A 225,031-nucleotide genomic window follows, 5' to 3' on the forward strand; every position below is an offset into this window, starting at 1 on the left:
CCAGCAGCACGTTCGAGGGCTTCACGTCGCGGTGCACCACTCCTGCCGCGTGCACGGTGTGCAGGGCCTCGCCGAGGTCGGCGGCCATCGACGCGACGTCGTTCGGCAGGACGGGCCCGCTGGCCAGCCGCTCCGCGAGACTCGGTCCCTCGGCGAGCTCCATCACCATGTAGGCCTGGCCGCCGGTGTCGTCGCCGCCGTCGTCGGCGTCGTAGAGGGTCACCAGCGCGGGGTGGTTGAGGGCCGCGAGCAGCCGGATCTCGGACGACTTGCGCTGGAGGTCCTGCGCGTCGTCGATGCCCGGCGCGAACATCTTCAGCGCCACCGAGCGGCCGAGGATCCCGTCGCGCGCCCGGTACACGGTGGCCATCCCGCCCCGTCCGATCAGCTCCTCGATCGTGTAGCGACCGCCGATCGTCGTGCCGACGACGCGGTTCTCGCCCGTTCGGTGGGATGACACGGTTCCTCCTCGGGCGGATGCTGCGGCAACGCCGCGCCCCCCGGTGCGACCGTCTCCCCAGGGTAGTACGTCCGTCTTCCGAGCCGCAGGGCTCGACGGGGGGCTCGCGAGCTGTCAAGCGGGTGCTCGCCCGAGGGGCCGCGCGTAGCGTGGCTGGTCCCGACGAAAGGCAGAGGCACATGGACGAGCACGAGCAGGGATCGACGATCGGCGCGACGGACGGCGCGGCTCCGGCGACGCGGACCAGCAGCGAGCAGGTCGAGAAGGACCGCGCCGAATCCCCCGGCAGCGAGCGCGAGACCGAGGTCCGCCAGGAGCAGGACCCCACCACCAGCCGGACGGAGGTCTCCGGCTCGGCCGAGGTCGTCTCCGTCCCCGGCACCGGCGGCGCCGACGACGTCGGCACCGTCGAGGTCGACCCCGACGAGGTCAGCCTGAACGGCAAGCCGTTCCCGGGCCACGCCGGAACGAAGTAGCCGCTCCGCACGTCCTAACGAGCGGCTAAGCCGCTTCACATCTCGGTGGTGAGAAGAAGGACGCGCGGCGTCCACTCATGCTGGTCGAGTAGCCCCGCAGGGGCGTATCGAGACCCGCCGTCCCCGACAGGGCGGTCTGCAGACTCGACTTCCGACGCGAGTGGATCTCGATACGACCGCTTCGCGGGCTACTCGATCAGCATGGCTTCCCCCGACGTCCTCGGTGATGTTTCCCAGGTCGCTGAACGCGATCGTCTCGGAGGAGCTCAGCAGCGGTCGACCGGGCACACCGTAATGGTCGAGGCGACCGCGACCAGCGCTAGGGGCAGTAGAGGGCGCGCGCTGTTGCTGCAGGCCGATTCAGGCTCACACTTCGTCGAGGACGACGCCGAAGCGGGCGGCGACGTCCGCCAGCGACTCGCTCTCCATGCCCACGCGCTGCCTCACGACTGCGGCGATCTCCTCGTCGTCCAGGCGCGAGAGGAACCGACCTCGACGTCCTGACGGATGTGACGTACTACCGAGCTGAGTCGGACATGCGCCTCGCAGAGGGACCAGCGAGGACAGGCGCGCGAGCAGCATCCGGCGAGGGTACTCGTGACGGTCTCCGACTGCCGGAACGAAGCATCACCTGGCGCGCGATCCGAGAATCGTCCCGGGCTTGTCGAGCGGGAGGTCCTACGCGACCGGGTCGAGCAGCCCCGGGTCGTGGCGGTCGACCGTCCGGGCGTTGTTCACGCGGCGGTCGACCGGGTAGGCCGTGATCGTCGAGGCGACCGCGACCGACGCGCGGTCGAGGGTCGCGAGCATCTCCTCGCTGGAGGCGAGCGGCTCCGGGCTCAGCCAGGCGTCCCGGACGTCGGGCGTGAGGAAGACGGGCATCCGGTCGTGCACCTCGCCGGACGCGTCTCGGGCCTCGCGGGTGATGATCGTGAAGGAGACGCGCCACTCGTCGCCCTCCTTGCGCGCCGCGTAGAGACCCGCCGCGGCGAGGATCGGCTCCTCGCCGTGCAGGAACCACGGCTGCTTGCCGTCGGCGCGCGCCTCCCACTCGTAGTAGCCGCGCATCGGCACGATGGCGCGCTGCTTGGCGAAGGCCCCGCGGAACAGCCCGTTCGAGGCGACCGTCTCGAGCCGCGCGTTGATCGGCGACGGCCCCTTCCCCTTCGCCCAGGACGGCCGGAACCCCCAGGAGGCCAGCTCGATCTCGCGCTCCAGCGACTCCTCGTGCCGGTGCTCGCGCACGATCGGCGCGGCGTCGGTGGGCGCGACGCTGAAGTCGGGCGCCCAGTCGGCCGCCCGGCCGCCCGCCGCCACGAACTCCGCGATCAGGGCGTCGGTCTCGGAATCCATCGCGAAGCGTCCGCACATGCGGGCGACACTACGCCGGACCGCCGACAGCGGCGAGGACGGGATCGCGCCGGCCTCGGCGGATCGTCGCGACCGCGAGCCCCGCGACCATCACCGCGCCGCCGATCAGCACGCCGACCGACGGCACCTCGCCCAGCAGCACCCACGCCGACAGCACGCCGACCACCGGCACCAGCAGCGTGAACGGCACCACCGACGCGGCCGGGTAGCGGGCGAGCAGCGAGTTCCAGATGCCGTAGCCGATCAGCGACGCGAACACCGCCGTGTACAGAGTGCTGAGGATCGCAGCGAGCGAGAGCCCCTGGATCGCCTCGGCGATCGCGGGCCCGCCGTCGACGAGCAGCGAGAGCAGCAGCGCCGGGATCGGCACGACCAGCGCCGACCAGACCACCAGCGAGAGCCCCGAGGCGCCCTTCGCGCGCCGGGTCAGCACGTTGCCGATCGCCCAGGAGAGCGCGCCGCCGAGGCAGACCACGAACGGCAGCCACGGCGCGACGGCCCCGTGCGAGAGGGCGACGACCACGAGCCCGGCGACGCCGACGACCAGGCCGATGCTCTGCCGCCGCGTCGGCCGCTCCTTCAGCAGCACCGCGGCGATCAGCACCGTCAGCACGATCTGCGCCTGCACCACCAGCGACGCGAGCCCCGCGGGCATCCCCAGCGCCAGCGCCACGTAGAGCAGCGCGAACTGCCCGAGGCTCATGAACGCGCCGATGGTCGCGACCGTCCGCAGCGGCGCCTGCGGCCGCGGCACGAGGAACACGGCCGGCACCGCGACCACCGTGAACCGCATCGCCAGGAACAGCAGCGGCGGCACATCCGCGAGCCCCACGTCGATCACGACGAAGTTCAGCCCCCAGAGCAGCACGACGAGGAGGGCGAGGAGGCTGTGCCGGCGGGTCACCGCCGGCCGCCGACGACGCGGCTCTTCGCCGACCAGAAGCGCATCAGCGCACCGGCCGCGATCGAGCCGGCCGCGCCGGCCGCGAGGTCGCCCAGCGTGTCCTCGTAGCCGACGAAGATCGACGGGTCGACGAAGCGGTGCCCGGCCCACTCGCCCCACTCCCAGACCACGCCCATCGACAGGCCGAAGCAGGCGCAGAGCACGATCGCCGGGGCGAGGGGCCCGCGGTCGCCGGCCACCGTCGGCACCACGCCGGCGCGCGCGGCGATGATGTAGGCGACGGCCGCGACCAGCCCGTTCAGCACGAAGTGCACCACGAGGTCCCACGACGCCCAGGCCTGGTAGAGCCCGAGCACGCTGCTCCAGGACGCGACCAGCAGCGCCAGGCCGAACGCGGCGTCCAGCGCCGGCCGGATCCCGAGGAACCGCGGCAGCACCAGCCCGATCGCGGCGAGGGCGAGCACGGCGACGTCGACGAGGTCCCAGCCGATCATCGCGGCGACGATGCTCACGGCGCCGAGGGCGCGGACCGCGTCGGCGAACCACTCGCCCCGGGTGCGCGGGGGCTCCATGAAGGTCGAGATCAGGACGGGCTCGTTCTCGGGGCGGGCTCTCACGGCGGGTCGGGTCACGGCTTCGTGAAGCGGAGGACGGCCTGGACCGCCTCGTGGTCCGAGCCCGGCGCCGTGCCGTAGCGGGTCGCGTTGATCGCCGCCGAGACGACCTCGAAGGCCCCGGCGCTGACCGTGAGCCAGTCGATGCGGCGGCCGGCCTTCGGCGGGCGGTAGTTGGAGTAGGTGCCCCAGTGCGGGGTGAGGTGCGTGCCGGCGACGACCCAGGAGTCCGCGAGCCCGCCCTCGTCCAGCAGCGCCCGGTACGGCTCGGTGCCGACGTCGGTGTTGGTGTCGCCCATCACGATCGCGGGCCTGCCGAGGTCGGTGATCCGCTCGGCGACCAGCTCGGCCGAGCGCAGTCGCGAGCGCCGCGAGAGGTGGTCGAAGTGCGTCGCGACGACGGTGAACTCGCGGTTCGTCGCGTGGTCGGTCAGCTCGGCGATCACCGCGGTGCGCGGGATCCGGTTGCCCCAGCTGCGCGAGCCCGCGACGTCCGGAGTCGCGGACAGCGCGATCTGCGACCAGTCGCGCACCGCGAAGCGGCTCCGGTCGACGAAGAGCATCACCCGCTCACCGCCGCGGTCGGCGTCGCGGCCGAAGCCCATGCCCTCGAACGAGGCGCCGAGCGACTCGTGCACCCACTGCGCCTGATCGGGCAGCGCCTCCTGCACCGCGAGGATCGACGGGCTCTCCTCCTGCAGCAGGCGGCGCACCAGGGGCTTCCGGCGCTCCCACTGGTCGACCGCGCGGGCGGTCAGGCGGGGCATGCGGCGGCGGATGTTGTACGTCATGACGTGGAGCTCGGGCGCCGGGATCGGACCGATCAGGGGGGACGGGTCGGTCATGCCTCCACCCTACGGCGGCGATCGGAGCTGCCAGGGAGGCTTGCGGAGTCGCTCCCGCGCACCCCTACTCTTCGAGGATGACCCTCTCGCCCGCTCTCGCGGCCCTCTCCGACGCCTCGTTCGTCTCGCTCACGACCTTCCGGAAGACGGGCGTCGGAGTGTCGACGCCGGTGTGGATCGCCCGGGACGGCGCGGACCTGATCGTCACGACTCCCCGCAAGAGCGGCAAGGTCAAGCGCCTGCGCAACGACCCGCGGGTGACCCTCGTCCCCTGCGACCGCCGCGGCCGCGTCGCCGACGGCGCGACCGCCCTCGAGGCGGAGGCGCACATCGTCTCCGACACCGACACCGTCGAGCGCCTCGGCCGCGTCTTCCTCCGCAAGTACCGCCTCGAGTACCGCGTCTTCATGGTGATCGAGCGGATCGTCTCCCGCGGCGACCGCACCCGCGTGATGCTCCGCATCGCGGACCGCTGAGCCGGGGGCCGCCGCCGCGCAGAGCGTCGCCGCACCACCGTCAGGCGCCATCCCCCGCACTCCAGCGATCGCCGTTCGAGACTGGAGGGATGACCCAGGTGCTCCCGGACGGCTACGCGCAGACACTCGAGCTTCTCGTCCGTCGAGCGCACGAGGCGCGGTTCGCGGTGCAGCGGACCGCGAACACGGAGGTCGTCGCGCTGTGGTGGTTCATCGGCCACACGCTCGTCGAGCGGCAGCGGGCGGAGCCGTGGGGAAGCGGTGTGCTCGCCCGGCTGGCGGCGGATCTCCGCGCTGAGTTCCCGACGATGAAGGGCTTCTCGGAGTCGAACCTGCGCTACGCGCGGCGGTTCGCAGAGGCGTGGCCGTCCGAGGATCTAATTCGCCAACAGCCTGTTGGCGAATTGCCGTGGGGCCACACGATCCAGCTGCTGGACAAGCTCGACGACCAGCGCCTCCGCGACTGGTACGCCGCGCAGGACGTCGAGCACGGGTGGAGCCGAGCAGTCCTGCAGCACCAGATCGCGACTCGACTGCACGAGCGAACGGGAGCCGCTCCGTCCAACTTCTCGTCCGCGCTGGAGCGCCGTGACTCGGAGCTCGCTCAGCAGCTCACCAAGGACCCGTACGCACTCGACTTCCTCGCGATCGACTCCGACGCCGGCGAGCGCGAACTGGAGGAGCGACTCACCCTCCAGGTGGTCGACACTCTGCGCGAGCTCGGCGCAGGGTTCTCCTTCGTCGGACGTCAGGTCCACTTCGATGTGGACGGCGACGACTTCTTCGTCGACCTGCTGTTCTTCAACTGGCAGCAGGTGCGGTTCGTCGTCGTCGAACTGAAGACCCGCAGATTCGATCCGCGCGATGCCGGCCAGCTCGGCTTCTACGTCGCACTCGTCGACGACACGATGCGCATTCCCGAACTCCATGCGCCCACCGTGGGGATCCTGCTCGTGACGGACAAGAACGAGACTGTGGTCAAGTACTCCCTCGCCGGCTCGACGCAGGCGGTCGCCGTGAGCCGGTATGAGCTGTCGCCGGCCGATCAGGCGACGCTGCCGGCGGAGGAGACGCTCACCCGGATCGCGACCGAAGTCATGGACGAGACGAGATCGAAGGCGCCCTGAGGCGCGCGTCCGGTCTGCAAGAAGACAACCAATGCTGACGAAGGAGGTCAGAATGACGCGTCCGGTCGGGGCGGTCACGCCGGGTCGAGCCGAAATCGATCGGCATCTGCTGTTCGCTGAAGCCGCTCTCGCGCTGGGAGGCCACGAGGTCGAGGATCCGGCGCTGCGCGCCATCATCGGGCGGGCCGCACGCCGTGAGCTGACGGGGGACGAGGCGATCGCTGCGATACGGCGCCGTGTCCAGGGTTGAAGCCCCGGACGGCGCAGCAGCAGTTTCCCGACGATCGCCCGCCTGGGGTCGGTGGGGAAAGGACGCGGCAGCAGCCCTTCATGCTGGTCGAGTCGCCCCGCAGGGGCGTATCGAGACCCCGGTCCCCAGCAGGGCGGGTCTGCAGACCCAGGTCCTGACACGGGTGGATCTCGATACGCCCGCTCCGCGGGCTACTCGATCAGAATGGGACGTCACCACCGCTGGTCCTCCCCGATTGAGACGCCCGCTCCGCGGGCTGCTCGATCAGCACGGGCGGCCCGCCTACACCCCGGCCGCCGGTGGCGGATAGGGCTTCGGCGGCGGGCCGCCGCGGCACTACGGTGGGGCGTCGCCCGCCGGTGCCCATCGCGCCTCCCGCGCACGCCGGCGCACGCAGAAGGAGCACGTATGAGCATCGGAGCAGGGATCTTCCTCCTCGTCGTCGGCGCGGTCCTCGCGTTCGCCGTGGATGTCCAGGTGTCGGGAGTCGACCTCAAGCTGGTCGGCTACATCCTGATGGCCGCCGGAGCCGTGGGCTTCATCCTCGGCCTCGTCCTGATGACCCGCCGCCGCCAGGCCGTCTCGACCACCCGCTCGGCGGTCGACCCCGCCAGCGGCGAGCAGGTCACCCGCCGCACCAGCGAGGGCAACGGCCCCGTCGTCTGACCTCGGAGAACGACGAGAGGGGCGTCACCGGCATCACCGGTGGCGCCCCTCTTCTCGTCCCCGAGTGTGCCGCGGCGACTACTCGTCGTCCGGCTCGCCGCCCGAGACGGTGTCCGTGTCGCCGCCGCCGCTGGAGGTGTCGGTGCCGGTGCCGTCGGGGAGGTCCTCGGTCTTCTCGGTCTTCTCGTCCTCGGTGCCGTTGCTGCTGTCGCTGCTCATCGCCGCTCTCCCTTCGCCCGGCGCTCTGCCGGAACGCCCACTCTCCTCCGCGCCGCACGGACCGCGCCAGGGGGTGGCGGCGGGCGGCCCGGGGAGGCCACGATGCCCACGCACCGCACAATCCCCAGCGGCGCACCCCGCGCCTCCGGTTGACTGGGGTCGCTCCGCCATCCGACGGCGGCACTCTGGAGGAGACATGGCGAACCACCGATTCGAGCTGCGGTCCGGACGCGGGATGGGCGTCTCGGCCGCCGGCGACCCGATCGCGGACCGGCTGGTCGTCTTCTGCCACCCCACTCCCGGCGCGGGCGGCTTCGACCCCGACCCGCTGGTCACCGGGCCGTGGGGCCTGCACCTGCTGATCCTCGACCGCCCCGGCTACGGCGCCTCCGATCCCGTCGACGCGCAGCACGGCCGCGTCCAGGACCGCGCCGACGACCTCGCGGAGTACCTCCGCCGCTCCGAGCGCACCGCCCGCGACGTCGACGGCGCCCGCTTCGGCAGCGTCGGCGTGGTCGGCTGGGGCTCCGGAGGCGCCTTCGCGCTCTCGCTCGCCGCGCGGCACCCGGACCTCGTCGACCGCATCGCGATCGTCGGCACCCCCGCTCCCCCGCAGGCCGGCGCTCTCGTGCACCCGACGACGGCGTGGGAGCGGCGGCAGACCCTGCCCGGCGAGGACGCCGCGGGGATCGCCGCGACGCTCACCGCCGACGTGCCCGGCCTCGACTCGCTCGGCGTCGACCCCGGCGACCCGGTCCTCGAGAGCCACGGCGGGCTGCGCAACCGGCTCGAGCGGATGCTCGGCGAGGGCTGGCGCCAGGGCCCCGGCGGCGCCGCGACCGACCTGGTCGCGCTCCGCGACGGCTCCTGGGCGGACGAGCTCGACCGGGTCACGGCCGAGGTCCTGATCGTGAACGGCGACGCGGACCCGGTCGCCGGCTCGGAGGACGCGCGCTGGTTCCGCTCCCGGCTCGCCGACGCGCGCTCCGCGACCGTCGACGGCAGCGGGCGGCTGGCGCTGGTGCGCGAGTGGCGCCGGATCCTCGACCACGTCGCTCCGCTCGAGCGCGGGGCGCAGGGACGATGAGCCGCCGCACCCGTCGCCGGAGCGGCAGGGGCCTCGGCGCCGGACCGCTCGCGCTCGTCGGCGCGATGGCGGTCTCGGGCGTGATCCACCTCGTGCGCCCCGCCGTCTTCGAGCGCGCCGTCCCGCGGGCGATGCCCGGCTCCGCCCGAGGCTGGGTGCTCGTCTCGGGGGTCGCTGAGCTCGCCTGCGCCGCGACGACGCTCTGGCCGCCGACCCGCGCTGTCGGCGGTCTCGCCTCCGCCGCCCTGATGGCGGGGGTCTTCCCCGCCAACGTGCAGATGGCCCTCGACGCCCGCCGCCCGCGGACCCGGGCGATCACGCTGCTCCGCCTGCCGCTGCAGATCCCGCTGGTGCTCTGGGGGCTGCAGGCCGCCCGCTCGACCCCGCGCTGAGAGCGGCCGCCGAGGCCGACGCAACCCCGAGCGGCGCTCGCGATCGCGCTGCTACCGTCCAGGCATGAGCGACCAGAAGGCGGATGATCGCCGAGACCAGCTGACCAGCGCACCGAAGGCGACGGAGGCCGACGCGGCCCCGCGCATCGACGTGACGACCACCCCCGCGGGCGACACCCGCATCGACATCCGCGACGACGCCGCCGTGCGCCCGGGCCGGGTCGACGCCGACGGGAACGAGCTCGACGAGGACGAGGACGGCGCCGATGTCTGAGCTCCGCCGCGCCGCGATCGTCTACAACCCCGTCAAGGTCGACCTCGAGGCCGTGAAGGCCGCCGTCGCGCGCGCCCAGGAGGCCGCCGGCTGGGACGAGACCCTCTGGTTCGAGACCTCCGTCGAGGACCCGGGAGCCGGCCAGACCAGGGAGGCGCTCGAGCAGGGCGTCGACATGGTGATCGCGGCCGGCGGCGACGGCACCGTGCGCGTGGTGGCCGAGGCGCTGCAGGACTCGAAGGCGTCGCTCGCGCTGCTGCCCTCCGGCACCGGCAACCTGCTCGCCCGCAATCTGAACCTCACGCTCGACGACGTCGACAACTCGCTGACCGTCGCCTTCTCGGGTGAGGACCGCGCCATCGACATCGGCGTGATCGACATCGAGACGTCGAAGGGGCGCGACCGGCGCTCCTACGTCGTGATGGCCGGTCTCGGGATCGACGCGAAGATGCTCGCGAACACCGACGACGACCTGAAGAAGCGGGCCGGCTGGCTCGCCTACGTCGACGCGCTGCGGAAGGCCCTGCTCGACAAGAACCAGCTCGAGTTCCGCTACTCCCTGAACGGCGCGAAGACGCGCAAGGTGCGCGCGCACACGATCATCGTGGGCAACTGCGGCGCCCTGCCGGCGAACATCCTGCTGCTGCCGGACGCCGCGGTCGACGACGGCGAGTTCGACATCGTGCTGCTGCGCCCGGAGGGCTTCTTCGGCTGGGTGCAGATCATCTTCAAGGTGGTCTGGGAGAACGGCGTGCTGCGCCGCAGCGGCGTGGTCGGCACGAAGCTGATGGGCCTCACGAAGGAGGTCTCGGCGCTGCGCTACGTGAAGGGCCACGAGCTCGTGGTGCGCCTGGAGAAGCCGCAGGAGATCGAGCTGGACGGCGACCCGTTCGGAACGACGTCGGCGTTCCGCACCTGGATCGAGCCGGGCGGACTGACCGTCCGGGTCCCCGCCGCGTAGCGCGGCCGTCCCGGACGAGCGCGGACCCGCCGCCTGATCGGCAGGCGGCGGGCACCGGCGAGCGACTGCGGCGCGGGTTCGGGTCCCGCACCCCATGCGCTTGCATGGACACGGCGACCCTAGTGCGCATTCCGTCGTCGAAGCAATGGATTCCGCACCTCTGCGCGCCATTTCGCCACAGAACAGGCGATTCTGCTCAGTCAAGGCGGCCGGACGCAACCGATTCCGCACTCCACGCTCGATCCGGCCGCCGCCCGGCGACCCCCGTCACCGGGGCGACCGCGCGGTCGTCAAGCGGGAGAACCGCGCCCCGTCCCTCCACTACGGTTCCCCCCATGGGCTTCTTCGACCGCACCGTCCCCCCGGCCGCCTCCCCGGCCGCCTCGCCGGCCACTCCCCCCGCCGAGCGGCGGCCGACGGTGTGGACCGACGGACTCGGGCGCTTCGCGCTGCGCTGCCTCCAGGTGCTCGTCGTCCTGGCGCTCGCGGCGGTCCTCGTCCTCGCGATGACCCAGCTGACGCTGGTGCTGATCCCCGTGCTGATCGCGATCATCCTCGCGTCCGCGATCCACCCCGTCCTGGCCTGGATGCGCCGCAAGGGCGTGCCGTCGATCCTCGCCACCTGGATCGCCCTGATCGGACTGCTCGCGATCCTCGGCGCCATCGGCTGGCTGATCACCGTCGCGGTCCGCAACCAGTGGGACGAGCTGGTCAGCAGCGCGTCCGACGGCATCGCGTCGCTGCAGGACTACGTACAGCACCTGCCGTTCCAGATCGATGAGCAGCAGATCGAGGACGCCCGCCAGAGCGTCGTCGACTTCCTCACCTCGAGCTCCTTCGGCTCCGGCGCCCTCGCCGGCGCGGCCGCCGCGGCGAACTTCGTCACCGGCCTGGTGCTGATGATCGTCGTCCTCTTCTTCTTCATGAAGGACGGCCCGAAGATCTGGGAGTTCCTGCTCCGCCCCTTCACCGGCTCGAGCTACGACCGCGCCAAGCGCGTCGGCGGCAAGACCGTCGACGTCCTCGGCGGCTACATCCGCGGAACGGCGACCGTCGCCGCGGTCGACGCGATCGGCATCGGCGTCGCCCTCGCGATCCTGCAGGTGCCGCTCGCCCTCCCGCTCGCCGTGATCGTCTTCCTCACCGCCTTCATCCCGATCGTCGGAGCGACCGCCGCCGGCATCCTCGCCGCACTCGTCGCCCTCGTCGCGAACGGCCCGCTGGCCGCGCTGATCGTGATCATCGTCGTCATCGCCGTCAACCAGCTCGAGGGCAACTTCCTGCAGCCGGTCGTGATGGCCCGCTCGCTCAAGCTGCACCCGCTGATCGTGCTGATCGCCCTGACCATCGGCACCGTGCTGGCCGGCATCGTCGGCGCCGTGCTCGCCGTGCCGATCGCCGCGGTCGCCTGGGGCATCGTCTCGGTCTGGAACGGCCCCGACCGCCCCGCCGAGCCGGCCCGGCAGAAGCGCGACGAGTCCGTCTGACCCGAGCCGGTCGCCGACCGCGGCGTTGACTTCTGCCGCGCCGCTACGGCGCGCGCCCGATGATCCCGTCGCGCAGGGCCTGCCGGCGCAGCGCGATCTTGGTGCTCACGCCCACGCCCTCGGCGCGGTACTTCGCCCGGGCGTTCCGCAGCGAGCTGCGCGCCGCGTCCTGGGTGATCCCGAGCTCGGTCGCGACCTGCTTGAGCGAGAGCCCCTCGACGAAGAGCCCGACGATCCGGCGCTCGCGGGCCGTCAGCGGGCCCGTGCCGCCGCCGCCCAGCAGCGCCCGGGTCTGCGGGGTGAGGAAGCACTCCCCGCGCGCCGCGGTGCGGATCGCCTCGAGGATCACCTCCGTCCGCTCGCTCTTCACCAGGTAGCCGCGCGCTCCGGCCTCCAGCGCCCCCGCGACGGTCTCCGCCTGGGAGTGGGTGCTGATGATGACCGGGGCCGCGCCGGCGGCGATGATCGTGCGGATCTTCATCGCGAGGTCGAGGTCGTCGCCGAGGTCGATGTCGAGCAGCACGACGTCGGTGGGGAAGCGCGGATGCGCCAGCAGACCGGTCCAGCTCGAGGCCGTCGCGACGACGCGGATCTCGGCCCCGGAGCGGTTGATCCACTCGGTGAGCGCGCTGAGCAGGATCGGGTGGTCGTCGAGGATCGCGAGGGCGATCCCGGGCTGCTCGACGGTCGCCGTCCCGGCGTCCGCGCTCACGCCGGCCGCCCCGGCGGGCGGTGGTCCAGCTCGATCGTCGTGCCCGTGCCCTCGGGAGACGCCCGGTGCGCGCCGATCTCGCCGAGGATCCCCCAGACCGCCGGGTCGACGTCCCGCGGCCGCAGACCCGGCGCGCGCAGGACGATCCGCACCGGCACCGCCGCGTCCTCGCGCTGCGCGAGCACCAGCTCGAGGGCGGGCCGGCCCGCGGCGGCCTGCGCGGTGAGCAGCCAGAGGACGGAGAGCAGGCGCGAGCGGTCCGGCGGCGCCAGAGCCGCGGCGACCCCCCGCGGGTCGCGGACGAGCACCGCCCCGGAGAGCAGCGCGGACTCCTCCACGGCGATCACGAGCCAGGTGCGGTCGTGGCTGCGCGCCAGCACCTCGCGGAGCCGGTCGCCGAGCACCCTGGCCCGCTCGCCGAGGTCGGCGTCGGGCGCGGCGCCCCGGGCGACCACCTCCTCGAGCAGCTCCGCGATCTCCGCGTCGACGCGCGCGAGCTCCACGGCCGCGAGACTGCCCGGACCGGTGCCCGGCCCGTCGACCACGCTGTCGGCCAGGGTGCGGTCGAGCCCGCGGTGCACGTGGCGGTCGAGCGCGGTGAGCAGCGAGGCGTAGACCGCCACGGGGGTCGTCGCCAGCAGCACGTTGCCGACCGCGATGCTCGACCCCTCTCCGGAGATCAGCGCGTGGGCGAGCAGCCCGAGCAGGCTCAGCCCGACGAGCACGATGATCGCCGCGGTGCTCCGCGACGGCGGCTGGAAGCCGAGCAGCGCGATCACCGTCGCGCCGACCCCGATGCAGACCGTCGGATAGTAGAGCGGCGCCGGCGCCGGCAGCGCGTAGTCGGCGAACTCCAGCGCCATCGCCGCCGCGTCGACGGCGAGCACCCCGGCGAAGACCGGCCGGGGCAGCTCGCCGTGCCGCGTCACCACGACGACGATCCCCACCGCGAGCGCGGCGAGCACGAGCGCCCAGGACAGACCGGACAGCCCGGTCGCCGACCGGTCGTTGAGCGCCCAGAGGAAGGACGCCAGCCCGCGGACCACCAGTGCCACGGTGATCGCGAGGAAGCCGGCGCTCAGATAGCTCGCGGTCAGGCGATGGGTGCGGGTGATCCGCTGGCGGACCGAGTCGAGCGTCCTCGGCCCCTCGCCGGCCGCGCGGACCAGCTCGACGAGCGTGCCCTCTCCGGCGCGGTCGGCGGGGTCGGAGCGGTCGGCGCGGTCGGCGCGGTCGCCGGCCCCGATCGGCGCGGTCATCGCGGCACGCTCAGCAGGACGGTGGTGCCGGCGCCGACCGCGGAGAAGATCCGCACCGTGCCGCCGACGGCCTCGATCCGCCCGACGACCGACTGCGCGAGGCCGAGCCGCGACCCGGGGACGGCCGCGGGGTCGAAGCCGCGCCCGGCGTCCGAGACGGTCACGCGGACCGAGTCCGCCCCCTCATCGAGCGTGACGTGGGCCGTCGCCGCGCCGGAGTGGCGCCGCACGTTCTCGAGGCACTCCCCCGCCGCGCGCGCGAGGGCGTCGAGCGCCGCACCGGGCAGGGGCGGCGCGTCGGGCGCGGCCGCACCGGAGTGCCAGCGCACCTGCACGCCCAGCGCCTCCGCGCGGCGGCCGACCTCGGCGAGCACCGAGGGCGCGCTGCCCGCGTCGTCGGTCGGCGCCGGGCTCCCCTCCGCGGAGTCGGCGGGGGCGGGATCGGCGCGGTCGAGCCGGCGCAGCAGCGCGAGGTCCGCCGCCGCCTGCGAGCGCAGCGTCGCGGCGGGGACGCCCTCGCCGCGGTGGGCGAGCAGGGTGAGGGTGGCGAGGATGGTGTCGTGCATCAGGCGCGCCTCGCGACGGCGCTGCGCCTCGCTCTCGCTCGAGCGGCGCTCGGCGGCGTGCGCCGTGCGCAGGCGGGTGGTGCCGGCGTGGGCGCGCTCGACGCTCGAGGCGAGCCAGCGGGCGCCGATGACGGCGACGACCCAGCAGACGACGACCGAGAGTCCGACGAACAGCGCCCGTCCCGAGCCGCTCGTCGCCGCCATCCCGAGGGCCAGCGCCGGGACGCCGCCGAGGACGGCCGCCCAGCCGAGCCGCGCGGACGAGCCGATCGCGAGCAGCGGAGCCGGGAGCGCCATCGAGGCGAGCATCGTCACGCAGCTGAGCACGGTGCGGTCGCCGTCCGGGATGCCCGGGCCGAGGAACGCCGCGAGCGCGACGACGCCGAGCACGAGGCCCGCGATCACGGCCCGAGCGCCGCTCGGACCGGCGCGGCGCGAGGAGAGCTGGATCGCGGCGCCGACCACGAGCAGGAGGGCGCTCGGCAGCACGGCGGGCAGCTCGGTCGGCACGAGCATCACCAGGTGGAGCGCGGACGCGCCCGCGAACACTCCCCCGGCCCGGCGCGCGCAGGCGACGCCGACCTCGCTCTGCTCGCGGCGGAGCTCGAGCGCATCCGCGACGGCGGCCTCGGCGCTCGGGAGCCCGGCACTCGTGAGCTGCATCGACACCTCGCCGTGAGGGGTGCGCGAGCCGCACCCGGAGTTGCATCGTGACACAGGCGCGGGCCGCGCGAGGAGCCGGTCTGGACCCGACGGTCGCGCTCGGGCGCTCCTCTCCCGTAGAGTGGAGACATCTCCTGGGCGATCGCCCGAATTCCACGGCTGAGAAGTCGCACGACGACGAAGAGACTCAGCCCCTGATAGAGACCGCAACGATCGAGTGCATCGCCCTCGATCCGCCGGTTCGAACGCCCGCCTCATCCGCGGGTACCGCCCTTCACAGGACGCCGCGGAAGCCGCGCCGTTCCTCGTTCGACCCCCGCTCCTCCGACACTCTCGGTGAGCGGGACGTTCTCCCCCGCGCAGTCGCACTCCCCACGAGGAGCCGCGCTCTCCGCCCCCAGACGACCCGGATCGACCGGCCGACGCGTGTTTCACCCGCGGCGGACGAGCGGACCGGGTACCGCACAGCTGTGCGAAATCTAACGACGGCCGCTCACGCGGGCGTCACCATCACGTAAGGAAAAGAAATGCCTACTGGCACCGTTAAGTGGTTCAACTCCGAAAAGGGCTTCGGCTTCATCGCTCCCGACGACGGAGGCGCCGACGTGTTCGCGCACTTCTCCGCCATCGCCAAGGAGGGCTACCGCGAGCTCGTCGAGAACCAGCACGTCGAGTACGACGTCGAGCAGGGCCGCAAGGGCCCGCAGGCCGCGAACATCCGCGGCGTCGGCGAGTAATCACCGACTCCAGCGTCACACGGCCTCCGGGTCGCAACGACCTCTGAACGCCCCGTCCACCGCGATCCTCGGATCCGCTGGGCGGGGCGTTCGCCGTTCCCGGTCCGATCCGCCCGGAGCGCGCCGCGGCGGTATCCTCACGAGCATGGGACGACTGATCTACGGGCCGCAGTCACTCGAGATCGACTTCGACGATCGACTGCTCGCCCACCTCAAGGTGGCGATGTTCGCGAAGATGCGGCGGAACGAGTCGTTCAGCCTCTCCTGGACCGAGCCGGAGTCGAGCGGCTACGGCCGCAGCTCCGTCTGGATCCACCCGACCACGCCGCTGCACTTCCGCTTCCACGGCGGCCGGCGCCCGGCGCTCAACCGCGCCTGGATCGACGAGCTGATCGCCCACGCCAACAGCACCGGCGAGCTCGTGCTCACCGAGGAGCCCCCCGAGTATCCGTGACTCCCGATCTCGATGCACTGATCCGAGGCCTCGTGCTATCGAGTAGCCCGCGCAGCGGGCGTATCGAGATCCACCCCCGCCGGACCACGAGAGTGCTGAGGACGCCGGGTCTCGATACGCCCCTCCGGGGCTACTCGACCGGCATGCAGGCGGACACTGCATGACTGCTCCTGGGCAGGCGGGCGGCGGCTCGACGGCAGGGATGCCGCCTGCGCGCGCATCATGCTGATCGAGTAGCCCGCGCAGCGGGCGTATCGAGATCCACCCCCGCCGGACGACGAGTCTGCAGACCCGCCTGCTGAGGACGCCGGGTCTCGATACGCCCCTCCGGGGCTACTCGACCAGCATGAGAACGGACACTGCGCGACTGGTCCTCGGCATGCAGGCGGCCGCTCGACCAGCATGCAGGCGGCCGCTCGATCGGCAGGCAGGCGGCCGCCGCGCCCCTCGTGCTGATCGAGTAGTGCCCGCAGGGCGCGTATCGAGATCCACCGGCTCCGCGGGGCTCAGACCACGCGGGGGCGGGCGGTGTGCACGAGCTCGTCGTGGGGCAGGGCGCGCAGGCGGGACGCGATCTCCTCGCGGGCGGTGGTGTCGACCGAGGCCCAGGCGTACTCCTCCGGCCAGAGCGGGGTGACGGTCACCAGCTCGACGTCGCCCGTCGCCAGCTCGAGGCGCTCGGGGAGTCCGCCGCCGCGCAGGCCCAGCAGCACGCCGACCGAGCCGCGCTCGTCCGCCCAGGCGGCCGGTGCGGCCGCGCCCGGCAGGGTGGCCGTGTCGACGCCCGTGCGGCAGCACACGCCCTGCAGCGCCGCGAGCCGCGCCGCCTCGTAGAGGACGCGGAACTGCCAGTGGTTCCAGAGGTCGGCCGCGGGGATGCCGCGCAGCGCCGAGGTCTCGAGGCACAGCTCGAGCCCGAGGCCGGTGCCGGGGCGGGCGAGGCGGTCGAAGGGATCGCTGAGGCCGTCGGTGGCCAGCACCACGGAGGGGCCGCGCTCGACGCGGAGGAAGGCCCGGTGATCGGTGGGCCAGCGGGCGCCTCCGCGGACGCCCGGGTCCTCGGTCGAGACGACGACCGTGCGGTCCAGGTCGCCGACGCTGCGCCACAGCTGGGCGCGGTCCTCGGCCACGGCCTCCGCGAGGGCCTTCCGCTCGTCCGGGGTCCAGCGGAGCTCCCGGGTGCGGTTGAACAGCAACGACATGAGACTCTCCGTCCACGCGGCGGGCCTGCCGCGTCCTCCGGAACCGTACGAGGCCCGCCAGGGGGGCTCCTCCGAGCAACCGGAGTAGTTCCTGGACGCGGGGCCCCGCGCGGGAGGGCGTCAGCCGAGCGGATCGACGCCGTTCTGCCGCCAGCGCTCGTCGGCGAGCTGGCCAGAGCCTGCCTCGCCGTCGTGCGCGCCGAGCGGCTCGGCCTCGCGCCGCGCCTCGACCGGGACGGCCCCGAGCGAGGTGCCCGCACCCTCGGCCGTGCTGCCGGGGGCGAGCAGCCCCTCCTCGTCCTCGCGCGAGCCGACCTCGTCCTCCGGGGCGTTCTCGGTGCCGCTCTCGGCCATCGAGTCGTAGGGGTGGTCGGGGTCGGCGCTCTCCTCGGGAGTCGTGCTCTCCTCGTTGTCGGCGTCGGCCGGCTGCACGTCGTCCGGGTGCTCGACGTTCGCCGAGCCTCCGCTGGTGAATCCGGCGAACTCGGGGCTGTCGTCTGCGCTCATGGCCGCCACGGTAGCACCGGGCGGCCCGCGCCTAGGCTCGGAGGACGACCGCCTCGGCGGCGCGACGACGGGAGCGGGAATTGCGACGACTCGGCTACGAGCGGTTCGGCGGACCGGACGTGCTGTCCTGGCGGGAGGCCCCGGTGCCGATGCCCGGACGCGGCGAGGTGCTGGTGCGCACGCGCGCCGCGAGCATCAACGCGACCGACGAGAAGATCCTCTCCGGTGCCGCCCGGATCATGGCGGTCGGCCGGAAGCGCCCCTACGGCTTCGGACTCGACATCGCCGGCACGGTCGAGGCGCTCGGCCCCGGCGACCACTCCGTCTCGATCGGCGACCGCGTCGTCGGCATGACCCGCGACGGCGACGCGTTCGCCGACGCCGCGATCGTCCGCGGCCGCTCGCTGGTCCCGCTGCCCGACTCCCTCGACGACGTGCAGGGAGTGACGCTGGCGATGTCCGGCGGCACCGCGATCGGCACGGTCGACGCCCTGCGGGTCCGCGCCGGCGAGCAGATCCTGGTGGGCGGCGGCTCCGGCGCGATCGGGAACCTCGTCGTGCAGCTGCTGCTCCGCGCGGGCTGCACCGTCGCCGCGACCGGCTCGGCCGCGTCCGCCGACACCCTGTGCGCGCTCGGCGCCGAGCCGCACGACTACCGCCTGCTCGACCTCGGCGTGCTCGGCGGGCGCTTCGACGCGGTGCTCGACGTCTCCGGGCACCTGCCGGCGAGGGACGCCGCGCTCCTCCTCGCCGACGGCGGCCGCTACGCCACCCTCGTGCCGAGCGGCCCGGACCTCGGCGCCCAGGCGGCGAGCCTCGTCCGGCGCGGCCGCCCGAAGGTGAGCAACCTGATCGTGACGGCGAGCGCCGAGCGCATCGGCCGGGCCGTCTCGCTGGCCGTCTCGGGCGAGCTCGTCCCCGCGGCCGGCGCCGTGCATCCGCTCGAGGACGTCATCGCCGTGCTCTCGCGGCGAGCGCAGGGCACCGACCGGACGATCGGCAAGATCGTCTTCACCGCCGACGACGCGGCTCCGCTGAGCTGATCGGATCTGAGCCGACCGGCTCGGCGGACTCGCCCTTCTCCTCGCGCGGCGCCGCGCCGCCGAGGGAGAGGGTCGCCGCGAAGCCGACGGCGAGGAAGCCCGCCGCGGCGAAGGCGGCGAAGCGCGTGCCGTCCGACAGCGCCACCCCGGCCGCGCGGGCGACGTCCGCCGTGCCCGGGTCGGCCGCGAGTCCGGCGATGGCCGCTCCCGAGGAGTCGACGACGGCGTCCACGGTGCTGCTGACCTGCGCGGCCGGCAGCCCCTGCTCCTCCAGCGACGAGGTGAGCACGCCCGCGGTCGAGGTGTAGAGGATGGTGCCCAGCACCGCGATGCCGAGCGCCGAGCCGATCTGCCGGGCGGTCGACTGGGTGCCGGAGCCCTGGCCGCTGAGCTCGACGGGCACGTCGCGGAGGACCACTCCGGTCAGCTGCGCGGTGGCGAGGCCGACACCGAAGCCGTAGACGGCGAGGAAGGGCACGAGCGCCCACCACGGCGTCGTGTCGGAGACGACGGCGCCGATGCCGACGACGCCCACGATCTCGGCCGCGAGCCCCACCCGGACGATCAGCACGGCCGAGACGCGGTTGCCGAAGGCGCCCGCGAAGCCGGAGGCGACGAACGAGCCGAGCGCGAGGGCGATCAGCACCAGCCCGGTCTGCACGGCGGTGTAGCCGAGCACGTTCTGCAGCCAGATCGGCAGGGCGAGGATGATGCCGAACTCGCCGAGCGAGACGATCATCGCGGCGATGCTGCCGTTGCGGAACGAGGCCAGCCGGAAGAGCCTCAGCGAGAGCATCGCCGAGCGGCCGGCGCGCTCGCGGGCCCGGCCCCAGAGCACGAACGCGATCGTCGCGAGGACCGCGACGACGAAGGCGACCGGCACCGGCGAGGGCAGCCACCAGCCCAGGCTCCGGCCCTCGATCAGCCCGAAGACCAGGCCGGCCGAGGCGACGACCGAGAGCAGCGCGCCGACCAGGTCGACGCGACCCGCGTCCGGCTGCTTCGACTCGTCGACGAAGAGCAGCGCGCCGACGACGATGACGATCCCGAGCGGGATGTTGATCCCGAACGCCCAGCGCCAGGAGAAGTCGGTGGTGAGCCAGCCGCCGAGCAGCGGGCCGACGGCGGTCATGCCGCCGATCGTCGAGCCCCAGACGGCGAACGCGATCGCCCGCTCCTTGCCGCGGAACGTCGCGTTGATCAGCGACAGCGTCGACGGCAGCACCATCGCGCCGCCCACGCCCTGCACGACCCGGGACAGGATCAGCAGGTCGCCGGTGGCCGCGAGCGAGGCGGCCACGGACGAGAGCGCGAACAGCGCGATGCCGACGACGAGCATCCGGCGCCGCCCCCAGCGGTCGGCGAGCGTGCCGAAGGCGAGCAGGAGCGCCGCGAAGACGAGCGTGTACGACTCCTGCACCCACTGCACCTGGGTCGAGGTGATGCCGAGGTCCGCGACGATCGACGGGATCGCCACGTTCACGATCGTCGAGTCGACGATGATCGTCGCGACGCCGAGGCTGATCACGATCAGTCCGATCCAGCGGCGCCGTGCTGCTGCGAGAGCCATGAGGCCGTCCTCCTCCGCCCCGGAACCGGTCCGGAGCTCCATTAGTAAGCCAGCTGACTATATGCCTCGGCGGCCCGCTCGCGCCAGGGTGGCGCGTGGAGAGGGGTCCGGAACAGTACCGGCCCGTGCCCCGCTGGACAAGGGCGAGAACCGCTCAGGGAGCGTTCGTCAGGATGGTCGCATGCCCGCATCTCCCCGTTCCTTCCCCTATCCCCTCGGCGTCTCCCTGCGCGGCGACGCCGGCGCGAACGTCGCCGTCTACTCCGAGACCGCGGACAGCGTCGAGGTCTGCCTCTTCGACTCCTCCGGAGCCGAGACCCGTGTCGCCCTCTCCGAGCGCACCGGACACGTCTTCCACGGCATCGTCCCCGAGATGACAGTCGGCACCCGCTACGGTCTGCGCGTCGACGGCCCCTGGGACCCCGCCAACGGCCTCCGCCACAACGCCGCGAAGCTCCTGCTCGACCCGCACGCCACCGCGATCGAGGGCGGCTACGACTGGAGCGAGGACGTCTTCGGCCAGTTCTACGAGGACGCCGACACGCGCAACGACGCCGACGACGCGGCCGCCGTGCCGCGCTGCGTCGTGACCGACCCCGACTCCTTCGACTGGACCGGCGACGAGGCCCCGCGCATCCCGCTGGACGAGACCGTCGTCTACGAGGTGCACGTGAAGGGCTTCACTCAGCTGCACCCGGACGTGCCCGAGAACGTCCGCGGCACCTACCGCGGCCTCGCGCACCCCGCGTCGATCAAGCACTTCACCGACCTCGGCGTGACCTCGGTCGAGCTGCTGCCGGTGCACCAGTTCGTGCAGGACTCGCACCTCGTCGAGAAGGGCCTGCGCAACTACTGGGGCTACAACTCGCTCGGCTTCTTCGCGCCGCACAACGAGTACTCGCACGCCGGCGACGACGGCTCGCAGGTCGACGAGTTCAAGGCCATGGTCAAGGCGTTCCACGAGGCGGGCCTCGAGGTCATCCTCGACGTGGTCTACAACCACACCGCCGAGGGCAACGACAAGGGACCGACGCTGTCCTTCAAGGGCATCGACAACGGCTCGTACTACCGCCTCGTCGAGGACGACCGCGCCAACTACTTCGACACCACCGGCACCGGCAACAGCCTCAACGTCGCGCATCCCGCGGCGCTGGGCCTGATCATGGACTCGCTGCGCTACTGGGTGACCGAGATGCACGTCGACGGCTTCCGCTTCGACCTGGCCACCACGCTCACCCGCCAGACCGGCGAGGCCGAGGTGCACAGCGCCTTCCTCGACCTGATCGCGCAGGACCCGGTGCTCGCGCCCGTCAAGATGATCGCCGAGCCGTGGGACACCGCCGGCTACCAGGTGGGCGGCTTCCCCGCCGACTGGTCGGAGTGGAACGGGAAGTTCCGCGACGACGTGCGCGACTTCTGGCACGGTGCCGACTCGGTGCTCGGCACGACCGCGCAGCGGATCCTCGGCTCGCCGGACGTCTACGAGGCCGACAAGCGCTCCCCCGTCTCGAGCGTCAACTTCGTCACCGCGCACGACGGCTTCACTCTCGCCGACCTCACCGCCTACTCGCGCAAGCACAACGCGGCCAACGGCGAGGACAACAACGACGGCGAGAGCGACAACCGCTCCTCGAACAACGGCGCGGAGGGCGCGACCGACAACGGCGCCGTCAACGAGCGCCGGGCCCGGATGCGCCGCAACTTCCTCGCGACGCTGCTGCTCTCGGCCGGCGTGCCGATGATCCTCGGCGGCGACGAGCTCGCGCGCACCCAGGGCGGCAACAACAACGCCTACTGCCAGGACGACGAGATCTCGTGGTTCGACTGGGAGAACGCGGACCTCAACCTGCTCGCCTTCACCCGCGAGCTGATCGCGCTGCGGAAGGCCGAGCCGGCCCTGCGGCCGAAGTGGTTCCGCCGCGCCCCCGGCGACGGTCCCGAGACCGTCGACATCCTGCGCTCGGACGCCGCCGGCTTCGCCGACGAGGACTGGGACAACCCGGACGCCCGCTCGATCACGTTCGTCTTCCGCTCCGAGGGCAGCGCCAGCTTCGCGCTGCTGCTGAACTCGGCGGAGAACGGCGTCGAGTTCACGGTGCCGGACGCACCCGGCGCCGAGTGGCAGCTGGCCGCCTCGAGCGACCCGGAGCAGGTCGTCGAGGGCGAGGTCACCACGCTGATCGTGCGCGACGCGTCCTTCACGCTGCTGCGCTCCGCCGCCTCCTGATGACTGGGCCGGGCCGGACCTCGCGGCGCCTGCGCTTCAGCGGGCGCATCGCGGGGTTCGGCACGGCCTCCGGCACCCGGATCGTGCTCGGGCTGTGGGAGAGCACGCCGTTCGGCGCGTTCGCCGACGCCATGGTCGAGCGGGCGGACGGGCACCGGCTCCTGATCGCGCCGACGGACGAGGTCGCGGACTTCATCGGGTCGACGTACTCGTTCGACGAGGTGCGGCTCGCGCCGGTCGCCTGGCACCGCGTCGACGGCGGGATCGAGGCCACGGCCGGCGCGCTCTCGCTCGCACTGCGGCTCGGCGAGCTCACTCCGCTGGGCCGCCTGCTGCGCGTCGTGCCGCGGCCGCTCGCCGAGCACCCGGCCTGGTTGACCGCGATCTCCCCGGTCGCCTCCGTGCTGGTGCGCGGCGTGAGCACCGCCGGCTCGGCCGGCCACGGCAGGCGGGAGTACTACGGCGTCCGCGCCATCCGCTCGATTTTCGGGGTCACCGCCTCGCTCGACGGCGCGGACCTCGGCGCACTCGGCCCGCTGTCGCCGCCGGTCCGCTTCGGCTTCTCGTCGGCACCGGCCACGCCGGCGATCGTCGACGTCACCACCACCATCACGCTGCCCCGGACCCCCGGTGCGGCACGAGAGAGAGGAAGCGCCTCATGAAGAAGGGCGACAAGATCAGCTGGAACACCTCGCAGGGCGAGACCCACGGCGAGCTGGTCGAGAAGAAGACGAAGGAGTTCCAGTTCGAGGGGCAGAAGTTCAACGCCTCGGACGACGAGCCCTACTGGATCGTGCAGAGCGACAAGACCGACGCGAAGGCCGCGCACAAGGAGTCCTCGCTCAAGAAGAAGTAGCGGCGCACACTGGGGAGCATGAGTGACGACGACGACGTGCGCCGACTGGCGCTCCTGCTCCCCGGCACCGAGGAGCGGACCGCCTACGGCACCCCGGCCTTCTACGCCGGCCCGAGGATGTTCGCCCGCCTGCACCAGCGGCCGGGTGTCCTGCTCGTCTGGCGGGCCGATCTCGGCGAGCGCGAGGCGCTGCTGCAGAGCGACCCGGAGACGTACTTCACGACGAGCCACTACGACGGGCATCCGAGCGTGCTCGTGCGGCTGGAGAAGATCGGCGCGGACGAGCTCGGCGAGCTGCTGCTCGAGGCGTGGGCCGCGAGGGCGCCGCGCCGGCTGCTCGACGGCGAGGCCTGACTCCTAGATCCCACGGCGACGAGTCACAGCTGTGCGCCGCGGCGACGAGTCACAGCTGTGCGCCGCGGCGCACCAGCTCGTGCACCCAGGCGAGCTTCTCGGCGATCGCGGGCGTGATGACGAAGGGGTAGAGGTCGTCCTTGCCCATCGAGCGGTTCACGCTGTTGAGGGCGAGCGAGAAGCCGTGCCAGCGGGCGAGGATCTCGGGCATCTCCAGGCCGGAGACCCGCTCCGCTCCGGTCGCCTGCACGCCGCCGACGAGCGACTCGGGGAGGCGGCCCCAGGGCCCCGCGACGGTCAGGCCGACCGTGGCGGTCGTCTCCAGCGCGTCGGCGATGTGCAGGTAGTGCGCGAAGGTCTCGGCGAAGTCCTCCCACGGGTGCGTCGTGGCGTACTGCGAGATGTGGTCGCTCGCCCAGTCCTCGGTCGAGGAGCCGCCGTAGTGCGCGTCGAGCGCGGCGCCGTAGTCGGCCCGCTCGTCGCCGAACAGCGCGCGGAACGCGGGCAGGAGCGACGTGCCGTCGACGAGCAGCTGCCAGTAGTAATGGCCGATCTCGTGCCGGAAGTGGCCGAGCATCGTCCGGTAAGGCTCGCCGAGGCGGGCCTTCAGCGCCTCGCGGTGCGCGTCGTTCCCCTCGGCGAGATCGACGGTGATCACGCCGTCGGCGTGCCCGGTCGTCACGGAGCCCTGCGCGGAGGAGAGCAGCTCGAAGGACAGCCGCCGACCGCGGTGCACCGGCAGGTCGAGGTGCCGCAGCTGGCGCAGCAGCCGCCGCTTGGCGAACTCGGCGACCGTCAGCTGGCTCAGCGTCGCCGCGTCGTACACCGGCGGCCGGGCGCTGGTCAGGGCGCAGGAGGCGCAGGCGCCGCCGGTGCCCTCCGCCGCGAGCCAGGTGCAGTCGATCGTTCCGCGGTAGACGCAGAGCGCGCGCCCCTCGGCCTCGACGAGCACGTCCGCGTCGACGTCGTAGGCGAGCGGCGTGCCGCAGCGCAGGCACCGCGCGTCCTCGAACTCCACCCGCGCCTCGCAGTGCGGACAGCCGAAGACGCGCATGACGGGCGAGTTTACCCGCCTTCAGGCCCGACGAGCCTCGAGCCCTCACCGGCGTCGGCGCCGGCCATGTCGGCGAGGACATCGACGACGACGCTCCGGATCCCCGCGAACGCCTCCGACGACGAGTCCGCCGCCCAGGAGAGCGAGGGGAACTCCGCCACGGTGCCGAGGAACTGCTCGTCCTCCTGCGACCACTGGACCCGGTAGGTGCAGCGCTCCGCATCGATCATCGTCGCTCCCCTTCCCCTTCTCGGTCGCCGCGAGCACCTGCTCGACGTGACCGGACGAGTATCACGGGCGATCTCAGCGAGGCAGTGATCGTGCGCCAGGCCACGTCACCGCGAACGGCGTCTCTCCAGACCTCGCCTGCGCGGAGACGGTGGGCCGGGCGCAGGACGCGCTCCTCACCGAACGGGGAGCGACCCGAGCCGAGGACGCTCGACCGCCGAGCGGTACAGTTGTGTCATGGACGTCAAGCAGGCCGCCGAGCGACTCGGAGTGACTCCGCGCCGCGTGGTGGCGCTGATCGCCGCCGGCCGGATCGAGGCGACGAAGGTCGGCCGCCGCTGGGAGGTGACGGAGGTGCCCGGCGCACGTTCGCGCCGTCCGCTCTCCGCCAGGTCGCGGCAGTCGCTGGCGCACGCCCTGCACGAGCGGACCCTGTCGGGCCTCGAGGGGCAGGAGCGCGCCAGGACCGCCGCGCGCATCCGCCGGCTCCGCGCGTCGCAGGACCCCGCAGGGTTGCTGGCGGACTGGTGGGGTGGAGAGGTGGAGTCCGGGCTCGTCGACTTCGGCACCAATCTCGTGCAGCACGCGCTCCACGGTGATTCCGACTACGTGCGGGAGGCTCTGCACCGACCGCGACGCGAGTACCTGCGACGTCTGGAAGACCTGGCGGATACTGTGAGCTCGGAGCGACGCATCATGGGACTCTCGATCGACGACCTCGCGCGAACCGCGGACGTGGACGTCTCCGACGTCCGACGCCTCGAACGCGGGCTGCCGGTGTCGCGGCCCTCGACCGCGCGACGAGTGCTGGACGCCCTGGGCGTCGAGCCGACCGCGCTTCCCGACCTGGTGCTGCGATGACGGAACGACTCGAAGCGTGGCTCGAAGGCAGACATGCCGGGCGGTTCACCCGAGACGCCGACGGCACGATCGGCTTCACCTACTCCGACGACGCACCGTCGACGCCGATCTCCCTGTCGCTGCCGCGCGAGGGCACGACGACGCGCACGGCGGCGGCGAGGTTCCTCGACAACCTGCTGCCCGACCAGGAGCACACGCGACGCCGGATGGCACAGGCGTACGGGGTCGCGAGCACGGGGACGTTCGAGCTCCTGCGCACGGTCGGCGGTGACGTCGCCGGCGGCCTGGTGCTCCTCCCGGACGGCGAGGCACCGCTGACAGGACCGGCGCAGCTGAACCCCGCTCTCGATGGGGACGTGGCCGATCGCATCAACAGCATCAAGCTCGATCCAGATGCCTGGGTGCCGAGACAGACTCCCGCGCGCTTCTCCCTCGCGGGAACGCAGGGGAAGTTCGCCCTGGCTCGAGTGGACCGGAACTGGTACTGGTCGAACGCCGCCGTGCCGTCGACCCACATCGTCAAGCCCGCGCGCCTCGAGCACCTCGGTCTCGAGGCGGCGGAAGCGGCCGCGCTGACGCTGGCTGCGGACGTCGGCCTCCATGCTCCCCGGGCGGCTGTCCTGCACACGAAGGATCAGACGGCCTTCGTCGTGGAGCGCTTCGACCGGATTCTCGACGATGAGAGCGTCTTCGCGCGACGGATTCATGCCGAGGATCTCGCTCAGGCGCTGGGCATCGACGTTGCACGGAAGTACTCCGTGACGGCCGCGCAGATCGTGGAGAAGCTCCGGTCGGTCGACGCGACCGGCGGGGTGGTGCGCGCCTTCCTCCGGCAGCTGGCCTTCAACATCCTCATCGGCAACGCTGACGCGCACGCCAAGAACTACTCCGTCCTTCTCCGCCCCGACACCGTCCTCCTGGCCCCGATCTACGACGCGGTTCCGACCGGCCTGTACCCGGCGTTCGATCAGGAGCTGGCGATGCGCATCGCCGGCGCGCGGTTCCCGCAGGCGGTGACGCAGAACCACTGGCGGAAGTTCGCGAGGAGCACGGGGATCGACGAGGAGGAGGTCGTCACTCTCGTGGAAGAGGTGGCGCGCGGCGTCGCCGCGAGGAACGACACCGCGTGGAGAACTCTCGACGACGATCAGGCGACGCTTCTGAAAGAGACCGTGGAGCGCAACGTCGCCGTCGCGCTGGCACGGCCCCGCCGGGCGACTGAGACCTAGGCGATGCGGATCAGCTTCTTGTTGACGAACTCCTCGAGGGCGCTGCGGCCCATCTCGCGGCCGGTGCCCGAGCGCTTGACGCCGCCGAAGGGGAGCTCGGCCGCGTCGCCGAGGACGAGGTTGATCCAGACCATGCCGGCGTCGATGCGGTCGGCCAGGCGGAGGGCCTGCTCCGAGTCGGTCGTGTAGAGGTACGAACCGAGGCCGTACGGGGTGTCGTTGGCGAGCGCGATCGCCTCGTCCTCGTCGTGCACGCGGTAGAGCGCGGCGACGGGGCCGAAGAACTCCTCGCGGTAGGCGTTCATCTCGGGGGTGACGTCCTCGAGGACAGCCGGCGGGAAGAAGTTGCCGGTGACCTCGCCGCTGGCGCGCACGGTCGCGCCCTGCTCGCGGGCGACGGCGAGCTGCTGCTCGAGGCGCTCGGTCGCGGCGGCGGAGGAGAGCGGGCCGAGCAGGGTCCCCTCGGCGAAGGGATCCGCGGGGCGGGCGGCGGTGAAGGCCGCGGTGAACTTCTCCGCGAACGTGTCGTAGAGCGCGTCGATGACGATGAAGCGCTTGGCGGCGTTGCAGGACTGGCCGTTGTTGTCGAGGCGGGCGGCGACCGCGTCCTCGACGGCCTTGTCGAGGTCGTCGGTGGAGAGCAGCACGAACGGGTCGGAGCCGCCCAGCTCGAGCACGACCTTCTTGAGGTTGCGGCCGGCGATCTCGGCGACGGCCGCTCCCGCGCGCTCGGAGCCGGTGACGGAGACGCCCTGCACCCGCGGGTCGGCGATGACGGTCGCCGCCTGGTCGTTGCTCGCGTAGAGGTTGACGTAGACGCCGGCGGGGGCGCCGAGCTCCTCGGCGGCCGTGCGGAAGATGTCGGCGATCGCGGCGGCCGACTCCGGGCACTGCGGCGCGTGCTTGAGCATGATCGTGTTGCCGTTCACCACGTTCGGGCCGGCGAAGCGGGCGACCTGGTAGTAGGGGAAGTTCCAGGGCATGATCCCCAGCAGCACGCCCAGGCCCGAGCGGCGGACGAACGCCGAGCCGGTGCCGTCGGCCAGCGCGATCGGCTCGTCCTTCAGGAACTCCTCGCCGTTCTCCGCGTAGTAGCGGTAGATGTCGGCCGCGAAGCCGACCTCGCCCTGCGCCTGGTCGAGCGGCTTGCCCATCTCTCGGACGATGATCTCGGCGAGGGCGTCCGCGCGCTCGACGTGCAGGTCCGCGACGCGGGCGATCAGCGCGGCGCGGGTGGCGACGGGCACGGTGCGCGACCAGGTGGAGTACGCGTCGTGGGCCGAGGCGATCGCGTCGGCGAGCTCGGCGTCGGTGATGCCGGGGTACTCGCTCAGCGTCTCGCCCGAGGCCGGGTCGATGACGGCGTAGCTGCTGCTGCTCATGCGGGGAGTGCTCCTTCACGGTCGCGGGCCGGCGCGGTCGCGTCGGCGGTGTCGTGCTGTGTCTCGGCGTCAGCGGAGTCCTCGTCGAGGATCTCCTGCGCCAGGCGCCGTCCGACGCGGATCGCGCCGTCGACGTGCTGGTAGCCCTCGGCCGCGAGGTCGCTCGAGCCGAAGCGGAGCGGGCCCACCGGCTCCAGCTGCAGCGCGCCGTAGCGGGTCAGCCCGCCGAGGTCGAAGCTCGCGGCGTACGCGCCCTGCGTCCACTCCTCCGACGCCCAGTCGCTCTCGTAGTAGACGACGGGGTCGAGCGCGGCCGGGCCGTAGTAGGCGGCGAGCGAGTCGAGGATCGCGGCCTTCCGCTCGGCCTCGGGCAGCGCGAGCACTCGGTCGGCCTTCTCGTCCGAGACGAAGCCGACGAGGGTGCCGCGCTCCTCCCCCGCGTTGGAGTTGTCGTAGGCCTCGTGCACGAGGGCGTGCGGGCTGAACGCGGTGCCGGAGAGGCCGTCCGCCCGCCAGAACGGGGTCGCGTAGGTCGCGTGGACCTTGATCACGAGGCCGAGGGACTGGTGCTGGAGCGCCTGCTGGCGGAGCCGGGGCAGCGGCGGGTCGAAGGTGATCCGGTTGACGAGGTTCGGCGGCACGGCGACGATCGCGCGGCGGGCCCGCACCGTGACGCCCTCGGCGCGCACGGTCACGCCGTCGTCGCCGTACTCGACGGAGCGGACCGGCCGGCCGAGCAGCACGCGCTCGGAGCCCACGCGCTCGGCGAGCCGCTCCGGGACCTGCTGGAGCCCGCCGAGGACGCGCTTGTCGAGGATGAAGTCGGCGTCGACGAGGTTGCCGAAGCTGCCCGCACTCGCCGCCATCAGCAGCGCCTGGAGCAGGGAGAAGGAGTGCGCGGGCTTGGTGAGCATGGCGTCGGCGATGAAGAGCGCGATGTTCGCGCGGGCCTCGGCGTCGTCGCTCTGCGCCTCCAGCCAGGCGCTGAAGCTGATCCGGTCGTAGTCGTGCGCCCGCGGGTGCGACCACGGCGCGGACGGGTCGGTCTCGGCGACGAGGCCGTCGAGGATCCCGATCAGGCGCTCGATCTCGGCCTCGGTGCTCGCGCCGCCGGGGAAGATGTCGCCGGTGAAGCGCCGGGCGCCGCCGTCGGCGCCGATGTAGACGCTCTCGCCCTCGCGGTAGCGGGAGTAGGTGTCCAGGCCCAGCTCGTCGAGCGTCTCGAGCAGGGCGGTCTGATCCGGCGAGACCCACTGGCCGCCGAGCTCGAGCATCTGGCCGTCGACCACGCGGGTCTCGAGGCGGCCGCCGACGCGCTCGCGCGCCTCGAGGACGACGACGCGGCGGCCCTGCTCCTGCAACCGGAGGGCGGCGGTCAGGCCGGTGGCGCCGGCGCCGATCACGACCACGTCGCAGTCGAGATCGGATTCGAGGGCGGTCGCGCTGGACTCCACCACGCTGTGCATGACAACTCTTTCCGTCGGTGATCCCCGCTTTCGACGAGGGATTGCGAACAATTCTGGCACAGCAACGGTGGAGAAGGGCAGTGCGGGACGTGACGGATCGGTCTTTCCCGCGATACATAGGCGTGCTATGTTTAAGCACGTGCTCGAACCCTCCGCCCCCGTCCGCCTCGCCTCCGCCGCCACCGCGCTCGCGCGGTACGCCGGCCGCTCCAGCGGCGCCACCGGGCTCGGCGCGCAGTCCGGTGCCGTCTGGTCGACGCTCGCCGAGCTGCGCACCGCCTCCCCGATCCGCCTCGGCGAGCTCGCCGAGCGTGTCCGGGTCACCCAGCCGACGATGACCGGCATCATCGCGCGCCTCGACGAGGCCGGCTGGATCCGCCGCGTGCACGACGAGAGCGACGGTCGCGCCTGGCTGATCGAGGGCACCGAGGCGGGAGCCGCGGCGCTCACCGAGCACCGCCTCCGCCTCGACACCGCCCTCGCCCCGCTGTTCGACGACCTCGACGACGACGACCGCCGCGCCCTCGAGCGCGCCGCGGCCCTCGTCGAGGAGCGCGTCCTGCGCGTCGCCGGCGGTCCCGCCTCCTGACTCCCCTTCCCGCACGACCCCTCCCCCGAAAGGCCCCTCCGTGTCCACTCCCCACTCCCCCGCCGCGGGCGGCTCGATCCTCCGGCAGCCGCTCGCCGTCTGGGCCGTCGCCTTCGCCGCCGTCATCGCCTTCATGGGCATCGGCCTCGTCGACCCGATCCTCCCGGCCATCGCCGAGAGCCTCGAGGCGACGCCGACCGAGACCTCGCTGCTGTTCACCAGCTACCTCGTGATCACCGGCGTCGTGATGTTCTTCACCAGCTGGCTCTCCAGCCGCATCGGCGCGAAGAAGACGCTGATGATCGGCCTGGTGCTGATCGTGGTCTTCGCCGCGCTCGCCGGCACGGCCGGCAGCGTCGAGGGCGTCATCGGCTTCCGCGCCGGCTGGGGCTTCGGCAACGCGCTCTTCATCTCGACCGCGCTCTCGACGATCGTCGGCGCGGCCAGCGGAGGCTCCTCCGCGGCGATCGTGCTCTACGAGGCCGCGCTCGGCGTCGGCATCGCGATCGGCCCGCTGCTCGGCGGCCTGCTCGGCTCGGTCTCCTGGCGCGGACCGTTCTTCGGCACGGCCGTGCTGATGGCCGTCGGCTTCATCGCCATCGCGACCCTGCTGCGCGAGGACGGCCCGCGGCCGACCCCGACGCCGCTCTCCGCGCCGTTCAAGGCGCTGGCCGTGCCCGCGATCCGCACCCTCGCCGGTGCCGCACTGTTCTACAACATCGGCTTCTTCGTGCTGCTGGCCTACACGCCGTACCCGCTCGGACTCGACGAGATGGGGCTCGGCTTCACCTTCTTCGGCTGGGGCCTCGGCGTCGCGATCACCTCGGTCTTCGTCGCTCCGCTGCTGACCGCGCGGCTGCCGCGCACCGTCGTGCTCCGCTCGGTGCTGGTGCTGCTCGCGCTCGACCTCGTCGCCGGCGGACTGCTGATCTCCTCGCGGGTCGGCCTGATCGTCTGCATCATCGTCGGCGGCCTGCTGCTGGGCGTCGTCAACACCGTGCTGACCGAGTGCGTGATGGAGGCGACCGACCTGCCGCGCTCCGTGGCCTCGTCCTCCTACTCGGGCGTGCGCTTCCTCGGCGGCGCTATCGCCCCGCCGGCCGCCTCGGCGCTGGCCGCGGCGATCTCGCCGGCCTTCCCGATGTACGCGGCGGCGGGCGCGGTGCTGATCGCCTCGCTGATCGTCTTCCTCGGGCGGCGGACGCTGGCGCGCGCGGACGCGCACGGGGCGGAGAGCGCCGCCGTCGAGGCGCAGTCGATCGCGGTGGGCGAGAGCCTCTGAGCGCGTCGGTCTCGATACGCCCCTCCGGGGCTACTCGACCAGCATGCAGGACAGCGTCAGCTCCGTTGCAGCATCTCTCTGTTGATCGAGTAGCACCGAGATCCACCACCGTCCAGGCCTGAGCCGTCAGGGCGCGACCTCGAACATCCGGGGGCGCAGCGGCGCCGTGCGCGGGTCCGCGGCGCAGGCCGCGAGGGCGGCCAGGACACCGGCGGCCGGGCGCGCCTCGCGGACGTACACGTCGACGCCCGCCGGGGTGAACGGCGTGCGGGCGAAGCGGGTCAGCGCCCAGCCCGCCTCGGCGTCGGCGGCGACGAAGGACCAGCGGCTGCGGGCGAGCAGCGTCAGCGGCTCGACGCCCCGCCAGCGGAAGCCGTCGGGATCCGCGGGGTCGGGGGCGTCGATCCCGACCACGTAGCGCGTCGAGCGCCGGCCGCGCCAGCTGACCACGTCGCCGACCTCGCCGCCGGGCAGGGGCGCGTAGGTGATCGCCACCCCCTCGCGCCCCCGCCAGAGCGGCAGGCTCGAGCCGCGCACGAACCAGGTGCCGGTCGCGAGCGCGGCGCGGTCGATCGCGGGAGCGTCGATCACGGCAGCGCGTGCTTCACGTTGGAGCGGGCCAGCGCGATCGCCTCGCCCGCGCCGCCGTTCATCACCATCTTCGACATCGCCAGTGCGAAGCCCTTCACCTGGGCGCCGGTGACCGTCGGCGGCAGCGAGAGCGCGAGCGGATCCGTGACCACGTCCACGAGCACGGGCCCCGGGTCGGCGAGCGCCTCGCGCAGCGCGGACTCCACCTCGCGCGGGTCCTCGACCCGGATCCCGCGGATGCCGACCGCCGTCGCGACCTGCGCGTAGTCGACCATCGGCACGTCCACCGCGAAGTCGGGGAAGCCGTCGACGAGCATCTCCACCTTCACCAGCCCGAGCGTCGAGTTGTTGAAGACGACGATGGTCACCGGCAGCTTGTAGGCCGCGACCGTCACCAGCTCGCCCATCAGCATCGAGAGCCCGCCGTCGCCGCTCAGCGAGACGACCTGGCGGCCGGGCTGCGCGAGCTGGGCGCCCACGGCCTGCGGCAGCGCGTTCGCCATCGAGCCGTGCGAGTACGAGCCCAGCAGCCGGCGGCGGCCGTTCGGCGTGACGTAGCGGGCCTGCCAGACGTTGCCCATGCCGGTGTCGGCGGTCACGATCGCGTCGTCGGCGAGCAGTGCGTCCAGCGTCGACGCGACCAGCTCGGGGTGGATCGGCCGCTTCGTGGCGACCTCGGTGTACTTGCCGACCACTCCCGTGACGAGCTTCTCGTGCTTCTTCAGGAGCTTGTCGAGGAAGCGGTGGTCCTTGCGCTTCACCAGCGGCGTCAGCGCGTCCAGGGTCGCGGCGACGTCGCCGTGCACGGGATGCGCGACGCTCACGCGGCGACCGAGCTTGGACGCGTCGCTGTCGACCTGCGCGATGACGACCTTCGACGCGTCCGGCAGGAACTGCTCGTAGGGGAAGTCGGTCCCGAGCAGGATCAGGAGGTCGGCGTCGTGCATGCCCGCGTGGGCGGCGCCGTAGCCGAGCAGCCCGGTCATGCCGACGTCGTAGGGGTTGTCGTACTGGATCCACTCCTTGCCGCGCAGGCTGTGCCCGATCGGCGCTCCGACGAGCTCGGCGAAGGCGACGACCTCGTCGTGCGCATCCCGCACGCCGGCGCCGGCGAAGATCGCGACCGTCTTCGCCTCGTCGATCGCCTGCGCGAGCGCGCGGACGTCGGCCGCGGCGGGCACCAGGGTCGGCCGCTCCGGAAGCACGAAGGACGGGAAGTCGCCCTCCGCCTCGAACTCGGCGACGTCGCCCGGGAGGGTCACCACGGCCACGCCGCGGAGCGCGACGGCACTGCGCATCGCCGCGTTGACGACCCGCGGGGCCTGCGCCGCGGTGGAGACCAGCTCGCGGTAGTGCGAGCACTCGACGAAGAGGCGGTCGGGGTGCGTCTCCTGGAAGTAGCCGGAGCCGATCTCGCCGCTCGGGATGTGGCTCGCGATGGCGAGCACGGGCGCACCCGAGCGGTGCGCGTCGTAGAGGCCGTTGATCAGGTGCAGGTTGCCGGGGCCGCAGCTCCCGGCGCAGACCGCCAGCTTCCCGGTGATCTGCGCCTCCGCGCCGGCCGCGAAAGCGGCGGCCTCCTCGTTGCGGACGTGGATCCAGTCGATCCCGCCCTTCGCCGAGCCGCCGCTGCGGCGCACCGCGTCGACGATCGGATTGAGCGAGTCCCCGACGATCCCGTAGATCCGGGCGACCCCGGCGTCGATGAGCTGGGCGATGAGCTGGTCTGCGACGGTCTTCTGAGCCATGCCCCCATTCGACTCCACCCGGCTGGACTTCGCCTGCCCCTCGCGGGGCCTTGCCGGGCGGCGACGATCGGAGTAGCGGGCCGCACCGCACAGGGGGGTGCCCCGGCGGGCCCCGCCACCCCTACCCTGGAGCCGACCCCGTCACCGCCGTCTGGAGCCTCCGATGAACCGCCGCCGTTCCGCCCTCGTCCTCGCCGCCGCCGCGGCCCTCGCCCTCGGCCTCACCGGCTGCTCAGGGATCAACAGCATGATGGGCGGCGAGACCCGCGACGACACCTCCGGCGAGATCGTCGACGGCGGCACGACCGACGTCTTCCAGCTCCGCGTCGGCGACTGCCTGAACGACGAGCTGAGCGAGACCGCGACCGAGGTCACCGACGTCCCGACCGTGCCGTGCTCCGACGCGCACAGCTACGAGGTCTTCCAGAACATCACGATGGCCGACGCGGACGAGTACCCCGGCGAGACGGCGACCACCGAGCAGGCCGACTCCGAGTGCCAGGCCGCGTTCGAGGGCTTCGTCGGTCTCAGCTACGAGGAGTCGCAGTACGACTTCAGCTACTACTACCCGACCCAGGAGAGCTGGGACGGCGGCGACCGCGTCATCAACTGCCTGATCACCGACCCCGCGGGCCCAAGCACCGGCACCCTCTCGGGCGCCGCCGCCTGACCCTCTGACCCACCCCGCGAGATGCCACTTGTGCACGCTTTTCACGGCGTGTCGCGCTCATAAGTGGCATCTCGCGGCGGGGATCAGCTCTCGCGCGTGGCCGCGGGGCGGGGGAAGAGGGTCAGGAGCAGGCCCGAGGCTATCCAGACGGCGGCGATGCCGAGGATGAGCCAGCCGGCGTCGAGCGAGGACGCGGCTCCGGCCAGGGCGGCACCGACCGCGGCGGCGGCGGCGCGCAGGCCCGCGCCGATGGTGAAGACCTGGGAGCGGACGGCGGCCGGGCTCTCCTGATCGCGCAGCAGCAGCATCGCGGCGTTCGCGGGTGCGGTGAAGACTCCGGCGACGGCGAACGCGACGAGGGCCACGACGATCCCGAGGTCGGGCGCGGCGGCGAGCAGGGCGACGCCGGTCGCGGCGAAGCCCGCCCCCATCACCCAGGCCGGCGGGCGTCGCGTCCAGCGCCGCACGGCGACCGCGATCGCACCGAGCAGCCCGCCGACGGCGAACGCGGTGAGCAGCCCGGCCGCCGCCGCGGTGCTGCCCACCCGCTCGAGCGACAGCCCGATCGCCGCGACGCCGGCCGCGCCGCCGCCGATCTGGCTGATCGTCCCGGAGAGGGTGACGATCGCGATCGGCCGGTGCCGCACGAGGTGGGTGACACCGGCCGCGATGGTGCGCCGGACGCCGACGGTGGGGGTGGGCCGCGCCTCCATCCGCAGGGCGAGCGAGCCGAGGACGCCGACGAGCGCGAGGGCGGCCATCGCGAGCATGGCGAAGCGGGCCGAGGCGACGGCGATCACCAGCCCGGCGATCGCGGGGCCGCCGATCGAGGCGACGGTGTAGGACAGCGAGTCCTGAGCGTAGGCGCGGCGCGGGTCGGCGATCGCGCTGGTCACGAAGCTCGACATGCCGCCCATGTAGACCGGGGTCGCCAGGCCCGCGATCACCAGGAGCAGCGCGATCAGCACTGTCGGCACGTCGCCGAGGAAGGACGCGAGCGCGAAGGAGGCGGCGGTGGCGAGCGCCGCGCCGACCAGCAGCCGGCGCGGCGCGCGCACCCGGTCGAGCACGGTGCCGACGAGCGGAGCGGCGATCACGCTCGGGAACAGGGCGGCGCCGGTCAGCAGCCCGCCGAGCGCGACGTCGTCGAGGCGCTCGACGGCGAGGACGGGCAGGGCGACGACCATCCCCGCGCTCGCGAGGCGCAGGGGGATCGAGGCGGTCAGGTAGGTGGCGGCGCTCATGCGGCTCGGGAGGACATCGCCTCCCATTTTTCCATGGTCCCGAGGACCCGCTCCCCGGCCGCGGCGATCAGGGCAGCAGGATCACCTTGCCGTCGAGCGTCCGCGACTCGGCGAGCTCCATCGCCGCCACGATCTCCGTGAGCGGGAAGCGCGCCGCGATGTTGGCGGTGAGCGAGCCGTCCGCGAGCAGCGCGAGCACGCGGCCCAGGTCCTCCTCGAGCCGCGCGCGGAACCGGGCGGGCCGGAGCGAGTGCCCGGACCAGAGGTCGTAGAAGACGGCGCGCTTCCCGTTCGGCGCCAGCTGGTACGCCTGCACCCGGGCGAGCTGCTTCAGGAACGGCGGCCAGATGCTGCCGGTGCTCGCGCTGACGATCGCGTAGGCGACGAGGGTGCCGCCGGGCGCGAGCAGCGACCAGGCCAGTCGGGTGGTCTCCCCGCCGATGTTGTCGAAGACGGCGTTCACGCCGCCCGGTGCGAGCTCGCGGACGCGGGCAGCGAGCTCCGGGTCGGCGTAGTCGACCGGCTCGACGCCGGCCGCACGGAGGGCGTCGTGGTGCCGCGGCGAGGCGGCGCCGATCAACCGGATGCCCTCGAGTGAGGCGAGCCGGTGCACGAGGCCGCCGACGCCGCCGTTCGCTCCGAACAGGAGGATCGTGTCGCCGCGGGAGAGCCGGGCCGAGCGGTGCAGCATCTGCCAGGCCGTCACTCCGTTCAGCACCACGGCCTCGGCGTCCTCGGGCGCGACGCCCTCGGGGACGAGGACGCAGTCGCGCGCGGCGACCCGGGCGTGGCCGGTCCAGCCGCCGGTCTTGGTGAGGGCGGCGACGCGGCGGCCCTCGAGGGACGCGTCGCCGCCGGGCCCGACGGCGAGCACCCGGCCGACGAGGTCGTAGCCGGGCGTGAAGGGGAAGGCGGGCTGGGCGAAGTAGCGGCCGCGGCGCATGGACTGCTCGGCGAAGGAGATGCCGGTGGCCTCGACGGCGACGAGCAGCTCGCCGGCCGCGGGCGGCTCGACCGGCGCCTGCTCGAGGAGCAGTCCGGACGGCTCGACGAGCCCGGGGAGGACGACGCCGGTGGTGGTGAGCGGGAGGGCGGTGGGCATGGGGTGCTCCTTGGGGTGTGTGTGAGTGACTGAACAGTCACTTTTATGGACATGGAGAGGTCGGTCATGCAGTGTCGCCCCCCCCCCATGCTGATCGAGTAGCCCGCGCCGCGGGCGTATCGAGATCCACCAGCGTCAGAGGACGAGTCTGCAGGTACGCCCTGCTGAAGACGGTGGGTCTCGATACGCCCCTGCGGGGCTACTCGACCAGCATGGGTCGACCAGCAGGAGTCGACCAGCATGTGGCTGCGCGCCGGCTCAGTCGTGGTGCCGGATGCCCGCGGAGACGATGCGCGCCCACTCGGAGTCGACACCGCCGAGGTCGGTCTGCACGATCAGGTGGCAGAGCTGGCCGTAGGCGACGAAGCGCTGCACGGCCGGGCCGTCGGCGCCCGAGACGACGCTCACCGTGCGGACGACCGTCGAGATCCCGCGGCGCACCGCCTCGCGGATCTCCGGCACCCCGCTCGCGCTCTGCGCCTGCGACTGCAGCATGATCAAATCGCGGTCGGCGATCAGGTCGATGTAGGCGAGGGTCATCGCCTCGAGCCGGTCGGCCGGGTCCGACGAGACCGAGGCCTCCCCCGCCGCGGCGAGCGTCGACGCCACCAGCTCGTAGCAGCGGTCGACCGCGGCGACGAAGACGCCGAGCTTGCCCGGGAAGAGCCGGAAGACGTAGGCCGGCGAGACCCCCGCCTCGGCCGCGACCTCGGTGATCGGCGTGGCGGAGTAGCCGGTGCGCGCGAAGACGTGCACGGCGGCCGCGGTGATCCGCTCGCGCTGAGCTTCTGCGGTGGAGCGGGGGGTCGTCGTCGGCATGTGACTGATCAAACACTCACAACAGCGCGCTGTCAAGGGGCGACTGGTGGCGATCCCGGATCAGGTCCGCTTCCGCCGCCCCTTCAGCGCGAGCTGCAGCGCCGCGAGGAGCAGCAGCGCGGCGAACAGCACGCCCGAGATCCGCGCGGGCAGGAGGAACGACAGCGCGACGCCGGCGAAGGAGAATCCCGTCGCGCAGAGCCCGACCACGAGCCCGGCCCGGACGTCGAGCAGTCCGCGGCGCGCGTTCGCGATCGAGCCGCTGATCGCCGTCGGGATCATCGCGGCGAGCGAGGTGCCCTTGGCGAGCAGATCGGCGAGGCCGAAGGCGCCGACGAGAACGGGCACGGCGATCGCGCCGCCGCCGATCCCGAAGAGCCCCGAGGCCACTCCCATCGCCAGGCCCAGCCCGCCGAAGCCGGGCCAGACGCCCCAGCCCTCCGCGACGTCGCCGGTCTCGTTCGAGCCGAACACCGCCATCCGCACGGCCGCCGCGACCAGCAGGGCGACGAACAGCCAGCGGAGCACGCCGAGCGGCAGGCGCGCGAGCAGCCAGGAGCCGAGGATCGCGCCGATCATCGCGGCCGCGGCGATCACCGCGGCGGGGACCCAGGCGACCTGCCCGCCGAGCGCATAGCCGAAGGCACCGGCCACCGCGGTCGGCGCGATCGCGAGCAGCGAGGTCGCGGACGCTCGGCGCTGGTCCATCCCGGCCCAGGCGATCAGCATCGGCACCATCACGATGCCGCCGCCGACGCCGAACGCGCCCGAGAGCACCCCGCCGATCGCGCCGATCAGCGCCAGCACGAGCATCGCCCTCGCGCGGAGGGCCTTCGGGCGGGTCGCCGGTGCGCTCGCCGCCGTCTCCGGGGCGGCCTGCGCGCTCGTCTCGTCCGTCACCCGCCCAGCCTGCCACCTGCGCCGTCGCACGGCGGAAACATGCGGTGCGTACCCTTCGTGATGCGTCGCCGGTGGGGGCCGGGCGATCGACGCGAGGAGGGGGCACCGTGCGTGCGACGCCGATCCGGGCCGCGTCCTGGCCGGCCGCGCTGGCGGTCCGTGCGGTCTTCGAGCGCGAGGCGCGGCGGACGGCCGCGGCGATGCTGCCGTTCGCTCCGGAGGGGATCCAGCGGGTCGCCGAGCCGATCCCGGCGCGTCCGGACGCTCCGGCCACGACGGCCGACGTCCTCCGCTCCGCGGGCGCCGGCTCGCGCCCGACCGTGGTCTGGATCCACGGCGGCGGCTGGGTCTCCGGCCACCGGCGCGACGTGGACCCCTACCTCCGCCTGCTCGCCGAGGCCGGCTACACCGTCGTCTCGCTCGACTACAGCCGCGGGCCCGAGGCGGTGCACCCGACCGCGCCGCGGCAGCTCCTCGCCGCACTCGAGCACCTGCGCCGCAGCGCCGGCCGCCTCGGGATCGCCCGCGACCGCCTCGTTCTGGCCGGCGACTCGGCGGGCGCGCAGCTCGCGAGCCAGCTCGCCACCGCGATCACGAACCCCTCCTACGCCCGCGCGGCCGGGCTCACGACGACCCTGCCCGTCGACGCCGTGCGGGCGGTGATCCTGCACTGCGGAGTCTTCGACCTCGCCGCCCTCGCCCGTGCCACCGGTCTCGCCGGCCGCGGGCTGCGCGCCGCCCTCTGGGCGTACACCGGCCGGCGGGCCTGGTGGACCTCGGACGCCGCCCGGTGGATGTCGACGATCGAGCACGTCACGCCGCGGTTCCCGCCGACGTTCCTCAGCGGCGGCAACGCCGACCCGCTCACCGCGCAGCAGTCGCGCCCGTTCGCGGCGCAGCTGCGCTCGCTCGGCGTCCCGGTCACGGCGCTGCTCTGGGGCGACGGGCACGAGAGCGAGCTCGGCCACGAGTACCAGTTCCACCTCGAGCTGCCGGAGGCGCGCGATGCGCTGGAGCGGACCCTCGCGTTCCTGGCGCAGCAGACGGCGCGATGAGGCCCGCCTCCCTCCCGACCCTGGCAGTCCCCTGGGCAGCGGGGACTCCACCGTGACGTTCGCCGTGCACGCTCCGTCCTACCTCTGAACCGCCCGATCGACCGACCGGGCACCGAGACGAAAGAGGAGATCATGGCCGAGAGCACCGCGAACACCACGACGACGAACGGGACCGGACGTACGGTCATCGACGACGGCGTCATCGCGAAGGTGGCCGGCATCGCGGCCCGCGAGGTGCCCGGCGTGCACGCCCTCGGCAACGGCGCCGCCCGCGCCCTCGGCGCCATCCGCGGCGCGCTCGGCAACGACGACCGCGCCCAGGGCGTCAAGGTCGAGGTCGGCGAGCGCCAGGTCGCCGCCGACGTCACGATCGTCGCCGAGTACCCGGCCGCGCTCCAGGACGTGGCGGAGGGCGTGCGCTCCGCCGTCGGCCGTGCGATCCGCGAGATCGTCGGCATGGACGTCGCCGAGATCAACGTCACCGTGCAGGACGTCCACATCCCCGAGGACGACGCCCCCGAGGCCGAGCCGCGCGTCGCCTGATCACCCCGCACCACCCCTGACGCCCCGCGGTCGATCCGGCCGCGGGGCGTCTCGGTGCATCCGGCCCCGGAGCCGGCAGCGCCCCCTCACCCGCCCCACCCGCCCCCGACCGCGTCCCCCGCGCGGCACCGAACCCCTGGAGATGCGCATGGAGAACAACTGCGCCCGACCCCTCGACGTCGACGACGCCGTCGCGCTCATCGGAGTCCTCACCACCCTCGAGGTGCTCACCTCCGCCGGCCGCCTCGGCAGCCCCGAGCTCGACTCCCTCCGGCACAGCCTCGCGCAGGGCGGCGCGGTCCTGCCCGGCGCCGACGAGTCCGAGATCGCCGCCGCCCTCGCGGCCCTGAACGCGCGACTTCGCGACAGCATCTCCTAGCCGCCGACATCGGCTCTCCGCAAGAGCGTGTTTGTGACAGGCTTGTCATCGCGCGCCACTGCGCGACGATGAAGGAGCAGCCATGAGCGTCGGACACTACGTGCTCTCGACCACCGGGCCGTTCGCGGACGAGACCGAGATCCTCGGCGTCTACTCCACCGAGTCCTGGGCACGCGAAGCCGCCGCCAGCTGGCTCGACGCCCTCGACCTCGAGGCCTTCCCGCAGTGCGTGATCGAGAACTGGAACGGGTCGCACCTGCTCCACCGCGAGGTCCTCGGCGGCCTCGGCCTCGACGACGACGGCTCGGCCGCCGGCACCGTCGAGGGCTGACCCTCCGGCGCTCGAGGCCCAGCGCTCACGATCCGGTGCTCGCCGCCCAGTGCGACGGGCGCTCGAAGTCCGGCGGCAGCGCGGTCCGCGCGTCGCCGCGAGTGCTGCTGACCTGCGCCTGCGTGAGGTAGATGGCCGTCGAGAGATCGGCCCCCGCCACGTCGGCGTCCCGCAGATCGGCGCCGAGGACGTCGCAGCCGCGGAGATCCGCGCCCCGGAGGTCCGCGGCGATCAGCAGGGAGCCGCGCAGGTCGGCACCGCGCAGATCGGCGCCCGCGAGGGCGGCCGCCACGAGGTCGGCGCCGGGCTGCAGGCGCAGCCGGCCGTGCCGCCGCCGCCGTGGGCCGTCGTGCCGCGCGGCCGCGCTCGCCGCGATCAGCAGCGGTCGGGCGGCGCCGTACTCCGCGTCGACGTCGGCCGCGAGGATCGCGTCGGCGTCGGCGAGCGTCAGGGCGTGAACCGCGTCGAAGCGGACGCGCACCGCGTCCCGCAGGGCGGCGTCGACCTCGCGCAGGCCGAGGGCGACGTCGAGGTACCAGAGCAGCTCGTGCAGGCGGCGCATCAGCGGGAAGACCGCGAACATCCGCGCGCGCACCTCCGCGTCGCTTCGCCAGGAGACGCCGCCGAACGTCTGCATCGACACCTTCTGGCCGGCGCCGAAGCAGTCGAAGACGGTGCAGCCGGCGAAGCCCTCGGGGCGCAGCCGCCGGTGGATCGTGCAGGCGTCCTCGGTGTCGAGGTTCGTGCACGGCTCGCCGGCCGGCTTGTCGACGGGGAAGTCGGCGGAGCGGGTGAACGCGAGGGCCACGCAGCAGAGGCCGAAGCAGTTCGCGCAGTCGGCGCCGAGGTCCTCCCGGCGGCCGAGCTCGACGCGGGTGCGGGTGCCGGTCACGATCGCCGGCCCCTCAGTGCGACAGGGCGAGCACGCCGACGACGGCGGCTCCCAGTCCGACGAGGCCAAGCAGGCCGATGACGCTCTGCCCGACGCCGAGGCCGGCCCGGACGACCGCGATCAGGGCGATGCCGGCGAGGGTCGCGACGTAGACGCCGACGCCGATCCGCAGCGCGACCACGTCGTCGATCCAGCCGAGCGCCGAGGCGATCAGCACCAGGACGGGGAGCGAGGCAGAGGCGAGGGCGCCGCCGGCGATCCGGAGCATGACGCGAGCTTCGGCCGCGGTCGGGGTCGCGGCGTGGGCGACCTGGTGCGCGATGACGTCGGCCACGAAGCCCGCGGCCGAGATGCCGACGATCGCGATGACGAGGCTGCGCAGGGCGTGCGCGGAGTCCGCCTGCTCGTCGACGGCGTAGATCATCACGACGGCGAGCCCGGTGAAGGCGGCGTAGACCCGCTCCTTGAGCGCCTTGGCGACGACGTCGAGGGACCCGCCCTCCGCCGCGGCGCGCCGACCGGACGGCCCTCCCCCGCGCACGGCGCTCAGTACGACGCGGCGTCGACGCGGGCGGCGGAGGCGTCGCCCGCCTGGCGCGCGGTCAGGTCGCCGAGGATGACGGCCGAGCCGCTGGTGCCGAAGCGGGTGACGCCGAGCTCGCGGAAGGCGAGGAGCGTGTCGAGGTCGCGGACGCCTCCCGAGGCCTTGACCTGGACGGCGTCGGAGACGGCGCCGCGCATCAGGCGCAGGTCGTGCTCGTTCGCGCCGCCGCCGCCGAAGCCGGTCGCGGTCTTGACGAAGTCGGCGCCCGCACGCTCGGCGGCCTCGCTGCCGGCGACGATCTGCTCGTCGTCGAGGTAGCTGGTCTCGAGGATCACCTTGACGACGTGGCCCTCGGCGGCCTCGACGACCGCGCGGATGTCGGCCTCGACGTCGTCGAGCAGTCCACTGCGCAGGCGGCCGATGTTGACGACCATGTCGAGCTCGACGGCGCCGTCGGCGAGGGCCTGCGTCGACTCCGCGACCTTCGCCGCGGTGGAGGTCGTGCCGTGCGGGAAGCCGATGACCGTGCCGACGAGGACGCCCGAGCCCTCGAGCCGGCGGACGGCGTGCGCGATGTCGGAGGGGCGCACGCAGACGCTGAAGACGCCGGCCGCGCGGGCCTCGTCGAGCTGCGCGTCGACCTCGGTCCGGGTCAGCTCGGGCTTGAGGATCGCGTGATCGATGAGCGCCGCGATCTCGGCGACGGTCGGAAGGCTGCTTGTCATGCCCGCCATTTTACGCGGCGCCACGGCAGCCGGATCTCGATACGCCCGCTGCGCGGGCTACTCGATCAGCATGCAACGGATCCCGTTCGCAGTGCGGCTCCGCCCATGCTGGTCGAGTAGCCCCGCCAGGGGCGTATCGAGACCCACCGTCACCGAGAGGGCGGTCTGCAGACCTCCGCGGCCTACTCGATCAGCATGCAGGGGGCGGGGAACGCCGAAAGCCCGGCGACCGTGAGGTCTCCGGGCTTTCGGGAGGAGTGCAGCGGTACTTCTACCAGCTGCTCTTGGTGATGCCGGGCAGCTCGCCGCGGTGGGCCATGTCACGGAAGCGGACACGCGAGATGCCGAACTTCGAGAGGTTGCCGCGGGGGCGGCCGTCGACGGCGTCGCGCGAGCGGACGCGGACGGGCGAGGCGTTGCGGGGGAGCTTCTGGAGGCCCGTGCGGGCGGCCTCGCGGGACTCGTCGGTCCCGGCGGGGTCGACGAGGGCCTTCTTCAGCTCGAGGCGCTTGGCGGCGTAGCGGTCGACGACCACCTTGCGCTGCTCATTGCGGGCGATCTTGCTCTTCTTGGCCATACTTAGCGCTCCTCGCGGAAGTCGACGTGCTTGCGCACTACGGGGTCGTACTTCTTGAGCACGAGACGGTCGGGGTCGTTGCGGCGGTTCTTCTTGGTCACGTAGGTGTAACCGGTTCCGGCCGTCGAGCGGAGCTTGATGATCGGACGTACGTCCTGCTGCTTGGCCATTAGATCTTCACCCCACGAGCGAGAACATCCTTCACGACGGACTCGATGCCACGGGCGTCGATGACCTTGATGCCCTTGGCCGACAGCGTCAGCGTGACGTTACGGCGCAGGGACGGGACGTAGTACGTCTTCTTCTGCACGTTCGGGTCGAAGCGGCGCTTGGTGCGCCGGTGCGAGTGCGAGATGGCGTGTCCGAAGCCGGGAACGGCTCCGGTCACCTGGCAGACTGCTGCCATGGTTTCCTCCATGTGTGGGTACCGTGGGCCACGCGCGGCACGAGGCCTCGCCCGACCCACCCAAGGTCACTTGTCGGCGCACCGCCCGCCTGTCGAGGAGGACCGGGGTCCCGCCCGGAGGGCAGCGCGCAAGAGCGTGCAGATGCACGCAACCCGAGTAGCTTAGGCGACACGCGCGCACCCTGCAAGACTCGCCGGTGCTACGGTCGCTCCGGTGCACCGGGGGGTCCGGGTCGCCGCGGGGGGAATCATGAACGGCTCGAGGCCGGATGCACTGCGGCGCCGTGCGCTGCTGCTGGGGATCGCCTCCGCCGCCGCCGGTCTGGCCGGGTGCACGAGCACCGGGCGGCTCACGCCGACCGCGACGCCGGTGGCCGCGACCACGACTCCCACTCCCACCCCCGCTCCCCCGTCGCGCCCCGTGCCGACCGCGACGGCGACGCCCGTGCCGATCCGCGCGCGCTTCCCGCTCCCGGAGGGCACGATCACCGAGCTGCCCGGCGACGGGAACCTGATGGCGTGGACGGTCGACGACGGAGCCGACACCGACGTCGTCGCCGCCTACGCGCAGTTCGCGAAGGACACCGGCACCCGGCTCACCTTCTTCCTCAACGGGAAGTACGACTCCTGGACCGTGAACGCGCCGGCACTCGCGCCGCTCGTCGCGAGCGGGCAGGTGCAGCTCGCGAACCACACCTGGTCGCACGCCGACCTGACCTCGCTCTCGGACGACGGGATCCAGGAGGAGCTCGGCCGCAACGGCGACTTCATCCGCGCGACCTACGGCGTGGAGGCCGCGCCGTTCTACCGCCCGCCGTTCGGCTACACCGACGCGCGCAGCCGGGCGGCCGCGGCGGCCGTCGGCTACACGGCGACGACGCTCTGGTACGGCTCGCTCTCGGACTCGGGGCGGATCACGCCGGAGCAGCTGCTCGGCTTCGCGGACGAGTGGTTCCGGCCGCAGCGCATCGTGATCGGGCACGCGAACTTCGACCCGGTGACGACGGTCTACGCGCAGCTGGTCGACCTCCTCCGCGCCCGCTCCCTCGAGACGGTCACCCTCCGCGACGTCTTCGCCGTCTGACCCCCGCCCCGCCGGCTCCGCGAGATGCCACTTGTGCACGCTTTCCACGGCGTGTCGCGTGCACAAGTGGCATCTCGCGGCGGGGATCAGACGCGCAGGGTCGCGTGGGCGGCGGTGGTGATCGCGGCGGCGACGGCGTCGAGGCTCGGGGTGTGCAGGGACCACTGCTGCCAGTAGAGGGGGACGTCGACGGGGGCGCCGCCGAGGGGGACGAGGCCCGGCGCGCCGACGGGGGCCTGCAGCTCGGGGAGCATGCCCCAGCCGAGACCCAGGCGCACGGCCTGCTCGAAGTCGGCCGAGCCGGGCACGCGGTGCTGCGGCGGGCGGGCCTCCACCCCGGCCGCAGCGAGGAACCGGGCCTGCAGGCGGTCCTTCTCGTCGAAGACGACGACGGGGGCGACGGCGAGCGCCGCCGCGTCCGGACCCTCCGGGAACCAGCGCTCGGCGAAGGCGGGGGCGGCCATCGCGCGGTAGCGCATCACGCCGAGCGGGGCGACGGTGCAGCCGAGCACCGCCTCCGCCTCGGCCGTCACCGCGGCGAGGACGGTGCCGTCGCGCAGGAACGCGGTGGTGTGCTCCTGGTCCTCGCGGTGCAGCTCGACGACGACCTCGGGGACGGTCGCGAGCGCGGGCAGGACCCAGGTCGCGAGCGAGTCGGCGTTGACGGCCATCGGCACGGTCACCGGTCCGCGGCCCTCGCGCGCACCGCCGTCGAGCGCCCGGACGGCGTCCTCGGTGAGCAGCTCGATCTGGCGGGCCAGGCGGAGCAGCCCGGCACCCGCCTCCGTGGCGACGACGGGGCGCGAGCGCACCAGCAGCACGCGCCCGGCGGCGGACTCGAGCGCCTTGATCCGCTGGCTGAGCGCCGAGGGCGTGACGTGCAGCTCGCGCGCGGCGGCGTCGAAGGAGCCGAAGCGCACTGCGGCGGCGAGGGCGCGGAGGCGGGCGAGGTCGAGATCGTCGGTCAGCATCGGGTTCCCCATCAGTTGCGCTTACGGTACTGAAGGAGCGTGAGCTGGTCTACAGGCGCGGTCGCCCCTAGCGTCGGAGTCGTGTCCCCCCTCCTCGCCGCCGTGTCCGGCCTCGGCTTCGGCCTCTCGCTCATCATCGCCATCGGCGCCCAGAACGCGTTCGTCCTGCGGCAGGGGCTCCGCCGCGAGCACGTGCTCGCCGTCGTCGCGATCTGCGCGCTGGCGGATGCGGCGCTGATCATCCTCGGCATCGCCGGGATCGGCGCGGTGCTCGAGTCGGCGCCGTGGCTGCTGGTGGTCATCCGCTGGGGCGGGATCGCCTTCCTCCTCGCCTACGCGGTGCTCGCCGCGCGGCGGGCCCTGCGCCCGGGGACGCTCGAGGGCGACCCGGCCGGCGCCTCCACCTCGCTGCGGACGGCGATCGGCACCTGCCTCGCCCTGACGCTGCTCAACCCGCACGTGTACCTCGACACGGTGGTGCTGCTCGGCTCCGTCGCGAACACGCACGGCGACGAGCGCTGGTGGTTCGGCGCGGGGGCGGCGCTGGGCAGCGTGCTGTGGTTCACGGCGCTGGGCTTCGGGGCGCGGGCGCTGCGCCCGCTGTTCCGCAGCCGGACGGCCTGGCGTGTGCTCGACGGGGCGGTCGCGGTCGTGATGGTCGTGCTGGCGGTGTCGCTGACGCTGTCGTCCTGAGCGGTCGTCCTGAGCGGAAGCGCGCCCGTCAGCCCGCGCGGACCATCGAGCGGGCGGCGAGCAGCCAGACGGCTCCGGTGGCGAGGATCGCGAGCGACCCGGCGATCGAGGCCACGATCGAGATCCCGATCAGCAGCCCCTGCGAGGGCGTCGCCGTGACCAGCAGCGGGACGGTCGTCGCGAGTCCTCCGGCGGCGTTCACGGCCACGGCGACCGCGGCGATCACCACCACCCGCCGCGGGACGGTGCGCGAGCGCCCGAGCGCGACGAGCCCCACCACTCCGGCGGCCGCGGTGAGCACGGCCAGGGTGAGCACGAGCGTCGAAGCGGCGATCATCTCGGGCGTGGACGTCGAGCCGGTCGTGCTCGGCGAGGACCAGGACACGATCGGCCGCAGCACGATCAGGACCGCGAAGACGATCAGCGCCGTCGCTCCGGTCGGGCCGACCAGCCCGCCCTTCGAGTCGGCGCCGCGCGCGAGGACCGAGGCGGCGGCCGCGAGCAGGGCCGCCCCGAGGAGGACGACGGCGCGCGCCGCGAGCAGGGAGCCGGAGCCGGTCGGGGCGAACAGGAACACGACGTCCAGCAGGCCGGCGGCCGCGACGAAGAGGCCGGCGAGGCGCAGGGTGGCCGCGCGCCGGGCCGCGGACGGCGCACCGGTGACCGGAGTCGTCATCGGGGTCCCCTCTCCCGTGCTGGACCCTCCACGCTAGCGCGCTCGACTCCTCGCTCATTGTTCTACTAATATTGCGAACATGTTGCTGCGTGTCGACCACTCCTCGCCGCGCTCGCTGGCCGATCAGCTCGAGGCGCAGGTCCGCGCCGCTGTGGCGGCGGGCGAGCTCTCGGCGGGCGACCGCCTGCCGCCGGCGCGGGAGCTAGCCGACTCCCTCGGCATCAACATGCACACCGTGCTGCGCGCGTACGCCGCGCTCCGCGACGACGGGATCCTGCAGATGCGACGGGGCCGCGGTGCCTGGATCGCGGAGTCGGCCGGCCCCGGCCTCGTGCGCGTCACCGCCCTCGTCGAGCAGCTCGTCGCCGAGGCCCGCCGCAGCGGCATCAGCCGCGCCGACGTCATCCGCCTTCTCGAGAGGACCGCACCGTGACCACCACCGGCACCACCACCGACCGCAGCCCGCGCACGCTCGTCGCCGCCGCGTCGCTCCTGCTCCCCGCCGCGGCGGTCCTCGTCTCCCTGGCCGTCCTCGGCGAGCGGCTCCCGCCCGTGCTCGCCTCGCACTGGTCGAGCACCGGCGCCGCGGACGAGTCGCAGCCCGTCGCGGTCCTCCTCCGGCTGGCACTGCTGCTGGCGGGCGTCCCCGCCGTCGCCGGACTCGTCGCCGCGGCGTTCGGCCGCGCCCCGCGCCTCCTGCTCGGCGGACTCGGCCTCGTCGTCGGTCTCGGTGCCGGCGGCTGGGCGACCTCGGCCGGCACGACGCTGGCCGCGGGGTCGGCGGAGGGGGCCGTGCTCGGCGCCTGGCTTCTCGCGCTCCTCGGCGGCGGGCTGTTCGCCGTGGTGCCGGCGCTGATCGCGCCGCCCACCCGGCACGCACCGCGGGTCGCCGTCGACCGGCTGCCGCTCGGCCGTGAGGAGACCGGCGCCTGGTCGCACACCGTCACCGGCCGGGTGTTCGCCGTCACGGGAGTGGTGCTGCTGCTCATCGCGGCGGCCGCCGTCCCGGGGCTGCTCGCCACGGGCGACACGGGACCGGCGATCGCGATGGCGATCGTGCTCGGAGCGAGCGCGGTCGTGATGCTCGGCTTCACCCGCCTGCGCGTCACGGCCGACCGTCGCGGGCTGCGCGTGGTGTCCCGGGCGCTCGGGATCCCGCTGCGGCGGATCCCGCTGGCGTCGATGGCCTCGGTGACCACCGCCGCGCTGCGCCCGTCGGAGTGGGGCGGCTGGGGCTACCGGATGTCCCCGGGCCGCTCGGCCCTCATCCTCCGCGCCGGCCCGGGGCTCGTCGTGACGACCACCCACGGCAGCGAGTTCGCGATCAGCCTCAGCGACCCGGAGACCCCGGCCGCCCTCCTCGAGACGCTGCGCCGACGCGCCGAGGACCGACGCGCGTAGGGTGCGAGCGAGTGAGCACGAGGGAGTGGGCATGGACGAGCTGCGCAGCAAGACGGTGACCTGGCGGGATCCGATGGCCGGGGCGGCCGCGGCGATGCGGATGAGCGGGCTGGACTACCTGCGGGCGATGCAGGACGGGACGATCCCGCCGCCGCCGATCATCACGCTGATGAACGTGGAGCTCGGCGCGGTCGACGAGGGCCGGGTGGAGTTCCGCTGCTCGCCGGACGAGTCGCACTACAACCCGATCGGGCGGGTGCACGGCGGCTTCGTCTGCACGGTGCTCGACTCGGCGGCGGGCTGCGCGGTGCAGTCGACGCTGCCGATCGGCGTCGGCTACACCTCGCTCGACCTCACCGTCAGCTACCTCCGCGGCCTGCACCAGGACAGCGGCGAGCTGCTCGCCGTCGGCACGGTCGTGAAGCCGGGCCGCCGCGTGGCGTTCGCGGAGGCGAGGGTGACCGACGCGCAGGGGCGCCTGGTCGCGACGGCCACGTCGACGCTGCTGGTGTTCCCGCTCGGCGAGAGCGCGTGAGCGCGAGGACGCGAAGGTACTCCGCCATGCTGGTCGAGTAGCCCCGCCAGGGGCGTATCGAGACCCGCCCCCTTCAGAAGGGCTGAACTGCAGACTCGTCCTTCTGACGCTGGTCGATCTCGATACGCCCGCTCCGCGGGCTACTCGATCAGCATGAACCGCCCGCTCCGCGGGCTACTCGATCAGTACGAGCTGCTCACAACGGCAGCAGGTCCGGCTCGACGGCGCGGCGCACGTGCTCCTTGAGGCCCTCCTCAGGGATGAGGTCGACCGGAGCGCCGAGGATCTCCGCGAGCTCGCGCTCGAGGCCGGCCAGGGCGAGGACGCCGAGACCGGCCGGAACCGACACCAGGAGATCGAGGTCGCTGTCAGGGCGGTCGTCTCCCCGAGCCGCGGATCCGAAGATCTTCGCGTCGACGATACCGCGACGGCGCAGCGCGCGACGGAACTCGCCGCGATGGCGGAGGACGCGGCCTCCGACCGGCCCCGAGAGGGCCGTGGCCGAGGCGCGTGATGGATCTGTGGCTTGCGGAACGCGGGCGCGGAGAGTTCTCTGGGCAATTTCGGCATTTGCACCGAAATCTCCCTGACGGCCTCCGGCTCCATTCTGAGCCGCGCTTGAGGGCCGGTCAGCTCCGTTGTCCATCCGCACAAGATAGCCAGTGTCGCACCTGCCAGCCCGTCGATGGACGCGAGTCATACGGTGCTCTGTTCACGAGCACCGGTGAGGAGGATGATCAGCGCCACCGAGCAAAGGATGATCATGACCGACGACGTTCAGATCCGCTTCCTCTTCGACAACCTGGCTCCGACGGAGTTCCGCGAGCTGCAAGAGCTCGCCGAGCGTTCAGGCGGTGAGGGATTCGCCCCGCCAAGTGATGAGCAGCATCTCTTCCCGCCGGCGATCGTCATCGTCGGAGGGATCGTGGTAGTCGCCGCCGTCCTGCGCTTCTGGCGCCAGAAGCGCGGTGGCCAGTACATCGACACGACCGTCACTCCCCCGCGGTCCTGGTTCGACAAAGATCTCGACTTCCGCCGGACGATCGTCATCAAGCAGGACGGCACGGTGACGATCGAAGTCGACGACAAGCCTGACGCATGGGACCGCATAGTCGACATGCTCTCGAAGCTCTTCCCCTTCATTGGAGGTGGAAACAAGGAGACGCCGGCTGCCTCCGAGGGCACGGCAGAGGATCTCAAAGCGCAGATCGAGAAACTGTACGAAGCGGCGAAGCCGGGACCTGCCACAGTTCCGACGGTGACGGTACAGGGGAGCAATCTCTGACGGACGGTCGCTGGCACGAACGCGGGTCGCCCGCAAGTGGCAACGCGGGTTCCCGCGCTGTGGTCGCATGGAGGCCGGATGCCGCCGCTCGGGCGCCTCCCCGATGCGACAGGACCTGCATGCCCACGACCGCGAGCTGGCCGACGATCTTCGCCCTGCACGGGCTCGGCCTCAGCGGCCGCCTCTTCGATCCGCTCGCCCGCGAGCTCGCCGACGCGGCGGAGGTGGTGGCGATCGATCTGCCCGGCTACGGCGACGCGCGCGACGCCGAGGACGTCTCGCTCGAGGCGATGACGACCGCCGTGATCCGCACGATCCGCGAGCACGGCGCCTCGCGCTGGCTGCTCGTCGGTCACAGCATGGGCGGGAAGGTCGCCTCGCTGGTGGCCGCGCGCACGCTGTCGGGCCGCTCCGGACTCTTCGGGCTCGCGGGCGTCGTGCTGCTGGCCGGCTCGCCGCTCTCGCCCGAGCCGATGCCCGAGGAGAAGCGGAGCGAGATGCTCGGCTGGGTCGCCGACGGCCCCCTCGACGCGGAGCACGCGCGCACCTTCCTCGAGCAGAACATCGGCGGTGACCTCCCTGCCGCCGAGGACCGGCAGGCGCTCGCCGATCTGCTCCGCTCCTCCCCCGCCGCCTGGCGCGACTGGCTGGAGACCGGCAGCCGCGAGGACCGCACGGACGTCGCCGATCTGCTCTCCGCCCTGCCCGCCCTGCTGATCGCGGGCGGCGAGGACGGCGACCTCGGCGCCGACGGCCAGCGCGCGACCAACGCGCATACCTACCCGCGGGCGAGCCTGGTCGAGCTGCCCGGCGCCGGCCACCTGCTGCCGATCGAGCGGCCGGTCGAGGTCGCCGCGGCGATCCGCGCCTTCTGGACCGACGAGGCCGGCACCGGACCGGCCGTGCCCGTCGACGTCGCGGAGACGATCCGCTCCAGCCGCACCACCTCCCGGATCCGCGCGCTCTTCGCCGAGCGCCTGCTCGCGGACGACCCGGCGTACGCGCCGAAGGCGCTCACTCCCGCCCAGCTGACGACGCTGCGCGCCGTCGCGGACCGGGTGGTGCCGCAGGACAGCGGCGACAGCGCCGCCCCCGGCCGGATCGACCTCGCCGCCCGCGTCGACGCCCAGCTCGCGGCCGGCCGCGGCGACGGCTGGCGCAACGCCGACCTGCCGAGCGACCCCGAGGCCTACCGCCTCGGCCTCGACGCGCTGGCCGGAGTCGACGGCCTCTCCCCCGAGGAGCAGGACGCGCGGCTCGAGGCGCTCGGCACGGAGCCGCTCGGCGCGTTCAGCGCGGAGCAGGCGAAGGCCTGGTTCGAGGACTGCCGCAACGACCTGGTCCGGCAGTGGCTCGCGCACCCCGCGAGCCTGGCGCGCATCGGCTTCGACGGCTACGCCACCGGCGGCGACGCCCTCCCGCTCCTGGGCTTCACCGCCCTCGGCGCCGACGCGCACGACACCTGGGAGCCCCGGACACGGGAGCCCGGCGCCGGCGAACCCGGCAGCCCGCAGACCAGCACGAGGACCCCCCGATGAACACCACCGGCATGCGCCGCTACTCCCCCGACGAGGTCGTCGACGCCGTCGTGATCGGCACCGGCGCCGGGGGTGCGCCGATCCTCGCGACCCTCGCCGCGCGCGGCCTGCGGGTCGTCGCGCTGGAGGCCGGGCCGCACTTCGATCCGCTGACCTTCACCGCGGACGAGACCGAGGCGACCGAGATCAACTGGATGGAGGAGCGCCTCAGCGGCGGCAGCACGCCCACCGCCTTCGGCCCGAACAACAGCGGCCGCGGCGTCGGCGGCTCGACCCTGCACTGGGGCGCCTTCACCCCGCGCCCCGACCCGCGCGACCTGCTGCTGCGGACCGAGTCGGGCCTCGGCCGCGACTGGCCCGTCACGCACGCCGAACTCGTGCCCTACCTGGAGCGGGCGGAGGCGACGATCGGCGTCTCCGGGCCGGCGGACTACCCGTGGGACCCCTCGCGCCGCTACCTGCAGGCGCCGGTGGACCGCAACGCCTCCGCCGAGATGATGCTGCGCGGCTGCGCGGCCCTCGGCATCCGCGCCACCGACGCCCCCGCCGCCGTCCTCAGCACGGGCCGCGACCAGGAGGCGCACGGCGAGCGCGCCTCCTGCCGCAACTGCGGGCAGTGCCACCAGGGCTGCCGCACCGGCGCCAAGGGGAGCATGGACACCTCCTACCTGCCGCTCGCGGTGCGCGACGGCGCCGAGATCCGCGCGGAGTCCTTCGTGCACGGGATCGAGCTCGACGCGGCCGGGAAGGTCAGCGCCGTCCTGTACACCGCGGACGGGGTCGAGCACCGGCAGCGCTGCTCCGCCCTGTTCCTCTGCGCGGGCGGGGTCGAGACGCCGCGGCTGCTCCTGCACACCGGCGTCGCGAACAGCAGCGGGCTGGTCGGCCGCAACTTCCTCGCGCACGGCGCCACCCAGGTCTGGGGCACCTTCGACGAGGAGATGCGCGGCTACCGCGGCTACCCCTCCTCCGTGATCACAGAGGACACCGTGCGCCCGGCCGACGCCGACTTCGCCGGCGGCTACCTGATCCAGAGCCTCGGCACGATGCCGCTCACCCAGGCGACCTCGTTCGTCCGCGGCGCCGGGCTGTGGGGGCCGTCGCTGATGCAGGCGCTGGACGACTACCGCTTCCTGGCCGGCGTCGGCATCAACGCGGAGTGCCTGCCCTCGGACGACAACCGGCTCGTGCTGACCGACGAGCTCGACGAGCACGGGGTGCCGAAGGCGCGGATCACCTTCTCGCCGGGCTCGAACGAGGAGGCGATCGACAAGCACGCGATCCGGACGATGACGGCGATCGTCGAGGCGGCGGGCGCGCGCAGCACCCGCGTGATCGCCCGCACGGCGCACACGCTCGGCACCTGCCGGATGGGCACCGACCCGGGCGACGCGGTGGTGGACGGCGACGGGCGCAGCTTCGACGTGCCGAACCTGTTCGTCTGCGACAACTCGGTCTTCCCGAGCGCGGTGATCGCGAACCCGGCGCTACTGACGGTCGCGCTCGCGCTCCGCACGGCGGACCGCTTCCTCGCGGTGTAGGCGGGCGTCCCCCCTCCCGCGAGATGCCACTTGTGCACGCTTTCGTCGGCGTGTCGCGTACTCAAGTGGCATCTCGCGGAGGGGATCAGGGGACTTAACACATCGGAAACGCCTCAGAAACCGCACAGCATCTGAGCGGGGTTGGGTGGGAGGACACCCTCACCCGATGGAGCCCGCATGCCCCTGTCCCGGCCGTCCACCCGCACCGCCCGCCGCGCCCTCGCCCTCGGCGCGGCGCTCGCCGCCACCCTCTCGCTCGTCGCCTGCTCCGGAGCGAGCGACGCCGCCTCCGGAGACGGCGGCGACACGGTCACCGTCACCGTCGGCACCCTCCGCGGCCAGCCGCACTTCTACCAGCCGTTCCTCTACGAGCAGTTCGCCGAGGAGGGCGTCGAGTTCGAGGTGATCACCCTCGACACCACGCCCGCGCTCAGCGACGCGCTCGTCGCCGGGACGATCGACTTCGCGATCTCGGGTGTCACCCCGACCATCGCCTCGATCGCGCAGGACCGGGACCTGAAGATCGTCGCGTCTGCCGCGGACGGCGGCTCGGGCTTCCTCGGCGGCGAGGGCATCTCCTCCGTCGAGGACCTGGCCGGCAAGAAGGTCGGCTACATCCAGGGCAGCGCCCAGGAGGTCGCGCTGCGCTACTACCTCGACCAGGCTGAGCTCACCGACGACGACCTCGAGCTGATCACGATCCCGGTGCCCGAGATGGCGTCCGCGTTCACCAGCGGCTCGATCGACGCGTTCTTCGGCGTCGAGATCGGCGTCTCGATCGCGGAGGCGGCCGGCGGCACCGAGATCGCCGACCCGTACGCGACGCCGATCGGCCGGGTGAACATCGGCCTGGTCACCACCGGCGCGATGATCGAGGAGCAGCCGGAGGTCGTGCAGAAGGTCGTCGACACCCACGCCGCGACGACCGCCTACATGGCCGAGAGCGTCGACGAGTGGCTGCCGGACATGATCGCCGAGTTCGGCGGCGACCAGGAGGTGCTCGAGTCGGCGCTGGAGAACTTCTGGCTCCGCTCCGACCTCAGCGAGGAGTACCAGGGCCAGCTCGGCGCGCTCGCGACGCAGATGCAGGAGCTCGGCTTCATCGACTCCGCGCCCGCGATCGAGGACGTCGTCGACACCTCGTTCGCGCCCGAGGCCTGAGCGGTCGGCCGATGACCACCACGACGCGCCCCGCCGAGGCGGCGACCGCCACCGAGCGGCTGTCAACCGTCCGGCGCCGGCGCCGCCCCGGGCGCAGCGGCTGGACGACCTTCCTGCTGGGCCTGCCCGTCCCGATCCTCTTCCTGCTGCTCTGGCAGTTCGGGCGGGCGGGCGAGTGGGAGCTGCCGTTCGGCATCCGGATGGCGTTCCTGCCCTACCCGGGCGACGTGCTGGTCTCGCTGATCGACTACGCCGTCGCGGGCTTGCGGGACGACGCCTTCAGCGGGCTGCTCTGGACCGACCTGGCGGCGAGCGCCGGCCGCGTCTTCGGCGGCTTCGCGCTCGCCACGGTGCTCGCGGTGCCGCTCGGCGTGCTGATGGGCCGGTACTACGCGATCAACTCGCTGTTCGATCTGTTCATCAACCTGTTCCGGCCGGTGCCGGCGACGGCCTGGGTGCCGCTGGTCGCGCTGCTGATCGGCTACGGCGACCAGGCGTCGATCTTCCTGATCACGCTGTCGGCGTTCTTCCCGATCGTGCTCGGCACGATCAGCGGGGCGCGCCAGGTGCCGCCGCGGCTGATCGAGGCGGCGCGGATGCTGGGCACGTCGCGGGCGGGCGTGCTCGTCCGGGTGGTGCTGCCGGCCTCCGCCGCCGCCATCGTGAACGGCATGCGCATCGGCCTCGGCCTCGCCTGGGTCGTGCTGGTGCTCAGCGAGACGACGGGCGTGAGCACGGGCCTCGGCTCGACGATCTTCCTCGCGCGCGACGTGGTGCGCACCGACCTGATCGTGGTCGGGATGATCTGCATCGCGATCGCGGGATTCGCCTCCGACCGGCTGCTCCTGCTCCTGTTCCGCGTGCTCTTCGGCCGCCGGCCGCTCGTCAAGTGAGGACCCGATGACACTCTCCGCCGCCACCTCTGCTCCCGCCCGCACCGCGGACGTCCACGTGCTCGATCTGGCGAAGCGCTACGACACCGCCGGCGGCGGCGTGCTCGCCATGGCCGACGTCTCGCTCGACGTCCGCTCGGGCGAGTTCGTCGCCGTGGTCGGCGCGAGCGGCTGCGGCAAGTCGACGCTGCTGCGCATCCTCGCCGGATTCGAAGAGGCGACCGAGGGCGTCGTCGAGGTCGGCGGCCGGGCCGTCTCGGCGCCCGGCCCCGACCGCGGCGTGGTCTTCCAGGACTACGGGCTGTTCCCGTGGCTGAGCGTGCGAGAGAACGTCGCGTACGGTCCGCGGCGGAAGAAGCTGGCGAAGGCCGCGGCCGCCGAGGTGACCGACCGCTTCATCGAGGCGGTGGGGCTCACCCGCTTCGCCGATCGCTTCCCGGGCGAGCTGTCCGGCGGCATGCAGCAGCGGGTCGCGATCGCGCGGGTGCTGGCGAACGAGCCGTCGGTGCTGCTGATGGACGAGCCGTTCGGCGCGCTCGACGCGCTCACCCGCTCCGATCTGCAGGTGGAGCTCAAGCGGATCCACCGCGAGACGGGCACCACCGTGCTGTTCGTGACGCACTCGATCGAGGAGGCGGTCTACCTCGCCGACCGCGTCGTGGTGATGACCGGCGGCGCCTCGCACGGCGTGCCCGGGCACATCAGCGAGATCGTGACGGTCGACCTGCCCGGCGAGCGCGACGTGACGTCTCCGGCCTTCAACGCCTGCAAGCGCCGCATCTCGGAGCTGGTGCACGCGCCGGCCTGACGCTGCGCCGCGAGATGCCACTTGTGCACGCTCTCCTCGGCGTGTCGCGTGCACAAGTGGAATCTCGCGGAGGGGGACGGGGGAGGCTTCGGGGACCGTCTGAAGGAGGAGTCGTCGTGACCAGCACCGATCGCGCAGGCCGGATCGCCAGGAGCGCCCTCGCCGGGGTGCTGCTCGTCAACGCGGTGCCGCACGGCGTCGCGGCGCTGCAGGGGCGGAGGTTCCCCTCGCCGTTCGCCACGCCGCCGGGGCGCGGGCTGTCGTCGCCGCTCGTGAACGCGGGCTGGAGCGCGGCGAATCTCGTCGCCGGGCTGGCCGCCCTGCCGCGCCGCAGGTCGAGGCGCGCCGCGATCGTCGGCGCGGGCGCCATGGGCGTCCTCCTCGCCGCCTACTTCGGGAGCCTCGACCTCGACTGACGTCCTCGCTCCCCCGCGAGATGCCACTTGTGCACGCTTTCCACGGCGTGTCGCGTGCACAAGTGGCATCTCGCGGCACCGCGCAAGGGGCTCCTCCGCCCGGACCGTTCCCGCAGAAGGGGGGTCCGCGGATCGCTGAGAACGGGCGCACGGATGTGACCGCTCCTGTCACGCTAGGAGCCGGCCCGTTCACGTCGTCCCGAAGGGAAGCGATGCCCGTTCTCCAGCTGGTGCTCTACCTGGTCGACGATCCCGAGCAGAGGGCGCACGCCTGCACGTTCCACGGTGATCGCCACAAGCTCGCCCACGACCTGGAGACGCGGCAGTTCCTGCCGGTCGCGCGCGGGCCCGAGCAGTACAGCGTGGTCGCGGTGAACCGCATCCAGCGCGTCGAGTTCGAGCGTGTCGACGCGGACGCGCAGCCGCTCTCGGACACCGTCGCCTGCTAGCTCCGGCGCAGGAGAGCGGATCGTTACCCGGTCGCCGGCTCCCGCGCGGGAGGATGGGCGGTGGGGGACGATCCGCGACCCCCGTCGTCCGCTTCTCCGGGGGTCCGCCATGCCCGTCCCGTCCCGCTCGCTCCTGCGCACCGCCGTCGCGGGCACCGCCCTCGCCCTCGGCGTCGGGACGGTCCTGAGCGGCTGCGTCTCCTCCGACGAGCCCGTCGCCCAGCCGGCCGCGACGGTGACCGCCACCGAGACCGTCACCGCGACGCCGGCCCCCACCTCGACCCCCACGCCGACCGCGACGCCCGCGGTCGCCGCGAGCCTGCTGATCGGGCCGACCTCGTTCTCGCTGGTGGACGCCACCGGCGCACAGCTGGGCAGCTGGGCGTACCGCGACGGCACCGGTGCGGTCGCGGCGCTCACCGAGGCGTTCGGCAGCGAGCCGGCCGAGTCCGACGACGTCCCGTACGAGGGCTACCGCAGCCGCGCCTACACCTGGCCGGGCTTCGTCCTCCGAGACACCGACGTCTACGACGCCGGCGGGCCGGAGCTGACGTACCCGGAGCCCGACTTCCTCCTCGAGGCCACGGCCGCCGCCGTCGGCGATGTCGCCATCAGCACTCTGGGCGGCGTCGCGGTAGGTGACGCCACCGCCGAGGTGGCGGCCGAGCACCCGGACAGCACCACCGACGGCGCCCCCGGATCCTTCCTCTTCGACACGACGCCCGTCGGCACCCTCGAGGGCTACGAGCTGACCAACACGGTGGGAGCGATCGCGGAGGACGAGGTCACCGTCTCGAGCCTGCGCGCGCCGTTCGTCAACTGGGGCGTCTGAGGAGTCACTCGCAGGCGGTCGCGCTCAGCAGTCGCGGGCGCGGAAGCGCAGCGCGGTCAGCGCTGTCGAGTGCCAGCCCTGCTGACCGTCGTGCTGGCTCAGGGTCAGCGTGCTCCCCGAGGGGAGGACGTCGAACGCGAAGGTGTCGAAGCGGGGGTCGTTGACGAGGACGGGCTCGAAGGAGGTGCTGCGCCGGAACGGGTCGGCGACCGTGCCCGTGCCGACTCCCGGGTCGGAGCCCTGGGCGGAGATCGAGGTCGGCGCGAGGCTGAAGCCGACGGTGGTCCACCAGCCCGCCACCCAGGGCAGCGAGGGGTCCGAGAGCGACGTGATGTTCTGGAAGGTGAGCCGGACGTCGAGCGGGTCGAACGGCCGCCCGTCCGCTCCGAAGAAGCGGAAGGTCAGCGTCTGCGAGTCGGAACCGGGCGACGGGGTCTGCGTGAGTGCCCCGGCACGACGCTGGTTCAGCAGGAGCGTCCCGGGACCGAACGCGCCGGGCTCACCGGCGCGCGCGACCGTCTCGCTCGGCGGCGGACCGGTCTCCTCCCCGATCCACACGGAGCCCTCCCCGGTCAGATCGAAGCTCCGGCCCTGCGACTCGGTCGTGGTGCCCGGCGCGAGGACGGACGTGATCCGCACCGTCGACACCGCTCCCCCCGGCGAGATCGCGGTGAGCACGGTGGGGTCGCTCGCGACGCTCGCCGGCGGGAACACCGTCGTGCTGAAGCACGGGGCGGGCGAGGCGGCGGCGAGCGGGGCGGCCACCGCCGCGCTGACGACGGGGACGCCCCACACGGCGCTCGCAGCGACGCTGCGCCGGGTGGGGCCGTGCGGGTCGGGGCGGTGCTGCGACATGCGGGATCCGTTCCGTGAGACCAGGCGTGCGGCCGGAATCCGACCGGGCACCCCGGCAGCGTAGGAGCAGCGGTCCCCAGAGTGCGGCGTTCCCCCTCCGCTGGCGCGGAACGAGCGCTCAGCAGTCGCTGGAGCGGAAGCCGAGTCCCGTGATCGCGCTGCTGTGCCAGCCCTGGAAGCCGCCGAACTGGCTGTAGACGAGCGAGCTGCCGGACGGGAAGGAGCGGAACGTGAAGGTGTCGTAGCGCGGCGCGAGCGGTACAGCCCGCTCCCCGGCGGTGGCGCGCCGGAAGGGATCGGCGATCGTGCCGGCGCCGACTCCCGCCGCGCCGCCGCGCGAGGAGATCGACGTGGGCGCGACGCTGAAGCCGACGGTCGACCAGGACTTCAGCGCCCAGTAGAGCCCCAGGCTGGTCGCGTCCGACGAGATGTTCAGGACGGTGAGCTGGACGTCCGTCGGGTCGAACGAGTTCCCGTCGGCGTCGAAGAACTCGAAGATCAGCGTCTGCGAGTCCGATCCCGGCGTCGGCACCTCCGGAACGTTCTCGGTCGTCGTCGAGACCCGCCCGGCGCGACGCTGGTTCAGGAGGAGCAGCCCGGGCTCGTAGAAGCTCAGCGGCACCTCGTTCGCGAACTGGAATGTTCCACCGGCGTACCACGCGGTGCCGTCCTGGGTCAGGTTGAAGCTCCTGGGGTCGGTCGTGGGCGTGGTCGTGGTGTCCGCCGCCAGGACCGAGGTGATGCGGACCGAGGTCGACGTGCCGGTGGGCGAGGTCGCGGTGAGGGTCAGCGGATTCAACGACATGCTCGACTGCGTGAACAGCGTCGTGCTGGTGCAGGGCAGCGTCGAGGCCGCGGCGAGCGGGGCAGCGACCGCCGCACCGACGACGGGGATGCTCCACATCGCGCTCGCGGTCACGGAGCGGCGCGAGGGACCGGAGGAATCGGAGGGGTGAGTGGACATGGCGGATCCGTTCTGAGAAAGGGTGAGGACGAGCTGGAGCGACTCGTCGGGAGTCGAGACAGGCGCACGGTGGTAACGCTGTCATCACTGCAGGAAGCCTCAGTGAATCGCAGTCGCACCGCCCGGCGCACGCCCCCCGTCCGCGCCACGCGCGTCCGGCGCCGCCCCCCACCGCTCCGGGAAACCCGGGAGAGGACCCGGCGGATCCGTTCAGCGAGGGCACGAACCGGCGAGGAGCGGCTGACCGACACGGCAGCTTAGGCCCGTCGACTCGAGAAGGCGAAACTGCCTCACTTCTGGCGCGGGACGTCGGTTCGAGCAGGGCGATCAGCACGGCGGTCGACGAGCCGGCGCCGCGCCGAGTGCGCACGGGGCTGCCTGCGAGGATCTCGATACGCCCACTCCGTGGGCTACTCGATCAGCATGATCGAGCGCCGGCGGCCGGCTCGCAGCCGCGAGCAGGGCGATCGGCATGCTGGTCGAGCAGCCCCGCAGGGGAGCCTGCATGCTGGTCGAGTAGTCCCGCAGGGGCGTATCGAGACCCACCCACCCCGAGGACGCCGGGCCCCCTCCCGGGCGGCGGGCACGGGCGCGCCCGACCCCGTGGCTCAGCGACCGCGCGTGGACGCGCGCTCGACGAGCTCCGGCGCGAAGACCCGGCGCCGGTCGACGACGCCGTCGCCCTCGGCGGACACCACCTCCTGCAGCAGGTCGACCGCCGACGCGCCGAACGACTCCTGCGGCGCCCGGATCGAGCTCAGCGGCACGATCGAGGCCTCCGCGTACTCGATGTCGTCGTAGCCGATGAGGGCGATGTCCTCGGGCACGCGGATCCCCCGGCCGATCAGGACCTGCTCGAGGCCGATGGCCAGGAGGTCGTTGACGGCGAAGATCGCGTCGGGGCGGGCGGCGGGCTCCCGGTCGGCGATCGCCTCGCCGACCTCGTGCCCCTCCGCGATCACGCGGTGCTGCACGTCGATCATCTCGAGGGTCGCGCCGGGCACCGCGGCGACCGCGCGGCTGGCGCCCGACAGGCGCTCGCCGACCTGCTGGATCGACAGCGGGCCGCCGACGAAGGCCAGGCGGCGGCGGCCGAGCGCGAGCAGGTGCTCGGCCGCGAGGCGCCCGCCGAGCACCTCGTCGATCGAGACCGAGGGCTGGGTCTCGGCGGCCGCGTGCCGGCCGACGAGCACGGTCGGCGTTCCGCGCGAGCGCACCGAGGCGAGGCGGTCCTCGATCGAGCCGTGCGACGCGACCAGCATCCCGCGCACCCCGTGCTCCTCGAACAGCTCGAGGTAGGCGTCCTCCCGCGAGGTCTCGCCGCCCGAGTTGGCGAGGAACAGCGACAGCCCGAGCTCGGCCGCTCGCCGCTCCGCTCCCTCCGCGATCATCGCGAAGAAGGGGTTGGACACGTCGGGCGCGATATAGGCGATGGTGGAGCTCTGCCCGAGCCGGAGCTGGCGGCCGGCGTTGTTGCGCACGAAGCCCAGCGCCTCGATCGCCTCCTGGATCCGCTTGGCCTTGGTGTCGGAGACGCGCGCGGGGTGGTTGAGGAAGTGCGAGACCGTCCCCATCGAGACGCCGGCGGCGGCGGCGACGTCGCGGATGCCGACCCTGGTCATCGCTGTCTCCTCGTGCTGGCGGGCGCCGCGACGGGGCGTCGGACGAGCTTCGATGCTCTCACGCGCCGCTCCCTACTCGCGGAGCGGCGACTCCGCCGGCGACTCCGGCAGCGGCGACTCCGGCGGCGACTCCGGCAGCAGCGGCTCCGGCAGCGCGACGCCGTGCGCCTCCAGCGCCTCCGACACCACCTTCACCGCGTTGAGGGCGCGCGGGAAGCCGACGTACTGCACCGTGTGGATGACCGCCTCGACGATCTCCTCCGCCGTCGCCCCCGTGTTGACGGCCGCGCGGGTGTGCCCCCGGAGCTGCGCGTCCACCCCGCCGAGCGCCGTGAGGACGCCGAGGGTGATCAGCTCGCGCTCGCGCAGGGTGAGACCCGGCCGCGAGTTGACGTCGCCGAAGTTGAACTCGAGGCCGTAGCGGGCGAGGTCCTGGGCGCGGCCGCGCTGCAGCGCGATCAGGCCGTCGGCCTTGCCCTCGCCGTAGACGGCGTCGAAGGCGGCCCGGCCGCGGGCGAGGCGCTCGGGGTCGGGGGTGGGCTGGGTCATGTCGGAGTCTCCTGGGATCACTAGATCGAGTGTCCGCCGTCGAGCGGCAGGATCACTCCGGTGATGTTGACGGCCGCCGGCGACGCGAGGAACACGATCGTCCGGGCGAGGTGCTCGGGCTCGCCGAGCAGGCGCGACGGGATCTGGTCGAGCAGCGCCGCGCGCCGCTCGGGGGTGTCGTTGTCCCGGCCGGGCGTGCGCTGCGCGCCGGGCGCGAGCGCGTTGACGGTGACGCCCTGGTCGGCGACCTCGATCGCGAGCGCCTTGGTGAGGCCGACGACCCCGGCCTTGGCGGCAGCGTAGGCGGTCGCCCCGCGGACGAGCCGCCCCCCGGCGACGGCCGCGACCGAGGCGATGTTCACGATCCGGCCGGAGCGCCGCTCGAGCATGGCGGGCAGCACGGCGCGGGTGACCGCGAAGACGGTGTCGAGGTTCCGCGACATCTGGGTGCGCCAGGTCTGCTCCGTCATCTCGTGGAAGAACGAGACCGCGCCGCCGCCGGCGCCGTTGACCAGCACGTCGATCGCGCCGTCCTCCTCGATCACGGCGCCGAGGGCGCGCTGCACGGCGTCGAAGTCGGTCAGGTCGACCGCGACGGCGCGAGCGGCCCTGCCCTCCTCGCGCACGCTCCGGGCGACCTCCTCCGCTCCCGCCGCGTCGAGATCGACGACGACCACGTCGGCTCCCGCGCGGGCGAGCTCGCGGCAGACGACCCGTCCGAGCGCTCCCGCGCCACCGGTGACCAGGGCGCGCTGCCCGTCGAGTTCCATGCGATGTCTCTCCGATCCTCGTCGTGCGCCGCTGAGCGGCCATCGGGCTCCAGCGCCCGGACGACGGCTTCATCGTTCCGCAGCTTTTGAAACGTGTCAAGACAGTCTTGACAGCTCGCACACCCGTCGCTAGCCTCCTGAATTGTAACGTTTCAAACAATGCCCGCTCGGCATGGCCCGTTCGAAACGCCGTTGCACCTTTCAAGGAGGAAATGTGTCCCGCTCTGCAGAATCCCGCGGACGTCGCTCCCGCTCGGCCCTCACCGGGCTCGTCGCCGGCACCGGAGCCGCCGTGCTGCTGCTCACCGGCTGCGCCTCGGGCGACGGCGGCGGCTCGTCCGAGTCCGGCGCCGCCGGCTCCTTCTCGGTCCTCACCCCGGCCGAGAACTCGATCATCCGCGACGAGCTCGCCACCCTCGGCGAGGGCGCCTGCTCCGCCGAGAACGAGGCGATGCCGCTCGACAGCCAGACGGTCGCCCAGGCCGACGTGGTGCAGAAGATCACGCTGCTCGCGAGCCAGGACGCGCTGCCCACCAGCTTCGTCGCCGGCACCGCGCAGGTCCGCCCCGACGGCGACCTCGGCAAGAACGACCTCATCGTCGACTACGAGGAGAAGCTCACCGAGCTCGGCGTCTGGGACGACGTCCTCCCCGCCGCCCGCTCGACGATCACCTCGGTCTACGGCGGCATGGTCTCGCTGCCGTTCCAGTACAACGTCGAGGGCATCTGGTACAACAAGCAGATCCTGGCGGCGAACGGCATCGCCGAGCCGCAGACCTGGGACGAGCTCGTCGCCGCCCTCGAGACGCTGAAGGCCGCCGGAGTCGTCCCGCTCACCGAGGCCGGCAGCCAGGGCTGGCCGCTCACCCGCCTGATCGGCAACTACCTCTTCCGCTCGATCGGCCCGGACGCCATGAAGGACATCCAGTCGGGCGATGCGAAGCTCACCGACGCCGAGTACATCGAGGGCGCTCAGGCCGTCGCCGATCTCGGCAGTGCGGGCCTGTTCGGCGAGGGCGTCACCTCGCGCGACACCGACACCGCGAACGCCCAGTTCCTCACCGGCGAGGCCGCGATGACCTACAACGGCTCCTGGTTCCTGGCGAATCTCAACGACCCCGCTCAGAACCAGATCGGCGAGGAGAACGTCGGCTTCCTGCCGTTCCCGAACGTCACGGGCGGCGCGGGCGACAGCAGCCAGTGGCCGGCCAACGCCGGAGCGGCGACCGCGACCTCGACGAAGGCCTACGACGACGGGGTCGGCGACTGGCTGACCTGCATCGCCGAGAACTACGGCTCGAGCGTGCTGCAGAACCAGGGCGTCATCTCAGGCTTCGCGCTGAACGAGGAGGTCACCGACGTCCCGCCGCTGACCACCACGGTCCAGGAGTACGTGAACGAGGCGGACGAGACCGTGCTCTGGTTCGAGGCCCTCTTCGACGCGAAGACCACCTCGGACGCGCAGACCAACGTCTCGCTGCTGGTCTCGGGCGGCATGAGCGCCGAGGACTACATGTCGGCCCTCCAGGCCGATCTCGACCAGGCGCAGTGATCCCGAGCGGGCCGGCGGCTCCTCCCGCCGCCGGCCCGCATCCCTCCTCTTCCTCCTCCCCCGCGTGCACGCCCTGCGCGCACGTCGAAAGGACAGCGCTTCCGTGAACAGCGTCCTCGGAGACAAGAAGGCGATCCTGATCCTTCTCGGACCGGCCCTCGCCGTCTACACGCTCATCAAGCTCGTCCCGGTGCTCTGGTCGCTCGGACTCACCTTCTTCACCGGCAATCCGCTCAGCGGCTTCGAGTTCTCCGGCGGCGAGAACTTCCTGCGCTTCCTGCAGGATCCGCAGGCGCTCGAGGCCCTCTGGTTCACCGTCCGCTACTCGCTCGTGATCACCGCGGGGCAGGTCGTGCTCGGCTACGCCCTGGCGCTGCTCTACGTCTTCGTGCTGAAGAACGCGTCCTCCTTCGTCCGAACCGTCGTGTTCTTCCCGACCGTGCTGCCCACGGTCGCCGTCGCGCTGCTCTTCAAGAGCATGTTCGCCGTCGGCGGCCAGGAGGGCCCGGTCAACGCGGGACTCGGGTTCCTCGGTCTCGGCAGCATCGACTGGTTCGCGACCGCCGAGGGCACCTTCGCCGTCGCCGTGATCATGGAGCTCTGGCGCTCGATGGGCTTCTTCGCGATCCTGCTCTACGCCGGTCTCGTCGACATCCCGGAGGAGACGCTCGAGTCGGCCCGCCTCGACGGGGCGACCGGCTGGCGCCTGGTCTCCTCGATCGTGCTGCCGCTGTCGCTGCCGGTGCTGCTGTCGTCGGTGATCTTCAGCTTCAACAGCACGCTCAAGGTCTTCGACACCCTGCTCGCGCTGAACAACGGCGGACCGGGCAGCTCGACGACACCGCTGACGCTCTACATGTACCGCACCGTCTTCAGCTACTCGGACTACGGCTACGGCTCGACGATCGCTCTGGTGCTGACGATCATGTGCTTCCTCGTCACCCTCTTCATCTTCCGCTCGTCGCGCCGCGACAACACGAAGGAGGCCTGAGGTGTCCACCGGAACCCTCTCCCGCCCCGCGCCCCGCACCCGCCCCTCGGTGCCGGCCGGCCCGCACCGCCGGGTCCGCAGCCTCGGCCGCGGCACCCGGCGCTGGATCGGCCGCGTCCTGATCGGCCTGCTCGTCGTCGTCGAGGCGTACCCGATCTTCTGGATCGTGATGGGCTCGTTCAAGACGCAGAACGAGTTCTTCGCGAACCCGACCTGGGCGCTGCCGCAGAGCCTGGACTTCTCGAACTACGTCTCGGCGCTGACGGAGGGCGACCTGGCGACGAACCTGCGCAACAGCGTCCTGGTCACCGTCCCCTCGCTCGCCCTGATGATCGTGCTCGGCGTCGCCGCCGCGTTCGCGCTCGAGGTCCTGGTCTGGCGCGGCCGCAACACGGTGCTGCTGCTGTTCATCGCGGGCATCATGATCCCCGGCCAGATGATCCTGGTCCCGCTCTTCACGGTGTACTTCCGCACCGGGCTGACGAACTCGCTCTGGCCGCTGATCATCACCTACACGGTGATGGGGCTGCCGCTGACGGTGTTCCTGATGACGGCCTACTTCCGCGCGATCCCCCGCGAGATCTTCGAGGCCGCCGCGATCGATGGCGCGAGCATGATCACCGCCTTCTGGCGGGTCGGCGTGCCGATGATGCGCAACGCGATCATCACGATCGCGCTGGTCGAGTTCTTCGCGGTCTGGAACGACCTGCTGATCGCGCTGACCTTCACGACGAACGACGAGCTGGCCACGGTGCAGGTCGGGCTGCTGAACTTCAGCGACGAGTACGGCTCGACGCAGTACGGACCGCTGTTCGCCTCGATCAGCATCAACATCCTCGGCATGCTCGTGCTCTACCTCTTCCTCAACAAGCAGATCATGGCGGGCCTCGCCGCCGGCTCCGTGAAGGGCTGACGGATGCGCGCGCCCTCCCCCACCCCGCGAGATGCCACTTGTGCGGGCGACACGCCGTGAAAGCCGCGCACAAGTGGCATCTCGCGGAGGAGGCGTACTGGGAGGACCTCCGGCCCGGTGAGGGGCGGCGGCGGCCGCGGGCGGACGTGCTCAGCGACGCGCCGCGGCTGCGGCTCGACGGGGACTGGCGCTTCCGGCTCGCGCCGACCGCGCACGGCACCGGGCCGGGGTTCGCGGATCCGCTGCTCGACGATGCGGACTGGGACCTGCTGCGCATCCCGTCGCACTGGGTGCTCGAGGGCCACGGCGACCCGCTCTACACGAACACCGCGTTCCCCTTCCCGCTCGATCCCCCGCACCTGCCGGAGGAGAACCCGACCGGCGACCACCGCCTGCGCTTCGAGCTCCCCGCCGGCTGGCCGGAGGACGGCCGGACCGTGCTGCGCTTCCAGGGTGTCGACTCCTGCGGCGCCGCCTGGCTGAACGGCGAGCCGCTCGGCTGGTCGACGGGCAGCCGGCTGCCCTTCGAGTTCGACGTCACGGTGCCGCTGCGGCGCGGCGAGAACCTGCTCGCCGTCCGCGTGCAGCGCTGGTCGGCGGGGAGCTACCTCGAGGACCAGGACATGTGGTGGCTGCCCGGCATCTTCCGCGAGGTCGAGCTGCTCTGGCGACCGGACGGCGCGGCCGACGACGTGCTCGTCACCGCCGACTACGAGGACGGCACGGGCACCCTGCTGGTGCGCGCGCTGGACGAGGCGGGCGGCGAGCTGCCCGGCGTGGTCCGGCTGCCCGAGCTCGGCCTCGAGGCCCCCGCGGGCGAGAGCGTCCGGCTGCCGGTCGAGCCGTGGAGCGCCGAGTCGCCGCGCCTGTACCGCGGCACGCTCGAGGTCGCCGGCGAGCGGATCGAGCTCGCCGTCGGCTTCCGCACGGTGCGGATCCGCGACGGCGTCTTCACCGTCAACGGCTCCCCCGTCCGCCTGCGCGGCGTGAACCGGCACGAGCACGACCCCGATCGCGGCCGCGCCCTCGACGAGGCGACCATGCGCCGGGACATCGAGCTGATGAAGCGGGCGAACGTCACCGCGGTGCGCACCTCGCACTATCCGCCGCACCCCGCCTTCCTCCGCCTCTGCGACGAGCTCGGGCTCTGGGTGCTGGAGGAGTGCGACATCGAGACGCACGGCTTCATCTACGCGGGCTGGCAGGGCAACCCGCCGACCGAGCCGCAGTGGCGCGAGGCCCTCGTCGACCGCATCACCCGGATGGTCGCGCGCGACCGCAGCCACCCGAGCATCGTCATCTGGTCGCTCGCGAACGAGAGCATGGTCGGCGAGTCGTTCGACGTGCTCGAGCGGGTCGTGCGCCGGCTCGATCCGAGCCGGCCGATCCACTACGAGCGCGATCCGAGCTTCCGCAACTCCGACTTCTCCTCGGCGATGTACCCCGCGCTGGAGGAGCTCGAGGCGATCGCCGAGCGGCGGGAGCCGACCCCCGAGGGCGTGGTGGCCGGCTCGCCCGACGACGCGCGCCGCCGGCGCCTGCCCTTCGTGCTCTGCGAGTACGGGCACGCGATGGGCAACGGCCCGGGCTCGCTCGACGAGTACCAGCGGATCCTCGAGTCGTCCGACCGGATGGCCGGCGGCTTCGTCTGGGAGTGGATCGACCACGGCTTCCGCGCGACCGCCGCCGACGGGTCGGAGCACTTCCGGCACGGCGGCGACATCGACTTCCAGCCGAACGGCGGCAGCTACTGCATCGACGGGCTGCTCTTCCCCGACCGCACGCCCTCGCCCGGCCTCGCGTCGCTCGCGCGGGCGATCGCGCCGGTGGCGATCGACGTGGCGGAGGGGGCGATCGCGATCCGCAGCCGGCAGGACGTCGTCGACACCGCGGCACTGCGCTGGCGCTGGCGGGTCGAGGACGACGGGGCGCTGCTCGCGGAGGGCCTGCTCGACGTCCCCGCCGTGCCGGCCCGCGGGAGCGTCGTCGTGCCGTTCACGGCACCGGTCGCGGGCGTCCTCACCGTCTCGGCCGAGCTGGCCGAGGCGGCGCTCTGGGCGCCCGCCGGCCACGAGGTGGCGTGGGGGCAGCGGATCGACGCGCCGACCCCCGCAGTCCGCCGCCGCTCCGCGCGGGTCGCCGACGAGGACGGCATGCTGCGTCTCGGCGACGCCCTGCTCGACCCGCGGACCGGCCGGCTCGTCTCCCTCGGCGGCGTTCCCGTCGACGGGCCCCTCGTCGACCTGTGGCGCGCGCCGACCGAGAACGATCGCGGGCAGGGGACGCTGAACGCGCTCGCCGCGAGCTGGTCGGCCGTCGGCCTCGACCGCGTCCTGCACCGCACCGTCTCGGTCGAGCGCGATGAGCACTCCGTCACCGTGACCACCCGGAGCGGACCGGCGACCCAGACGCTCGCCGTGCTCAGCCGCCTGGTCTGGACGGCGGAGGAAGGCGCGCTGCACCTCGCCGCGCAGTTCGCGTTCACCGGCGCCTGGCAGGACACTCCGCACGGCCACCACTCGGTGACCCCGCCGCGCCTCGGCCTCCGCCTGACGCTTCCGGGCGGCTACGCGGACGCCGACTGGCTCGGCCGCGGCCCCGGCGAGTCCTACGCCGACACCCTCGACGCCGTCCGCTTCGGCCGCTTCGCCGCGAGCATCGACGCCCTGCAGACGCCGTACGTCGTGCCGCAGGAGAACGGCAACCACGTCGGCACCCGGCGCCTCTCGCTCAGCGGCCCGGGGCTGCCGCCGCTCGTCGTCACCGGCAACGGCTTCGACTTCACCGCCCGCCGCTGGACGAGCGAGGCCCTCGCCGTCGCCGCGCATCCCCACGAGCTGCGCGACTCCGGCCACGTCGTGCTCGACCTCGACGTCCGCCAGCAGGGCGTCGGCAGCGCCTCCTGCGGCCCGGCGCTCCCGGAGCGCTACCGCGTCCCGCTCGAGGAGGCGTCCCTGGAGCTGACCTTCCGCGCCGGCTGACGCTCCGCGCTCTCGGGTATCTTGCGCCGTCGTACGCCCGCCTGATGTCGGGCGAGCGAGGGATTCGATCGCTCGCTTCGCGCTGATCCGACAGGGCCGTGTCCGCTGAGGCGGGTGATGCTCAGGCGCGGCGCTCGAGCTCCACCTCGGCGCGCCAGAGGTGCGCGGGCTCCCAGCCGAGGGCCTCGCGGGCGCGGTCGATCGAGACGACCGTCTCGAAGCCCTCGAGGGGGCGGGTCAGCGGCACGTCCGGGAACGCTCCGGCGACCAGCTCGGCCGAGGGGATCGTCAGGCCGGTGTCGGAGGCGGCGATGTCGTAGACGGCGAAGCCCGGCTCGCCGACCTCCAGGGCGCGCGCGATCGCGCTCGCGCCGTCGCGGGCGTCGACGTAGCTCCACAGCAGTTCGCGGCGGTAGGCCGGGTCGCCGGCGCGCTCGACGAAGCGGGAGTACTCGCCGGCCCGGGTGATGTTGGTGAAGCGCAGCGCGGTGATCGAGCAGTCCCGGTCCCAGCGGACGAGCTGCCGGGCCATCGCCTCCTCGAGGACCTTGACCAGGCCGTAGGTGCTGTTCGCGCGGTCGCCGTCCTCCTCCGTGAGCGGGAGGGAGGCGGGCGGCTCGGCGAAGGGGAAGCCCATCGCGGTGATGCTGGAGGCGTGCACGATCCGCTTCACTCCGGCCCGCAGCGCGGAGTGGAACAGGTTGAACGAGACGGTCATGTTGGCGTGGAAGGTCGCCGCGTCCGGGACCAGGCCGTTCACCGGGATCGCCGCGAGGTGGACGATCGCGTCGACTCCGCTGTGCCGCGCGGTGATGCCGAGCACGGCGTCGAGCGCCTGGCCGTAGTCGGTGAAGTCGACGCGGGTGAAGGGCACCGCGACCGTCGGCGGCGTCAGATCGAGGCCGATCGGCTCGTGGCCGTCGGCGAGCAGCCGCTCCAGGGTCGCGGTGCCGAGCGTGCCGGAGCAGCCGGTGACGGCGATGCGCATGGGGGTCCTCTCGCGGGGATCGGGCGGGGGTCGAGCGGGGTGGGGCGGGGTCGGGCGTCAGCGTACGGGGAAGTCCGCGGGCAGCGGGAGGGCCGGGACCTCGTGCCCGGCGGCGGCCGACTCGTCGGCGTGCAGGTGCCCGGTGCGCCCGCCCGCCGGCAGGCCGGTCTCGGTGAAGAACCCGCGGAGCGGCTCGTAGACCGCGACGATGTCGTGCACGTCGCCCGCCCGGGTGAGCACGATGTCGCCGGCCTGGACGTAGCGCTCGGCGCCGTCGACGAGGATCCGCCCCTTCCCCTCCGCGAAGAACCACACCTCGTGGTCGTCGTGGTGGTGCCGGTCGAACCGCCCGCCCTCCAGCGGCACGGCGAAGCGGCCGAGGGTGCCGACGGCGCACCACTCCGGCCGGTCGCCGGGATGCAGCCAGGTGCCGGGCTCGTAGACCGGCATCAGGCCTGCGCCCAGCGCGGAGCGGTGCCTGGCTCGAGGATCCGCGCGCCGGGCAGCTCGTCGAGGCCGGTCTCGGCGCCGCCGGGCGTGTAGACGACGAGCAGACGCAGCGGCCGCCAGGTGGTGTTGTAGGTGGAGTGCACCGTGTCGCGCGGGATGTGCAGGGCGTCGCCCTCGCGGATCGCGAAGGCCGGGCCGTCGCCGACGGTCTGCTCGCCCTCGCCCGAGACGACGTAGATGACCTCCTCCTCGCCGGGGTGGCTGTGCGGGTCGTGGCCCTGACCGGGGTAGATGATCACCTCGCCGGTGGTCAGGCCGACGGGTCCGTCGAGGTGCGGGGTGACGAGCCACTTGATGGTGCCCCAGTCGAAGACGCGGGTGGGCACGTCGTCGGGGCGGCGGCCGGACTGCGCGGACGGGACGGACGGCGCGGCCTGCGCGGACGGGGTGGCGGGCGGTGTCGTGGTCACGGGGTCTCCTTCGAGGTGAGCGGGATGCTGGTGAAGTCGACGAGCTGCTGGCGGATCGCCCGCTCGGTCGGCAGGCGCTCGACGGAGGAGGCTCCGAAGAAGCCGGCGACCCCCGTCGTGTGCTGGAGGACGTACGCCGCGTCGGCGGGCTCGGCGATCGGGCCGCCGTGGCAGAGCACGATGACGTCCGGATTCACGGCGACCGCCGCGTCGCGCAGCTCCTGCACGCGCGCGGCCGACTCCTCGAGCGAGAGCGCCGTCTGCGCGCCGATGCTGCCGCTGGTGGTGAGGCCCATGTGCGGGACGAGGACGTCGGCGCCGGCCTCCGTCATCGCCACGGTCGACGCGACGTCGAACACGTAGGGGGCGGTGAGCAGGTCGCGCTCGGCGGCGAGCCGGATCATCTCGACCTCGAGGTCGAAGCCCATGCCGGTCTCCTCGAGGTTCTGCCGGAAGACGCCGTCGAAGAGCCCGACCGTCGGGAAGTTCTGCACCCCCGTGAAGCCGAGCCGCGCCAGCTCGTCGAGGAAGACCTCCATCCGCCGGAAGGGATCGGTGCCGCAGACCCCGGCGAGGACCGGGGTGTCGCGGATGATCGGCAGCACCTCGCGGCTCATCTCGACGACGATCTGGTTGGCGTCGCCGTAGGGCAGCAGGCCCGAGAGCGAGCCGCGGCCCGCCATCCGGAAGCGGCCGGAGTTGTAGATGATCAGCAGATCGGCTCCGCCGGCCTCGGCGGCCTTCGCGGAGATGCCGGTGCCGGCTCCCGCGCCGATGACGGGTCGCCCCGCGGCGATGGTGCGGCGGAGGCGGGCGAGTGCGGTCGCGCGGTCCATGTCAGCTCCTGTCCTGGTCGGTGGCGTGGGCCGCGGAGTGGTCGGCGGAGTGGTCGGCGGCGTGGCGGATCAGCCGGTCGAGCGCGTCCGCGGCGGCGCGGGCGAACTCCGGATCGTTGACGTCGAGCGGGGAGTCGAGGACCTCGACCGCGGAGCCGGCGACCGCGGCGAGCACCGCGTCGACCAGCGCGGCATCGGCCTCGGTGTCGGCGAAGACGGCGCCCGGCACGCCGATCGCCGACAGCCCGGCCCTCGGCACGGCCAGCACGGTCGGCCCCTCGGCCGCGGCGAGCTTGCGGCCGATCAGACCGCCCAGCTCGGCGCACTCGTCGGCGGTGGTGCGCATCAGCGTCACCGTCGGGTTGTGCACGAAGAACCGCCGCTGCGCGAAGCGCTCCGGGACGCCGTCCCGCGGGCCGAAGTTGACCATGTCGAGCGCTCCGAGGCTGACGACCTGCGGGACCCCCGCGCGCCCGGCCGCCTCGAGCCGGTCGGGGCCGGCCGTCAGAACGCCGCCGACCAGCTCGTCCGCGAGCTCGGTGGTGGTGAGGTCGAGCACCCCCGCGAGGTGCCCAGAACGGGCCAGGGCCTCGACGGCCCGGCCGCCGGAGCCGGTGGCGTGGAAGACGAGGACCTCGTAGCCGAGCTCGTCGAGGCGGGCGCGGGCGACGTCGACGGCGGCGGTCGTCACTCCGAACATGGTGGCCGCGACGAGCGGACGGCCGGACTCCTCCGCGGGCTGCTCGCGCCGGGCGGCGTGCGCCGCGGCCATCCCCGCGATGCCGCCGGCGGCGTTGTCGAGGACCTCGCGGGAGAGGCTGTTGATGCCGGCGATGTCGACGACGCTGTAGGTCATCGTCACGTCGCTCGCGCCGACGTAGGGGGCGACGTCGCCCGACGCCATCGTCGAGACGAGCATCTTCGGCAGCCCGATGGGCAGGTCGCGCACGGCGCGGGCGGCGATGGACGAGCCGCCGCTGCCGGCGAGGGACAGGACGCCGTCGAGACCGCCGTCGCTCCGGAGGCGCTCGAGGACGACGGCGGCGCCCTCGCCCATCGCGGTCATCGCGGCCCCGCGGTCGCCGCGCGAGCGCAGCTCGTCGAGCTCGGCGCCCGCGGCGCGGGCGGTCTCGGCGGCGGTGACGTCGGGAGCGGCGGCCGCTCCGGAGTGGGCGCCGACGCCCACGTCGACGAGCAGCACCTCGACGCCGAGGGCGCGCAGGCGGGCGGCCGTCCAGGCGTACTCGGCGCCCTTGGTGTCGAGGGTGCCCACGAGGGCCACCCGGGGTGCCGGTGTCCGGGGTGCCGGTCCTGGGGGTGCTGGCGTCATCGCGGCTCTCCTCCTCCTGGCCGGATCGCTCCGGTCCACGTCGTCGTGGTGCGCCGGGCCCGCCCAGCAGCTGCCCCCATGATGACTCGCATTTTGAAACGTGTCAAACAGCATTTCCGGGGCTATGCTGGCGCTCGATTGAAACGTGTCAGAGTCGAGACGCTCACGCAGAGGAGTGCTCGCCCAGCAGGAACGAGGCACCCCGGTGGCCATCCCCTCCTCCCCCCGCATCGAGCACCACCGTGCGGCGCTCGGCATCGGCGAGCGCCGACCCCGCCTCTCCTGGACGAGCCTCGCCGGCGACGACTGGCGCCAGGAGTCGTACGAGCTCGAGCGCGTCGACGCCGCCGGCGACGTGCAGCGCCGACGCGTCGGCTCCGCCGAGTCGGTCCTCGTGCCGTGGCCGTTCGCTCCGCTGACGAGCCGGGAGCGGGTCGAGATCCGGGTGCGCGTCTTCGGCCGCGGCGAGGACGACGCCCCCTGGAGCCGCCCGACCGCCGTCGAGGCCGGCCTGCTCGAGCCGCAGGACTGGAGCGCGGTGCCCGTCGGCGCCGCCTGGCCGGAGGACCCGGAGTCCGACCGGCGGCCTCCGCTGGTGCGCCGCTCCTTCACGGTCGACGGCGAGGTCGCCTCCGCGCGCCTCTACCTCAGCGCGCACGGCCTGTACGAGGTCGAGCTCAACGGCGCCCGCGTCGGCGACGACACCCTCGCGCCCGGCTGGACGGCCTACGCCGACCGCCTCCGCTACGCCACCCACGACGTCACCGATGCCCTCGTCCCCGGCGAGAACGCGCTCGGCTCCTGGCTCGGCGACGGCTGGTACCGCGGCCGGCTGGGCTGGCGCGGCGGCTTCCGGAACCTCTACGGCACCGACCTCTCCCTGATCGCGCAGCTCGAGATCGTCTACGCCGACGGCCGGCGTGAGACCGTCGCGACCGACCCGTCCTGGCGCGCCGCGCCCGGCCCGATCCTCTTCACCGGCAACTACGACGGCGAGGTGCACGACGCGCGCGAGGAGCGGGACGGCTGGTCCTCCCCCGGCTTCGACGACGCCGGCTGGACGCCGGTCGCGGTGGCGGAGCGCGATCCGGCGACCCTCGTCGCGCCGCAGGGCCCGCCGGTGCGCTGCACCGAGGAGGTGCGCCCCGTCGCCGTGCTGCGCACCCCGAGCGGCCGGAGCGTGCTCGACCTGGGGCAGAACCTCGTCGGGCGGATGCGGATCCGGCTGAGCGGGCCGCGCGGGGCGACCGTCACCCTCCGCACCGCCGAGATCATGCAGGAGGGCGAGCTCTACACCCGACCGCTGCGCGACGCCCGCTCCACCGACGCCTACACGCTGGCGGGCCGCGCCGAGGAGGAGTGGGAGCCGCGCTTCACCTTCCACGGCTTCCGCTTCGTCGAGGTCGAGGGCTGGCCGGGAGACCTCGAGGCGGCGGTGGCTGCGGGGGACGTCGTCGCGCGCGTCCTGCACACCGACTTCGAGCGCACCGGCTGGTTCGCCTGCTCCGACCCGCTGGTCGAGCGCCTGCACGAGAACGTGCTGTGGAGCATGCGCGGCAACATGGTGGACATCCCCACCGACTGCCCGCAGCGCGACGAGCGGGTCGGCTGGACCGGGGACATCCAGGTCTTCGCGCCGACCGCGTCGTTCCTCTTCGACGTCTCCGGGATGCTCTCGTCCTGGCTCCGCGACGTGGCGGCCGAGCAGCTGCCCGACGGCACGGTGCCCTGGTACGTCCCGGTGATCCCCGCGCACGCGATGTGGACGCCGATCCGCCCGGGCGCGGCCTGGGGCGACGCGGCGGTCCTCGTGCCGTGGACGCTGTACGAGCGCTTCGGCGACGCCGGGGTGCTGGCGGTGCAGTACGACAGTGCGAAGGCCTGGGTCGAGCTCGTCGAGCGGCTCGCCGGGCCGTCGCGGCTCTGGGACGAGGGCTTCCAGCTGGGCGACTGGCTCGATCCGGACGCTCCTCCCCAGGACCCGGCGGACGCGAAGACCGACCGCTACCTGGTCGCCACGGCCTACTTCGCGCAGTCCGCCCGGCGGCTCGGGCAGACCGCCCGCGTGCTCGGCCGCGAGCAGGACGCCGACCGCTTCCTCGCGCTGGCCGCCGAGGTCCGGGCCGCCTTCGTCGAGCACTACGTCGAGCCGGACGGACGGATGGCCAGCGACGCGCAGACCGCGTACGCGCTCGCCCTCGAGTTCGAGCTGCTGCCGGAGTCGCTGCGCACCGCCGCGGGGGCCCGCCTGGCCGAGCTGGTCGCGTCCGCCGGCAACCGCATCTCGACCGGCTTCGTCGGCACGCCGATCGTCTCGGACGCGCTCTCGGGCACCGGCGGGATCGACCGCGCCTACGCACTGCTGCTCGAGCGCGAGTGCCCGTCCTGGCTGTACCCGGTGACCCAGGGCGCGACGACGATCTGGGAGCGCTGGGACAGCCAGCTCCCCGACGGCACCGTGAACCCCGGCACGATGACCTCGTTCAACCACTACGCGCTCGGCGCGGTCGCCGACTGGCTGCACCGGGTGGTCGCGGGTCTCGCGCCGGCGGAGCCGGGCTACCGCTCGATCCTGTTCCGGCCGCGCCCGGGCGGCGGGCTCACCTCGGCGAGCGCCGCCCACCTGACGCCGTACGGCCGCGCCTCCATCGCCTGGACCCTCGCCGACGGCGAGCTGCGCGTCGAGGTCGAGGTGCCCGTGGGGGCCACCGCGGTGCTCGACCTCGAGGGCGCGGAGCCGCGCGCCCTCGGGCCGGGCCGGCACACCGCCGTGGTGGCGGCCGGCACGGGAGTCTCGAGACCCGGCGTGCGCGAGCGGATGATCGGCTGACCGGTGTCCTGACCGGGGTGGATCTTGATACGCCCGCTCCGCGGGCTACTCGATCAGCAGGATTCTCCGCAGACGTACGAGGTGATCTCGCGCCGGGGCTGCCGTGCGTACCGGCTGGAGGTGAGCGTGCTCCCCGACGGGAAGGTGCGGAACGTGAAGGTGTCGACGAGTCCCGCCCCATCGCCGCCCCCGCCCCTCACTCCCCGTCGGCGAAGTCCGTGCTGCGGCTGAGCGGCTCCCACGCGTCCACGTCGGAGCGGAGGGCGTCGAGCGCCGCGCGGAAGGCGTCGGAGGCGTCGTTGCCCAGCAGCAGGATCGACGGCGGCGCGTCCGACTCCACGGCCTCGATCAGGGCGATCGCCGCCTTCGCCGGGTCGCCCTTCTGGGTGCCGTGCACGGTGTCGCGCTCCTTGCGGCGCTTGCCCGCCGTCTCGGCGTAGTCGGCGATCGGCTGCGACGACTGGGTGAGCGAGCGGCCGGCGAAGTCGGTGCGGAAGCCGCCCGGCTCGACCGAGAACGCGCGGATGCCCAGCGGCGCGACCTCCTTGCGCAGCGACTCGGTGAGCGCCTCGATCGCGGCCTTGACCGCCGCGTAGTAGCCGGAGCCCTCCGGCGAGATGCGGGCGCCGATCGAGGACAGGTTGACGATCACTCCGGAGCGGCGCTCGCGCATCCCGGGCAGCACCGCCTTGATCGTGCGCACCGTGCCGAAGAGGTGGGTGTCGAAGAGCTGCTGCACCGCCGCCTCCTCGCCCTCCTCGACGGCCGCGCGGTAGCCGTAGCCCGCGTTGTTGACGAGCACGTCGATCCCGCCGAAGCGCTCCTCGGCGGCGTCGACGGCGGCGGCCACCTGCGCGTCGTCGGTGACGTCCAGCGCGAGGGCGAGCGCGGAGTCGGGGTGCGCCTCGGCGAGGTCGCGGACGGAGTCGACGTCGCGCGCGGTGACGACGACGCGGTCGCCGTGGGCGAGGACGGCGGTCGCGAGCGCGCGGCCGAGTCCGGTGGAGCAGCCGGTGATGAGCCAGGTGGTCATGGCGGTCCTTCTTCCTCGAGGTGCCCGCGGACGGCGCGGGCCGGACTCCATTCCACCGCCGCCCGGGCTCCCCGGGACAGGGGTGGACGCGGATCACGGCTGGACGCGTGGGAGGGTGGTCCGGTGTCCACAGTGAGCGTGCCGACGCCGCGCTCGGGGGTGCGGACGCGGCGATTCCGGCGCCTCGCGCGCCTCGGCTTCGCCGTCAACGGCGTCGTGCACCTGCTGATCGGCGGCCTCTCGCTGCGGGTGGCGTTCGGCGACGAGACGACGCAGGAGGCGGATCCGTCGGGTGCGATCGCGCGCCTGGCCGAGTCGCCGGCCGGCCTCGTCGTCGTCTGGGCGGCACTGGTCGCGCTCGTCGCCCTCGGGCTGTGGCAGTTCACCTTCCAGAGCCGCTCGAGCGATCCGAGCCGCGCGAAGCGCTGGGGGCGGCGGATCGTCGAGTCGGGCAAGGGCTTCGCCTCGCTCGCGCTGGCCGGGACGACGCTGGTGTTCGCGCTCGGCGGGTCGACGAGCTCCTCCGCGACCATCCGCGCGATCAGCACCGACCTGCTGGCCCGCCCGGCCGGGTCGATCGTGCTGACGATCGTCGGCGGGATCGTCCTCGGCAGCGGGATCGGCTTCCTCGCCATCGGCGTGCGGCGCGGCTTCCGCAAGCTCGTGCGCATCCCGGCGGGGCGCCGCGGCCTGGCCGTGCTGATCCTGGGCGCCGCCGGCTACGTCTCGAAGGGGATCGCCCTCGGCATCGCCGGCGGTCTCTTCGTCGTCGCGGCGATCACCGGCGACGCCCGGCGGGCGACCGGGCTCGACGGCGCCCTGCGCTTCCTCGACGTCCCGCCCTACGGGACCATCGCGCTGACCGCGATCGGCGCCGGCCTCGTGATGTACGGCGGCTTCCTGATCGCCCGCGCGAAGCTCGCCAAGCTCTGAGGGCCCGGGCTCAGCCCATGACCGCGGCGGGATCGAGCCGCTTCGCGTAGCAGCGGGTCGCCGGCTCGTCGCCCCAGTAGCCGAAGCCGGGGATCGGGTCGTAGCCCGAGCTGCTGTAGAGCGCCATCGCCTCGGGCTGCTCGATGCCGGTGACCAGGCGGAGCAGCGTCACGCCGTGGCGGACGGCCAGCTCCTCGACTCCCGCGAGGAGGAGGCGGCTGTAGCCGCGGCCGCGCGCCGACTCGGCCACGAACATCCGCTTGATCTCGCCGATCTCCCCGTCGGCGGCGAGCGCGACGCAGCCGACGACCTCGGGCCCGACCTGCAGCAGCAGCGTCGGCGCGTCCACGGGCGGCCGCGGCCCGGGGTCGTCGCCGCCGTAGCGCCTCATGATCTCGGCCTCCTGCACGGCGAACAGCCGCCCCGCCACCGCATCGCCGGCCGTCGTCTCGACCATCCGCGCCTCGTCCGCACTCACGCCCCCCACCCTCGCACGCTCCCATCGCTCCCCGCGAGATGCCACTTGTGCACGCGACACGCCGAGAAAAGCGTGCACAAGTGGCATCTCGCGGAGGGTCAGCAGACGGCGGAGCGGAACCGGAGGTCGGTGAGGAAGACCCCGTGCCAGCCCTGTCTGCCCTCGTGCTGGGTGTAGGTGAGCGTGCTCCCGGAGGGGAAGACGTCGAAGACGAAGACGTCGTTCTTGAAGTACGCGATGGTCGAGACGTCTCCCTCGACGCGACGGTACGGGTCGGCGAGCGTGCCGGCACCGGTCCCCGCGAAGAGGCCGTCCTGGACGATCGTCGTCGGCGCGACACTGAAGCCCATCGCGTCCCAGTGATCCGGCTGCCAGGCCTGCCGGTCCTGCGAGGTGAAGTCGTAGAACTCGAACTGGAGATCGACCGGATCGAACAGCCGCCCCTGCGGATCGAAGAACTGGAAGGTCAGGGTCTGCGAGTCGGATCCCGGACTGGGAAGGGTCGTGGCCGGGCCCTCGCGCCGCTGATTCAGGACCAGCGCGCTTCTCGGCGCGGTGCCCGAGTACTGCACCTCGGTGCTCTCGAGGTCGGTCTCCCCGGTCACCGCGCCCCATCCGAGTCCGCTCTGAGTCAGATTGAAGCTCTGACCCTGCGTCGTCGTCGTGGTGCCGGGAGCGAGCACCGAGGTGATCCGCACGGTGGACACCGCGCCGGAGGAGCTGGGCGCCAGGAGCACCGCGGTGTCGCCGCCGGCGTTGCTGGTCCGCCTGAAGGCGACCGCGCTGTCGCAGAGGGCGGCGGTGGAAGCGGCAGCGAGAGGCGCCGCGATCACCGCGGCGGCGACCGGAGCGCTCCACACCGCCGCTGCGCTCACGGTTCGGCGGGACGGTCCGGGCGTGGGGGTGGAGGACGAGGACACGGCGGTCCTTTCGATCAGGAGGCGGAGTGCGCCTCGATCCGGCGGAGTGGTAGCGCTGTCATGGCGCTGTGCGGCCAGCCAAGCGCACCCCCTCCGCCACGAGCAGTCCCCCGTCCGTGCCACACCCCCCCGGTGAGCACCTCCCGCGAGATGCCACTTGTGCACGCGACACGCCGAGGAGAGCGTGCACAAGTGGCATCTCGCGGGAGGGAAGGGGGACGCGCGGGTCAGGCGTAGTGGGCGGCGACCTCGGCGAGGCACTCGCGGAAGACGCGGACGGCGGGCGAGGCGAGCTGCGCCTCGCGCTGGGCCGTGAAGATGGTGCGGCGGGGGCGGCCGGGCAGCTCGAGCAGGCGGCAGTCGGGCTCGCCGCCGGCCCAGACCAGGTCGGGCATCAACGCGACCGCGTTGCCCGAGGCGGCGAGGCGGATCTGCGCCTGGAGGTCCGCGGTCTCGAAGCGCACGTCGGGCTCGAAGCCGGCGACCCGGCAGGTCTGCTCGGCGAAGTGCCGGCTCGCGGTGCCGCGCGGCTCCATCACCCAGGCGGCGTCGCGCGCGCTCTGCAGGTCGCGAACCGCGGAGTCGTGGCGGACCGCGAGCCGGATCGCATCGGTCGTGAGGTCGCTGCGCACCAGGCCCGGCAGCCAGGACACCGAGTGGCCCGGGTACTGCTCGGCGACGACGAGGTCGAACTCGCGCGCCCAGGAGGTCTCGTGCAGCGCCCCCTCCGGCTCGCGCTGCACCATCTCGACCCGCACCTCGGGCGCCCGCTCGGCGATCGAGTGCAGCGCGCCCGGCATCAGCGCCAGGGCCGCGGACTGGAACACCGCGACCCGCACCCGACCGGTGACCGACTCCCCCGACGCGGCGAGCGCCGCCTCCGCCCGCTCGAGCAGCGCCAGCACCTCGCCGGCCGCCGCGACCAGGATCTCGGCCTGCGGGGTGAGCTGCACCCGCCGCCCGACCTTGCGCAGCAGCTCGACACCGGTCTCGCGCTCGAGCACGGTGAGCTGCTGCGAGACGGCGGAGGGACTGTAGGCGAGGGCCTCCGCGGCGGCGGCGAGCGTGCCCCGGATGGCGACCTCGCGCAGCAGCACCAGGCGGCGGACGTCGAGCACGGGCGACCTCGATTCGGCAGAGCTGATCAGTAAGGAGGAGTGACCGGTACCGGTAAGGAACGGTCGCTTCTGCTCAACGGTACCCCGGTCGGATACTGACGTCATGACGGATCTCGCCGCGCCTGCCCGCTCCACCGGTCCCTCCTCCGACGACGCCGCCGGTCACGCCGGTCCCGCCGGTCACTCCGGCCCCGCCCCCGACAGCGTCGACCCCGGCCTCGTCGACGCGAGCGTCGCGCTGGTGCGCCAGTGGCTGCGCGACGCCGCCGACGTCCCGGTCGACGCCTCCGGCGCCCAGCTCGCCGGCGTGCTGAAGGACCCGACCGGCCTCGACTTCACGGTCGGCTTCGTCGACGGCGTCGTCCGCCCCGAGGACACGAAGGTCGCCGCCGCGGCGCTGCGCTCGATCGCCGGCGGCGTCCCGCGCTTCCTCCCCGCCCCGATGCGCGGCGCGGTCGCCCTCGGCGGCGCGGTGGCCCCGCTGCTCCCCGACATCGTCGTGCCGATCGCGCGCCGGGTGCTGCGGCAGATGGTCGGCCACCTCATCATCGACGCGACCGACTCGCGCCTCGGCCCGGCGATCGCGAAGATCCGCCGCGACGGCGTCCGGCTGAACATGAACCTGCTCGGCGAGGCGGTCCTCGGCCGCAAGGAGGCGCAGCGCCGCCTCGAGGGCACCCACCGCCTGCTCGCGCGGGACGACGTCGACTACGTCTCGATCAAGGTCTCCTCCACCGTCGCCCCGCACAACCCGTGGGCGTTCGACGCCGCGGTCGACGACATCGTCGAGGAGCTCGCTCCCCTCTTCACGCGCGCGGCCGCCGCGACGCCGCAGAAGTTCGTCAACCTCGACATGGAGGAGTACAAGGACCTCGATCTCACCATCGCGGTCTTCACCCGCCTGCTCGACCGGCCCGAGTTCCTCGGCCTCGAGGCGGGCATCGTGCTGCAGGCCTACCTGCCCGATGCGCTCTCCGCGATGATCCGACTGCAGGAGTGGAGCGCCGCGCGCCGGGCCCGCGGCGGCGCCGGCATCAAGGTGCGCCTGGTCAAGGGCGCGAACCTTCCGATGGAGCAGGTCGAGGCGTCCGTGCACGGCTGGCCGCTCGCGACCTGGTCGACGAAGCAGGACTCCGACACCAACTACAAGCGCGTCATCGACTACGCGCTGCACCCGGACCGGATCCGGAACGTGCGGGTCGGCGTCGCCGGCCACAACCTCTTCGACGTCGCGTACTCCTGGCTGCTGGCCGGCGAGCGCGGCGTCCGCGAGGGGATCGAGTACGAGATGCTGCTCGGCATGGCGCAGGGCCAGGCGGAGGCGGTGCGCCGCGCGGTCGGCTCGCTGCTGCTCTACACGCCGGTCGTCTCGCCCGCCGAGTTCGACGTCGCGATCGCCTACCTGATCCGCCGGCTCGAGGAGGGCGCGTCGAGCGACAACTTCATGTCGGCCGTCTTCGAGCTCGAGGCGCAGCCCGCGCTGTTCGCCCGTGAGGAGGCCCGCTTCCGCGCCTCCGTCAGCGCGCTCGACGGAGCGGTGCCGCCCGCGCACCGGGTCGCCGACCGCTTCGCCGCGACCGGCCGCCCCGGCTTCGGCGACTTCCGCAGCACCCCGGACACCGACCCGTCCGTCGCGGCGAACCGCGCCTGGGCCGAGGAGATCCTCGCCCGCGTGCCCTCCTCCCGCGCCGGTGTCGACGCGATCGAGGCCGCGACGATCGCCACCCGCGAGGAGCTGGAGGCGGCCCTCGCCGCGACCCGCGCCGCCGGCTCCGCGTGGGGGGCCCTGCCCGCCGACGAGCGGGCGCGCATCCTGCACCGCGCCGGCGACGAGCTCGAGGCGCGCCGCGGCGAGCTGCTCGAGGTGATGGCCGCCGAGGCCGGCAAGACGATCGACCAGGGCGATCCGGAGGTGTCCGAGGCGATCGACTTCGCGCACTACTACGCCGAGCAGGCCCGTGAGCTCGACTCGGTGGACGGCGCGGTCTTCCACCCCGCGCAGCTGACGCTCGTCGCTCCGCCGTGGAACTTCCCGGTCGCGATCCCCGCGGGCGGTGCGCTCGCCGCGCTGGCCGCCGGCTCGGCCGCGGTGCTGAAGCCCGCCGGGCCGACCGCGCGCTGCGGCGCCGTGCTGGCCGAGGCGCTCTGGGCCGCCGGCGTGCCCCGCGAGGCGCTGCTGCTGCTCCGACTGCCCGAGGAGGAGCTCGGCGCCGACCTCGTCGCGCACCCCTCGGTGGACCGGGTGATCCTCACCGGGGCCTACGAGACGGCCGAGCTGTTCCGCTCGTTCCGGCACGACCTGCCGCTGCTCGCCGAGACCAGTGGCAAGAACGCGATCATCGTCACGCCCTCCGCCGACCTCGATCTCGCCGTGAAGGACGTCGTCGCGAGCGCCTTCGGCCACGCCGGCCAGAAGTGCTCGGCCGCGTCGCTCGTCGTGCTGGTCGGCTCGGTCGCGCGCTCCAAGCGCTTCCGCGCGCAGCTGCTCGACGCGGTCGACTCGCTCACCGTCGGCCTGCCGACCGATCCCGCGACCCGGATGGGGCCGGTGATCGAGCCCGCCGCGGGCAAGCTGCTGCGCGGCCTGACGACGCTCGGCGAGGGCGAGCGCTGGCTGCTGCAGCCGCGCGCGCTCGACGACACCGGGATGCTGTGGAGCCCGGGCGTCCGCGACGGCGTGCGCCGCGGCTCCGAGTACCACCGCACCGAGTACTTCGGCCCGATCCTCGGGATCATGACGGCGGCGACGCTCGAGGACGCGATCGCGCTCGTCAACGAGGTGGACTACGGCCTCACCTCGGGGCTGCACGCGCTCGACCCCGCCGAGATCGGCACCTGGCTCGGCGGGATCCAGGCCGGCAACCTCTACGTCAACCGCGGCATCACCGGCGCGATCGTCGAGCGCCAGCCGTTCGGCGGCTGGAAGAAGTCGGCGGTCGGACCGGGCACCAAGGCCGGCGGACCGGACTACCTGCTCGGGCTGGGGTCGTGGACCTCGGCACCGTCGACGGCCACCGCCGCGGTCGAGGACCCGCGCGTCGGCCGGCTCGTGGCCGCCGCCCGCGCGGAGCTGTCGCCCGCGGAGGCGGACGCCGTCGAGCGGACGGCCCGCAGCGCGGCGCAGGCTCTGGCAGCGGGTGCCGCCCGCGACGTCACCGGGCTGGCCGCCGAGCGCAACGTGTTCCGGCACCTGCCGTACGACGCCCCGGTGCTGATCCGCCTCGCGGGCGGCGAGCCGGTGGGCTCGCTCGCGCAGGTCGTCGTCGCCGCGGCGACCGCGGGGACCCGGGTGGCGGTCTCGAGCGCGACCGAGCTGCCGCCGCAGCTCGTCTCGGCCATCGCGTCGGGAGCCTCGGCGGTCGCCGTCGAGGACGAGGCCGCCTTCGCGGCGCGGGTCCGCGAGCACGGCGCCGGCCGCGTGCGCCTGCTGGGCGCCGACGCCTCCTCCGTGACCGCGGTCACGGGCGGCCGCCCCGACCTCGCGGTCTACGCGAACGAGGTCACCGAGTCCGGCCGCCTGGAGCTGCTCCCGTTCCTCCGCGAGCAGGCCGTCTCGATCACCGCCCACCGCTTCGGCACCCCGGACCACCTGACGGACGCCCTGCTCTGACCCCTTCCGCGAGATGCCACTTGTGGACGCTTTTCACGGCGTGTCGCGTGCACAAGTGGCATCTCGCGGGAGGGGAGGGGGACGTGGGTCAGAAGAGGCCGCGGGGGGACTCGATGGAGGCGAGGACGCCGGGGGCCGCGACGATCGTGAGGCGGGCGACCTCGTCCGCCGTCAGCTCGGGCAGGCGCTGCGCGAGGTCGAGGAAGCGCTCGATCTCGGGCTCCTCGAGGACGTCGGCGGCGAGGGTGCGGAACTTCGCGACGTACTGCTCGCGCGTGAACGGGTGCGCACCGAGCGGGTGCGCGTCCGCCACCGCGATCTCGTCCACGATCGTGCTGCCGTCGGTGAGCAGGATCTCGACGCGCGCGCCGAACGCCTTCTCCGCCGGGTCCGTCGAGTGGTAGCGGCTGGTCCACTCCGCGTCCTCCTCCGTCGTCGTGCGCTGCCAGAGTGCGACGGTGTCGGGGCGGGCGGCGCGCTCGGGGGCGTAGCTGCGCTCGTGGTGCCAGGCGCCGTCCTGCAGCGCGACCGCGAAGATGTACGGCACGGAGTGGTCGAGCGTCTCGCGCGAGGCGGTCGGGTCGTACTTCTGCGGGTCGTTCGCGCCCGAGCCGATCACGTAGTGGGTGTGGTGCGAGGTGTGCAGGACGATCCGCTCGACGCGCTCGGGGTCGGCGGCCTCGGGGTGCGCGTGGTGCAGGCGGCGCGCCAGGTCGATCAGCGCCTGCGCCTGGTACTCGGCCGAGTGCTCCTTCGTGTAGGTGTCGAGGATCGCGCGCTTGGTCTCGCCGGCGTCGGGCAGCGGCACGTCGTAGGAGGCGTCGGGGCCGTCGAGCAGCCAGGCGATCACGCCGTCCTCGCCCTCGTAGATCGGCGACGGGCTGGTCTCGCCGCGCATCGCCCGGTCGACGGCCTCGATGGCGGCCTTGCTGGCGAAGGCGGGGGCGTACGCCTTCCAGCTCGAGATCTCGCCCTTGCGCGACTGGCGAGTGGCAGTGGTGGTGTGCAGCGCCTGGGCGATCGCCTGCTCGATGACGGCGACGTCGAGGCCGAGCATCGTGCCGAGTCCGGCCGCGGCCGAGGGGCCGAGGTGCGCGACGTGGTCGATCTTGTGCCGGTGCAGGCTGATCGCGCGGACGAGGTCGACCTGGACCTCGTAGCCGGTGACGATGCCGCGGACCAGCCGGGCGCCGTCGATGCCCGCGTGCTGGGCGACGGCGACCAGCGGCGGGATGTTGTCGCCGGGGTGCGAGTACTCGGCCGCGAGGAAGGTGTCGTGGTAGTCGAGCTCGCGGACGGCGACGCCGTTCGCCCACGCGGCCCACTCGGGCGAGACGCGGCGGCCCGGGTCGACGCCGAACACCGTCGCGCCCTCGCCGCCGATGGAGGCGGGGTGGGCGAGCGCCTGCGAGCGCGCGGCGACGACGGGGCGGCGCACCAGCGACGCGGCGGCGACGGCGGCGTTGTCGATGACGCGGTTGACGACCATCTCGGCGACCTCGGCCTCGACCTCGACGGGATCGGCGGCGACCTCGGCCAGGGCGTGGGCGAGCTGCCCGTGGCGCGGGAGGTCCTCGTCGCTGCGGTGGACGCGGACGTGGTGTTCGTGCACGGGGGCTCCTTCGGCTCGTCCCTGCCAATCTAGCGGCGGGGCCGCCGGGCAGACTGTCGGCATGACCGCCACCCGCGTGGCCGCGTTCGACTGCGGCACCAACTCCCTCCGGCTCCTGATCGCGGACGTCGAGGACGGCCGCCTCCTCGACGTCCTCCGCCGCACCGAGCTCGTCCGGCTCGGCCACGGCGTGGACCGCACCGGCCGCTTCGACCCGGAGGCGCTCGAGCGGACCCTCGCCGTGACCCGCGAGTACGCCGAGCTGGTCCGCGAGGCCGGGGCCGAGCGCGTGCGCTTCGTCGCCACCTCCGCGACCCGCGACGCGGCGGACCGCGAGGACTTCCTCGGCGCGGTCGAGCGGATCATCGGCGTCCGCCCCGAGACGATCAGCGGCGAGGAGGAGGCGGCCCTCTCCTTCCGCGGCGCGCTCTCGGCCGTCGACGCGCCCCGGCCCGTCCTCGTCGTGGACCTCGGCGGCGGCTCGACGGAGCTGGTCGTCGGGAGCACGGTTCCGGAGCAGGCGCACTCGATGGACGTCGGCAGCGTCCGGCTCACCGAGCGCCACCGCGCCGGCGGGGGTGCGCCGACCGCGGAGCAGCGAAGCGCGATCCGCGCCGACGTCCGCCGGGCGCTGGCCGCCTCCCCCGTCGACCTCTCGGCCACGCGCAGTGTCGTCGGCGTCGCGGCGACGGTCCTGACGGTGACCGCGCACGTCCTCCGCCTCGAGGCCTACGACCGCGACGCGCTCGAGGCGACCCTGCCGATCCGCGACGTCCTGGCCGCCTGCGACGAGCTCGCCGCGCTCTCCCCTGCCGCGACCGCCGCGCTCCCCTACGTCCGCGCCGGCCGCGAGGACGTCCTCGGCGCCGGCGCCGCGATCTGGTCCGAGGTCCTCCGCGCCGTCCAGGAGGCCTCCCCCGCCGTGACGTCGGTCACGACGACGGCCCACGACATCCTCGACGGCCTGGCCCTGCACCTCTGACCCCCCTGCACCTCTGATCCCCTCCGCGAGATGCCACTTATGAGCGCGACACGCCGCAGAACGAGCACATAAGTGGCATCTCGCGGGAGGGGTCAGCGCGTGAGGGTGCTGCCGGAGTCGTGGGGGAGGCGGGCGGCGGCGATCAGGGGGACGAGGGTCAGGACGGCGAGCGTCAGGAAGGCGAAGCGGTAGGGGACGAGGCCGGGGCCGAACGCGGCACCCGCGGCCAGCGCGATGCCGCCGGCGGCGACGCCGAAGCCCGCGGCGATCTGCTGGGTCGTCGCGCTGAGGGTGTTCGCGCCCGACATCCCCTCGGGCGCCACCTCGGCGAAGGTGACCGTGTTGTAGGCGGTGAAGCCGGCCGAGCGCGCGACACCGCTGAGCACCAGCAGCGCCACGATCAGCGGGACGGGCACACCAGGATCGAGGAACGCCATCGCGACCATGCAGGCGATGCCGACGACGTTCGCCGCGACGAGCACCCCGCGGAAGCCGACCGTGTGCAGGAGCCAGGTCGTCGCCGGCTTGATCGCCAGATTGCCGACGAAGAGCGCGAGCACGATCGAGCCGGCCTGCACCGCGTTCCAGCCGAAGGCGTCCTGGAAGAGCAGCGGCAGCAGGAACGGCACCGCGTTGATCGTCGCCCGGTAGAGCGAGCCGCTCGCGTTCGCGACCCGGAACGTCGAGAAGCGGAAGGCGTCCAGCGGCACGAGCGGGTGCGGCGTGCGGCGCAGGTGCCGGACCGCGACGGCGGTGACGAGGGCGCCGGTCACGGCCAGGCCGAGCGCGACGGTGTTCGAGCCGCTGCCGGTCACGAAGCCGGTCGCGCCGACCAGCGCGCCGAGTCCGACCGCGACCAGGAGCAGGCCGACGACGTCCAGCGGAGGCGGTGAGGCCTCGACGCCGGCCGGGATGATCCGCCGCGCGATCACGAAGGCGACGACGCCCAGCGGCAGGTTGATCAGGAAGATCCAGTGCCAGGAGGCGTAGGTCGTCAGCAGCCCGCCGAGGAACGGGGCGAGGATGGGCGCGACCAGCCCCGGCCAGACCAGGATCGCGATGGCGCGGATGATCCCCTCCCGCGGCGTGACCCGCAGCACCGCGAGCCGGCCGACCGGCACCATCAGCGCGCCGCCGACGCCCTGCAGCACGCGGGCCGCCACGAGCAGCGGCAGGGTCGGGCTGAGCGCGCAGAGCAGCGACGCGAGCGTGAACACCGCGATCGCGGTCGTGAAGACCCGGCGCACGCCGAAGCGCTCGCTCAGCCAGCCGGAGGCGGGGATCAGCACCGCGACGGTGAGCAGGAACGCGGTGACGGTGATCGCGACGGCGGCGGAGTCGACGCCCAGGTCGGCGCCGATCGCGGGCGCGGCGGTGGTGACGATCGTCGCGTCCAGGTTCTCCATGAAGAAGCAGCCCGCGACGAGGAGGGCGATCGCGCGCTGACGGCGGGGATCCAGGGCGGCCTCCTGCGGGGACGGGTGCGGCGGGGCGGGCGCCGGGACGACAAGGGCGAGCGTAGCGCGCGGCCCGGCAGCGACTCCGCCTCCACCGCATCCGGGCCCGGTACCGTCGAGGGCATGAGCGACTCCGAGAACCGCACCGTCCAGCTCCGCCGCTACGAGCTCGTCGACGGGGTGATGGACGACTTCCTGGCCTGGTACCGCGCGAAGATCATCCCCGCCCGCGCCGCGCACGGCTTCACGATCGAGTTCGCCTACGCCGACCGCGAGGTGAACGAGTTCGTCTGGGCCGTCAGCACCCCGGGCGACGCGGAGGCGTTCGCCGAGATCGAGAAGGCCTACCTCGCCTCCCCCGAGCGCGAGGCCGCCTTCGCCGGCGAGCCGACGCGCGTGGCCGTCCACCACGTGCGGCTCGTCGAGCGCATCGTCTGAGCGGGGCGGGGCGGCTCCTCGTCAGAAGATCCGGATGCGGAAGCGATCCGCGACTGTCCTGAGGTCGTCATCGGTGACGAGGACGGGCTCGACGGCACGCACGAGCACACGGTGCGCGTGGGGGTGGTCGAGCCAGAGCGCTCTGCACCACGCGGCGCCGTGCTTGCTGCCGAAGTGGACGCCGAGCGGTGTCCCGCCGGTGTCGAGTGTCAGTCCATGCAGATGCTCGGCGATCCGGGTCGTGACGGCGCGATCCTCGCAGCGCAGTGTGCCGGTGGTGAGATGCGGGACCTGGAGTTCGGCGAGGAGTGTGCCGATCGCGCGCTCGATCGACGCGAGCGAGTCGGGGTGCTCGACGTCGACGAGCCATCCCGAGTCCGGGAGCGCGGCGAGGATCATCGCCCGGTCGTAGCGCCAACCCGCGGGAACCGCTCCGAGGCCCATGAAGTCTCGCTCGGACCACTCGCGCGCGATCTCCTCGACGTACTCCTCGAGCGTGACCCCGGCGTAGTCGGCGTCTCGAGCGAGTGCATCGTCGATGCCGTTGGCCCGCTTGAAACCGGAGAGCACCTCGGCGTACGCCGCCGTCCGAGTCTCGGCGAGGTAGAACGTCTGGCCGAAGACGTCGTAGCGCCCCCACTCGTGACGGGACCGTGCCGCGGCGTCACGAGGAGCCCCCGACAGCGGCGGGTGGACCCTCTTGCCGACGTGGTACCCCTGCGCTCCCGGGTCCGAGACGAGTCGGAGTCCGGTGACCGAGCAGGTACGAGCGACCGTCACGCGTCGGCGGTTCCGGCGATGAAGGACTCGACGGCCGCGGCGACATCGCTGTGGCGCCCCTCGCGGATCGCGGTGATCGGCGTGCTCTCACCGAGGTGCGGGTTCCCTCCGATGAACCACTGCCGTGCGACGTGGTCGCCGTCGGCAGCGGAGAGAAGCGTCCACTGACGATGCGCGAAGATCAGCCGGTTGGCGGCCTCCGAGCGCGGCTCCGGTCCGTCGGCCTTGGCCCAGCGGAGGGGCAGCTTGCGGTCCTTCGTTCCCGCCAGGCCTGCCACGAGCGTCGGGCCCAGGGCCGCAGTGAGCTCGCGTGCGATGTCATGGATGTCCATGCGCAGGGTGCGACCGTGCTGAGCAGCGGGGGTGAGGATCTCCATGCAGGCAAGCCTACTCATGAGGCCCCCTGAAAAGCACCGGAATACCACCGTGCGCAGTGAGCCTTCGACACGGTGAGCGCGGCTGAGCGGCTCGGAGGTCCAGCGGTGGAGCGGCACTCCGCGAAGGTCGGAGAATCACGATGCCGGCGCCTCTCGCTAGCTCCGGGCGCGGCGCGCGACGGCCAGGACGGCCCGGAGCGCCAGCGAGCCGACGGCGATCGAGGCGACGGTTCCGAGCAGCCGCGGCAGGACGTGCTTCGGCGAGTCGAGCCCCGCGCGGTCCTTCGGCGAGGCCAGCGCCGCCGGCGGCAGGGTGCGGCCGTTGGCGCCCGCCTCCGCCATGTGCGCGAGCCGGCGCAGGGTCTCGATGTTGCGCACCCAGAGGAACGAGTGCAGCAGCGGCTTCGGGATGAGCGTGCCCGGGCCCTTCACCGCCGTCTCGTGGATGCGGACCCTGCAGCCGTCGCGGTGCAGCTCCACCTCGAGGCGGACGCGCGCCTCGCCCATCGGCCAGCCGGCCGCCTGGATGATGAAGCGGCTCGACGGGTCCCACTCCAGGACCGTCGTCTCGTCGTCGATCACCAGCGGCCAGACGCCGAAGGAGTGGTGCAGCTTCGAGCCGACGTGCGGCCAGTCTCGGCCGACCCGGCGCATCCGGGACGAGCCGACGACCCAGGAGGGGAAGAGCCAGCCGGACGCGAAGACGGCGAAGACGGACTCGGGCGGGCAGTGGAAGACGCGGGTGTTGCGGGACATCGCGGGCTCCTAGTCGTGAGGGCGGGGTCGGGCGGGTCGTGCCGCCCGACCCTCAGGGTGCCAGATCGGACGAGCGGGTCCGATCGGGCGAGGGCGACAGATCGGGCGCCCGCCGGATCCCGAACTCGTGCCGGAGCGCGCTGCGGGCGGCGTGCCAGCCGGCCATCCCGTGCACGCCCGGGCCGGGCGGCGTCGAGGACGAGCAGAGGTAGAGCCCCTTCGCGGGCGTGCGCCACGGGTCGGAGGAGGGGATCGGCCGCGAGAGCAGCTGCGCGACGCTCGCCGCTCCGGCCGCGATGTCGCCGCCGATGTAGTTGGGATTCCAGGCCTGCATGTCGCGGGCCGTCATCGAGGACACGGCGAGGACGCGGTCGCGGAAGCCCGGGGCGAAGCGCTCGATCTGCGCGGTGATCGCCTCGCGCTGGTGCGCCGGCGAGTCGCGCGGCACGTGCGTGTACGCCCAGAGGACCTGCTTGCCCTCCGGCGCGCGGGTCGGGTCCAGCACCGAAGGCTGCGCCACGAGCACGTACGGGTTCTCGCTGTGCCGGCCCTGGACGACGTCGCGCTCGGCCGCGGCGATCTCGGCGCGGGTGCCGCCGACGTGCAGGGTGCCGGCCCCGGCGAGCTCCGGGTCCGTCCAGGGGACGGGTCCGTCGAGCGCGAAGTCGACCTTGGCGACGCCGTTGCCGTAGCGGAACATCGCCAGCGCCGACGCGTACGGGCCGGGCAGGCGGTCGCCGGCGAGCGCGAGGAGCGCCCTCGGCGTGAGATCGAGCAGCACGGCGCGCGCGCTCGGCAGCTGGGAGAGCGAGGTGATCTCCACTCCGGTCTCGATGGTGCCGCCGTGAGCGCGGAGGTCGTCCGCCATCGCGTCGACGATCGCCTGGCTGCCGCCGACCGGCACCGGCCAGCCGCGCGCGTGCGCGTAGGAGCCGAGCGCGAGCGCCGCGGCGGCCGTGGACAGGCTCGGCATCGGCCGGATCGCGTGCGCGGCGACCCCCGCGAACATGGCGGGCGCGACCTCGTCGCGGAACCGCGCGTTCCAGAGCGGCGAGCCCTGCTCGAGCACGCGCAGGCCGAAGCGGAGCAGCACCGAGGGGTCGGTCGGGATCTTCAGCAGGGCGTCGTTCGTGAAGCCCGCGACGCGGTCGGCGCGCTCCGCGAGCGGACCCATCAGGGAGCGCCACGCCGCACCGTCGCGCCCCAGCGCCGCGGCGGTCCGCTCGAGGTCGCGGTAGGCGATGCCCGAGCGGCCGCCGTCGAGCGGGTGCGCGTAGGAGATCTCGGGCAGCCGCAGGTCGATCCGACGGTCGAGCTGGAACCGGCGGAAGAACCCGGAGGCAAGCGCCATCGGGTGCACGGCCGAGCCGATGTCGTGGTGGAAGCCGGGCAGCGTCAGCTCGGCGGTCCGGGCGCCGCCGCCCAGGGTCTCGTTGCGCTCGTAGACCGCGACCGAGAGCCCGGCGCGGGCGAGGGTGACCGCGGCGGAGAGCCCGTTGGGGCCGGAGCCGACGACGACGGCGTCGACCACGTCACTTCCTCCGCAGGGCCGCGACCGCGCCGACCAGGCCGGCCGCGCCGAGCACGGCCGCACCGGCGTAGCTCGCGGCGCGGTGGCGGATCATCCAGATCTGCGGCGTCATCGTGTGCGCGCGGTCGCTGAAGAGGCCGCGGGCGCCGTGGTCGCCGGGGACCGGCTCGTAGACGTTGTTCGGCAGCATCGGCTCCTTCTTGTCCGGCGCCTGCTGTCCGTCGAAGGCGCTGCGGGCCAGGTACCAGTCCATGAAGGCGCCGGCGAAGCGGTCGCCGAGGATGGTGCCGGCCGTCGGCTCGCCGACCCAGGTGCGGCGGCGCGGCTTGTCGGCGACGTCGGCGATCGCGATCGCGCCGACCTCGGGCTCGTAGATCGGCGGCACCGGCTGCGGGTGGTGCGGCAGCTGCGACTTCACCCAGTTGAACTGGATGGTGTTGAGCGCGGGCATGTCGACCTCGGACAGCTTGATCCTGCTCTTGGAGTGCAGGAGCTCGGCGGTGACCGCCTCGGTGAAGCCGCGGGCGCCGAACTTCGAGGCGCAGTACGCGGCCTGGAGCGGAATGCCGCGGTGCGCGAGCGCCGAGCCGACCTGGATGACGTGGCCGCGGCCGCGCGGGGTCATCCGCGAGAGCGCCGCGCGGGTGCCGTTGACGAAGCCGAAGAAGTTCACCGCGACGGCGCGCTCGAAGTCGGCCGGGTCGGTCGAGAGGAACTCGCCGAAGACGCCGACCATCGCGTCGTTGACCCAGAGCTCGATCGGCCCGAGCTCGGCCTCGATGCGGTCGGCCGCCGACTCGACCGCCTCGCGGTCGGCGACGTCGGTCGGGATGGTCAGACCGCGGCGGCCGGCCTGCTCGATCTCGGCCAGCGTGGCCGCGAGTCCGTCCTCACCACGGGCGAGCACGGCGACGTCCCAGCCGCGCGAGGCCAGCTCGCGGACGGTGGCGCGGCCGAGACCGGCGGTGCCACCGGTGACGACGGCGACGCCGCGGCTCATGCGCGGGCTCCGGAGGCGGGGGTGCGGGGGTTCTGCGTCATGGTCGAGCTCCTTCGTGAGGGCGCCGGAGGCGGCTTGCTGCATCTCCACGGTAGGCGGCAGCGGAGGCGCGCCGCGCGGGGTTGCGCCCGGTCGGTGGGAGCATCGCAGAACGAGCGCCTGGGGAGGAGCCCCGCCCGCCTCTCGATCCGTCCAGCGATCATCCAGACCGCACCCAGACGTCGGCGCCAGACTGACCGCCGCCGCGCCCCGCGCGACCCCGCCCCTCGACGACCGGATCGACCCATGAACACACTCCTCGGGCTCAGCCTCGTCTCCGGTCCGGTGGTGATCACCGTCTACGCGGTCTCGGGTCTCGCGCTGCTCCTGCTGGTCCTCGCCTTCGCGCGCTCGGCCCGCCGCGGCCGCCGCCGCCGCCTGGCGCTCGCAGCGGCCGTCCTGCTCCTCGGCCTGCTGGTCGGCTGGGCGCTCGGCGGTCTGCTCGGCGGCACCGGCGGCCCCTTCGGCGTCGACTTCACGCCCGTCACCCGCGTCTGGATCGGGCTCGGCCTGGGCGGACTCGCCGTGGCGCTGCTCGCCCTCGGCCACGCCCTCGCGCACCGGCGCAGACGGCGGGTGCTGGCCTCGGCGCTCGTCGGGGTCCTCGTCGTGGCGACCGCGGCGATGACCGTCAACATCGACTTCGGCCAGTACCCCACCGTCCGCAGCCTCCTCGGCATCAGCGCCTACCCGACGGTGGCCGAGCCGATCGCGACACCCGCCGGCGACCACGCCTCGCTCGACACCTGGACCGCCCCGGCGGGCATGCCGACCGCGGGCAGCGTCACGAACGTGGCGATCCCCGCGACGCAGTCCGGCTTCCCCGCTCGCGACGCCGTCGTCTACCTCCCGCCGGCCGCGCTGACCGAGAACCCGCCGCTGCTGCCCGTGATGGTGATGCTCTCCGGCCAGCCGGGCTCGCCGTCCGACCCGCTCGCGGTCGAGCACCTGCAGCAGACCCTGGACACCTACGCGGCCGCGCACGCCGGGCTCGCCCCGATCGTGGTCTCGCCCGACCAGCTCGGCGATCCGACGGCGAACCCGATGTGCGTCGACTCGCCGCTCGGGAAGTCCGCGACCTACCTCACCGTCGACGTGCCGAACTGGATCCGCGCCAACCTGCCGGTCCTCGGCGACGCGCACGACTGGGCGATCGGCGGCCTCTCGCAGGGCGGCACCTGCGCGATCCAGCTCGGCGCCGGCTACCCGCAGCTCTTCGGCAACATCGTCGACGCGTCCGGCGAGCTCGCCCCGACGCTCGGCGACGACGCGACCACCATCCAGCAGGGCTTCGGCGGTGACGCGGCGGCGTACGAGGCGGCCAAGCCCGCGGCGATCCTCGCGAAGAACGCGCCCTACAAGGACTCGTTCGCGGTCTTCGGCGTCGGCGCGAACGACACCTCGTTCCTCGCCGGAGTGCAGACCCTGCACGCCGCCGCGCAGGCCGCCGGGATGGACACCACCTACCTCGAGGTGCCGGACAGCGCGCACGACGCGACGGCGTGGTCGACGACGTTCGACAAGGGCGTCGAGCTGCTGACGGCGCGCTGGAACCTGGTCCCGGCGTCCTAGGCGCTCGGGACCGCCGGCAGCACCCCCGCCGCCGTGCCCGAGACGACGAGATCCGCCCGATCGCGGGTCGCCTCGATCAGGACGGCGTTCGCGCCGTCGACGTCCGCCGCCCAGGCCGACGCCGCCTCCGGAGCGCGGCCGAAGGACACGTGCCGGTCGACCAGCCGCTCGAAGCGCTCCGACTCGGGGGTCGCGCAGAACCAGGCCTCGTCGAACTCCGCGCGCAGCAGCGCCCAGGGCCCGTCGTCCACCAGCAGGTAGTTGCCCTCGACCACCACCAGCGTCGCCTCGGGCCGGACGGCGAGCGAGCCCGCCACGCCCTCGTCGACCGTGCGCTCGAACGCCGGCGCGTAGACCACGTGGTCGGTCTCGGCGCGCAGCCGCCGCACCAGGGCGAGGAAGCCCCAGCCGTCGAAGGTGTCGACGGCACCCTTGCGCCCGTGCCGGCCCAGCTGGTCGAGCATCGCGTTCGCCAGGTGGAAGCCGTCCATCGGCACGAAGGCCGCGGTCCCCTCCCCCGCCAGCTCGTTCGCGCGGGCGACCACGGCCCGGGCGAGAGTGGTCTTGCCCGCGCCAGGGCTGCCCGCGAGGGCGAGGACCGCTCGCCGGCCGGACCTGCGGAGCGCGAGCGCCCGGCGGGCCAGCTCGTCGAGGTCAGGCGTCGCCACGGGTGCCCTCGAGCGCGTTGACGAGGAACGCGTGCGCGTGCCGGGCGAGGGCGGGGCCGTCGTTCCAGAGGTTCCGCCAGACGGCGAGGTCGTTCGAGAGCGTCGGCGAGACGACGGCCGAGGAGAAGGACTCGAAGGTGATCGGCCCGCGGTAGTCGATGGCCGCCAGGGCGTGGAAGAAGCTGGTGAAGTCGAGGTGCCCGCTGCCGAGGTAGCCGCGGTGGTTCTCGCCGATGTGCACGTAGCCGAGGCGGTCGCCGACGAGCAGCACCGGGCGGAAGAAGTCGTCCTCCTCGATGTTCATGTGGTACGTGTCGAGGTGGATCAGGACGTTGTCTGCGCCGATGTCGTCGGCGAGCCGCAGCGCCTCGGCGGCGGTGTTGATGACGTTGGTCTCGTAGCGGTTGCAGATCTCGAGACCGAGGGTCATGCCCTTGCCGGCGGCCTCCGCGGCGAGGTCCGTCAGCACCGAGACCACATTGGCGCGGCCCGCGGTCGACAGCGGCGCGCTGTACTTGCCGAGCGCACTGTAGAGCGCACCGGTGAAGTGCGTGCCCCCGAGCGCGTGGGTGGTCTCGAGAGAGTCGGCGAGCAGCTTCGCGCCGCGGGCGACCACCTCCGGGTCGTCGCTGGAGACGTCGGCCGAGAACGCGAGGCCGCGCGAGCAGACGATGCCGAGGTCGTTCGCCTCGAGGGCGGCGCGGGCGGAGGCGGTGTCGAGGTTCTCGACGTCGTGCAGCGAGAGCTCCAGCAGGTCGAATCCGGCGGCCTTCGTCTGCTCGATCGTGCTCGTCACTTCGGCGGGCGTGGTGCCGCCGGCGAAGACGAGGGCGTGCACTCCGAGGGGGTTCGTGGGCATGGTGGTACTCCTGGTTCGGTCGAAGGGTCGAGGTCGAGAGGTCGAGATCGAGAGGTCGGGATCGAGAGGTCGGGATCGAGAGGTCGGGGGGTCGGGTCGCGGCGTCAGGCCGCGGCGGACCGCGAGGTGTCGAGCAGGCCCGCGAGGAACGCGTGGCCCGAGGTCGCGAGGGCGACCGGGTCGTGCCAGAGCTCGCGCCAGAGGCCCATCGCCTCGGCGGACGCGGTCGGCTGGATCCGCGGCGAGAAGCTCTCGAGCGTGAGCGGGCCGCGGTAGCCGGAGGCGGTGAGCGCGGCGACGAGTCCGGTCCAGTCGGTGCTGCCGGTGCCCAGCTCGCCGCGGTGGTTCTCGGAGGCGTGCAGGTAGCCGAGGGCACCGCCCGCGTCCCGGACCGCGCTCGCCAGGTCGACCTCCTCGACGTGCGCGTGGAAGGTGTCGAGGTGCAGCAGCACGTTCGGAGCGCCGAGCTCGTCGAGGAAGGCGACCGTCTGCGCCGCCGTGTTCAGCAGATTGCTCTCGTAGCGGTTCACGTACTCCGCTCCGAGCGCGATGCCCGACGGCGCGGCCGCCGCGGCGACCCTCCGCAGCACCGCGAGCGAGCGCTCCCGCGCCGCGGCGTCGGCCGCGTGCTCGTACTTGCGCATGGCCGAGTACGTGACGCCGCCGACGTACCGGGCGCCGATCGCCTCCGCGAAGCGCACGGCGTCGAGGAGGCGCTCCTCGCCACGGGCCGAGACCGCCGCGTCGGCGGCGGTGATGTCGGAGTCGGCATCGAGCGCCAGCGAGACGACGGCGTCGATCCCGTGCTCGTCGAGCAGAGCCTCGGTCCACGCGGCGGCGGCGGGGTCGCCGGGCGCGGGGATCTCGATCAGGTCGAAGCCGATCGCGGCGGCCGCGGCGATCGCGCGCCGGCCCGACTCCCTGGTCCAGTCGCCGGTCAGCAGGCCGGCGTGCACGCCCAGCGGCGAGGAGCGCGCAGGGCTCCCGCGGTGCACGAGCGAGGGCCGCATCAGGCGGCCTTCGCGCCGGTGATCAGCGAGACGAGCTCGTCGCCGCTGGTCTCGGCGGTGCGGCGCCCGGCGACCGCCAGACCCGCGCGCATCACCCAGACCTGGTCGCTGAGCCGCATGACCTGGTCGAAGTTGTGGCTGATGAGCAGCACGGCGACGCCGGCGTCGCGGAGCTTGAGGATGATCTTCTCGACCCGGGCCGTCTCCTGCACGCCGAGCGCCGCGGTCGGCTCGTCCATGATCACGATCTTGCTGCCCCACCCGGCGGCGCGGGCGATGGCGACGGCCTGGCGCTGGCCGCCGGAGAGGCGGCGGACCTTGCTGGTCACCGGCGGGACGTTGACGGCCAGATCGCCGAGCAGCTCCTGCGCGGTCCGCTTCATCTGCGCCCGATCGAGGAACCGCAGGCCGGGCACGCCCTTGGTGAGCTCGCGGCCGAGGAAGAAGTTCTGCCAGACGGCCAGGTCCTCCACGAGCGCGAGGGTCTGGTGCACCGTCTCGATTCCGCCGTCGCGAGCGCCGAGCGGCGAGGTGAAGTGGACGACGTCGCCGTCGAGCACGATGGTGCCGGAGTCGGCGGGGTGCACGCCGGAGAGGCAGCGGACGAGCGTCGACTTGCCGGCGCCGTTGTCGCCGATCAGGGCGGTGATCTCGCCGCGGCGCATCGAGATCGACGCGCCCTTGAGTGCGTGGACGCCGCCGAAGGACTTCTTGATGTCGGTCGCCTCGAGCAGGAGGTCGCTGGTCATGGCGGGGCTCACTTCTTCTGGTAGCGGGTGATGAGGGCGGCGAGCACGACGACCAGGCCGACGGCGAGGGGCTGGTAGAACTGCGAGACGCCGAGCAGGGTCAGGCCGTTCGTCAGCGCGGTGAGCAGGAACGCACCGATGATCGGGCCGACGATCTTGGCCTTGCCTCCGGTGAGGCTCACGCCGCCGAGCACGACGGCCGCGATCGAGTTGAGCAGGTACTGCGTGTTGATCGCGGGCTCCGCGGCGCCGACGCGGGCGACCAGGAGCAGCGAGCCGATGCCGGCGAGGACCGCCGCGATGATGTACACCGCGATGCGCACCCGGCCGGCCTTGATGCCGTTCGCGACAGCGCTCTCCTCGTTGCCGCCGACCGCCTGCACGTGCAGGCCGAAGCGGGTGCGGAACATGACCACCCAGGCCACGACTCCGATGACCGCGGCGAGGATGATCGGGTAGCCGATGATCCCGATCGAGCCGGTGGTCAGCGTCAGCAGCTCGGGGCTGCCGACGGTGATCGGCTTGCCGTCGGAGGCGATGAGCGCGAGTCCCGTCGCCACCGACAGCGTGCCGAGGGTCGCGATGAAGTCGGTGACCTTGCCACGGGCGATGAGGAGGCCGTTGATCACGCCGATCACGCCGGCGAAGAGCAGGGCCGCCAGCGCCGAGAGCCAGAAGCCCCAGCCCCCGCTCCAGGCGAGGCCGAAGCCGACCGCGCCGACCGTCATCGTCGCCGAGATCGACAGGTCGATGCCGCCTGTCGTGATGACGAACGACTGGCCGATCGACAGGATCACCAGGATCGCCGCCGCGACGAGCATCGCCTTGATGTTGCCGAGGCTGAGGAAGGTCGGCGTCGCGATCGAGAACACGATCACCAGGGCGACGAGCCCGATGGGAGCGGCGTTCTCGGCCCAGAAGCTGAGCTGGCGGAGGTTCGCGAGCAGCGGCGCGGCGCTGATCGGGCTGGGGGAACGGGCGGGGACTGTGGTCATGGTCGCTTCCTGGGTCGCGGAGGGCGCGTCGGGCCGGGTGGCGTCGGGCTGGGTGGCGTCGGGCTGGGTGGCGTCGGGCTAGTCGCTGGGGACGAGGTCGGCCAGCGGGTTGTCGAACTCCTCGAACGGGGCGGGGAAGGCCGCGAGCGCCTGGTCGGCGGTGTCGGAGGTGACGAGCGCGGTGGGCGACTCGATCTCGGCGGGGATGCTCTCGCCGCCCTGCACCGCCTCGCACGCCTGCACGCCGAGCTGGCCGATCGCGTAGGGGTACTGCGCCACGGTCGCGGTCAGCCCGCCGTCCTTCACGGACTGCAGGGCGTCCTCGTTCCCGTCGACGCTGACGACCTTCACGGTGCCGGTGAGGCCCGCGTTCTCCACGGCCTTGACGATGCCGAGGCCCATGTCGTCGTTCGCGGCGAAGAACGCCGTGACGTCGGGGTTCGCGGCGAGGATGTCGGTCGCCTTGGTCAGCGCGATCTCGCGCTTCCAGTCGGCGGCGGCCTCCTGCACGACGGTGAGGTCCGAGCCGATGGCGGCGGTGAAGCCGTCGACGCGGGCGGCGCTGGTGACGTCGCCGGAGATGCCGCCGATGACGGCGACCTTCGAGCCGGCCGGCAGCTGGTCGACGAGGAGGTCGCCGGCCTTGCCGCCCGCGGCCTCGTTGTCGGTGCCGATGTAGGTGGTGACGTCGAGGTTCGCCGCTTTCACGGCGTCCGGGTCGAGCGGGCTGTCGATGTTGACGATCGTCTTGCCGGTCGCCGAGGCGAGGGCCTGCACGAGGTTGGTGCCGCTGATCGGGTTGACGATGATGCAGCCGAAGTCCTGGCCGGCCACGGTGGTCAGCTTGTCCGCCTGACCGGTGGTGTCGCCGATGTCGGCGGCGGCCTGGACCGAGACGTCCACGCCGTCGTCCTTCGCGGTGGCCTCGATCCCGTTCTCCATCGCCTGGAAGAAGGGGTTGTCGAGGCCCTTGATCACTGCGGCGACCTTGGCCGAGCCGCCGCCGGAGGCGGCGTCCCCGGTGCCGGAGGAGGCGCAGCCGGTGAGCAGGAGAGCGAGGGCGCCGACCGGTGCGAGGACGGGGAGGAGTCGGCGGGCGGCCGTCGAGCGGTTCATCTTTGAAGACATCGTCATCCTTGAAGATCAGGGCACCACTGCGTGCCGATGTGTGAAAACTAGCGCCCCTTTCGCTTGACCGCAACACGAAAGTTGGCCGACTTCCTGCTTTCCATCGACGGCGATGTACGCTGACCCTGACGATGGGGGCGGGATGACGGCATATCCGACCGGTGAGACGGGATCGCACGTGGCGGACGTCCTCGCCCTGTTCCGCGAGCAGGGCGAGATCTCGCGCAACGCGGTGATGGAGCAGACCGGCCTCTCCCGGTCGACCGTCAACCAGCGTCTCGCCACCCTCGTCGAGCTCGGCCTGATCGTCCCGACCTCGGGCGGGGAGTCGACGGGCGGTCGGCCCTCGAGCATGTTCGCGGTGAATCTGCGCGGCACCGTCCTCCTCACCGCCGACATCGGCGCGAGCGGCTTCGTCGTCGCCGCGTGCGACCTGCGCGGGACGCCGCTGCGGCACGAGAGCGCGGTCATCGACGTATGGGAGGGGCCCGAGAAGGTCCTCGCACAGGTCCTCGAGGCCTTCGAGCGCCTCCGCCTCGGCGACGCGGTCGCCGGCATCGGCATCGGGGTCCCCGGGCCGGTGGAGTTCGCCGCCGGGCGGGTGCGCAACCCGCCGATCATGACCGGCTGGGACAACTTCGACATCGCCGGCTTCTTCGCCCAGCCCTACGGCGGGGTCCAGGTCGTCATCGAGAACGACGCGAACGCGCGTGCGCTGGCCGAGTCCCGGCACCACGGCTCCGACAATCTGATCAGCCTCAAGCTCGGCACCGGCATCGGGGCGGGTCTCGTCTTCAACGGCGCGACGATCCGCGGCGCCGTCGGCGCGGCCGGGGACATCGGCCACACCCGCGCGGTCGCCGACACCGTCGACGACGACCCGCTGCCCTGCCGGTGCGGCAACTCCGGCTGCGTGGAGGCCTACGCGAGCGGCTGGGCGCTCGTGCGCGACCTCTCGGTGCACGACCCGTCGATCACCCACGTCGCCGACGTGACCGCGCGCGTCCTCCGCGGCGACATGCGGGCGACCCAGGCGGTGCACCGGGCCGGACGGGTCCTCGGCGAGGCGGTCGCCGACCTCGTCAACATCCTCAACCCGCGCACCATCGTCGTGTCCGGCCAGCTCGGCGACTGCGGCGAGGTGCTGATGTCGGGCCTGCGCGAGCGCGTCTACCTGCGCACGCACCCGCTGGCGACGCGCTCCCTCACCATCCACACCTCCGACCTCGGCGAGCTCGCCGGCGTCATCGGCCTCGCGCTCACCACCGCGGACCAGGTCTTCAGCCGGAGCCGCTTCGACCGCGAGGCGCAGGAGCCGCAGGAGGCGCAGGACTCCCCCGCGCGCTCCGCCTAGGCGCGGGTCGCGGCCGCGACGGCGGCCGCCACTCCCCCGCCCCACGGCGCGCCGTGGCCGGGCAGCACCCAGGTGGCGCCGGTCGGCAGCAGGCGCTGCAGCGAGGCGAGCGCCTGCTCCGGCTCGTCGGTGAAGGGCGCGGGGGCCGGGCCGGTCGCGCCGGTCAGCACGTGGCGCGTCGTGAGGCCGTCGCCGACGAACACGGCGTCCGCGATCGGCACGTGCACCGCGATGCTGCCGGCGGAGTGGCCGGGCAGCCCGATGATCCGCGGAGCACCCGGGAGGTCGAGCGTCTCGCCGTCCCGCACCGTCACGACCTCGGTCAGCGGGGGCACGCGCGCGCCGCCCTTGCGCAGGAAGTAGCCGAGGAAGCCGACGAGAGCACCGAGCTTCATCGACTGCTTCCCGTTCGCGGGCTTCTTCCCGCCCTTCGCGCGCTCGGCGTCGGCCTCGTGCACGAAGACGGGCACGCCGTGCTCGCGCCGGAGCCGCTCGGCGAAGCCGATGTGGTCGGAGTCGCCGTGGGTGAGCACGACTCCCCTGATGTCGTCGACGGTGCGGCCGATCGCCTTCAGCTCGGCGATCAGCTCGGGCCAGAGCCGGGGCAGGCCGGCGTCGATGAGGGTCACGCCCTCAGGCGTGTGGACGAGGTAGGCGGCGACGATGTCCGAGCCGATGCGGCGGACGTGGGGGGCGAGTTCCATGATGGCTACGGTAACTAGCCATCATGGCTACTGTCAATAGCTATAGTTAAGGCATGCCCACTCCCGAGCGCACCTCCCTCGACGCGATCGTCCGCGCCGCCGCCGAGATCCTGGAGGAGGAGGGGCTCGCCGGCGTGACGATGCAGGCCGTCGCGCAGCGCGTCGGCGTGCGCGCCCCCTCCCTCTACAAGCGGGTCGAGGGCCGCGACCCCCTGCTGCGCCTGGTCGCCGAGGCGACGCTGGGCGAGCTGGCCGCGCGCGTCGAGCCGATCGAGGACGCCGCCGAGCTCGCCGGCGCCTTCCGCGCGTTCGGCCGCGAGCGGCCCGCCGCCTTCCTCCTGGTGATGGCGCCGGCGCCCGGGACCCCGGTGGCCCGGCAGGAGTTCCGGGACGCGGCGAGCGCCTCCGTCCTCCGCGTCGCCGCCGGGCTCGCGGGCCAGGAGCACGCGCTCGAGGCCGCGCGCACCCTCACGGCCTGGAGCACCGGCTTCATCGGGATGGAGATCAACGGGGCGTTCACCCTCGGCGGGGACGTCGAGAGCGCCTGGCGCTTCGGGCTGAGCCGGGTGATCGCGGCGCTGGAGCTGGTGGAGGTCGAGCCGGCGGAGGTGGAGCCGGCGGAGGTCAGCGCGCCGCAGCCTCGTCCTCGAGGAAGCGCGGCCGGCTCGCAGCGAGTCCGCTGAGCAGCAGCACCACGAGGCTCGCCAGCAGCAGGACGTACGAGCCGGTCCAGCTCCCCTGCGCGTCGTAGAGCAGGCCGATCAGCAGCGGCCCGGCGCAGGCGAGCGCGTAGCCGAGGCCCTGCGTCGCCCCGGAGAGCACCGAGGAGCCGGCCGTGCTGCGGGTCCTGGCGTTGACGAGGGTGAGCGTCATCGGGAAGGTGCTGACACCCAGGCCGAGGCAGACCACCCAGGCCACGGCGCCGGCCAGCGGCGCGACCATCAGGCCCACGTAGCCGACGGCGAGCAGCGCGACGCAGACGACGACCACGATCGAGGGGTTCCGCATCCCGAGGGTCAGCGGCGGGACGACGAAGGCCGCTCCGAGGCCGAAGATCGAGAAGAGGGCGAGCAGCGCCCCGCCCTGGGCCGGGTCCGCGCCCGCGTCGACGAGGATCGTCGGCAGCCAGGTGATGATCGCGTAGGTGTTCAGCGCGGTCATCCCGAGCATCAGCACCATCGCCCAGAGCAGGCGGGTGCGCCAGGCTCCGGCGAGGCGGGTGGGCGCGGCGGCCGCGGCAGCGCCGGCCTCCCCGCGCCGGGCGAGCGCCGCCCAGAGCAGGCAGGCGACGGCGGTCAGCGCCGCCCAGACGCCGACCGCGAAGCGCCAGTCGAGGACAGAGGCGAGCGGGACAGCGACCAGCGGGGCGACGAACTGGCCGGTCTGGAGCAGCGCGAGGTAGAGGGAGCTGATCGCCTTCAGCCGGTCGGCGAAGTAGCGCTTCACGATCGGCACGATCAGGACGTTCGAGGTGCCCACTCCGGCGAAGGCGACGACGGAGGAGAGCACCAGCGCGAGCGGGCTCGGGCTGAGCGCACGGAGCACCAGGCCCGCGGTGGTCACCAGCGTGGCGACGGCGAGGGTGCGCTCGAGGCCGAAGCGGCGCGCGGCCGCGGCGGCGACCACGCCGAAGACGGCGAAGGAGGCGGTGACGACGGTGCCGAACACGCCGTAGAGCGAGGGGCCGAAGTCGAGGTCGGCGCCGATCGTCTCGAGCAGCGGGCTGAAGCCGGTGACGGCCGTCCGGAGGTTGAGCGCCGTCATCACGATCGCGGCGAGAGCGAGGAGCGCGGTCCTCTGCGGGGTGACAACGGTGGACGTCATGGCGGCCTGCCCTGGGTAGGATGATGGGATGAATCCTGCCGAGCCTAGCGCGCCGGAGCCCCGATCGGTCGACCTCCGCGCACCGGAGCCGTTCCGCCGCGAGAGCGTCATCGACCACGTCACGGCGCTCTGCCACGAGGAGATCCGCTCCGGCCGGTGGGCCGTCGGCGCGCGGATCCCGACGGAGCCGGAACTGGTGCGCTGGAGCGGCGCCGGGCGGAACTCCGTGCGCGAGGCGGTGCAGACGCTCGTGCAGTCGGGGCTGGTGCGGCGGGAGCAGGGGCGCGGCACCTTCGTGATCGCGCGCTCGCAGCTCACCACGTCGCTCCGGAGACGGCTGCCGAGCGCCGAGCGGCGCGACGGCCTGGAGCTGCGCTTCGCGATCGACGGGGCGACCGCGGCCCTCGCGGCCGAGCGGCGGACCGCGGAGGACGTCGAGACGCTGCGGGCGCTGCTCGCCGCCCGCACCCGCTCCTGGGAGGGACACGACCTCGCCGAGCGGACCGCGACCGATACCGCGCTGCACCGCGCGGTCGTCGCCGCCACGCACAACGCGCTGTTCCTCGAGCTCTACGACGGGCTGACGGGCCTCTTCGAGACGGTGCTGCAGGACGACGTCATCGGCGAGGAGGACCGGCACGCGTCCGAGCACGCGCTGCTGGTCGAGTCGATCGCCGCGGGCGACGCCGCGGGGGCCCGGCGAGCGATCGAGGAGCTGCTGGCGCCGCTGCTGGAGCCGGACGGCGAGCAGAACATCAGCTGAGAGGCCGCGTCATCGGCCATCGGCGATGAGACGTGCTGTCAGCCGATGTTCTGCAGGATCAGCGCCGATCAGCGCTGCGGCCGGCGCGTGGACCAGAGCGCCCAGGCCACCAGCAACGGCTGGAAGACCAGCCGGACGGCGCGCTTGCGGTCGGTGTCGAGGCCGAACGCGCTGGTCTTCGTGAGGTACTGCGAGACGTTGCCCGGGAAGATCGCGGTGAAGAAGGCGGCCGCCGCCGCGCCGACCAGCGGCGACCGGCGGCGCGCGAGCACCAGCGAGGCCCCGAGGCCGATCTCCACGACGCCGGACGCGAGCACGACCGTGTCCTTGTCCAGCGGCACCCACTCCGGCACCTGCGCCTGGAACTCCTCGCGCGCCCGGGTCAGGTGACTGACGCCGGCGAAGACGAGGGCGGAGCCGAGGAGGACCTTGGCGCCGGTGCGGATCAGGGACGGGGTGGAGGAGGCCATCCCCCCATCGTTCCCGATCGAGCGGGCCGGAGTGCCCGGCAGCGCCCGAACCGCACGGATGTGCCGTGTCGGAGGCCCGGCCTAGTCTGATCGGGTGTCAGACCGCATCCTCGTCCTCACCACCGGCGGAACCATCGACAAGGAGTACTCGCTCGCGGGCGAGCTCGAGATCGGGGCGCCGACGATCCCGCGCCTGCTCGAGCCCGTGCTGTCGACGCTCGAGTTCCGTGTCGAGGAGGTCCTGCGGAAGGACAGCCTCGACCTCGACGACGCCGATCGCGCGCTGATCCGCGAGCGCGTGCTCTCGGCGGAGGAGGACCGGATCGTCCTCACCCACGGCACCGACACGATGACCCTGACGGCCGAGGCGCTCGGCGCCGTCCGCGACCGGGTCGTCGTGCTGACCGGCGCGATGCAGCCCGCTCGGATGCGCGACAGCGACGCCGCCTTCAACCTCGGCGCGGCCGTCGCGGCGGTGCAGCTGCTGCCGCCGGGCGTCTACCTCGCGATGAGCGGACGGGTGCTGCCGGCCGGCGCCGTCGTCAAGGACCGGGCGGCCGGGATCTTCCTGCCGGCCTGAGCCGCGCCGGCCCGAGCCCTGGCGACCGGAGACCGGGAGCCCGAGCCCGCGAACCGCGACGCCGCGCCGTCACTCCGCCGCCGCGACCGCCCGCGTGCATTCCGCGCACAGCCCGAAGACGTCCACGACGTGGTGCGCGTCGGTGAAGCCGTTCTGCGCCGCGACGCTGTGCGCCCAGGTCTCTACCGCGTCCGCGGCGATCTCGACGGTCAGCCCGCAGCGCCGGCAGATGAGGTGGTGGTGGTGGGTGCCCGGGGTGCAGGCGCGGTAGAGGCTCTCGCCGTCCGGCGACTGCAGCGAGTCGGCCTCACCCTCGACCGCGAGGTCGGACAGGGCGCGGTAGACCGTCGCCAGGCCGATCGGCGAGCCGGAGGCGTGCAGCGCGCTGTGCAGCCCCTGGGCGCTGACGAAGTCCTCGCGCTGAGTGAGCGCCTCGCGCACGGCCTCGCGCTGCCACGTGTTCCGCTTGACCACCGGTCCGCCTTCCCGTTTCACGACCCGCGCCACGCTATACCCCCGCCCCGACCGCGGCCGGCGAGCGCCGGCGCGAGGGCCGCCGCACGCCCTTGCGGCCGATGATCCGGCAGACGACGTAGATCGTGAACGAGATCGTGGTCACGTAGGGGCTGATCGGGACGGAGCCGCCGAGCGCGAGCAGGATGCCGCCGACCAGCGCGCCGACGGCGAAGAGCACGCTGAGCAGCGGCACGAGCACCGGCGACGCGGAGATCCGCAGCGCCGCGGCCGCGGGGGTGACCAGGATCGCGAGCACCAGCAGCGAGCCGACGATCTGCACCGACACCGCCACGGCGAGGCCGAGCAGCAGCATGAACACGATCGAGAGCGCCCGGGTCGGGATGCCGCGCGCGGCCGCCACGTCGGCGTCGACGCTCGCGAAGGTCAGCGGGCGCCAGATCGGCGCGAGCCCGATCACGACGACGATCGAGATGGCGATCAGCCAGCCCAGCTGCGGGTCGTCGACCGCGACGATCTGCCCGGTGAGCAGGCCGAACTTGTTCGCGCTCCGCCCCGGGTACAGCGCGAGGCAGAGGATCCCGAGGCCGAGGCCGAACGGCATCAGCACGGCGATGATCGAGTTGCGGTCGCGCGCTCGCGAGCCGAGCAGCCCGATCAGCAGCGCCGCGACCAGCGAGCCGACGATCGAGCCCTGCACCACGCCGACGCCGAGCAGCAGCCCGGCCGAGGCGCCTGCGAAGGACAGCTCGCTGATCCCGTGCACGGCGAAGGCCATGTCCCGCGACATCACGAAGACGCCGATCAGCCCGCCGACGACGCCGAGGACGGCGCCCGCGATCACGGAGTTCAGCAGCAGCGCGAGCAGCGCGCCGTAGTCGGAGAAGTCGAAGATCTGCGACCAGACGTCGTCGGTCATGCGCGCTCCTCCTCGTGCTCGTGCACGTGCGAGTGGTCGGGGGCGCCGACCACGATGACGCGGCCGCGCGCGCGGATCACGTCGACCGGCGCGTCGTAGAGCTCGCTGAGCACCTCGGAGCGCAGCACCTCGTCGGGGGTGCCGATCCGGAAGCGGCCGCCGGCCAGGTAGAGCACCCGGTCGACCATCCCGAGCACGGGATTCACGTCGTGGGTGACGAAGAGGACGCCGAGGTTCCGCTCGCGCCGGTGCCGATCGATCAGCTCGCTGACCGCGCGCTGGTGCGCGAGGTCGAGGGCGATCAGCGGCTCGTCGCAGAGCAGCAGGGCCGGGTCGCCGGCGAGGGCCTGGCCGACCCGGACGCGCTGCTGCTCGCCGCCGGAGAGGCTGCCGATCGGCGCATCGGCGTAGTCGGTGGCGCCGACGGCGGCGAGCAGGGCGTCGACCTGCGCGCGACGCGAGCGCGAGGGCAGCGGCAGGCCGAAGCGGTGGCCGTCGATGCCGAGGCCGATCAGGTCGCGGGCGCGCAGCGGGGTCCCCTCGTCGGCGAGCTTCTGCTGCGGGATGTAGCCGATGCGGCGGTTGCCGCGGTGCACCGGCTCGCCGAGGACGCGCAGCTCGCCGCTGCTGAGCGGCTGCTGGCCGAGGACCGCGCGGAGGAGGCTGGTCTTGCCGGAGCCGTTGGCGCCGAGCACCGCGACGAACTCGCCGGCCCGCACGTCGAGGTCGACGCCGCCCCAGAGCTCGCGGTCGCCGAAGCGCAGACCGGCGCCGCGCAGCTGCAGCACGGACGCCGAAAGGCCCGCCTCCGAGGAGGCGGGCGCTGACGACGGACCGGACGGGGTCGAGGAGGGTGGTGTCACGACGAGAGGGCTCCCTCGAGGGCGTCGAGGTTGGCGGTCATCCAGCCGACGTAATCGTCGCCCTCGGGCAGCGTCTCGGTGACGCCGACGGTCGGGACGCCGGCCGACTCCGCCGCGTCGAGCACGGCCTGGGTCTGCGAGCTCTCGGTCTGCTCGTTGAAGACGAGCGCGTCGACGGTGCCGTCGGAGAAGAGGGCGAGCGTCTCCTGCAGAGTGGTCGCGGGGACGTCGGTGCCCTCCTCGACCGCCTCGCTGAACGCCTCCGGAGTCGCGTTGACGAGCCCGAGCGCATCGGTCAGGTAGAGCGGGACGGGCTCGGTGATGGCGATCGAGCGGCCGCCGAGCGTGCCCTTCAGCTCCGCCTCGCGGTCGATCAGGGCGTCGAGGGAGCCGCCGAGGGTCTCGGCGTTCGCGGCGTAGGTCGCGGCGTTGTCCGCGTCGATCGTGGACAGCTCGTCGGCGATCGACGCGACCGTCTCCCGGACGGCGGACAGGTCGTACCAGACGTGCTCGTTGTACTCGGCGTGCTCGTGGCCGGCCTCGTCGTGATCGGCGTCGGCGCCCTCGTCCTCGTGGTCGTGCTCCTCCTCGAGCCCGGCGACGACGGTGGCGGTGATCACGGGGGCGGTCGAGCCGGAGGCGTCGATCATGGTGTCGACGAAGGAGTCGTAGCCGCCGCCGTTCTCGATCACGAGCGCCGCGTTCGAGAGGGCGAGCTGGTCGCGGGCCGTCGCCTCGTACTCGTGCGGGTCCTTGTCCGGGCTGTCGATGATGCTCGTGACGTCGACCAGATCGCCGCCGATGCTGCGGACCAGGTCGCCGTAGACGTCGGTCGACGCGACGACGGCGACCCTCCCCCTGTCGGCGGAGGCGCCGGTCGAGGAGGCCGTGCCGGAGCAGGCCGAGAGGGCGAGCGCGGTGCTGCCGAGCAGCGCGACGAGGGCGAGGGAGCGGGTCTTCACGGGTGAGCCGATCTGGGTCTGGAGCGGGGCGGTCGGGATGCTGACACGGTAGCGACTATTGATAACGATTGTCAAAGTCACTGCGGAGTACCTGCGTCGCGAGGAGTCGCCCGGGTCGCGTCGCGCGGAGTCACACGCGGTCACGGGTCGTCGCAATCCGGGAGGGCACCCGCCGCGGCTGCCACAGTCGCCGCAGCACCCCGCGATCGCCGCCTCCGCGGCGATCGCCCGCACCGGAAGGAACCACCGTGAGCAGCACCGTCTCGACCCCGAAGCTCGACAGCCGACTCCCGCTCGACAGCCCGCCCCCGACCGATCGCTGGGCCCGCTCCTCGCGCCCCGCCACTCCTGGTGAGTGGCTCGCCCGCGCCGAGGAGACCGCCGCGGTCCTCGCCGTCGACGCGCTCGAGCGCGACCGCGCCGGCGCCGCGCCTGTCGCCGAGGTCGCCCTGCTGAAGAGCGCGGGCCTGGTCACCCTGCTCGGCCCGCTCGAGCACGGCGGCGGCGGCCAGGAGTGGAGCGTCGCCCTCCGCGTGATCCGCACGATCGCTCGCGCCGACGGCTCGATCGGCCAGCTGCTCGGCTACCACTACCTCTGGGCCTGGGCGGCCCGGCTGGTCGGCACGCCCGAGCAGATCGCAGCCGTCGAGCAGCAGGCGACCGAGGGGAACCTGCTCTACGGCGGCGCGGTGAACCCGCGCGACTCCGATCTCACGGTCCGCGAGGAGGGCGACGAGCTGGTCTTCACCGGCCGGAAGTCGTTCTCGACCGGCGGAGTCGTCAGCGACCTGACCGTGCTCGAGGGCGTCCTCGAGGGGACGGACACCCACGTCTTCGCGATCGTGCCGACCGCGCAGGACGGCATCGTCTTCGGCCGCGACTGGAACAGCCTCGGGCAGCGCCTCACCGAGTCGGGCTCGGTCGAGATCCGCGGCGTGCGGGTGCCGTGGGCCGCGGCGGCGGGCTTCGTCGACCGGGTGTTCCAGCCGCTGGTCTACAACACCCTCAACGTGCCGACGATCCAGCAGGTGTTCGCCGAGTTCTACCTCGGCATCGCGCAGGGCGCACTCGAGCGGGCGGCGCAGTACACCCGCGAGTCGACGCGGGCGTGGCCGTACGGCGGCGACGACAAGGCCCGCGCGAGCGAGGAGTGGTACATCCTCGAGGGCTACGGCGACCTGCAGTCGCGCCTCTGGGCCGACGAGGCGCTGATCGACGCGACTGGCGCCGCCCTCTCGGCCGCGCTGCACGCGCCGCGCGAGGAGCTGACCCCGCGCCGCCGCGGCGAGATCGCCGTGCGGATCGCGGCCGCGAAGGCGCGCATCGTCGAGGACGGCCTGGCCGCCGCCACCCGCGTCTTCGAGCTGACCGGCACCCGGGCCTCCTCGAGCTCGGTCGGCCTCGACCTCTACTGGCGCAACCTGCGGACCCACTCGCTGCACGACCCGCTGCCCTACAAGCGCCGCGAGGTCGGCGTCTACACGCTGCTCAACGAGGTGCCGGAGCCGAGCTGGTACACCTGATCCGCGGCGGCGGCGCGGACGGCGTCAGAGCAGGCCGTGCCGTCGGAACGCCGCCAGGACGCCGTCCTCACGCACGGAGGCGGTGACCTCGTCGGCGGCGGCGAGGGCCCCGGCGGAGGCGTTCCCCATCGCGATGCCCAGGCCCGCCGCGGCCAGCATCTCGACGTCGTTCGAGCTGTCGCCGATCGCCATCGTGTCCGCCAGCGGGTGGCCGAGGCGCTCGGCCAGGCGCACCAGCGCACTGCCCTTGTCGACGCCGCGGACGCTGACCTCGCCGCCGGCGTCGCCGAGGGACGGGATCGTGCCGGTGATCACGTGGAAGCGGTCGCCGAGGCCGTCGCGGACGAGGGCGAAGGCGGTGCCGTCCTCGCCGAAGAAGGTCGCCTTGGCGATGCCCTCCGTCGGGACGGTGCCGTAGCCGCCGCCCACCCCGCCGCTCGTGAAGACGTCGTCGTAGGACTGCAGCGAGTAAGCGATCCGGTGCGCCTCGAAGAAGCCGGCGATCGCCTCGACGTCCTCGGGCGCCATCGTCCGCGACTCGAGCAGGACGCCGTCGAGCTCGACGAAGCCGCCGGCCGCCGAGACGACCCCGTCGAAGCCGAGGTCGAGGACCTGCTGCGGGATCTCGGGACGCGAGCGGCCGGTCGCGACGAGGACGAGGTGGCCGTTGCTCCGGGCGCCGGTGATCGCCTCGCGCACCGACGGCGCGACGACCCCCTCGTCCAGGAGCGTGCCGTCGACGTCGAGCAGGACCAGTCGGGTGCGTGTCACCCGCGGAGCCTACCGGCCGGGTCCGACGCCCTCGCCGGCCGGCCCGCGTCCCGGGATCAGCCGAGCGTGCGCGGCGCCCGCCACTCCCAGGAGCGGTCCTCGTCGCCGATCGGCCGCAGCACCCGCGCCGGCACGCCGCCCGCGACCACCATCGGCGGCACGCTCGCCGTGACGACCGCGCCCGCCGCCACCACGGAGCCCGCGCCGATCACCACGCCGGGCAGCAGGATCGCGCCCGCGCCGATCCAGACGTCGTCCTCGATCACGACGGGCGCCGAGAACTGCGTGCCGTCGCGGCGCAGCTCCGGATGCACGGGGTGCCCGGTGGTGCTGATCGTGACGTTCGGCGCGATCATCACCCGGTCGCCGATGACGACCTCGACGTCGTCGACCAGCGTCAGCCCGAAGTTCACGTAGACGTCCGCGCCCAGGCGGACCCGGTTGCCGTAGGCGACGTGCAGCGGCGGCTCGACCCAGGCGCCCTCGCCGACCGCCTCGAACAGCTCGTGCAGCAGGCGCCGGCGCTCGTCGACCTCGCGGGGGCCGGTCGCGTTGTAGGCGTGGGCGAGCTCCTTGCCGCGGATCCGCTCCTCCTCGAGCGCCTCGAGGCCCTCGCCGGCGTCGACGTACAGCTCGTGGGCGTCCATCCGCCGGCGGACCTCGTGCTCGCGCGCGTCCATCGCGTCCCCTCTCGTCGTCACCAGCCTGGCACGGGGCGCCGACGGCCCCGGGTGCGCGGCGATGGGAGGAGGGACGGGGCATGCAGGGAGGAACGGGGGCGCTCACGAGGCGCGAGGTCGCCCGCGCCGCGTCAGCAGGCGCAGATCTCCCGGCGGATCCAGTCGCCGGCCTCGGCGACCGGCAGCTCGCCGCGCCGCAGCAGCCGGCTCCACTCGACCGCGCGCCCGGTGAGGCGGTCGTCCGCGGTGCCGCGGTGATCGCCGCCGGCCGTGCGCATCAGGAGGTGCGCGATCGGGCCGCCGAGGCGCAGCGTCGCGCCGGCCACCCCGGCGAAGTGCCGGGCCTGGCCGCGGGTGTCGTCGTCGTAGGGCTGGGCGAAGCCGCGGCCGCGGATCCGGTTGCTGCCGCCGGAGGCGAGGTCGATCAGCCCGAGCGGCCAGGGACGGATCCCGGCGACCTCGCGCGCGACCGCGGCGATCAGGACGCGGGGGCGGGGCGAGGTGGCGGCGAGGGCGTCGACGCGGTCGGCGAGGGCGGAGCAGGCGTCGTCGGAGGCGGGCACCCGCCCAGTGGAGCACAGGACGACTGGGCGGCGGCGGAGAGCAGCGGCCTTGACACCCGCGGCTCGCGCCAGCACCATCGACGGTACAACGTTAGAAACAGCGGGCGGCGATCGCCGACGATCACCCCGTCCGGCCCGGCCGGAGCCCGCCGACGCCTCGGAAGGGCCCCGAATGACCGACTCCTCCGCCACCTCCTCCCCCGCCGCCGCCGCCGCCGCGCGCGTCTTCCTCGATCCGGCCGCGGTGGTCGCTCCCGTGAATCCGCGGCTGTTCGGCTCGTTCGTCGAGCACCTGGGCCGCTGCGTGTACGACGGGATCTACGAGCCCGGGCACCCGACCGCGAACGAGGACGGCTTCCGCCTGGACGTCGTCGAGCTGGTCAAGGAGCTCGGTTCGACCACCGTCCGCTACCCCGGCGGGAACTTCGTCTCCGGCTACCGCTGGGAGGACGGCGTCGGACCGCGCGAGGACCGCCCGCGCCGCCGCGACCTGGCCTGGCACTCCCTCGAGACCAACGAGGTGGGCCTGGATGATTTCGCGAAGTGGGCGAAGCTGACCGGCAGCGAGATCATGTACGCCGTGAACCTCGGCACCCGCGGCGTCCTCGAGGCCCTCGACGTCCTCGAGTACGCCAACGGCAAGGCCGGCACGTTCCTCGCCGACCAGCGGATCGCGAACGGGTCGCCGGAGCCGCACGACATCCGCATGTGGTGCCTGGGCAACGAGATGGACGGCCCCTGGCAGGTCGGCCACATGAACGCCGACGACTACGGCAAGCTCGCCTCCCGCACCGCCAAGGCCCTGAAGATCGCCGACCCGTCCCTCGAGCTCGTGATCTGCGGCTCGTCCGGATCCTCGATGCCGACCTTCGGCGAATGGGAGCGCGTCGTCCTCGAGCACGCCTACGACGACGTCGAGTACGTCTCCTGCCACGCCTACTACCAGGAGTACGACGGCGACCTCGGCTCCTTCCTCGCGTCCTCCGTCGAGATGGAGTACTTCATCGCGACCGTCGCGGCCACCGTCGACCACGTCAAGCACAAGCTCCGCAAGACCAAGGACATCAAGCTCTCCTTCGACGAGTGGAACGTCTGGTACCTCCAGGAGTGGACCGAGAAGGAGAAGGCGGACGCCGAGGGCGACCAGAGCACCCGCGAGTGGGCCTACGCGCCGCGCCTGCTCGAGGACGTCTACTCCGTCGCCGACGCCGTCGTGCTCGGCAACCTGATGATCACGCTGCTGAAGAACTCCGACCGGGTCACCTCGGCGTCGCTCGCGCAGCTCGTCAACGTCATCGCGCCGATCATGACCGAGCCGGGCGGAGCCGCCTGGCGGCAGACCACGTTCTTCCCGTTCTCCACCACCGCGCGCCTCGCGTCGGGCTCGGTCCTGAAGCCGCGGATCGAGGTCGGGTCCTACTCCACCGCGCGGCACGGCGACGCGCCGCTGGTCGATTCCGTCGCGACGCTCGACGACGGCCGCGCGGCCGTGTTCCTGGTGAACCGCTCGACGACCGACGCCCTAGAGGTCACGGTCGACGTGAACGGCCTCGGCGTCTCCACCGTCGCCGAGGCGGTCGCCCTCTTCGACGAGGACGTCTACGCGAAGAACACCAAGGACGACCAGAACCGCGTCGGCCTCAAGCCCGTCGACGCCGACCTGGCGGACGGCGTGCTGACGCTGACGCTGCCCCCGGTCTCCTGGACGGCCGTCGCCCTGACGGCGTAGCGCCCGGACCGGGTGGGTCTCGATACGCGGGCCTTCGACCCGCTACTCGACCAGCATGGAAGGCGAGCTGCGCTCCCTGTTCTCCACGGGCGCGGGCGCTCCCTGTTCTCCAAGGGCGCGGGCGCTCCATGCTGATCGAGTAGCCCGCGCAGCGGGCGTATCGAGATCCACCCACGTCAGCACGGAGGCCTGCAGACCGGGACTGCTGAGCACGGCGGGTCTCGATACGCCGCTCCGCAGCTACTCGACCAGCATGATGGGGAGAGCTGCGCTCCCTGCACTCCGCGGGCGTGGCGCAGGCCCTCCCTGCTGATCGAGTAGCCCGCACCGCGGGCGTATCGAGATCCCCCACCGCCGACGCCCTCAGCGCAGCAGCGCCTCGAGGTCCGCGACACCGCGCCCGGCGAGCGTCGGCCAGAGCGTGCGGTCCGCGCCCGGCGCGAGCTCCGCATCGTGCGGCACCCCGACCGCGCACGCCCCGGACGCCACGGCCGCCGCGAGTCCCGTCGGCGAGTCCTCGATCGCGACACAGTGCGCGATGTCGACGCCGAGCGTCGCGGCCGCCAGCAGGTACGGCTCCGGATCCGGCTTGCCGCGCGACACGTCGTCGCCGGTGACGAGCGCGGCGAGCGGCACCTCCGCCGCCAGCGCATCGACGACGACCTGCGCCATCACGCGTGACGACGTGGTCACGATCGCCTGCCGCACCCCCGCCCGGTGCAAGTCGCGCAGCAGCTCGCGCGCCCCCGGCCGCCACACCAGCCCGCGGTGCATCTCCGCGAGCACGTCGCGCTCGAGCGCCGCCTCCACCTCGGCGTCCGGCAGCTCGACCCCGGCGGCCTGCAGCGCCCGCACCGTCTGCTCCATCGTGCTGCCGATCAGCGCGAGCGCGTCGGCACGCGTCCACTCGCGGCCGAAGCGCCCGGCGAGCACCTCCTGCGCCCGCACCCACGCGGGCTCCGAGTCGACGATCGTGCCGTCCATGTCCCAGAGCACCGCCTCCAGGCCGGTCGCACCCTCCGGGCCGGGCACTGCCTCGAGCCCGGTCACGACGCGGCCCCCGCCGTGCGGCTCCGACCGAGGACCCCGGCGAGCAGCACCGCCACGACCCCCGCGATCGGCACCACCAGGAGCCCCACCCGCAGCCCCGCGCCGTCGGCGACCAGCCCGACGATCGGCGGCGAGAGCAGGAAGCCGAGCCGCATCAGCCACGAGACGATCGTGACTCCGGTGCCCGCGCGCAGCCCCCGGATCTCGTCGGCCTCGTGCATCGCCGCGGGGACCGTCGTCGCGAGCCCGAAGCCGGCGGCCGCGAATCCGGCGATCGTGCCCGGAACGGACGGGAACGCCAGCGCCGCCCCCATCCCGAGCGCCGCGATCGCCCCGCCGATCCGCAGCACGGTGCGCTGGCCGAAGCGGTCGACCAGCCGGTCGCCGAGGATGCGCCCGACGAACTGCGCGCCGACCAGCGCGACGAAGCCGTACGCCGCCACCGCCGCGGTCGCCCCGAGCGAGCCGCCCAGGTAGACGGCGGCCCAGGTCGACGCCGCGTCCTCGACGAGGGTGCCCGCGATCGCCACCGCGACCATGGCCGCGAGCAGCAGCACCACCCGCGGGCGGACGCGAGCCCGCACGACCCGCGCGGCCCCCGGCTCGGCCGCGGTCTCGTCGTCGCGACCCCGCAGGAGGAAGCGCAGCGCGGTCAGCGCGACCACCGCGAAGAGCACCCCCGAGATGCTCAGGTGCACGGCGCGGGGCAGGCCGAGCGCGATCGCCCCGGCCGCCATCGAGCCGCCGAGGACCGCGCCGATCGACCAGATCGCGTGGAAGGAGTTGATGATCGAGCGCCCGTAGCGGCGCTGTACCCGCAGACCGTGGCTGTTCTGCGCGACGTCGGTGATCGCATCGGTCGCGCCGGCGAAGGCGAGAGCCCCGGCGAAGACCAGCAGCGACGGCGAGAAGCCGGCCAGCACCGTCCCGATCGCGGTGAGGATCGTGCCGAGCACCGCGGCGCGGCCGCTGCCGAGCCGCCGGATCACGACGGCCGCGGCGAGCCCGGCGACGACCGCGCCGGCCGGGAACGCGGCGATCGCGACCCCGTAGGCCGCGTTGTCGAGCGCCAGGTCGGCCTTGATCTCGGGGAAGCGCGGGACGAGGTTGGCGAAGAGCGCGCCGTTGGTGAGGAAGAGCGCGGCGACGGCGGTGCGGGCGCGGCGCGACTCGGTGGACGGCGGCGCGAGGGCGGTGGACATGCGTACGACCGTACACGCAGTGTGTACGATCGTGCACATGGACAGCACCGACCACGTCGCCGCCGAGCATGTCGCCGACGAGCATTTCGCCGCCGACCACTTCGCCGGCGACGAGCGCAGCAACCGCGAGCGGATGCTCGCCGGCGACCTCTACATCGCCGACGACCCGGAGAGCACGCGCCTCGCGCAGCGCGCCGCGCGACTCGCCGACGCCTACCACCGCGCCGCTCTCGCCGACGAGGCGGCCGCCCGCCCGCTGCTCGAGGAGCTGCTCGGCTCCCTCGGCGAGGGCGCGTTCGTGAAGCCGCCGCTGTTCGTCGACTACGGCGAGAACATCACGATCGGCCCGCGCACCTTCGTCAACTACCACCTGACCGCGCTCGACGTCGCGGCGATCACCATCGGCGCCGACTGCCAGATCGGCCCGAACGTCCAGCTGCTCACGCCGACGCACCCGGTGGAGCCCGGTCCGCGCCGCGACAAGCTCGAGGCCGCGCGGCCGATCACGATCGGCGACAACGTCTGGCTCGGCGGCGGCGTGATCGTCTGTCCCGGGGTGAGCATCGGCGACGACAGCGTGATCGGAGCGGGTGCCGTCGTCACCCGCGACATCCCGGCCGGCGTCGTCGCCGTCGGCACTCCGGCACGCGTGATCCGGAGCGTCACCGAGTGACCGAGACCGCTGAGAGCGCGCCCGTCCCGCGCGCACCACGCCGCACCGACCCGCACCGGCGCGACCGCATCATCGACGCCTGCCTCGACGTCATCGCGGAGGAGGGGGTCGCCGGCACCTCGCACCGCCGCGTGGCCGCCGCCGCCGACGTGCCGCTCGGCTCGATGAGCTACCACTTCGCCGGGATGGACGAGCTGCTGCACGAGGCGTTCACCCGCTTCGCCGACTCCGTCGCCGAGCAGACCCTGCGGCGGATGACCGACGCCCGCACCCCCGACGAGGCGCGCGAGGCCGTCGTCGACGTCGTCCTGCACGACATCTTCGGCAGCCGCCGCGAGCTCGTGATCACCCACGAGCTCTACACCCTCGCCGCCCGACGTCCGGAGTACCGCAGCATCACGCACACCTGGATGGCCCGCTCCCGCGCCGCCCTCGAGCGCCACGTCGACCCGATGACCGCCCGCATGCTCGACGCCCTGATGGAGGGCCTGACCATCCACCGCGCCCTCGACGAGGAGCCCGCCGACGACGCCGTCGTCCGCGAGGCCGTCCGCCGCATCCTCGGCTGACCCGTCCCTCCCCTCCCCCTCCGCGAGATGCCACTTGTGCACGCTTCTCACGGCGTGTCGCGTGCACAAGTGGCATCTCGCGGAGGGGTCAGGCGGGGGTGGCAGGGTGGAGGGATGGCTTCTCCCCAGGACTTCGACCTCGACGAGCTGCGGGGGCGCGTGCTGGAGGAACGCGGCGGGGAGGTGGACGACAGCATCCCGGAGCTCGCGGCGGCCGACCCGGAGCTGTGCGGGATCGCGCTCGCGCTGCCGGACGGCACCGTGCGCTCGAGCGCGCAGGCGGACGTGCCGTTCAGCATCCAGTCGGCGGTCAAGCCGTTCCTCTTCGCGCTCGCGCTGCTCGACACCGACGGCGACGCGCTCGACCGCGTCGGCATCGAGCCGACCGGCGAGGCGTTCGACGCCCTCAAGCTCGAGAGCGGCACCGGCCGCCCGCCGAACCCGATGGTCAACGCGGGCGCCCTGCTGACCGCTGCACTCGTCGACGGCGGCGACGCGGAGGGCCGCGGCGAGCGCATCCTCCGCGGTCTCTCCGCCTTCGCCGGCCGCTCGCTGGAGGTCGACGAGAGCGTCGCCTCGAACGAGCACCTGCTCGGCGACCGCAACCACGCCCTCGCGCACCTCATGCGCGCGGAGGGGACGCTGCAGCTCGGCGCCGACGACGCGGTCGCCGCCTACGCCCGCGCCTGCGCCGTGCTCGTCGACGCGGAGGCCCTCGCGGTGATGGGCGCGACCCTCGCGCTCGGCGGCGTGAATCCCGCGACCGGCGAGCGCGTCGTGCCGGCCCGCGTCGCCCGCGACGTCGTCTCCGTGATGGCCACCTGCGGCGTCTACGACGGCTCCGGCCGCTGGATGCGCGCCGTCGGCGTCCCCGCCAAGTCGAGCGTCTCCGGCGCGATCGTCCTCTCCGCCCCCGGCCGCCTCGGTGCCGCCGTCGTCAGCCCGCCCCTCGACTCCCAGGGCACCAGCGTCCGCGGCGCCGCCGCGAGCACCCTCCTGTCGGCCGAGCTCGCCCTGCACTCCTTCGACCCGACCCCCCGCTGATGCTGATGCTGATCGAGTAGCGCCCGCAGGGCGCGTATCGAGATCCGCCCGCACTGAACACGTGGGTCTCGATACGCCGCTCCGCGGCTGCTCGACCAGCATGGGTGGGCCGCTCCGCGGCTACTCGACCAGCGGGGTGGACCGCTCCGCGGCTGCTCGACCAGCGGGGTGGACCGCTCCGCGGCTACTCGACCAGCAGGAGGGGCCGCTCTGCGGCTACCTGACCAGCGTGGAGGGGCCGCCGCGCGAGACCCGCGACCGCGAAGCGGAGCCCCTCCGAACAAGCACGCCCTGCCTGCTGATCGAGTAGCGCCCGCAGGGCGCGTATCGAGATCCGCCCGCATGGAGCACGTGGGTCTCGATACGCCGCTCCGCGGCTACTCGACCAGCATGGGTGGGCCGCTCCGCGAGAGCCGCGACCGCGAAGCGGAGCCCACAACACGAGCCCGCCACTGCCCGCGAAAGGCCGAGGTCACCGGCGAATCGCGTGCTAGCGATTCGTCGTAGCGGTAGGCGAGACGCTCTGCGGTACCCGGCCACGCACCCCAGCCGACTGCGGAGCGCGTGACGACGAAGGAGGAACGTGCTCGTTCAAGCACCGCCCGCTCAATCGAGCAACAGCGCAGGCTCCTCCAGCACGCTCGCGACGTCGGCGACGAAGCGGCTGACGACGTCGCCGTCGACGACGCGGTGGTCGAAGGAGCCGCCGACGGTGGTGACGAAGCGGGGGCGGACCTCGCCGTCGACGACCCAGGGCTTCTGCTTGATGGTGCCGAGGGCGATGATCGCGACCTCGCCGGGGTTAAGGATCGGGGTGCCGGTGTCCATGCCGAACACGCCGATGTTGGTGATGGTGATGGTGCCGTTCTGCATGTCGGCGGCGGAGGTCTTGCCGTCGCGGGCGTCGAGGGTGAGCTTCTCGAGGGCCTGGGCGAGCTCGAGGAGGCTCATCGACTGGGCGTCCTTGACGTTGGGCACGAGCAGGCCGCGCGGGGTCGCCGCGGCGATGCCGAGGTTGACGTAGTGGCGGACGAGGATGTCCGTGTCGGTCCAGGCGGAGTTGACCGTCGGGTTCCGCCTCACCGCCCAGATGATGGCCTTGGCCATGATCAGCAGCGGCGAGACCTTGACGCCGGCGAAGTCGGGCGAGTTCTTCAGGCGCTTGACGAACTCCATCGTGCGGGTCGCGTCGACGTCCACGAAGACGCTGACGTGCGGCGCGGTGAAGGCGCTGCGCGACATCGCCGAGGCGATGGCCTTGCGGACGCCGCGGACGGGGATGCGGTCCTCGCGGGAGTCGCCCCAGGCGGGGGTCTGGATGTTGCGGAAGACACTGGCCTGGGAGGCGTGGCGGATGACGTCGTCGCGGGTGACCTCGCCGGCGAGGCCGGTGGCCTGCACCTCGAGCAGGTCGACGTCGAGGTCCTTGGCGAGCTTGCGGATCGGCGGCTTCGCGATGACGGGCAGCGCCGACGAGGCGGGCACCGAGGTCGGTCGCGGCGGCGACGCCGGGCGGGCCGGCTTCTCCGGAGCGGCGCCCGCGGCCGGACGGCGACGGCGGGTGGCGACGTGGCCGCCGGCGGTGCCATAGCCGACGAGTGCGGCGCCGGAGCCCTCCCCTGGCTCGGTGGTCGAGGGTGCGGGCGGGGCGGCGGGCGGCGCGGCCTGCGCGGGCATCGCCGGGATCTCGGAGCCGGCCGATCCCGCGCCCTGCACGGTGATGATCGGCGTGCCGACGTCGACCGTCTGGCCCTCGTCGACGAGCACGTCGACGACGGTGCCGCTGAACGGCGAGGGCAGCTCGACGAGCGACTTGGCGGTCTCGATCTCGACGAGGACCTGGTTGACGCTCACCTCGTCGCCGACCTTGACCCGCCAGGAGACGATCTCGGCCTCGGTGAGGCCCTCGCCGACGTCGGGGAGGAGGAAGTGCTCTGTCATCGTCGGGACTCCTGGCTGTGCCGGTTCTGCATGAGGGAAGGGGGCGCGTGGGGACGCCGGGGCGTCGGCCGGTGCGTCAGTACGCGAGCGAGCGGTCGACGGCCTCGAGCACGCGGTCGACGTCGGGGAGGAAGAGCTTCTCGACCTTGGCGGGCGGGAAGGGCGTGTCGAAGCCCGCGACGCGGAGCACCGGCGCCTCGAGCGAGTAGAACGCCTTCTCGGTGACGGTCGCGGCGATCTCGGAGCCGAGGCTCACGTTCGCGGACGCCTCCTGGGCGACCACGAGCCGGCCGGTCCTGCGGACCGAGGCGAGCAGCGGCTCCCAGTCGATCGGCGAGAGCGAGCGCAGGTCGACGACCTCGACGCTGGTCCCCTCCTCGCCGGCGAGCTCGGCGGCCTGGAGCAGCACGGAGACCATCGGCCCCCAGCCCACGACCGTGACCTCGTCGCCCTGGCGCACGACGCGGGTCGCGTGCAGCGGGGCGGCGGACGCGCGGAGGTCGACGTCGCCCTTGGGCCAGTAGCGGCTCTTGGGCTCGAAGAACATCACCGGGTCGTCCGAGGCGATGGCCTCCTGGATCATCCAGTAGGCGTCGTTCGGGGTCGACGGGCTGACCGCGCGGAGGCCCGCGGTGTGCGCGAAGTAGGCCTCGTTGCTCTCCTGGTGGTGCTCCACCGCTCCGATGTGCCCGCCGTAGGGCACGCGGATGACGACGGGCATCGTGAGCGAGCCCTCGTGCCGGTTGGTCATCTTCGCGAGCTGCGAGGTGATCTGGTCGAAGGCCGGGTAGATGAAGCCGTCGAACTGGATCTCGCAGACCGGGCGGAAGCCGCGCATCGCGAGGCCGATCGCGGTGCCGACGATGCCGGACTCGGCGAGCGGGGTGTCGAGCACGCGCTGCGGCCCGAACTCGGCGTGCAGGCCCTCGGTGATGCGGAAGACGCCGCCGAGCGGTCCGATGTCCTCGCCCATCAGCAGGACGCGGTCGTTCTCGGTCATGGCGCGGCGGAGCCCGGCGTTCAGCGCCTTCGCCATCGACATGGACTCCAGCTGCGTGTCGCTCAGCGGCGGCTGGACGGTGGTGCTCGTGTCGATCGTCATCGCGGGTCGCCTCCCAGCGCGTCCTCGTAGCCCTGAAGCCACGCCTTCTGCTCCGCCACCTGCTGGTGCGGCTCCGAGTACACGTGGTCGAACATCACGTCGACGGGCGGCGCCTCGAGCGCGAGCAGGCGCTGCCGGATGTCCGCGGCGAAGTCCTTCGCCTCCTCGTCCACCTCGTCGAAGAACGACTGCGGGGCGCCGAGACCGCGCAGGTACGCGGCAAAGCGGGTGATCGGGTCCTTCGCGACCCACGAGGCGAGCTCGTCGTCGGTCCGGTACTTCGTGGGGTCGTCGCTCGAGGTGTGTGCGCCGATGCGGTAGGTGAGCGCCTCGATGAACTGGGGGCCGCCGCCGGAGCGGGCGTCGGCGAGGTGCTTCGCAGTGACGGCGTAGCTGGCGAGCACGTCGTTGCCGTCGATCTGCACGCCCGGGATGCCGAAGCCGGAGGAGCGGAGGTAGAGCGGGCTGCGCGACTGCGTGGCGACGGGCACCGAGATCGCGTAGTGGTTGTTCTGCAGGAAGAACACCTCGGGCGTCTGGTAGCTCGCGGCGAAGACCATGGCCTCGCTCACGTCGCCCTGGCTGGAGGCTCCGTCGCCGAAGTAGACGATGACCGCCGCGTCCTTCTCGGGGTCGCCCGTGCCGGTCGCGCCGTCGAAGGTGAGGCCCATCGCGTAGCCGGTCGCGTGCAGCGCCTGCGAGCCGAGGACCAGCGTGTAGAGGTGGAAGTTGCCGTGCGCGGGGTCGGCCGGGTCCCAGCCGCCGTGCGTCACGCCGCGCAGCAGCGCGAGGACTCGGAGCAGGTCGACGCCGCGGACCTTGGCGACGACGTGCTCGCGGTAGGAGGGGAAGACGTGGTCCTGCGGGCGCAGCGCGAACGCGGAGCCGACCTGCGCCGCCTCCTGCCCGTGGCTCGGCACCCAGAGTCCGAGCTGCCCCTGACGCTGCAGGTTCGCCGCCTCGATGTCGAACCGGCGGACGACCGCCATCTCGCGGTAGAAGGAGCGGTGCTGCGCCTCGTCGATCCCGTCGAGGAGGGGGGCGTACTGCTCGGCCGCGGGGGTCGGCGCGAACCGGCCGTCCGCGGTGAGGAACTGGACCGTCGGCGTCTCGCTGGTGGCTGCCACCCGACTAACCTATCCGCCTCGCGGGATGCCCCTTCGGGAGGGTCCCGACAATCTCCGCCGCCGCCGTGAGGAGCTTGTCGACAGAACTCGCCTCGCCGACCGACACCCGGATGCCCTCGGGCGGGAAGGCGCGGACGACCACGCCGGCCCGCTCGAAGACCGCCGCGGCCGCCTCCGTCTGCTCGCGGGTGTCGAACCAGAGGAAGTTGGCCTCCGACTTCGGGATGGTCCAGCCCTGGTCGAGCAGCGCCTCCCAGAGGTGGTCGCGCAGCTGGGCGATGCGGCCGACGCGCTCGAGCAGCTCCTCGCGGTGCTCGAGCGAGGCGACCGCCGCGGTCTCCGCGAAGCGGGTGACCGAGAGGGGGATGGCGGTCGAGCGGGCGGCGTCGAGGATCCGCGGGTGCCCGATCGCGTAGCCGACGCGCAGCCCCGCCAGTCCGTAGGCCTTGGAGAAGGTGCGGGCGACGACGAGGTTGGGGTGGCGGCCGAGGAGGGTCGCGCCGTCCACCGCGCGCTCGTCCCCGACGAACTCGGCGTAGGCCTCGTCGAGCAGGACGAGGACGTCGGCCGGCACCTTCTCGAGGAAGGCCGCCACGTCATCCGCGGTGGCGACGGTCCCGGTGGGGTTGTTGGGGCTGCAGACGATCACCAGACGGGTGCGCTCGGTGATCGCCTGCGCCATCGCGTCGAGGTCGTGCGTGTCGTCGGCGCGCAGGGGGATGCGCACGCCGGTGGCGCCGGCGGTGGTGATGAGGGAGGGGTAGGCCTCGAAGGAGCGCCAGGCGTGCACGACCTCGTCGCCCGGCCCTGCGGCGGCGGTGATCAGCTGGGCGATGACGGCGACGGAGCCCGCTCCGACGATCACCTCCTCGATCCCGACGCCGTAGCTCTCGGCGAGCGCCGTCCGGAGCGCCGTGGCCGCGGCGTCCGGGTAGCGGTTGAAGTCGGTGATCGCCTGCACCCGCTCGAGCACCGAGGGCAGCGGATCGAACGGGTTCTCGTTGGAGGAGAGCTTGAACGCGTCCGCGGAGGCGGCGCGGCCCTGGCGGTAGGCCGGCAGAGCGAGGATCTCGGGGCGGAGGCGGACGGGTGGCTCCTGCTGATCGGTCACCCGGACCATGCTATTCGGGCGGCGGCCGGGCGAGCCGCGCGAGGCACCCTTCCCCGCCGCAGGTGCGCCCGGGTGGAGGCGGGCTGCGCCAGAGTGGAGGCATGCGCAGACTCCTCCTCGGCCTCGCCACCAACGCCGTCGCCCTCTGGCTGACCACGCTCGTCGTCGCGGGCGTCCGCGTCGATCCGTACGAGCAGGGGCCGACCGCCGCGGTGCTCACGTACCTCCTCGTCGCAGTGATCTTCGGCGTCGTCAACTCCGTGGTCGGCGGGGTGGTCCGCGTCGTGGCCTTCCCGCTGTACGTGCTGACGCTCGGTCTCGTCTCCTTCCTGGTGAACGGCCTGCTCCTGCTGCTGACGGCCTGGATCAGCGGCCTCTTCGGCTTCGGCCTGGTCGTGGACGGCTTCTGGTGGGGCGTCCTCGGCGCCCTGGTGCTCGCGATCGTCAACTGGTTCATCGGGCTGCTCCTGCGCCCCTTCGCTCGCGACCGCCGCCGGGACTGACCGGCACGGTCGTCAGCCGGGCGGCGACGCGCGAGTCCGGCGCTCCCCGCCAGAGCGGGAACAGGGCGGCCCCTGTCGCCGCGAGCCGGGGGTCGGCCGCCGCATCGAGGGCGTGCCCGGTCGCGACGTAGGCGTCGAGGGCGTGCGCGGGCACCGGAGTGTCGCGCACGATCCCCGCCGGGGAGTCGCGCTCGACCAGCACGACCCCCGGCTCCTCCGCCGCCGTCCGGCTGAAGCCGCTGAGCGCCGGCACCAGGTCGTCGGAGTGCTCGATCGAGAGCGAGCGCGTCCCCTCCGGCAGGTCCAGCCCGCGCACCGGACTGCCGAAGGTGACGACGTCGTGCACGTCGTAGCGCCCCGGCTGCGCCACCCGGAGGGCGACCAGACCGCCCTGCGAGTGCGCGGCGATCGTGACGGGGGCCCCGGCGGGGATCCCGGCCGCCGCCATCGCCGCGAGCGCTCCCTCGACGGAGGCGGCGCGCCCGCCCGCCATCGCCTGCAGGTTCGACGGAGCCCCGAAGGCCTGCTCCGGGTCGGCGCTCCAGTCGGTGGTGCCGGAGAGCGTGATGAGCCACTCCCCTCCGTAGCGCTCGATCACCACCTGCGGACCGTCGGGATCGCTCGGCGGGATCCGCGCCGCGAGCTCCCCCCAGCCCGTCGGCGCGGCGAGCGGGTCCACCGGCGGCGGCACCCGCTCCACCCGCAGCTCCCGCTCACCCGGCGCCGGCAGCACGCCGAACACCGTCCCCAGGATGACGAGCGCCCCCGCGGCCGACTGCACCCCGTTCCCGATCACCTGCTCGGACGTCGGTCGCCCCACCGCGTCGGCCAGCGGCGGCGGGAGCAGCAGCACCCCGATCTCGGTGCCGAGGCCGATCGAGGAGATCACCCCGCGCAGGCCCTCGATCAGGAGAGGGTCGCCCAGCAGTGCCCGGACGAGGTCCTCTCCCTCCTCCTTCAGGTCGGCCTCGGCACCCTCGTCCCCCGCGAGGGCTCGCGCCGCCGCCGAGACCGACCCGAACGCGGCGTCGGTGACCGCCCTGACCAGCACCGCGGCGTCCTCGACGGCGCCGGGAAGCCGCCGCGCGAGGGACTCGCCCGCACGCCGCTCGAAGAGCGCGACGGCGGTCCGCGGTCCGAGGATCCCCGGCATCCCCGGCACCGCGTCCTCCTCCGCCCGCTCGTACTCCGCCGCCGCCGCGGCGAGCGCCTCCCGGAGCGCCACCGCGTCGGCCTCGAGCAGGCGGAGCCGATCGCCGAGCGCCGCCGGCTCACCCGCCCGGGCCGGCGCCGCGAGCATCACCGCGGGGACGAGCCCGTCGCCGAGCACCGCGCACTCGGCCAGCCCCGCCGCGAGCCCCTCGAGCGTCCGCCGGCGCTCGTCGAGCTCGGCCGTCTCCACCCGCACCGGGGACGGCGCCCTCATCCGCCCGCCCCCACAGCCAGCCCGCGCGCCGCCGCCTCCGCCGTCGCGAGCCCGGCCAGCAGCTCGGCCGCCCGCTCGGCGTACTCCCGCGCCGCCGCCCCCTCCCAGTCGGCGTCGGGCAGGAGTCCGCCCGCCTCCCCGCGGAGCACCCCGATCCGCTCGGCGAGCGCCGCCACCGCCGTGCTCGGCCACGGCGCCGCCGCGCCCGTCCCTCCCCCTGCAGCCGCCTCGACGCCCATCCGCCACCTCCCTTCTCTCGATGCCCGCGGCCAGCCTCGGGCACCGCGGTCGGCCGCGGGCGGGCGCTCCCCGGAACGGTGGAGAGGTTGAGAATCCGCCCGCTGTGGAGGACCGCCGGTGCGCCATGATGGGCGGGTGACCCCCTCTTCCGCGCCGTCGGCGTTCGCCGTGTGCTTCGTCTGCACCGGCAACATCTGCCGGTCGCCGATGGCGGAGGTGGTGCTGCGCTCCCTCGCCGAGCAGGCCGGGCTCGGCTCGGTCATCACGATCACCTCCGCCGGCACCGGCGAGTGGCACCTCGGCGAGCACGCCGACCACCGTGCCCTCGAGGCGCTCGATCGCCGCGGGCTCGACGGCGCCCCGCACCGCGCGCGGCTCTTCGACCCCGCGCTCTTCGAGGAGTTCGACCTCGTCGTCGCCCTCGATCACGGCCATGAGCGGGCACTGCGCTCCTGGGCGCGCACCGACGTCGACCGGCAGAAGATCCGGCGCCTGCTCGCCTTCGAGCCGGGCCTCTCGGCGCAGGGCGACGTCCCCGACCCCTACTATTCCGATGCGGCGGCGTTCGACTCGGTGCTCGCGCTGATCGAGCGCGCGTGCCGGGCGCTCTTCGCCCAGATCGAACCGGGACTGCGCGGCAACCGCACGGTCCGCACCGACCCGCGATCGAGCCTCCAGACCGCGCGGGACCCCCGAGAACCGGAAGGCACCACCGCATGACCTCGCTCCCTCCCCAGCCGCTCAGCCCGCTCGACGGCCGCTACAGCGCCGCCGTCTCCGCCCTCGGCGAGCACCTGTCGGAGGCCGGGCTGAATCGCGCCCGCGTGCACGTGGAGGTGGAGTGGCTGGTCGCCCTCACCGACCGCCGCCTCTTCGGCTCCGAACCGGTCGAGGCCGCCGCCGCCGAGGAGCTCCGCCGCCGCGCCCGCGACTTCGGCCAGCCCGAGATCGACCGCCTGGCCGAGCTCGAGGCCGTCACCCGCCACGACGTGAAGGCGGTCGAGTACCTGGTGCGCCAGTGGCTGGCCGAGCTGGGCCTGGACCGCATCGCCGAGCTCACCCACTTCGCCGCGACCAGCGAGGACATCAACAACCTCTCCTACGCGCTCGTCGTCCGCCGGGCCATCGAGGACGTCTGGCTGCCGAAGCTGCGCACGGTCGTCGCCTCCCTGCGCGAGCTCGCCGTCCGCTACCGCGACGAGTCGATGCTCAGCCGCACCCACGGCCAGCCCGCGACGCCGACGACGATGGGCAAGGAGTTCGCCGTCTACGCCTTCCGCCTCGAGCGGGTCGTCGTGCAGCTCGAGGCCACGGAGTACCTCGGCAAGTTCAGCGGAGCGACGGGCACCTTCGCGGCGCACCTCGCCGCGGATCCGGACACCGACTGGGCGGCCCTCGCGGCGGAGTTCGTCGGCTCCCTCGGCCTCGTCTTCAACCCGCTGACCACCCAGATCGAGTCGCACGACTGGCAGGCCGAGCTCTACGGCAAGGCCGCGCACGCGAACCGGATCCTGCACAACATCTGCACCGACGTCTGGACCTACATCTCGCTCGGCTACTTCCGGCAGATCCCGCAGGCCGGCGCGACCGGTTCGTCGACGATGCCGCACAAGATCAACCCGATCCGGTTCGAGAACGCCGAGGCGAACCTCGAGCTCTCCAGCGCGCTGCTCGACTCGCTCGCGCAGACCCTGGTCACCTCGCGGCTGCAGCGCGACCTCACCGACTCGACGACCCAGCGCAACATCGGCGTCGCGTTCGGCCACTCCCTCCTCGCGCTCGACAACATCGCCCGCGGCCTGCTCGAGATCGACCTCGACCCGCGCGCCCTCGCCGCCGACCTCGACACCAACTGGGAGGTGCTCGCGGAGGCGATCCAGACCGTCATCCGCGCCGAGGTCGTCGCGGGACGCTCCTCGATCACGGACCCGTACGCGATGCTCAAGGACCTCACCCGCGGCAAGCGCCTCGGCGCCGAGGACCTCGCGGTCTTCGTCGACGGCCTCGACATCGGCGCTGCCGCGAAGGCCCGTCTGCTCGCGCTGACGCCCGCCGGCTACACCGGGCTGGCCTCGGAGCTGGTCGACCGCCTGAGCTGAGACGCCGTCGAGCTCGCCTGCGGGGGAGCTCGATGGAGACGGCCCCCGGCGCGGATGTCGGGGGTCGTGCCTAGGGTCGGAGCATGTCCCCCGATGCGGTCCCCCCGGACTGCGCCCTCGACGGCTGCCGCACGGCCGCCGAGTCAGGCGCGCCGGTGGCGCTCTGCAGCGCGCACCTCGGGCTGGCGCACGACTGGGTGGCGCGCGAGGACGGCGTCGTCGACGCCCTCCCCTCGCCGTGCCTCGTCTGCGGCTCGCGACTGGGCGTCCGGCACCCGTCGGGCTGGCTCTGCGCGGCCTGCGAGTGGCGGCTCGGCGACGCGCCCGACGGCGAGCTGCCGCCACCGCGGGTCGAGGTCGTCTACTACATCCGCTTCGCCGGGCGGATCAAGATCGGCACCAGCGGGAACCCCCGGCAGCGCCTGCACCGCCTGCGGCACGAGGAACTGCTCGCCTTCGAACGCGGCGGGCGGGCACTGGAGCAGCACCGCCACGCGCAGTTCGCCGTCGAGCGGCTGGAGCGGACGGAGTGGTTCACCCGCAGCGCCGCGCTCGACCGGCACGTCGAGGCGGTGCGGGCGGGCGAGCCCGACCCGTGGGCCCTGTACCGACGCTGGTGCAGCGAGGCGCTCGCGCTGCGGACCTGACCCGCCGCGGGGTCGCGCGGCCGGCCGGCACGCCCCTCCGACCGGGCAGCGGGTCCAGGCGCCCGGTCAGCGCGTCCAGGCGTCGACGAGCAGCGACCCGCGGATCTCGCGCAGCTCGTCGAGCAGCCGGTCGACGAGCCCCGCCGAGACGCCCGACGCGAGGACGTCGTGCGGCCCGAGCGGAGGCAGGCGCCCGGTCCGCACCCGCACCACCTCCCAGCCGACGGCCCGCAGCGCGCGGTCCTTCCGCCGGTCCGCCTCCTCGCGATGCCCCACGTGCTCGAGCCCGTGCCGCCCCGTGGAGTCGTACTCGATCGCCACCCGCAGCTCGCTCAGCACGATGTCCGGCCACGCCTCCAGGTGCTCGAAGAACGGCCGGCCCAGACGCACCGCCGTGAAACCCGGCTCGAACTCGAGCCGCTCGGCGAGCAGCGCGCGGAGCCGCGCCTCGACCGCCGACGCGGGCGGAGGCGCGCAGGCGCTGACGAAGGGCTCTCCGGGTGGGAGCTGCGGGGTCTTCGAGCAGATCCGCGGCGGGCGCGACCTCGTCGGAGTGCGGGCGGGACGGGGCGACCGAGCAGCAGCAGACTCGGAGACCGGGGCCGACGGGCGCTCGATCACCGGCTCCGCCGCGGGCCGCGGCGTCCGGGGCTTCGCGAGCGCCGCGCAGTCGGGACACCAGGACGAGCGCCGCCGCTCCCGGCCCGGACGGTGCCGCTGCTCCTCGGGAGTCGCGACGAACACGTGTCCCGCGTCGCACAGCCAGCACAGATAGACGTCGGCCGCCGGCGGGATCTGGCTGAGGACGATCCCCCCGTTGTACTCGGGCCGGTACTGGAGCACGAGCACCGGGAACGACGCCCACGCCTCCCGGTAGGTGCCCACCGGGTACGGGACGTCGAGCCCCCGCGAGAACCGCCGCCGCTCCCACCACCGCCCGATCGCCTCCGCCACCCCCGCACGCTAACCCGGACCACCGACGCCGCGGCGTGCATGCTGATCGAGGAGCCCGCGGAGCGGGCGTCTCGAAGGGGATCGGCGGGAGAAGGGGAGTCTGCAGCCCGCCGTGCTGAGGACGGCGGGTCTCGATACGCCCCTGCGGGGCTACTCGACCAGCATGCAGGCCCCTACGGGGCTACTCGACCAGCAAGAGTTGGAGCCGCCCACCAGCAGGCCGGGGCGGGCGACGGCACGCGGGGCTACTCGTCGAGCGAAGGGCGGCGTCGGCGGGCGAGGAGGGCGGCGGCGAGACCGAGGACGAGGGCGGCCAGGCCGCCGCCGAGCCACGGGCCGGGGTCACCTCCGGTGTCGGCCAGCGTCGGAACGACCGGCGCGGGCGAGACGACGGTCGTCTCGCCCGGTGCTCCGCACTCCCCGCGATGGACGACCGTTCCGTCCTTCGTGGCGAGCGTCTCAACCCAGTAGTAGTCGCCGGGCTCGGTGAACCGGGTCTCACCGGACCAGTAGGAGACGTCCTCGTTCAGGCCGGGCGTCGTGGCGACGGGGCTGCCCGACCCGTCGAAGACGCGGTTCGCCGGCGTGCACGTGTCCTGGTCGCCGCTCCTCCTGAACGCCTCGAACGTGATCACCGCGTCGGCCGGGACCCAGCCGTTCACGACGGCCTCGTCCCGCACCGGGTCGCCCACCTGCACTGCCGGGGTGGCCCGGGTGTGGACGTCAGGGGTGTGCACCGTGGTCGTCTCGCCGGGCGCTCCGCACGCACCCTGGGCGAGGATCCTCCCGTCGTAGGAGTGCAGCTCCTCCACCCAGTGCACGGCGCCCGCGGTGGTGAAGACGACCGGGGGCGAGGTGTAGGTGCCTGCCTTCTCTACGACGACCGGGGTGCCGGTCGTGTCCGCCACCAGCGTGGACGCGTCGCAGACCGGCGGCACGCTGTCAGCGGCGGACCTCGTGCCGGCCGCCGCCCGGTAGGCCTTCCACACCAGGTAGGCGCCCTTCGGCGTCTCCCCGGTGACGATCGCATCGTCGGTCGCACCGTCGTGCACCGCGCTGTCGGCCTGCGCCTTCGACGTCACATCGGGCACGGTCACCTTCGTGGTCTCCCCCGGCACTCCGCACTCACCGCGGTGCAGGACGCGGCCGTCCTTCGTCCGCAGCGTCTCCACCCAGTGATGAACGCCGGGCTCCGTGAAGCGGACCTCACTCGACCAGTACGACCTCTTCTCGTTCCGCCCCGCGGCGACCGCGACGGGCGACGTCGAGCCGTCGTAGACCCGGGACTCGACCGTGCAGGAGGCCCGGTCGCCGGTCTGCCGGTACGCCTCGAAGGTGATCACGGCACCCTCCGGCACGTCGCCGTCAACGACCGCCTCGTCCTTCGCGGTGTCCGACAGCGGCACGGAGGGCGTCGCCTTCGTGCGGACCTGCGGGGTCGTCACGCGCACGACCTCACCCTTCGTGTTCCACCCGTCCGCCCAGCCCGTGCTGAAGAGCGTCTCGGAGGCGGACCAGACCCAGACGATGTGGCCGGCCGAGTCCGCCGGCGCGGTCACCGCCTCCGAGGTGAAGGTGCCGGGACCCTCGACGAGGATGCTCGACGTCGTCAGGACCGTGGCGTTCTCCGGCCTCGTCGCCGGGACCGCTCCGGTGCCGGGCACCCAGTAGGCGGTTCCCGTGAAAGTGACGGGGACGCTCCTGCCGTCCTTCTTCAGCCAGGCTCCGGTGTCCTTCACCGTGAGGGTGTCCGTGGAGGTCGCGGAGACGGGGATCTCCTCGTCGGTGACCTGCGTCTCCGCCGCGACCGTCGTCGGCGAGAGGTGCGTCTCCGCGACCAGCCCGAACCCGTCCGACCAGGTGTAGCCGTCGGGGAGGAACGGCTTCACCCGGTCCGGCTGCGACGCCTCCTCGACGCGCCAGACCCAGGTGTAGAACCCGGCCGAGGGGACCGTCACTCCCGGGGACGTGTAGGTTCCCGGGCCGGTCGCGGTCAGCTCGACGCTTCCGGCGACGGGCGCGCCCGGCGGCACCGCGTCGGACTGCACCGGCTGCTCGGCGTACGGACCGTGGAGCGTGCCGCGGTAGACCACCGGCACGGGCGCGCCGTCGAGGGTCCGCCACTCCCCCGACCCGGGCGCGACGCCTGCCGTGACGGTGTCGGTCGCCTGCGTCCCGGCCTCCACGCGTCGTGTCGAGACCTGCGTCGATCCGATCGGCGAGAACAGGTTCGGGATCGGCGCGGAGGCCGCCGTGGCGGCGGCGATCGTGAACGAGCCGTCGATCTTCTGCCCCTTCGACGCGGTCCACTGCTCGGAGGTCACCCCCGGAGCCCAGGTCATGATGTTCCCCAGGTAGCCGGAGGCACCCGCCACCCGGATCTCGTCGGACCGCGCCTCGACGGCGAAGGAGGGGCCGGCGCTCGGGACGACGCGGAGCGTCCGCGACTCCCCGTCCTTCATCGTCGACTGCCCGGATCCGGTGTCGTCGAACACCGCGTTCGTCAGATGCACCGTCCCCGTCTGCCCGGGCGGATCGGTCCGAGCCGTGACCCGGCCGGTGCCCGCGCTCGACTGCATGTCGAGACTCAGCGACGCCGAGCCGGACGTCCGTCCCGGCCGCACCGCCGTCACGCCGGCGGCCTCCGCCCGGTACTGCCTCAGCAGCCCGAGCACGGCATCGCGATTCCCGCCGGCGCGGGCGCTGTAGTAGAGGTCGCCCGGCATGCCGTTGCCGTTGTACGCCGCGTTGTCCGCCACGTCCCACACGTACAGCGCGACGGCGGCCGCGGTGTTCGCATCCTCCGTGTTCCCGTGGACGTCCATGACGTAGCTCAGCCGTGCGAGCTGATCCGGCGACAGGGAGTTCCAGTCGCTGTTCAGCGACGGACCGGCCGTCTGGCTGTAGGGGATCGACGCCCTGATCTGCAGGCAGTACGCCAGCGTGCCGTCCGGGTGACGGTACGCGCCGAGGAACCCGCTCCCCAGGTCGTAGCCCGCGCCGTGCGTGGCCGCCGATGCCGACAGCGGCGCGAGGAACGACGAGGTCACCGCCAGTGACGTGCCCGCCCCGCCGACCAGTCCCGCCGCCAGGAGGCCTGCGGCCAGTCGGCGCCCCACCCGCATCCGGCCGCGGTGGGCGCCGCTCGGCCACACCACCGCTCGGTTCCGGTCACGCTGCGCGCCCACCGTGCGTCTCGCGGGCTCCCCCGCCCGTCGTCGTCGATCCATGCCGCTCTCTCCCCTGCGTACGTCGAGGCTCGCGCCTCACGCGAGCGCCGGATGCGGTCGCGTACCGGCACACGAGAGGCGTGCCGACGGACACCAAGGTAACCGTTCCATGGGATCATGATTCCGCTGGCGCGAATCATCCGGTACCCAGACGGTGTGGCAATACGCGCCTGTGGGATCCCGAGAGGGCCCCGTGCGGGAGGATGGGCGTCATGCCTTCGTCAGCGTCGTCCACGAGGAGCCGAGCGACCCCGGAGGAGGCCGACCTGGCCGTCCGGGTGGTCGGCAGCGAGATCAACAGGGGGATCCTGCGATCGCTGTCCCGGGCGGAGCGTCCCGAGCAGGGCCTGCTCTTCGGCGAGCTCGTGGAGGCGATCGGCCCGGAGCTGCCGACCGGCCGCGCCACGACGACGAGCCTCTACCGGCACCTCATCGAGCTGGAGGACGCCGGAGTGGTCCTCGGCAACCTCCCGCGCGAGCAGCGCCGCGGCCGCTCGGTCCAGTACCGCATCGTCGCGTCCCGCCTCGAGGAGATCTACGCCCGCAGCCTGGCGTACGCGCTCGGCGAGACCGCCCGCGACGACGTCTCCTCGTAGACCGGCCTGGTGACGAGGCGAGCGTGCTGCCGCGCCGCTGACGACGGCGGGTCTCGATACGCCCCTCCGGGGCTACTCGACCAGCATGAACGAGGGCGGTGCAATGCACCTGCCTCCCCGTCGCAACCGAGGCATGCAACCGCACTGCCGGCGACGGCGGGTCTCGATACGCCCTTCCGGGGCTACTCGACCAGCATGAGGCGGGGGCGGTGCAATGCACCTGCCTCCCCCTCGCGGCCGAGGCATGCAACCGCACTGCCGGCGAGGGCGGGTCTCGATACGCCCCTGCGGGGCTACTCGACCAGCATGGGCGCGGACGCGTCCGCAGTGCTCCACCGCAGGTGCGAGCGCACCGCGGAATCGCGTGCCAAGCGATTACGCGCAGCGGACGCGACACGCTCTGCGGGACCAGGCCGCCTCAGGAAGCCGACCGCGGGGAGGAGCGACGCAGTCGCACCGACCTAATGAGCACCGTCCTGCTCGTCGAGGTCGGCGATCTCGGCCTCGTCGGGCTTGAAGGTCAGCGAGAACATCGCGATGGCGACGAGGACGACGATGAAGGCGACGCCGAAGCCGATCAGGGCGACGACGAACTCGCGGGTCGACATCAGCACGACGACGCCGACGAAGGCCGCCATCACGGCGGAGAGGCCGACGAGCTCGAGCGGACGCAGGCGGTCCTTGCGGGTGGGGCGGAAGGTGCGCGGCGCGAAGTCGTCGTCGGAGGGCGACGGCTCGGAGGAGGCGGGGTCGGGGGCGGTCATCGGTCTCCTCCGGTGGTGGGGGTGGAGGGTGCGGCGGCATCGGCGCCGGCGGCCCACTTGAGCGAGAACGCGGCGATCGCGAGGAACACGGCGAGCATCACGGCGTACGCGCCGAGGAGTCCGACCGAGACGACGGGGTGCGGCGGGAGGAGGGCGAAGACCGCTCCGAGCAGGGCCGTGCCGAGGCCGACGATCACCGCGTCGCGGGCGGCGAGGCCGGTGCCGCGGCGGCCGCTGGAGAACTCGAGGGAGCCGGAGACGAGCGCCCAGCCGGCGATCAGCGCGATGAAGGGCAGGAGGGCCGCGACCGGCAGCGCGACCAGCGCGAGCACGCCGGCGGCGAGGGTGACCCCGGCGGAGGCGAGGGCGAGCGTGCGGCCGCGACCGGCGAGGGCGCGCAGGCCGATCACGAGGGCGACGGCGCCGCTGAGGAGCGCGAAGCCGGCGAAGACGGCGAAGCCGAAGGCGGGGCCGTGGTCGGGCGAGAAGGTGATCACCACACCGGCGACGGCCGCGACGGCGGCTCGCGCGAGGTGGAGGGTCCACAGTCGGCTGGCGGTGTCGGCTTCGGCCACGGTCGAGCCTCTCTGGTGGTGCGGGCGGGTCGGGGTCGCGCGAGGGCGGGGACCGAGCGGCGTCGCCGGGTCCGTCGGTGCGGTGTCCCGCACGATCCGGAGGACGCGCCGGCCCGGGAGCGGGCGGCCGCCTCCGCGGACCCTGCGATTTTACGCTCCCCGGGGCGCTCCCGGCGCCGGGAGCCTCCCGAGCGCCGGGATGCTCGGCCACCGTGCAGGTGAGCACCCCCGTTCTGAGCACGCACCGCGCGCGCCACGGAGAGCACAGCGTGTTTCCGAGTCGTAAACACCCGGGGTCCGATCCGCACGGACTCGTGGCGCACAGGAGGCGCTCGCTATCGTGGGTCAGACCCGCGCGCCTCACCCCGGGCGCGATCACCACACCCCCCCAGGCCCAGGACGACCACCCCCGCCGTCCGGCCCGCCGCTATCCCCTGGAGTTGATGCCTTGAACGGACTGGATCTCGCGATCCTCGCGCAGCGAGCACGCGATCTGGCCTTCAGCAAGCTGGTCGCCGGCGGTTTCCACCGCTTCGGCAAGGGTTCCCGCATCTGCCTGCCCTTCCGGATCGGACCCGGGCAGGGCAAGCGGATCTCCATCGGCGAGAACGTGCTGATCAGCGCGAACTGCATGCTGATGGTCCCGACCGACGACGCGCCCACGCCCGCCCTGATCATCGGCGACCGCGTGCGGATGAACATGACCGCGATCAGCGCTGTGCAGAGCGTGGTCATCGAGGAGGGCGTCGGCATCGCCCGCGGCGTCTACATCTCGGACCACTCGCACGGCTTCAAGGACCCGACGCGCTTCATCCGCGACCAGGGCGTCGACCGGATCGCCCCGGTCCGCATCGGCCGCGGAGCGTGGCTCGGCGAGAACGCCGTCATCATGCCCGGTGTGACGGTCGGCCGCGGCGCGGTGATCGGCGCGAACGCCGTCGTCCGCGAGGACGTGCCGGACTACTCCGTCGCCGTCGGCGTGCCCGCGCGCGTCATCCGGACCTTCGCGTGAGGAGCGCCGTGCCCGACCAGACCGTGCCCGACCAGACCGTTCCCGACCGGACGGCGCCCGACCGGACGGCGCCCGAGCCGACCGCGGACGGCGTCGTCCGCGACGTCGTCTTCACCTTCTCCTACGAGACCTACACGGACGCGGCCCGCCGCGGGATGATGCGCCCGCCGGACCGGATCCTGCACTCGCTGATGGAGAGCCCGCAGGTCGGGCGCCTGATCGTGGCGAACCCCTTCCGCTTCCTGCCGACGACGCTCGTGCGCGGGGCCCTGGGCCGCGAGGTCGAGTTCCCGTCGACACCGCAGCGCGTCCTGCACACCCCGCTGCGCCTGCGCCGCTCCGACCCGACCGACATCGCCGGCCTGGAGAAGGAGTACCGCGCCTACGACCAGGGGATCGCGAAGCTCGCCGACGAGATGGAGCTCGTGCGCCCCGTCGTCGTCACGACCAGTCCCGTCGTGGCCGGCTTCTCGCCGTTCGAGTGGGCCGAGCACGTGATGTTCTTCGCCCGCGACGACTGGACGACCTCGACCCGCTGGAAGGGCCACTGGCCCGCCTTCCAGGAGGCCTACCGCCGCGTCGCGACCAGCGGCCGCTCCGTCACCGCCGTCTCGCAGGAGATCATCGACCGCATCGCGCCGACCGGCCCGCACGCCGTCGTCCCCAACGGCGTCAGCCCGGAGGAGTGGGCCGGCCCCGTGCCCGACGCCCCCGAGTGGCTCAGCCGCATCCCCGGCCCGCGCGCCCTGCACGTCGGCACGCTCGACGACCGGCTCGACGTCGAGGGGATCGTCGCGGTCGCCACCGCGCACCCCGAGCTGCAGATCGTGCTGATGGGCCCGCAGCCCGACCCCGGCTACCTCGCCCCGCTCGCCCCGTTCGCGAACGTGCACCTGCACCACTCCGTCGGCCGCCGCGAGCTGGTGGCGACGATGCGCAACGTCGAGCTCTGCCTCCTCGCGCACCGTCGCACCCCGCTGACCGAGGCGATGAGCCCGCTCAAGCTCTACGAGTACGTGGCGAGCGGCTGCCCGGTGATCTCCGTCGATCTGCCGCCGATCCACGGCATCAGCGACCGGATCCGCATCGTGCCGACCATGGCGGAGTTCGCCGCGGTCGTCGACGACGCGCTCGCCGACGGCCCGGCCACCGAGGACGAGCGCCTCGGCTGGATCCACGCGAACTCCTGGGCCGCCCGGCACGAGACGGTGCTCGACATCCTGCTCGACCGGAACGACGGCCGCGCCCGCGCGGGCGGACCCGCCGCGTCGGCGCTGCAGGCGGGCTAGGTCAATCCACCCAGGGGTCCGACTCCGAAGTAGCCAGGGAACGGGCGCCTCACTATCGTGGGGGTGGCACCGCGGCCCGTTCCGCTGTGCCCTCGTCCTCGGACGGCGAGCACTCGCCCAGGCGCAGGAGCGGATCACGCCGCGCCGGCACCGCGTCGCACCCGACGTCACGATCCTCACCCGCCCGAGAACCACCCGACCGACCAGGACCACGATGCAGCGCAGGCTCCCCGCCCCACCCCGCGCGCGTCCCCCTGGTCGTCGACCCGCCGATGCCCGGGACGCCCCCACGTCCTGACGCACTCCGGGGAGAGCGCGGTCACGACGCCGCCGGATCTCCCTCCCACCGGGCCGCTCCAGTGCAGAGCGGGGCGCCCGCCCGGCTCCGCGCCGCCCCAGCACCACCAGCACCACCAGCACCACCCACCCCCCACAACACCCAGCCCTGCACTACCGCCTCAGTCAGCTTCCGCCGGAGGAGAGCCCGAGAGCTCCCCCGGACGCAAGAAGGGTCGCCATGTCACAGTTCCTGTTCGTCTGCTCCGGTGGAGGGCATCTCAAACAGCTCTTCACCCTGTCCTCCCGCTTCGGGATCGACCCCGCCGACCAGCACTGGGTGACCTTCGACAACGGCCTCAGCCGCTCCCTCCTCGAGGGCCGCCGCGTGACCTACAGCCGCTTCGCCGCTCCGCGCGACGCCCGCCCGATCGCCGAGAACGCGCTGATCGCGCACCGGATCCTGGCCAAGGGCGACTACTCCGCCGTCTTCAGCACCGGCTCGAGCCCCGCCGTGTCGTTCATGCCCGAGGCCTCGCTGCGCGGCATCGAGTGCCACTACATCGAGAGCGCCGCGCGCGCCGACGGCCCCTCGATCACCGGCAAGATCATGGCCCGTCTGCCGGGCGTGAACACCTACACGCAGTACCCGGTGTGGGCGGACGAGCGCTGGCTCTTCGGCGGCTCGATCTTCGACGCGTACACGACCGGTCCCGACGAGCCGGTCTCCGCGATCCGCCGCGCGGTGATCTCCGTGGGCACCCAGGACCTCTACCCCTTCGACCGGCTGATCGCCGCGTCGGTGCCGCTGCTGAAGGACGCCGAGGTGCTCTGGCAGACCGGCCTCGCCGACGTCTCCCCCTACGGCATCGAGGGCCGCGCGAGCGTGCCGCACCACGAGCTGCAGGAGGCCGTGAAGGAGGCGGACGTCGTCATCGCCCACGCGGGCACCGGCGCCGCCATCACGGCCATCGAGAACGGCAAGGTCCCGATCCTGGTCCCGCGTCTCGTCGCCCGCGGCGAGCACATCGACGACCACCAGATCCAGATCGCCCGCGAGCTCGACCAGCGCGGCCTGGCCATCGCGGCCGCGCCGGAGGAGCTGACGGAGGAGCTGCTGCTGCGCGCCGCGAGCCGCACCGCCGCGCTGGCCCCCACCGTGCCGCCGTTCCGCTTCAGCCCGTCCCGCGCGCGCTCGCGCCGCCGCGCCTCCGCGAGCGTCCCCTCCTGGCGCCCCGAGCGCGGCGACACCCGCTTCGAGACCGCCTGACGCGGGGGCCGCTGCGCCCTCCGCGCGCCGGAGCACCTCCGGCACGCCGCACCACCTCCGGCTCGCCGAATTCCCACGATTCCGCGAGCCGGAGCTGTCTCCACGTGCCGAGCGCCGCCTCGGAGACCTCCGGCACGCGGGACGACCCCCGGCACGTCAGAAGCACCGGCTCGCGCGAGCCGGGCGCGAGATCGCGAGCCGCACCGGAGCCGCCGGGACCTCCGGCCCGCGGAAGCCGGCCCGGCACGCCGGAATCGCCGGACCCCGCGAGCCCGAGCCGGAATCACGTGCCGGACCTCACCCCCGGCACCTCCGGCACGCGGGAAGACCCCCGGCACGTCAGAAGCACCCGGTCCAGCGAGCCGGGCACCGGATCGCGAGCCGAACCGGCTCCGTCGAGACCTCCGGCACGCGGGAACCGGCCCGGCACGCCGGATCCACGGGTTCCGGCGAGCCGGAGGAGGAATCGCGAGCCGGACGAGCGCGCCGTCACCACCACCGCCACCGGCGCACACCAGAAACCGCCCGCGCACGCAGAAGGGCGGAGGAGCCGCAGCTCTCCCGCCCTCGTCCTGCCCCCTCAGCGGGCGCAGGCGGCGCTCTCAGCGCCTCAGGAGGCGTTCGCGAGCAGCGCCGTCCAGGCGATGTCTGCGAGCTTCGCCTGACCCGCCAGCGACGGGTGGAAGTGGTCGACGTCGGAGATGTCGTCCGAGGTGACGTCGAAGTCGTGCAGGGCGCCCTGGTCGTAGACGCAGTTCGCGGTAGCGCCGCAGACGTCGGCGAGGACGTCGTTGTAGGCGTCGATCGTCGTCGAGACGTTGTCGCGGCGGGCCTGCGCGTCCGCGTCGTCCGAGGTGGGCTGGTAGAGCAGCGAGTTGCAGTTGGAGCTGCCGGCCCAGCGCGAGACGGCCTCGGCGTCGCCGCGCTCGGTCTCGAAGAAGTCGAGCAGGTTCGGCACGGAGGAGACGAAGATCGTCGCCTCGGGAGCGCCGGTGGAGAGCGTCGTCAGCGCGGTCGTGACGTTGGCGCGGAAGGCGTCCGGCGTGGTGATGTCGGCGCTGTTCTTGCGGCAGACGTCGTTCGCGCCGATCAGGATCGTGACCAGGTCGGGCGCGGCGGCGACCGCCTTCTCGGCCTGGCGCGGCAGCTCGGCCGAGGTCGCGCCCTTGGAGGCGACGTTCTCGATCTCGGGCACGGCGCCGACCGACTCGCCGGCGCGGCGGGCGACCGAGTCGACCGTCTCGTCCTCGCCGGTGGTCCACGACGCGCTGGGGCAGGGCTTGTTCTGCCCGCAGGCGGCCACGCCGACCGAGATCGAGTCGCCCATCGCGGCGATCGAGCCGGCCGCGAAGGGCAGCTCGCCCGAGGCGGCGGGCTCGGTCGTCTCGGCGGGAGCCGGGGCGGAGGTGCAGCCGGCCAGCAGCGCGGCGGCGACGGCCACGACGGCGAGGACGCCGGCGCGACGGGAGCGGGTGGTGCGGGTCATGCGGTGCCTCCCTCGGCCGGGGTGGTCTGCGACGCGGGCGCGGCGGGGGTCGCCGGGCCCTTGGGCTTGGGCTTCCGGACCTGCTTCACGAACGCGAGGATCTGGTTCATGTCGCGGCGGTAGGCCGGGATCGCCATCGCGAGCGCCAGCGGCACCAGCGACGCGAGTCCGCCGACGAGCAGGTGGACGATCGCGGGCAGGTCGGTGTACGCGCCGACGGCCCAGGCCGCCCCGAACATGAACGGCACGACGAGCGCGGGGCGCAGGACGGGCACGATCACGTCGGAGCCGCGCACGAAGGTGCCGCGGATCGCCAGCCAGAAGCCGGGCACCAGCAGCGCCAGGGTGGTGAGGCCGTAGAGCAGCGCGAGGCCCTCGACGCCGTTCCACCACAGGCCCACGAAGAACGAGCCGATGACGAGCGGGCGGGTGACGACGTAGTAGATCAGCTGGCGGTGCACGCGGCCGAGCGAGATGTAGATCCAGCCCTGCACGTTGCCGATGCCCTGAGCGATGCCCGCGATGGACAGCAGCGACAGGATGACCGCGGACGACGTCCACTGCGAGCCCAGCAGGAGCTCCACCAGAGGTCCGGAGAGGGCGGCGAGGACACCGAAGGTCGGCAGCGTGAGGTAGCCGATCACGAGCAGCGCCCCACGGACGTAGCGGCGGTAGCGCTCGCCGTCGTCCTGGAGCGAGGAGAGCACCGGCAGCGCGACGCGGCCGAGCGGGCCGTTGAGCTGCTGGAGCGGCAGCAGGAAGAGCGAGTACGCCTTCGAGTACTGACCGAGCGCGTTCGCGCCGAGCTGCGAGCCGACGAGCACGTTGTCGACGTTGCGGGCGAGGTAGTTGAGCAGCTGGACGCCGAAGATGCTGCCGCCGGTCGTGACGAGCGGGACGACCTCGCGCGAGATCCGCGGGCGGCCGAACTTCGGCCGCGCCGCGACCCAGAGGGCGATCAGTCGGTAGATCAGCGCGCCACCCTGAAGCACGACGAGCGACCAGACGCCCCAGCCGAGCAGGCCGGCGATGATCGAGCCGACGACGCCGACGAGCATCGAGACCACGTCGATCTGAGCCATCAGGCCGAACTTCATCTCCTTCTGCACGCGCGCCTGGAGCGGCATGCAGAGGCTGTTGACGAGGAGCGTGGGGGCGACGGCGATCGTGAGGACGATCAGTGCGTCGTTCTGGTAGATCCCGGCGATGAGCCAGGCCGAGGCGGCGATGACGATCGTGCCGACGACGCCGAGGGCGACCGACAGCCAGAGCACCGACCGCCAGACGGTCTCGCTCAGCTTCTTCGACTGGATGATCGCGCCGGTGAGGCCGAAGTCGCGGACCAGGTCGGCCACGCCGACGATGGCCGTGACGGCCGCGAGCAGACCGAAGTCGCTGGGCGACAGCAGTCGTGCGAGCACCACCGTGGAGATGAGCTGGATGCCGGTCTTGCCCCACAGCCCACCCAGGGTCTGGATGACACCGCGACTGGCTTTGTGCCCGAGATCGGACCCGGGACGCGTCGGCGGCAGGTTCGGCCCGTCCCCCACGGTCGGCGACTGCGCGATCGCGTCGGTCGCCAGCGTCTCGGTGGTGTGCGCGGTGTCGTCGATCGCCGCCTCAATCTGGGCGTCGCTCGCCGTGGTGCCGTGGCGGGTGGAGGAGCCGCCCGCGGGGGTCGACCCCGTCACGCGCGCGTCGTCTCGTCGCGGTTCCATTCGGGTACGCCTCCTCGAGCGATGATCGACCGCGCCTCGAGGCGGGGTCGCAGATAGCCGTAGCAGTAGATCGGGAAGGCCGGCCACAGGGCGGGCCGGCGCAGGACGCGCTTCAGCAGCGCGACCGGGCCGCCGCCGCCGGCGCCGGTCTGCTCGGGCACGAGCCCGGAGGCCGCCAGCTGGGCGTTGCCGATCGCGATGCGGACGGTGCGCTTGATCTGGTTGCGCATCCGGCGCGGCGCCTTCACGGAGAAGGACCGGCCGGGGAGCGTCAGCCGCTCCTCGGGGGTGAAGAGCTGCTGGACGAAGCGGTCGTCCGCGATGATCTCGGGGAAGGCGCCGAACCGGCTCCGTCCCTCGGCCGACAGGCCGTAGATCCCGGAGCCGACCAGGCCCGGGGCCCGGTAGTCGGAGAGCTCCCAGATCAAGTAGTGCGCCCGGACCGGCCAGGAGGCCCCGCGGGTGTCGACGCGGAACTCCGGCGCCGCGGCGAGCGGTCCGCCGGGGCGGGCCAGCTCGTCGCCGAGCGCCAGGAGCGTCTCGGCCGAGACCGAGACGTCCGCGTCCACGTAGATCCTCGGGAGGACCGTGGCGAGCTCGTCGGCCGCGTTGAGGCCGGCGATCTTCGAGGCCCGGGGCGTCTCCGCCACCAGGATCCGCGGATCGACGGCCCGCGCCACCGCGGCGGTGTCGTCGGTGCAGCCGTTCGCGCCGACGACGATCTCGAGCCGGCCCTCCGGGTCCCCGGCCACCAGGGCGCCGAGGAGCCGGGCGATCACCGCCCCCTCGTCGTGCGCGGGGATGACGACGCTGACGCGTGCGCTCACGACTCGATCTGCGTCGGCTTGCGGACGACGTGAGCGCCGACGTGCGAGCCGAGGGCGGGCTGCCCGACCGGGATGTGGGGGCCCCCGCGGGTGAAGGCGGAGACGTGCCCCGCCTCCTCCGGCGACAGGCGCCGGCGGGTCGACTTCCGTGGTGCCTCCGTGAGCACCCAGGCCCCGACGGCCAGGAGGATCCAGAAGAGCATGAAGGACTGGAAGAAACCGAAGGCGTCGTAGAAGTACGCGGCGATCGTGTAGCCGAGCAGCAGGACCGCGATCGCGAACGCGAGGCTCGCGTACTGCGGCGTCGTGGTGCTCTTGAACGAGTAGCGCAGCAGCATCACGATCGGGACGAGGAACAGCACGGCCAGGCCGATGACGCCCACGGCGCCGCCGTCGAGCAGCGTGCCCAGCCACTGGTTGTCGAGGATGAACGCGTTCTTGTCCTCGCCCACCACGATGCGGCTGCCGACTCCCGTTCCGAAGAAGGGGTGCTCGCGCACGATCGCCATGGCCGGCTCGAGGTCGGCCAGGCGGCCCGCGCCCGCCATGCCCGCGGAGGTGTACTGCGAGGCGATGAGCGCGTCCGGGTCGAGGAACGACCCGATCATGTCCGTGAGGATCTTCGGGATCAGCACGAAGCCGAGGCCGAGCACCGGGACCATGCCCAGGAGCAGGTAGCCGCCGATCTTCGGGCGCAGGATGACCGTCAGCAGGAACATCACGCCGAGCGTGACGATCGCCGTGCGCGAGACCGCGGTGACCACGCCGAGCAGCAGGGCGAGGATCGTGCCGTAGTAGATGATCCGGCGGTTGATCTCGTTGAAGGGCCAGCGGGCGTACTTCGAGAGGTAGATCGCGATCGGGATCATCATGGTGAACATGACGGCCAGCGCGATCGGGTGCTGCGACGAGCCGAACGAGCGGTAGCCGCCGGCCCGGTAGGCCTCCTGCTCGGCGCCGAGGCGCTCGAGCGGCAGGAACTTGTCGAGCATCGTGAAGACGTTCTGCTGCGTCGCACGCTCGATCACCGCGAAGAAGGCGACGACGACGGCCGACCAGACCAGGAAGGTCAGGAAGGCCTCGACGAGCTTCTCGTTGCGCATCACGAGCCGGGCGACAAAGTAGACCGAGAGCATCAGCAGGTCGTTGACGATCGCGCCGGCGACACCGGAGCCGAGGGCGCCCTCGGAGATGAACTGCACGTTCGCGGCGATCGAGAGCAGGCTCGAGGCCACCCAGATGCCCAGCGGCCAGCCGAACGCGGCCGGGCGCCAGACGAAGGTCGGGTCGATCATCAGCGCGACGATCGCCGCGACGACCATCAGCACGATGACCAGCCGGTACGGCTCCAGAGCGAAGCCCAGCGGGATCGGCAGCGCGTAGTAGCGCACCGGGATGAACATGATCACGCCGAGCAGGACGATGAACGCGCCGGTCCAGTTGAAGACCAGCTTGCGCGTCAGGTACAGGAACGAGATCCCGAAGAGGATCGCCCCCGCGTACAGCGGATTGAGGTAGTAGACCGCTGCGACGGCCACGGCCGCCAGCAGGACGGTCGACAGGACGGCGCGGACCGTGAAGGTCCGGCGGACGAGGATCTCACCCGCGTAGGGGTCGTCGTTCCCGGGGACCCCGAGCGGGGTCCCCTTCAGCGTCGGCGTGCTCATCTGCTGCGACCGCCTCAGGTGGCGCTGCGCTTCCCGGAGGAGGCCAGCTCACCCGGCCCGGCGGTGTTCTCGGGGGCGGTGCCGAGGGCGGCGGGGCGCTGGCCGTTCTCGGACGCGGTGCCGGTCAGGGCCGGGCCGCGCCGGAAGGACTCGCCGCGGCGCTGATTGCCGCGGTTGGCGGTGACCCGCTCCCGCGAGATGCGGATGTTGTAGAGGATGAAGGCGAGCGCGATGAACGCGAGGAAGACGCCGAGACCGGTGATCGCGATCGGGATGATCGGGTTCGACCCCTCCTGCTCGACGGCCGCACCCTGGTCGGTGACCTGGAGGGTGACGCGGAGCTCGGGGGCGACGCCCTGGGCCTCCTGCTGCGAGGTGATGTAGGTCTGGAAGATCTGGGTCGCGGTCTGCGAGATCAGGACCGCGCGGGCCGGATCGGTCGACTCGCCGACGATCGAGAGGATCGGGAGGCTGAAGCGGCCCGGGTTCTGCTCGGTGCCGGCCGGCTGGGTCGTGCGGCGCACGGCGCTGAGGGCCTCGGTCGGCGAGAATCCGCCGATGGCGGCCTCGACCTGGGTGCGGATCTCGGAGCCGCTGACGAGGTACGCGTAGATGACCGCGGTGTTCGTCAGGTCGTTCTGCTGTGCCTCGGACGTGCCCTCGGTGAGGGCCTGACCGGGCTCGACGGCCTGGAGGGGGTTCCGCGAGCCACCGCCGAGAAGGATCGTGGTGTCGGAGCGGTAGGCCGACTCGGCGCGCGAGACGATCTCACCGTCCTTCACGGTGTAGCCGGCGACCATGGCGGCCAGGACGGCGACCACGAGGCCGACCGCGAGGAGCCATTTGTAGCTCCAGAGCACTCGAAGGTAAAGGGGGACGGACATCTCGGTCTCGACTTCCAGACGGCGAGGTGTGGGACCTCGGGGCGACGCGCCGCGTGCTCGGAGGTCGCATTGCTGCTGCAATCGTTGGAGCAACGCCTCCGTCCATCACGGCGGTGATGGCGGAACGGGTTTTGCGGCTGTCGAGGTGTCGACGGAGCCTGGTGCGAAGGGCGGTTTCGGAGCGGTGCGGTGCTGCTTTCGCACCGGCCTTCGGGCATGCCTCGATGGGGCCGGAACGAGCACAGAACCGGGACCCCGCGAGTGCGGTGCCCCGACACACTCATTGTGACCATAACCCACGGCATGCGGATGCCGGAAGTATTGCGGCTGTGTTAAGTCTGCGGGACCGACGACTCGCCGAGCCGGGAGTGGACTTGCGTTCCTCTCAGGTGGTCGAGGATGGTGGCTATCGTTCATTCCTGAGCGCGCCGCCCTCACGACAGGAGACGCATGGATGATGAGCACCAGTGCTCCACCACTGCCGCAGGCCCACCCGACCACCGAGACGACCCCGAGCACGACCGCACCGACCGCGACGCCCGTCCGCTGACGAGCGTCGCCTCCGGCGCGCCCGCCGGAGCTCCGCTGTCGATCCTGTACTCGTTCCCGCACGGCATCGGCTCGCCGGGCATCGGCTGGACCGCGCTGCAGCAGGTCCGCTCGCTCGTCGCCGCGGGGCACCGCGTCACCGTCGTCGCCGCCTCGATCACCGAGCCGCTCGGCCCGGTCGCCCGCGCCGTGACGACCCTCACGGTCGGCGGCGTCCGCCTCCCGCACCGCCTCTTCGGCCGCAGCCGCTCGATCGCGCACCACGACCGCGTCACCGCGCGGATCCTCGCCGAGGGCGACTACGACGTCGTGCACGGCTGGCCGTGGGGCTCGGCCCGCACCTTCGACGAGGCCGCCCGCCAGGGCGTGCCCGCGGTCCGCGAGGCCCCGAACACGCACACCGCGCACGCCTTCGAGGTCGTCGCCGAGGAGTACGAGCGCCTGGGCATCACGCCCCCGGTCGGCTCGCCGCACACCTACAACGCGGTGCGCCTGCGCCGCGAGGAGCGCGAGTGGGCGTCCGCGACCGCGATCCTCGTGCCCTCCGCCTCGGTGGAGCAGACCTTCCTCGAGAAGGGCTTCTCGCCGCGCAAGCTCCTCCGCCACCGCTACGGCGCCCTGGTCGACACGACCCGCAGCTTCGATCCCGACCCGCGCGACGAGCCGGACCACGTCTTCACCGCGGTCTTCGTCGGCCGGATCGAGCCGCGCAAGGGCCTGCTCTACGCGCTGCAGGCCTGGCAGCAGTCGAAGGCGAGCAGCACCGGGCGCTTCCTGGTCTACGGCGACTTCACTCCGGGCTACCAGGAGCGCCTCGCCGGACTGCTCGAGCAGCCGAGCGTCGAGCTGCGCGGCTTCACGGGCGACGTCGCCGGGGTCTTCGCGAGCGCCGACGTGCTGATCCTGCCGACCATCGAGGAGGGCAGCGCCCTGGTGACCTCGGAGGCGCAGGCCGCCGGCTGCGTGCCGCTGGTCTCCTCCGCCGCCGGCGCCAACCTCGAGGACGGCGTGCAGGGGCTCGTGCACGAGCCGCGCGACGTCGAGACGCTGACCGCGCAGATCGACCTGGTCTCCTCCGACCGCGCCCTGCTCGCTCGGATGCGCCGGGCCGCGCTCGACAACCGGGCGAACCTGACCTGGGAGCGCGCGAGCATCGACCTCGTCGCCGCCTACCGCGCCGCGATGGTGCTCGTCCGCGAGGACCTGGCCGGCACGGGCTCAGCGGGCACGGGCTCAGCCGGCACGGGCTCAGCCGCCGACTCCGACGACCGCTCCGACCAGCCGAGGACAGACACGCCGTGAACCCCTCCGTCCTCACCCCGGGTGACGTCTCGATCATCCTGTGCACCCGCGAGCGCCCCGACATGCTCCGGGAGGCGCTCGCGGCGATCGCCGCCGGCACCGACCCCGAGGTCGAGGTGATCGTCGTCGACTCCGCGTCGACCGACTCCCGCACCCGCGAGGTCGCCCTCGCCGCGGGCGTGCGCTACGTCCGCACCGACACCAAGGGCCTCTCGATCGCGCGGAACCTCGGGCTCGACTCGAGCGACCGGCCGATCGTGGTCTACACGGACGACGACTGCTCGCCGACGCCCGGCTGGATCGAGGCGCTGCTGCGCGCCTTCGAGGAGGAGCGGGTCACCGTGGCGACCGGGCGGATGCTCGACCACACCCTGGTCGACACCGACGTGCCGCCGACCGACCGCATCGTCTACCGCTCCGCCGTCCGCGGCCTCGACGCGGGTCACGGCGCCGTGATGGCCTTCCGCCGCGACGTGCTGCAGACCCTCGGCGGCTTCGACGACACCCTGGGGGCCGGCCGCTACCTCGCCGGCGCCGAGGACCTCGACATCTTCTGCCGCGCCCTCGCCGCGGGCGGCACCGCCGTCTTCGTGCCCGACAGCGTCGTGCTGCACGTCAACACCCGCAACCCCGTCGCCTACCGCCGCCTGATGCGCGGCTACGGACTCGGGCTCGGCGCGCTCGTCGGCAAGTGGTGGCGGCTGTCGCCCAAGGTCGGCGCGCGGCTGACCGCGACCCTCGCCGTCCGCAGCGGCCGGCGCCTGGTGCGCTCGGCCAAGCGGCGCGGCCGCGGTGCGAAGGACGAGCTCGCGATGGTCGAGGGGATCCTGCGCGGCTACCTGCGCTCGCGCCACCTCCGCCTCTCCGGCTCGACCTTCGTCGACGAGTACCCGCCGACGCCGATCCGCCTGCCGGCCGCCGACCAGCGGCCCGCCGGCACCCCGAGCTGACCGCTCCCCTCCGCCGCCTCCGACCAGGGAGCACCGCCATGACCCGACCCCCTCGCCGCACCGGGCGACCGCACGCCGAGCCTCTGCGCACCCTCGACGAGAAGTTCGTCTCGAACGCCGTCGTCTACGAGGTCGCCCGGCCGACCGGCTCGATGATCGTCGACGGCGCCCCGTTCCGCCGCGCGGACGGCTCGCTCGACCGCGACCTCGTCTACTCCGCCTGGGAGGCGTTCATCCGCTCCTCCCCCTCGGTGCGGCAGCGGCTCGCCCGCGCCCCGCTCGGGCTGTTCACGCCGTCCTGGGTGTCGGTCGACGAGATCGACGTCCGCGACCACGTGCGCTTCCACCCGGGCGTCGTCGAGTGGGACCCGCGACACGTCGAGCTGCTCACCGGCGCCTTCAACGGGCCGATGGACCCGAAGGGCCCGCTCTGGGACATCCTCGTCATCGAGCTCTCGACCGGGCAGCTGGGCTTCGCGGTGCGCATCCACCACGCGCTCGGCGACGGGATGTTCGGGCTGGTGCTGATCCAGGCGTTCACCTCGGGCGAGCCGATCGAGTTCGCGCCGTTCAGCCGCGCGCCGATGCGCTTCCCGGACGACCCGCGGCCGCCCCGCGGCCCGATCGCGCTCACGCTCGCCGCCCGCCGGCAGATCGCGTCGACCCACGCGTCGCTCGCGGACGAGTGGACCGAGTGGAAGCGCAAGCCGCTGAAGAAGCGGATCACCCGGGTCGGCGGCCGCAACATCCGCGCCGCCCGCGACTGGTGGATCCGCCGCTCGGGACTGCTCGAGCGCAGCATCAAGCCGCGCGACGCCGCGATCCTCACCGCGGACCTCAAGACCGCGAAGGCGGCGGCCCGCGCGGCCGGCGGCTCGGTCGCGGACCTGACCGTCGCGCTGGCCCTGCACGCCTTCGCCGCGCTGCACCCCGAGCGCGCGGAGATCGCGACGCTCGTGCCCGTGTCGCCGCGCCGGGACAGGAACGAGGTCAAGCGCAACCACGTGTTGATGGTGCGCGTCGCCGTGCCGGTGTCGCTCGGCCTCGCGGAGACGGTGGCGAGCGTGCGCGAGCAGGTGCAGCTCGCCGTCGAGACCGGCGAGAGCGGCATCACCCGCGGCCGGAAGGACTGGCAGGGCTACGCGTCCTACCTCCCCGTCTTCCTGCGCCCGCGCTGGTTCGGCGGCGCCGAGCTGGCCTCGATGACCCTCTGGCCGGTGACCGAGCCGGACGACGAGGCCGCGGTCTTCGCGAGCTCCTTCACCAAGCGGCTCGACATCGCGATCTCGGTGCGCTCGGACCTCGACGCCGACCTCTTCATCGGCTCCATCGCGGCCTCGCTGACCGAGATCGGCGCACCGGTGATCGACCCGCTGGCCGAGCAGACCCCCGCCGGATCGCCGGACGACCTCGAATCGAACGGAGCCGGCCGATGAGCCAGGGCGGCGGACCGCTGCGCACCCTCACGAAGGTGCGCACCTACCTGCAGGCCGTGCGCCTGCTGCACTTCCACGCGTACAGCCACGCCGACCAGGTGCCGCGCCTCACCCGCGGCGCCGACGTCTCGTTCGCGCCGAACGTGTCGTTCCGGAACGCCGAGCGGATCACCCTCGGCGCCGGCACCCACATCGGCGAGAACTCGCTGCTCTGGGCCGGCAACAGCACCGGCCGGGTCACCCTCGGCGCGAAGTGCCTGCTGGCGCCGAACGTCACGATCACCGCCTCGAACTACGGCATCGTCCAAGGCACGCCCGTGATGGACCAGCCGAAGATCGAGAAGGACATCGTGATCGGCCGGGACGTCTGGCTCGGCGCGAACGTGGTCGTCGTCGCCGGCGTCACCATCGGCGACGGCGCGATCGTCGGAGCGGGGGCCGTGGTCACCAAGGACCTGCCCGCGAACTGCATCGCGGGCGGCGTGCCCGCCAAGGTCATCGGCCAGCGACCGGAGGCCGATCGTGCCTGAGTCGGTGGACACCAGCCTGGCGATCGTCGTCGTCAGCTACAACACCCGGGAGAAGACGCTGGCCTGCCTAGCGTCGATCCCGCTCGGGGACGCGCCGACCCCGCCGCACGTGATCGTGGTCGACAACGGCTCCGAGGACGGCAGCGCCGAGGCGATCCGCGCCGCGCACCCCGAGGCGACCGTGATCGAGGCGGGCGACAACCTCGGCTTCGCCCGCGGCGTGAACCGCGGCGTCGCGGCGGCGACCGAGCGCTTCGTGCTGCTGCTGAACCCCGACACCCTGGTGCTCGAGGGCTCCTTCCGCGCGCTGCTGGAGTTCGCCGTCGCGAACCCGCGCTACGGCGTCTACGGCGGGCGCACCCTGCGCCCGGACGGCTCGGTCGACCCCTCGTCCTGCTGGGGCGCCCCGAGCCTGTGGTCGCTGCTGACCTACGCGACCATGCTCTCCACCGCCTTCCGCGGCAACCCGCTGCTCGACCCGGAGTCGCTCGGCGGCTGGCAGCGCGACAGCGTCCGCGAGGTGCCGATCATCACCGGATGCCTACTGCTGATGCCACGCGAGGAGTACGAGCGGGTCGGCCGGCTCGACGAGCGCTTCTTCCTCTACGGCGAGGACGCCGAGTTCTCGATCCGCGCCCGCCGCGCGGGTCTGCGCCCGGTCATCGTGCCGACCGCCGTGATCGTGCACGACGTCGGCGCCTCCACCCGCGACGCGGCGACCGCCGGGAACTCCGGCCGCAAGATGTGCATGGTGATGGCCGGCAAGGCCACGATGATCCGTCTCTCGTGGAAGCCGCTGCCCGCGCGGATCGGCATCGCGCTGCTCCAGGCCGGCGCGCTCGTGCGCACCGTGCTCGAGACCGCGACCCGCCGCAAGCGCCGCGCCTGGACCGAGGTCTGGCAGCGCCGGGCCGACTGGCGTGTGGGCTACCCGGAGGCCGAGCGCACGCTGTTCGGCCGGGTGCCCGGCACCGGCGCGGCGGAGGTCGTCCGATGATCGCCGGCGGGACCCGCACCCTGCGCGGCCGCCTGCGCACGCGCCTGCGCGGACTGCTCTCCGGCGAGGACGCCCGGAGCCGCCGGCTGCGGGTCGAAGCCGAGCCGGCCTTCCGCACCCGCTACGCGAACCCCTACAACGCGCGGCTCTACACGGCGATGACCGCGGAGGGCGTGCTCGTGCGCGACCTCTCCTGGCTGCGCCTGCTCGTCGCGAAGGTCGACGTGGTGCACCTGCACTGGCCGGACCTGACCTTCCTCAGCGGCGTCCGCCGCTACCGGATCGTCGCGCGGCTGGTCTTCTTCTTCGCCTTCCTCCGCGTCGCGCGGCTGCGCGGCACCCGGCTGATCTGGACCGCGCACAACGTCACCTCGCACGAGGAGCGCGGCACCCCGTTCCTGCGCAACTGGTACCGGCGGCTGCTGACCGAGAACCTCGACGCGATCGTCTGCCTCTCGGAGGAGGGCGTGACCGCGATGCGCCGCTCCTACCCCGAGCTCGCGGCGGTGCCCGCCTTCGTCACCCCGCACGGGCACTACCGGCAGGACTACGACTTCTCCGCGAGTCGCGCCGAGGCGCGCGCGGAGCTCGGTGTGGACCCGGACGCGCGGCTCGTCGTGTCGGTCGGCCAGATCCGGCCGTACAAGAACGTGCCGACGCTGATCGAGCGCTTCCGCGACCGCGAGGACGACGGCACGCTGCTCGCGGTCGCCGGCAACCCTGCCCGCGGACCGCTGCGCGGCGTGATCGAGGAGGCGGCGGCGGGCGATGCGCGCATCCGGCTCGAGCTGTCCTTCCTCAGCGACGAGCGGATGGCGCTCTGGCTGCGCGCGAGCGACCTGGTCGTGCTGCCCTACTCGGCGATCCAGAACTCCGGCTCGGCGATCCTCGCGGTCTCGGCCGACCGGCCGGTGCTGGTGCCCGACCTCGGTGCGATGCACGAGCTGGCCGCGCTGGTCGGCCCCGACTGGGTGCGGCTCTACGACGGCGCCTTCGACTCCGCGGCCCTCGACGGCGCGCTGGCCTGGCTCGACGAGCGCACGGTGGCGGACGACGCCTCGGCCGACCTCTCCGCGCTGGAGTGGGACGCGATCGCCCGCGCGACCATCGACGTCTACCGCCGCGTGCTGCGGGCCCCGCGCCCCCGCTGAGCTCCGTTCCTGCTGATCGAGCAGCCCGCGCAGCGGGCGTATCGAGATCCACCCTCCTCCACAGCCCCGTCCGCAGAAACAGCGCACTGAGAAATCACGAAGAGTAGTGCATCCCGAACCTGGGACCGCTAGCTTTGGCTCCTGATCCCCCTTGCACTCCTCCGTCGGCCGTTCCCAGCGTCCGACGGTCGTCGGTCACCGCTGCCCGGCGAGCCCTCCGGTTCCCCCGCCCCGCCCGCCGCACAGAAACACAGGACCTTCGTGATCCCTCGCTCCACCCCGTCGCGCCGCCCCGCCGGCCGCCTGCGCCGCTTCCTCGCGGCCACCGCCGCCGCTGCCGTCGTCACCGCCGGTCTCGTCGGCGCCTCCGCGCTCCCGGCGCAGGCCGCCGATGCCACGCAGACCGGTGCCGGCCGCTACGTCGTCACCGTCGACTCGAAGGCCGTCTCGACGACGCTCGCGAGCGCCCTCGGCCTCTCGCTCGACGCGTCCTACGGCGGAGGCGTCTCCGGCTTCACCGCGACCCTGACCGCGCGTCAGCACGCGATCCTCGCCGCCGACAGCCGCGTCCTCGGCCTCTCGCCCGCCGACCAGGTGGTCGAGGGCCAGGCGCAGACCATGCCCTCGCACGTCCTGACCGCGGAGGCCGACAAGGCCCCGGTCAGCGCCGGCGACGGCGTCACCAACTGGACCGGGCCCGCCGTCGCGGTCATCGACTCCGGCGTGAGCGCGCACCCCGACTACAACCTGGCCAAGCAGGTCAACTGCTTCGGCTCCGGCACCGCCGAGGACGCCAACGGCCACGGCACCGGCGTCTCCGGCTACATGACCGCGCTCGACAACGGCTCCGGCACCGTCGGCATCGCCCCCGGTGCGCCGATCTACTCGGTCCGCGCGCTCGACGCGAACAACAAGGGCAACATCTCGACCCTGATGTGTGCGCTCGACTGGGTGTCGCAGAACGCCGCGACGTACAACATCAAGGTCGTCAACATGTCGCTCGCCACGAACGGCGCCGACGACGGCAACTGCGGCCGCACCGACGGCGACACCATCCACCAGGCGGTCTGCGACCTCGTCGCGAAGGGCGTGACCGTGGTCTCGGCCGCCGGCAACTCCGCCGCCGACCTGTCGAAGTACATCCCCGCCGCCTACGACGAGGTCCTCGCCGTCACGAACTTCGCGAACTACGACGGCAAGCCGGGCTCGCTCGCCGCCGTCCCGTGCACGAACGTGACCACCAAGGACGACAACTACACGCTGAACAGCAACTTCGCCTCGCCCGTGGACGCCGGTCACACCATCGCCGCGCCCGGCACCTGCCCCTACACGACGAAGAAGGGCAACACCTACGCGTACATCCAGACCGGCACCAGCATGTCGACGGCCGCCGCCTCCGGTGTCGTCCTCGACTGCCTCGCGGCCGGCGGATCCTGCGTGGGCAAGAGCCCCGCGCAGGTCATCGCCCAGGTGATCGCCCAGGCCAAGTCGGCGACCGTCGATCGCGGTCGCACCTTCGCCGGCGACCCGACGCGTCCCGTCTCCGGCCGCTACTACGGCTACGGCGTGAGCACGATCCCCGTGGGCACGGTCGTCACCCCGACGCCGACCGCGACGCCGACGGCCACCGCCACGCCGACTCCGACCGCGACGCCCACGGCGACCGCGACGCCGAAGCCGACGGCCACTCCGACCGCGACGCCGACCCCGACCGCGACGCCCACCGCGACCGCCACGCCGAAGCCGACCGCCACGCCCACCGCGACCGCCACGCCGACCCCGACGCCGACCTCCGGCGCCGACACGGTGAAGCCGCAGGCGAAGATCGTCTCGCCCGCCAGCCAGACGACCGTGACCGGCACCGTGACCCTCGTCGCCAACGCGAGCGACAACGTCGCGGTCACGAGCCTCGCCTTCTGGTCCGGCTCGACCAAGCTCGGCGACGGCGTCAAGCAGGCCGACGGCAGCTGGTCGCTCACCGCGAACAGCAAGAACTGGCCGAACGCGACCTACGCCGTGGTCGCCCGGGCCACCGACGCCGCGGGCAACGTGGGCTCCAGCGCCTCGATCACCCTGGTGATCAAGAACTGACCCGCTCCGCCTGACCGGCCCGGTTCCCTCCTCGGAGGGGCCGGGCCGTTCGCGTTTCCCACGGGGCGGTCGCGACGTCAAGGGCGGGCGCTCCGGTGGCGCGGTCCGTAGCGTCGGAAGCGCGCGGTCGACCTCCGTCCGCGCGGAGAGGCAGCCATGAGCGACACCCAGAACGGCCCCGTCATGGACGGCGCCGAGGACGCGAGCAACGACGACAAGCTGGGCGGCCTGATCGAGCAGGTCGACCACGACCACGGCGACGAGGGCGCGGGCGCCATGGCCGACGCGCTCCGCGACCGCGCCGACGAGACCGACACCGAGATCACCTCCTCCGACGAGACGGAGACCCGCACCGAGACGGAGTGACGGCGGCGCCGGCGATGCCGGTCGAGCAGCCCGCGGGGCACTGCATGCAGGCTGAGTAGCCCGCGGGGCACTGCATGCTGGTCGAGTAGCCCCGGAGGGGCGTATCGAGACCCACCGTCACCAGCTCGGTCGGTCTGCAGACTCCTCCTCTGACGCCGGTGGATCTCGATACGCCCGCTCCGCGGGCTACTCGATCAGCATGATGTCGCCTGCCCCTCGAGCAGCAGCCTCCGGCGGCCCTTGCACGCTGGCCGAGCAGCCGCGTCCGGCAGTCCTTGCATGCTGGTCGAGTAGCCCGAAGGGCGTATCGAGACCCACCTTCGCCGGGACACCTGCCGGCAAGCCTCCTCTTCGCCCCCCGTCGACGGCCACGGAACGATCACCTGGACGACCGCACCGGAAGGCCGGTCGGCACCCGAGTGCCCGCACTCCCCGGCCGCCCGTCCGTCCCGCCGCCGCAGCGCTGCGTCGACGATGCACCCGCGCCGTTCCGACGCTGGTGGATCGCCGGACACCCGCTCGGCGGTACGCTCGGCGAGCATGGAGGCGGTGCCGCCGACCGGGCGGCCGCTGGGTGCGGCGTCCCGATCACCCGGGATCTCGGTCGCGCGGGCCGATTCCGCCGTCCGCCGCGCACCGCTCACCCGCCCAATCCCTCCGAGAGGCAGCCGTGCCCGATGCTCTCCTCGTGCCGCTCCTGCTCGCCGCGCTCGTCACCAACGGCCTGGCGGCGGGCTTCTTCTACGCCTTCGCCTGCGCGGTGATGCCGGGCCTGAGCCTGACCGACGACGACGCTTTCGTCAGCGCGATGACCGCGATCAACACCGCCGTGCAGAACCCGCTGTTCGCCGTGTCGTTCGTCGGCAGCGGTCTCTCCTCCGCCGCCGCGCTGGTCGCCGCGCTCGTCGGCAGCGCCGGTGCCGCGACGACCAGCGCGGTCGCGGGGGCCCTCGCCCTCGCCCTCCTCCAGTACGTCGTCACCTTCGGGCGCAGCATCCCGCTCAACCTGCGACTGGACCGCGCCGCCGGCGGTCCGCTCTCCGACGCCCGGCGCGGCTTCGAGCGCGCCTGGGTCCGCGCCAACACGGCGCGCGTGCTCGCCTCAGGTGGTTCGCTCCTCCTGCTCGGGATCGCCCTCGCGACGACGTGACGGCCGCGCCGTCGATCCGCGAGTCCCTCGACTCCCGGAAGACGGCAGGCTGGTCAGCACCACCCCGATCCAGGAGAGACACCATGACCGCACCCCGCCGCGCCCTGATCCTCGTCGACGTCCAGCTGGAGTACTTCGCCGGGCCGCTCGAGATCCGCTACCCGCCGCACGCGACCTCGCTGACCGCCATCACCGCCGCGCTCGACGCCGCCACGGCCGCCGGTCTGCCGATCGCCGCCGTCCAGCACAGCAGCGGCGAGGGAGCCCCCGTCTTCGCACCGGGCACCCCCGGCTTCGAGCTGCACCCGGAGATCGAAGGCCGCCGCAGTGATGAGTGGAAGTCGATCACCAAGCGGTTCGGCACCGTCTTCGCCGGCACCGACCTGCTCGCCTGGCTGCGCGAGCGCGACGTCAACACGATCACCCTGGTCGGCTACATGACCAACAACTGCATCCTCGCCTCGTCCGCCGAGGCCGAGACGCACGGACTGACGGCGGAGGTGCTCTCCGACGCGACCGGCGCCATCGCGATCTCGAACGCGGCGGGCTCCGTGGACGCCGAGACCGTGCACACCACGCTGCTCGCCCTGCTGAACTCGAACTTCGCGGCCGTCGCCGACACGGAGGCCTGGATCGACGCCCTCGCCTCCCGCGAGCCCCTCCCTCAGAGCGACCTCGGCAGCTCGGCCGTCGCTGGCGCCGCGCTGCCGCCGCGCTGAGACCTCGGTCGACAGGACCTCGCTCAGCGCGACAGGAGGAGCTGCAGAGTCACCCTGCCCGGGTTGAAGGGGCTGGGGTGCTCGCAGTAGACCGTGAACGGGACTCCGCGGGCGTCGCTCTCCGCCCAGTCGACGACCTCGAGGACGTCCCGCGCGCCGGTGATCCGGATCTCGTCGACCATCGTCTCCGTCTCGGCGAAGTAGACGCGGTACACCGGCGTGGTCACTTCGGCGTCCACATCACGAGGATCCACGGAGCTGGTGCGCATCTTCCCCCCTCTCCTCCAGTCCAGCGTCGCAGAAGGCGCCGCGACGGGCGTCCGCGGCGCGTCAGCGGTCCGGCGGGGGCGGGAACGGGCGGGTCGAGCGCGGGGCGGCCGGGGGCAGGGCCGCGCGGGCGCGGTGCAGGGAGACGGCCGTCAGCAGCACGCGGGTGCGGGCCGGGGAGGCGTCGAGCGGGCCGATCAGGGACTCGATGCGGGCCAGGCGGTCGTAGAGGGTCTGCCGGCCGATGCCGAGGGCTACCGCGGTGGCCGTCTTGCTCCCCCAGTGCGACGCGAACGTCTCGAGGGTCGCGAGCAGCTCCGGGCGGCCGCGGCGCAACGGGCCGAGTACCTCCTCCACCAGAGCATCCGCCTCGGCGTCGTCGCGGAGCGTGCTGGCGAAGCGCTCGAGCCGGTGCAGCCGCGCGTCGACGACGCCGCTCTCGGTGCGGGTCCACTCCCGCACGCCGCGCACCTCCGCGAGCTCGCGCGGCACCCGCGCCACCGCGTCGGCGCCGCTGCCGACGCAGACCAGCGCGGACGCCCCGGCAGCGGGCGGCCACTCGCCGAGCAGCAGCACCCTCGCCCGCTCCCGCGCTACGGCGTCCGGGAAGGCCAGCAGCGCGAGCAGCTCGCCGCCCGCGACGCAGATCACGCTCGCGGAGTCCGCTGACCCCCGCACCGAGCGGTCGAGCGCGGCGCGGACCGCACGGAGGGTGCGCTCGTCGTCGCCGACGTCGGCCCAGACTCCGAGGAAGCACTCCCGCCCGCCGACGCCGAGCCGGCCGAGGAGCGCGTCGATCTGCAGCTCGGCGCTCGGGTCGGGGCGCGCGGACGGCGCCGTCGCGACCGCGAAGAGCTGCGCGGTGAGCCGCTCGCGCGCGGTCGGCGGCCGCCGCCGGAGCAGGGCGATCGCCAGCACGTCCGGCGCGCGGTCGAGCGCGACGGCCACGCCGTGCAGGTCGGCCTCGTCGTGGGCGCGGAGGTAGAGCGTGCCCAGGAGGGAGTCGCCGGCCCGCAGCACCCCGGATGAGGCGCCCGCGGTGCGCGCGGTGTCGACGCCGCGGCCGGGATGGGCGCGCACGATCTCCTCGCCCGCCGGCGAGACGAGCGCGGCACTGGCGCCCGTGGCGCTCGCGACGACCTTCAGCAGCTCGTCGATCCCGGCGTCTGCGGCCGCCGCCTCGCCGAGAAGTCCGGACACTCTGTCCGCCACCCGCAGGCTCCGGAACTTCTGCTCGGTGAGCCGGGTGTTGATGCTCTCGCAGACCTGCACGAACGGCACCCGCCGGGGCAGCGCGAGCACGGCGAGCCCGAGGTCGTCGGCCGCGGCGACGAGCGGGGCCGGGACGCTCGGCAGCCGCTCGGACAGCTCGACGGCCAGGGCTCCGATCCCCGCTGTGACCAGGGACTCCACATAGCGACGGCACTCCTGGGGATCCTGGTCCGAGGAGAGGTTCACGCCCTCCATCAGCAGCAGCTCGCCGCCCAGGAGCAGCGGCGCGACGTCGAGCTGCTCACTGGCGTGCGCCCAGCGGATCGGCACCCGCGCGGCGGCCTCCCCGCCGGCGACCACGACCGGTCCGGCGGCCGCGAGCAGCGGGTCGAGGAGCGCCTCGGACAGCGGGATCACCATGCAGAACGTCCTCTCGCGTCACGGCGAATTTACACGGCGAGGCGGCCGCCGAAACCGCCCGCCGGGAGGGTGGAGCCCGACCCGCCGCGCTCCTCCACAGCCCACGCTGCCGCGGCGCCGTCCACCGTTCCCCGCTCCGACTCCCCGCTCCACCTCACGCTTCGAGAGGATCCACCCATGAGCTCCGACACCCTGCACGGCACGACCGACACCGAGGACGCGCTGACCCCGCTCCCCGAGAGCCGTCGCAACGCGCGACTCGACGGCCAGTTCTGGATCTGGGCGGGCGCCAACATCGCGCCGATCAACTGGGTCCTCGGCGCGCTGGGCGTGAACATGGGCCTCGGCCTCTGGGACACGATCACCGTCCTCGTGCTCGGCAACGTCGTCGGCATGGCCGTCTTCGGCTTCTTCGTACTGCTCGGCCAGCGCACCGGCGCGACCGGGATGCTCGTCGGCCGTGCGGTCTTCGGCCGGCGCGGCAACTACGCGCCCGCCGTGATCCAGGCCGTCGTCGTGATCGGCTGGTGCGCGATCAACACCTGGATCGTGCTCGACCTGGTGATCGCGCTGCTCGGCTCCGTCGGCCTCGTCGACCCGGAGGCGGCCAACATCGGCTGGAAGGTCGCGGTCGCCGCGGTGATCATGGCGATCCAGGTCGCGATCTCGTTCCTCGGCTACCGGGCCATCGCCGCGTTCGAGCGCTGGACCGTGCCGCCGACGCTCCTGGTGCTGGCCGTGATGTCGATCGTCGCCTGGTTCTTCCTCGACATCGACTGGTCCTACGCCGGCCCGGCCGAGGGCGCCCTCACCGGCGGCGACCGGATCGCTGCCATGTCGATCGTGATGACCGCGATCGGCATCGGCTGGGGCCTCACCTGGCTCGCCTACGCGGGCGACTACTCCCGCTTCGTCAGCCCCCGCGCCTCGCGCAGGAAGCTCTACTTCGCCAGCGTGCTCGGCCAGTTCGTCCCCGTCGTCTGGCTGGGCGTGCTCGGCGCGACGCTCGCCACGAAGAACGGCTCGGTCGACCCCGGCCAGCTGATCGTGGAGAACTTCGGCGCCCTCGCGATCCCGGTGCTGCTGCTCGTGGTGCACGGGCCGATCGCGACGAACGTGCTCAACATCTACTCGTTCGGGATGGCCACCCAGGCGCTCGACATCCGTCTCGGCCGCCGCGCGCTCAGCCTGATCGTCGGCGTGCTCGCCTTCGTCGCCTCCGTCTTCTTCGTCTTCCAGGACGACCTGGCGACGACGCTGGACGCCTGGCTGGTCGGCCTGGTCGGCTGGGTCGCGCCGTGGGGCGCGATCGTGCTGGTGCACTACACGGTGTTCGAGCCGCGGGTGCGCTCGTTCGGGCACCTCTTCGCTCCGGTCGGCTCGCCGCTGCTGCCGGACGTCCGCTGGCGCGCGCTGCTCTCCTTCGCGATCGGCGCGACGCTGACCTGGCTGTTCATGAACGGCTCGGTGCCGGCGCTGCAGGGACCGGCCGCGACGGCGCTCGGCGGCGTCGACGTCTCCTGGCTCGCCGGCGGCGTCTCGGCGGGGCTCGCCTACCTGCTGCTCGGCCGGGGCGACGCCGCGTCCTGGGTGCGGAAGCGCGAGGCCCTGGAGCCGGCCGCGCGCGCGTCCGAGCCCGTCCTCGGGTAGCCGGCCCCGTCACTCCGCCCGCTCCTCTTCTCCCGCACCACCCGCTCCCGCACCACCCTGCTCCTGCACCACCGCATCACGAACGGAACCGCCATGCCCCTCCTCATCACCGACGCCGCCGTCATCACCATGGACCCCGTCTCGGGCGCCGTCCCGATCACGGCGAGCATCCGGATCGTCGACGACGTGATCACGGCGATCGGCCCGGGGCTCGAGCCCGAGCCGGGCGACGAGATCCTCGACGGGCGCGACCGGCTCGTGACGCCGGGCTTCGTCAACGCGCACACCCACTCGTGGGAGTACCTCTACAAGGGGCGCTACGACAACCTGCCGCTCGAGCTGTGGATGCTGCTGTCCTATCCGATCCTCGGCGACAGCCGCGTCGCTCCGGACCTGATCCGGCTGCGCTCGTCGCTGTTCGCACTCGAGTCGCTGAAGGCGGGCGTCACGACGCTCGTCGACGACGTGCTCGAGAACCCGGACCAGGACGCGGCGCAGCTGGCGGCGGTGTTCGACGCCTACGACGAGATCGGCCTCCGGGCGAACATCTCCGGGCACGTGATCAGCAAGCCGTTCTTCGAGACCATGCCGTTCCTCGAGGAGCACCTGCCGGCCGAGCTGCTCGACTCGGTCCGCGGGGCGGCGCGGCCGACCACCGAGGGCTACCTCGACTTCAGTCGCACCGCCTTCGCCACCCAGCACGGGCGGGGCGGCGGACGGCTGCGCTACATGGTCGCGCCCTCGGCCCCGCAGCGCGTGGGCGCCGACCTGCTGGTCGGCGCGACGGAGCTGGCGCTCGAGCACGACGCGGAGTGCCACATCCACGTCCTCGAGACCAAGACGCAGCTGGTGACCGGGGAGGAGCTCCACGGCTCGACACTGGTCGAGTACATGGCCGGGATCGGCGCCCTCTCCGCGAACACGACCTTCGCGCACGGGATCTGGCTGACCGACTCCGACATGGCGTCGATCGCGGCGGCGGGCACCTCCGTCTCGCACAACCCGATCTCGAACCTCAAGCTCGGCTCGGGCATCGCCCCGTGGCGCGCGCTGCACGACGCGGGGGTGAACCTCGGGCTCGGCACCGACGGCTGCTCGAGCAGCGACTCCCCGCGGATGCTCGACGTGATCAAGGCCGCGGCGCTGCTGCACAAGGTGACCGATCCGGACCTGTCGACGTGGCCGACCGTGGCGGAGGTGCTGACGGCGGGCACGATCGGCGGTGCGCGCAGCGCCGTGCTCGGCGACGTCACCGGCAGCATCGAGGTGGGCAAGCAGGCCGACCTCGTGCTCTTCGACCTCGAGACGCTCGCGTTCACCCCGCGCCAGCGCCTGGAGAACCAGCTCGTCTACTCCGAGAACGGCTCGTCGATCGACACCGTGATCGTCGCCGGGCGGGTCGTCGTCGCGGGCGGCGAATCGACGACCGTGGACGAGGCGGCGCTGCGGGCCGACCTGGCGGCGCAGCTCGGCGACATCGTCGCCTGGCAGGACGCCCTCGACCGCTCCAACGGCGTGCTGACCGAGCCGTTCCACCGGATGTACGAGCGGGCGATGCGCCGCGACGCCCCGATCGACCGCTTCAGCGGCAGGCGCCTGGTCTGACGGCGCCGGATCCGACAGCGCGCATCCCCGGCTCGTGGAACCACCTCCGGCACGCAGAACGTGCGCGGTTCCGCGAGCCGGACGCGATGTCGCGTGCCGGACGGCCCGCGCCACCGCCCGCGGTCACCTCCGGCACGCAGAACCCGCCTCGGCACGCCGGATCCGCCCGATTCGACGAGCCGGACGCACTTTCGCGAGCCGAACGCGCCCGCGCCGCAGCGCGCAGCCACCTCCGGCACGCAGAACCCGCCTCGGCACGCCGGATCCGGACAGTTCCGCGAGCCCGATGCGGTTCCGCGAGCCGAACGCGTCTTCGCGCTCGGGGCAGCACCGGGGGCCCGTGGCACCCGTCCGGGGCGGGATCGGACGGACCGGCGGCGCGTCGAGCCGGAGTGCGCCCCCTGAACGGGAACCCCCGTCCGGAGGAAGGTTCATTGCGAACGGGCGTTCGAACGCCCCGCCTAGGGTCGCAGCAGACGCGCCGGACTCCTCCGGCCGACCTCTCGAGCGACTCCCCCCACCGCAGTGCCGCGGTCAGGGCATGAGCCGCTCCTCCGCCCTCGACGCCCGGAAGGACGCCCGTGCCGACGACCCCCGCGACAGCCCGCCCGCGCCACTCAGGCGCGCGGCAGGCCGGCGAAGTTCGCGGCGCTGAGCTCCTGCACGGCGGGCAGCTTCGCGAGGATGTCGGCCGAGACGCTGTCGCGGTCGGAGAGGACGCGCTCGAGGGCGTCGCCCACGCGGCCGGCGAGACCGGCACCCGGCTCGACGCAGAGGTAGGGCAGCTCGAACATCGCCATCAGACCCTCGACCTTGCCCTGGGTGGCGAGCGTGATCGCTGGGACGCCCTTCATCAGGGACATGATCGCCAGGTGCATCCGGCCGGTGACGGTGACGGTCGCGCGCTCGGTGAAGCCGCGCACCTCCGCCGGGGTGAGGACGTCCTCGACGAAGGCGACGCCGGTGGTGTCCGGCAGGGCCGCGTAGACCTTCCGGCAGGCCGCGAGGTCGTCCGGTCCGTGCTTGATGACGTGCGGGAGCAGCACGACCGCGAGGCCGCGGGCGCGCAGGCCGCCGATGATCTCCACGTAGGCGCCGGTCTGGTCGGTGTCGATCAGGCCGGAGACGTTGACGATCGCGATGCCGCCGGTCGTGTCCAGCGCGGCGAGCTCGGTGCTCGCGCGGCCCTGGTCGACGGAGCGCGCCGAGAAGACGATGTCCGCCGAGGCCTTCGCGTCCAGGCCGTCGCGGCGGGCGCGCTCGACGGAGAGCGGGTCGCGGAGGAAGAGGGTCGTGCCGGCACGGTCCGCGTCGCGGAGCTGCGCGAGGGCACCGGGGTGCGCCTTGCCGTTCCAGCTGAAGCCGAGGACGCGGGTGTCCACGCCGGCCGACGCGGCGCTGCGGGCGACGAGCGCCCGGCTGGTCGAGGCGCGGAAGTTGTAGGCGCCGTCCATGATGTCGGCGCCGACGATCGAGACCGACGCGGCGCCGGGCAGCATGGCCCGGAAGCGGCGCAGGTCGCGGACGAAGCTCGGCAGTCCGCCGTAGAGCAGGGTGCCCAGCGAGACGATCTCGACGCGGTCGGCCTGCTCGGCCGGGATGCGGAAGTCGCCCTTGTAGCGGGTGATCACGGTGATCGGCCCGGCCACGTTCTCCAGGAACGCGCCGACCAGCGCGGCGTCGCCGATGTTGCCGGCGCCGGGGGGCGCGATCAGGATCGCGCGGCCCTGAGCACCACTGGCTCCGCGGGCCCCGCCGGAGCGGCGGGCGCTGCGCAGGCGAGGGGCGTCGAGGAAGACGCCGCGCGCGCCGAGCGAGAGCACCGCCGGGCTCTTCAGCAGCGGAGCGGTGCGCTTGCGCAGCCCGCCCAGCACCGTCCGGACTCGCGAACCTACTCCGCTCACAGCGATTCCGTTCCCGGCCCCGTCGCGGAGCCGTGCTCATCGATGGCGGAGGCGGCCCGTCGCCGCATCCGTCCGTCCGGGCGGGATCTCGGCGGCAGAGGCAGCGGTGCTGCCCGGCCGCCGGGGACGCTCCCGCCGCGCCCAGTGTACGGAGTCGTCCCCCGTTCGCCCGGCGCGCACCGCCGAGGCCCGGTGCGGCCTCCCCTCGTCTTCTCCCTCCTCCTCTCCCTGCCCCGAGTCCCCGCTCACACCTTCCCCGATTGGACACCACGCCCATGACTCGAACGCTCAGCGCGACTCTCGCCGCTCTGCTGGTCGTGATCGCCGCGTTCTTCGCGGCCGCGCCCAGCTTCGCGGCGGCGAACCGCTACGCCTCGCCCAACGGCACGGGAACGGCCTGCTCCGCAGCCGCTCCCTGCGCCCTGACCACCGCCGTCCAGAACGCCGCCGCCGGCGACACCGTGCTGCTCACCGCCGGCACCTACCCGACGACCACCCTCAAGGGCGGGAAGGCGACCGTCGCCGCTCCCGTCGTCGTCCAGCCGGCCCCGGGCGCCTCGCCCGTGCTCGGCTCGACGAAGGTCTACACGCCCAACACCGTGTGGAACGACATCTTCTCCAAGAGCACCTTCTACACCTACGGCTCCGGCATCACGGTGAACCGGATGCACATCGACGGCGCCGGCATCTTCGTGCGCAGCGCGAACGTCGTCGTCCGCGACTCGCTCTTCGAGAACGGCTCGTCGATCGACGGCATCCAGGTCGGCGGCACCGACAACGGGCTGATCGAGAACAACCTGGTCCGCAACTTCGACCAGAACATCGACAACGGCCTGCACGCCGACTGCATCCAGGTGTTCGAGAGCAACGACGTCACCCTCCGCGGAAACACGCTGATGAACTGCTACAACGCGGGCATCATCTTCTCCCCCGGTGGCGGCGACGGCATGAGCGACATCACCGTGGAGTCGAACTTCGTCTCCGGCTGCATCGTGATCACCAGCGACTGCCGCGGCGGCTCGTCCGCGGACTTCCGGGAGGCCTCGGCCGACGGCATCTACATCCGCAACAACACCTTCGAGTCGGGCGCGCTGCGGGTCGGCGGGGCGAAGAACACGGTCTTCGACCGCAACATCGTCAGCTACCTCTCCTCCTGCACCAGCCCGATGACGAACACCATCGTCGAGAACTGGAACACCAAGCTCTGCAAGACGCCGTCGCTGCTCAACCAGCAGGGCAACATCCAGGGCGCTCCGGCGCTCGCCTCGGTGGCCACCGGCGACCTGCACGTGCTGTCCGCGACCGGGACCCAGATCGCCGGCTGGGGGTCGACCACGTCGGCCCGCACCGACATCGACGGCCAGGTCATGGGCTCCCGCACCGCCGGCGCCGACCAGTTCGGCGGGGTGACCGCTCCGACGCCGACCGCGACGCCGACGGCCACGCCGACCGCGACCGCGACCCCGACGGCGACGCCGACGGCCACCCCGACCGCGACCCCGACGGCCACGCCGACGGCCACCGCCACCCCGACCGCGACGCCGACCGCCACGCCGACGCCGACCGCCACGCCGACCCCGACCGCGACTCCCACCCCGACGGCCACGCCCGCCCCGGTCGACCGCACGGCGCCGACCGTCGCGATCGTCTCGCCGGGCTCCGGCTCGTCGGTCACCGGAGTCGTCAGCCTGATGGCGACCGCCGCGGACGACACCGCCGTGACCGGAGTCACGTACTGGGTCGGCACCACCAAGCTGGGCGACGCCGTGCAGGCGTCGGACGGCAACTGGTACCTCACGGTCAACACCGCGGTGTTCCCGAAGGGCACCTACTCGGTGACGGCGAAGGCCGTCGACGCGGCGGGCAACGCCACGACGAGCGCCCCGATCCTCCTGAAGCGGGTCTGACGCTCGGAGTGAGCACCGCCTGAACGTCGAAGGGCCCCTGCGCCGTGCAGGGGCCCTTCGTCGTCCGCGGGTGACGGAGTCGCCGTCAGTCGGACTCGCCGTCAGTCGGAGTCGCCGTCAGTCGGTGAAGATCGCGCCCACCGGCTCGCGCTTCTCGGCCTGGAAGCGGTCCTCGGCGCGGCCGAGCGCCCAGTAGGCCGAGAGCGAGAGCGCCGCGCGCTCGACGCCCCAGTCGTCCTGGAGGATCGCGCGGAGCCGCTTCATCGCCGTCCGCTCGCCGTGGGCGAAGACCTCGACGGCGCCGTCCGGGCGGGTCAGCTCCGCGACGGCAGCGGTCAGCGCGTGCCCCGCCTCCTCGTCGCCGCGGTGCAGCCAGCGCACCTCGACGCCCGCGGGGACGGTCAGCGGCAGCTCGTCCTCGGCGCCGTGCACCTCGATGAGCGCGGTTCCGCGGGCCTGGGCGGGCATCGCCTCCAGGGCCGCCGCGATCGCCGGCAGCGCCGACTCGTCGCCGAGCAGGAGGTTCGCGGCGTCGGCGCGGGGCGCCCAGGCGCCGCCGGGGGCCGACATCTCGAGGCGGTCGCCGGGGCGCGCGGAGGCGGCCCAGGGTCCGGCCACTCCCTCGTCGCCGTGCAGGACGAAGTCGATCGCGAGGCTACGCGCCTCGAGGTCGACGGAGCGGATCGTGTAGGTCCGGCGCACCGGGAGCTCCTCGGGGGCGAGGCGGGCGCGCAGGGCGTCGAGGTCGTGCGGCGGCTCGAGCGCGACGCCGGGCGGGGCGAGCAGCAGCTTGACGTAGCGGTCGGTGGCGGCGAGCCTCTCGGGATCCGCGGCCTCGACGAAGGCGTCGAAGCCCTCGCCGCCGAGGTGCACGCGCACGAAGTGCTCGGTGAGCCGCTCGGTGCGCAGCACGGTCAGCACGAGCTGCGGGCGGGGCGGACGGGCGCGGCGCTCGGACGGCGCGGCGGGCGTGGTGGCGTCGGTCATCCCTCCAGCATGCCGCCCGCGCCCGCCCGGCGCGCGCGATCGGCCCGGGCTCGCAGGAACCTCATGACCCGGCCGCAGTGCCGGCCGGCCGGGGCGCCTCCGGCACGCGGAACCGTCTCCGGCACGCGAGAACCGTCGGATCCGACGAGCCGAGCCGCGATTCGCGTGCCGAAGGTGTGCGGGGAGCGGACACGCTCGGCCGACAGACGGCTCCGGCACGCGAGAACATCCTCGGCACGCGGAAACCGCCGAATCCGACGAGCCGCACCGCGTTTCGCGAGCCCGAGGTGCGACCGACGCGGAAGTCGGCGCCCGCCGGACGTCTCCGGCACGCGAGAACATTCTCGGCACGCGGTAACCGCCGAGATCCGCGAGCCGGACCGCGTTTCACGAGCCGGAGGTGCCGCGGACGCGGGCGGGGACGCGCGGCGAGCGTCGTGTGGCGCGAGGTGGGGGCGCCCCGGCGCGCGACGGCGCGCGGGCGCGGGCGGCCACGCCGTAGCCTCTCCCCCATGGATGCGACCACGACCGTCTCGCGCGCCGCCCCGACCGCCCCCCGGCTGCAGCCGGACCGGGTCCTCGTGCCCGACGTCCTGCGAGGGGTCGCCATCGTGGCGATGCTGATCGCGCACGCGATGCCGCTCGTCCCGAGCCTGCGCGGCGGGGCGATCGGCTTCGCGGCGGGCAACGTCAACGACCTCGCGTCGCCGCTGTTCGCCCTGGTGATGGGGATGTCGGCGGCCCTGGTCCTCGCGCGGCCCGGCGCCTCCGGCGGGCGGGTCGTCGTGCAGAACCTGATCCGCGGTGCCGTGCTGGTCGCACTCGGCGTCTGGCTGGGCGGCTGGGGCAGCTGGATCGCGATCGTGCTGCCGCACCTCGGGCTCACGCTCGCGCTCGGGACGCCGATCCTGCTCCTGCGCAGCCGCCTCGTCGCGGTCGTCGCCGCCGTCGTGCTCGTGGCTGGTGCTCCGCTGAACGCGCTGGTCGCGGCGTCGGTGGATCCGGCGGTGCTCTACGCGCGGACGCCCGTCGGATTCCTGCTGCAGTGGAGCTTCGTCGATCCGCACTACCGGCTGACGAATCTGCTCCCCTTCCTCCTGCTCGGCGCGCTGCTGCTGCGGCACGGCTTCCGGCGCGACCGGCTGCTCGCCGTGCTGGCCGTCGTCGCCGTGCTGGCGTACCCGGTGCGGCCGGCGCTCGAGCGGCTGATCGGCCTCGAGTCCGTGTCGGGCAGCCACCCGGACACGCTGCACGACCTCGGCCTGGTGCTCGCCGCGTACGTCGTCGTGGTGCTGCTCGCGACGGTCCGGCGGCGGCCGGCGAGCACGGTGATCGCGGCGGTGCTCACGCCGTTCCGGGCGGTCGGCTCGCTCGCGCTCTCGGTGTACGTGCTGCAGGTGGCGGTCGTCGCCGCCTTCGCGACCCGGGGCCTCGGCTACGTCGCCGACACCCCCGGCGCCGCCCTCCTCCTGGTGCTGGGAGTCTGGGCGGTCGCGGTGCTGTGGTGGCGCTTCGTCGGCATCGGACCGCTGGAGTGGCTGATCGGCCGACTGACCCGGCTGGTGCCGGGGCCGCGGCGCTGAGCCGCCGACGTCATCCCGAGCCGCGTCACTCCTCCCTCTCTCAGCGGCCGTATCCTGCGTCCCGGAGTGCCTGCTCCGCTGCGGCTGCGACCTCCGCCAGCAGTCTTCTGAGTGCGGCCTCGACCATCGCCCGCACCCGGATCCTCAGTCCTTCGGAGATGACCGGGTAGACCTCGCGGAGGAAGACGTGCAGGAGGAGGCCGCCCCGCTCGTCGACGACGATGAAGTCGGCGCCGTCGGTGTCGGGGCGTGCGATCTGCACGGAGAAGCCGCGCTCCGCCTGTGCCAGCGCAGGCCGGGCGCTTTCGAGGCGCAGAGACGGCGTGAGTTGCGGCCTGCTCTGTCGGTAGCCGTCACGCACGTGTCTGGATGGCGTCCCATCGACCGCGGAGAGCGTGAGCGACGACCGCAGAACTGTCGAGTCCCGCGCAGACTGCACCTCGTCGGACACCAGGCCTGTGAGCCGGTCCGCCACCTCGTCGAGCACCTCGTGCTCCAGCCCGCCGCGCCCCGTGAGCAGGACCTCGAAGGCGGAGAGCTGATCCGCGAGCTCGGGGGTGCGCGCCGTCTCCAGCTCGGCTCGGATGAGGTTGATCGTGTCGATGACGCAGTCGCGGAAGAAAGCGGTGAACTGCTCTCCGCGCTTCGCGTCCGCCACCTCGAGAGCGTCGAGGTAGCGCGCCTTCTGGTCGGCGAAGATCACGATCGGCACCCCGTAGGCCCGGTAGAGGAAGACGGAGGCGAGAGCGCGGGACACCCGCCCGTTCCCGTCCGGGAAGGGGTGGATGCAGACGAAGGCGTAATGCGCGTAGGCCGCCTGAATCACAGCCGGAGCGTCGAGGAACTCCGCCGATCGCAACTCGGCGACGAATCGCTCCATCTCCGGGACGACGTCCGCCGGCGAGGCGTAGCTGTGGATGCGGTTCGACGCGAGGTTCAGCGGATTGTTCGGATCCTTCTTGTAGGCGCCGGTCTGCAGTGGGCGCTCCTGCCAGCCGACCGAGGTGAGGACCCGGTAGGTGTCCTGCGAACGGCAGAGCACCTCGTGCAGCCCTCGGATCCAGTACTCGCTGATCGGGACGTTCGCCGTGGCGGCATCGAGGACGTGCTCGTAGCCGGCGAGCTGGTCAGCGATGACCCGCGCGACCGCCTCGCCCTTCTCCTGCGGGATCCTCGCCCACGCCACGGTCGTCGCGGCGACGGTGTAGGTGAATCCGCGGTCCACCTCGTAGAGGTTCTCGATCGCGCCGGTGTCCACGGCCGCCCACTTGTTGGTGATGTCGAGCATCCGGCTCCAGAGCTCGGGAGAGCTCTCCGCACGGTCGGCCGCCAGCATCTCGCCGAAGTCGCTCACCAGGTGGACGTCGGCGGTGCGTCCCTCCCACTCCAGGAAGCTCGGGAAGGGCTCGTACGGGTCCGTGATCGGCTCTGCCCCATCGACCATGTCGTCTCCACTCGCTCTGCAGAACCGGCGCACGTGAGGCGTCGTCTTCTGGATGCGTCAACTCTTCCATCCGCCGACCGGGGAGCGGCACTGCCTGCCTGATCGTGCCTCCGTGGGCATCGGGACGCTCGGGCGGATCGTCAGCTCTCGACGACCGGCAGCTCGGCGACCGCGACGGCTCCGCCGCTCTCATCGGTGATCTCGATCGAGGCGACGGAGGCGCGCAGGACGGCCGCGTTCATGGCGCAGTCGAGCTCGGCGGTGCTGCCGAGGAACGAGCCGGAGGGCAACCGCACGCCCGTCGCTGTGACCAGGACGACCTCGTAGCTCTCGCCGACGGCGAAGCCGCTGCCGCGCAGGATCGTCTCGGTGCCCCAGGTGTGCGCGACGAGCTCGGCGTCGATGTCGAGGGCCGGGTCCTCGGCGAACGCGATCGGCTCGACGGCGCCGAGCGTGCCCGGTCCGCCCTCGGGGGGACGGTCGCCGAGCGCCTGCAGGGCGAGACCGCCGACGGCGCCGAGCGCGACGCAGGCGGCCGCGGCCGTCACAGCGAGCGCCGTCCGACGACCGCGCGCGGGACGGGCCGACCCACGCCGCACCGACGCACGCCGGTCCGACGCACCCCGCGCCTCCTCGCCACGGGCCCTCGGGACCGCCGTCAGCGCCGGGCCGGCGAGCGCCGCCACCCGCGCGCGCAGGTCCGCCGAGGGCTCCGGCTCCTCCCAGCGGCCGACGCCGCCCAGCCCGGACAGCACGGCGCCGAAGGAGGCCAGCTCCTCGTCCACGCTCGGATCCTCCGCCCGCAGCCGGTCGAGCTCGGCGGCCTCCTCGGCCGACAGCTCGCCGGCGAGGGCCGCGGCGATCAGCTCCTCGCGGCGCCCGCCCTCGTCCGGGCCGCCGTCGCCGGGTCCGCCGTCGCCGGGTCCGCCACTGCTGGTCACGATCGGTCCTCCGGAGTCGAGTCGGGCGCCGCGAGATGCGTGCGGAGCGCCTTGAGAGCGTAGAACGTGCGGGTCCGGAGCGTCGCGACCGCGACTCCGGTCGCCGCGGAGACCTCGGCGTAGCTCTCGCCGCGGAGGTGGATCGCGACGATCACCTGCCGGTGCTCGGGCGAGAGCCGGGCCAGCGCCTCGACCATCATCAGCGGCTCGAGCGGATCGACGTCGTCGCCGGGGACGTCGTCGAGCACCTCGGCCGGCACGATCCGCGGCAGCCGCTGCAGGGAGCGGTGCGCGTCGACGATCACGTTGCGGGCGATCGCGAACAGCCAGGTGCGCGGGCTCGCGCGCTCCGCGACGTAGCGCTCGCGCGAGCGCCAGGCCCGGAGGAACGTCTCCTGCACGCAGTCCTCGGCGAGACCGCGGTCGCGCAGCGCGTTGACGGCGAAGCCGAGCAGGGCGGATCCGTGCTCGTCGAACGCCGCGGTGAGGTCGAGGGGCGTGGGGTCGCCGGGCGTGGGATCGCCGGGCGTGGGATCGCCGGGCGTGGGATCGAGCGGCGGGGCGGCGGGTCCGGCGGCGGGCACGGGCGCCGGGCGAGGGTCGGGCTGCGTCATCGCGGTGCGGTCCCCTCGTCGCCTCGTCGTCGGCCCGATAGCGGTCGGCCCTACCGTCGCCGGCCCTACCGTCGCCGGCCCGATCGTCGCCGGCATCGTCAGCGCCGCGAGCGCCATCGGCGCCTCCTGTCCCGACCGGCCGGGCGGCCCGTCACAGGGGGTACGGAGCGGAGGAGCGAGACGTTCATCCGGGCACTGCGGTCGAGTCTATGAGAAGGATCTCAGACAGCGGGGCAAGGGCCCTCTCAGCTCCGGCGCGCTCAGCTCCGCGGCGCTCGGCTCGGCGGCGCGAACGCGCCGAGGGCGTACGCGAGCAGGAGCAGCGCCATCACGGCTCCGGACGCCACCGCCGCCAGCACGGCCGCCGCGCCACTGCCGAGGAGCAGGCCGAGCCCGCCGAGCACGACCAGCGCGCCGCCGAGCAGGGCGAACATCCGCTCGGAGAACGCCCACGCGAACGGGAGGAAGTGCAGCCCGACCACGAGCGCGATGAGCGCCGGGCGCAGCTCGCCGCGGCCCGCCGACTCCAGGACCCGGCTGCCGACCGCGATGAGCGCGAACTCGGCGACCACGCAGGCGCCGTAGACGGCGAGCCGCGCGGGCCTCGGCGGTGCGAAGGGCCCGAGTGAGCGCGGACGGACGAAGAGGAGCCAGAGCGCGGCGGCGACCGTCGCGCCGACCAGGACCCGCGCGATGATCGCGACGGGCTCCGCGGGCGAGTACGAGAACGCGAAGACGACGGCGCCGGCCAGGCCGATGACCGCGCCGAGTCGTCGCGGGTCCGCGAAGACCGGCGGGCCGCTCTGCTCCGATGCCATCCGGGCAGCCTCGCAGATCCCGGACGGCAGCGACAGCCGCCGGCGTCCCGAGCGAGCACCGGCGGACGCGCCGAGCGGCCGCGGTCCGGTCAGGAAGCGGTCCCGAGCTCCTCGATGTCGTCCACACCGGCGGCGGCGGCCTCGCGGCGTCGCGCGCGCAGGGACGGCGCGAGCAGCGCGGCGACGATCGCGAGCGCTCCGACTCCGGCCGAGGCCCAGAAGCCGACGGTGAACGCCTCGTCCGTCGGGGCACCCTGCGGAGTGACGCTGGAGGAGATCAGCGCGGCGATGACCGCGGTGCCGATGCTGCTGCCGATGGTGCGCAGGACGGTGTTCGCGCTGATGGCCTCGCCGGTCTGGGCGGCGGGCACGCTCTCGACGATCGCGTTCGAGGTGGCCGCGAGGGCCATGCCGATGCCGATGCCGGTGAGCACGCCGGACACGAGGATCTGCCACTCCTCGCCGTGGCCGAGCGCGGGGAGGACGAACGCGATCGCGACGGCGACGCCGCCGGTGATCATCGGGATCTTCGGCCCGACGCGGCGGATCATCGCCCCCGCGACGACGCCGGAGACGACCATCGCGACGACCGTCGGCAGCAGGAACAGGCCCGCTTCGCTGACCGACTTGCCGAAGCCGTAGCCCAGCACCGTGGGCAGCTGCAGCAGCGTCGGCACGAGGATGAAGGTGCCGAACATCGCGAAGCCGAAGGCGAGCGCGACGATGTGCGCGGTCCACACCCCGCGGTGCCGGAAGAGGCGGACGTCGATCAGCGGCTCGGAGACGCGCAGCTCGACCAGCACGAAGGCGACGAGGGCGACCGCGCCGAGCACGAGCAGGCCGATCGTCTTCGCGTCGCCCCAGCCCCAGTTCTGGCCCTCGCTGATGGCGAGGAGGAGCGCGACCAGGCCGATCGAGAGGATCGTCGTGCCGACGAGGTCCAGCTTGCCCGGCGTGCGCACGGGCGACTCCGGCATCCCGAAGATCGCGCCGAGGAGGGCGACGGCGACCAGCACGGCGGGCAGCCAGAACAGCCAGTGCCAGGAGAGCGCCTCGACGATCGGGCCGGCGGCGACGATGCCGACTCCGGCGCCGATGCCGAAGATGGCGGACAGCAGCCCGATGGTGACGCTGACGCGCTCCCGGGGAAGCTCGTCGCGGACGATGCCGATCGACAGCGGCATCACCGCACCGGCCGCGCCCTGCAGGACGCGTCCGACGATGAGGACGCCGAGGTTCGGCGCGATCGCGGCGACGACCGTGCCGACCAGCAGCAGCGACAGCACCACGATCAGCACCTTGCGCTTGCCGACCATGTCGCCGAGGCGACCGAGGATCGGCGTGAGCACCGAGGCGGAGAGCAGGTAGGCCGTCAGCACCCAGCTCGCGTCGCTCGTGGCCACGCCGAGGTCCTGCCCGATCGTGCCCAGGGCGGGGGCGACCAGCGACTGCAGGACGGCGAACGAGAGACCGCCGAGCGAGAGGTAGAGCACGATCGCGGTGCCGCGCGGCTTCCGCTGCGGCGCAGCGCTCTCGCGCGGGACTCCGGTCGGCACCGAGCCCGTCGCGGCGGGCTGGCTGGTGGTGGACATGCGTCTCCTAGGCTGGTGAGCGGCTTGTAAACAGATGCTGACTTCTCGAGTGTAGCCAGCGCGGCACGCCTGTCAACACGTGTTTACTTGTCCTCGGCTAGGTTGGTCGACGGGAGTGGGACATGAGCACTGACAGCGAGGACATCGGCGCAGGGGTCTCCGGCTGCGACGCCGACGACGAGCTCGTCCGCCCGGGCCGGGACGCGGAGGCGACGAAGCGCGCGCTGATCCGGGCCGCGCGGCGCCGGTTCGCGACCGACGGCTACCGCGCGACCACGGTGCGGCACATCGCCGCCGACGCTGGAGTGAACGTGGCCCTGATCAACCGCTACTTCGTCTCCAAGGACGGTCTCTTCGAGGCGTGCATGCGCCGCACCTCGGACGAGCTGGAGTCCGAGACCCCTGACGGACCCGCGGATCTCGACGCGATCGTCCAGCGGCTGATCGGCCACGTCCTCCGCGCGCCGAACAACGACGACCCGCTGCAGCTCCTCCTCCTGCTGCGCTCCTCCGGCGACGCGACCGCGGACCGGATCCGCCGGGAGACCCTCGAGGAGTTCACCCGCCGGCTCGCCGTCGCCGCCGGCTGGCGCCCGGACGACCCGCGGACCGCCCCGGTGCTGGTCCGAGCGCAGCTCGCCATCGCCACGATGATGGGCGTCACCGTGATGCGCACCTCCGCCGCCGTGGAGCCGATCGCCTCCGCCGCCGACGAGGATCTCCGCGAGCCGCTGGACCGGATGTTCCGCGTCCTCCTCGGCGCGGAGGCCGCGACGACCGAGCCGCACTAGTCCGGGCCGGAGTCGTCGCCGCCCCACTCGGGGGGCGCGCCGGCACTGCGCGGCAGGGCGTGCCGCCTGCCAGGATCCCTCGTGGGCCTTCTTCCCCCGGAAGCCCCTCCCCCGCCGCACGAGAGGCCGCCATGATCGACGTCCGCACCCCCGCCAGCCGCCCCGCCGGCCGCCCCGCCCCCCGCGGCGTCTCCCGCCGGGCGGTCACCACCGCCGCCGCCTGGACCGTGCCCGTCGTGGCCGTCGCCGTCGGCACCCCCGCCGCCGCCGCGTCCGGCCTCGACGTGGGAGCCTTCGTCCTGAACGGCACCTGCGGCAGTCCCGGGATCCTCGGCCCCGGCTTCACGCTCACCGCCGGCTCCGCCGACCTGCCGGTCGGGACCACGATCACCATCGTCGGCAGCGGCGTCGCGAACATCGGCGTGTTCACGGCCACCCCGAGCATCGCGACGATCACCTCCCCGAGCAGCACCACCCGCTTCGTCACCCTCACCGGTCCGCTGCCCGCGGGCTCCACCCTGGGCCTGCGCACCACCCTCTCGATCACCAGCGCCTTCACCCTGAACGCGACGACGACCCTCCCCGAGGGCTCCGTCGGCACCGGCGCGAAGAGCACGGCGTCGGTCAGGTCCGACCGGGTGTTCTGCACGGGCAACTGACGGCACGGGCGACTGACGGAAGCGGAGCTTCGAGCGGCGGCTCCGGCGCGTCAGTTCCCGGCCGTGCGGCTGTCGTCGAGCTCGTCGCGGTGCCGTTCGACGTAGCCCGCCATGCCGGTGACGGTGAACGCGATCTGTCCGTGCTCGGGCGAGTAGATCAGACCCTTGCTGATCAGAGCGGCCCGATAGGGCCCGACACTGCTGGTCTGCACGCCCATCCGCTGGGCGACGAGCGCCGTCGAGCACGGGCCCTCTCCGTCGACGGCCATGGCGAGCAGCATCCGCCGCTCCGATCTGGTCGCTCGCTGCCACCGGGAGCGGAAGAATCCGGCGTCGAGCTGCTCCGTCCCGTACTGGACGGCGGCCGTCGCGTCGGACCGGTCGATCAGGCGGTCCGCGGCGAGATTCCACGCCGCCTGCCCGTACTCCTGGAGGAAGTACGGGTAGCCGCCCGCCGCCTCGAGGAGCGTCGCCAAGGCGTCCGCCGCGTACTCGGCGCCGAGACGCTCGGCGGGTTCGCGGAGCGCCTGCGCCGCATCGCTCGGAGCGAGCGTGCCGATCCGCCGGTAGTTGAACAGCCGCTCGGCGTACGACCGCGTCTCGGTGAGGACGCGCGGCAGGTCCGGGAGGCCGGCGGCGATGACGTAGAAGGGCCACTCCCTCTGGTTCGCGGTGTGCTGGGCCGCGAGGAGAGCCCCCATCGTCTCGGCATCGAGATCCTGCATCTCATCGATGAAGACAGCGAAGGCGCGTCGCTGCTCGCCGAGCGCGGTCGAGACGTCCTCGACGAGTTCGAGGAGGTCGACCTCGGCGTCGCCGGAATCGGCGCGGCCCTGGCTCAGGGAGACGCCCAGCTCGATTCCCGTCGCGCCGACCTTCGCGTTGAACGAGGAGATCGTTCCGAGCGCCTCGCGCATCAGCGACGACAGCTTCGTGCGGGAGAGCTTGCGGGCGGACATCACCAGGCCGCGAGCCAGCGCTCGACGTACCGCATGCACTCCCGCCTCGTCCCGTCGGGCCTCGATGCGGACCGTCAGCCACTCGGACTGCTCCGCCAGCCGGTGCATCTCGTTGAGGAGCACCGTCTTGCCGACCCCGCGGAGCCCGGTGAGGACGATGCCTCGATCTCCGAGCCCGTGGCCGACGCGGGCATGGAGCGTCTCGAAGGCTTCCAGCTCACCGCCGCGGCCGACGAGTTCGGGAGGACGACGGCCCGACCCCGGGCTGTAGGGATTCTGATCGGGCTGCACGTAGGGAATGATAGCCCCGAATTAGAAAATCCTAATTTTATGCAATCGATGGCAATCGTCGCCCCGGGGCGCTGACACGTCGGACGTGCGGCGGCCGATCAGTACGGGACCGTGAGCGACAGCACCGCGACGTCGAAACCCGGCGCGGTGATGACCAGGTCCGCCACGGGGACCGGACTCTGCGTGCGATCGTCGCTGGCGATCAGCAGCAGCAGGATGCCGGACTCCTCGCCCGCCGCGAGCGCGGGGTCGTAGCGGAGGGCGATGCGTCCCTCCGGGAAGCCGTCGGCGTAGCTCCACTGCTGTCCGTTGAAGCCGGCGAACGAGTAGCCGTTGCCCGGGTCCTGGAGGACGACGATCACGGACCCACCCTCCAGCGGGGCGGAGCCGGTGTTGGTCGCGTAGACGCGATACGCCGTCGAGGCCGACGCGACGTCCTCCGCGGGACCTTCGGCGCGAGCGCCGAGCGGAGGGAGCGTGCCGCTCGCCGCGGCGGACGGTGCGGAGACGGCGAGCGCGACGACCGGAGCGGCCCACGCCGCTCCGACGAGGGTGCGGCGCGCGAGCGGCGCGGGGGGAGCGGTCAGGTCGGGCACGGCGGGTCCTCTCGGCACGGGTGGGCAGGACCGAGCGTAGGTCGGTGCGGCGCCGCCGGGGAAGCGGATCCGGGCGCCGGGCCCTACTCGGGGGTGGGCGCGTCGAGGGTGGAGGGGTGAGGGACGAGGCGCGGGACCAGCCGCACCAGCACGACCATGCCGATCAGCTCGACCAGCGTCTGCGTCACGACGACCACGGGCGCGAGTGCCAGCGGCGCCGGGAGCGCGAGTGCGAGCGGCAGCACCACGAGGGAGTTGCGGGTGGCGCCGCTGAACACCAGCGCGCGGGACGAGGGGACGTCGAGGCGGACGAGCCGGGCGACGCCGAGTCCGGCCGCGACCATCACCGCGAGGAACGCGGCGTAGAGGGGGACGAGGACGAGCAGTCTGCCCGCGGCGGCACCGACGGCGCCGATCTGCGAGGCGACGACGACGAGGAGGGTCGCCGCCATCAGCGGCACCATCAGGCCGAGCATCGTCGATTCGACGATCCGCCCCGCGCGATGCCGGCGGCCGAGCGCCTGCACGAGCGCGGCGGCGGTGAGCGGCAGCACGATCAGCAACAGGAGCGCCCGCGCGAACGGAGCCACCTCGACCACGGCGACGCCCTCCGGCCCGAGGAACAGGAGGAGGTAGAGAGGGAGGAGCAGGAGCTGCGCGAGCATCAGCAGCGGTGCCGCCGCGAGCAGCCGGTCGGACGCGCCGCCCGCGAGGCCGGCGAAGACGATCACGTAGTCGATGCAGGGCGTCAGCAGCACGAGCAGCACCCCGAAGAGCAGCGCCGGGCTCTCGGCGACGAAGCGGGACAGCCCGTACGCGACGACCGGGACGACGACGAAGTTCAGGACGCCGACCGCGGCGAGGAAGCGGACATCGCGCAGCGCGCGGCCGAGCGCCGCGAACGGGACGCCGAGGAACGTCGCGAACAGCAGCAGCCCGAGCACCGGCTCGATCGCGCCCTCCAGGTGCCGCGCGGCGGGCAGCAGCAGCCCGAGCACGGCGCCGGCGGCGATCGCGCCGAGGTACACGGCGACCTGCCGCCGCTCGAGCCGCGCGACGAGCGCGCTCACGGGCGGGGGCACGGCGGACGGAGGGGCACACGCCAACGCTAGAGGCTCGGCGCGTGGTGCCGGTCGAGCAGCGGCCCCTCCATGCCGGCCGAGCAGCCGCCTCCGGCGGCCCATGCATGCTGGTCGAGTAGCCGCCTCCGGCGGCGTATCGAGACCCACCATCGCCGAGACATCCGGGAGCGGGTCTCCTCCACACTCGTCGATCCGACGGCGTTGTCCCCGATCAGCCCATGGTTCCGGTCCCGGTGTCGGTGGCTCCTGCTTCAATACGCGTATGTCAGAAGATGAGAATGCGGCAGCACTCGCGGAGGTGCGCGACTGCTTCACCGACGCCGCCGCCACCGAGCGCGCCGCATCCCCGACGCGCCTGAGAACCGCGGAACGCATCCACCGCGGCTACCGCGTCGCCCTCACGGTCCCGGAGGCGTTCGCTCGCGGTACGTCCCGGAGCGAGACCCGCGATCTCGTCGAGCGCTCGATCCGAGCCGAGCTCGCGGTAACGCTCGGCGTGTCCGAGCGGGACGTCTGCCGACGCCTCGAGACCGCGCAGATGCTGATGGAGCACCTCCCCCTTACCCGCGCCCTGCTCCGCGACGCGCGGATCCTCTGGGAGGCCGGCGAGGCGATCTGCAGAACCGCGAGCACCCTCCCGGAGGCCTCCCGCGCGGCCCTCGACGAGCGCGCCGCCGACGCCGCGCTCACGACAACGACCACGCAGCTGCGCCGCGCCCTGAGCCGCTGGCGGGAAGAGCTGCACGAGCAGCCCCTCGCAGAACGGCACACCCGCGCCCGCCAGGACCGCGCCGTCTGGGTCACACCGGATGTCGACGGCATGGCCACGCTCTGCGTCCACGCTCCCGCGCCCGCCGTCTCCGGCGCCTACGACCGACTCCGCCGCATCGCCCGCACCCTCCGCGACGAAGGCGACCCGCGCACCCTCCAGCAGTTGAGCGCGGACGCGGCGGTCGATCTCCTCTGCGACGGCGACATCACCGGCACGACGCCGAACGCCGAGCACCGACCCGACCCGACGTTCGTCCCCGGCATCCGCGCCGAGATCCGGCTGACCCTCGCCGCCTCCACCGCCGTGGGTCTCGACGACGCGCCCGCGGATCTCGACGGCTACGGCCCGGTCCCCGCCGAGATCGCCCGCGAGCTGATCCGCACCGCTCCTTCGTTCACCCGCGTCCTGACCGATCCGGACACCGGCGCGGTCGTCTCCGTCGGCCGCACCCACCGCGTCCCACCGCCGCAGATGCGCCTGCACCTGCAGCTGCGGGACCAGACCTGCCGCTTCGCCGGCTGCACCCGGCCCGCCGCGACCAGCGAGGCCGACCACACCCTCGAGTGGCGCAACGGCGGCGAGACCGCCCTCGAGAACCTCGTCTCGCTCTGCACCTCGCACCACCATCTGCGGCACGGCGACCAGTGGACGTACATCGGGAGCGGCGACGGGACGATCGTCTGGACGAGCCCGACCGGCCGACGGATCAGCAACCGGCCGCCCCCACTGCCCGGGCGGCCGCCGGACCCGCCGCCCCGGCCTCGGTTCGACACCGTGCCCGCGCCGTTCTGACGGTGGGGGGATCTCGATACGCCCGCGAGGCGGGCTACTCGATCAGCAGGAAGCGCCTACATGGCGCATCAGCCTGCAGCGCCCGCAGCGCCTGCAGCGCGCGTCGGTATGCGCCCCTCATGCTGGTCGAGTAGCGCGCAGCGCGTCTCGAGACCCGACCCCTCCCGACAGTGGACCTCGATGCGCCCACTCCCCGAGCGGCTCAGACGACGCTCGGAATGCGCGTGCGCCGGCGCCGTCCGGCACGCTACGCTCATTACTCAGCCAGCTGACTAATCGAGGAGCGACATGACCGCCACGACATCCCCCACCCGCGCGGACCGGATCCGGCAGTCGGCCGTCGCCGTCAGCGCCGTGCTCGCGGTGGTCGGCTCGTTCATCGGCTCGGGAGCAGCAGGCGGCACGCAGATCCAGGACGCCGCCGACGGCGCGCTGTCCGCCTCCTCGACGCCGGTCGCGCCCGACGGACCCGCCTTCGCGATCTGGAGCGTCATCTACGCCGGCCTCCTCGGCTACGCGATCTGGCAGTTCCTGCCGTCGCAGACCACCCGCACCCGCCACCGCCGGCTCGGCTACTGGGCCGCCGCCAGCCTGCTGCTGAACGCCGCGTGGATCCTGGTCGTGCAGGCCGGACTGCTCGCGCTCAGCGTCCTGGTGATCGCGCTGCTCCTCGCTGTGCTCGCGCGGATCTTCGTGCTCCTGCGCAGCACCCGCACCGGCGGCGTCGTCGACGCTGTCCTCACCGACGGCACCTTCGGCCTCTACCTCGGCTGGGTCTGCGTCGCAACGGTCGCCAACGTGACGGCCGGCCTCGTCGGCGCGGGCATCGGCAGCGCCGACGGACCCGGCGCCGCACCCTGGGCGATCGTCGTCCTGCTCGTCGCCGCGGCGGTCGGACTGCTGATCGCCGCCACCGGTCGCGGCCGGATCGCTCCGATGCTGTCGCTCTGCTGGGGCCTGGCCTGGGTCGCGGTCGGCCGCTTCTCCGGCGAGCTCGTGTCGATCCCCGCCGGCACCGCCGCGCTGATCGCCGCGGCCGTCGTGCTCGTGGCGACGCTCCTGCTCCGCCTCACCGCCGCCCGGCGCTCCGGCACCGCGCGCGTCACCGCGGCCTGACGCACCCACTCAGGCCGGCGGGAACGCGCGGCCGACCGCCTGGCGCAGCAGCGCCCGCCGGCGCTCGTGCTCCGACGCCGCCTCCTCGGCGGTCGCGGCGTAGACGTTGCTGACCGGCGACCACGCCATCGACATCGCGATGACGAGCGCCATCACGTCGAACGGGTCGGCCGCGACGCCCACCGTGCCGTCGGTCTGAGCGGCGCGGATCGCCTCGAGCTTGCCCTCCTCGCGCACGCGCGCCTCGTCGTCGGCGACGAGATGCCCGGCAGGGCGGCGCTCGAGGCGCGCCCAGGTGGCCAGCCGGATGAGGTCGGGGCGGCGCAGGTACTCGTCGTAGAGGCGGACCGCCCAGTCGCCGAGATCGGACGGGTCGATCGGCACGACGTCGACGATCCGGTCGAGCGACGCCTCGAAGACCGCGTCGAAGAGCAGCTCCTTGCTGGTGAAGTAGGAGTACAGCTGCGCCTTGTTGCTGCGGGCCTCGGCCGCGATCCGGTCCACCCGCGCGCCGGCGATGCCGTAGCGGGCGAACTCGGCGGTGGCCGCCGCCATGATCCGCGCACGCGTCGCCTCGCCCTTGCCGGTGGCCGGTGTCGCTCCCATCCCTCGAGACTACCGACCGGTCTGTTCTCCGCCGTCCGCGAGTGCTAGCGTCTATAAAACAAACCAGTTAGTAGAAACGAGCGCGCCATGATCAGCACCCCCGCTTACGCGGCCGCCGCCGAGGGCGGCCTCGCGCCGGCCGCCGTCGAGCGGCGCGCCCTCCGCCCCGACGACCTCGCCGTCCGCGTGGACTACTGCGGCGTCTGCCACAGCGATCTGCACGCCCTCCGGACCCACGCCGCGCACTCCGCCGACCACGCCGCCGACGCCGGCCCGCTCGTCCCGGGTCACGAGTTCGTCGGCACGGTGCTCGCCGTCGGCGCCGCCGTCACGGCGTTCTCCCCCGGCGACCCCGTCGCGGTCGGCAACATCGTCGACTCCTGCGGCGCGTGCGACATGTGCACGGCCGAGCAGGAGAACTTCTGCCGAGAGTTCCCGACCCTCACCTACGGCGGCACCGACCGGTACGACGGCAGCACCACACTCGGCGCGTTCTCGCGCGAGTACGTCGTCCGCGACCGCTTCGCCTACCCCCTGCCGGCCGGCCTCGACCCGGCGGCCGTCGCTCCCCTCCTCTGCGCGGGGGTCACCGTCTGGGAGCCGCTGCGCGCGCACTCCGTCGGCCGCGGCTCGCGCGTCGGCGTCGTCGGCCTGGGCGGTCTCGGCCACCTCGCGGTGAAGCTGGCCCGCGCCCTCGGCGCCGAGGTGACCGTCTTCACGACCTCCGAGGCGAAGACCAACGACGCCCTCGCGCTCGGCGCCACGCGGGTCGTCGTCTCCCGCGACGAGGAGGCGATGGCCGCGCAGCGCGGACGCCTCGACCTCGTCCTCGACACCGTCTCGGCCGCGCACGACCTCGCGCCGTACCTGCACGTCCTCGCCCTCGACGGCGCACTGAGCGTCCTCGGGATGCTCGCACCGGTCACCGTGGACGTCGCCGACCTGCTGATCGGGCGCAAGAGCCTCACCTCCGGCGGCAGCGGCGGCACCCGCAGCACCCGCGAGCTGCTCGCCTTCTGCGGCGAGCACGGCATCACGGCGGACGTCGAGGTGCTGCCCTCCGCTCAAGTCCAGACGGCGCTCGAGCGTCTCGCCGCGAACGATGTCCGCTACCGCTTCGTCCTCGACCTCGCGGACCTCGACGGCGCTGATCTCGACGCCGCCGATTGACCGCCGCCCGCCGAAAGACCGCCGGAGCGCCATCTTCTTGAGGCGGGAAACCCGGCCCTCGAGGATCGGCGGATGCCCCTCGGTCATCGCACGCGCAGCGCCCGCACCCCGTTAACGGTGATCGCCCCGGCGCGCCGACGCTCTCGCGTCCCGTCCGGGGCATACGTGAAGAACGGTACCAGGAACCCGAGATCCACTCCGGCCCCGGACGCCGGATGACGCCCGTCGACCCGGCGACTCTGCCGAACCTCTCCACCGTCATCGGGAGCGATCGCCTGGGCCCGTACCTCGCCTCCACCGGCGACCGGGCCGCCGCGCTCCGGCTCTACAGCTGGAACATCGAGGCGAGCGCTGCGATCCTCGGAGCGAGCTCCGCCCTCGACGTCGGTGTCCGGAACGCGATGCACCGCGCACTCACGGCGCACTGTGGGCGGGAATCGTGGTGGGACGTCGCAGCACTGCGGGCGAACGAAAGCGATCAGGTCCGCGACGCGATCCGCTTCCTCGACCGGCGTCGCGGCTCCAGTGCCCGTTTCGCGTCCACTCGGAGCCGCCCCGGGCCCGGCCCCGCGTCAGGCGCGCGCCGACGCCGCCGCGCGCGCCAGCGCCGGGCCGTGCGCCGCCAGCACCAGGTCGCGGACCGCCGTCACCGGCAGCGACGCGGCGCCGGCCGGCAGCAGGTCCGCGTCCGAGGTCAGCACCAGCGGGGTGTCCGCCGCCGACACCGGCAGTCGGCCGTGCGTGCCGCGCACCAGCGACGCGTCCAGCGGCACGAGGTTCATCGCGTAGCGCAGGCCCAGGGCCTTCTTCGCGAGGTTGCCGGCCGCCTTCGCCTTCACGAGCTTGTCGGCGGGGTCGAAGAACAGCTCCGCCGGGTCGTAGCCGGGCTTGCGGTGGATGTCGACGCCGCGCGCGAAGTCCGGCGCGCGATCGTCGTTGAGCCAGTAGTAGTAGGTGAACCACGCGCCCGGCCGCGCCACCACGACGAGCTCGCCCGAGCGCTCGTGGTCGAGGCCGTACCGCGCCTGCGCCTCCCGGTCGAGCACCTCGTCCACCCCGTCCAGCGCCTCGAGCAGCGAGCGCACCCGCGGCAGATCGGCGGCGTCCGGCACGTAGACGTGCGCGATCTGGTGGTCCGCCACGGCGAAGGCGCGCGAGGTCCACGGGTCGAGCTGCTCGCGCCCGTCCTGCACGTACACCTCGAGCAGGCCCGCGCGGCGCAGCGCCCGGTTGACGTCCACGGGGGTGTCCGCCGCCGCGATCCCGTACTCCGCGACCACGACGACCGACGCGCCGAGCGCCTCCGCGTCGTCGAGCAGCGGGGCGAGCACCACGTCCAGCTCGGACGCCGCCCGCCGCGCCTCGGGTGAGTCCGGCCCGAAGCGCTGCAGGTCGTAGTCGAGGTGCGGCAGGTAGGCCGTGGTCAGCTGCGGCGGACCGGAGCCGTCGCCGGCGAGCACGTGCCGGGTCGCGTCCACCATCCACTGCGTGGAGCGCAGCGACGCGGTCGGCCCCCAGTACTGGAACAGCGGGAAGGCGCCCAGCTTCCCGACCAGCTCGTCGTGCAGCGCCGGCGGGCGGACGTAGGCGTCCGGCGACTTGCGGCCGTCGGCGTGGTAGATCGGCCGCGGCGTGACCGTGACGTCGGTCGTCGCTCCCATCGCATACCACCAGCCGATGTTGGCGGCGCGGTAGGGCTCGCCGTCGGACAGCCGGCGGGCCGTCTCCCAGACCTTCTCCCCCGTCACCAGGCGGTTGTGCTGGCGCCAGAGGTGCACCTCGCCGAGGTCGCGGAAGTACCAGCCGTTGCCGACGATCCCGTGCTGCGCGGGCATCGTGCCGGTGAGCATCGACGACTGCACGCTGCAGGTGACGGCCGGGAGGATCGTGTCCAGCGGCAGCTGCCCGCCGGCGCGGGCGAGCCGGGACAGCCGCGGCATGTCGGCGAGCGCCGTCGCGGTGAGGCCGACCACGTCGAGCAGCAGCACCGGCGTCACAGCGCGACCTCCTCGGCGACGAGTGCGGCGACCGGGACCGGCGCGGCACCCTGCTCCAGCACCGCCGCGCGCGCCTGCGGCGTCAGCAGGTGCTCCGCCGCCCAGGCCAGCTCCGCGCCGATGCCGACCGACAGATCGCTCGGCGCGTCCGCGAGCACCGCCCAGGTGTAGGTCTCCACGTCGAGGTGGATCTCGTCGTACGGCCAGGCGGCGTCGACCGCGGAGACCGCCTCGGCGAGCACCGCGGTGGTCGCCGACAGCGGCGCGGCCGGGCGGTGGTGCAGCGGCACGTGGAAGTGCACGCGCCAGTGCCCCTCACCGGGCAGCGTGTCGAGCGCCTCCGGCAGGTCGTCGACGCGGAGCACCCCGCCCGCGCCGTTCTCGCGGGTCTGGTGCAGGTAGCGCTTCTCCACGAAGGCCCCGACGGCGGCGCGCGCGGCCGGATGGGCCGGGTCCGCGACGTGCAGCGCGGCCGAGGCCTGCACTTTCACGACCCGGAGCCCCGCGTCCCGGATCCGCCGGACCGCCGCGGTGGGGTCGGCGAACGACACCGCGAGGTGGCAGGTGTCGAGGCAGACACCGACGTAGGCCGGGTCGACCAGGCCGATCCGCGGGTGCAGCCAGGCGACGACGTCCTCGACCGTGTCCAGGATGCAGCCCGGCTCGGGCTCGATCGCCAGGCGGATCGCGTGCCCGGTCGAGCGCCGCAGCTCGCGCAGCTCGTCGACCAGCAGCGCGAGCTGCCGCACCGCCGCCGCGTCCTGCTCGGCACCCCAGCCCTCGCGCCAGCCGAGCGGCAGCGTCGAGATGCTGCCGTCGGCGCCTGCGGGCAGCAGATCCGCGAGGATCCGCGCGCAGTCGACCGTGTAGGCGAGGCGCTCGGGCGTGGTCCAGTCGGGCCGGTAGACGTCGAGCTTCACCACCTCGGCGTGGAAGGCGGCGTAGGGGAACGCGTTGAGCGTCCGCACCTCGAGGCCGTTGCGCTCGAGCGCGGCGCGCAGCACGGCGCGGTCCTCGCGGCTGGCGACCAGCCGGGCGGCGAGATCGCGCGGGATCCACAGCCCCACGCCGACGGACTCGAGCCCCGCGGCGATGCGGGCCGGGCCGGCGTAGACGTCGAGCTGGCGCACGACGCCCTCGAGGTCCTCGGCCGGGTGGACGTTGGTGCAGTAGGAGAGGTGCATCAGACGACCTCCGCCACGCGCGGCGCGCCCCGGAGGATCGAGTTGCCCTCGAAGCTGCGCCCCATCGCGTCGACCGCGTCGAAGCCCGGGATCGGGTCGAGGTTCAGCCGTCCGCTCTGCCCGTAGAAGTCGATCGGGTTCTGCCAGAGCAGCCGGTCGACCTCGGCGGCGCTGAAGCCGGCGACGAGCAGCAGGTGCCCGGTCTTCGCGGTGGTCAGCGGATCGGAGCGGCCCCAGTCCGCGGCGGAGTTGACCAGCACGCGGTCCAGGCCGATCCGCTCGACGAGCGTCACCAGGCGGGTCTCGTCCATCTTGGTGTCCGGGTAGATCGAGAAGCCGAGCCAGCAGCCGGAGCCCAGGACGAGGTCGACGGTCGTCTCGTTGAGGTGGTCGACGACGACGAGGCCGGCGTCGATCCCCGACTCGGCGACGACGTCGAGCGTCTGCTGGGTGCCCGCCGCCTTGTCGCGGTGCGGGGTGTGCACGAGCACGGGCAGGCCGTGGTCCTTCGCGAGCTCGAGCTGGTGGCGGAAGACCGCGTCCTCCTCCGCGGTGAGCGAGTCGTAGCCGGTCTCGCCGACCGCGACGACGCCGTCCTTGGCGAGGTAGCGGTCGAGCTCGGGCAGCACCTCGCGGCAGCGCGGGTCGTTCGCTTCCTTGGGGTTCAGGCCGATCGTGCAGTGGTGGCGGATGCCGTACTGCGCGGCGCGGAAGCGCTCCCAGCCGATCAGGGCGTCGAAGTAGTCGGTGAAGGAGCCGACGCTGGTGCGCGGCTGGCCGAGCCAGAACGACGGCTCGACCACGGCGCGGACCCCCGCGTCGTGCATCGCCTGGTAGTCGTCGGTGGTGCGGGAGGTCATGTGGATGTGCGGGTCGAAGATGCGCATCGTCGCGCCTTTCTCGTGAGGGGTCGTGATGGTGTGCGGGGCCGGCGGTCGTGTCGAGGGACGCGCCGGGGTCCCTCAGCTCGGCAGGAGCACCGCCAGGTCGTCCGGCACCGTGCGGCCGGCGGCGCGGCGCTCGTCGGCGAAGCGGCCGGCCATCGCGGCGAGCTCGGGGTCGCTCCGCCGCTCGAGACCGGAGACGGCCGCGAGCGGGACGCCGCAGAAGACGAGCTTGAGCACGCCGTGCCGCCAGGCGTGCGCGTCGAGGTGCTCCTCGGCGAAGCGGCCCATCGCCGCGGCGACCAGCCGGGTGTCGTTGGCGCGCAGGGCGTCCGCGATGAGCTCGCGACCGGCCGCGGCGACCGGCTCCCCCGCGCGGCCGGCGGCGGTGAGCGCGTGCAGCCCGACCAGCACGCCGCGGCGCTCGGCGTCGTCGCCGCCGCGGTAGAGGCGGAGGAGCAGGGCGGCCAGGTCCTCGTCGTCGAGCGCGGAGGCGGCGGCCGCGATCAGCGCCGAGCGCGCCGCGTCGTCCTCGGTGCCGTGCACGAGGCCCTGCGGATCCGTGTCCGGGCGGAGCGGCGCGCGGCCGGCCTCCCGACCGGCGGCCGGGAAGAAGCGCTCGATGCGCCGCGGCTGCTCGCGCAGGACGGCGCAGGCGCCGGCGGTCCAGGGGTGCTGCGGCGACTCCGCCCCTGTCCCCCGGGTCCGGATCGCCGCCCGCATCGCCGCGAGACTCGCGACGGCCAGGCGCGGGGCGTCGTGCGAGTGCCGCGGCAGCTCGACCGCGGCGATCCCGCGGTAGCCGATCTCCGCCAGCGTCGCGAAGGCGGCGGCGAGATCGAGCACGCCGGTGCCGAGCTCGAGGTGCTCGTGCCGCTCGGGCAGCATGTCGTCGACCTGCACGTTCACCAGCAGGCCGGCCGCGCTGCGGAGGGCGCCGACGACGCCGTCCGGCTCGACGACCACGCAGTGGCCGAGGTCCACGGTGAGACCGAACGCCTCCGGGTCGCCGAGCTCGCGCCGCAGCAGCAGCGCGTCCGCGACCGTCTCGACGAGCATGCCGGGCTCCGGCTCGAAGCCCAGCCGCACGCCGTAGCGCTCCGCCTCGGCGACGACGCCGCGCATCCGCTCGACCAGGAGCCGCCAGCCGCGGGCGCGCTCCATCCCCTCGGGCAGCACGCCCGACCAGAGCGAGACGGCGTCGGCGCCGAGCAGAGCGGCGATCTCGATCGCGCGGTGCAGGAAGGCCAGGCGCGGTCCGGCCTCCTCGTCGACCAGGGTCGGCCGGTGCTTGGCGAACGGGTCGAGGAGGTAGCGCGCCCCGGTCTCGATCACCACGCGGAAGCCCAGCTCGTCGAGCCGTGCGCGCAGGGCGAGGGTGCGCTCGCGGACGTCGTCGGCGAACGGGTCGAGGTGCGGGGTCCCGAGGGTCAGCGCCACCGCCCGGTAGCCGGCGGCGTGCAGCACGGTCAGGGCGTCGTCGAGGGTGTGGTCCGCGAAGCCGTTGGTGCCGTAGCCGAGGACGGGGCCCCGCTCCACTGCGTCCTGCCCGCTCATGTGATGTCCGCCGAGACCCTCGGGCGCCGCAGCACGACGGCGCCGAGCGCGTCGAGGCCGAGCAGGGCCGCGCCGAGCTCCGGCCGCCGCAGTCCGGCGAGCGCCGCCTGCAGCGGGACCATCCCCGCGATGCCCGAGCGGGTGGCCGTCCGCGCCGTGGCCGCATCGGGCGTGCGCGCGGCCCGCAGCTGCGGGACCAGCACGAGCGCGATCCAGCGGGCGATCGCGACTCCGACGACCACCCCGAGAGCCGGCCCGCCCTTCGCCCGGACCGCCCCGACCCCCAGCGCGAGAGCGAGCGCGGCCGTGCCGGTGGCCGCCGCTCCAGCGATGGCAGGTCGGGTGCCGTGCACCTCGCCGCGCGAGAGCACGGTGACGCCGAGGGTGTGCGCCGCGACGGCGGCGGAGGCGGGAGCCGCCGCGCGCCCGCCGCCCGCTCCGGCGCCGAGCAGCACGTCGAGCCCGCGGCAGGCCGCCATCACGACCGGCCCGAGCGGAGTCGGCTTGGCCAGCAGGTCGTACGACCAGATGCTCGCGGCGAGCGGCACGCTCAGGAGGAGCGAGCGGCGCCCGTCGACGAGCGCCGCGACCGCGATCCCCGCCCCGGTCAGCCCGGCCGCCAGCCCGAGCGCGGCGCCGCGCCGGATCCGCCCCGAGGGGATCGGCCGCTCCGGCCGCTCCACGGCGTCGAGCTCCGCGTCCGCGTAGTCGTTGAGCGCCATGCCCGCGGAGTAGAGGAGCGCGGACGCGAGCGGCAGCGCGACGGTGCGCGCGCCGGGCGCCCGACCGGCCCACGCCGCTCCGGCCACCGTGTCGCCGAGCACCGAGAGCGCCGCCTTGGCGCGCACGAGCTCGAGCCAGTCGCGCAGCTCAGCCATGGCGGATCGCGCCGCCCGCCACGAGCGAGCGCTGAGCGACGGCCGCCCCGGTGCGGGCCGACCAGGCGACCAGCTCGGCGGTCTGCTCCGCGAAGCCGTGCACGTCGCTCCCCCACGGGTCCTTGAAGAAGAAGCCCATTTCGGCGACGGGCCCCGAGATCCCGGCCGCGTCGGCGAGCGACATCAGTCGCGCCAGGTCCAGGATCAGCGGCGCGGCGAGCGCGGAGTCGTACGCCGACCAGATGGTCTGCACCGTGATCCGCGAGCCGAGGAACCCCTCTGCGTGCACGTGGTCCCACGCGGTCTTCACGTCGCCGAGGTCCGGCACGTTGTCGATGTGCAGCGGAGTGACGACCTCGTCGCCGAGCAGGCTGCGGAGCCCGCGGTTCTTCGAGACCAGCTTCGAGCGCACCGCCTCCGGGTCGGCGAGGGTCTGCCCGTCGCCGCCGCCGAGCAGGTTCGCGCCCGCCCAGGACAGCACGCGCATCCCGCGCGCCGTGAACATCGGCGCGAGCACGCTGCGGAGCAGGGTCTCGCCGGTCTTGCCGTCCTGTCCCGCGATGGGGATGCCCGCCTCCGCGGCCCACTCCTCGAGCGCGGGCAGCGCCAGCGCGGTGGAGGGGGTGAAGCAGACGTAGGGCGAGCCGGCGGTCACCGCGGCGAGCGCGCTGATCGAGCTCGTCGGCAGCACGGTCTCGCCGGGCCGGGCGAGCGCGGCGCGCAGGGCGGCGAGGTCGTGGAACTCGGGGCGGTCCTGCGGCAGCACCTCGGTGGAGGCGACGTCGATCACGACGACCCGCGCGAGCGCGTGCCGCTCGCGGAACTCGACGATGTCGGCCGCCTGACGATCGATCTCGTCCTGCTGCGAGCCGCCCTCGACGCCGAAGGAGCGGCGGATCTCGCGGTCGGTCGCGTCGAGCCGGTCGGCGACCTCGGCGACGACCGAGGTCGGGAACATCCCGCCGGCCGCCAGGCCCATCGCCTTCTCGAGCAGCGGGGTCGACGAGACGTCGTGCCCGCCGATCACGATCGCGTCGAAGCCGGCGAGCGGGACGTCCTCGAAGGCCGGGGTCGCGGTGGCGCAGCCGTTGCTTGGAGCGGCGCCCGAGGCGATGGCGTGCAGGCCGACGGCGGCCGTGGTGGCGACGCTGCCCCGGGCTCCGATCAGCCAGAGGCCGATGCGCTCCCGCTGCGGGGTGCGGTCGGCGCTGGTGGTGCGGGTGGTACCGGTGGTGGTGTCGGACGAGGTCATCGTTCTCTCCTGTCTGTGGACTTCATTCGTGGGGAGGTCGTTCGGGGCATGTCGTTCGGGGGGAGGCCGTTCGGGGGGACGTCATTCGGGGTCTCCCTGCGCGTCGAGATTGCGTCACCTCGCGGCGACTGCTTTCCTCAGGTGTGCCGAGCCGCCACCCGATCTCCCGAGCAGTCGCCTGCCGTCGCACGGACGGCGGGCGCTCAGCGTGAGCGGGCGGGCCGGCTCGCAGACCGGCGACCTGCTGCGGCTCTTCGCCGACGGCCGTCCGCGGACCCGCGCGGAGCTGGTGGAGGAGACGGGACTCGCCCGCACGGCGGTGATGACGCGGCTCGACCTCTTCTTCGAGCTCGGCCTGATCACGCACCTCGACCGCGCGCCGTCGACCGGCGGCCGCCCGTCGGCCCGGCTGGTGTTCGATCCGTCGGTCCGCGCGTTCCTGACCATCGACCTCGGCGCGACGCACTCGACGATCGCGCTCACCGACTTCGACGGCCGCATCGTCGTCGAGCGCCGCGAGGAGCTCGACATCGCGCAGGGCCCGATCCGGGTGCTCGACCACGCGCTCGACGTCTGCGACGAGATCCTCGCCGACGCGCACCTGGCGCCCGAGGCGCTGGCCGGCTTCGGCCTCGGCGTACCCGGCCCGGTCGAGCACGCGAGCGGCCGCCCGGTGCGCCCGCCGATCATGCCCGGCTGGGACGGCTTCGACATCCCGGGCTACATCCGCCGCCGCGTCGACACCACCGTGCTCGTCGACAACGACGTGAACCTGCTGGCCCTCGGCGAGCGCGCCTCGCGCTTCCCGCACGCGCAGGACCTGATCTTCGTGAAGATCAGCACCGGCATCGGCTCGGGCATCGTCTCGGGCGGCGTCCTGCAGCGCGGTGCGCTCGGCGCGGCCGGCGATCTCGGTCACGTCCAGGTGCCGCGCACCGCTCCGGAGTCGGCGGACGGCCGCGACGGCGACCTCGAGGCGCTCGCGAGCGGCGGGGCCCTGGTGCGCGCGCTGGGCGAGGCGGGCCGCGACGTGCACTCGGTCCGCGATCTGCTGGCGCTCCTGCGCGACCGCGACCCGGAGGCGATCGAGGCGGCGCGCCTCGCGGGCCTGCAGATCGGCGAGGTCCTCGCCACCTGCGTGAGCCTGCTGAACCCGTCGGTGATCGTGCTCGGCGGCAGCGTCGCGCTCGCCGCCCCGGAGATCCTGGCCGGGGTGCGCGAGGTCGTCGACCGGCGCTCCCTGCCGCTGGCGACCCAGCGCCTGCACGTGGTGACCGCCGAGCTCGGCGGCAGCGGCGGCGTCCGCGGTGCGGCGCTGATGCTGCGGCAGCACCTCCTCGGCCCGAGCAACGTCGACGCGTTCCTCGAGCAGCTCCGCGAGCAGAGCCTCGCCGAGCGCTGAGCCCTCGCCGAGCGCTGAGCCCTCGCCGAGCACTGGCGCCCCGGCGACGACGGAGGTCAGGAGCGCACCCCCGCACGGCCGGTCGCGGAAGGGTCGGTCGCTGCCGGGTCGGTCGCGGACGGGTCGGTCGTCTCCCGCGAGATGCCACTTGTGAGCTCGACACGCCGCGATTCCTCGTCATAAGTGGCATCTCGCGGAGTCGTCGAGGCGCCGGCCACCGCGACGGCGACGGCGGCGTCGATGCGGCGCTGCTCGCCCGCGGCGCGGCGGCGGCGGCGCACGACCGCCAGCACGATCAGCCCGATCAGCAGCGCCAGCAGCACCAGCGCGCTCCACGGCACGGCCGCGGTCGAGGCCTCGGAGGAGACGGCGGCGACCTCGGGCACGGCGGCCGGATCGGCGGCCTGCCCCGCGAAGTCGGCGGTGACGACGGTGCCGGTCAGCGCGATCCGGGCGGTCGCGACGAAGAGCGGCCAGACCCCGGCGACGGTGACGCTCCGGCTGGTCGAGCTGCCCGGCAGCAGCTCGGGCAGCGGCTCCGGATCGGTCGCGGCGACGCTGCCGAGGCCGAAGAGACCGGAGACCGCGAGCTCGGCGCCCGGGGCGAGGCGGGTGTTGCCCGCGTTGGTGACGGTGTAGTCGATGGTGGTCGTGCCCGGAGCGAAGGGATTCCACTCGCCCTGGTACGAGACGGCGAGGCCGTCGACCGAGAGGCGCGGGGCGAGGTCCCCGCCGACGCGGAGGTACATCCGCGAGCCGAGGCGGCGGTCGACCGAGACCCCGGTCTCGCCCTGGACGAGGATCGACGAGACGACGCCCGCGGCGTAGTCGCCCGGCACGGCATCGGCCGGCACCTCGAGCTGGAACGGGATCTGCACGCTCTCGCCCGCGGGGACGACGACGTCCGGGGCCTCGAAGGAGATCCAGCTGCCCAGCTGGGTGGACGGCTCGGCGGCCGGCAGCAGATCCAGCTGCCCCGCCTCCGTGATGAAGCCGTCGGAGCCGTAGACGCGGAAGGTCTGCGCCTCGTCGTCGTAGTTGGAGACGATCAGCGCGTCGCTCAGCTGCCCGCCCGGCTCGAGCGCGTAAGCGTAGTTCGGCCGGTCGCTGCCCTGCTCGGTGTCGGCGGGCCGCACCCCCCAGGTGACGGCCGAGCTCGCCTGCTCCGCGAGGGCCTGCGCCGGCAGCACGGCACCCGCGACCCCCACGACGAGGAGAAGACCGAGCGAGCGGAGTGTGGAGCGGAACATCATCGTCCAGCCTTTCGAGGGGGGTGGGTCCCTCCGCGAGATGCCACTTGTGCACGCGACACGCCGGGAAAAGCGTGCACAAGTGGCATCTCGCGGAGGGGAGGAGAGGGGGAGGCGACCGGCCGCCGTGAGGAGGCCGGTCGCCAGAGGGTGGCTAGCCGAGCGCGGTGAGCGTCAGCGTCGCCGTGTAGGTGCCGGTTCCGACCGACAGCGGGAGCTGCAGGTCGAGGTCGGCGCCGAGGACCGAGGATCCGGTCGGGTGCCCGGCCGCGGCGGAGCCGAGGACGCGAGCGGTGGCGAGGCCCTCACCCGAGACGAACCCGGAGACGACGGGGGCACCGGCGACGGCACCGCCCTCGTTCTCGAGGACCTTCGGGGTCCAGCCGAGGTACTTGCCCGAGACCGTCTGGTCGCCGGCACGGAAGTCGCTGATCTGAGCGGTCACCGACCACTCCGGTCCGGACAGGCGCGAGTCGGTCACGCGGACCGGCACGAGCTCGCCCGAGGCGGCGAAGTGGTCGCCCTGCTCCTCGGCGACACCGAGGTTCACCAGGTTGCTGGTGCCCTCGAGGCTCCAGGTCAGCTCGCCCTCGCGCGCGTCCGGCACGATGACCGCGACGGCCTGATCGCCCTGCGCCGCAGCACCGGCGGCCGTGCCGGTGAAGTCCCCGTCCACTCCGGCGGCGGTGTTGCCCGCGCCGAAGTTGACCGCCGGAGCGTTCTCCGCGAGCGTGATCCGCCCGCCGACCGTCGAGCCCGCGAGCTGCACGTTGCCGGAGTTGCCCGAGAGCACGAGGTTCCCGCCGACGGTGTTGCCGAGCGCGGCCGCCGAGCCGTCCTCGTTCGCGCCGAGGAGCACGCCGCGCGAGGATCCGCTGACCGTGAGCGAGCCGCCGACGATCGCGCCGCCGACGCTCACGCCGAAGTCGCTGCCGGCGAAGGTCGCGTCGCCGCCGACGCTGGTGCGCGCCACGTCGACGTAGTTCGCCGCATCGGTGCTGACCGAGCCGTCGACCGAGACGTCGCTGAGCTCGACGTCGATGCCGCCCGCCTCGACCATGCCCGCGACGGTGAGGTCGCGGAGGTAGAGGAAGCCGGCGCGCGAGCCCTCGGAGAAGGACACGACGTCGCCGCCGACGCTGGTGCCGTCGATCGAGATGCCGTACGCGTCCGTGCCGATGACGTCGCCCTCGATCGTCGCCGAGGTGGCGTCGAGCCAGGCGTCGTCGCCGACCGTGATCGAGCCCTGCACGACGACGTTGCCCAGCACGCAGGTCTCGCCGGCGGCGACGGTGAGGTCGCCCGCGATCGTCGTGTTGCCGAGCTCGGTCGTGCAGTCCGTCGTCGCCGCGAAGGCGGACGGCGCGGCGACCATCGCGAGGGAGGCGGCCGCGAGGACCGCCGTGGTCGTCTTCCACTTCATGGGGGTTCTCCTCGGTGCGCCGGTGCGCGTGGTGGTGCGGGGAAGGGAGGGGGCGGTGCGCCCGCGCTCAGCCACGGAGTGCCGCGATCGCGTCGTAGCTGCGGGCCGCGCTGCCCAGCGAGTTCGCCGGGTTCGGCGGCGTGGCCTGGGTGGGCGCCGTGTCCTGCTCCCAGACGCCGTAGCGCTGGCCTCGGTCGCGCAGCTCCGACAGGAACGCCTGGTACGGCAGGTTGCCCGCGCCGAACTCGACGATGTCGTAGCCGTTGGTGTTCGCGTTGTTCGTCTTGCCGTCCTTGAGGTGCAGGATCGGGTAGCGGCGCGGATTGCGCTTGATGTAGTCGAGCGGCTCGAAGCCCGGGTAGAGCTTCTTGCCCACGTAGGCCCAGTAGACGTCCATCTCGAGGTAGACGTGCTTGGGGTCGGTGTTGTCGTAGAACACGTCGTAGAGGCGCGTCTTCGGGTCGTCCGAGCCGAAGGCGAACTCGCCCGCGTGGTTGTGCTGGTAGAGCTTCATGCCCGCGGCCGTGACCTGGGCGCCCCAGGCGTTCCACTCGTCCGCGGCCGCACGGTAGCCCGCGACGGTGTTGACGTTGGTCGGCGCGTTGCCGGTGCCGAGGTGCGGGGTGCCGAGGATCTGCGCGATCTCGATCTGCCTCCCCAGCTCCGAGCGGAGCAGGTTGGTGCCGACGTGCGAGCCGACGGCCCGCAGGCCGTTGTCGTCGAGCAGCTGGCGGATCTCCTGGGGGGTGATCGCGCCGACGTTGCCCTGGGTGTAGCCGGCGAACTCGATCTCGCTGTAGCCGATGCGGCCCAGCTCCTCGAAGACGGCCCGGAAGCCGAGCGACGAGACCTTGTCGCGGACGCTGTAGAGCTGGATCCCGATCCGGTTGATCGGGACGAGCCGGTTGGCGCCGGACGAGGGGGCGGGAGCGGCGAGGGCGCCGGGCGCCAGCGCGCCGGCCCCGACTCCGACGGCGACCGTGGAGGCGGCGAGCGCCGTCATCAGCGCGCGTCGGCTCATCGGCTTCGCCGTGATGGATCCGTGGTGGTGGTGCATTGTCTCTCCTTCGAAACGGAACATGCAGATGGATCAGGGGGGGACCGGCCGGCCCGGGCTCTCGGCGCGAGCCGGCCGGTCCCGCCGCGGCTACTGCTGGACGGTGAGGTTCAGCAGGCTGGACGCGGCGTTGGTGTTCGCCGTGGCGGTGTGGGTGACGGTCAGCTTGTAGCTGCCCGCGGCGAGCTTCGGCAGGGTCACGACGACCTTCCCGTTCTCGTCGAGGGTCCCGGTGAGCATCGCCACGGTGGAGAGGTTCCTCTTCACCATCACGGTGACCTGGCCGGTCCCGGCGACGCCGGTGGACGTCGTCGCCTCGACCGAGACCTGCGCGCTGGCGCCCGGCTTGACCGGGTTCGGCGAGACGGTCGCGGTGAGCACGGAGTCGGCCTTCGACACGATCAGGCGGGCGGTGCCGGCCGAGGCCTTGAAGGTCCCGTCCGCTCCGTAGGCCGCGCGGAAGGTGTGCGTCCCGGCCTCGAGGGTCTGCGGCAGGGCGATGGTCGCCTTCCCGCCCTCGAGGGCGCTGCGGCCGATCTCGGTGTCGCCCTCGTAGAGGACGACCTCGCCGCCGGGGGTGCCGCCCTGGCCGGAGACGGTGACCGTCGCCGATCCGGGAGCGCCGAAGGTCACGCGAGGGGCGCCGAGCGCCACGGTCGTGGTCGAGTCGACGGTCGGCGCGTTCGCCGCGGCGAGGTCGATCGTGAACGAGACCGTGCCGACCGCGGAGACGTTGCCGCCGGTGTCGGTGGCGCGGTACTGCACCGTGCGGGCGCCGTCGGTGGTGAAGGGCACCGAGTAGGCGCCGTTCGCGGCGCGGACCGTGGTCCACGTCGTCCCGTTGTCGACCGAGTACTGCACGCTGGCGAGCGCGCCGTTGTCGGCCGCCGCCAGGTTCAGGTTCACCGCGCGGTTGTAGACGCCGCCGACGCCGGTGGGCGCTGCGGGGTCGAGCGTGGCGCTGACGGTCGGCGCCGTCGCGTCGCCGGCCCCCGCACCCTGGAAGGTGAGGGAGTCGAGCGACAGGCCGGAGGGCGAGGTCACGTAGAGCGAGCCGGTGCCGGTCGGCTGGCCGGAGAACGGCACGAGGACGTCCTGCCAGCCGGCGCCGGCCGGGATGGTCGCCGTCCCGAAGGGCGCCGCGTCGGCGGCGTTCCAGCGGAGGTCGACGGTGCCCTCGCCGGTGGCGCGGACCACGACGCCGGTCAGGTTGGCGAGGTTCACCGGGTCCCAGCGCAGGAAGGATCCCGCACCGAGTCCGCTGACCGCGTTGCCGCCGCTGGCGGTGGTGTCCGCGTAGGGCAGGACGCCCTCGCGGGCGGCGTGCTCCGCCTCCTGCGTCTTCGGGTTCAGCCGCAGCGTCGCCTCGGCCGCGGCCGGGGGCAGTCCGTTGTAGCCGGCGTCCGTGTAGGTCACGACGACGGTGCCGTAGAGCAGCGCGCCGGGGCCGTGCTCGGGCGAGTCGGCGGACGTCGGGAACGCTCCCGTGGCACCGGTGCCGGTGACCTCGGGGTGGGCGTGCTCGTCGTGGCCGAGACCGTAGGTCCACGCCACGCGGCTGCCGACGATCTGGTCGCCGTCCTCCGCGTCACGGCCGGTCACCCGGTAGGGGATCGCGTCGCCCCACTCGAAGAACGAGCCGTTGCCGGGCGTCGTGATCTCGATCTGCGGCGCCTGGTTGCCCACCGAGATGACCCGGGAGGTGAGGCTGAACTTGCCCTTGGCGTCGGTGACGCGCAGGCGGGCCGTGAACTGGCCGAGCTCGGTGTAGGTGTTCTTCACGGTGACGCCCGTGGCGTCGAAGGTGCCGTTGCCGTCGAAGTCCCAGTCGTAGGTGAGCGCGTCGCCCTCGGGGTCGGAGGATCCCGTGGCGTCGAACGTCACCTCGAGCGGCGTCTCGGAGGCGGACAGCGGCGTCGCGGTGAAGCGCGCCTGGGGGGCCTTGTTGCCCTCGGCGTAGTCGATCCGGTACAGGCCGGCGTCGGGGTTGGCGCGGAAGAAGCCGTCGCCGTACTCGAGCACGTACATCGACCCGTCGGGGCCGAACTCCATGTCCATGGGGTTGTCGTGGATCGGCTGGTTGCGCGAGCTCAGCGCCGTGTTGGGCAGGAAGTCCTCGATGTGCGTGACCGCGCGGTCGTCATCGAGCGTGAACGCCGCGATGTAGTCCTGCGAGAACTCGCCGAAGAAGGTCTTCTCGTTCCAGTAGGCCGGGAACTTCGACGTCGAGGTGTTCTCCTCGTCGAAGTGGTACACCGGTCCGCCCATCGGGCCCTGGCCGGTGCCGGTGCCGAAGTTCACGAGCTCGTCGAACGGCTGGTCGCCCGGGTTGTCGCCGTAGTAGACGGTCGCCGGCGTGGCCGCAGGGATGTCCACGAGGCCGGTGTTCCAGCGCGAGTTGTTCTTCAGGTTCTGCGGGTCGAAGAAGCCGCGGGGCGTCGCCGTCTCGAAGTTCCACTCGTTGTACGGCAGGTTCGGGCCGTGCACGTAGGGCCAGCCCGAGTTCTGCGGCTGGTCGAGACCGGTCGCGTTCCACTCGACGAGACCCATCGGGCCGCGCACGCCGTCGGCCGCCGCGGCCTTCGTCGCGTCGGGACCGTAGTCGCCCCAGGAGAGGGTGTTCGTCTCCGCGTCCACGTCGATCTTGAACGGGTTGCGCACGCCCATCACGAAGATCTCGGGGCGGGTCTTCTCGGTGCCCACCGGGAAGAGGTTGCCCTCGGGGATCGTGTACGAGCCGTCCTCCTGGACCGTGATCCGGAGGATCTTGCCGCGCAGGTCGTTCGTGTTGCCCGCACCGCGACGCGAGTCGAAGCCGGGGTTCATGCCGGGCGCGTCGTTGTTCGGCGCGAAGCCCGCGGCCCCCGGAGCGCTCGCCGGCGTGTTGTCGCCGGTCGAGAGGTACAGGTTGCCGTCGGCGTCCCAGTCGAAGTCGGCGCCCACGTGGCAGCACTGCCCGCGCTGCGCCTCGACCTCGATGATCTTCTGCTCGCTCGCCAGGTCGAGTCCCGAGCCGGTCCACTTGAACCGGGAGAGGCGGTTGACGCCCTTCCACTGGTCCCAGTAGCTCTCGTCCTCACCCGCGGGGAGCATGTTCGGGGCCGCACCGGTCGGTGTGCCGCTCTGGGGCGCGTAGACCAGGTAGACCCACTGGTTCTCGGCGAAGTCGGGGTCGACGCCGACGCCCTGGAGTCCGTCCTCCGAGTTCTGGTAGACGGGGATCGTGGCCACGACGCGCGTGGTGCCGGTCTTCGGATCGGTGTGGCGGATCTCGCCGTTCCGTGCCGTGTGGAGGACCGACTTGTCCGGGAGGACGGCGAGGTCGATCGGTTCGCCGACGTTCTTCGTCAGCAGCACCTTCTCGTAGTTGCTCCAGTCGAGCGCGGACTCCGCGCCCGGCTCCGAGCCGTGGTCCACTCCGTCGTGGGCCGAGGCGGGCAGGCCGAGAGCGGTGAGTCCGGAGACCGTCACCATTCCGGCGATGCCGAGGGCGAAGAGAGACCTGATGCTTCTCTTCGTGGATCGCTTACCATTCATGCGTGATGTGATTCCTTCAACGAGGTGTTCATCGCAGAGGCCGGATCCGTCTCTGTCCGCACGACGTGCGGATCCGGTCTCCTCTGGTCGGCCCGCGGGCCGATGTCTTCGTCGTCGCCTCCTCTCGCGGGATGCTGTCGTGGCGCCGGTCGCTCCTCTTAATAAGTAGGGAGCGGTTCCGGCTGGTCCGGGCCGGCGCGGGGTCTCCCCCGCGCCGGCGGGTCAGTGGGCCGGTCGGATCAGTGGTCCGGCCGGATCAGCGGATCAGGACTCGAAGGCCGAGGGCAGGTACTCGGCGACGTTGTCCTTGGTGACGACCGGCGCGAAGAGCTGGATCTGGCGCGGGACGCCGAGCGAGGTGGTGTCGCTCATCGACTTGTTCTGCTCGATGAGGCGGGCGAGCTTGATGCCGTCCGCGGCCTGGGTCGAGGGGTAGACGACCGTGGCCTTGACCACGGAGTCGTCGGCCTCGATCGAGCGCATCACGTTCGCCGAGCCGGCGCCGCCGACGAGGATGAACTCGTCGCGGCCCGCGGTGTCGATCGCGGCGAGGACGCCGACGCCCTGGTCGTCGTCGTGGTTCCAGATCGCGTCGATCTGCGGCGCCGCCTGGAGGAGGTTGGCCGCGGCCTGCTCGCCGCCCTGGACGGTGAAGTCGGCGGCGACGCGGTTGTCCACGTCGAGTCCGCAGCCCGAGAGCGCGTCGGCGAAGCCCTGGCTGCGGTCCTGGGTCAGCGGCAGCGAGTCGATGCCGGCGATCTCGGCCACGACCGCGTCCGGGTTGTCGCCGAGCTGCTCGCAGAGGTAGGTGCCGGCGCTGACGCCCATGCCGTAGTTGTCGCCGAGCACCGTCGAGCGGGCGGCGAACGGGCTGGAGAACTCGCGGTCGACGTTGATGACGGTGATGCCCGCCTCCATCGCCTCGGTCGCGACCTCGGTCAGCGCCGCGCCGTCGATCGGCAGCAGCACGATCGCGTCGACGCCGTCGTTGATGAAGGTCTCGACCTGGCTGATCTGCAGGTTCACGTCGTTGGTGCCCTCCGCGGTGCGCAGCTCCACGTCGTCGTACTTCTCGGCCTCGGCGATGGCCGCGCGGCTGACGGCGCCCATCCAGCCGTGGTCGGCGGCGGGAGCGGTGAAGCCGATCACCACGGTGTCGCCCGAAGCGTCGTTGTCGGAGGCGGCGACCGCGGCGGTGGTGCCGCCGCCGGAGGCGTTCCCGGTCTCGACGGGGGCGTTGGAGATGCAGCCGGTGAGCATCAGCGCGACGGCGCCGAAGGCGAAGCCGGCGGTGCCCAGGCGGGCGGTGCGGCCCAGTCGGGCGGTGCGGCCGAGGCGGGAGCCGGAGGGGTGGCGAACGGACATGGAAGTGATCTCCTTCGATGGATCCATGAGGGGCCGCAGGGCACAGCGGTGCCTGCGGAGGGTGACCGGAGTGGTCGAGGTGGATGCTGCTGGTGCTGGGAAAGGGGCGAGCGCCCCGGGAAGAGGTGGGGCCGGCGGCCCCTCGGGTCAGGACTTGCCGCGGGCGGCGAAGCGCTGCTGCAGCAGGACGGCGGCGACGATGATCGCGCCCTTCGCCACGGCCTGGGCCGAGGTCGACATGTTGTTCTGCGTGAAGACGTTGGTGAGGGTCGTGAAGATCAGGACGCCGAACACGGTGCCGACGATCGTGCCGCGGCCGCCGGCGAGCAGCGTGCCGCCGACCACGACCGCCGCGATGGCGTCGAGCTCGTAGAGCGTGCCGTTGGTCGAGGAGCCGGCGGTGGTGCGGGCGAGCATCATCACCGCGGCGATGCCCGCGGTCAGGCCGGCGAGGCCGTAGACGTACATGGTGTGCCGGCGGACCTTGATGCCGGCGAGGCGGGCCGCCTCCGGGTTGCCTCCGACCGCGACGGTGCGGCGGCCGAAGGTGGTGCGGTTGAGCAGGATCCAGCCGGCCACCGCGACCAGCGCGAAGATCAGCACGAGGACCGGGATGCCGAGCACGTCGGCGCGGAAGAAGTCGAGGAACGGGTCGACGGTGACGATCTGCGTCTGCCGGTTCGAGATCAGCTCCGCGAAGCCGCGGGCCGCGACGAGCATCGCGAGCGTCGCCATGAAGGCGACCACGCGGCCGTAGGCGATCAGCGCCCCGTTGATCAGCCCGCAGACGAGGCCCACCAGCACCGCGGTGAGCACGATCACCAGCCAGGAGGTGTTCGCCGCGTAGTACTGCGTCGAGACCGTGCTCGCCCAGACCGTCGCGAGCCCCATCACCGAGCCGACCGAGAGGTCGATGCCGCCCGAGGTGATGACGAAGGTCATGCCGATGCTGAGCACGCCGATCACGGCGGCCAGGCGGAGGATCGTCAGCACGTTGTCGACGCTGGCGAAGCGCTCCCCCGCGGTGGCGAACCCGACGATGCAGAGGATGACCAGCGCGAGCACCAGGCCGATGTTCCGGCCGAGCGAGCCGCCCATCATCCCGGCGAGCCCGGAGCGGGCGTCCTTGGACGGACTCCCGCCGCTCGGCCCTCCGGTCGCGGCCGAGGCGTGACGGCCGGCGTCCTCCTGCGGACCGCCGATCGACGGTGACGCGGTGTCGAGCTGTCCGCTCACGCTGCACTTCCTTCCATGACGAGATCGAGCACGCGGTGCTCGTCGATCGAATCGGCGGGGCCCTCGTGGACCACGGCGCCGTCGGAGATCACGAGCACTCGGTCCGAGAGCCCGAGGACCTCGCCGATCTCGCTGGAGACCACGAGCACGGCGGCGCCGTTGGTCGCGAGGTCCCGGATCAGGGTGTAGATCTCGGCCCGCGCTCCGACGTCGACCCCGCGGGTCGGCTCGTCGAGGAGCAGCACGCGGCAGCCGCGCACCAGCCAGCGGGCGAGGAGCGCCTTCTGCTGGTTGCCGCCGGAGAGCGTGCGGGCGTCGCGGTCGACGCCGTGCGGGCGGAGGTCGAGCGCCACCGCCTGTTCGGCCGCCGCCGCACGCTCGGAGCGCTCGTCGAGGAAGCCGCGCTTGGCGAAACGGTCGAAGGTCGAGAGGGTGATGTTGCGGTAGACCGGCTCGTCCAGGAGCAGGCCCTGGCTCTTGCGCTCCTCCGGGCAGAGGCCGATGCCGGCGTCGACGGCGGAGGTGACCGAGCCGGCCCGCAGCCGCTTGCCCGCGACGCTGACCGTGCCGGTGCTGGCGCGGCGGGCCCCGTAGATGGTCTCCAGGATCTCGGAGCGGCCGGAGCCGACCAGCCCCGCGAGGCCGACGACCTCGCCGGCGCGGATCTCGAGCGAGACGTCGGCGAACGAGCCGCGCAGCCCCAGGTTCTCCACCTTCAGCAGCGTCTCGGCCTCGGTCGGGAGCTCGGTGCGGTCCGGGAAGACGTACTCCACCGCGCGGCCGGTCATCAGCGTGATCAGCTTCGAGGTCGGGGTGTCGGCGACGGCGAGGTTCTTCGCGACCGTCGCGCCGTCCTTGATGACGGTGATCCGATCGCCGATGGCGCGGATCTCCTCGAGGCGGTGCGAGATGTAGACGATGGCGACGCCGTCGGCGGTGAGCTGGCGGACCACGTGGAAGAGGTTCTCCACCTCCTCGGAGTCGAGCACCGCGGAGGGCTCGTCCATGATGATGACCCGCGCATCGTGCGAGAGGGCCCGCGCCATCTGCACGATCTGCTTGCCGGCGGCGGAGAGGCTGCCGACCTCGCGGTGCGGAGCGATCTCGGGGTGGCCGAGGCGCTGCATCAGCTCGCGGGTGATCCTCGCGGCCTTGGAGCGGGCGGTGAAGCCGCCGCGGGAGAGCTCGTGGCCGAGGTAGATGTTCTCGGCGACGGAGAGGCCGTCGACGACGTCCAGCTCCTGGTACATCGTGGCGATGCCGAGCGCGAGCGCGGCCGTCGGCGAGGGGATCGTGACGACCTTCCCGTCCACGAGGATCTCGCCCTCGGTGGGCTGGTGGGCCCCGGCGAGCGTCTTGATCAGCGTGGACTTGCCGGCGCCGTTCTGGCCGAGGAGGCAGTGCACCTCGCCCGGGCGGACGTCGAGGTCGACGCCGTCGAGGGCTCGTGCTCCGGGGAAGACTTTGACGATCCCGCGCATCTGCAGAAGCAGTTCTGACGCGGTGTCCTGGGTGCGGGAAAGAGGCTGGGCGGCGGTGTCGCCGGGGTCTGCGTTGACCATGCGGATGAAGCTACAGCGACTTAAGTCGCGGGTCAACCAAAAGTTCTGAGTCGTTTCGAAGGAGATCCCGGCGGTCGTCCAGCGCGTCGAAACGCTTCCGTCGCTCGCGCCAGCCCTGGGATCCGCGGGTTTAGGCGACATCTGACGGCGCGTTGTGCGGCGCGTCTGGACATGGAGTCTCGTTATAGAGCGCTCTCCGACCCTATGAATCCCGTCCGGGCCGCAACCGGATCGTGACCTGCGGCCTTCCGAGCCCTCCGCCGGTGCCCTCCCGCTCAGCAGAAAGAGCTGGCGGAGCCGAGCGCGGGCATGGGAGGGTCGACCCGCCGACGAAAGGACGACGATGTCGAACGACCGAGCACTGCGCGTCGCAATGGTGGGGACCGCCTTCATGGGCCGCACCCACTCGCACGCCTGGCGCACCGCCCCCCGCTTCTTCCCGCTGCCGCTGCGCCCCGAGCTGGCCGTCCTGGTGGGCACCGACCCGCAGCGGACCGCCGAGCGCGCCGAGACCCTGGGCTGGAGCGAGTCCTCGACCGACTGGCGCGCGGTGATCGCGCGCGACGACATCGACCTCGTCGACATCTGCACCCCCGGCGACACTCACGCCGAGATCGCGATCGCCGCCCTCGAGGCCGGCAAGCACGTCCTCTGCGAGAAGCCGCTGGCCAACTCCGTCGAGGAGGCCGAGCGGATGGTCGCCGCGGCCGCCGCCTCGGGCCGCGTCGCGATGTGCGGCTTCAGCTACCGCCGCACCCCGGCGCTCGCGCTGGCCAAGCGCTTCGTCGACGAGGGCCGGCTCGGCGCGATCCGGCACGTCCGCGCCCAGTACCTGCAGGACTGGCTCAGCGACTCCGAGGCCCCGCTGACCTGGCGCCTCGACGCCGCGAAGGCCGGCTCGGGCGCGCTCGGCGACATCGGCGCGCACATCATCGACAGCGCGCAGTGGCTGACCGGCACTCCGATCGCCTCGGTCTCTGCCGTCCTGCGCACCTTCACCACCGAGCGCCCCGTGCTCGCCACGCAGTCGGGCCTCGGCGGCCGCGCGGAGGAGGGCGCCGCGCGCGGCCCCGTGACCGTCGACGACGCCGCCGCCTTCACCGCCTCCTTCGAGGGCGGCGCCCTCGGCGTCTTCGAGGCGACCCGCGTCGCCACCGGCCGCAAGAACGCCAACCGCATCGAGATCAACGGCGAGACCGGCAGCATCGCCTTCGACTTCGAGCGGATGAACGAGCTCGAGTACTACGACGCCCGCGACCCCGAGGACGCCCAGGGCTTCCGCACCATCCAGGTCACCGAGCCCTCGCACCCGTACATGTCGGCCTGGTGGCCCGCCGGCCACGGCATCGGCTACGAGCACCTCTTCAGCCACCAGGTCGTCGACCTCGTCGAGGCGATCGCCGCCGGCACCCCCGCCACCCCGACCTTCGCCGACGCCCTCGAGGTCCAGCGCGTCCTCGCCGCCGTCTCGACGAGCGCCGCCAACCGCTCCGAGTCCACCCCCGTGCAGCGCGGCACCGGCCCGGTCTGACGCCGGAAGTCACCGCGCTGATTTCCGCTGAGGAGATTTCCCAGCAGCCTGCTGGGACATTGAGTGATCCTCCGTTCTCTTCCTTCTCCCACCCGATAAGCGAGTCGAGTGTCGAACGGTTGCGAGAGCGTACGGCGCCGAACACCGGCGCAGCGCGCAGTGCCAGGCTGGGGCGATGCGCCGACGAGGGAGTTCTGCGGCGGCCGTCGCGGTCGTCGCGCTGCTGCTGGGCGGCTGCGTCGAGGCGGAGTCCGGGCCGGCGGCGGTCGGTGCCGGTGGTGTGGCGGACGGCACCTCGGCGAGTGTCTCCGCCGCGGGGACCGTCGACGTCTCCTATCAGCGGCAGGGCGACTTCGCGGTGGTCGTCGCGCTCGACTGCTCGGCCTGCTCCGGGACCGTCACCGTGTCGGCGCCCGGGCGCAGCACTCCGGTGGGCGAGGCCGCGGCGGGGACGCAGTCGTCGTGGCTCCTCGAGACCGTCGCGACCGACCCCGTCGACCAGTCGCTCCTCGTGCGGACCGCCGGTCACTGGACGCTCACGCTGCAGAGCTGGAACGACCTGCCCGAGGTCTCCGGCGAGCAGTCGGGCAGCGGATCCGCGGTGCTCGCGTTCTCGGACGACGTCGACAGCCTCGACGTCGCCTACGGCCCGGCGAGCAGCGAGGACTCGCTCTCCGGCCGCGTCCTCGGCACCGGCGGCACCCGGCAGACCTTCGGCGACACCACCGCGTTCGCCCGCGTCGTCGACGCCGCCCTGCCCGGCGTGGTCGCGATCCGCACCGACGGCGCCTGGACCCTGACCCCGACGCCCTGACGCCCGCGCGCCCCGTCGCACCCCGCGAGATGCCACTTGTGAGCACGACACGCCGCAGAATCCGCGCACAAGTGGCATCTCGCGGAGGGGGTCGGCGGGGGCGCTTCGGGGGCTTCGCCTCGTGAGGCGATCCTGCGCCATACTTCCTGGATGAGCAAGAAGATTGACGCGGCGCATCGCGCCCTGGTAGCAGCCCTCGACAAGCACGCCGGCCTCGTCGGCGACAAGTCGTCGAAGCCGAGCAAGGTCGCGCGTGCCGCGTCCGAGCTCCGCGCCGCGACGAAGGCCTACTCGGCGCTCGTCTCGGCCCGCACCGGCACCTCGAGCCCGTTCGCGGACCTCGCCGACCCGCGCCTGGACCAGCCGACGATCGCCTCCCTCCGGGCCGAGCGCGACGCGATCGCCGCGCGCCTGGCCAAGCACGAGGCCCTCGCGGCGGAGTCGGGCGACCAGGCCCTCGCCGGCTGACCCTCCTCCCCCGCTCTCCCTCCCCCGCGGAAGTCGCCGTGTTACGGGCGTGTTTCGCGCGCCCGGTGGCGCCCTGCGTACGGTGGTCTCCGGGATCCGCGCAGTCGCGGCGTCGTGCGACCGGAGGCCGGTCGCAGCGCCGGCGGTGACCAGCACCGCCCGTGGACGCCGCCCGGATCCTCTCCACGGAAGGATCCACCGCATGTCCCTGCGCCGCACTCTCCTCGCGACCACCGCGATCGCCGCCTCCGCCCTCCTCCTCGCCGGCTGCTCGTCCGCCGCCGGCGCGAGCGACGACACCGTCCGCATCGGCGTGGTCGGCGCGGGCGACCCCTACTGGGCGACCTACGAGCAGGCCGCCGAGGACGCGGGCATCGACGTCGAGATCGTCGACTTCACCGACTACAACCAGCTCAACCCCGCGCTGACCGAGGGCGAGATCGACCTCAACCAGTTCCAGCACCTGGTCTACCTGGCGCAGTACAACACCTCCGCCGGCGCCGACCTCGTGCCGATCGGCGCGACCGCGATCTACCCGCTCGGCCTCTACTCGACCCAGTACGACAGCGTCGAGGACATCCCCGAGGGCGAGAGCGTCGCCGTCCCGAACGACGTGACCAACCAGGCCCGCGCACTCCTCGTCCTCCAGTCGGCCGGCCTGATCGAGCTGACGGACGGCGGCACCGCCTTCTCCGGCCTCGACGACATCGACACCGGCGCCTCGAAGGTCACCGTCACCGCGCTCGACGCAGCGCTCGTGCCGACGTCGCTCCCGGACGTCGCCGCCGCGGTCGTCAACAACGACTACCTCGCGGGCGCGGGCCTCGAGGCCACCGACGCCCTCGCGCAGGACGACCCGAGCGACCCGACCGCGGTGCCCTACGTCAACGTGTTCGCCGCCCGCGCGGACGACGCCGAGAACGAGACCTACCTGAAGCTCGTCGACGTCTACCAGACCTCGCAGGACGTGCTCGACGGCGTCTCCGAGCAGTCGGGCGGCACCGCCGTCTTCGCGACGACCCCCGCCGCCGAGCTGCAGTCGACGCTCGCCACCGTCGAGGCCGACGCCTCCGCCCAGGGCTGACCCGCCCCTCCCCCGCTACGACCCCGCGGCGCAGCAGTGCCCGACCCCCGCAGTGCCCGACCCCAGCAGTGCCCGATCCAGCAGTGAAGGAAGCGCCGTGCCGCTCATCCGCCTCGCCGACGTGAGCAAGGTCTACCCGCCGCTCGCGCGCGGCGCGTCCGCCCTGACCGCCGTGGACGGCGTCAGCCTCGACATCGAGGCCGGCGACGTCTACGGCGTGATCGGCTACTCCGGAGCCGGCAAGAGCACGCTCGCGCGCCTGATCAACGCCCTCGAGCCCGCCACCGGCGGCAGCATCCAGATCGACGGCCGCGAGATCGTCGGCCTGCCCGAGCGGGAGCTGCGCCGGCTGCGGCTCGGGATCGGCATGATCTTCCAGCAGTTCAACCTCTTCGGCTCCAAGACCGTCGAGCAGAACGTCGCCTACCCGCTGCAGGTCGCCGGCACGCCGCGTGCCGAGCTGCGCGCCCGCGTCGACGAGATGCTCCGCTTCGTCGGCCTCTCGGACAAGGCCCGCAGCCACCCGGAGCAGCTCTCCGGCGGCCAGAAGCAGCGGGTCGGCATCGCCCGCGCCCTCGCCGCCTCGCCCCGCATCCTCCTCGCCGACGAGGCCACCAGCGCCCTCGACCCGGACACCACCGGCGAGGTGCTCGCGCTCCTGCGCCGGATCAACGAGGAGCTCGGCGTCACCATCGTCGTCATCACGCACGAGATGGACGTCGTCCAGCAGCTCGCGACGAAGGTCGCCGTGATGGAGGCGGGCCGCATCGTCGAGCGCGGCCCCGTCTTCGACGTCTTCTCGGCCCCGCGGGAGGCGGTCACCCGCCGCTTCGTCTCCACGGTCGTGCGCACGGTGCCCTCGCGGGAGGAGGCGGCGGTGCTGCGCGCGCGCCACCCCGGCCGCCTCGTCACGCTGTCCTTCTCCGACGGCTCCGCCTCGCAGGGCGACGTCTTCGCCGAGATCGCGCAGGCCGGCGTCCCGCTGGAGCTCGTCTACGGCGGCATCACCGACGTCCGCGGCCGCGCCTTCGGCCACCTCACCGTCGCGCTCGACGCGTCCGACGCCGTGATCGACCCCCTGCTGGCCCGCCTCGGCGCCCGCGTCGCCCTCACGGAGGTGCCCCGATGAACGAGCTCATCCCCCTGCTGCCCCAGCTCGCCGAGGCGACCGGCGAGACCCTCTACATCGTGGCCCTCAGCCTGCTCTTCGGCGGGATCGGCGGCCTGCTGATCGGGCTCGGACTCGCCGTCACCCGCGGCGGCGCGCTCTACGCCAACCGCTTCGTCTTCGGCCTGCTGAACGTGGTCGTCAACGTCTTCCGGCCGATCCCGTTCATCATCTTCATCGCCGCGGCCCAGCCGCTCGCGCGCCTGGTGGTCGGCACGGGCATCGGCACCGACGCGATCGTCTTCACCCTCTCGCTCGCCGCGGCCTTCGGCATCGGGCGCATCGTCGAGCAGAACCTGCTGACCGTGCAGCCCGGCGTGATCGAGGCCGCCCGCTCGGTCGGCGCGAGCCGCTTCCGGATCGTCCGCACGGTCCTGCTGCCCGAGGCGCTCGGACCGCTGATCCTCGGCTACACCTTCGTCTTCGTCGCGATCATCGACATGTCCGCCGTCGCCGGCTACATCGGCGCCGGCGGCCTCGGCACCTTCGCGATCCAGTACGGCTACCGCCAGTTCGAGCCCGTCGTCACCTGGGCGGCCGTGCTCGTCATCATCGTGATCGTCCAGCTCGTCCAGCTGCTCGGCAACGTCCTGGCCCGCCGAGTCCTCCGCCGCTGACCCGCGCGTCCTCTCCCTCTCCGCGAGATGCCACTTGCGTACACGACACGCCGCGAAACGCGTACCTAAGTGGCATCTCACGGGGAGCGGGCGCCGACCGCTCCACGCTCTTTGCGGATGAGTCGAGCAATCTGCCGCACGCGACTTCCTGCTCGATCGAAGCGCTGAACCCCTCTGAGAACACTCTTTCTGCCAGCAATCTCTCGACGCCGCCAGAAAGTTGAGTGCCGGGACGGCGCTGCCTAATTTTCTGACCCATGGAGAGAGTGCCTCTTCATCGCAGGAAGTGCGTCCTCGGACCGCGTCCGGCGTTGCGAATCGCTGTCCTCCGCCATCAACGGCCTGACGCTCGTCGACCCGAGTGCGCCTGATTCTGCGTCCTTCACCAGATGTCGGGAGCAATGGTGCCAACCACACTGAGAATCATCGCCGCGCTCACAGCAGTCGCTGTGACGACGGGCTTCACCCCTCAACCGCCCACCGTCGCCGAGGCGGAGACCTCGTCGATCGAGGCGATCCACGAGATCGCACCGGAGCTGCTCGCACTTCCTCCGGATGAGGCAGGGAGCGACGACACCCGCGCTCTCCTGCCCTTGGATCCGAATGACGGGATCACCGTGCATACCGGGTCCGGGACGGCCACGATCGGAATCCCGGAGGCGGACACCGCACACGATGCGCGCCTGATCGCAGACGGCGTTCTCGAGTACGACACGGACGACGGCTACTCCAGCGTTCCGCTCGTCAAGGACGACGGCCAGATGAAGATCGCGACGGTCATCGAGAGCGCTGCCGCTCCGGATCGCTACGCCTACGAACTCGGACTCCCTGTCGGCAGCACACTCGAGAAGAACGAGGACGGGAGCGTCTCCGCCCTGGACGCCGAGGGGGAGCTCACCGCGCTGGTCAATGTGCCCTGGGCGGAGGACGCCGACGGCGCCTCCGTGCCGACCCACTTCGAGATCGAGGGGACGACGCTCGTCCAGATCGTCGAGCACCGGGGCGCGAGCTACCCGGTCGTCGCCGACCCGTGGTGGATCCCAGCGCTCCGACTGGTGGGCTTCTTCTCGAAGCACGCCCTGCAGCAGATCGCGGAACGCAATATCCGAGAGAATCTGGTCCGCATCGCTCTTCAGGAAGGCACTCGCACTGCGGGAAAGGACAAGGGCACTTCCGTCTTCAGCGCGAACAACATTAGGGTCGTCGTCAACGACAAGACAGGCAAGATCATCACCGTGACGAAGCCGGGTGGTGGTGGAGGAGGGGGAGGCGTATGAGAATTCGCTTCGATCCAGAAGTGAACGCCGCATACCTTCCCGTCGGACGCGAGCCCCAAGCCGGGGAGTCAGTCGCTCAGATCGACCAGATCTATGACCCGCACGGGTTCGGCGAGATCATCCTCGACTTCGACGCCGCCGGGCACCTCATCGGCGTCGAGATCCTCGGCGCACGGAAGCTGCTCCGCCCCGAGGCACTGGCCGACGCCGACATCCTCTGACGCCTTAACCACCTCCGCGAGATGCCACTTGTGTACGCGACACGCCGTGAAAGGCGTGCACAAGTGGCATCTCGCGGAGGGGAGGGGGCTGGGCTCAGTAGCGGGGCTTGCGCTCCGGACGCTCCGAGGAGCGGGACGGGCCCGAGGGGCGAGCGCCGCGGTCGGCGCCGGCGCGGCTGGGGCGGCGGTCGGGCTTGAGCTCGATCAGCTGGCCGCTGATACGGGTGCCGGCGAGGCGGTCGAGCACGTCCTGGGGCAGGTCGGCCGGCAGCTCGACGATCGAGAAGTCCGGGCGGATGTCGATGTGCCCGAAGTCGCCGCGGTTGAGGCCGCCCTCGTTCGCGAGCGCGCCGACGATCTGGCGGGGCTCGACGCGCTGACGGCGGCCCACCTCGATCCGGTAGGACGCGAGGTTGCTGTTCGACGAGCGCTGGCGGCGCTCGGGACGCTCGCGGTCGTTGTCGTACGAGGACCGGTCGGAGCGCTCGGGGCGGTCGCCGCGGCTGTCCTCGCGGCGGAAGCGAGGGTCGTCCGGCGAGAGCAGCAGCGGCTCGTCGCCCTGGGCGACGATCGCCAGCGCGGCGGCGACGTCCGACTCGACGACGTCGTGGTGCTCGACGTAGTGGCCGATGATGTCGCGGAACCGGTCGAGCCGCTCGCGGTCGGCCAGCGCCGTGGTGATGGCGTCGTCGAAGCGGGAGAGGCGCGTGACGTTGACGTCCTCGACGCTCGGGAGGCGCATCTCGGTCAGCGGCTGGCGGGTCGCCTTCTCGATGGCGGAGAGGAGGCGGCGCTCGCGCGGGGTCACGAAGCTGATCGCGGCACCGCTGCGGCCGGCCCGGCCGGTGCGGCCGATGCGGTGCACGTAGGACTCGGTGTCGATCGGGATGTCGTAGTTGACGACGTGGCTGATCCGGTCGACGTCGAGACCGCGGGCCGCGACGTCGGTCGCGACGAGGATGTCGAGCTTGCCCGACTTCAGCTGCTCGACGGTGCGCTCGCGCTGAGCCTGCGCGACGTCGCCGCTGATCGCGGCGGCCGTGTAGCCGCGGGCGCGCAGCTTCTCGGCGAGCGTCTCGGTCTCGCTCTTGGTGCGGACGAAGACGATCATGCCCTCGAAGTTCTCGACCTCGAGGATGCGGGTCAGCGCATCGACCTTCTGCGGGTACGACACCATCAGGTAGCGCTGGGTGGTGTTGGCGGAGGTCGTGGTCTTCGCCTTGACCGTGATCTCCTCCGGGTCCTTCAGGTACTTCTGCGAGATGCGGCGGATCTGCGACGGCATGGTCGCCGAGAACAGCGCGATCTGCTTCTCGACCGGGGTGTCGGCGAGGATCGTCTCGACGTCCTCGGCGAAGCCCATCTTGAGCATCTCGTCGGCCTCGTCGAGCACCAGGTACTTCAGGTGCGTGAGGTCGAGGGTGCCCTTCTCGAGGTGGTCCATGATGCGGCCGGGCGTGCCGACGACGACGTGGACGCCGCGGCGGAGCGCGGAGAGCTGGGTGCCGTAGCCCTGGCCGCCGTAGACGGGGAGCACGTGCACGCCGCGCAGACCGGACGCGTAGCGCTCGAACGCCTCGCAGACCTGCAGCGCGAGCTCGCGGGTCGGCGCGAGGACGAGCGCCTGCGGGGTCTTCTGCGAGACGTCGAGGCGGGAGAGGATCGGCAGCGCGAACGCCGCGGTCTTGCCGGTGCCGGTCTGCGCGACGCCGAGGACGTCGCGGCCGGACAGGAGGGAGGGGATCGTCGCGGCCTGGATCGCCGAGGGCGTCTCGTAGCCGACCTCCTTGAGGGCCTTGAGGACGGGGTCGCTGAGACCCAGGTCCGAGAAGACCAGCGAGGGGGCGGTCTCGTCTGCCGGCGCGGCCGGGGCGGTGCTGTCGGCGGCGGGCGCGGTCGCGCCGTCGGCCTGGGGGGCGGGTTCGGGTGTATCGGTGGACGCCATAGTGCAACGGTAGGCCGTCGGAGGCGCGCGCGAGCGCAGATCCGGCCTCTGAGCGGGCATTCGCGCCGGATCGGCGGCTGTGGAGGGGTCTCGAGGAGCCGCGCGGGCCCTCGCGTCAGTAGAACTCGACGGTGTCGACCCGGTTGATCAGCTCTTCGCCGTCGAGGTAGCGGGTGGCGTTGCGGGCGAAGAGCTCGGCGATCAGGCGGTCCTCGGCCGCGTTCAGTGCGGCGGTGTGCGGGCTGAGCAGGACGCTCGGGTGGTTCCAGAGCGGGCTGTCCTGGGCGAGCGGCTCCTCCGCGACGACGTCGAGGGCGGCGAAGCCGACCCGGCCGTCCTCGAGCGCGGCGAGCAGCGCGTCCTCGTCGATGACGGTGCCGCGGCCGACGCTGACCAGCGTCGCTCCGGGGCGCAGCGCGGCGAAGAAGTCGGCGCCGACGAGCTTCTCGGTCTGCTCGGTGCCGGGGAGGGTGACGACGACGCCGTCGATCCGCCCGGCGACCTCGGCGATCGCCGACGGCGGCACGATCTCGTCCACGTGCTCCACGGAGTCGGCGTGCCGGCTGGTGCCGATCACCCGGGCGCCGAGGGCCGACAGCTTCTGCGCGGTCGCCCGGCCGATGGTGCCGAGCCCGACGATCAGGATCGTCTGCTCCGAGAGCAGGCTCATCGTCCAGCGCGAGCCCCACTCGCGCCGGCCCTGCAGTGCCTGCAGCTTCGGCAGCGTCTTCGCGCCGGCGAGCAGGCCGAACAGGGAGAACTCGGCCAGCGGATCGGAGTGCACGCCCGCGGAGGTGGAGAACGCGACCCGCGCGAGCTGCTCCTCGCTCAGGCCGGCCTTCTTCACCTGCGCGCCGCCGCCCGCGGGCATCGTCTGCACCCAGCGCAGCCCCGGGTTCGCGGCGACCGTGCGGGCCAGCGCAGCCGGGTCCTCGCCGGGGATCCCGTAGAGCACCTCGGCGGAGTCGACCAGCTCCTCGAACGCCGCCTGCTGCTCCGGAGTCCGCTCGAACGCGGGATCGCCGCCGTGATCGCCCGCGTGCCGCATCGGCGGCAGCAGACTCTGGTCGGCGACGAAGTCGATCCGCGGCTCCAGCTCCACCACCCGCGCGATCAGCTCCTCGCTGATCGGCGTGGCGGCGACCACCCGGATGCGATCCGTCCGGTCCGGGCGGGGAGAGGTCGGTGCGGGCGTCGTCACGGGAGTCCCTTCGAGCGGCGGGCGAGCGGCGCGGCGGGCACCGACGCGATCGACCGCGGTCTCCCTCAGCGTATCGAGCGGAGGGAGCGCGTCAGGTTCGGGCGCAGGGCGGGGAGGAGGCCGACGTTCGCAGGGAGGTGGGTCTCGATACGCCCCTGCGGGGCTACTCGACCAGCATGGAGCCGGAACGGCAGTACGAGCGCGACGTCGCGATCGGCGACGAGTCGCGTCCGATCCGGCGGAAGCAACCCCTTGGCCGCCCGCGTTGCTGTGGATCTCCGCGTCGCCGGCCGTCAGTCACCGGGCCGCCGGCTGGACGAACGGTGAGGACGCCCCTCGGCACCTCGGGCCCCGCTCTACCGTGAGCGGACGGCAACATCGATCGAAGGAGACCGGATCATGGCGGCAGCAGGAGTGGCGACGGTATGGGTGCCGGTCGAGGACATGGAGCGGGCGGTCGCGTTCTACCGCGACACCCTCGGCCTCGACGTGAAGAGCACCTCGGGCGACTGGTCGGAGCTCGACGCGGGCGGATTGATGATCGGGCTGAACGCCCGCGAGTCGGCCTCGGTCGCGGAGAGCGGCGGAGCGGTCATCTCGTTCCAGCCCGACGGCAGCATCGAGGACGAGCTGGAGCGGCTGAAGGCGCGCGGCGCGTCGATCGAGGGCGAGATCAGCGACCACGAGTGGGGTCGCATCCTCCCCTTCAAGGACTCCGAGGGCAACGACCTCCAGTTCTACACGCCGCCGCAGAGCTGACGGCGGGCTGAGCGCCGGAGAGACGGCGCGGAGCGAGGGGGAGGCGGACGGAACCGCCTCCCCCTCGCTGTGTCAGGACGGCTCGTCGGCTCAGGACGGCTCCTCGGCTCAGGACAGCCGCAGCGGCAGCCGGCCGGCGAGCCGCGCGCCGCCGAGGGCGGCCGACGGGGCCAGCTCGATCGAGCCTCCGTAGACCGCGAACTGGCGCGAGAGGCGCTCGAGCCCGGAGAGCACCGGCGGGGCCGCGAGCCCGCCGCCGTCGTCGTCGAGACCGATCACCACGGCGTGCTCCCGCTCCCCGCGCGCCACGTCGAGCTGCAGCCGCACGGCCCGCGCGCCGCCGTGCTTGAGCGCGTTGGTCAGCGCCTCCTCGATCAGCCGCACCAGCAGCACCCGCTGCTCGATCGGGACACCGCGCTCCTCGAGACCCGGGTAGTCGTCGTGGACGTCCAGGTCGACGGCGATCTCCGGCGGCAGGCGCGAGAGCAGATCACGGGCGGCGGCGACCAGCCCGTGCTCGATGTCGACCGGGTAGAGCGCCCCGCTGACCGCGCGGACCTCCTGCTCCCGCAGCTCGTCGAGCCGGCTCGCGATGCCGCTCAGTCGCTCGGCGGTCGCGGCGGAGGGAGGAGTCGCGGCCAGCCCGCGCAGCTCCGCGGCCAGCACCACGAGCGTGTTCTGCAGCCGGCCGTGCAGGCCCTGCGCGACCTCGCGACGCACGCGCAGCTCCTCCTGCTGGAGCGCCTGCACCGCGTCGACGGCCTGGAGCAGCACGCGGGCGCGCTCCCGCTCCTTCTCGCGCACCCGTCGGGTCGCATCGACGAGCAGGAACCCGAACGAGACGATCAGGCCGACGACCACCGCGCCCACCACGAGCTCGACCACGAGCGCGTCGAGCGCGGTCGGCAGGTAGACCCCGACGATGAGCTGCAGCCCGACCCGGACGACGGCGACGACCGCCGCGATCCCCGCCGAGACCAGCAGCCGCCCGGTGCGCGCGCGGCGCTCGGGACGCAGCAGCGCGACGAGCGCGACCGCGAGGCCGATCGACGCGATGTTGACGACCACGCGCACGACGACGTCGACGACCGGCCCGCTCTCGACCCCCCGCACGGTCTGCGACAGCATGCCCAGCGCGAAGACCGCCTGCAGCGCCGCGAGGACGGCCAGCACGCCGCCGAGGATCGCGACGGTCCCGCGCAGGATCCGGTTGTCCTCGGCGTCGTCCGCGCGCCGCGGCCGGGAGTCGTCGGCGAGGGTCACCGGGTGTGCTCCAGGAACAGCAGGGTCGCCTCCACGCGGGGGTTGCGCGAGCCGTCGGAGCGCAGGCCGAGCGCTCCGTAGAGGGCGTTCACGTGATTGTCGACCGAGCGCACCGCGATGCCGAGCCGCTCCGCGATCGCGGCGTTGGTGAGGCCCGAGGCGAGGGCGCCGAGCACCTCGTACTGCCGGCGGCTGAGCGCGTCGACGGGCGAGCTCCGGCGGGCGGTGCGCGCGGCGACCAGGGCGGGGTCGAGCACGGTCCGGCCGTCGAGGGTCGCCCGGATCGCGGTCATCAGCGCGGGGGACGAGAGCGACGAGCTCTTCGAGAGGTAGCTCCAGCCGCGCACCTCGTCGCGGCCGAGCCGGAGGAAGCGGTGCATCGAGTCGACTGCCGAGAGCAGCACGACGGCGAGCTCGGGGTCGCCGGCGCGCAGCTCGCGGCCGAGCTCGATCCCGTCGCCGTCGCCCAGCTCGATGTCGATCACGGCGACGTCGAGCTCGGCGGGTCGCAGCCGCTCGCGCGCCTCGGCGGCCGAGGACGCCTCGACGACACTCCGGACTCCGGGCACCGCGCGCAGCAGCGACGCGAGCATCTGCCGGTAGAGCGGCTGGTCGTCGACGACGGCGAGCCGCAGCTCCCGCAGACCGCCCCCGAACGTCACACCGCATATCTTGTCCCGGCGCCGGGGGCGGGATCGGCGGAGATCGTGCTCAGAGCCGCTTGACCCCCGTCAATGGGGGGCACGGTCCCACTGTCGGAGCGCCCTGCGGGCCGGTCGATGAGACATCCGGTCTCAGCGCGCGAGCAGAGCCCCCGTCAGCGCCAGCCCACCGGCCGCCGCGGCGAGCGCCCCCGCCCACATCCCGAGGCCGGCGGCCCAGCGCCGCTCGAGCAGCATCCGCGGCGGGCGAGGCCGGCGAGCAGCAGCCCGAGCAGGAGGCCGCCGACGAGGTCGACCGTGATCGTCGCCACCGGGACGGTGCCGAGCGGCGGCAGGGCGAGCGCGGTCCCTCAGCGGACGGCCCGGAATCCTGAGACGAAGCCTGCGGCGGCGTCACTCCCCCGTGTCCCACGGGACGCGGCGGCGGGTGCCCTCGTCGGCGCGGGGCACGACGAGGACGGGGCGGCGCTGACGGTGCGCGAGGTGCACCGCGACGCTGCCGCTGAGGAACTCGGCGATGCTCGCGAGCACTCCGGCGTCGCGGGTGCCGACCACGATCATCCGCGCATCGACCTCCTCGGCGACGTCGGTCAGGACCAGCGCCGGCTCGCCCTGGACGGTGCGCAGCGTCCAGTCGACGTCCGTCCCGGCGAGGGCCGCGCCGATCTCCTCGCGGAGCCCGGGCGGCTCGGTGGGGCCGGCGCCGGTGCCGCCGGAGCGGGGCACGAGGCCGACGGGGATGCCGCCGGTCATCGGGTCGACGTACTCGCCGACGAGGTACGGATCGGCGACCACGGTGAGCAGCAGCAGCGGCGCGCCGAGCCCGGAGGCGAGCTGCGCGGCGGTGCGGACGACCTCGGGACGCTGCCCGTCGACGACGCCGACGAGCACGGGTCCGGAGGGAGTGGATTCGGTCATGGACGGCTCCTTCCCTGGTCCTTCCATCCTCCCACCGGGGCCGGAGCGGGAGGAGACGCTGCGCGACGAGTTCCGTCGTGATCATTCCGTTACCGCACGGTGGCGGGCTAGAGTGACGAGTCGCCGGGCCCTGCCGGCGCCCCGCACCACCCCGCAGGCCCCCCTGCACCACCCCAGTCCGCCCACCCGAGGAGAGCGCACGCGTGTCGACCACTGGCATTCCCGATCCGCAGGAGTGTCACGACACCTCTCCCTCCGCGCCGGTGCACCGCACCCGCCGCGAGGCCCGCGCCGCTGAGGCCGCCGCCGCTTCACGGGCGGCCGGTGCCGCTGTGCCTGTCGCTGCCGCGGCCGTCGCTTCTGCGCCCGTCGCTTCCGTGCCCGTCGCTTCCGTGCCCGTCGCCTCCGTGCCCGTCGCGACTCCTCGCGCCACGGCCGCCCGGCGCACTCCGGTCGCCCCGCGCACTCCCGCCGCCCCGCAGCCCGCTCGCTCCGGTGGGCTCAGCCGGCGCACCCTCGGCTTCGCCACGTTCTCGATCGTCGGCGGCCTCTTCGCCACCGCCGCGCTGCCCGCGTACGGCGCCCGCAGCACTGCGGCCACCGCGGCCGGCACCGCCGCGAACCGCGCGGGCCTGCAGAACCTCACCGTCTCGTCGGAGGCGGCCGGGCAGACCGCCGTCCGCGACGCGTTCGCCGCGCCGACGCAGGCGCAGCTCGACGAGGCCAGCCGCCAGGCGGCCGTGCTGCAGAACGCGAACGGCGGCGGCTTCAGCACCGTGCAGACCCGCGCCGTCGGCGACGACTACCCGTGGCCCTACGAGACCATCGACGACGACGGCGGCGGGCTCTCCCCGCTCGGCTACTACTACCGCGAGTGCGTCGACTTCGTGGCCTGGCGCCTCAACCGCGACGCCGGCGCCACCGCCGCCCCGTGGAAGTACACCTGGGGCAACATCACGCCGATGGGCGGCAGCGCCTGGGAGTGGCCGGACAATTGGGCCGCGAAGGGCTGGGCCACCAGCTCCGTCCCGATCGTCGGCTGCGTCGCCTGGTGGACCTACAACCACGTCTCCTACGTGCAGCAGGTCAACGACGACGGCACCGTCCTCCTCGAGGAGTACAACTACGGCGGCCGCCACAGCTACGTCACCCGCACCTTCCCCACGGCGCAGGTCCCCCTCTTCCTCTACCCGCCCGCCCTGTAGCGATCAGCACGGTCTCGGTGACACCGCGTGTCCCCTGCGCGTCACGAGGGAAGGGCGTCGAACCGAAGTCCGCTCGTCTCCGCGATCTTCTTCGCGGTCGTGGGGTCGCGACGGCTCCACGAGCCCGAGACGACATCGGTCCGGACGCGCCTGCTCGACGGACACCGGCACCGCGCTGGACCGCGATGACGTCATCCCGTTGCTCCAGCGTGAGAAGCGGAGTGATCGCACTACTTGGGGAGAGATGATGCAACGGTCGGCGCCATGGGTATTGATAGCGTTGGGCTTGCTCGACATCCTCTGGGGATATCACGCCTGGAGCCCGTGTTTCGTCTCGAATGACCTGGCCTGTCGAGAAGCACTGAACGAGCGCCCGGAAGAGCCCTTGTCAGTAGCCGTCTGGATCCTGTCGTTCGCCTCGATCATCCTCACCATGCTCTTCCGCACCGGACGAGTCGGGACATTCATCGGCCTCATACTGATCGCGGTCGCGAATCCGCTCTTCGATCCGGGCTTCTTCTGGCAGAGCTGGAATTCCGCGGACGGAGCAGCCGGCACGGGCATGACCGCTGGTGCGGTCATCGTCGTCTCAGGAGTGATCGTCCGGATCTTCATCTCCATCGACCGAAGGAGAGTCGCCGGCGGACTGCTTCCTCTTGGAGAAGGCGGAAGCTGATCCGCTGCATCGCAGAACGACGAGATCGATGTGCTCGGATCGCGCACCAGCGTCACCTGGGGCAGTTTCCACTCTTCACGATCACCCACCAGTAGCCGTTGGGTACCTTCACCCAGGAGCCTTCGCCGTTGACGTCACGAGTCACCAGCGCCCGTCCCGCTCGGCGTCACTGCAAGGTCGTACCCGGTCAGAGTCACTTCTCGTCCAGCTACGGCACCCGCGCCTTCCCCACGGCGCAGGTCCCCGTCTCCCTCTACCCGCCGGCCCTGTAGCGGCGGCACCCGCCGCCTCGCGGGTCGCTCACCGCCTCCATGCTGATCGAGTAGCCCGCGGAGCGGGCGTATCGAGATCCACCAGCGCCAGCAGGACGAGTCTGCAGACCCCGCCGCGCCGAGGGTGGGCGGGTCTCGATACGCCCCTGCGGGGCTACTCGACCAGCATGAGGACTCTGCCTCCTCATCGAGTCCCGAAGCCGTCCCCACCGTCTTCGCGCCACGCCGCCGCGGCGGCGGGAGTCACGTGCACGGTGACTGTGACGCTCACGTCCTCCTCCGGCACGTTCAGGAAGAGCGCGGCCACCTCCCGGGCGACGGCGTTCACCTCGCCGAGCATCCGGGTCTGACCCACGGTGTCGAGCTCGGGGATCGTCACGAGCCACCAGCGCCCGTCCCGCTCGGCGGTCGCTGCAAGGTCGTATCTGGTCATCGTCACTTCTCCGTCGCCGTTCCTGTCGTCACCCGCTGTCGTCTCGCCGAGCAGACCGGTGGTGCCCCGCCGAGAAGTAGACCCGTCCAGGCTCGTCGGAGGGAGCGCCGCGGAGGAGATGGCGCGGGATGCCTGTTCTCGCTCACTCGGCACGAGGTCGGACAAGTCCAACGCGCGCCGCGCCCGCTCGGGGAGTCGTTCATCCCGCGAACGGGTGCACAACTCAGGCCAGGAAGCGCGATCGGCGGGAGAACAGGTCGATTCGGGGGATCCAGCCTTACTTGTGCACGCGCACGGACGAGAGGACTGCCAGAAGGGCGGCGAACGCGGGGGTGCGCGGGTCGATCGGGGCGTAGTGGTCGGCGTCCGGGAGCTCGACGAGGTGCGCGGAGGGGTGCTCGGCGCAGTAGCGGCGGCTGTACGCGATCGGGACCTCGTCGTCGAGGGTGCCTTGCAGCAGCACGGTCGGCATCGGTGGGGCGGGGAGCCGCGCCGGGTCGAGGTCGTCGAGCGGGCCGTCCGGGCCGAGCAGCTCCGCGACGGCGCCGTTCCCCAGCCGCTCGTCGGCGGCGACGCGCAGGTCGGCGACTCCGGCGAGCGACACGACGGCGTCGACGTGCGGCGACGGATGCGCGGCCTGCGACCACAGCGCCAGGTGACCGCCGGCCGAGTGGCCGACCAGGACCGTGCGCGGGCGCTCCTTCGCGGGGAGCAGCGGCGGGAGCGCCTCGATCGCCGCGAGGACGTCGTCGAAGGTGCCCGGCCATCCGCCGCACGCGTCGCCGACGCGCCGGTACTCGAGCAGCAGCACCGACCAGCCCGCGTCGGCGAGGGCGGCGGCCAGCGGGCGCGCGTGACTCCGGTCCCAGCGCGCCCGCCAGAAGCCTCCGTGCACGAACAGCACGAGACCCCGCCCCGAGCCGCGGTAGAGCTCGGCGATCTGCTCAGGCGCGGTCCCGTAGCGCAGCAACTCGTCCGGCTCGCGCGCCGCGAGGTCGAGGACCCCGCTCACGCGCCGCCGTGCACCTCTCGGGACTCGCGCGCCCCCTCGAGGAGCAGGTCGCGCACCGCCATCACCACGGTCTCGACCTCCGCGAAGGAGGTGGAGAGCGGCGAGAGCCCGAGCCGGATGCCGCTGGGCGTGCGGAAGTCCGGGATGATCCCGCGCTCCCAGAGCACGGGGACCATCGCGGCGAAGTCCGGGTGGTCGACGGTGATGTGGCCGCCACGGCGCGCGGGCTCGCGGGTGGTCGACAGCTCGACGCCGAGCGGGGCGAGGTGCTCGTCGAACAGCTCGACGGCGAAGGCGGTCAGCGCGATCGACTTGACGTGGATCGCGGGCAGGCCCGCCTCCTCGATCAGGTCGAGCATCGCCTGCATGGCGAGCATCCCGACGATCGGCGGCGTGCCACTGAGGAAGCGGCGGATGCCGTCGGCGGGGTCGTAGTCCTCGCCCATCCGGAACGAGTCCTTGACGCCCATCCAGCCCTGGATCGGCTGCCGAGCGCCGGCGATCAGCTCGCGGCGGACGTAGAGGAAGGCGGGGGCGCCCGGTCCGCCGTTGAGGTACTTGTAGGTGCAGCCCGCCGCGAGGTCCACGCCCCAGGCATCGAGCTCGATCGGCAGCACGCCGACGGAGTGGCAGACGTCCCAGAGCACCAGCGCGCCGTGCTCGTGCACGATCTCGGTGATCGCCGGGACGTCGGCGGCGTAGCCGGAGCGGTAGGCGACCTGGCTCAGCACGACCACGGCCGTGTCGGAGCCGACGACCGCGCGGACGTCGTCCGGCGTGACCCCGGAGCCCGACTCGGTCTCGATCCAGCGGATGCTCGCGCCGGTCTCGGCGGCGATCCCCTCGACGACGAAGCGGTCGGTCGGGAAGTTGCCGCGGTCGATGACGATCTCGGAGCGGCCGGGCCGGGCGGTCAGCGCGGTGCGGATCAGCTTGTAGAGCGAGACGGTGGTCGAGTCGCCGACGACGACCTGGCCGGCAGCCGCGCCGAGCACCGACGCGCCGAGGCGGTCGCCGAGCGTCAGCGGGAGCTGGAACCAGCTGTCGTCCCAGCCGCGGATGAGGCGGGTCCCCCACTCCTGCTCGACGAACGCGGCGTAGCGCTCGGTCAGGACCTTCAGCGGGCGGCCGAGCGAGTTGCCGTCGACGTAGGCGGGCAGCGCCGGGTCGTCCGCGCCGACGAAGCGGGAGCGGTAGCCGGCGAGCGGGTCGAGGCGGTCGAGCTCGGCCGCGGAGGAGCGGACGGTCTGGTCGAGGGCCACGGCGGCCCTCCTCTCGTATGGGGCGCGGGTGCGGGGAGGAGCGGGGACTCCTCACAGTCGCACGAGCGGGCCCCCGCGGGACAGCACTCGCGCGAGGATGGTCGGGTGACCTCCTCCGCAGCGCCCGTCCACCGTCGCCCGCGCCTGCTCCCGAGCCTCGGGGTCGGCGTCGCGGCCGGCGTGCTCGGACTGCTGCCGTGGCTGCTCACCGGGCTGCGGCTGCCGCTGCAGAACCTCTGGGCGACCGACGTGCTGCCCGAGGAGATGCCACTCGCGCTGCTGCCGTTCAGCCAGTACTTCCTGACGCTGATCGTCTCGGTGATCGTGATCGGGTCGGCCCTCGCGGGACTCGCGGCCCGCGTCGGCCGGCGCCGCGGCATCGGCCCGCTCGGCGCGGCGCTCGGCGCGGTCGGCGTGCAGGTCGTCGCGCTGGTGCAGTCGGCGCTGACCGTGTCCGCCGGGCTGCGGGCGGACCGCGACTCCGACCTCTACCTCGCCGCGATCGTCGGCGGCACCGTCGCTGCGATCGCGGTCGGAGCGCTGCTCCTGCTCGTGATCGCCCGGGCACCGCGGGCGGGGGCGGCCGTGGCGATCTCGCTCGCGGCGGTCGCCGTCGGCGGGTGGCTGACCGGAGTGGTGGCGCCGCTCAGCCGCGACGGCTCGGCCGCCGGAGTCGCGCTGCTGAACGCGGTGCAGTGGCTGCCGGGGATCCTGGCCGGTCTCGCCCTCGCCTGGTGCGGGGTGCTCTCCGTCGGCCGGGTGATCGCGTGGATCGTGAGCCTCGCCGTGCTCTGGGTCGGGCCGGTGCTGGTCACCGCCGTCTCGGCCGCCGCCGGCTCGCGGGTGCTGGCCCGCCATCCGCTCGAGATGCTCGACTACGCCCAGGCCGTCTTCACCAGCGCGCTGATGCTCCCGGCCGTCTCGCTCCGCACGCCCGCGACGGCCCTCGTCGTCGCCGCCCTCGGCGTCGCGGCCCTGCGCGCCTGGCACGCCCGCCGGGCGTGATCTCCTCCGCGAGATGCCACTTGTGCACGCGACACGCCGTGAAAGGCGTGCACAAGTGGCATCTCGCGGGAGGGGTCAGGACTCGAACCAGCCTCGGGGGTGGTGGTCGGCCGTCAGCGGGGTGCGCTCGCGCGTGGGGCGCGCCCACTGCACGGCGTTGGCCAGCACCCGCTTGATGTCGGGGTGGTGGTAGACGGGGTAGTCCTGGTCGCCGGGCGAGAAGTAGAACACCTTGCCCAGGCCCCGGGTGTAGGTCACTCCGGAGCGGAAGACCTCGCCGCCCGAGAACGTCGAGAGGAACACCGTCTCCTCGGGCACCGGGATGTCGAAGTACTCGCCGTACATCTCCTGCTCGGGGATGACGATCGGGCTCGGGACGCCCTCGGCGATCGGATGGGTCGGCGCGATCGTCCAGACCAGCTCGCGGTCGTGGTCGTTCCGCCACTTCAGCGAGCAGGTCGTGCCCATCAGCGCCTGGAAGATCTTCGAGTAGTGGCCGGAGTGCAGGATCAGGATGCCCATCCCCTCCTGCACGTGCCGCAGCACCCGCTGCACGACCTCGTCCGACACCTCCGGGTGCGCGATGTGCGCCCACCAGAGCAGCACGTCGGTCCTCGCCAGCGCCTCCTCGGTCAGCCCGTGCTCGGGCTCGGGGAGGGTCGCGGTGCGCACCGAGACGGCGTCGCCGAGCGACTCGGTCAGGCCGTCGGCGATCACCCGGTGGATGCCGTCGGGGTAGTGCCGCATCACGGTCTCGTCGCCGCGCGTCTCGTGGCGGAACTCGTTCCAGACCAGGACCTCGAGGGGTGCGCTCATGCGACCGCCACCTCCTTCTTCTCGGCGGCGGAGCGGTAGATCGCGTCGACCACCCGGCTGCGGTGCAGCGCGTAGTCGCCGTAGTGGCCGGCGTAGCGGGGTCCGCCGGCGGGAGCGTCGGCACCCGAGGCGATGGCGGCGAGGAACTCCGCGATCACCGAGCGGTGGTGCCCGGCGGGCACCGGGACGTCGGGGCGGGAGACGGTGGGGGCGCCGGCGACCTCGGAGTAGAACGTGAGCGTCCCCTCCGTCGCGTAGTCGGCGACGTGCAGGCGGGCGCCGCCGGCCGAGCCGAGCAGCTCGACCTCGATGTCCTCGTGCACCTTGGAGTAGCTGGCCCAGGAGGCGTCGAGCTGCAGGCTGCGGCCGTTGTCGAGGCGCAGCAGCGCGCTGGAGAAGTCCTCGACCTCGAAGGCGTGCGTGCCGGTGGCGGCGACGCCGTGCGGGCGCCCGCCGCGGCCGGAGCGGCCGATCTCGCCGTAGGCGACGGCGGAGACGCTGGTCACCCGCGGTTCGCCGAGCAGATGCAGCGCGATGTCGAGGACGTGCGAGC

221 protein-coding genes (2 of these 221 running past the window's edge) are annotated in these 225,031 nt (G+C 73.1%); 99 read left to right on the plus strand and 122 right to left on the minus strand.

Going from position 1 to position 225,031, the window contains the following annotated elements:
• Positions 1–460 carry the beginning of a serine/threonine-protein kinase gene (locus tag MT351_RS01065; protein ID WP_132434908.1) on the minus strand. 815 nt of this gene lie to the left of the window's left edge, so the window shows 460 of its 1,275 coding nt (coding positions 1–460); its start codon is at positions 458–460; its stop codon lies beyond the left edge, outside the window.
• Positions 461–639: 179 nt separating this feature from the next.
• Here MT351_RS01065 and MT351_RS01070 point away from each other — a divergent pair, with 179 nt between their 5' ends.
• Complete coding sequence (locus MT351_RS01070; RefSeq protein WP_123734848.1) at positions 640–936, plus strand: hypothetical protein; 297 nt, start codon at positions 640–642, stop codon at positions 934–936.
• Positions 937–1,302: 366 nt separating this feature from the next.
• Here the strand turns inward: MT351_RS01070 and MT351_RS01075 are convergent, their stop codons facing one another.
• The 5 genes from MT351_RS01075 to MT351_RS01095 form a co-directional block, all read right to left on the minus strand.
• Positions 1,303–1,518, minus strand: a complete 216-nt coding sequence (locus MT351_RS01075) for a hypothetical protein (RefSeq protein ID WP_243581039.1) — start codon at positions 1,516–1,518, stop codon at positions 1,303–1,305.
• Between the two features lie 96 nt (positions 1,519–1,614).
• Positions 1,615–2,307, minus strand: a complete 693-nt coding sequence (locus MT351_RS01080; RefSeq protein WP_132434912.1) for an SOS response-associated peptidase — start codon at positions 2,305–2,307, stop codon at positions 1,615–1,617.
• A 10-nt stretch (positions 2,308–2,317) separates the two neighbouring features.
• A complete protein-coding gene (locus tag MT351_RS01085) occupies positions 2,318–3,211 on the minus strand; it encodes an EamA family transporter (RefSeq protein ID WP_243581040.1) in 894 nt (297 codons plus the stop codon).
• Positions 3,208–3,843, minus strand: a complete 636-nt coding sequence (locus MT351_RS01090) for a hypothetical protein (RefSeq protein ID WP_243581041.1) — start codon at positions 3,841–3,843, stop codon at positions 3,208–3,210. Before MT351_RS01090 ends, MT351_RS01085 begins: the two co-directional genes overlap by 4 nt.
• Positions 3,840–4,670 (minus strand): endonuclease/exonuclease/phosphatase family protein, encoded by an 831-nt coding sequence (locus MT351_RS01095; RefSeq protein WP_123734401.1) that lies wholly within the window; start codon positions 4,668–4,670, stop codon positions 3,840–3,842. Before MT351_RS01095 ends, MT351_RS01090 begins: the two co-directional genes overlap by 4 nt.
• Before the next feature lie 77 nt (positions 4,671–4,747).
• Here MT351_RS01095 and MT351_RS01100 point away from each other — a divergent pair, with 77 nt between their 5' ends.
• The 4 genes from MT351_RS01100 to MT351_RS01115 all read left to right on the plus strand — a co-directional run bounded on the left by MT351_RS01100 (position 4,748) and on the right by MT351_RS01115 (position 7,189).
• A complete protein-coding gene (locus MT351_RS01100; protein ID WP_123734842.1) occupies positions 4,748–5,146 on the plus strand; it encodes a PPOX class F420-dependent oxidoreductase in 399 nt (132 codons plus the stop codon).
• Between the two features lie 89 nt (positions 5,147–5,235).
• Positions 5,236–6,273: a YhcG family protein gene (locus tag MT351_RS01105; RefSeq protein ID WP_123734841.1), complete on the plus strand. Its 1,038-nt coding sequence runs from the start codon at positions 5,236–5,238 to the stop codon at positions 6,271–6,273.
• Between the two features lie 31 nt (positions 6,274–6,304).
• The gene (locus MT351_RS01110; RefSeq protein WP_308197691.1) at positions 6,305–6,523 is read left to right on the plus strand and encodes a hypothetical protein; all 219 of its coding nucleotides are present in this window, start codon (positions 6,305–6,307) and stop codon (positions 6,521–6,523) included.
• Positions 6,524–6,931: 408 nt separating this feature from the next.
• Positions 6,932–7,189 carry a DUF6458 family protein gene (locus tag MT351_RS01115; RefSeq protein WP_243581042.1) on the plus strand — a complete coding sequence of 86 codons (258 nt, stop codon included), beginning with the start codon at positions 6,932–6,934 and terminating at the stop codon, positions 7,187–7,189.
• Positions 7,190–7,267: 78 nt separating this feature from the next.
• Here the strand turns inward: MT351_RS01115 and MT351_RS01120 are convergent, their stop codons facing one another.
• Entirely contained in the window at positions 7,268–7,408 is a 141-nt protein-coding gene (locus MT351_RS01120; RefSeq protein WP_159423548.1) for a hypothetical protein, read from the minus strand.
• A gap of 196 nt (positions 7,409–7,604) precedes the next feature.
• Here MT351_RS01120 and MT351_RS01125 point away from each other — a divergent pair, with 196 nt between their 5' ends.
• The 5 genes from MT351_RS01125 to MT351_RS01145 all read left to right on the plus strand — a co-directional run bounded on the left by MT351_RS01125 (position 7,605) and on the right by MT351_RS01145 (position 11,609).
• Positions 7,605–8,495: an alpha/beta fold hydrolase gene (locus MT351_RS01125; RefSeq protein ID WP_243581043.1), complete on the plus strand. Its 891-nt coding sequence runs from the start codon at positions 7,605–7,607 to the stop codon at positions 8,493–8,495.
• Positions 8,492–8,887 carry a hypothetical protein gene (locus MT351_RS01130; RefSeq protein ID WP_243581044.1) on the plus strand — a complete coding sequence of 132 codons (396 nt, stop codon included), beginning with the start codon at positions 8,492–8,494 and terminating at the stop codon, positions 8,885–8,887. Before MT351_RS01125 ends, MT351_RS01130 begins: the two co-directional genes overlap by 4 nt.
• Before the next feature lie 64 nt (positions 8,888–8,951).
• Complete coding sequence (locus tag MT351_RS01135) at positions 8,952–9,161, plus strand: multidrug transporter (RefSeq protein WP_123444809.1); 210 nt, start codon at positions 8,952–8,954, stop codon at positions 9,159–9,161.
• Positions 9,154–10,122: a diacylglycerol kinase family protein gene (locus MT351_RS01140; RefSeq protein ID WP_123734839.1), complete on the plus strand. Its 969-nt coding sequence runs from the start codon at positions 9,154–9,156 to the stop codon at positions 10,120–10,122. Before MT351_RS01135 ends, MT351_RS01140 begins: the two co-directional genes overlap by 8 nt.
• A gap of 335 nt (positions 10,123–10,457) precedes the next feature.
• Positions 10,458–11,609 (plus strand): AI-2E family transporter, encoded by a 1,152-nt coding sequence (locus tag MT351_RS01145; protein WP_123734838.1) that lies wholly within the window; start codon positions 10,458–10,460, stop codon positions 11,607–11,609.
• A gap of 43 nt (positions 11,610–11,652) precedes the next feature.
• Here MT351_RS01145 and MT351_RS01150 read toward each other — a convergent pair whose 3' ends face one another.
• Genes MT351_RS01150 through MT351_RS01160 form a run of 3 tightly spaced genes read right to left on the minus strand, consistent with a single transcriptional unit; the run spans position 11,653 to position 14,809 of the window.
• Positions 11,653–12,321: a response regulator transcription factor gene (locus MT351_RS01150; protein ID WP_243581045.1), complete on the minus strand. Its 669-nt coding sequence runs from the start codon at positions 12,319–12,321 to the stop codon at positions 11,653–11,655.
• Positions 12,318–13,580: a hypothetical protein gene (locus MT351_RS01155; protein WP_243581046.1), complete on the minus strand. Its 1,263-nt coding sequence runs from the start codon at positions 13,578–13,580 to the stop codon at positions 12,318–12,320. The genes MT351_RS01150 and MT351_RS01155 overlap by 4 nt, the downstream gene beginning before the upstream one ends.
• Positions 13,577–14,809: a sensor histidine kinase gene (locus tag MT351_RS01160; RefSeq protein ID WP_243581047.1), complete on the minus strand. Its 1,233-nt coding sequence runs from the start codon at positions 14,807–14,809 to the stop codon at positions 13,577–13,579. Before MT351_RS01160 ends, MT351_RS01155 begins: the two co-directional genes overlap by 4 nt.
• Before the next feature lie 527 nt (positions 14,810–15,336).
• Here MT351_RS01160 and MT351_RS01165 point away from each other — a divergent pair.
• Both MT351_RS01165 and MT351_RS01170 read left to right on the plus strand, forming a co-directional pair.
• Positions 15,337–15,546: a cold-shock protein gene (locus MT351_RS01165; protein ID WP_123444803.1), complete on the plus strand. Its 210-nt coding sequence runs from the start codon at positions 15,337–15,339 to the stop codon at positions 15,544–15,546.
• A gap of 145 nt (positions 15,547–15,691) precedes the next feature.
• Entirely contained in the window at positions 15,692–16,000 is a 309-nt protein-coding gene (locus MT351_RS01170; protein WP_123734834.1) for a hypothetical protein, read from the plus strand.
• Positions 16,001–16,506: 506 nt separating this feature from the next.
• Here MT351_RS01170 and MT351_RS01175 read toward each other — a convergent pair.
• The gene (locus MT351_RS01175) at positions 16,507–17,202 is read right to left on the minus strand and encodes a suppressor of fused domain protein (protein ID WP_123444801.1); all 696 of its coding nucleotides are present in this window, start codon (positions 17,200–17,202) and stop codon (positions 16,507–16,509) included.
• A gap of 120 nt (positions 17,203–17,322) precedes the next feature.
• Complete coding sequence (locus MT351_RS01180) at positions 17,323–17,709, minus strand: hypothetical protein (RefSeq protein WP_132434935.1); 387 nt, start codon at positions 17,707–17,709, stop codon at positions 17,323–17,325.
• Positions 17,710–17,789: 80 nt separating this feature from the next.
• Between MT351_RS01180 and MT351_RS01185 the strand changes: the two genes are divergently transcribed.
• Positions 17,790–18,752, plus strand: a complete 963-nt coding sequence (locus MT351_RS01185; RefSeq protein ID WP_243581048.1) for an NADP-dependent oxidoreductase — start codon at positions 17,790–17,792, stop codon at positions 18,750–18,752.
• On the opposite strand, the gene MT351_RS01190 is transcribed toward MT351_RS01185, so the two are convergent.
• Positions 18,721–20,322 (minus strand): DHA2 family efflux MFS transporter permease subunit, encoded by a 1,602-nt coding sequence (locus MT351_RS01190; protein WP_243581049.1) that lies wholly within the window; start codon positions 20,320–20,322, stop codon positions 18,721–18,723. The two genes, MT351_RS01185 and MT351_RS01190, sit on opposite strands and share 32 nt — an antisense overlap.
• Before the next feature lie 181 nt (positions 20,323–20,503).
• Between MT351_RS01190 and glgX the strand changes: the two genes are divergently transcribed.
• Genes glgX through MT351_RS01210 form a run of 4 tightly spaced genes read left to right on the plus strand, consistent with a single transcriptional unit; the run spans position 20,504 to position 23,759 of the window.
• Positions 20,504–22,549, plus strand: coding sequence for a glycogen debranching protein GlgX (gene glgX, locus MT351_RS01195; RefSeq protein WP_132434939.1), 2,046 nt, complete (start codon positions 20,504–20,506; stop codon positions 22,547–22,549).
• Positions 22,549–23,211, plus strand: a complete 663-nt coding sequence (locus MT351_RS01200; RefSeq protein WP_132434941.1) for a hypothetical protein — start codon at positions 22,549–22,551, stop codon at positions 23,209–23,211. Before glgX ends, MT351_RS01200 begins: the two co-directional genes overlap by 1 nt.
• The gene (locus MT351_RS01205; protein ID WP_123701627.1) at positions 23,208–23,405 is read left to right on the plus strand and encodes a DUF2945 domain-containing protein; all 198 of its coding nucleotides are present in this window, start codon (positions 23,208–23,210) and stop codon (positions 23,403–23,405) included. Before MT351_RS01200 ends, MT351_RS01205 begins: the two co-directional genes overlap by 4 nt.
• Positions 23,406–23,423: 18 nt before the next feature.
• Positions 23,424–23,759, plus strand: coding sequence for an MmcQ/YjbR family DNA-binding protein (locus tag MT351_RS01210; protein ID WP_243581050.1), 336 nt, complete (start codon positions 23,424–23,426; stop codon positions 23,757–23,759).
• A 49-nt stretch (positions 23,760–23,808) separates the two neighbouring features.
• Here the strand turns inward: MT351_RS01210 and MT351_RS01215 are convergent, their stop codons facing one another.
• A complete protein-coding gene (locus MT351_RS01215) occupies positions 23,809–24,813 on the minus strand; it encodes a putative zinc-binding metallopeptidase (RefSeq protein WP_132434943.1) in 1,005 nt (334 codons plus the stop codon).
• Positions 24,814–24,824: 11 nt separating this feature from the next.
• Positions 24,825–25,043, minus strand: a complete 219-nt coding sequence (locus MT351_RS01220; RefSeq protein ID WP_132434945.1) for a hypothetical protein — start codon at positions 25,041–25,043, stop codon at positions 24,825–24,827.
• A gap of 235 nt (positions 25,044–25,278) precedes the next feature.
• Here MT351_RS01220 and MT351_RS01225 point away from each other — a divergent pair, with 235 nt between their 5' ends.
• Both MT351_RS01225 and MT351_RS01230 read left to right on the plus strand, forming a co-directional pair.
• A complete protein-coding gene (locus tag MT351_RS01225; protein WP_132435657.1) occupies positions 25,279–25,902 on the plus strand; it encodes a helix-turn-helix domain-containing protein in 624 nt (207 codons plus the stop codon).
• Complete coding sequence (locus tag MT351_RS01230) at positions 25,899–27,131, plus strand: HipA domain-containing protein (protein ID WP_243581052.1); 1,233 nt, start codon at positions 25,899–25,901, stop codon at positions 27,129–27,131. Before MT351_RS01225 ends, MT351_RS01230 begins: the two co-directional genes overlap by 4 nt.
• Here MT351_RS01230 and MT351_RS01235 read toward each other — a convergent pair.
• Together MT351_RS01235 and MT351_RS01240 are read right to left on the minus strand one after the other, a co-directional pair.
• Positions 27,128–28,513, minus strand: coding sequence for an NAD-dependent succinate-semialdehyde dehydrogenase (locus MT351_RS01235; RefSeq protein WP_132434949.1), 1,386 nt, complete (start codon positions 28,511–28,513; stop codon positions 27,128–27,130). The genes MT351_RS01230 and MT351_RS01235 overlap by 4 nt on opposite strands.
• Positions 28,510–29,979 (minus strand): NAD(P)/FAD-dependent oxidoreductase, encoded by a 1,470-nt coding sequence (locus MT351_RS01240; protein ID WP_243581053.1) that lies wholly within the window; start codon positions 29,977–29,979, stop codon positions 28,510–28,512. Before MT351_RS01240 ends, MT351_RS01235 begins: the two co-directional genes overlap by 4 nt.
• Before the next feature lie 127 nt (positions 29,980–30,106).
• Between MT351_RS01240 and MT351_RS01245 the strand changes: the two genes are divergently transcribed.
• Positions 30,107–30,568 carry a MarR family winged helix-turn-helix transcriptional regulator gene (locus MT351_RS01245; protein WP_243581054.1) on the plus strand — a complete coding sequence of 154 codons (462 nt, stop codon included), beginning with the start codon at positions 30,107–30,109 and terminating at the stop codon, positions 30,566–30,568.
• A 40-nt stretch (positions 30,569–30,608) separates the two neighbouring features.
• Entirely contained in the window at positions 30,609–31,850 is a 1,242-nt protein-coding gene (locus MT351_RS01250; RefSeq protein ID WP_123444789.1) for an MFS transporter, read from the plus strand.
• A gap of 126 nt (positions 31,851–31,976) precedes the next feature.
• Here the strand turns inward: MT351_RS01250 and MT351_RS01255 are convergent, their stop codons facing one another.
• A complete protein-coding gene (locus tag MT351_RS01255) occupies positions 31,977–32,441 on the minus strand; it encodes a hypothetical protein (RefSeq protein WP_243581055.1) in 465 nt (154 codons plus the stop codon).
• On the minus strand, positions 32,438–34,189 hold the full coding sequence (locus MT351_RS01260; RefSeq protein ID WP_243581056.1) for a pyruvate dehydrogenase: 1,752 nt from the start codon (positions 34,187–34,189) through the stop codon (positions 32,438–32,440). The genes MT351_RS01255 and MT351_RS01260 overlap by 4 nt, the downstream gene beginning before the upstream one ends.
• Before the next feature lie 163 nt (positions 34,190–34,352).
• Between MT351_RS01260 and MT351_RS01265 the strand changes: the two genes are divergently transcribed.
• Positions 34,353–34,859, plus strand: a complete 507-nt coding sequence (locus tag MT351_RS01265) for a septum formation family protein (RefSeq protein ID WP_123444786.1) — start codon at positions 34,353–34,355, stop codon at positions 34,857–34,859.
• A gap of 83 nt (positions 34,860–34,942) precedes the next feature.
• Here MT351_RS01265 and MT351_RS01270 read toward each other — a convergent pair whose 3' ends face one another.
• The 4 genes from MT351_RS01270 to MT351_RS20190 all read right to left on the minus strand — a co-directional run bounded on the left by MT351_RS01270 (position 34,943) and on the right by MT351_RS20190 (position 38,924).
• Entirely contained in the window at positions 34,943–36,103 is a 1,161-nt protein-coding gene (locus MT351_RS01270) for an MFS transporter (protein ID WP_165908970.1), read from the minus strand.
• Positions 36,104–36,170: 67 nt separating this feature from the next.
• Positions 36,171–37,205 carry a medium chain dehydrogenase/reductase family protein gene (locus tag MT351_RS01275; RefSeq protein ID WP_243581057.1) on the minus strand — a complete coding sequence of 345 codons (1,035 nt, stop codon included), beginning with the start codon at positions 37,203–37,205 and terminating at the stop codon, positions 36,171–36,173.
• A gap of 258 nt (positions 37,206–37,463) precedes the next feature.
• Positions 37,464–38,024, minus strand: coding sequence for a TetR/AcrR family transcriptional regulator (locus MT351_RS01280; protein WP_243581058.1), 561 nt, complete (start codon positions 38,022–38,024; stop codon positions 37,464–37,466).
• A 60-nt stretch (positions 38,025–38,084) separates the two neighbouring features.
• Positions 38,085–38,924 (minus strand): sulfite exporter TauE/SafE family protein, encoded by an 840-nt coding sequence (locus tag MT351_RS20190; RefSeq protein WP_243581059.1) that lies wholly within the window; start codon positions 38,922–38,924, stop codon positions 38,085–38,087.
• 107 nt (positions 38,925–39,031) lie between these two features.
• Here MT351_RS20190 and MT351_RS01290 point away from each other — a divergent pair, with 107 nt between their 5' ends.
• From MT351_RS01290 to MT351_RS01305, 4 genes are all read left to right on the plus strand, one after another.
• Positions 39,032–39,979: an alpha/beta hydrolase gene (locus tag MT351_RS01290; RefSeq protein WP_243581060.1), complete on the plus strand. Its 948-nt coding sequence runs from the start codon at positions 39,032–39,034 to the stop codon at positions 39,977–39,979.
• A 132-nt stretch (positions 39,980–40,111) separates the two neighbouring features.
• Positions 40,112–40,522 carry an Asp23/Gls24 family envelope stress response protein gene (locus MT351_RS01295; RefSeq protein WP_123734818.1) on the plus strand — a complete coding sequence of 137 codons (411 nt, stop codon included), beginning with the start codon at positions 40,112–40,114 and terminating at the stop codon, positions 40,520–40,522.
• A 148-nt stretch (positions 40,523–40,670) separates the two neighbouring features.
• Entirely contained in the window at positions 40,671–40,901 is a 231-nt protein-coding gene (locus MT351_RS01300) for a hypothetical protein (protein ID WP_132434966.1), read from the plus strand.
• Positions 40,902–40,983: 82 nt separating this feature from the next.
• On the plus strand, positions 40,984–41,232 hold the full coding sequence (locus MT351_RS01305) for a hypothetical protein (protein WP_123444778.1): 249 nt from the start codon (positions 40,984–40,986) through the stop codon (positions 41,230–41,232).
• Between the two features lie 25 nt (positions 41,233–41,257).
• On the opposite strand, the gene MT351_RS01310 is transcribed toward MT351_RS01305, so the two are convergent.
• The 6 genes from MT351_RS01310 to rpmB all read right to left on the minus strand — a co-directional run bounded on the left by MT351_RS01310 (position 41,258) and on the right by rpmB (position 44,376).
• Positions 41,258–42,124 carry a pentapeptide repeat-containing protein gene (locus MT351_RS01310; protein ID WP_243581061.1) on the minus strand — a complete coding sequence of 289 codons (867 nt, stop codon included), beginning with the start codon at positions 42,122–42,124 and terminating at the stop codon, positions 41,258–41,260.
• 13 nt (positions 42,125–42,137) lie between these two features.
• The gene (locus tag MT351_RS01315) at positions 42,138–42,665 is read right to left on the minus strand and encodes a hypothetical protein (protein ID WP_132434970.1); all 528 of its coding nucleotides are present in this window, start codon (positions 42,663–42,665) and stop codon (positions 42,138–42,140) included.
• Between the two features lie 5 nt (positions 42,666–42,670).
• Positions 42,671–43,393 carry a deoxyribose-phosphate aldolase gene (gene deoC, locus MT351_RS01320; protein ID WP_123734815.1) on the minus strand — a complete coding sequence of 241 codons (723 nt, stop codon included), beginning with the start codon at positions 43,391–43,393 and terminating at the stop codon, positions 42,671–42,673.
• A 271-nt stretch (positions 43,394–43,664) separates the two neighbouring features.
• Positions 43,665–43,970, minus strand: coding sequence for a 30S ribosomal protein S14 (rpsN, locus tag MT351_RS01325; RefSeq protein WP_123444774.1), 306 nt, complete (start codon positions 43,968–43,970; stop codon positions 43,665–43,667).
• 2 nt (positions 43,971–43,972) lie between these two features.
• On the minus strand, positions 43,973–44,140 hold the full coding sequence (gene rpmG / locus MT351_RS01330) for a 50S ribosomal protein L33 (protein WP_027692168.1): 168 nt from the start codon (positions 44,138–44,140) through the stop codon (positions 43,973–43,975).
• Positions 44,140–44,376, minus strand: coding sequence for a 50S ribosomal protein L28 (rpmB, locus tag MT351_RS01335; RefSeq protein WP_056038148.1), 237 nt, complete (start codon positions 44,374–44,376; stop codon positions 44,140–44,142). Before rpmB ends, rpmG begins: the two co-directional genes overlap by 1 nt.
• A gap of 250 nt (positions 44,377–44,626) precedes the next feature.
• Here rpmB and MT351_RS01340 point away from each other — a divergent pair, with 250 nt between their 5' ends.
• A complete protein-coding gene (locus MT351_RS01340) occupies positions 44,627–45,460 on the plus strand; it encodes a polysaccharide deacetylase family protein (protein ID WP_132434972.1) in 834 nt (277 codons plus the stop codon).
• An 86-nt stretch (positions 45,461–45,546) separates the two neighbouring features.
• On the opposite strand, the gene MT351_RS01345 is transcribed toward MT351_RS01340, so the two are convergent.
• Positions 45,547–46,431: an ArgP/LysG family DNA-binding transcriptional regulator gene (locus MT351_RS01345; protein ID WP_243581062.1), complete on the minus strand. Its 885-nt coding sequence runs from the start codon at positions 46,429–46,431 to the stop codon at positions 45,547–45,549.
• An 81-nt stretch (positions 46,432–46,512) separates the two neighbouring features.
• On the opposite strand from MT351_RS01345, the gene MT351_RS01350 reads away from it, so the two are divergent.
• A complete protein-coding gene (locus tag MT351_RS01350) occupies positions 46,513–47,124 on the plus strand; it encodes a LysE/ArgO family amino acid transporter (RefSeq protein WP_207901597.1) in 612 nt (203 codons plus the stop codon).
• Between the two features lie 28 nt (positions 47,125–47,152).
• Here MT351_RS01350 and MT351_RS01355 read toward each other — a convergent pair whose 3' ends face one another.
• Positions 47,153–47,800, minus strand: a complete 648-nt coding sequence (locus MT351_RS01355) for a hypothetical protein (protein ID WP_132434978.1) — start codon at positions 47,798–47,800, stop codon at positions 47,153–47,155.
• Positions 47,801–47,879: 79 nt separating this feature from the next.
• On the opposite strand from MT351_RS01355, the gene MT351_RS01360 reads away from it, so the two are divergent.
• Genes MT351_RS01360 through MT351_RS01370 form a run of 3 tightly spaced genes read left to right on the plus strand, consistent with a single transcriptional unit; the run spans position 47,880 to position 49,736 of the window.
• Positions 47,880–48,233 (plus strand): GntR family transcriptional regulator, encoded by a 354-nt coding sequence (locus MT351_RS01360; protein WP_123734810.1) that lies wholly within the window; start codon positions 47,880–47,882, stop codon positions 48,231–48,233.
• Positions 48,230–49,201 (plus strand): hypothetical protein, encoded by a 972-nt coding sequence (locus MT351_RS01365; protein ID WP_243581063.1) that lies wholly within the window; start codon positions 48,230–48,232, stop codon positions 49,199–49,201. Before MT351_RS01360 ends, MT351_RS01365 begins: the two co-directional genes overlap by 4 nt.
• A gap of 31 nt (positions 49,202–49,232) precedes the next feature.
• Positions 49,233–49,736, plus strand: coding sequence for a PaaI family thioesterase (locus tag MT351_RS01370; protein ID WP_243581064.1), 504 nt, complete (start codon positions 49,233–49,235; stop codon positions 49,734–49,736).
• A 196-nt stretch (positions 49,737–49,932) separates the two neighbouring features.
• On the opposite strand, the gene MT351_RS01375 is transcribed toward MT351_RS01370, so the two are convergent.
• Positions 49,933–50,436, minus strand: coding sequence for a nucleotidyltransferase family protein (locus MT351_RS01375; protein WP_308197694.1), 504 nt, complete (start codon positions 50,434–50,436; stop codon positions 49,933–49,935).
• Between the two features lie 63 nt (positions 50,437–50,499).
• Between MT351_RS01375 and MT351_RS01380 the strand changes: the two genes are divergently transcribed.
• The 9 genes from MT351_RS01380 to MT351_RS01420 all read left to right on the plus strand — a co-directional run bounded on the left by MT351_RS01380 (position 50,500) and on the right by MT351_RS01420 (position 58,659).
• Positions 50,500–51,021, plus strand: coding sequence for a hypothetical protein (locus tag MT351_RS01380; protein WP_243581066.1), 522 nt, complete (start codon positions 50,500–50,502; stop codon positions 51,019–51,021).
• Between the two features lie 119 nt (positions 51,022–51,140).
• On the plus strand, positions 51,141–52,559 hold the full coding sequence (locus tag MT351_RS01385) for an alpha/beta hydrolase (protein WP_243581067.1): 1,419 nt from the start codon (positions 51,141–51,143) through the stop codon (positions 52,557–52,559).
• The gene (locus tag MT351_RS01390) at positions 52,556–54,100 is read left to right on the plus strand and encodes a GMC family oxidoreductase (protein WP_243581068.1); all 1,545 of its coding nucleotides are present in this window, start codon (positions 52,556–52,558) and stop codon (positions 54,098–54,100) included. Before MT351_RS01385 ends, MT351_RS01390 begins: the two co-directional genes overlap by 4 nt.
• A gap of 177 nt (positions 54,101–54,277) precedes the next feature.
• On the plus strand, positions 54,278–55,261 hold the full coding sequence (locus MT351_RS01395) for an ABC transporter substrate-binding protein (protein WP_243581069.1): 984 nt from the start codon (positions 54,278–54,280) through the stop codon (positions 55,259–55,261).
• An 11-nt stretch (positions 55,262–55,272) separates the two neighbouring features.
• The gene (locus tag MT351_RS01400; protein ID WP_243581070.1) at positions 55,273–56,154 is read left to right on the plus strand and encodes an ABC transporter permease; all 882 of its coding nucleotides are present in this window, start codon (positions 55,273–55,275) and stop codon (positions 56,152–56,154) included.
• Positions 56,155–56,161: 7 nt separating this feature from the next.
• Positions 56,162–56,962, plus strand: coding sequence for an ABC transporter ATP-binding protein (locus MT351_RS01405; protein ID WP_243581071.1), 801 nt, complete (start codon positions 56,162–56,164; stop codon positions 56,960–56,962).
• 116 nt (positions 56,963–57,078) lie between these two features.
• On the plus strand, positions 57,079–57,378 hold the full coding sequence (locus MT351_RS01410) for a hypothetical protein (RefSeq protein ID WP_207901598.1): 300 nt from the start codon (positions 57,079–57,081) through the stop codon (positions 57,376–57,378).
• A gap of 212 nt (positions 57,379–57,590) precedes the next feature.
• On the plus strand, positions 57,591–57,827 hold the full coding sequence (locus MT351_RS01415) for a hypothetical protein (protein ID WP_123444746.1): 237 nt from the start codon (positions 57,591–57,593) through the stop codon (positions 57,825–57,827).
• Between the two features lie 109 nt (positions 57,828–57,936).
• Positions 57,937–58,659 carry a hypothetical protein gene (locus MT351_RS01420; protein WP_243581072.1) on the plus strand — a complete coding sequence of 241 codons (723 nt, stop codon included), beginning with the start codon at positions 57,937–57,939 and terminating at the stop codon, positions 58,657–58,659.
• A gap of 24 nt (positions 58,660–58,683) precedes the next feature.
• Here MT351_RS01420 and MT351_RS01425 read toward each other — a convergent pair whose 3' ends face one another.
• From MT351_RS01425 to MT351_RS01445, 5 genes are all read right to left on the minus strand, one after another.
• Positions 58,684–59,514 (minus strand): hypothetical protein, encoded by an 831-nt coding sequence (locus tag MT351_RS01425; RefSeq protein WP_243581073.1) that lies wholly within the window; start codon positions 59,512–59,514, stop codon positions 58,684–58,686.
• A 118-nt stretch (positions 59,515–59,632) separates the two neighbouring features.
• Positions 59,633–60,478, minus strand: coding sequence for a hypothetical protein (locus MT351_RS01430; protein WP_123734785.1), 846 nt, complete (start codon positions 60,476–60,478; stop codon positions 59,633–59,635).
• A gap of 608 nt (positions 60,479–61,086) precedes the next feature.
• Complete coding sequence (locus MT351_RS01435; protein ID WP_123731891.1) at positions 61,087–62,100, minus strand: LacI family DNA-binding transcriptional regulator; 1,014 nt, start codon at positions 62,098–62,100, stop codon at positions 61,087–61,089.
• 72 nt (positions 62,101–62,172) lie between these two features.
• Positions 62,173–62,649, minus strand: coding sequence for a carboxymuconolactone decarboxylase family protein (locus MT351_RS01440; protein WP_243581074.1), 477 nt, complete (start codon positions 62,647–62,649; stop codon positions 62,173–62,175).
• Positions 62,650–62,669: 20 nt separating this feature from the next.
• Positions 62,670–63,419, minus strand: a complete 750-nt coding sequence (locus tag MT351_RS01445) for an SDR family NAD(P)-dependent oxidoreductase (protein ID WP_123701526.1) — start codon at positions 63,417–63,419, stop codon at positions 62,670–62,672.
• A gap of 214 nt (positions 63,420–63,633) precedes the next feature.
• On the opposite strand from MT351_RS01445, the gene MT351_RS01450 reads away from it, so the two are divergent.
• The 4 genes from MT351_RS01450 (at position 63,634) to MT351_RS01465 (ending at position 69,856) form a co-directional block, all read left to right on the plus strand.
• Positions 63,634–64,971 (plus strand): ABC transporter substrate-binding protein, encoded by a 1,338-nt coding sequence (locus tag MT351_RS01450; protein WP_133960791.1) that lies wholly within the window; start codon positions 63,634–63,636, stop codon positions 64,969–64,971.
• 103 nt (positions 64,972–65,074) lie between these two features.
• Entirely contained in the window at positions 65,075–65,962 is an 888-nt protein-coding gene (locus tag MT351_RS01455) for a carbohydrate ABC transporter permease (RefSeq protein WP_123444732.1), read from the plus strand.
• A gap of 1 nt (position 65,963) precedes the next feature.
• Complete coding sequence (locus MT351_RS20195) at positions 65,964–66,875, plus strand: carbohydrate ABC transporter permease (RefSeq protein WP_243581075.1); 912 nt, start codon at positions 65,964–65,966, stop codon at positions 66,873–66,875.
• Between the two features lie 56 nt (positions 66,876–66,931).
• A complete protein-coding gene (locus tag MT351_RS01465; RefSeq protein ID WP_243581076.1) occupies positions 66,932–69,856 on the plus strand; it encodes a glycoside hydrolase family 2 TIM barrel-domain containing protein in 2,925 nt (974 codons plus the stop codon).
• A gap of 121 nt (positions 69,857–69,977) precedes the next feature.
• Here MT351_RS01465 and MT351_RS01470 read toward each other — a convergent pair whose 3' ends face one another.
• Genes MT351_RS01470 through MT351_RS01490 form a run of 5 tightly spaced genes read right to left on the minus strand, consistent with a single transcriptional unit; the run spans position 69,978 to position 73,930 of the window.
• Positions 69,978–70,844 carry an NAD(P)-dependent oxidoreductase gene (locus tag MT351_RS01470; protein ID WP_243581077.1) on the minus strand — a complete coding sequence of 289 codons (867 nt, stop codon included), beginning with the start codon at positions 70,842–70,844 and terminating at the stop codon, positions 69,978–69,980.
• A gap of 57 nt (positions 70,845–70,901) precedes the next feature.
• Positions 70,902–71,294 (minus strand): AraC family ligand binding domain-containing protein, encoded by a 393-nt coding sequence (locus MT351_RS01475; RefSeq protein WP_123734779.1) that lies wholly within the window; start codon positions 71,292–71,294, stop codon positions 70,902–70,904.
• Positions 71,294–71,764, minus strand: a complete 471-nt coding sequence (locus MT351_RS01480; protein WP_243581078.1) for a cupin domain-containing protein — start codon at positions 71,762–71,764, stop codon at positions 71,294–71,296. Before MT351_RS01480 ends, MT351_RS01475 begins: the two co-directional genes overlap by 1 nt.
• Positions 71,761–72,600, minus strand: a complete 840-nt coding sequence (locus MT351_RS01485) for a phosphoenolpyruvate hydrolase family protein (RefSeq protein WP_123701514.1) — start codon at positions 72,598–72,600, stop codon at positions 71,761–71,763. Before MT351_RS01485 ends, MT351_RS01480 begins: the two co-directional genes overlap by 4 nt.
• A gap of 1 nt (position 72,601) precedes the next feature.
• The gene (locus MT351_RS01490) at positions 72,602–73,930 is read right to left on the minus strand and encodes a Tm-1-like ATP-binding domain-containing protein (protein WP_243581079.1); all 1,329 of its coding nucleotides are present in this window, start codon (positions 73,928–73,930) and stop codon (positions 72,602–72,604) included.
• A 205-nt stretch (positions 73,931–74,135) separates the two neighbouring features.
• On the opposite strand from MT351_RS01490, the gene MT351_RS01495 reads away from it, so the two are divergent.
• Complete coding sequence (locus tag MT351_RS01495) at positions 74,136–76,760, plus strand: alpha-L-rhamnosidase (protein WP_243581080.1); 2,625 nt, start codon at positions 74,136–74,138, stop codon at positions 76,758–76,760.
• Between the two features lie 196 nt (positions 76,761–76,956).
• Here the strand turns inward: MT351_RS01495 and MT351_RS01500 are convergent, their stop codons facing one another.
• Positions 76,957–77,793 (minus strand): oxidoreductase, encoded by an 837-nt coding sequence (locus tag MT351_RS01500; RefSeq protein WP_243581081.1) that lies wholly within the window; start codon positions 77,791–77,793, stop codon positions 76,957–76,959.
• A gap of 123 nt (positions 77,794–77,916) precedes the next feature.
• On the opposite strand from MT351_RS01500, the gene MT351_RS01505 reads away from it, so the two are divergent.
• A complete protein-coding gene (locus MT351_RS01505; RefSeq protein ID WP_165908973.1) occupies positions 77,917–78,726 on the plus strand; it encodes a DUF1206 domain-containing protein in 810 nt (269 codons plus the stop codon).
• Between the two features lie 10 nt (positions 78,727–78,736).
• Here MT351_RS01505 and MT351_RS01510 read toward each other — a convergent pair whose 3' ends face one another.
• The 3 genes from MT351_RS01510 to MT351_RS01520 all read right to left on the minus strand — a co-directional run bounded on the left by MT351_RS01510 (position 78,737) and on the right by MT351_RS01520 (position 81,242).
• Complete coding sequence (locus MT351_RS01510) at positions 78,737–79,204, minus strand: GNAT family N-acetyltransferase (protein WP_132435017.1); 468 nt, start codon at positions 79,202–79,204, stop codon at positions 78,737–78,739.
• A gap of 98 nt (positions 79,205–79,302) precedes the next feature.
• Positions 79,303–80,124, minus strand: coding sequence for a hypothetical protein (locus MT351_RS01515; RefSeq protein ID WP_243581082.1), 822 nt, complete (start codon positions 80,122–80,124; stop codon positions 79,303–79,305).
• 227 nt (positions 80,125–80,351) lie between these two features.
• Positions 80,352–81,242, minus strand: a complete 891-nt coding sequence (locus tag MT351_RS01520) for a LysR family transcriptional regulator (RefSeq protein WP_123734770.1) — start codon at positions 81,240–81,242, stop codon at positions 80,352–80,354.
• Between the two features lie 103 nt (positions 81,243–81,345).
• On the opposite strand from MT351_RS01520, the gene MT351_RS01525 reads away from it, so the two are divergent.
• Positions 81,346–84,852 carry a bifunctional proline dehydrogenase/L-glutamate gamma-semialdehyde dehydrogenase gene (locus tag MT351_RS01525; protein ID WP_132435019.1) on the plus strand — a complete coding sequence of 1,169 codons (3,507 nt, stop codon included), beginning with the start codon at positions 81,346–81,348 and terminating at the stop codon, positions 84,850–84,852.
• An 88-nt stretch (positions 84,853–84,940) separates the two neighbouring features.
• Here MT351_RS01525 and MT351_RS01530 read toward each other — a convergent pair whose 3' ends face one another.
• Positions 84,941–86,464 (minus strand): MmgE/PrpD family protein, encoded by a 1,524-nt coding sequence (locus MT351_RS01530; RefSeq protein WP_243581083.1) that lies wholly within the window; start codon positions 86,462–86,464, stop codon positions 84,941–84,943.
• 61 nt (positions 86,465–86,525) lie between these two features.
• On the opposite strand from MT351_RS01530, the gene MT351_RS01535 reads away from it, so the two are divergent.
• Positions 86,526–87,446: an exopolyphosphatase gene (locus MT351_RS01535; protein ID WP_132435021.1), complete on the plus strand. Its 921-nt coding sequence runs from the start codon at positions 86,526–86,528 to the stop codon at positions 87,444–87,446.
• Between the two features lie 92 nt (positions 87,447–87,538).
• Here the strand turns inward: MT351_RS01535 and MT351_RS01540 are convergent, their stop codons facing one another.
• The gene (locus MT351_RS01540; RefSeq protein ID WP_279388996.1) at positions 87,539–88,906 is read right to left on the minus strand and encodes an MFS transporter; all 1,368 of its coding nucleotides are present in this window, start codon (positions 88,904–88,906) and stop codon (positions 87,539–87,541) included.
• 120 nt (positions 88,907–89,026) lie between these two features.
• Between MT351_RS01540 and MT351_RS01545 the strand changes: the two genes are divergently transcribed.
• Entirely contained in the window at positions 89,027–89,341 is a 315-nt protein-coding gene (locus MT351_RS01545) for an NIPSNAP family protein (protein WP_132435022.1), read from the plus strand.
• A 21-nt stretch (positions 89,342–89,362) separates the two neighbouring features.
• Here MT351_RS01545 and MT351_RS01550 read toward each other — a convergent pair whose 3' ends face one another.
• From MT351_RS01550 to MT351_RS01570, 5 genes are all read right to left on the minus strand, one after another.
• On the minus strand, positions 89,363–90,121 hold the full coding sequence (locus tag MT351_RS01550; protein ID WP_132435023.1) for a hypothetical protein: 759 nt from the start codon (positions 90,119–90,121) through the stop codon (positions 89,363–89,365).
• Positions 90,118–90,498: a hypothetical protein gene (locus tag MT351_RS01555; RefSeq protein WP_123701458.1), complete on the minus strand. Its 381-nt coding sequence runs from the start codon at positions 90,496–90,498 to the stop codon at positions 90,118–90,120. Before MT351_RS01555 ends, MT351_RS01550 begins: the two co-directional genes overlap by 4 nt.
• 156 nt (positions 90,499–90,654) lie before the next feature.
• Positions 90,655–91,254: an SRPBCC family protein gene (locus MT351_RS01560; RefSeq protein WP_132435024.1), complete on the minus strand. Its 600-nt coding sequence runs from the start codon at positions 91,252–91,254 to the stop codon at positions 90,655–90,657.
• Positions 91,255–91,306: 52 nt separating this feature from the next.
• Positions 91,307–92,785: an NAD(P)/FAD-dependent oxidoreductase gene (locus tag MT351_RS01565; protein ID WP_132435025.1), complete on the minus strand. Its 1,479-nt coding sequence runs from the start codon at positions 92,783–92,785 to the stop codon at positions 91,307–91,309.
• Between the two features lies 1 nt (position 92,786).
• Positions 92,787–93,785: an SDR family oxidoreductase gene (locus MT351_RS01570; protein WP_123734762.1), complete on the minus strand. Its 999-nt coding sequence runs from the start codon at positions 93,783–93,785 to the stop codon at positions 92,787–92,789.
• Positions 93,786–94,070: 285 nt separating this feature from the next.
• Between MT351_RS01570 and MT351_RS01575 the strand changes: the two genes are divergently transcribed.
• On the plus strand, positions 94,071–95,396 hold the full coding sequence (locus MT351_RS01575; RefSeq protein ID WP_132435026.1) for an esterase family protein: 1,326 nt from the start codon (positions 94,071–94,073) through the stop codon (positions 95,394–95,396).
• On the opposite strand, the gene MT351_RS01580 is transcribed toward MT351_RS01575, so the two are convergent.
• The 6 genes from MT351_RS01580 to MT351_RS01605 all read right to left on the minus strand — a co-directional run bounded on the left by MT351_RS01580 (position 95,393) and on the right by MT351_RS01605 (position 100,805).
• On the minus strand, positions 95,393–96,064 hold the full coding sequence (locus MT351_RS01580; RefSeq protein WP_123734760.1) for a nucleoside/nucleotide kinase family protein: 672 nt from the start codon (positions 96,062–96,064) through the stop codon (positions 95,393–95,395). The two genes, MT351_RS01575 and MT351_RS01580, sit on opposite strands and share 4 nt — an antisense overlap.
• Positions 96,051–96,923: a sugar phosphate isomerase/epimerase gene (locus MT351_RS01585; protein WP_123701449.1), complete on the minus strand. Its 873-nt coding sequence runs from the start codon at positions 96,921–96,923 to the stop codon at positions 96,051–96,053. Before MT351_RS01585 ends, MT351_RS01580 begins: the two co-directional genes overlap by 14 nt.
• 104 nt (positions 96,924–97,027) lie before the next feature.
• A complete protein-coding gene (locus tag MT351_RS01590) occupies positions 97,028–97,933 on the minus strand; it encodes a sugar phosphate isomerase/epimerase (protein ID WP_132435028.1) in 906 nt (301 codons plus the stop codon).
• Positions 97,933–98,682, minus strand: coding sequence for an ATP-binding cassette domain-containing protein (locus MT351_RS01595; protein WP_123701445.1), 750 nt, complete (start codon positions 98,680–98,682; stop codon positions 97,933–97,935). Before MT351_RS01595 ends, MT351_RS01590 begins: the two co-directional genes overlap by 1 nt.
• A gap of 8 nt (positions 98,683–98,690) precedes the next feature.
• On the minus strand, positions 98,691–99,677 hold the full coding sequence (locus MT351_RS01600) for an ABC transporter permease (RefSeq protein ID WP_123701444.1): 987 nt from the start codon (positions 99,675–99,677) through the stop codon (positions 98,691–98,693).
• A 78-nt stretch (positions 99,678–99,755) separates the two neighbouring features.
• Positions 99,756–100,805 (minus strand): substrate-binding domain-containing protein, encoded by a 1,050-nt coding sequence (locus MT351_RS01605; protein WP_207901599.1) that lies wholly within the window; start codon positions 100,803–100,805, stop codon positions 99,756–99,758.
• Positions 100,806–100,947: 142 nt separating this feature from the next.
• Between MT351_RS01605 and MT351_RS01610 the strand changes: the two genes are divergently transcribed.
• Complete coding sequence (locus MT351_RS01610; RefSeq protein WP_243581084.1) at positions 100,948–102,159, plus strand: ROK family transcriptional regulator; 1,212 nt, start codon at positions 100,948–100,950, stop codon at positions 102,157–102,159.
• Here MT351_RS01610 and MT351_RS01615 read toward each other — a convergent pair.
• The gene (locus MT351_RS01615; RefSeq protein ID WP_243581085.1) at positions 102,156–102,863 is read right to left on the minus strand and encodes an MBL fold metallo-hydrolase; all 708 of its coding nucleotides are present in this window, start codon (positions 102,861–102,863) and stop codon (positions 102,156–102,158) included. The genes MT351_RS01610 and MT351_RS01615 overlap by 4 nt on opposite strands.
• Positions 102,864–102,916: 53 nt before the next feature.
• Here MT351_RS01615 and MT351_RS01620 point away from each other — a divergent pair, with 53 nt between their 5' ends.
• Positions 102,917–103,546 (plus strand): TetR/AcrR family transcriptional regulator, encoded by a 630-nt coding sequence (locus MT351_RS01620; RefSeq protein WP_243581086.1) that lies wholly within the window; start codon positions 102,917–102,919, stop codon positions 103,544–103,546.
• Here MT351_RS01620 and MT351_RS01625 read toward each other — a convergent pair.
• Positions 103,488–104,687: a CynX/NimT family MFS transporter gene (locus MT351_RS01625; RefSeq protein ID WP_243581087.1), complete on the minus strand. Its 1,200-nt coding sequence runs from the start codon at positions 104,685–104,687 to the stop codon at positions 103,488–103,490. The genes MT351_RS01620 and MT351_RS01625 overlap by 59 nt on opposite strands.
• Before the next feature lie 28 nt (positions 104,688–104,715).
• On the opposite strand from MT351_RS01625, the gene MT351_RS01630 reads away from it, so the two are divergent.
• Complete coding sequence (locus MT351_RS01630) at positions 104,716–105,450, plus strand: FadR/GntR family transcriptional regulator (RefSeq protein WP_243581088.1); 735 nt, start codon at positions 104,716–104,718, stop codon at positions 105,448–105,450.
• A gap of 68 nt (positions 105,451–105,518) precedes the next feature.
• Here MT351_RS01630 and MT351_RS01635 read toward each other — a convergent pair whose 3' ends face one another.
• Positions 105,519–105,920, minus strand: coding sequence for a hypothetical protein (locus tag MT351_RS01635; RefSeq protein WP_243581089.1), 402 nt, complete (start codon positions 105,918–105,920; stop codon positions 105,519–105,521).
• A 94-nt stretch (positions 105,921–106,014) separates the two neighbouring features.
• On the opposite strand from MT351_RS01635, the gene MT351_RS01640 reads away from it, so the two are divergent.
• Positions 106,015–106,500 (plus strand): asparaginase domain-containing protein, encoded by a 486-nt coding sequence (locus MT351_RS01640; protein WP_123444686.1) that lies wholly within the window; start codon positions 106,015–106,017, stop codon positions 106,498–106,500.
• Positions 106,501–106,569: 69 nt separating this feature from the next.
• On the opposite strand, the gene MT351_RS01645 is transcribed toward MT351_RS01640, so the two are convergent.
• The 4 genes from MT351_RS01645 to MT351_RS01660 all read right to left on the minus strand — a co-directional run bounded on the left by MT351_RS01645 (position 106,570) and on the right by MT351_RS01660 (position 109,718).
• Positions 106,570–106,974: a Fur family transcriptional regulator gene (locus tag MT351_RS01645; protein ID WP_123734752.1), complete on the minus strand. Its 405-nt coding sequence runs from the start codon at positions 106,972–106,974 to the stop codon at positions 106,570–106,572.
• Between the two features lie 34 nt (positions 106,975–107,008).
• A complete protein-coding gene (locus tag MT351_RS01650) occupies positions 107,009–107,893 on the minus strand; it encodes a metal ABC transporter permease (RefSeq protein ID WP_243581090.1) in 885 nt (294 codons plus the stop codon).
• Positions 107,890–108,681 carry a metal ABC transporter ATP-binding protein gene (locus MT351_RS01655; RefSeq protein ID WP_243581136.1) on the minus strand — a complete coding sequence of 264 codons (792 nt, stop codon included), beginning with the start codon at positions 108,679–108,681 and terminating at the stop codon, positions 107,890–107,892. Before MT351_RS01655 ends, MT351_RS01650 begins: the two co-directional genes overlap by 4 nt.
• 71 nt (positions 108,682–108,752) lie before the next feature.
• Complete coding sequence (locus tag MT351_RS01660) at positions 108,753–109,718, minus strand: metal ABC transporter solute-binding protein, Zn/Mn family (protein ID WP_207901600.1); 966 nt, start codon at positions 109,716–109,718, stop codon at positions 108,753–108,755.
• Positions 109,719–109,966: 248 nt separating this feature from the next.
• Here MT351_RS01660 and MT351_RS01665 point away from each other — a divergent pair, with 248 nt between their 5' ends.
• Positions 109,967–111,241, plus strand: a complete 1,275-nt coding sequence (locus tag MT351_RS01665) for an acyl-CoA dehydrogenase family protein (protein ID WP_243581091.1) — start codon at positions 109,967–109,969, stop codon at positions 111,239–111,241.
• A gap of 24 nt (positions 111,242–111,265) precedes the next feature.
• On the opposite strand, the gene MT351_RS01670 is transcribed toward MT351_RS01665, so the two are convergent.
• The 3 genes from MT351_RS01670 to MT351_RS01680 all read right to left on the minus strand — a co-directional run bounded on the left by MT351_RS01670 (position 111,266) and on the right by MT351_RS01680 (position 113,255).
• A complete protein-coding gene (locus tag MT351_RS01670; RefSeq protein WP_132435052.1) occupies positions 111,266–112,012 on the minus strand; it encodes an HAD hydrolase family protein in 747 nt (248 codons plus the stop codon).
• 56 nt (positions 112,013–112,068) lie between these two features.
• Complete coding sequence (locus MT351_RS01675) at positions 112,069–112,692, minus strand: DapH/DapD/GlmU-related protein (protein ID WP_123734747.1); 624 nt, start codon at positions 112,690–112,692, stop codon at positions 112,069–112,071.
• Between the two features lie 131 nt (positions 112,693–112,823).
• On the minus strand, positions 112,824–113,255 hold the full coding sequence (locus tag MT351_RS01680; RefSeq protein WP_132435054.1) for a hypothetical protein: 432 nt from the start codon (positions 113,253–113,255) through the stop codon (positions 112,824–112,826).
• Positions 113,256–113,427: 172 nt separating this feature from the next.
• On the opposite strand from MT351_RS01680, the gene MT351_RS01685 reads away from it, so the two are divergent.
• Entirely contained in the window at positions 113,428–114,984 is a 1,557-nt protein-coding gene (locus MT351_RS01685; RefSeq protein ID WP_132435056.1) for an alpha-N-arabinofuranosidase, read from the plus strand.
• A gap of 363 nt (positions 114,985–115,347) precedes the next feature.
• Here the strand turns inward: MT351_RS01685 and MT351_RS01690 are convergent, their stop codons facing one another.
• Together MT351_RS01690 and MT351_RS01695 are read right to left on the minus strand one after the other, a co-directional pair.
• A complete protein-coding gene (locus MT351_RS01690) occupies positions 115,348–116,034 on the minus strand; it encodes an HAD family phosphatase (protein WP_243581092.1) in 687 nt (228 codons plus the stop codon).
• Positions 116,031–117,236 carry an MFS transporter gene (locus MT351_RS01695; RefSeq protein WP_132435058.1) on the minus strand — a complete coding sequence of 402 codons (1,206 nt, stop codon included), beginning with the start codon at positions 117,234–117,236 and terminating at the stop codon, positions 116,031–116,033. Before MT351_RS01695 ends, MT351_RS01690 begins: the two co-directional genes overlap by 4 nt.
• Before the next feature lie 37 nt (positions 117,237–117,273).
• Between MT351_RS01695 and MT351_RS01700 the strand changes: the two genes are divergently transcribed.
• The 3 genes from MT351_RS01700 (at position 117,274) to glsA (ending at position 119,522) form a co-directional block, all read left to right on the plus strand.
• On the plus strand, positions 117,274–117,909 hold the full coding sequence (locus tag MT351_RS01700; RefSeq protein ID WP_132435060.1) for a sugar O-acetyltransferase: 636 nt from the start codon (positions 117,274–117,276) through the stop codon (positions 117,907–117,909).
• Positions 117,906–118,478: a TetR/AcrR family transcriptional regulator gene (locus MT351_RS01705; RefSeq protein ID WP_132435062.1), complete on the plus strand. Its 573-nt coding sequence runs from the start codon at positions 117,906–117,908 to the stop codon at positions 118,476–118,478. The genes MT351_RS01700 and MT351_RS01705 overlap by 4 nt, the downstream gene beginning before the upstream one ends.
• Before the next feature lie 114 nt (positions 118,479–118,592).
• The gene (glsA, locus tag MT351_RS01710) at positions 118,593–119,522 is read left to right on the plus strand and encodes a glutaminase A (protein ID WP_132435064.1); all 930 of its coding nucleotides are present in this window, start codon (positions 118,593–118,595) and stop codon (positions 119,520–119,522) included.
• 606 nt (positions 119,523–120,128) lie between these two features.
• Here glsA and MT351_RS01715 read toward each other — a convergent pair.
• The 4 genes from MT351_RS01715 to hisC form a co-directional block, all read right to left on the minus strand.
• Positions 120,129–121,463, minus strand: a complete 1,335-nt coding sequence (locus tag MT351_RS01715; RefSeq protein WP_123734739.1) for a dihydrolipoamide acetyltransferase family protein — start codon at positions 121,461–121,463, stop codon at positions 120,129–120,131.
• Positions 121,464–121,539: 76 nt separating this feature from the next.
• Positions 121,540–122,505 (minus strand): alpha-ketoacid dehydrogenase subunit beta, encoded by a 966-nt coding sequence (locus tag MT351_RS01720; RefSeq protein WP_374204735.1) that lies wholly within the window; start codon positions 122,503–122,505, stop codon positions 121,540–121,542.
• 56 nt (positions 122,506–122,561) lie between these two features.
• Entirely contained in the window at positions 122,562–123,692 is a 1,131-nt protein-coding gene (locus tag MT351_RS01725) for a thiamine pyrophosphate-dependent dehydrogenase E1 component subunit alpha (protein WP_123734737.1), read from the minus strand.
• 4 nt (positions 123,693–123,696) lie between these two features.
• A complete protein-coding gene (gene hisC, locus MT351_RS01730) occupies positions 123,697–124,812 on the minus strand; it encodes a histidinol-phosphate transaminase (protein WP_132435070.1) in 1,116 nt (371 codons plus the stop codon).
• Between the two features lie 92 nt (positions 124,813–124,904).
• On the opposite strand from hisC, the gene MT351_RS01735 reads away from it, so the two are divergent.
• Positions 124,905–125,306, plus strand: coding sequence for a phage holin family protein (locus tag MT351_RS01735; protein WP_123705656.1), 402 nt, complete (start codon positions 124,905–124,907; stop codon positions 125,304–125,306).
• Here the strand turns inward: MT351_RS01735 and MT351_RS01740 are convergent.
• Together MT351_RS01740 and MT351_RS01745 are read right to left on the minus strand one after the other, a co-directional pair.
• Positions 125,257–126,732 carry a hypothetical protein gene (locus MT351_RS01740; protein ID WP_243581094.1) on the minus strand — a complete coding sequence of 492 codons (1,476 nt, stop codon included), beginning with the start codon at positions 126,730–126,732 and terminating at the stop codon, positions 125,257–125,259. The two genes, MT351_RS01735 and MT351_RS01740, sit on opposite strands and share 50 nt — an antisense overlap.
• Entirely contained in the window at positions 126,729–126,971 is a 243-nt protein-coding gene (locus MT351_RS01745; RefSeq protein WP_132435074.1) for a hypothetical protein, read from the minus strand. Before MT351_RS01745 ends, MT351_RS01740 begins: the two co-directional genes overlap by 4 nt.
• Positions 126,972–127,107: 136 nt before the next feature.
• On the opposite strand from MT351_RS01745, the gene MT351_RS01750 reads away from it, so the two are divergent.
• From MT351_RS01750 to MT351_RS01760, 3 genes are all read left to right on the plus strand, one after another.
• The gene (locus tag MT351_RS01750) at positions 127,108–127,692 is read left to right on the plus strand and encodes a low molecular weight protein-tyrosine-phosphatase (RefSeq protein WP_243581095.1); all 585 of its coding nucleotides are present in this window, start codon (positions 127,108–127,110) and stop codon (positions 127,690–127,692) included.
• Positions 127,689–129,071 (plus strand): adenylosuccinate lyase, encoded by a 1,383-nt coding sequence (gene purB / locus MT351_RS01755; RefSeq protein ID WP_132435076.1) that lies wholly within the window; start codon positions 127,689–127,691, stop codon positions 129,069–129,071. Before MT351_RS01750 ends, purB begins: the two co-directional genes overlap by 4 nt.
• Positions 129,072–129,154: 83 nt before the next feature.
• Positions 129,155–129,718 carry a GIY-YIG nuclease family protein gene (locus MT351_RS01760; protein WP_132435078.1) on the plus strand — a complete coding sequence of 188 codons (564 nt, stop codon included), beginning with the start codon at positions 129,155–129,157 and terminating at the stop codon, positions 129,716–129,718.
• 66 nt (positions 129,719–129,784) lie between these two features.
• Here the strand turns inward: MT351_RS01760 and MT351_RS01765 are convergent, their stop codons facing one another.
• Both MT351_RS01765 and MT351_RS01770 read right to left on the minus strand, forming a co-directional pair.
• On the minus strand, positions 129,785–130,672 hold the full coding sequence (locus MT351_RS01765; protein WP_243581096.1) for a hypothetical protein: 888 nt from the start codon (positions 130,670–130,672) through the stop codon (positions 129,785–129,787).
• A gap of 245 nt (positions 130,673–130,917) precedes the next feature.
• A complete protein-coding gene (locus MT351_RS01770) occupies positions 130,918–133,830 on the minus strand; it encodes a hypothetical protein (protein ID WP_132435080.1) in 2,913 nt (970 codons plus the stop codon).
• A 284-nt stretch (positions 133,831–134,114) separates the two neighbouring features.
• Between MT351_RS01770 and MT351_RS01775 the strand changes: the two genes are divergently transcribed.
• Complete coding sequence (locus MT351_RS01775) at positions 134,115–134,498, plus strand: hypothetical protein (RefSeq protein WP_132435082.1); 384 nt, start codon at positions 134,115–134,117, stop codon at positions 134,496–134,498.
• A 461-nt stretch (positions 134,499–134,959) separates the two neighbouring features.
• On the opposite strand, the gene MT351_RS01780 is transcribed toward MT351_RS01775, so the two are convergent.
• Positions 134,960–135,262, minus strand: coding sequence for a hypothetical protein (locus tag MT351_RS01780; RefSeq protein WP_243581097.1), 303 nt, complete (start codon positions 135,260–135,262; stop codon positions 134,960–134,962).
• A complete protein-coding gene (locus MT351_RS01785; RefSeq protein ID WP_132435084.1) occupies positions 135,259–135,837 on the minus strand; it encodes a hypothetical protein in 579 nt (192 codons plus the stop codon). The genes MT351_RS01780 and MT351_RS01785 overlap by 4 nt, the downstream gene beginning before the upstream one ends.
• Positions 135,838–136,285: 448 nt before the next feature.
• Here MT351_RS01785 and MT351_RS19840 point away from each other — a divergent pair, with 448 nt between their 5' ends.
• The 3 genes from MT351_RS19840 to MT351_RS01800 all read left to right on the plus strand — a co-directional run bounded on the left by MT351_RS19840 (position 136,286) and on the right by MT351_RS01800 (position 139,684).
• The gene (locus MT351_RS19840; protein ID WP_123734729.1) at positions 136,286–136,849 is read left to right on the plus strand and encodes a DapH/DapD/GlmU-related protein; all 564 of its coding nucleotides are present in this window, start codon (positions 136,286–136,288) and stop codon (positions 136,847–136,849) included.
• Between the two features lie 8 nt (positions 136,850–136,857).
• A complete protein-coding gene (locus tag MT351_RS01795; RefSeq protein ID WP_123734728.1) occupies positions 136,858–138,138 on the plus strand; it encodes a hypothetical protein in 1,281 nt (426 codons plus the stop codon).
• A 517-nt stretch (positions 138,139–138,655) separates the two neighbouring features.
• Positions 138,656–139,684: a glycosyltransferase gene (locus MT351_RS01800; protein ID WP_123731824.1), complete on the plus strand. Its 1,029-nt coding sequence runs from the start codon at positions 138,656–138,658 to the stop codon at positions 139,682–139,684.
• 610 nt (positions 139,685–140,294) lie between these two features.
• Here the strand turns inward: MT351_RS01800 and MT351_RS01805 are convergent.
• The 5 genes from MT351_RS01805 to MT351_RS01825 are packed head-to-tail and all read right to left on the minus strand — an operon-like array spanning position 140,295 to position 146,266.
• Positions 140,295–141,170, minus strand: a complete 876-nt coding sequence (locus MT351_RS01805; RefSeq protein ID WP_132435086.1) for a GDSL-type esterase/lipase family protein — start codon at positions 141,168–141,170, stop codon at positions 140,295–140,297.
• Positions 141,167–142,861 (minus strand): lipopolysaccharide biosynthesis protein, encoded by a 1,695-nt coding sequence (locus MT351_RS01810; RefSeq protein ID WP_243581098.1) that lies wholly within the window; start codon positions 142,859–142,861, stop codon positions 141,167–141,169. Before MT351_RS01810 ends, MT351_RS01805 begins: the two co-directional genes overlap by 4 nt.
• Positions 142,858–143,715 (minus strand): glycosyltransferase family 2 protein, encoded by an 858-nt coding sequence (locus MT351_RS01815; RefSeq protein WP_165908976.1) that lies wholly within the window; start codon positions 143,713–143,715, stop codon positions 142,858–142,860. Before MT351_RS01815 ends, MT351_RS01810 begins: the two co-directional genes overlap by 4 nt.
• A complete protein-coding gene (locus tag MT351_RS01820; protein WP_123734723.1) occupies positions 143,712–145,382 on the minus strand; it encodes an O-antigen ligase in 1,671 nt (556 codons plus the stop codon). The genes MT351_RS01815 and MT351_RS01820 overlap by 4 nt, the downstream gene beginning before the upstream one ends.
• Positions 145,383–145,396: 14 nt before the next feature.
• The gene (locus MT351_RS01825) at positions 145,397–146,266 is read right to left on the minus strand and encodes a hypothetical protein (RefSeq protein ID WP_132435094.1); all 870 of its coding nucleotides are present in this window, start codon (positions 146,264–146,266) and stop codon (positions 145,397–145,399) included.
• 450 nt (positions 146,267–146,716) lie between these two features.
• On the opposite strand from MT351_RS01825, the gene MT351_RS01830 reads away from it, so the two are divergent.
• The 10 genes from MT351_RS01830 to MT351_RS01875 all read left to right on the plus strand — a co-directional run bounded on the left by MT351_RS01830 (position 146,717) and on the right by MT351_RS01875 (position 157,507).
• Positions 146,717–148,117 carry a glycosyltransferase family 4 protein gene (locus tag MT351_RS01830; RefSeq protein ID WP_132435096.1) on the plus strand — a complete coding sequence of 467 codons (1,401 nt, stop codon included), beginning with the start codon at positions 146,717–146,719 and terminating at the stop codon, positions 148,115–148,117.
• Positions 148,114–149,067 (plus strand): glycosyltransferase family 2 protein, encoded by a 954-nt coding sequence (locus MT351_RS01835; RefSeq protein WP_132435098.1) that lies wholly within the window; start codon positions 148,114–148,116, stop codon positions 149,065–149,067. Before MT351_RS01830 ends, MT351_RS01835 begins: the two co-directional genes overlap by 4 nt.
• A gap of 38 nt (positions 149,068–149,105) precedes the next feature.
• Complete coding sequence (locus MT351_RS01840) at positions 149,106–150,503, plus strand: wax ester/triacylglycerol synthase domain-containing protein (RefSeq protein WP_132435100.1); 1,398 nt, start codon at positions 149,106–149,108, stop codon at positions 150,501–150,503.
• Complete coding sequence (locus tag MT351_RS01845) at positions 150,500–151,033, plus strand: DapH/DapD/GlmU-related protein (protein WP_132435102.1); 534 nt, start codon at positions 150,500–150,502, stop codon at positions 151,031–151,033. Before MT351_RS01840 ends, MT351_RS01845 begins: the two co-directional genes overlap by 4 nt.
• Positions 151,034–151,037: 4 nt before the next feature.
• Positions 151,038–152,030, plus strand: a complete 993-nt coding sequence (locus tag MT351_RS01850; RefSeq protein ID WP_243581099.1) for a glycosyltransferase family 2 protein — start codon at positions 151,038–151,040, stop codon at positions 152,028–152,030.
• Positions 152,027–153,181, plus strand: coding sequence for a glycosyltransferase family 4 protein (locus MT351_RS01855; protein ID WP_132435106.1), 1,155 nt, complete (start codon positions 152,027–152,029; stop codon positions 153,179–153,181). The genes MT351_RS01850 and MT351_RS01855 overlap by 4 nt, the downstream gene beginning before the upstream one ends.
• A 261-nt stretch (positions 153,182–153,442) precedes the next feature.
• Positions 153,443–155,272, plus strand: coding sequence for an Ig-like domain-containing protein (locus MT351_RS20200; RefSeq protein WP_165908978.1), 1,830 nt, complete (start codon positions 153,443–153,445; stop codon positions 155,270–155,272).
• A 156-nt stretch (positions 155,273–155,428) separates the two neighbouring features.
• Positions 155,429–155,638, plus strand: coding sequence for a hypothetical protein (locus MT351_RS01865; protein ID WP_123734716.1), 210 nt, complete (start codon positions 155,429–155,431; stop codon positions 155,636–155,638).
• A 670-nt stretch (positions 155,639–156,308) separates the two neighbouring features.
• Positions 156,309–156,788 (plus strand): anthrone oxygenase family protein, encoded by a 480-nt coding sequence (locus MT351_RS20205; RefSeq protein WP_165908979.1) that lies wholly within the window; start codon positions 156,309–156,311, stop codon positions 156,786–156,788.
• A gap of 83 nt (positions 156,789–156,871) precedes the next feature.
• Complete coding sequence (locus MT351_RS01875) at positions 156,872–157,507, plus strand: isochorismatase family protein (RefSeq protein ID WP_132435110.1); 636 nt, start codon at positions 156,872–156,874, stop codon at positions 157,505–157,507.
• 23 nt (positions 157,508–157,530) lie between these two features.
• Here MT351_RS01875 and MT351_RS01880 read toward each other — a convergent pair whose 3' ends face one another.
• Together MT351_RS01880 and MT351_RS01885 are read right to left on the minus strand one after the other, a co-directional pair.
• Positions 157,531–157,776, minus strand: a complete 246-nt coding sequence (locus MT351_RS01880) for a hypothetical protein (RefSeq protein WP_132435113.1) — start codon at positions 157,774–157,776, stop codon at positions 157,531–157,533.
• 61 nt (positions 157,777–157,837) lie between these two features.
• Positions 157,838–159,406, minus strand: a complete 1,569-nt coding sequence (locus MT351_RS01885) for a PucR family transcriptional regulator (protein ID WP_132435115.1) — start codon at positions 159,404–159,406, stop codon at positions 157,838–157,840.
• A 177-nt stretch (positions 159,407–159,583) separates the two neighbouring features.
• On the opposite strand from MT351_RS01885, the gene MT351_RS01890 reads away from it, so the two are divergent.
• The gene (locus MT351_RS01890; protein WP_132435117.1) at positions 159,584–161,056 is read left to right on the plus strand and encodes a cytosine permease; all 1,473 of its coding nucleotides are present in this window, start codon (positions 159,584–159,586) and stop codon (positions 161,054–161,056) included.
• Positions 161,057–161,149: 93 nt separating this feature from the next.
• Entirely contained in the window at positions 161,150–162,661 is a 1,512-nt protein-coding gene (locus tag MT351_RS01895) for an amidohydrolase family protein (protein WP_132435119.1), read from the plus strand.
• A gap of 617 nt (positions 162,662–163,278) precedes the next feature.
• On the opposite strand, the gene MT351_RS01900 is transcribed toward MT351_RS01895, so the two are convergent.
• Positions 163,279–164,565: a polysaccharide pyruvyl transferase family protein gene (locus MT351_RS01900; RefSeq protein WP_132435121.1), complete on the minus strand. Its 1,287-nt coding sequence runs from the start codon at positions 164,563–164,565 to the stop codon at positions 163,279–163,281.
• Positions 164,566–164,840: 275 nt separating this feature from the next.
• On the opposite strand from MT351_RS01900, the gene MT351_RS01905 reads away from it, so the two are divergent.
• The gene (locus tag MT351_RS01905; protein WP_243581100.1) at positions 164,841–166,472 is read left to right on the plus strand and encodes an Ig-like domain-containing protein; all 1,632 of its coding nucleotides are present in this window, start codon (positions 164,841–164,843) and stop codon (positions 166,470–166,472) included.
• 117 nt (positions 166,473–166,589) lie between these two features.
• On the opposite strand, the gene MT351_RS01910 is transcribed toward MT351_RS01905, so the two are convergent.
• Positions 166,590–167,459: a siderophore-interacting protein gene (locus MT351_RS01910; RefSeq protein WP_123734709.1), complete on the minus strand. Its 870-nt coding sequence runs from the start codon at positions 167,457–167,459 to the stop codon at positions 166,590–166,592.
• Positions 167,460–167,971: 512 nt separating this feature from the next.
• Between MT351_RS01910 and MT351_RS01915 the strand changes: the two genes are divergently transcribed.
• Positions 167,972–169,042, plus strand: a complete 1,071-nt coding sequence (locus MT351_RS01915; protein WP_132435125.1) for a DUF418 domain-containing protein — start codon at positions 167,972–167,974, stop codon at positions 169,040–169,042.
• Positions 169,043–169,082: 40 nt separating this feature from the next.
• Here MT351_RS01915 and MT351_RS01920 read toward each other — a convergent pair whose 3' ends face one another.
• The 5 genes from MT351_RS01920 to MT351_RS01940 all read right to left on the minus strand — a co-directional run bounded on the left by MT351_RS01920 (position 169,083) and on the right by MT351_RS01940 (position 174,451).
• On the minus strand, positions 169,083–170,486 hold the full coding sequence (locus tag MT351_RS01920) for a Fic family protein (protein ID WP_132435127.1): 1,404 nt from the start codon (positions 170,484–170,486) through the stop codon (positions 169,083–169,085).
• Between the two features lie 140 nt (positions 170,487–170,626).
• Entirely contained in the window at positions 170,627–171,427 is an 801-nt protein-coding gene (locus tag MT351_RS01925; protein ID WP_132435129.1) for a hypothetical protein, read from the minus strand.
• Complete coding sequence (locus tag MT351_RS01930) at positions 171,424–172,041, minus strand: sigma-70 family RNA polymerase sigma factor (RefSeq protein WP_243581101.1); 618 nt, start codon at positions 172,039–172,041, stop codon at positions 171,424–171,426. The genes MT351_RS01925 and MT351_RS01930 overlap by 4 nt, the downstream gene beginning before the upstream one ends.
• A 260-nt stretch (positions 172,042–172,301) precedes the next feature.
• A complete protein-coding gene (locus MT351_RS01935) occupies positions 172,302–172,859 on the minus strand; it encodes a hypothetical protein (RefSeq protein ID WP_132435133.1) in 558 nt (185 codons plus the stop codon).
• Between the two features lie 89 nt (positions 172,860–172,948).
• Complete coding sequence (locus tag MT351_RS01940) at positions 172,949–174,451, minus strand: MFS transporter (protein WP_132435135.1); 1,503 nt, start codon at positions 174,449–174,451, stop codon at positions 172,949–172,951.
• Positions 174,452–174,573: 122 nt separating this feature from the next.
• On the opposite strand from MT351_RS01940, the gene MT351_RS01945 reads away from it, so the two are divergent.
• Both MT351_RS01945 and MT351_RS01950 read left to right on the plus strand, forming a co-directional pair.
• Entirely contained in the window at positions 174,574–175,242 is a 669-nt protein-coding gene (locus MT351_RS01945; protein WP_132435136.1) for a TetR/AcrR family transcriptional regulator, read from the plus strand.
• 131 nt (positions 175,243–175,373) lie between these two features.
• Positions 175,374–175,901: a hypothetical protein gene (locus MT351_RS01950; protein ID WP_132435138.1), complete on the plus strand. Its 528-nt coding sequence runs from the start codon at positions 175,374–175,376 to the stop codon at positions 175,899–175,901.
• Between the two features lie 50 nt (positions 175,902–175,951).
• Here the strand turns inward: MT351_RS01950 and MT351_RS01955 are convergent, their stop codons facing one another.
• From MT351_RS01955 to MT351_RS01965, 3 genes are all read right to left on the minus strand, one after another.
• The gene (locus MT351_RS01955; protein WP_132435140.1) at positions 175,952–177,151 is read right to left on the minus strand and encodes an ATP-binding protein; all 1,200 of its coding nucleotides are present in this window, start codon (positions 177,149–177,151) and stop codon (positions 175,952–175,954) included.
• 98 nt (positions 177,152–177,249) lie between these two features.
• Positions 177,250–177,747, minus strand: coding sequence for a hypothetical protein (locus tag MT351_RS01960; RefSeq protein ID WP_132435142.1), 498 nt, complete (start codon positions 177,745–177,747; stop codon positions 177,250–177,252).
• Between the two features lie 83 nt (positions 177,748–177,830).
• Complete coding sequence (locus MT351_RS01965) at positions 177,831–178,817, minus strand: bile acid:sodium symporter (protein ID WP_243581102.1); 987 nt, start codon at positions 178,815–178,817, stop codon at positions 177,831–177,833.
• Between the two features lie 274 nt (positions 178,818–179,091).
• Between MT351_RS01965 and MT351_RS01970 the strand changes: the two genes are divergently transcribed.
• The gene (locus MT351_RS01970; RefSeq protein ID WP_165908980.1) at positions 179,092–180,393 is read left to right on the plus strand and encodes an HNH endonuclease signature motif containing protein; all 1,302 of its coding nucleotides are present in this window, start codon (positions 179,092–179,094) and stop codon (positions 180,391–180,393) included.
• A 288-nt stretch (positions 180,394–180,681) separates the two neighbouring features.
• Complete coding sequence (locus tag MT351_RS01975; RefSeq protein WP_132435148.1) at positions 180,682–181,509, plus strand: tryptophan-rich sensory protein; 828 nt, start codon at positions 180,682–180,684, stop codon at positions 181,507–181,509.
• A gap of 9 nt (positions 181,510–181,518) precedes the next feature.
• On the opposite strand, the gene MT351_RS01980 is transcribed toward MT351_RS01975, so the two are convergent.
• Entirely contained in the window at positions 181,519–182,115 is a 597-nt protein-coding gene (locus MT351_RS01980) for a TetR family transcriptional regulator (RefSeq protein WP_132435150.1), read from the minus strand.
• An 87-nt stretch (positions 182,116–182,202) separates the two neighbouring features.
• On the opposite strand from MT351_RS01980, the gene MT351_RS01985 reads away from it, so the two are divergent.
• Positions 182,203–183,285: an NAD(P)-dependent alcohol dehydrogenase gene (locus MT351_RS01985; RefSeq protein WP_132435152.1), complete on the plus strand. Its 1,083-nt coding sequence runs from the start codon at positions 182,203–182,205 to the stop codon at positions 183,283–183,285.
• Between the two features lie 572 nt (positions 183,286–183,857).
• Here the strand turns inward: MT351_RS01985 and MT351_RS01990 are convergent.
• From MT351_RS01990 to MT351_RS02015, 6 genes are all read right to left on the minus strand, one after another.
• Positions 183,858–185,282: an alkaline phosphatase family protein gene (locus MT351_RS01990; RefSeq protein WP_243581103.1), complete on the minus strand. Its 1,425-nt coding sequence runs from the start codon at positions 185,280–185,282 to the stop codon at positions 183,858–183,860.
• Positions 185,279–186,466 carry a metabolite traffic protein EboE gene (gene eboE, locus MT351_RS01995; protein WP_243581104.1) on the minus strand — a complete coding sequence of 396 codons (1,188 nt, stop codon included), beginning with the start codon at positions 186,464–186,466 and terminating at the stop codon, positions 185,279–185,281. The genes MT351_RS01990 and eboE overlap by 4 nt, the downstream gene beginning before the upstream one ends.
• Positions 186,466–187,353, minus strand: a complete 888-nt coding sequence (locus tag MT351_RS02000) for a TatD family hydrolase (protein WP_123444625.1) — start codon at positions 187,351–187,353, stop codon at positions 186,466–186,468. The genes eboE and MT351_RS02000 overlap by 1 nt, the downstream gene beginning before the upstream one ends.
• Positions 187,354–187,428: 75 nt before the next feature.
• Positions 187,429–188,907: an EboA domain-containing protein gene (locus tag MT351_RS02005; protein WP_132435158.1), complete on the minus strand. Its 1,479-nt coding sequence runs from the start codon at positions 188,905–188,907 to the stop codon at positions 187,429–187,431.
• On the minus strand, positions 188,904–189,785 hold the full coding sequence (locus MT351_RS02010; RefSeq protein ID WP_207901601.1) for an SCO3242 family prenyltransferase: 882 nt from the start codon (positions 189,783–189,785) through the stop codon (positions 188,904–188,906). The genes MT351_RS02005 and MT351_RS02010 overlap by 4 nt, the downstream gene beginning before the upstream one ends.
• Entirely contained in the window at positions 189,778–191,037 is a 1,260-nt protein-coding gene (locus tag MT351_RS02015) for an inositol-3-phosphate synthase (protein WP_132435160.1), read from the minus strand. The genes MT351_RS02010 and MT351_RS02015 overlap by 8 nt, the downstream gene beginning before the upstream one ends.
• A 208-nt stretch (positions 191,038–191,245) precedes the next feature.
• On the opposite strand from MT351_RS02015, the gene MT351_RS02020 reads away from it, so the two are divergent.
• A complete protein-coding gene (locus MT351_RS02020) occupies positions 191,246–192,439 on the plus strand; it encodes an ROK family protein (protein ID WP_243581105.1) in 1,194 nt (397 codons plus the stop codon).
• Positions 192,440–192,495: 56 nt separating this feature from the next.
• On the opposite strand, the gene MT351_RS02025 is transcribed toward MT351_RS02020, so the two are convergent.
• The 7 genes from MT351_RS02025 to MT351_RS02055 all read right to left on the minus strand — a co-directional run bounded on the left by MT351_RS02025 (position 192,496) and on the right by MT351_RS02055 (position 203,788).
• A complete protein-coding gene (locus MT351_RS02025; protein ID WP_132435162.1) occupies positions 192,496–193,689 on the minus strand; it encodes a hypothetical protein in 1,194 nt (397 codons plus the stop codon).
• A gap of 154 nt (positions 193,690–193,843) precedes the next feature.
• Complete coding sequence (locus MT351_RS02030) at positions 193,844–195,112, minus strand: hypothetical protein (protein WP_123444620.1); 1,269 nt, start codon at positions 195,110–195,112, stop codon at positions 193,844–193,846.
• A 67-nt stretch (positions 195,113–195,179) separates the two neighbouring features.
• Positions 195,180–196,169, minus strand: a complete 990-nt coding sequence (locus tag MT351_RS02035; RefSeq protein ID WP_243581106.1) for a sugar phosphate isomerase/epimerase — start codon at positions 196,167–196,169, stop codon at positions 195,180–195,182.
• A 90-nt stretch (positions 196,170–196,259) separates the two neighbouring features.
• Positions 196,260–199,706: a PQQ-dependent sugar dehydrogenase gene (locus MT351_RS02040; protein ID WP_243581107.1), complete on the minus strand. Its 3,447-nt coding sequence runs from the start codon at positions 199,704–199,706 to the stop codon at positions 196,260–196,262.
• Positions 199,707–199,970: 264 nt separating this feature from the next.
• The gene (locus MT351_RS02045) at positions 199,971–201,071 is read right to left on the minus strand and encodes a substrate-binding domain-containing protein (RefSeq protein WP_132435166.1); all 1,101 of its coding nucleotides are present in this window, start codon (positions 201,069–201,071) and stop codon (positions 199,971–199,973) included.
• Between the two features lie 147 nt (positions 201,072–201,218).
• Complete coding sequence (locus MT351_RS02050) at positions 201,219–202,172, minus strand: ABC transporter permease (protein ID WP_123445318.1); 954 nt, start codon at positions 202,170–202,172, stop codon at positions 201,219–201,221.
• A gap of 131 nt (positions 202,173–202,303) precedes the next feature.
• On the minus strand, positions 202,304–203,788 hold the full coding sequence (locus MT351_RS02055) for a sugar ABC transporter ATP-binding protein (protein WP_243581137.1): 1,485 nt from the start codon (positions 203,786–203,788) through the stop codon (positions 202,304–202,306).
• Positions 203,789–204,212: 424 nt separating this feature from the next.
• On the opposite strand from MT351_RS02055, the gene MT351_RS02060 reads away from it, so the two are divergent.
• The 8 genes from MT351_RS02060 to MT351_RS02095 all read left to right on the plus strand — a co-directional run bounded on the left by MT351_RS02060 (position 204,213) and on the right by MT351_RS02095 (position 211,049).
• Positions 204,213–205,400: a Gfo/Idh/MocA family protein gene (locus tag MT351_RS02060; protein ID WP_132435168.1), complete on the plus strand. Its 1,188-nt coding sequence runs from the start codon at positions 204,213–204,215 to the stop codon at positions 205,398–205,400.
• Positions 205,401–205,575: 175 nt separating this feature from the next.
• On the plus strand, positions 205,576–206,214 hold the full coding sequence (locus MT351_RS02065; protein WP_132435170.1) for a hypothetical protein: 639 nt from the start codon (positions 205,576–205,578) through the stop codon (positions 206,212–206,214).
• Between the two features lie 150 nt (positions 206,215–206,364).
• Positions 206,365–206,682 carry a hypothetical protein gene (locus MT351_RS02070; protein WP_123444613.1) on the plus strand — a complete coding sequence of 106 codons (318 nt, stop codon included), beginning with the start codon at positions 206,365–206,367 and terminating at the stop codon, positions 206,680–206,682.
• A 202-nt stretch (positions 206,683–206,884) separates the two neighbouring features.
• Complete coding sequence (locus tag MT351_RS02075) at positions 206,885–207,766, plus strand: MetQ/NlpA family ABC transporter substrate-binding protein (protein WP_132435172.1); 882 nt, start codon at positions 206,885–206,887, stop codon at positions 207,764–207,766.
• A gap of 97 nt (positions 207,767–207,863) precedes the next feature.
• Positions 207,864–208,895, plus strand: coding sequence for a methionine ABC transporter ATP-binding protein (locus MT351_RS02080; protein ID WP_132435174.1), 1,032 nt, complete (start codon positions 207,864–207,866; stop codon positions 208,893–208,895).
• Positions 208,892–209,551 (plus strand): methionine ABC transporter permease, encoded by a 660-nt coding sequence (locus MT351_RS02085; protein WP_132435176.1) that lies wholly within the window; start codon positions 208,892–208,894, stop codon positions 209,549–209,551. Before MT351_RS02080 ends, MT351_RS02085 begins: the two co-directional genes overlap by 4 nt.
• 404 nt (positions 209,552–209,955) lie before the next feature.
• On the plus strand, positions 209,956–210,828 hold the full coding sequence (locus MT351_RS20210) for a DUF4258 domain-containing protein (RefSeq protein WP_243581108.1): 873 nt from the start codon (positions 209,956–209,958) through the stop codon (positions 210,826–210,828).
• Positions 210,825–211,049, plus strand: a complete 225-nt coding sequence (locus tag MT351_RS02095; protein WP_132435180.1) for a DUF2283 domain-containing protein — start codon at positions 210,825–210,827, stop codon at positions 211,047–211,049. Before MT351_RS20210 ends, MT351_RS02095 begins: the two co-directional genes overlap by 4 nt.
• 94 nt (positions 211,050–211,143) lie before the next feature.
• Here MT351_RS02095 and MT351_RS02100 read toward each other — a convergent pair whose 3' ends face one another.
• A complete protein-coding gene (locus MT351_RS02100; RefSeq protein WP_123705713.1) occupies positions 211,144–212,994 on the minus strand; it encodes a DEAD/DEAH box helicase in 1,851 nt (616 codons plus the stop codon).
• Positions 212,995–213,109: 115 nt separating this feature from the next.
• Positions 213,110–214,195, minus strand: a complete 1,086-nt coding sequence (locus MT351_RS02105; protein ID WP_207901604.1) for a D-2-hydroxyacid dehydrogenase — start codon at positions 214,193–214,195, stop codon at positions 213,110–213,112.
• A gap of 399 nt (positions 214,196–214,594) precedes the next feature.
• Here MT351_RS02105 and MT351_RS02110 point away from each other — a divergent pair, with 399 nt between their 5' ends.
• Positions 214,595–214,954: a VOC family protein gene (locus MT351_RS02110; protein WP_132435182.1), complete on the plus strand. Its 360-nt coding sequence runs from the start codon at positions 214,595–214,597 to the stop codon at positions 214,952–214,954.
• A gap of 108 nt (positions 214,955–215,062) precedes the next feature.
• On the opposite strand, the gene MT351_RS02115 is transcribed toward MT351_RS02110, so the two are convergent.
• The 3 genes from MT351_RS02115 to MT351_RS02125 form a co-directional block, all read right to left on the minus strand.
• Positions 215,063–216,217 carry a sensor histidine kinase gene (locus MT351_RS02115; protein WP_132435184.1) on the minus strand — a complete coding sequence of 385 codons (1,155 nt, stop codon included), beginning with the start codon at positions 216,215–216,217 and terminating at the stop codon, positions 215,063–215,065.
• On the minus strand, positions 216,214–216,879 hold the full coding sequence (locus tag MT351_RS02120; RefSeq protein WP_243581109.1) for a response regulator transcription factor: 666 nt from the start codon (positions 216,877–216,879) through the stop codon (positions 216,214–216,216). The genes MT351_RS02115 and MT351_RS02120 overlap by 4 nt, the downstream gene beginning before the upstream one ends.
• Positions 216,880–217,272: 393 nt before the next feature.
• The gene (locus MT351_RS02125; protein ID WP_159423666.1) at positions 217,273–217,797 is read right to left on the minus strand and encodes a universal stress protein; all 525 of its coding nucleotides are present in this window, start codon (positions 217,795–217,797) and stop codon (positions 217,273–217,275) included.
• Positions 217,798–218,174: 377 nt separating this feature from the next.
• On the opposite strand from MT351_RS02125, the gene MT351_RS20215 reads away from it, so the two are divergent.
• Entirely contained in the window at positions 218,175–219,002 is an 828-nt protein-coding gene (locus tag MT351_RS20215) for a CHAP domain-containing protein (RefSeq protein WP_165908982.1), read from the plus strand.
• A 286-nt stretch (positions 219,003–219,288) separates the two neighbouring features.
• Positions 219,289–219,678 carry a hypothetical protein gene (locus tag MT351_RS02135; protein WP_132435186.1) on the plus strand — a complete coding sequence of 130 codons (390 nt, stop codon included), beginning with the start codon at positions 219,289–219,291 and terminating at the stop codon, positions 219,676–219,678.
• Positions 219,679–220,134: 456 nt separating this feature from the next.
• Here the strand turns inward: MT351_RS02135 and MT351_RS02140 are convergent, their stop codons facing one another.
• The 3 genes from MT351_RS02140 to MT351_RS02150 all read right to left on the minus strand — a co-directional run bounded on the left by MT351_RS02140 (position 220,135) and on the right by MT351_RS02150 (position 222,657).
• Entirely contained in the window at positions 220,135–220,383 is a 249-nt protein-coding gene (locus tag MT351_RS02140) for a hypothetical protein (RefSeq protein ID WP_132435188.1), read from the minus strand.
• Positions 220,384–220,660: 277 nt separating this feature from the next.
• Positions 220,661–221,395, minus strand: a complete 735-nt coding sequence (locus MT351_RS02145; protein WP_132435190.1) for a S9 family peptidase — start codon at positions 221,393–221,395, stop codon at positions 220,661–220,663.
• Complete coding sequence (locus tag MT351_RS02150; RefSeq protein WP_132435192.1) at positions 221,392–222,657, minus strand: kynureninase; 1,266 nt, start codon at positions 222,655–222,657, stop codon at positions 221,392–221,394. Before MT351_RS02150 ends, MT351_RS02145 begins: the two co-directional genes overlap by 4 nt.
• A gap of 105 nt (positions 222,658–222,762) precedes the next feature.
• On the opposite strand from MT351_RS02150, the gene MT351_RS02155 reads away from it, so the two are divergent.
• Positions 222,763–223,662: a hypothetical protein gene (locus MT351_RS02155; protein WP_123734673.1), complete on the plus strand. Its 900-nt coding sequence runs from the start codon at positions 222,763–222,765 to the stop codon at positions 223,660–223,662.
• Between the two features lie 75 nt (positions 223,663–223,737).
• On the opposite strand, the gene MT351_RS02160 is transcribed toward MT351_RS02155, so the two are convergent.
• Together MT351_RS02160 and MT351_RS02165 are read right to left on the minus strand one after the other, a co-directional pair.
• Positions 223,738–224,478: a ThuA domain-containing protein gene (locus MT351_RS02160; RefSeq protein WP_123734672.1), complete on the minus strand. Its 741-nt coding sequence runs from the start codon at positions 224,476–224,478 to the stop codon at positions 223,738–223,740.
• Positions 224,475–225,031 carry the final stretch of a Gfo/Idh/MocA family protein gene (locus MT351_RS02165; protein WP_243581110.1) on the minus strand. Its footprint extends 571 nt past the window's final position, so 557 of the gene's 1,128 nt are visible here — the last part of the coding sequence; its start codon lies off the right edge, out of view; its stop codon occupies positions 224,475–224,477. The genes MT351_RS02160 and MT351_RS02165 overlap by 4 nt, the downstream gene beginning before the upstream one ends.

The sequence above is a fragment of the Rathayibacter sp. VKM Ac-2926 genome (assembly GCF_022815565.1).
Taxonomy (GTDB): Bacteria; Actinomycetota; Actinomycetes; order Actinomycetales; family Microbacteriaceae; genus Rathayibacter; species Rathayibacter festucae.

Coding starts and splice junctions, on each gene's coding strand:
- MT351_RS01070 (WP_123734848.1), top strand. CDS start 640: ATGGACGAGCACGAGCAGGGATCGACGATCGGCGCGACGGACGGCGCG.
- MT351_RS01075 (WP_243581039.1), bottom strand. CDS start 1,518: ATGCTGCTCGCGCGCCTGTCCTCGCTGGTCCCTCTGCGAGGCGCATGT.
- MT351_RS01080 (WP_132434912.1), bottom strand. CDS start 2,307: ATGTGCGGACGCTTCGCGATGGATTCCGAGACCGACGCCCTGATCGCG.
- MT351_RS01095 (WP_123734401.1), bottom strand. CDS start 4,670: ATGACCGACCCGTCCCCCCTGATCGGTCCGATCCCGGCGCCCGAGCTC.
- MT351_RS01100 (WP_123734842.1), top strand. CDS start 4,748: ATGACCCTCTCGCCCGCTCTCGCGGCCCTCTCCGACGCCTCGTTCGTC.
- MT351_RS01105 (WP_123734841.1), top strand. CDS start 5,236: ATGACCCAGGTGCTCCCGGACGGCTACGCGCAGACACTCGAGCTTCTC.
- MT351_RS01110 (WP_308197691.1), top strand. CDS start 6,305: ATGCTGACGAAGGAGGTCAGAATGACGCGTCCGGTCGGGGCGGTCACG.
- MT351_RS01115 (WP_243581042.1), top strand. CDS start 6,932: ATGAGCATCGGAGCAGGGATCTTCCTCCTCGTCGTCGGCGCGGTCCTC.
- MT351_RS01120 (WP_159423548.1), bottom strand. CDS start 7,408: ATGAGCAGCGACAGCAGCAACGGCACCGAGGACGAGAAGACCGAGAAG.
- MT351_RS01125 (WP_243581043.1), top strand. CDS start 7,605: ATGGCGAACCACCGATTCGAGCTGCGGTCCGGACGCGGGATGGGCGTC.
- MT351_RS01130 (WP_243581044.1), top strand. CDS start 8,492: ATGAGCCGCCGCACCCGTCGCCGGAGCGGCAGGGGCCTCGGCGCCGGA.
- MT351_RS01135 (WP_123444809.1), top strand. CDS start 8,952: ATGAGCGACCAGAAGGCGGATGATCGCCGAGACCAGCTGACCAGCGCA.
- MT351_RS01140 (WP_123734839.1), top strand. CDS start 9,154: ATGTCTGAGCTCCGCCGCGCCGCGATCGTCTACAACCCCGTCAAGGTC.
- MT351_RS01145 (WP_123734838.1), top strand. CDS start 10,458: ATGGGCTTCTTCGACCGCACCGTCCCCCCGGCCGCCTCCCCGGCCGCC.
- MT351_RS01155 (WP_243581046.1), bottom strand. CDS start 13,580: ATGACCGCGCCGATCGGGGCCGGCGACCGCGCCGACCGCGCCGACCGC.
- MT351_RS01160 (WP_243581047.1), bottom strand. CDS start 14,809: ATGCAGCTCACGAGTGCCGGGCTCCCGAGCGCCGAGGCCGCCGTCGCG.
- MT351_RS01165 (WP_123444803.1), top strand. CDS start 15,337: ATGCCTACTGGCACCGTTAAGTGGTTCAACTCCGAAAAGGGCTTCGGC.
- MT351_RS01170 (WP_123734834.1), top strand. CDS start 15,692: ATGGGACGACTGATCTACGGGCCGCAGTCACTCGAGATCGACTTCGAC.
- MT351_RS01175 (WP_123444801.1), bottom strand. CDS start 17,202: ATGTCGTTGCTGTTCAACCGCACCCGGGAGCTCCGCTGGACCCCGGAC.
- MT351_RS01180 (WP_132434935.1), bottom strand. CDS start 17,709: ATGAGCGCAGACGACAGCCCCGAGTTCGCCGGATTCACCAGCGGAGGC.
- MT351_RS01190 (WP_243581049.1), bottom strand. CDS start 20,322: ATGGCTCTCGCAGCAGCACGGCGCCGCTGGATCGGACTGATCGTGATC.
- glgX (WP_132434939.1), top strand. CDS start 20,504: ATGCCCGCATCTCCCCGTTCCTTCCCCTATCCCCTCGGCGTCTCCCTG.
- MT351_RS01200 (WP_132434941.1), top strand. CDS start 22,549: ATGACTGGGCCGGGCCGGACCTCGCGGCGCCTGCGCTTCAGCGGGCGC.
- MT351_RS01205 (WP_123701627.1), top strand. CDS start 23,208: ATGAAGAAGGGCGACAAGATCAGCTGGAACACCTCGCAGGGCGAGACC.
- MT351_RS01210 (WP_243581050.1), top strand. CDS start 23,424: ATGAGTGACGACGACGACGTGCGCCGACTGGCGCTCCTGCTCCCCGGC.
- MT351_RS01215 (WP_132434943.1), bottom strand. CDS start 24,813: ATGCGCGTCTTCGGCTGTCCGCACTGCGAGGCGCGGGTGGAGTTCGAG.
- MT351_RS01220 (WP_132434945.1), bottom strand. CDS start 25,043: ATGATCGATGCGGAGCGCTGCACCTACCGGGTCCAGTGGTCGCAGGAG.
- MT351_RS01225 (WP_132435657.1), top strand. CDS start 25,279: ATGGACGTCAAGCAGGCCGCCGAGCGACTCGGAGTGACTCCGCGCCGC.
- MT351_RS01230 (WP_243581052.1), top strand. CDS start 25,899: ATGACGGAACGACTCGAAGCGTGGCTCGAAGGCAGACATGCCGGGCGG.
- MT351_RS01235 (WP_132434949.1), bottom strand. CDS start 28,513: ATGAGCAGCAGCAGCTACGCCGTCATCGACCCGGCCTCGGGCGAGACG.
- MT351_RS01240 (WP_243581053.1), bottom strand. CDS start 29,979: ATGCACAGCGTGGTGGAGTCCAGCGCGACCGCCCTCGAATCCGATCTC.
- MT351_RS01245 (WP_243581054.1), top strand. CDS start 30,107: ATGTTTAAGCACGTGCTCGAACCCTCCGCCCCCGTCCGCCTCGCCTCC.
- MT351_RS01260 (WP_243581056.1), bottom strand. CDS start 34,189: ATGGCTCAGAAGACCGTCGCAGACCAGCTCATCGCCCAGCTCATCGAC.
- MT351_RS01265 (WP_123444786.1), top strand. CDS start 34,353: ATGAACCGCCGCCGTTCCGCCCTCGTCCTCGCCGCCGCCGCGGCCCTC.
- MT351_RS01270 (WP_165908970.1), bottom strand. CDS start 36,103: ATGAGCGCCGCCACCTACCTGACCGCCTCGATCCCCCTGCGCCTCGCG.
- MT351_RS01275 (WP_243581057.1), bottom strand. CDS start 37,205: ATGCCCACCGCCCTCCCGCTCACCACCACCGGCGTCGTCCTCCCCGGG.
- MT351_RS01280 (WP_243581058.1), bottom strand. CDS start 38,024: ATGCCGACGACGACCCCCCGCTCCACCGCAGAAGCTCAGCGCGAGCGG.
- MT351_RS01295 (WP_123734818.1), top strand. CDS start 40,112: ATGGCCGAGAGCACCGCGAACACCACGACGACGAACGGGACCGGACGT.
- MT351_RS01300 (WP_132434966.1), top strand. CDS start 40,671: ATGGAGAACAACTGCGCCCGACCCCTCGACGTCGACGACGCCGTCGCG.
- MT351_RS01305 (WP_123444778.1), top strand. CDS start 40,984: ATGAGCGTCGGACACTACGTGCTCTCGACCACCGGGCCGTTCGCGGAC.
- deoC (WP_123734815.1), bottom strand. CDS start 43,393: ATGACAAGCAGCCTTCCGACCGTCGCCGAGATCGCGGCGCTCATCGAT.
- rpsN (WP_123444774.1), bottom strand. CDS start 43,970: ATGGCCAAGAAGAGCAAGATCGCCCGCAATGAGCAGCGCAAGGTGGTC.
- rpmG (WP_027692168.1), bottom strand. CDS start 44,140: ATGGCCAAGCAGCAGGACGTACGTCCGATCATCAAGCTCCGCTCGACG.
- rpmB (WP_056038148.1), bottom strand. CDS start 44,376: ATGGCAGCAGTCTGCCAGGTGACCGGAGCCGTTCCCGGCTTCGGACAC.
- MT351_RS01340 (WP_132434972.1), top strand. CDS start 44,627: ATGAACGGCTCGAGGCCGGATGCACTGCGGCGCCGTGCGCTGCTGCTG.
- MT351_RS01345 (WP_243581062.1), bottom strand. CDS start 46,431: ATGCTGACCGACGATCTCGACCTCGCCCGCCTCCGCGCCCTCGCCGCC.
- MT351_RS01355 (WP_132434978.1), bottom strand. CDS start 47,800: ATGACGACTCCGGTCACCGGTGCGCCGTCCGCGGCCCGGCGCGCGGCC.
- MT351_RS01360 (WP_123734810.1), top strand. CDS start 47,880: ATGTTGCTGCGTGTCGACCACTCCTCGCCGCGCTCGCTGGCCGATCAG.
- MT351_RS01370 (WP_243581064.1), top strand. CDS start 49,233: ATGGACGAGCTGCGCAGCAAGACGGTGACCTGGCGGGATCCGATGGCC.
- MT351_RS01375 (WP_308197694.1), bottom strand. CDS start 50,436: ATGACTCGCGTCCATCGACGGGCTGGCAGGTGCGACACTGGCTATCTT.
- MT351_RS01380 (WP_243581066.1), top strand. CDS start 50,500: ATGACCGACGACGTTCAGATCCGCTTCCTCTTCGACAACCTGGCTCCG.
- MT351_RS01385 (WP_243581067.1), top strand. CDS start 51,141: ATGCCCACGACCGCGAGCTGGCCGACGATCTTCGCCCTGCACGGGCTC.
- MT351_RS01390 (WP_243581068.1), top strand. CDS start 52,556: ATGAACACCACCGGCATGCGCCGCTACTCCCCCGACGAGGTCGTCGAC.
- MT351_RS01395 (WP_243581069.1), top strand. CDS start 54,278: ATGCCCCTGTCCCGGCCGTCCACCCGCACCGCCCGCCGCGCCCTCGCC.
- MT351_RS01400 (WP_243581070.1), top strand. CDS start 55,273: ATGACCACCACGACGCGCCCCGCCGAGGCGGCGACCGCCACCGAGCGG.
- MT351_RS01405 (WP_243581071.1), top strand. CDS start 56,162: ATGACACTCTCCGCCGCCACCTCTGCTCCCGCCCGCACCGCGGACGTC.
- MT351_RS01415 (WP_123444746.1), top strand. CDS start 57,591: ATGCCCGTTCTCCAGCTGGTGCTCTACCTGGTCGACGATCCCGAGCAG.
- MT351_RS01420 (WP_243581072.1), top strand. CDS start 57,937: ATGCCCGTCCCGTCCCGCTCGCTCCTGCGCACCGCCGTCGCGGGCACC.
- MT351_RS01425 (WP_243581073.1), bottom strand. CDS start 59,514: ATGTCGCAGCACCGCCCCGACCCGCACGGCCCCACCCGGCGCAGCGTC.
- MT351_RS01430 (WP_123734785.1), bottom strand. CDS start 60,478: ATGTCCACTCACCCCTCCGATTCCTCCGGTCCCTCGCGCCGCTCCGTG.
- MT351_RS01435 (WP_123731891.1), bottom strand. CDS start 62,100: ATGACCAGGGTCGGCATCCGCGACGTCGCCGCCGCCGCCGGCGTCTCG.
- MT351_RS01440 (WP_243581074.1), bottom strand. CDS start 62,649: ATGACCCAGCCCACCCCCGACCCCGAGCGCCTCGCCCGCGGCCGGGCC.
- MT351_RS01445 (WP_123701526.1), bottom strand. CDS start 63,419: ATGGAACTCGACGGGCAGCGCGCCCTGGTCACCGGTGGCGCGGGAGCG.
- MT351_RS01470 (WP_243581077.1), bottom strand. CDS start 70,844: ATGCGCATCGCCGTCACCGGCTGCTCCGGCACGCTCGGCACCGCGACC.
- MT351_RS01475 (WP_123734779.1), bottom strand. CDS start 71,294: ATGCCGGTCTACGAGCCCGGCACCTGGCTGCATCCCGGCGACCGGCCG.
- MT351_RS01485 (WP_123701514.1), bottom strand. CDS start 72,600: ATGGACCGCGCGACCGCACTCGCCCGCCTCCGCCGCACCATCGCCGCG.
- MT351_RS01490 (WP_243581079.1), bottom strand. CDS start 73,930: ATGACGCCAGCACCCCCAGGACCGGCACCCCGGACACCGGCACCCCGG.
- MT351_RS01500 (WP_243581081.1), bottom strand. CDS start 77,793: ATGACCACCTGGCTCATCACCGGCTGCTCCACCGGACTCGGCCGCGCG.
- MT351_RS01525 (WP_132435019.1), top strand. CDS start 81,346: ATGACGGATCTCGCCGCGCCTGCCCGCTCCACCGGTCCCTCCTCCGAC.
- MT351_RS01535 (WP_132435021.1), top strand. CDS start 86,526: ATGACCGCCACCCGCGTGGCCGCGTTCGACTGCGGCACCAACTCCCTC.
- MT351_RS01545 (WP_132435022.1), top strand. CDS start 89,027: ATGAGCGACTCCGAGAACCGCACCGTCCAGCTCCGCCGCTACGAGCTC.
- MT351_RS01555 (WP_123701458.1), bottom strand. CDS start 90,498: ATGGAGATCCTCACCCCCGCTGCTCAGCACGGTCGCACCCTGCGCATG.
- MT351_RS01560 (WP_132435024.1), bottom strand. CDS start 91,254: ATGTCCCGCAACACCCGCGTCTTCCACTGCCCGCCCGAGTCCGTCTTC.
- MT351_RS01570 (WP_123734762.1), bottom strand. CDS start 93,785: ATGAGCCGCGGCGTCGCCGTCGTCACCGGTGGCACCGCCGGTCTCGGC.
- MT351_RS01575 (WP_132435026.1), top strand. CDS start 94,071: ATGAACACACTCCTCGGGCTCAGCCTCGTCTCCGGTCCGGTGGTGATC.
- MT351_RS01585 (WP_123701449.1), bottom strand. CDS start 96,923: ATGCCCACGAACCCCCTCGGAGTGCACGCCCTCGTCTTCGCCGGCGGC.
- MT351_RS01590 (WP_132435028.1), bottom strand. CDS start 97,933: ATGCGGCCCTCGCTCGTGCACCGCGGGAGCCCTGCGCGCTCCTCGCCG.
- MT351_RS01595 (WP_123701445.1), bottom strand. CDS start 98,682: ATGACCAGCGACCTCCTGCTCGAGGCGACCGACATCAAGAAGTCCTTC.
- MT351_RS01600 (WP_123701444.1), bottom strand. CDS start 99,677: ATGACCACAGTCCCCGCCCGTTCCCCCAGCCCGATCAGCGCCGCGCCG.
- MT351_RS01605 (WP_207901599.1), bottom strand. CDS start 100,805: ATGTCTTCAAAGATGAACCGCTCGACGGCCGCCCGCCGACTCCTCCCC.
- MT351_RS01610 (WP_243581084.1), top strand. CDS start 100,948: ATGACGGCATATCCGACCGGTGAGACGGGATCGCACGTGGCGGACGTC.
- MT351_RS01615 (WP_243581085.1), bottom strand. CDS start 102,863: ATGGAACTCGCCCCCCACGTCCGCCGCATCGGCTCGGACATCGTCGCC.
- MT351_RS01620 (WP_243581086.1), top strand. CDS start 102,917: ATGCCCACTCCCGAGCGCACCTCCCTCGACGCGATCGTCCGCGCCGCC.
- MT351_RS01625 (WP_243581087.1), bottom strand. CDS start 104,687: ATGACGTCCACCGTTGTCACCCCGCAGAGGACCGCGCTCCTCGCTCTC.
- MT351_RS01630 (WP_243581088.1), top strand. CDS start 104,716: ATGAATCCTGCCGAGCCTAGCGCGCCGGAGCCCCGATCGGTCGACCTC.
- MT351_RS01635 (WP_243581089.1), bottom strand. CDS start 105,920: ATGGCCTCCTCCACCCCGTCCCTGATCCGCACCGGCGCCAAGGTCCTC.
- MT351_RS01650 (WP_243581090.1), bottom strand. CDS start 107,893: ATGACCGACGACGTCTGGTCGCAGATCTTCGACTTCTCCGACTACGGC.
- MT351_RS01675 (WP_123734747.1), bottom strand. CDS start 112,692: ATGGACGCGCGCGAGCACGAGGTCCGCCGGCGGATGGACGCCCACGAG.
- MT351_RS01685 (WP_132435056.1), top strand. CDS start 113,428: ATGACCGACTCCTCCGCCACCTCCTCCCCCGCCGCCGCCGCCGCCGCG.
- MT351_RS01695 (WP_132435058.1), bottom strand. CDS start 117,236: ATGTCCACCGCCCTCGCGCCGCCGTCCACCGAGTCGCGCCGCGCCCGC.
- MT351_RS01700 (WP_132435060.1), top strand. CDS start 117,274: ATGGACAGCACCGACCACGTCGCCGCCGAGCATGTCGCCGACGAGCAT.
- glsA (WP_132435064.1), top strand. CDS start 118,593: ATGGCTTCTCCCCAGGACTTCGACCTCGACGAGCTGCGGGGGCGCGTG.
- MT351_RS01715 (WP_123734739.1), bottom strand. CDS start 121,463: ATGACAGAGCACTTCCTCCTCCCCGACGTCGGCGAGGGCCTCACCGAG.
- MT351_RS01720 (WP_374204735.1), bottom strand. CDS start 122,505: ATGTCGATGGCGAAGGCGCTGAACGCCGGGCTCCGCCGCGCCATGACC.
- hisC (WP_132435070.1), bottom strand. CDS start 124,812: ATGGTCCGGGTGACCGATCAGCAGGAGCCACCCGTCCGCCTCCGCCCC.
- MT351_RS01735 (WP_123705656.1), top strand. CDS start 124,905: ATGCGCAGACTCCTCCTCGGCCTCGCCACCAACGCCGTCGCCCTCTGG.
- MT351_RS01740 (WP_243581094.1), bottom strand. CDS start 126,732: ATGAGGGCGCCGTCCCCGGTGCGGGTGGAGACGGCCGAGCTCGACGAG.
- MT351_RS01745 (WP_132435074.1), bottom strand. CDS start 126,971: ATGGGCGTCGAGGCGGCTGCAGGGGGAGGGACGGGCGCGGCGGCGCCG.
- purB (WP_132435076.1), top strand. CDS start 127,689: ATGACCTCGCTCCCTCCCCAGCCGCTCAGCCCGCTCGACGGCCGCTAC.
- MT351_RS01760 (WP_132435078.1), top strand. CDS start 129,155: ATGTCCCCCGATGCGGTCCCCCCGGACTGCGCCCTCGACGGCTGCCGC.
- MT351_RS01775 (WP_132435082.1), top strand. CDS start 134,115: ATGCCTTCGTCAGCGTCGTCCACGAGGAGCCGAGCGACCCCGGAGGAG.
- MT351_RS01780 (WP_243581097.1), bottom strand. CDS start 135,262: ATGACCGCCCCCGACCCCGCCTCCTCCGAGCCGTCGCCCTCCGACGAC.
- MT351_RS01800 (WP_123731824.1), top strand. CDS start 138,656: ATGTCACAGTTCCTGTTCGTCTGCTCCGGTGGAGGGCATCTCAAACAG.
- MT351_RS01805 (WP_132435086.1), bottom strand. CDS start 141,170: ATGACCCGCACCACCCGCTCCCGTCGCGCCGGCGTCCTCGCCGTCGTG.
- MT351_RS01820 (WP_123734723.1), bottom strand. CDS start 145,382: ATGAGCACGCCGACGCTGAAGGGGACCCCGCTCGGGGTCCCCGGGAAC.
- MT351_RS01825 (WP_132435094.1), bottom strand. CDS start 146,266: ATGTCCGTCCCCCTTTACCTTCGAGTGCTCTGGAGCTACAAATGGCTC.
- MT351_RS01830 (WP_132435096.1), top strand. CDS start 146,717: ATGGATGATGAGCACCAGTGCTCCACCACTGCCGCAGGCCCACCCGAC.
- MT351_RS01840 (WP_132435100.1), top strand. CDS start 149,106: ATGACCCGACCCCCTCGCCGCACCGGGCGACCGCACGCCGAGCCTCTG.
- MT351_RS01845 (WP_132435102.1), top strand. CDS start 150,500: ATGAGCCAGGGCGGCGGACCGCTGCGCACCCTCACGAAGGTGCGCACC.
- MT351_RS01855 (WP_132435106.1), top strand. CDS start 152,027: ATGATCGCCGGCGGGACCCGCACCCTGCGCGGCCGCCTGCGCACGCGC.
- MT351_RS01865 (WP_123734716.1), top strand. CDS start 155,429: ATGAGCGACACCCAGAACGGCCCCGTCATGGACGGCGCCGAGGACGCG.
- MT351_RS01875 (WP_132435110.1), top strand. CDS start 156,872: ATGACCGCACCCCGCCGCGCCCTGATCCTCGTCGACGTCCAGCTGGAG.
- MT351_RS01880 (WP_132435113.1), bottom strand. CDS start 157,776: ATGCGCACCAGCTCCGTGGATCCTCGTGATGTGGACGCCGAAGTGACC.
- MT351_RS01885 (WP_132435115.1), bottom strand. CDS start 159,406: ATGGTGATCCCGCTGTCCGAGGCGCTCCTCGACCCGCTGCTCGCGGCC.
- MT351_RS01890 (WP_132435117.1), top strand. CDS start 159,584: ATGAGCTCCGACACCCTGCACGGCACGACCGACACCGAGGACGCGCTG.
- MT351_RS01895 (WP_132435119.1), top strand. CDS start 161,150: ATGCCCCTCCTCATCACCGACGCCGCCGTCATCACCATGGACCCCGTC.
- MT351_RS01905 (WP_243581100.1), top strand. CDS start 164,841: ATGACTCGAACGCTCAGCGCGACTCTCGCCGCTCTGCTGGTCGTGATC.
- MT351_RS01910 (WP_123734709.1), bottom strand. CDS start 167,459: ATGACCGACGCCACCACGCCCGCCGCGCCGTCCGAGCGCCGCGCCCGT.
- MT351_RS01915 (WP_132435125.1), top strand. CDS start 167,972: ATGGATGCGACCACGACCGTCTCGCGCGCCGCCCCGACCGCCCCCCGG.
- MT351_RS01920 (WP_132435127.1), bottom strand. CDS start 170,486: ATGGTCGATGGGGCAGAGCCGATCACGGACCCGTACGAGCCCTTCCCG.
- MT351_RS01930 (WP_243581101.1), bottom strand. CDS start 172,041: ATGACGCAGCCCGACCCTCGCCCGGCGCCCGTGCCCGCCGCCGGACCC.
- MT351_RS01935 (WP_132435133.1), bottom strand. CDS start 172,859: ATGGCATCGGAGCAGAGCGGCCCGCCGGTCTTCGCGGACCCGCGACGA.
- MT351_RS01940 (WP_132435135.1), bottom strand. CDS start 174,451: ATGTCCACCACCAGCCAGCCCGCCGCGACGGGCTCGGTGCCGACCGGA.
- MT351_RS01945 (WP_132435136.1), top strand. CDS start 174,574: ATGAGCACTGACAGCGAGGACATCGGCGCAGGGGTCTCCGGCTGCGAC.
- MT351_RS01950 (WP_132435138.1), top strand. CDS start 175,374: ATGATCGACGTCCGCACCCCCGCCAGCCGCCCCGCCGGCCGCCCCGCC.
- MT351_RS01970 (WP_165908980.1), top strand. CDS start 179,092: ATGTCAGAAGATGAGAATGCGGCAGCACTCGCGGAGGTGCGCGACTGC.
- MT351_RS01975 (WP_132435148.1), top strand. CDS start 180,682: ATGACCGCCACGACATCCCCCACCCGCGCGGACCGGATCCGGCAGTCG.
- MT351_RS01980 (WP_132435150.1), bottom strand. CDS start 182,115: ATGGGAGCGACACCGGCCACCGGCAAGGGCGAGGCGACGCGTGCGCGG.
- MT351_RS01985 (WP_132435152.1), top strand. CDS start 182,203: ATGATCAGCACCCCCGCTTACGCGGCCGCCGCCGAGGGCGGCCTCGCG.
- eboE (WP_243581104.1), bottom strand. CDS start 186,466: ATGCACCTCTCCTACTGCACCAACGTCCACCCGGCCGAGGACCTCGAG.
- MT351_RS02000 (WP_123444625.1), bottom strand. CDS start 187,353: ATGCGCATCTTCGACCCGCACATCCACATGACCTCCCGCACCACCGAC.
- MT351_RS02005 (WP_132435158.1), bottom strand. CDS start 188,907: ATGAGCGGGCAGGACGCAGTGGAGCGGGGCCCCGTCCTCGGCTACGGC.
- MT351_RS02010 (WP_207901601.1), bottom strand. CDS start 189,785: ATGGCTGAGCTGCGCGACTGGCTCGAGCTCGTGCGCGCCAAGGCGGCG.
- MT351_RS02015 (WP_132435160.1), bottom strand. CDS start 191,037: ATGACCTCGTCCGACACCACCACCGGTACCACCCGCACCACCAGCGCC.
- MT351_RS02025 (WP_132435162.1), bottom strand. CDS start 193,689: ATGTTCCGCTCCACACTCCGCTCGCTCGGTCTTCTCCTCGTCGTGGGG.
- MT351_RS02030 (WP_123444620.1), bottom strand. CDS start 195,112: ATGAAGTGGAAGACGACCACGGCGGTCCTCGCGGCCGCCTCCCTCGCG.
- MT351_RS02035 (WP_243581106.1), bottom strand. CDS start 196,169: ATGCACCACCACCACGGATCCATCACGGCGAAGCCGATGAGCCGACGC.
- MT351_RS02040 (WP_243581107.1), bottom strand. CDS start 199,706: ATGAATGGTAAGCGATCCACGAAGAGAAGCATCAGGTCTCTCTTCGCC.
- MT351_RS02045 (WP_132435166.1), bottom strand. CDS start 201,071: ATGTCCGTTCGCCACCCCTCCGGCTCCCGCCTCGGCCGCACCGCCCGA.
- MT351_RS02050 (WP_123445318.1), bottom strand. CDS start 202,172: ATGATGGGCGGCTCGCTCGGCCGGAACATCGGCCTGGTGCTCGCGCTG.
- MT351_RS02055 (WP_243581137.1), bottom strand. CDS start 203,788: ATGCGCGGGATCGTCAAAGTCTTCCCCGGAGCACGAGCCCTCGACGGC.
- MT351_RS02060 (WP_132435168.1), top strand. CDS start 204,213: ATGTCGAACGACCGAGCACTGCGCGTCGCAATGGTGGGGACCGCCTTC.
- MT351_RS02065 (WP_132435170.1), top strand. CDS start 205,576: ATGCGCCGACGAGGGAGTTCTGCGGCGGCCGTCGCGGTCGTCGCGCTG.
- MT351_RS02070 (WP_123444613.1), top strand. CDS start 206,365: ATGAGCAAGAAGATTGACGCGGCGCATCGCGCCCTGGTAGCAGCCCTC.
- MT351_RS02075 (WP_132435172.1), top strand. CDS start 206,885: ATGTCCCTGCGCCGCACTCTCCTCGCGACCACCGCGATCGCCGCCTCC.
- MT351_RS02085 (WP_132435176.1), top strand. CDS start 208,892: ATGAACGAGCTCATCCCCCTGCTGCCCCAGCTCGCCGAGGCGACCGGC.
- MT351_RS02095 (WP_132435180.1), top strand. CDS start 210,825: ATGAGAATTCGCTTCGATCCAGAAGTGAACGCCGCATACCTTCCCGTC.
- MT351_RS02100 (WP_123705713.1), bottom strand. CDS start 212,994: ATGGCGTCCACCGATACACCCGAACCCGCCCCCCAGGCCGACGGCGCG.
- MT351_RS02110 (WP_132435182.1), top strand. CDS start 214,595: ATGGCGGCAGCAGGAGTGGCGACGGTATGGGTGCCGGTCGAGGACATG.
- MT351_RS02125 (WP_159423666.1), bottom strand. CDS start 217,797: ATGACCGAATCCACTCCCTCCGGACCCGTGCTCGTCGGCGTCGTCGAC.
- MT351_RS02140 (WP_132435188.1), bottom strand. CDS start 220,383: ATGACCAGATACGACCTTGCAGCGACCGCCGAGCGGGACGGGCGCTGG.
- MT351_RS02160 (WP_123734672.1), bottom strand. CDS start 224,478: ATGAGCGCACCCCTCGAGGTCCTGGTCTGGAACGAGTTCCGCCACGAG.